We start from the raw sequence: 230,686 nt of genomic DNA on the forward strand, positions 1-230,686 counted from the left end.
AATTAAATTGCTTGGTGAGAATAGCTATGGGGGTATACCTAGTAACATTCCGAACCTAGAAGTTAAGCCCATATACGCTGATGGTACTTGGCTGGAAGCGGCCTGGGAGAGTATGGATTTGCCAAGCATTATGCTTCTTTAGCTCAGTCGGTAGAGCATGCGGCTGTTAACCGCAGTGTCGTTGGTTCGAGTCCATCAAGAAGCGCCATTTATGAATTTTAACACATCTTTTAGATGTGTTTTTTTGTTTAAATTATATTAGCTATAAAAATTAAATATTTAAAAAACTCTTAAAATATGATATAATACTTTAATTTAAAAAGTGGAGGTTTTATAATGAAAAAAAATGGAATTGTAATACTTGACTTCGGTTCTCAATATAATCAACTTATAGCAAGAAGAGTTAGAGAAATGGGAGTATATGCTGAAGTAGTTCCTTTTCATGAAGATATTGAGAAGATTTTGGATAGAAATCCGAAAGGAATTATTCTTTCAGGAGGTCCAGCTTCTGTCTATGCTGAAGGTGCTCCAAGTTTAGATATAAAGTTATTTCAAAAAAATATTCCAATTCTTGGACTTTGCTACGGAATGCAATTAATTACTCATTTACATGGAGGAAAAGTTGCAAGAGCAGATAAACAAGAGTTTGGTAAAGCTGAATTAGAACTTGATGATAAAAATCATATACTATATAAAAATATTCCAAATAAAACTACTGTCTGGATGAGTCACGGAGATCATGTTACAGAAATGGCTCCAGATTTTAAAATTATAGCTCATACAGATTCTTCAATAGCTGCTATTGAAAATAGTGATAAAAATATCTATGCATTTCAATATCATCCAGAAGTTACACACTCTCAACATGGTTTTGACATGCTTAAAAACTTTGTTTTTGAAATAGCAAAAGCAGAAAAAAATTGGTCAATGGAAAACTATATTGAAGCAACTATAAAACAAATAAAAGAAAGAGTTGGAAATAAACAAGTAATACTAGGTCTATCTGGTGGAGTTGATTCATCTGTTGCAGCTGCTCTTATTAATAAGGCAATAGGGAGACAATTAACTTGTATCTTTGTTGATACAGGTTTACTTAGAAAAGATGAAGCTAAACAAGTTATGGAAGTTTACGCTAAAAATTTTGATATGAATATAAAATGTGTAAATGCAGAAGAAAGATTTTTAACAAAACTTGCAGGAGTAACTGATCCTGAAACTAAGAGAAAAATTATAGGAAAAGAATTTGTTGAAGTATTCAATGAAGAAGCTAAGAAGATTGAAGGGGCTGAATTTTTAGCACAAGGAACTATTTATCCAGATGTAATTGAATCTGTTTCTGTTAAAGGACCATCTGTTACTATAAAATCTCATCACAATGTTGGAGGTTTACCAGAAGATTTAAAATTTGAATTACTTGAACCTTTAAGAGAATTATTTAAAGATGAAGTTAGAAAAGTTGGTAGAGAATTAGGTATTCCTGATTATATGGTCGATAGACATCCATTCCCAGGACCTGGTTTAGGAATTAGAATTTTAGGAGAAGTTACTAAAGAGAAAGCTGATATTTTAAGAGAAGCTGATGCAATATTTATAGAAGAATTGAGAAAGGCTGATTTATATAATAAAGTTAGTCAAGCTTTTGTTGTTTTACTTCCTGTAAAATCTGTTGGAGTTATGGGAGATGAAAGAACTTATGAATATACAGCTGTTTTAAGATCTGCTAATACAATAGACTTTATGACTGCTACTTGGTCTCACTTACCTTATGAATTTTTAGAAAAAGTTTCTAATAGAATTTTGAATGAGGTTAAGGGGGTTAATAGATTGACTTATGATATTTCTTCTAAACCGCCTGCTACTATTGAGTGGGAATAATACAAGTATATATAATATTCTATTAATATTAATTTTAAAAGAAAGTCTATTTTAATATTTTGTCTTTGGTACTAATTTGGACTTAAAATAGAAATAAGTGTGTAAAATTAGTAAAAAATTATAATGTAAAAAGCAGGAAATTAATCCTGCTTTTTATTATGTAAATATCTTAAGAAAATATAATTTATCATGTTAAGAAGTTTATTACAATGCTGATTATGATTTCTTTTTCTTGTATAGTAAAGTATAAAATTAAATAAAAATAGTCTCTGACATCCATATTAGTTAAAGAGACTGTATTTATTGAGCTCGTAGAACTTATATAACTGTCAAGAGACTTTATTTTTTAAATTAAATATTACTTTTTCTGTTTAAAGATTTCTTATTTTATATCGTTTTTACAAGCACCAGTATCTAAATATTCTTTTAAGTTATCAAAAGAAGTTTCTATCATATTTGATGCAGCTTCATCAGTGTAAGAACCAACGTGTGGAGTTACAAGAACTCTTGGATATAAATCAAGTAATCTGTTAAATTCAGGGAAGTCTAGTTTGAATTTAGCTTCTTTATCTGAGAAGTTTTTAAAGAAATAATTAACTTCTCCTTCGATAGTATCTATACCAGCACCAGCTAAGTGACCACTTTCAAGAGCTTCTATAACAGCAGTTAAATCCATTAATTCTCCTCTTGCAGTATTTACTAATATAGAACCTTTTTTCATTTTAGCTAAGAATTCTTTAGTAACTATTTTTCCGTTTTCTTTTATAAATGGTGCATGTAATGTTATGATATCACTATTTGCTATTAATTCATCCATAGAAACTTGAGTAACGATATCTTCAACACCAGTTTTTGGGAACATATCATATCCTAAAACATTAGCTCCTAATCCTTTAAATAATTTAGCAGCTGTAAAACCTATTCTTCCAAGTCCTACAACCCCAACAGTACAGTTTCTGATTTCTTTTGAGAACATTTGAGCATCAACTGTAAAATCTCTATTTTTGAATTTTTCAGCAGTGTAAGGTAAAGATCTTAATAAAGACATTGCTAATGATACAGCTAATTCAGCTATTGCATTAGGAGAATAGAAAGGAACATATGCTAATTTTAAACCAATTTCTTTTGCATATTTTACATCGATATGGTTAGTTCCAACAGTTCTAGTAAATAAATACTTTACTCCATAGCTTTTATACATATCTAAAACTTCTTTAGTTGCAAAACAGTTTCCACGTAAAACAACACATTCAAATCCTTTTGCTTTTTCTGCAGTTTCTTTACTGTTTAAGTAGTCTGGAATTAATTCTATTTCATAACCAAATTTTTTGTTTAATTCATGAAATAAAGGAACTTCTACATCTCTTACACCATAAAATAAAACTTTCATTTAAAACCTCCTAAAATTTTTTAATTAATTTACTAAATTTATTAGTCATTTAGTAAATTATAACATAAAAAAAATAAATTGAAAGGGCAAATCTTAATCAAAAATATAAAAATATTATATTAAAATAGATAACAATTAAAAATCTATATTAAAAGGTCAAAATTATATATACAATAAATATAAGAATTAAAAAATATATAAAAAAATAATTCAAATAAAATATTACTAAAATTAAACACTTTGAACTTAAAAAAATATGATTTTTTTATATTGACATATAAAAAAAATATGATAGAATATAAAATATAAATAGATAGTAAATGAATTTAAAAGATTTTTGTTAAGTCTGTTTATTTTAATTTTATTTTTTTAAGGAGGAATTATCAATGAGTAAAGAAACTTTAAATCCACTAGAAAGCGGACAAAAACAAGTAAAGAAGGCATGTGAAGCTTTAGGACTAGATCCAGCTGTGTATGAATTATTAAAGGAACCTCAAAGAATAATTGAAATCACTATACCTGTAAAAATGGATGATGGTTCAATAAAAACATTTAAAGGATACAGATCAGCTCATAACGATGCAGTAGGACCTTTCAAAGGAGGAATCAGATTCCATCAAAACGTTAATGCTGATGAAGTAAAAGCTCTTTCTCTATGGATGAGTATTAAATGTCAAGTAACTGGAATCCCTTATGGAGGAGGAAAAGGTGGAATTACTGTAGATCCTTCTGAATTATCTCAAAGAGAATTAGAACAACTTTCAAGAGGTTGGGTAAGAGGAATGTGGAAATACTTAGGAGAAAAAGTTGACGTTCCTGCTCCAGATGTAAATACAAATGGACAAATAATGGCTTGGATGCAAGATGAATATAATAAATTAACTGGAGAACAAACTATAGGAGTTTTCACAGGAAAACCATTAACTTATGGTGGATCTCAAGGAAGAAATGAAGCAACTGGATTTGGTGTTGCAGTTACTATGAGAGAAGCATTTAAAGCATTAGGAAAAGACCTTAAAGGAGCAACAGTTGCTGTTCAAGGTTTTGGAAATGTTGGAAAATACTCTGTTAAAAATATAATGAAATTAGGTGGAAAAGTTGTAGCAGTTGCTGAATTTGAAAAAGCAAAAGGAGCATTTGCTATATATAAAGAATCAGGATTTACTTTTGAAGAATTAGAAGCTGCTAAAGCTGCTGGAAGTTTAACAAAAGTTGCTGGTGCAAAAGAATTAACTATGGATGAATTCTGGGCTTTAAACGTTGAAGCTATAGCTCCATGTGCACTAGAAAATGCTATTAAAGAACACGAAGCTGAATTAATAAAAGCTGGAATTATTTGTGAAGGAGCAAACGGACCAATAACTCCAGAAGCTGATGAAGTTCTTTATAAAAAAGGTGTAGTAGTTACTCCTGACGTTTTAACAAATGCTGGAGGAGTTACAGTATCTTACTTCGAATGGGTACAAAATATCTATGGATATTATTGGACAGAAAAAGAAGTTGAAGAAAAAGAAGAAAGAGCTATGGTAGATGCTTTCACACCTATTTGGGCATTAAAGAAAGAATTTGATCAAAAAGGACAACCTATTTCTTTCAGACAAGCTACTTATATGAAATCTATAAAGAGAATAGCAGAAGCTATGAAAGTTAGAGGATGGTTCTAATCATCTAATTAAAGTTACATTCTTTAATTACTAATAAAATTTAAAATACAAATAAGGTAAGACTGTTACGTATGTAATAGTCTTATCTTTTTTTTATTGTATAGGAAAGTATAAGTTTAAATACTTATTAGTCTCTGACGTCCGTATTAGTTCGAAGATAGTTTATTTATTTTATTTCTTATCAAAAGTATAATTTTATGTTAAAATATAAACAAAAATAAAAGTGATGTGAAAATACTTATGTCGGAAAAAATAAATACGATAAATAACTATTTGAAAAATAAATTTGGAGAAAAAATATATAAAGTTTCTTTGGATGGAGGTTTCACTTGTCCTAATAGAGATGGTAAATTATCTAAAGGGGGCTGTATTTTTTGTGGTGAAAGTGGAAGTGGAGACTTTACTTCAGGGAGAAATAAAAGTATATATAATCAAATAGAAGACCAAATAAAATTGATTTCAAAAAAATATAATGGTAATAAATATATAGCATATTTTCAGAATTTTACAAACACTTATGCAGATGTTGATTATTTAAGAAAAATTTATGAAGAAGCTTTGTCACATCCTGATATAGTGGGTTTAGCAATAGCTACAAGACCGGATTGCTTAGAAAATGATATCTTGGAATTATTATCAGAAATTAATAAAAAAACTTTTTTATGGATTGAGTTAGGTTTACAAACTATAAATGATGAAGTTGCTCATTTTTTTAATAGAGCATACAAGACAGAAATTTATCAAAAAAGCACAGAAAAATTAAAAAAATTAAATATAAAATTTGTAACTCATATAATAATAGGATTACCTAAAGAAGAAAAAGAAGATTATTTTAAAACTACAATGTTTGCTCAAAAATGTGGAACTTGGGGGATAAAGTTACACCTTATGTATGTTGAAAAAGGAACGGGATTAGAAAGTTTGTATAACAGTGGGAAATTAAAAGTTAATACAAAAGAAGAATATATTGAAAAAATAGTAAATATATTAGAAAATATTTCTCCCGATATAATTATCCATAGAATGACAGGAGATGGAAATAGAGATACATTAATAGCTCCTTTGTGGAGTTTAAAAAAAGTAGATGTACTAAATTCGATACAAAAATTATTGAAAGAAAGAAATAGTTATCAAGGAAAAATGTATAAAAATGCTCTTTAAATAAAAAAATATAGGTTTAAAAGGAGGATAAATGAGAGTAATAATAACAGAAGATAATGTAGGAGATTGGGCAGCAGTATATGTTATGAAAAAAATAAGGGAATTTAATCCAACTAAAGATAGGAAGTTTGTGTTGGGACTTCCAACAGGTAGCACTCCCTTACAAATGTACAAAAGGTTAATAGAATTTTATGAAAAAGGATTAGTAAGTTTTGAACATGTAGTAACTTTTAACATGGATGAATATGTTGGATTAGAAGCGAATCACCCTCAAAGTTACCATTATTATATGTTTAACAATTTCTTTAATCATATAGATATAAAAAAGGAAAATGTTAATATACTTGATGGAATGGCTGAAAACTATGTTGAAGAATGTAAAAATTATGAAAGAAAAATTGTAGAAGCCGGAGGAATTGATTTATTTTTAGGTGGAGTTGGAGTTGATGGTCATATTGCTTTTAATGAACCAGGTTCATCTTTAAAATCAAGAACAAGAGATAAAGAATTAACAGAGGATACAATACTTAGCAATTCAAGATTTTTTGATAATGATATGACAAAAGTTCCAAAACTTGCTTTGACAGTTGGAGTAGGAACAATTATGGATGCAAGAGAAGTATTGATTATGGTAAATGGATATAATAAAGCAAGAGCTTTGTATCAAGGAGTTGAATGTGGAGTAAATCATTTGTGGACTATATCAGCTCTTCAACTACATGAAAAAGCTATAATTGTTGCTGATGAAGAAGCATGTTCTGAATTGAAAGTAGCGACATATAGGTATTATAAAGATATTGAAAAGAAAAATTTGAAAGTAACTAACTTAATGGAAAATTTATCTATTTAATTTTATACATAATGGGGTATAATAAGGAGATGAAAAGTTTTAGAATTGGAGGATTTTAAAAAATGCCTAAGAAAAAAGTAGTTATAGGAGTAATTGGCTCAGATTGTCATACTATTGGAAATAAAATTATACATTCAAAATTGGAAGAAAATGATTTTGATGTTGTAAATATAGGAGCTTTATCTCCACAAATAGACTTTATAAATGCCGCATTAGAAACAAATTCAGATGCAATAATCGTTTCCTCAATATATGGATATGGAGAATTAGATTGTCAAGGAATTAGAGAAAAATGTAAAGAGTATGGTTTAGGAGATATTTTACTGTATATTGGTGGAAATATCGGTTCAAATAATGAAGAATGGGAAAAAACCGAAAAAAGATTTAAAGAAATGGGATTTGATAGAGCATATAAACCAGGAACACCAATAGAAAAAACTATTGAAGATTTAAAAAAAGATCTTGAAGTGGAGTAGATATATATGAAAAAAATATATATGACTATTGATTTTGGAAGTACCTATACTAAACTCACAGCAATAGATATAGATGAAAAAGAAATACTAGCCACATCTAGAGCCATGACAACAATAAAAACAGATGTTACATTGGGTTATAAAGAAGCAGAAAAGATTATTTTTAATGACTTAGATAAGAAAATTGGAAAAAATAATTATGAAATTATAAAAAGAGTAGCCTGTTCCTCAGCAGCAGGAGGATTAAAAATAGTGGCAATAGGTTTAGTTCCAGAGTTAACGACAGAAGCAGCAAAAAAAGCTGCCTTAAGTTCTGGGGCCAGAGTTATGAAAACTTATGGTTTTTTTCTAGACGAAAACAAGATTGAAGAGTTAAGAAAAACAGACTATGATATTATTTTATTAACAGGTGGAACTAACGGTGGGAATAGAGAATATATTTTAGAAAATGCTTCAATTTTAGCTAAAAGTAATTTAAATAAACCTATCGTTGTGGCTGGAAACGAAGAAGCAAAAGGGGAAATAGTAGATATTTTTGAAAAAAATGGAATTGAATACTATTTAACTGAAAATGTTATGCCTGTTGTAAATAAGATAAACGTTGAGCCCGTTAGAGAAATAATTAGAATGGTTTTTATGAAAAATATTGTAAAAGCCAAAGGAATGGAAAATGTTCAAAAAATAGTTGGTAATATAATAATGCCAACACCTACTGCAGTATTGAAAGCAGCAGAAGTATTTTTTGAATTTCAAAATGAAGATAAGGACAAAAGTTCTCTATTGGTTGTAGATATTGGAGGAGCCACTACTGATGTTCATTCTATTGGAAAAGGCTTACCTGATAATAATAGTGTTCAGATAAAGGGTATGGAAGAGCCGTATTCTAAAAGAACCGTTGAAGGAGACCTTGGCATGAGATATTCAGCTATGGCACTCTATGAAGCAACAACTTTAAATAAAATAAGAACACATTTAGGAACTAAGGATTCTAAAGTAGATATAAGAGAAAATTTTATATATAGGCAAAACAATCCTCAATTTGTTTCAGAAATTCAAGAAGATGTTGAATTTGATGAGATGATGGCAAAGATTTGTGTGGAGATAGCAATTAACAGACATGTAGGAATTTTAGAATGTGTATACTCACCTATGGGAACTATATTTGCTCAGAGTGGTAAAGATCTTAGAAATGCAAAATATGTTGTAGGTACAGGAGGAGCAATAATTAATAGTAGAAATCCAATAAAAATATTGGAACAATCTCTTTTTGAAGAGGATACACTAATGCTAAAACCAAAGTATCCTAAATTTTTAGTAGATAAAAAATATATTATGTCATCTATGGGATTATTGGGAAATGACTATAGAGATGTAGCATATGAAATTATGAAAAAATATTTGATTGAAGTGTAGGGGGATTTTAATGTCTATTGTATTCAAGCAGATTGAAGAAGACATATTTTTAGAAAATAGAGAAAAATTTTTAGATAAGCATAAAAATTTTGATAATTTTGATTTAGAAACAGCTATAAGATTTCATAAGTCTTTATCAGAAACAAAAAATTTTTCTCAGAAAATAAAAAAGATGAAGAAAATAGGTAAAAAATTAATACAGGCCTATACTAAAGAAACATTATTAGAAGATATAATAGAGAATTTGGAAAATTTAAGTAAAGTAGGACAAGCAGATATTCTTTCAATAATTATTGATTCCCATACAAGAGAGAATAATTATGAAAATGCTAAAAGAGGATTAGAAGACTCTATGAAAGCAAATAAAAGTCTTTTAAATGGTTTTCCACTTATAACTTATGGAGTAAAATTATGTAGAAAAATAGTGAATGATACAGAGGTTCCTATACAGATAAAACATAGTTCACAAGATGCAAGGCTTTTAGCTGAAATGTCTTTTTTGAGTGGATTTTCATCTTTAGATGGGGGAGGAATAAGCCATAATATTCCTTTCAGTAAGTCGGTTCAAGTAAAAAGTAGTATTGAAAAATGGAGATATGTTGATAGATTAGTAGGTTATTATGAGGAAAGAGGAGTTCATATTAATAGAGAAATATATTCTCCACTTACAGCCACTTTAATTCCACCTTCTATATCTAATTCAATACAAATATTAGAAACTTTACTTGCTGTTGAGCAAGGAGTAAAGAATATAAGCATAGGAGTTGCTCAATATGGAAATATTATTCAAGATATAGCTAGTTTACAAGCACTTAGAGAACAAGTAGCGGAGTATTTAGAAAAATTTTCCTTTAAAGATATAGAAATTAATACTATTTTTAATCAATGGATAGGAGGCTTTCCAAACGATGAAATGAAATCATATTCGTTGATTTCTTATGGAGCTACAGTTGGAGCTTTTTCAAAAGCAGATAGAATATTTGTAAAAAATCCAGAAGAATATAATAAAAATTCTCTATCAAATACCATGATAAATTCTTTGTTCTTAACAAGAGCTATTTTGGAAATTGAAGAATGTCAGGATATAAAATTTAATGAAGAAATACTTTTTGAAAAGGAATTAATAAAAAAAGAAACAAAGAGTATAATTGAAAAAATATTTTCATTATCTGAAAATTCATCATTGGAAGATGGAATTTCAAGAGCGTTTGAGGAGGGGATAATAGATATTCCTTTTGCTCCATCAAAATATAATTTGGGGAAAGTTATGCCAGCTAGAGATTTAGAGGGTATGATAAGATATCTTGATATAGGAAATTTACCCTTTGATAATGAAATAAAAAATATTCACTTAGAAAAATTAAAAGCAAGAGCAGAAAAAGAAAAGAGAGAACTTGATTTTCAGATGACAATAGAAGATATATTTGCTTCTAGTGAGGGGAAATTGTTGAAAAATAAGTAAAAAATAATCCCTGATATCCATATTAGATAAAAAGTTTTTATATAAAAACTCATATGGATAATTAGGGATTTTATTTTCATATAGAAAAAGTATAAATTTAATAATCTATAAATAATCTCCAACGTCAGTATTAGTTAGAAGAGCCTATACTTACTAAGCTCGTAAACTTATACGGCTGTCAAGAGACTTTATTTTTTATTTTACATAAGTTAAATATTTTTTAGATAATTCATGAGTTCCTTGAACTAACTTGAAAAATTCTTTTTGTATAGCTTTAGTAACAGTTTTTGCTCCATTTCCAACATTTATATGGTCAACAGAATAAACAGGTGTAATTTCTGCAGCTGTACCTGTTAAAAATAATTCATCACAAGTATAAAGAAGTTCTCTAGGTATAGATTTTTCAATAACTTCATATCCAAGTTCTTTAGCAAGAGTAATTACAGTATCTTTTGTAATTCCACCTAAAGCAGATGAAGAAAGGTTTGGAGTTATTAATTGATTATTGATAACAACAAAAAGATTTTCACCACTACCTTCACTGATATTTCCTAAATAATCTAAAGCAATTCCTTCTTCAAAACCATTAGCAAGGGCTTCCATTTTTATAAGTTGAGAACTTAAGTAGTTTCCACCAGCTTTAGCTAAAGATGGTAAAGTATTAAGAGCAGGTCTTCTCCAAGAAGATACTTGAACTTTTATACCTTTTTCAAGAGCTTCTTCTCCTAGATATGCACCCCAACTCCATGCAGCAATAGCAAGGTCAACAGGACATCTAGTAGGGTTAACTCCAAGCTCAAAATATCCACGATAAGCAATAGGTCTTATATAACCTTGTTCCAAATTATTAGCTTTTACAGTATCAATAATAGCTTGTTCAACTTCTTCATGTGTATAAGGAATTTCTGTTCTATAAATTTTTGCAGAATCGAACAATCTTTTAACATGTTCCTTTAATCTAAAAATAGCTGGACCATTTTCAGTTTTATAAAGTCTTATACCTTCAAAAAATGAGCTCCCATAATGAACAACATGAGATAGCACATGTATGTTTGCTTCATCGTGATTTACTAATTTACCATTCATCCAAACTTTCTTTGTATTAATCATTCCGATCACTCCTAAAAAATAATAAATAAAATCCCTAGACAATTGTATAAGTTTTATGGGCTCAATAAACACAGGCCCTTCAACTAATACAGATGCCAGGGATTTAATATAAATAAAATATTGTTTATATCACTTAAAATTATATTTTTATTATGATAACCTATATTTATCAAAAAATCAAGTAAGTAATAAATGAAATTAATAAAATTTTACACATTCCTATAAAATAAATGAAGTCTCTTGATAGCCATATGAGTTCTACGAGCTCAATAAACACAGGCTCTACGAACTAATACGGACATCAGAGACTAATTTTACTATTTAACTTTATACTTTCTTAGTATAATAAATGAAGTCTCTTGACCACCGTATGAGTTCTACGAGCTCAATAAACACAGGCTCTACGAACTAATACGGACGTCAGAAACTAAAATTTTCTATTTAATTTTATACATTCCTATATAATAAAAAATGTTATATAATTAAAAAATAGCTAATTAATAAATAAGGAGGCTTATGCTGTGGACAAAAAAATAGAAGAATTTGTAGAAATAATAAAAAAATCAAGACATTTAGTATTTTTTACAGGGGCAGGTGCTTCAACTGACAGTGGATTAAAAAGTTTTAGAGGAAAAGATGGCTTATATAGCACTTTGTATAAAGGAAAGTATAGACCTGAAGAAATATTGAGTTCAAATTTCTTTTATTCAAATAGAAATATTTTTATGGAATATATTGAAAATGAATTAAATATTAATGGAATAAAACCTAATAAAGGTCATTTAGCTTTAGCAGAATTAGAAAAAAAGGGTATATTAAAGGCTGTAATAACTCAAAATATAGATGATTTACACCAAATGGCTGGAAATAAAAATGTATTAGAATTACATGGTAGTTTAAAAAGATGGTATTGTTTATCTTGTAATAAAAAAGATAGTCATAATTTTTCTTGTAATTGTGGAGGAATAGTTAGACCAGAAGTGACTTTATATGGTGAAAATTTAGATGAGATAGTTGTTGAAAAGGCAATAAAAGAAATTGAAAAAGCAGATACTTTGGTTATAGCAGGAACTAGCTTAACAGTTTATCCGGCAGCATACTACATTAATTATTTTCATGGGGATAATTTGATAATTATTAATAATGAAGAAACTCAATATGATAACAGAGCTAAAATTGCTTTTAGAGAAAATTTTGCTACAGTTATGAATGAAGTATTAAAAATTATTAAAAATCATTAAAAATTATTTTATATTTCTATAGGAAAGTGTAAAATTAAATAAAAAAATTAGTCTCTTGACAGCCGTATGAGTTCTACGAGCTCAATGAACATAGGCTCTTCGAACTAATACGGACGTCAGAGACTTTATTTAACAGAAGTTAGTTTATTCTTTTTTGTAATTTGTTGATAGACTTTAAATTGTGTGCTATAATATCAAAAATTATTTAAATTTATTAGGAATTATAATATCTATATTTTAAATCAGGAGGAAAAATGAAAGGAAAAATTGTAAAAGAAGGAATAACCTTTGATGACGTTTTATTAATACCAGCTAAATCGGATGTGCTTCCACATGAAGTTAGTTTAAAAACAAGACTTACAAAAAAAATAACATTAAATTTACCAATATTAAGTGCAGCTATGGACACTGTAACAGAATCGAAACTTGCTATTGCATTAGCTAGACAAGGTGGAATAGGTTTTGTTCATAAAAATATGTCTATTGAAGAACAAGCTGCTGAAGTAGATAGAGTAAAGAGATCTGAAAGTGGAATGATAACAGATCCTATAACTTTAAGTGAGGAAAGTAGAGTTTATCAAGCTGAAGAATTAATGAAAAGATATAAAATATCTGGACTTCCTGTTATAGAAAAAGATGGAAAATTAATTGGAATAATAACTAATAGAGATATAAAATACCGTAAAGATTTAGATCAACCAGTTGGAGATATAATGACAAAGGAAGGACTTATTACAGCTCCAGTTGGAACAACATTAGAACAAGCAAAAGAAATTTTATTAGCAAATAGAATTGAAAAGTTACCTATTACAGATGAAAATGGATATCTAAAAGGATTAATAACTATAAAAGATATAGATAATTTAATACAATATCCAAACGCTTGTAAAGATGATTTAGGAAAATTAAGATGTGGAGCAGCTGTTGGTATTGCACCAGATACAATAGATAGAGTTAGAGCTTTAGTAAAAGCTGGAGTAGATATAATAACAGTTGATTCTGCTCATGGACACTCACAAGGTGTAATAAATATGATAAAAGAAATTAAAAGAAATTTCCCAGAATTAGATGTAGTTGGAGGAAATATAGTTACAGCAGAAGCTGCAAAAGAATTAATTGAAGCAGGAGTATCAGCTGTAAAAGTAGGAATAGGACCAGGTTCTATTTGTACTACAAGAGTTGTGGCAGGTGTTGGAGTCCCTCAACTTACAGCAGTTAACGATGTATATGAATATTGTAAAGATAAAGGAATTGGAGTCATAGCAGATGGAGGAATAAAACTTTCTGGGGATATAGTTAAGGCTTTAGCAGCAGGTGGTGACTGTGTTATGTTAGGTGGTTTACTTGCTGGGACAAAAGAAGCTCCAGGAGAAGAAATTATACTTGAAGGAAGAAGATTTAAAATATATGTTGGAATGGGATCGATTGCTGCAATGAAAAGAGGGTCAAAAGATAGATATTTCCAAGCTGGAGAAAGTGATAACTCTAAATTAGTTCCAGAAGGAATAGAAGGTCGTATAGCTTACAAAGGATCTGTAAAAGATGTTGTATTCCAACTTGCTGGGGGAATAAGAGCAGGAATGGGATACTGTGGAACTAAGACAATAAAAGATTTACAAGAAAATGGTAAGTTTGTAAAAATAACAGGAGCAGGTTTGATAGAAAGCCATCCTCATGATATTACAATAACTAAAGAAGCACCTAATTATTCAAAATAGAATCGGGAGAAATAATGAAAAATATAAATAAATTTTTGTTATCAATTGCAATTTTATTAAATTTTTCAATAGTTAATGCTGAAGAAATTCAAGAAGTTATGTCACTTGATGATATATCTAGAGAAATTATCGGAGAAAAAGTACAGGCAAAAAAAACTAGTCCAAATAAAGAAAATAAAATTAATAAAAAAGTTGATGAAAAAATAGAAAAAAAAGATAAAAAAGTTGAGATTGCAAATATTAATACTGAAAAAGAAAATAAAAAAGTTGAAGAAGAAGTATATGTTGAAGATGAACCAGAGCAAAAAATTGATAAAGCATCAATAGTTGATATCTATGATAAGAAAGTTATAGACAAGATTGCTTATAAAAAAGGTTCAGAATCAACTCCATTTACAGGAACTTTTGGAGTTATTATAGAAGATAATATAGAATACATAGAGCAATATGAGAATGGACTTTTAAATGGAGAAACTGCATATTTCTCTAAAGATAAAGGAATAAAATTATTATCTGAAATGTACACAAAAGGTAAACTTAATGGAAAACAAAGATCGTATTATAATAACGGAAAGTTAAAATCTATTGTCTATTATGTAAATGATAGAGTAAATGGAATAGAAGCCTACGATAAAAATGGAAAATTGCTACATAAAAGTCTTTTTAAAGATGGGAATGGAGATTGGAAATTTTATTGGAGTAATGGACAAGTTTCAGAAGAAGGTAAGTATAGAAATGGTAGAAAAGATGGAACTTGGTATAAATATAGAGAAGATGGAAGTATAGATACAGTTATTAAATATGACAATGGTAGATTGTTGAGTGAAAGCTGGAATTAATATGTTTGTTGCTAGAATAAAGCAGGTTTGTTTATATCTTTTTTCCAATTTTAATAATGAGTGGAATAAGGAGATAAGAGAAATTCTATCTCTTGAAGAATTTGAGATATTCTCTAAAATGGGAGAATATGACAAAATTCATTCCTATAAATTGTTAAAAAAAGTAGAAAAAAATGAAATTTTATCAAAAGAAAAAATATATCTAAAATTGGCTCTTTTACATGATAGTGGAAAAGGAAGAATTGGACTTTTTAGAAGAATAAAAAAAGTTTTAATTGGAGATAAAAAATTAGAAAAACATTCTGAAGTAGCTTTTAAAAAAATAAAAAATATTAATTTTGAACTAGCAAATTTATGTTTAAAACATCACAATAAAGTTGTAGATGAAAAAATGAAAATTTTTCAAAAATTAGATGATGAGTAAAAATAAAAACACTAAAATATGATTTTATATTTTAGTGTTTTTTTTTACAATTAAAAAAATAAAATATACAAATAAAATAGAAAATTTTTAAATAAAATAATTGAATTTATAAAAAAATATGATAAAATTTAAGTAATATCGTTTAAGGGAGGTTGCTTAATGAAAGCTAACAAATTTTTTATAGTTGGAATGTTGTTAATTGGAACATTGGCATATGGAGAAGAAGGGAATATGACAGTGGAACAAGAAATAGCAAACACAGTAAATAGTATAGAAGCAGAATATCAAGAGTTGCTACAAAAAGAAGCAGAAAAGAAACAAGAGTTTATGGTGGAAAAATCAGAACTAGAAAAAGAAGTAGCAACTTTAAAAGAAAAACAAATAGGGAAAGAAGAACTTTATGCAAAATTAAAGAAAGATTCTGAAATAAGATGGCATAGAGATCAATACAAAAAGTTATTAAAGAAATATGATGTATACTATGATAAATTAGAAAAAACAATATTAGAAAAAGAACAAAAAATATCTGAATTGACAGGATTGTTAGAAGCATTACAATAAAAAAATATTAATAAAAAATAGGTAGGGGGAAAAATGAAAAAGACATTAAAAGTTTTATTGTTTTTACTAGGAATAAGTGTAATAGCACAAGCAGAAACTGTACCAACTGAAATGAATGAAGCTGATAAAAAAGAAGCAATGAAAATCTTAGAAAGAATGAGAGACAAGATAGAGAAAGCAGAAAAAGAAAGAGCGAAAGAAGAAGCAAGACTTGCAAAAGAAAAAGCAGAAGCAGAGAAAAAGGCTCAAGAAGAGGCCGAAAGATTAGCAAGAGAACAAGCAGAAGCAGAAAGACAAGCAATGGAAGCTCAAGCGCAAGCACAAAAAGTAATGGAAGAAGCTCAAGAAAAAGTTGTTGAGGAACAAGTTAAAGCGGCAGAAACAAGCGAAGTAGTCATTGCAACTCCGGTAGAAGAAAAAGTAGTAATAGAAGAAATAAAACCTGAAACAGAGGAACAAAGAATAGAAAGAATAAATAAAACAATAGCAGAAAAAAGAAAAGCAGAAAAGAAAGTAAAACCAAAAACAGCATTTGAAAAACTAGAAAAGACAAAAGAAGAAGCATTAACAAAACTAGATTTTTATGAAAGAGTAGTAAGAAGTGTTGCAAGAGAAGAGAATGAAATAAAAGGCTACACAGAAATCACTGAAGGTAAATAGTAAGGAGAGATGAAAGTGAAAGTAAAAAAAATACTAGGGATAATGTTGGGAGTACTAATAATAGGACAAGTTTCATTGGGAGCTGAAGATGAAGCGAAAGCCAGATTATTGAAAGAATATGACAAAATAATGAAAGAAAGAGCGAAAGAAGAAGCAAGGCTAGCCAAAGAAAAAGCAGAAGCAGAGAAAAAGGCTCAAGAAGAGGCCGAAAGAGTAGCAAGAGAACAAGCTGAGGCAGAAAGACAAGCAATGGAAGCTCAAGAAAAAGTACAAAATGAGCAAATAGAAGCAGAAAAAAGAGTTGAAGAAGAAAGGGTAGCAACTGAAAATGCAGTTGCAGAAGCTCAAGCTAAGGAAGCTCAAGAGAAGGCAGAAGCAGAAAAGAAAGCTGAAGAAGAAAGAATAAAAGCAGAAAAGAAAGCTCAAAAAGAAAGAGAAAAGAATATGACAGATAGTGAAAAGATGGATAGAGAAGTAAAAAGAATAAAAGCTGAAATGATGGCTATTACTGATAAGATAGAAAACTATACAAAAACAAATGAAATGTTAAACGAATTAGAAGGAAAATTAAATGATCTAGGAAAGAGAAATAGATTAATGGAGGGAAAATAAGATGAAAAAAATGATATTAGTAGCAATGACAGGACTTTTAGCAGTATCATGCGTAAATAATAAAGTAGTAAAATATAATGAAGAAAGATTAAATGTAATAGAAGATTATTTAGGACAAAATCAATTTGTAAAACCAACAGAAAATCTAGATAAATTAAAAGAAGAAGGAAAAGTAGACTATACAAAACAATATATATCATTAGAAAAGGAGGCTGAACAATGGCAAAAAGACAGATTACAACAATCAGCACAAAACTAGTATTATTAATGTTAATGATGATAATGTCAGCAGTAACATTTTCAGCACAAAAATTAACAACAACAGCAATGAGAGAAAATAGTATAAGAATAAATGCATTGGAAATAAATCAAGTAGATATAACAAATATAGAACAACCAAAAGAAATGACAATAGTGTTAGATGCAAGAGCATTAAATTTTGATTTTGATAAGTCAGTCGTAAAGGAACAATATTATCCAATACTAACAAACTTAATAGAATTTATAAAGCATTATAACTATAATGTAACAATAGTAGGACATACAGACTCAGTAGGAAGTGATAAATATAATTTAGGATTATCACTAAGAAGAGCAGAATCAGTAAAAGCAAAACTAATAGAACTAGGATTGGAAGCAGATAGAATTTTAGGAACAGAGGGCTTAGGAGAAACAAATCCAGTAGCAAGTAATGCAGATGCAGAAGGAAGATTCCAAAACAGAAGAGTAGAATTTAAATTAGTTCAAAGAGAAAATTAAGACGAGAAGGAGTAAAAGATGAGTAACAATTTGTTAGATGTTGAAAGAAGTTTACGTTATATTGCGAAAAGATACAAGAGTGTAAAATTTTCAGTAGGCTTAGCGATAATGTTTCTAATGATGGGAGTAGGAGCATTTTCAGCAGATGTATCTGAAATAAAAGCAGAAGCTGCAGCACAAGAAAGTTTACTTACAAGACCAGAAATAGGTGGTTCAGTAGAAAGTATAAGAGATAAATCAAGACAAATAAGAAAAGAAAATGATAAAGCGTTAAGTGGAGCAAGATTAGAATTAGTAAAACTAATGGAACAAGGAAATCAAGTAGTAAAATCACCATGGTCATCATGGCAATTTGGGGCAAATTACTACTATGATCATTGGGGATCAACATATAAGGGAAAAGGAGATAAAGCGCAAAAATATCCTTATGAAGGAATATTTGAAAGAAGTACAGATCCATATGAAAGAAATATATCACCGGATAGCACAAGCTATGCTAAATATACAGCTTTAAAAGAAAAAGAAAGAGCAGAAAAAGGGATAAAGGTAGATCCAACAAGATCAGCAACATCAAGCATAAGAAAAGCTGGAGGAGTATCGTCAGATAGTTATGGAATAGCAAGTAATACAAAAGTACAAGAACCTATAGCAAGTCTTAATATAGATGCAACAGTAAGACCAAAAGAAGTTGGAAGAAAACCTGTAAGTGTTGATGAAATAAAAACAAAAGTACCGGCAGAAGTAAATGTTTTATTGAATGTTCCAGAGGTGCCAACACCAGATAAAATAATACCTAATGAAGTAAAAGTAACAGTAAAAACTCCTCAACCGAGTACAGATCCTTTTATGGATTTTTATACAGATACTAATGAGGGGTATGAAAAAATAAATACGGGAATTTATTCAGCATTAAATTCTAATACTGGTGTAGCTAATGATGCTACTAGAGGTAATTTATATACTGAATACAAAGAAAAAAAATATGTAAATTCTAACGAAAAAACAGATAGTAACTTTAAAAATAAAGTTCTATATTCGGGGCATGATGGAACAAATTATGTTGCAGAGTCGGGAAAAATAGACAATAATGGACAAAAGCAAGATATTATTTCTGGTACTAGGAGAAAAGCAATGTTAGTTTATTTAAAAAATCCTTATTTAGTAGGAAATAAAATTCTTGAGAATGGAAATTCTGGTGCAAGAATAGACGCATCTGAAGATCAAAAAATTAGTGAAATAGATAATAGAGTTGGTGGATACCTTTATGGTGGTTCAGATAATGATGCAAACAAAAAAATATTCCATTTAGCTGGAAATGTTGATGCTGCTGGAAAAAGAAATGGTAAAGGAAATGGGGAAGGAGAAGTAGGAATACATTCAGTATGGAATGGAACTATACAAAATGTAGAAGGAAACTTATATGGAAAAGCAGCTATGTTTTCTATCGAAAGTTGGCATGCTCCTAAAATTGTGTTTAATGATGTAAAAGTAAATTTACTGGGGGATAAAAATACAATTTTCTATTTTGCTCCAGCAAATGAAGAATTTTTATTGAATGATATAAAGAAAGAATATAATGCTTCTATACAAAGAGGAGCTTTCTTAGGAAAAGGGGTAAATGTAGATGCTAAAACTAATGAAAATATAGTATATTCAGTTGTTGGGTCTTCAGGTTCATTTAATTATACTAATAATGCAAATATAAATTTTGAAGGTGCAAACAACATATTTTATTCAGGGTTAGGATACTCTCCTAATATGAAAAATTTAATAAATGGAGATACTATCCAAGATTTTTACAAAACAGGAATGACTCCACTTATAAATATGAAAAAACCATTAAACTCTTATGGTGATGGAAATACTGTTTTATTATTTGCAGATTTAATTCAAGATGATACAATAGGAATAGGTATAGATGGAGAAAAACTAAATAAAAAACCGGAAACAACAACAACATGGGGTAATTTAAAAAATGCATGGAGAAATACTAAAATAGGTATATTCCAAGGAGAAGTAAGAGCAGCTGCTAGAATAGGAGAAAAATTAAATATTGCTGGTGGAGATAGTCAGACTGAGAAGGGTAATACAGGGGGAACATCAGATAAATGGGTTGAAAACAATGTTGGAATTTTAGCACAATCTGGACAAAGAGAAGGAATTGAGCCAAAAAAAGATTTGTTGAAAAATGACAATAAATTTGAACATGTAGATAAAGATGCTATTCATCCTTTATATGTAAATGATATAGATGTTACTTTTGGAAAATACTCTAAGAGAAATATAATGATAGCTTCTGAAAGAGGAACACAAATAGATGTAGCTAAAAAAACTAATAGTTCAACTGCTGGTGCAGAAAACGGAATAGCTATAAGAACAGAATCTATAAAAGATTATAATAGTGAGGCTACAAATACTGATTTTGCAGGTGGTAAATTAGTAAGTTCAACTGATGATAATGCTAATAAAGCTGCAACAGGAACAATTTTAGCTTTAGCTAAAGGAACTTGGGGAGATGGTGAAGCTAAACAAAGAAGATTAAATACAAATAACGATTATAAGCATACAAATTATGGAATTAGTGTAGATACAATAAATGCACTTAAAGATAAACCGTCTGAAATTAATTTCGGAGTACCAGTTGAAATGTCAGCAAAAATGGCTAAAGAAAAAGTTGGAGGTAAAGATGTTGAATTAAGACCGATAGCATATATGGCTGAAGGTGGAAAAATAACAGTAAGCGGGGAATCTTTATCAGCAGGAAAAGAAAATACAACTAAGGCTTATGGATACGGTTCATTAATAGCTTATGCAAATAAATATGAGCATAAATATAAATCAAATCCAGATCTTGCAGAACCTGATAAATCTACTGTAAGTTATGGAGATATTCATATAGATGGAAATATTGAGGCTGTAGATGAATGGGCAGCAGATGATGCAGCTACTAAACTTGAAAAATATAACAATGTTGGAGCTTATGCATCAGGTAAAGGTGGTTCTGGAAAAGATGGAGCTGAAGCTGTTAAAAATTCTAAAGTAGTTATAACAGGAAATGCTAAAATTAATGGTACTGCAGCTTATGCTAGTGAAGGTGGAGTTGTAGAAATTCAAGGTAAAAATAGTGAAATTAAAGCTGGAGAAGGAAGTGGATTAGTTGCTACTAAGGGTGGTACTATTAAATTTGGTGGAGGAACTATAGAAGTTAAAAATAATTTTGATGATCCAACAAAATATGATAAGGTAGCACCAGTTTACGCAGATAAGGATTCTAAAATTGAAATAACAGGAACTACAGCTTTTAATATTTATGATGGAGTTATTGATATAGCTAATGTAAATGACTATAATAAAACTGATAGTAAATATCAAGGATTTAAAGAACATGTAACATTGAATATTAAAAAAGATGGTATCAATCTAGGACAAATAGATAATACAGGTTCTACAATGGTATGGAATGGTACTGATGATTATGTGAAAAGTTTATTAGCTAATCCAGATAATAACGGAGAAAAACAATTATTTAAAGAGGTTGAAGCTAAAAAAGATAATGGACAAGGATATTTTTGGACTAAATCGTATATAAAAGGTGGAACTTTGAATGTAGAACCTAAAGCTCCAGCAACAACTTTAAATATCAGTATAAATGATGAAAATGATGGATATAACCATATTTCATTAAGAAAAACATTGGTTAATATTAAAGAGGGAGTTACTGTTACAAGAGATGCTAGTAATACAACATTTAAGGCACAAGGCTTGAGTATTCAGTCTGATAAAAATGCAAACTCTAATGATGAAACTGGATTTGTAAACAGTGGACTTGTAAAAGTAAAAAATGGTATTTTAACACCAAGTAGTTCTACAGCTGCCATGTCAGTAAACTATGGAAAAATAGAAAATAAAAATAAAATTGAAATGACTAATGCAGGAGTTGGAATATTTGGAACAAATGGAAGTAAATTAGTAAATGATACAACTGGAACTATTACTGTAGCAGAAAAAGGTATAGGAATAGCAGCAAATGCTTCATCAAAAGTAAATTCAAGTGATAATGTAACATTTGGAACAGATAAAGCTGGAGCAACAGGAAATGTTGTAGATATTCTAAATGCAGGTAAAATTGATATTAAAGGAAAAGATTCTATAGGAATATCAGTAAAAAATAACAGTGATAAGGATAGAAGTAAAGTACTTGTTAAAAATACTGGCGATATAGTTCTTGGAGATAATGGAGCTGGAATATCAGTTAAATCAACTAATACATCTAATAATGAAGGAGCAACTATAGAATTAGCTGGAAATATAACAGTGGGAGCAGAAGGAATAGGAACTTATGCTCAAAATTCAGATGTTAAACTTATAGATAATTTAAATGTTAATGTTAAAGATTCTGGTGTAGGAATATACTTGAAAGATAATTCAAAAATTACTGCAGAGTCTGGAAAGAAATTAATATTAAATTATAATGGAAGTAATACAGGTAAGGCTACTGGAGTTATTTTTGATGGAAATAATTTAACTAATAATATTGATGTTGAAATTAATAATACAACAAATACGACAGCTGGATTAACTAACCTTTTAGCTAGTGGAACAGGAACATTTACTAATAAAGGAAATATAAAAACTGTTGGAGTAAAAGGATATGGAATAGTAGCAAATAAAGATACTTTAACTTCTGTTGTGAACGAAGGAGATATAGATGTATCTGCTGCAGATAATGATGCTAATCCTAATATAGGAATTTATGCTAAAGAAGCTGCAACAGCTATAACAAATAAGAAAAATATAAAAGTTGGAAAAAATTCAATTGGTATATATGGCCATGAAGTTACTTTAGAAACAGCAGCTAATATAGAAACTTCTGATAATGCTGTTGGAATTTACTCTAATTCAAAAGATGTGACTTTAAAAGCTGGAAGTACTTTAAATGTAGGAACAAATAAAGCTGTTGGAATTTATGCTGCTGGTAGTGGACAAAATATAAATCTTTTAGGAAACATTTCTATTGGAGACAGTGGATATGGACTTATCAATAACAATGAACAAGCTAATAATACAATAGTTTCAAGAGCAACATTAACTAAAGATTTAGGAAGTGACACAGTATTTATATATTCTAAAGATAAATTAGGAAGTGTAGAAAATCGTACTAATTTAAAAGCAACAGGTGATGAAAACTATGGAATCTATGGTGCTGGTAAAGTAGATAACTATGGAAATATGGATTTCAAAGCAGGAAAAGCAAATGTTGGTATTTATAGTACATCTGCTGATCCAACTAAAGTTGCTACTAACCATTTAGGAGCAACTATAGAAGTTGGGGCTTCAGTATATGATAAAATGAAACCTAAAAACGCCAAGTATGCTATAGGTATGGCTGGAGGATATACTCCTGCAAGAGATGATAAAAATGAAGATGGAAGTCCAAAAACTCCATTCACAGGACATATTGTCAATGAAGGAACAATAAAAGTTACAGGAGAACATTCTATAGGTATGTTTGCAACTGAAAAAAATTCTACTTTAGAAAATAGAGGAGATATAATTTTATCAGCAAGCAATACGACAGGAATTTATCTTGATAATAAAGCTGTAGGTCATAACTATGGAAGAATTTTATCTGAGGGAGAAGGCTTAGAAAATCTAGTTGGTATAGTTGTAAAAAATGGAGCAACTATAGAAAACCATCCAGGTTCTGAAATCAGATTAAGTGCTAAAAATAGTAAAGGAATATATGTAGCAGGAGCAGGAAATAACAAAGGAATAATTAAAAACTACGGAGATTTTGTTATAAGTGCTGACAAAAAAGAAGCAAGTCTTGCAGGAGCAAAAATATCTGTACAAGGAGAAGGTTCAAGTGCTTTTGATGAAAATAAGAGTCAACTTGATAAAGAAGTAGGAGGAGTTAAACTAGATGAAAAAGGAATCTATGATAAGAGACTTCCTCAAGAAAAACCAATTAAAAAACCTAATTTAGTAACTGTAGATCCTAAAACTATAGAAAAATTAGAAAAAGAAAATGTAGTAAATCCAAGTGCAACTGCTAAAACAGTAAGCTCTTTTGGAATGTATATAGATACTTCTAATATTAACTTTACTAAACCTATAGAAGGAATTGAAAATTTAGAAACATTAACAGAAGTAGATTTTATAGTTGGAAATGAAGCTGCTAAGTATACTAATAGTAAATATATAGAAGTAGATCCTAAAATTTATGAAGGGAAAAATGGAGGATCAAAATCATATAATGATTTAATTATTGATAATCCTCAAATTGCAAAATGGAATATTTACTCAGGATCTTTAACTTGGATGTCAACTATAAAACAAGATGAAGATACTGGAGCTATAAAACATATATATTTAGCAAAAATCCCTTACACAGAATGGGCAGGAAATGAAGATACACCAGTAGATAAAAAAGATACATATAATTTCTTAGATGGATTAGAACAAAGATATGGTGTTGAATCTAGATATTCAAGAGAAAGAAGAGTATTTGATAAATTGAATAGCATTGGAAATAATGAAGAAATTCTATTATACCAAGCAACAGATGAAATGATGGGACATCAATATGCAAATATTCAACAAAGAGTACATTCAACAGGAACTATCTTAGATAAAGAATTTAATTATTTAAGAAAAGAATGGCAAACATTCTCAAAAGATTCAAATAAAGTAAAAGTATTTGGAATGAGAGGAGAATACAAGACAGATACTGCAGGAGTAATAGATTATAGAAATCATGCAGAAGGTGTAGCTTATGTTCATGAAGATGAAGATGTAAAATTGGGAAGAACTCTAGGTTGGTACACAGGATTGGTACATAATGAATTTAAATTTAGAGATATTGGAAATTCAAGAGAAAGAATGACTAAAGGAAAATTAGGAGTATTCAAATCAATCCCATTTGATGATAATAATTCATTTAATGTAACAGTATCAGGAGAAATTTTTGGTGGATACAACAGAATGAAGAGAAGATACTTAGTAGTAGATGAAGTATTTGGAGCAAGAGGAAGATATTATGACTACGGAATAGCAGCAAAAGCAGAAGTAGGAAAAGAATTCAGATTAAGTGAAGACTTCAAATTGAGACCATATACATCTATAAAACCAGAATATGGAAGAATAACAAAAGTAAGAGAAAAATCAGGAGAAATTAAGTTAGAAGTAAAATCAAATGATTATATTTCATTAAAACCAGAAATAGGAGCAGAATTAGAATTTAAACACTTGCTAGAAAATAGAAAAACATTTACAGCAAGACTAGGCGTATCATATGATAACGAATTAGGAAGAGTAGCAAATGGAAGAAACAAAGCAAGAGTAGCAGAAACAAATGCAGACTGGTTTAATATCAGAGGAGAAAAAGAAGATAGAAGAGGAAATGTAAAGACAGATTTGAACTTAGGACTTGATAACTCAAGATTAGGAATAACAGCTAATATTGGATACGACACAAAAGGAAGCAATATTAGAGGAGGAGTAGGACTAAGAGTAATATACTAATATAGAAGTTCTATAAGAACAAAAAGTTATTATCAAATAGTGTCTATGACTTAGTACAATTAAGAGAATTTTTGAGAATAAAAACTTGAAAATTCTCTTTTTTTATTATATAGGAAGGTATAAAATCAAATAATGAAATTTAGTCTCCGACGTCCGTATTACTCTGTAGAGCATTTCGGTGAGCTCGGAAGAGTCATACGGCTGTCAGGAGACTCTATTATATCTACTTGCTTTTTAGCTAATAATATTATATTATTAAGTAATAAACTAAAAAAGAAAGTGAGGGGAAAGTTTGTGTCAAAAATTAATAATGATTGGAAAGAAATTTTAGAAGAAGAATTTAAAAAAGATTATTTTCAAAATATAAAAAAATTTCTTGAAGAAGAATATGATAAATATACAGTCTATCCTTTAAAAAAAGATATATTAAATGCTTTTCTGTTGACATCTTATTCAGAAACAAAAGTTGTAATCTTAGGTCAAGACCCCTATCATCAAAAAGGTCAAGCTCATGGATTATCTTTTTCAGTAAATTATGGAATAAAGACGCCTCCATCACTTTTAAACATGTATAAAGAGTTACAAGATGACTTAGGTTTATACATACCGAATAATGGCTTTTTAGAAAAATGGGCAAAACAGGGAGTTTTACTTTTAAATACAAGTTTGACTGTTAGAGAAGGAGAAGCAAACTCACATTCTAAAATAGGTTGGCAAACTTTTACTGATAATGTAATAAAGAAATTAAATGAAAGAGAAAAACCTATAATATTTGTATTATGGGGAAATAATGCAAAAGCTAAGGAAAAATTTATAGATAGTAGTAGGCATTATATATTAAAAGGAGTACACCCAAGTCCCCTTTCAGCAAGTAGAGGATTTTTCGGTTGTAAGCATTTTAGTAAAATTAATGAAATTTTAAGAAATTTAAGTGAAACTGAAATAGATTGGCAAATAGAAAATAATTAAGAGTAGGAGAGAACGATGGATATATTTTCAGGAATTGAGCATAGAATTTTAAAAGAAGTAGACTTGAATAGGGAATATTCTGGTATAGAATATGATTCAAGAAAAATAAAAAAAGATTATATTTTTGTTGCTTTAGACGGTGCAAATGTTGATGGACATAATTTTATTGATAGTGCCGTAGAAAATGGAGCAACTTGTATTATAGTGAGTAAAGAAGTAGAGTTGAAGCATAATGTTAGCTATGTTTTAGTTGAAAATTTAAGACAAAAATTAGGTTACATAGCATCAAACTTTTTTGATTGGCCACAAAGAAAATTAAAAATTGTTGGAGTTACAGGAACTAATGGAAAAACTTCATCAACATATATGATAGAAAAATTAATGGGAGATACTCCTCTTACTCGTATTGGAACTATTGAATATAAGATTGGAAATGAAGTTTTTGAGGCTGTGAATACAACCCCTGAATCATTAGATTTAATAAAAATATTTTATAAATCAGTTAAAAAGAATATAGAGTATGTAATTATGGAAGTTAGTTCACACTCTCTTGAAATGGGAAGAGTAGAAGTGATTGATTTTGACTTTGCTTCATTTACAAATTTAACTCAAGACCATTTAGATTACCATTTGAATATGGAAAATTATTTTCAAGCAAAAAGAAAATTATTTTTAAAACTAAAAGATATAAATAATTCTGTAATAAATATTGAAGATAAATATGGGAAAAGATTATACGATGAATTTATAAATGATGGTTCAAAAATACTCTCTTATGGATTAGAAAATGGTGATTTGAAAGGAGAATATTTAGATAATGGCTATATTTCTATAAAATATAAAAATAAAGAAGAAAAAGTAGAATATCATTTATTAGGAGATTTTAATTTGTATAATACTTTAGGAGCTATTGGTATTGCTTTAAAAATAGGAATATCTTTTGAGGAAATTGTTAAAAGAATCAAGAATATAAAAGCAGCCCCAGGAAGATTTGAAGCATTGAATTGTGGACAGGATTATAAGGTTATTGTAGATTATGCTCACACACCAGATGCCTTAGTAAATGTTATAGTTGCAGCAAGAAATATAAAAGGTGGAAATAGAATAATAACAATTTTTGGTTGCGGTGGAGATAGAGATAGAACAAAAAGACCTATAATGGCTAAAGCAGCTGAAGATTTAAGTGATGTAATAATATTAACTGAAGATAATCCTCGTACAGAAAATCCTGAGCAAATATTTAATGATGTAAAAAAAGGATTCTTAAAACAAGATGATTATTTGTTTGAGCCAGATAGAGAAAAAGCAATAAAAAAAGCTATTACTTTAGCTGAAAAAAATGATATAATACTTATAACAGGTAAGGGACATGAAACTTACCATATTGTTGGAACAAAAAAATGGCATTTTGATGATAAAGAAATTGCAAGAAGAGAAATAGTTAGAAGAAAGATGGTGGAAAATGTTAATTAACGACGTAAATAAAGTTAAAGTTGGAAATATTGAAATTGGTGGAAAGAAAAGATTTGTTTTGATTGCTGGACCTTGTGTTATGGAGTCTCAAGAAATTATGGACGAAGTAGCTGGAGGGATTAAAGAAATTTGTGATAGATTAGGAATAGAATATATTTTTAAAGCTTCTTTTGATAAGGCAAATAGATCTTCTATTTATTCATATAGAGGACCTGGACTAGAAGAAGGAATGAAAATGCTTGCAAAAACTAAAGAAAAATTTAATGTTCCTGTAATTACAGATATTCATGAAGTGTGGCAATGTAAAGAGGTTGCTAAGGTTGCAGATGTTTTACAAATACCAGCTTTTCTATGCAGACAAACAGATTTATTAATTGCTGCAGCAGAAACAGGAAAAGCTATTAACATAAAAAAAGGACAATTTTTAGCTCCTTGGGATATGAAAAATATAGTTGTAAAAATGGAAGAATCTGGAAACAAAAATATAATGTTATGTGAAAGAGGAAGTACATTTGGATACAATAATATGGTAGTTGATATGAGAGGTTTACTTGAAATGAGAAAATTCAACTATCCAGTAGTTTTTGATGCAACACATTCAGTTCAAAAGCCAGGAGGACTAGGAACTGCAACTTCAGGAGACAGAGAATATGTTTATCCATTGTTAAGAGCAGCATTAGCTGTTGGTGTAGATGCAATATTTGCAGAAGTTCATCCTAATCCGGTGGAAGCTAAATCTGATGGACCAAATATGTTGTATTTAAAAGATTTAGAAGAAGTGTTAAAGACTGCTATTGAAATTGATAAGATAGTTAAAGGAGTTTAATTTTATTATAAAATTAAATAGGAAAAAATTAGTCTCTGATGTCCGTATTACTCTGGAGAGCATTTCGGTGAGCTCGGAAGAGTCATACGGCTGTCAGGAGACTTTTTTTAATATATAATTAAACTTTCATTTGAATTTTAAAGAAATTATGATATAATTAATTATAAATTTCTGGCCTTACCGCTATTTCCAGGAGGTTTTGGGTCTAATGTCGTCATGGGGTTGGCTCTGTTTTTAGTAAATCAGGAACATCACGAATATTTTATAATATTACGGATGCTGTATGCTTTTAATATCTGACTACTCACTTATTAACTTTGGCGACTAAAACCATAATGAGGCGATAGGCTGGATTTTTTTATTATATGAAAATATAATTTAAATAGCGAAAAATAGTCTCTGATGTCAATATTAGTTTGAAGAGTCTATTTTTATTGAGTTTGTAGAATTTATAGAGCTGTCAAGAGACTTTATTTATTCTATATGAAAATATAAAATTAAATAATGAAAAATAGTCTCTGACGTCCGTATTAGTTCGAAGAGCCTGTGTTTATTGAGCTTGTAGAACTCATACGGCTGTCAAGAGACTCAATAATAAATTATTAGAAAAGGAGTTTTTTATGAAAATAGTTAGTAGAGAATTAACTGATATTTTTCAAGATCTTGTAGCTAAACTTTATCCAAATGTTGAATTAAAACCTGTTGAAATAACTATTGCAACAAATGAAAAATTTGGAGATTATCAATGTAATTTTGCAATGATTAATTCAAAGATTATTGGAGATAATCCAAGGAATATAGCTGAAAATATTAAGAATAATTTTCCTTATGGAGCTGTTGTTGAAAAATTAGAAGTTGCTGGACCAGGATTTATAAATATATTCCTATCTAATAAATTTTTATCAGAAACTATAAATAAAATAGGAGAAAAATATGATTTTTCTTTTTTAAATACAAAGGGAGATGTTGTTATAGATTTCTCTTCGCCAAATATTGCAAAGAGAATGCATATAGGACACTTAAGATCTACAATAATAGGGGAGTCTATAAGTAGAATTTATAAATATTTAGGTTATAATGTTGTAGCAGATAATCATATTGGAGATTGGGGAACTCAATTTGGAAAACTTATAGTAGGATATAGAAAATGGTTGAATCAAGAGGCTTATAAAACTAATCCGATAGAAGAGCTTGAAAGAGTTTATGTAAAGTTTTCTGATGAAGCTGATGAAAATCCAGCTTTAGAAGATGAGGCAAGAGCTGAGTTAAAAAAATTACAAGATGGAGAAGAAGAAAATACAAAACTTTGGAAAGAATTTATAGAAGCTTCTCTTCAAGAATACAATAAACTTTATAAAAGATTAGATATACATTTTGATACATATTATGGTGAATCTTTTTACAATGATATGATGGGAGATGTTCTTAAAGAACTTATAGATAAAAATATTGCAAAAGATGATCAAGGAGCTAAGGTAGTATTTTTTAATGAAGAAGATAATCTTTATCCTTGTATAGTTCAAAAGAAAGATGGAGCTTATTTATATTCAACATCTGATATAGCAACAATAAAATTTAGGAAAAATACTTATGATGTTAATAAGTTAGTATATTTAACTGACTCAAGACAACAAGATCACTTTAAACAAGTTTTCAAAATAACTGATATGCTTGATTGGAATATAGAAAAACATCATATATGGTTTGGAATTATTAGATTTGCAGACGCTATATTATCTACTCGTAAAGGAAATATTATAAAATTAGAAGAGCTTTTAGATGAAGCTCATACTAGAGCATATAATATTGTTAATGAGAAAAACTCTTCTTTATCTGAAGAAGAAAAACAAAATATTGCTGAAATTGTTGGAACAAGTTCAGTAAAATATGCTGATTTATCTCAAAATAAACAAAGTGATATTATGTTTGAATGGGATAAAATATTGAGTTTTGAAGGAAATACAGCACCTTATCTACTATATACTTATGCTAGAATACAATCTATATTAAGAAAAGTGGAAGAACAAGGTTTTGATTTAAAAGATATTGAATTAAATTTAACAAATAATTTTGAAAGAAATTTAGCTAATCATCTATTAAATTTACCAATTTCAGTATTAAAATCAGCTGAAACTTTTAAACCTAATTTAATTGCTGATTATTTGTATGAATTATCTAAAAAATTAAATACTTTCTATAATAATTGCCCTATCTTAAATCAAGAGGAAAATATTTTGAAAACAAGAGCATTACTTATAAAGAAAACAGGAGAAGTTTTAAAAGAAGGTTTAGCATTGTTAGGTATTAGTGTATTAAATAAGATGTAATAATATAATATTAAATAGTGTTGATGAACTATTAAAAGTTCTAATACACTATTTTTTCATTTATAAGGGAAGTATAAAAATAAATAAAAAATAGTCTCTGACGTCCGTATTAGTTAAGAGCCTATGGTTATTGAGCTCATAAAACTCATACGGTTGTCAAGAGACTTTACTTATTAGAAAGATATAAAATTAAATAGTAAAAAAAGATTGTATTGATAGAAAAATATTCAAAATTCAGTAATTTCAAAAGTATATATTAATTCAGGAACGGATTATTTATATAATAATAAAAAAAGAGAATTTTCAAGTTTTTATTTTCAAAAATTCTCTTAATTATACTAATTCATAGTCTAAACTTTTTCATCAACACTATTTGACAAATAGGCATTTTTTTTAAATGATAAATTATTTAATAAAAATATTAAGTATTAATAAAACAATAATTCCTACTGCCCAAGCAATTGTACTTGCGATAGAATAAAGTTTTAATTGTTCTTTTCCTTCTGTAATTCCTATTGAACGATTGACAACCCAAAAGAAACTATCATTAAAATATGAGAAGAAAAGTGAACCTACACAGGCTGCAAGTGCAGCAAGAACAGGATTAACATTTAATTTAGTAATAATTGGAGCAGTTATAGACGCTGCTGTAATCATAGCAACAGTACCACTTCCTTGTATAAAACGAATTAAAGTTGCAATTATAAAAGGTAATAAAATAGGTGGTAATGCTGTATCAATTAATGATTTAGCAATAACATCTCCTACACCACTATCTCTAATTAACATTCCAAAAGCTCCACCAGCACCAGTAATTAAAATAATTGTTCCAGCTGACTTTATTCCAATTTCAACTTCATCTAAAACTCTTTGTTTATCTAAACTTCTAGTTAAACCATAGATAGTAATAAGTAAACCAATTCCTACTGCTAATACAGGGGTTCCTATAAATTGAATAATAGATACAAATTTTCCTTCAAGTTTCATAGCACTAGTAACAGTTCCTAATAAAATTAAAATAATAGGAACTATAATTGGAGCAAAAGATAGAAATGCAGAAGGTAAATTAGTTTCATCATAAACACTTGAAGTTTTTAAATCATCTACATAATTTTTATCTCTTGTCCATTTTCCATCACTGGTAGGAATTTGCCAAATTCTATTTCCTGCATATTTTGCAAACACTAAACAAGCTAATACCATTGGAATTGAAATTATAATTCCATATAAAATTATACTTGAAACACTAACACCAAATATTCCAGCAACTCCAACTGGTCCAGGAGTAGGTGGGACAAGAGAGTGAGTGATTACTAATCCTGATGCAAGAGCTAGTCCTAAAGATACAATTGATTTTTTAGTTTCCTTAGAAATAGCTTTTATTAATGGAGTTAAAATAACAAAACCTGAGTCACAAAATATAGGAATAGAAACTAAAAAACCTGTTATAGCCATTGCTAGTTCTTCTTTACCTTTTCCAAAAATTTTTAAGAAACATAGAGCCATTTTTTTTGCAGCTCCAGAAACTTCAAAAAGTTGTCCCATCATAACTCCAAAACCTATTATGATTCCAATGCTTCCTAAAGTTCCACCAAAACCTTTTGTAATACTACCAATAATTTGAGGATATTCCATTCCTCCAACAATTCCAACTATGATAGTTGCAACTATTAAAGCTAAAAATGTATGAATTTTAGTTTTTATAATCATAAAAATTAAACAAACAATACCAACTAATAAACCAATTAAAATTTGTTGTTCCATAGTATCCACTTCCTTTTTATTTTATATTCTTAAAGTTTGGTGCATATTTTGCAGCTAATTTCACGGCTTCTATCATACTAACAGCACTTACAATTCCTTTTCCTGCTATATCAAAAGCAGTTCCATGGTCAACTGAAGTTCTTAAAAATGGCATATCTAATGTTATAGCAATTGTTCTTTCAAAATCATAAGTTTTTGTAGCAATATGTCCTTGATCATGATATAGAGATAGAACAGCAACGTATCTTCCTTGTAGAGCTTGATGGAAAACTGAATCTGCTCCAACAGGTCCAACTACATCATAACCTAATTTTTGAGCTTCCTCTATTGCAGGAGTTATTTCTTTAACTTCTTCATCTCCAAAAAGTCCATGTTCACCAGAGTGTGGATTTAATCCAGCTACTGCCATTTTTCCACTTACTCCTAATTGTTTTAAAGCCTTTGTACATCTTTCTATATATTCCAAAACTCTTTCTTTTGTAATAGCATCACAAGCTCTTCTTAATGACATATGACGAGTTAAGAAGAAAACTCTCATATTATCAACTTCAAACATTGTTAAAGGATCTCTAGAATTTGATAAATCTCCTAATATTTCAGTATGTCCTATGTAGTTAACATTTCCTGCTTTTAAAGATTCTTTATTAATTGGAGTTGTTGCGATAGCATCAACTTTATGTTCTATTGCTAATTCAACACATTTTTTTATATATTCAAAGGCAGCCCTTCCACACATTCCTTGTATTTTTCCATATTCTAAAGTGTTAATATCTACATTTTCTAAATCAATTACATTTAGAATACCTTTTTCATATTTTCCTTCTTCAACATTTTTTATAGTGTGAATTTTTAAGTTAACTTGACAAATTTCTGTAGCTTTTTCAAGAACTTTTTTATCTCCAATCACTACTAAATCACATAAATCTAAAATTTCTTTTGAAACGGCTGTTTTTACAACGATTTCAGGTCCAACACCAGCAGGATCTCCCATAGGGATAGCTATTTTTGTTTTCATACATTCCTCCTAATTTTACAACTTTTAAATATCGTTTTTTATTTTATGTAAACATAATTTTATTGTTTTTTCATCACCTACCATACCTCCTTTACTTACTAATTTTAAATCAGGAAAATCTCCACCTATGATTCTTCCATAAGCTGCTAAAGGTATGACTTCTTCACGAATTTCTACTCCAATTGCTTTTAATTTTTCTAAAAGAGCTATAGTAATATCACCACCAGAACTATAAATACCTTCAAATTTTTCAGTTTCTTTTAAAATTTTTACAACAGTTTCAGTTAAAGTATTGGCTATAATTTTAGAAATTTCTTCAACAGTTGTATTTAAATTTTTAGCCAGTTTTTGTAAGTCAGCTTTTTCCTCATCACCAATTGGGCTTGTTGTAACTAAAAATAGATTATAATTTGAAATACCTTTCTTTATAAATGAAATAACTCTTTCAATTTCTTTTGAGCAACTTTCTTTTTCAAAAAAATCTTCAATTTTCATTTTTACAAGAAAAATATCTTCTTCTTGTAAAATATATTCAATTTGTTTTTTAGTAGTTGGGGTAACACTACCAATTACCATTAATATTTTTTTCTCCAAATGATTTTTCTTTTGAAGTTCTCTACTATAATATAGAGTAAAAGGACCTGGATCAACAGTTACAATATTTATTTCACTTTGAATTACAGCTTTTGATATCTTTATAATATCCTCATTATTGACTGCATCAAAAATAAGAATTCTAGATTTTTTTATAGCTTCTTGAATTTTTTTAGCTATTTCTTCAATAGGTTGCACAATATCAGATAGTGTAAAATATGTTGATGAATATTTAATATCTTTCTGTACTAAGTTTTCAACACAAGATGTTTTTATAGGAGTTTTAGGATCTTTACCAGCATCTGAATTTTCTAACAAAACTCCATTTACTAACATAGTTTTATTAACTACTATCCTTCCTGAATCAGGGTAAGCTGGGACAACAACAGCTATTCTATCATTTTCTAAATTATCTAACATAGCGTTAATTTCTACACCTATATTTCCTCTTAAAGTTGAATCAATTCTTTTGTTGTAGACTAATATATCTTGGCTTTTTAATATTTTAATTGCTTCCGAGACTTTTTTATAAGCTTCTTCTTTGTCAAGACCTCTACTAGCAGTGGAATAAGAGATAACATCAACATCATAATTTCTGTCACTTTGTAATTTTAAAATACTAGCTGCTCTTAGTCCAATTTTTTTGAATAATGAGCAAGTGGCATTAGAACCAGTTAAATCATCAGCTATTACAATATATTTTTGCATTTTTCTCACCTTTTTTTATTTAATAGTTATTATCTTTTTTTTGAGATAATATTTTTCTATTTCTTCTTTTGAAAAATTATAATCTGTAACGATATAATCAAAGTTTTTTATATTTGCAAATTTGTATAATTTTTTCTTTTGAAATTTACTGCTATCAACTAATAGGATACTTTCTTTACTAATTTTCATCATTGCTCTTTTTAAAAAAGCTTTTATTTCTGTTGGAACAGTCAAATCAAATAATTCTGAAATTGAAGACACTCCTAAAAAAGCTATGTCAGCATTATATTCTTCAATTTGTTGTAGTGAAAATACGGTAGCAGTGGACCCAGTTTCAGAAGAAACTTCTCCTCCTAATAAAATTACTTTAATGTTTTCTTTTTGATATAGTTCTAAAGCAATATATAAATCAGTAGTTATTACACAGATATTTTTTAGAGATGAATTAGCTAAAAGAGTTGCTAATTCATAAGTAGTTGTACCAGCATCTAAAATAATAGTCATATTAGATTGAATTTTTTGAAAAATACTTTTAGCAATTTTTCTTTTAATTTCTGTGTGTTCTTCTTTCTTTCTTTCATATTTTTTTTCATCCATTAAAAATCCAGGGAGAGTAGCTCCACCATGTGTTTGAATTAACAAACCTTTTTCTTCGAGCTTTTTAAAATCTCTACCAATTGTCATAATTGTTACATTTAAAAGTTTAGCTAATTCCTTACGAGTAGAATTTCCATTTTCTTCTAAGTAACGAAGAATATACCGATGACGTTCCATTGACAGCATATTTATCACACCTTTTTAAATTTGTTATAATATATTATTTTTTGTTATAATATGTTATAGATTTAAATATACAATATTTTAAAAAAAAAGTCAAATAAAAAAAAGCCAATTTATCCAAATTAAAGAAACTAGCTAAAAGACTCAAAATAGATTATGGATTAAGAAAAAAATTATCAAATTTTTAGTAATAAATTAGATGGATTGATTTTAAAGTTAGGATATCCAGAAATAAAAGAATGTATAAAATTATCAAAAATATTAGAAAATAATAAAAAATAAGAAATATAATATAAATAATCGATTTGTTGAAGGACAAAATAACAAAAAAAAATCGTTAAAAAGAGTCTCGTATTGAGCTAAAATAGTTAAAAATCTAAAAAAATAATATAACTTAGAGTTTGCGGGCATTTAAATGAATTTTTACTCTGCATAGCTGACAAAGAAAATTATACTAAGTTATAGTATAAACTTTTTTATCAACAGCATTTGATATAAATAAGCAATTTAAATGATAAAAAATAATCTATGATATCCGTATTAGTTTGAAGAGACTATCTTCATTAAGCTCATAGAACTTATACGGCTGTTAAGAGACATAAAATTAAATAAAAAATAGTCTCTGACGTCCGTATTAGTTTGAAGAGATTATCTTCATTAAGCTCATAAAACTCATACGGTTGTCAAGAGACTTTGTAGAAAGTTTAAGTATAATTAAGCTAATATATCATTAAAACTTTCAGTTATAATAGGGTGAGTATAAATAAAATTCTTTAAAACTTCTACTTTAATTTTTTGGTTAATAGCTAATGCTAAAAAGTTAATTATTTCATGAGATTCATAATTAAATACACTAGCACCTATAATTTCATCATTTTCATTTATTAAAATCTTAGTAAATCCTTCAGTTTCATCTATAACATGAGCTTTAGGTATAGTCATTGTTAAAGCAAATTTCTTAGTATATTTTATACGTAATCTTTGAGCTTCTTTTTCATTTAATCCAACTCTTGAATAAGGAGGATCGATAAAAGTAGAAGTAGGAATCATTACTCTATCTGATACATGTCTTTTTACTTTATCTTCTAAGATTTGAGGTAAAATTATACGGAAATCATCTAATGAAACATATGTAAATTGAGGTCCACCTTTTACATCTCCAGCAGCCCATATATTTTGAGCATCTGTTTTTAATTCGTCATTAACAACTATTTCTCCGAATTTTCCAACTTTTACATCTGTATTTTCAAGACCTAGATTATCGATATCAGGTCTTCTTCCAACGGCAACTAGTACCTTATTGAAAACTTCTTCAGAATCGTTACCTTCTCTTGTATAAACAACTTTAACTTCATCTTCTCCATTTGCAACAATTTTTTTAGTAGCTGTATTAAATAAGAATTTTATACCTTTCTTTTCCAAAGTTTCTTTTACTATTTTAGATTCATCTTCGTCTTCTCTTGGTAGGAAACTATCATCAAATTGGAATACAGTTACTTCTGTACCAAAGTTAGCAAAATAAGAAGCAAATTCTAAACCAATGTATCCAGCTCCGATAATTAATAATTTTTTAGGAAGAGCAGTTAAATCTAAAATACCTTCACTTGTAAGAACATTTTTATTGTCTGCACCTTCTATATTTAAAGTTCTTGAAACAGAACCAGTGTTGATAACTATTTTTTCAGCTTTTAAAACAACTTCTCCATCAGTTTTTTTTACTTTTACTTCATTATTTGATACAAAGCTAGCTTTACCTAAAAAAATATCTACATTTTCTGCATTTTCTAATAATAGGTAGTTTTTGTTTCTTAATTTCTTTGTCATTTCATTTTTCTTTTCCATAGATTTAACAAAGTAATCATTTTTAAAATTGTAATCTCCATCAATACCGTATTTTTTAACTTGAGATAAAATTTTAGCACTATGTACAAGAGATTTAGTAGGTAAACATCCTACATTGATACAAGTTCCACCATACATATTAGGATTTTCTTCTATAATAGCAACTTTTTTTCCACTTGCTGATACTTTAGCAGCTAAAGTTTTTCCAGCTTTTCCCCATCCGATAACCAATAAATCATATTTTTTTTCCATTTTCTTCATCTCCATTATTTAAAAAAATTTTTTATAATCTAATTAATTTGTTATAATATAAATATACCACTAAATTTTATAAAAAAAAAGTACATTCAAAAAAAATATATAGTATCTTTTTTGATACTAATGCTAAGCTAAAGGAGGGTTCATATGTCAAAATCTATCATAATTTCTAAGAATACTTGTCCAATGAATTTAGGAATAAATATTTTATCAGGAAAATGGAAATTACAAATTATATGGAATATTCAAAAAAATAAAGTTGTTCGTTTTAATGAATTGCAAAGAATGTTAGGAGATATAACTACAAAAACTCTAACTAGTCAATTAAGAGAGCTTGAAGAAAATCAGATTATAAAAAGAACAGTATTTCCAGAAGTGCCACCAAGAGTTGAATATAGTTTAACAGAAATAGGAGAAAGCATTGAACCAATTTTAAATAGTCTTTGTGATTGGGGTAAAGCATATTTAGGAAAGAAATAATATAATAAAGTCTCCTGACAGCTGTATGACTCTTCCGAGCTCACCAAAATGTTCTCCAGAGTAATACGGACATCGGAGACTAATTTTATATTAAATTTATACTTTTCTATATAATAAAAAGAGTCTCTTGACAGCCGTATGAGTTCTACGAGCTCAATAAACATAGGCTCTTCGAACTAATACGGACATCAGAGACTAACCTTGTTATTTTATCTTACTTTTAGTAAGTCATGTATTCTTATAACACCTACAAAATTTTCTCCATCAAAAACGGGCAAAACATTGATTTGAGTAGGTCTATCTTCCATAATAGAAAGAGCTTGAGTTGCCATTTGGTCTTTTTGTACTTTTGTATAGTTAATTGTCATAATATCTTGAGCTTTTAATTTGAAAAATTCTTCTTTATGTTTTAATGCTCTTCTGATATCTCCTTCAGTAATAATTCCATCAAGTATTGTATTATCATCATTCATAACACATACAACACCAAGTTTTTTTTCACTCAATAGAATAACAATTTCTTCCATACTGGAATCTTTTTTACAAAGAGCAAGAGCTGTTCCAGATTGCATAAGATTTCCAACTTTAGTAAGAAGTTTTCTTCCCAAACTACCACCGGGATGATACATTGCAAAATTTTGAGGGGTGAAATTTCTAAGTTTCATCAAGCAACCTGCAAGAGCATCTCCCATAACTAAAGCATTTGTTGTAGAAGACATTGGAGCTAAATTTAATGGACAGCCTTCTTCTTCAACATGAGTATTAAGATATAAATCAGAAGCTTTAGCAAGTCTTGAATTTATGTTTCCAGTCATTGCTATAATATATGCACCAATATTTTTGATTGCAGGCATAATAGAAATAATTTCGTCGCTTTCACCACTATTAGAAATTGCAATTACAATATCTTCTTTATTTAGAGTACCTAAATCTCCATGTAAACCTTCAGTAGAGTTCATAAAAGTGCTCGTAGTCCCTGTAGAAGCTAAAGTGGCTGATATTTTTTTACCAATAATTCCAGTTTTTCCTATACCAGTAACAACAACTTTTCCTTTGCACTCTAATATTTTTCTAGTGGCCTCAACAAAATATTTGTCTAGATTGTTCATTCTAACCTCTAAACTTTTAATTTCAATATCGTAGATATTTTTGGCAATATCTAAAATTTCTTTATCTGACATAATAAACCTCCTAATATATTTTAGTTTCAGTAATTAATTTGTCTACTTTTTTATCGTAGATATCTGTTTCAATCTCATCTTCAAAAATTTGAATATCAAAAGCAATAGCAATTTTTATTGCTTCTTTGTGAATTTCAAAAAATCTATCATAGTATCCTCTACCAAATCCCACTCTATTTTTAAGTTTATCAAAAGCAACACCCGGAGTAATAATAAGATCTATTCTTCCAGTATATTCCTCTCCATCTGGCTCAAAATTTCCAAATTTACTTTGAGTATATTTTCCTTTATCTTCAATAACTATCATTTTATCTGAACTTATAACTTTAGGTAGTACAAGAATTTTATTTTGATTTTTAATAAAATTATTTATTTTATCAGTCATAACTTCATTTTTAAAATCAAGATAGCTCATAATAATTTTGGCATTTTTAAAATTTTCATCTTCTGATAGAGCTTGAAATATTATATCACTAGCTTTTTCAATATATTCTTTTGATAGATTTTCTCGTCTTTCTCGGATAATTTTTCTAACTTCTTTTTTATTCATCCTTCATCAACTCAGCTTTTATATTTTTAATATCAGTCCAAAAATTAGTTGCTTTAACAGATTTTTTACCACTATCAGCTCTTGCCTTAATAATTTCTTCAACTTCATAAGTTAAAAGAACTTTTGTATTCCCTCTCCAATGAATAAAATTTCCTCTTTCTTCTTCAAAGTTAATTTCCCTATTTTCAACTATTTGAGCAATATCTAAGCCTAGAAAAACAACTATTTTTGGATCTATAAGAGCTATTTGCATAAATAGTAAATCAATTAATTTTTTTCTATCATCTTCATTAAAGATTTTTACTTTTAAATCTCTTTTAGTAAGAGTTGTAATATAATACATATCTGATGTAATTTCTGCTATATCAAGTAATTTAACTAAAAATTCACCACTTGAACCAACAGCAACTCTAAAATTTTCATCTTCGTATAGATTAGGATCATTTCCTATGAAAAGAATAGGGGCATTTTTATTACCCATTCCAATTTTTACTTCTCTTTTATTTTCAGGAATTAACTCTCTTCCTATATGTTCTACTTCAAATCTTATATCCTCTAAAATCTCATCAAATTTTTCCATAAACTCACCTACTCATTAATATCAAATAATTTTGTTACATCATCTTGGTTAGTTATTTCATAATTAAATCTATTTGTTGTTTTTAGAAATTCATCATTTAAAGTTTCTCTTATGATATTTGGATTATTGCTATCCTTACTAATATGAGCAAGATAAACTTTTTTTAATTTATCAGTGTACATCTCTTTTATAAATCTAGCACAATCATTATTAGATAAATGACCATTTCTACTTTTTACTCTTGCTTTTAAATTCCATGGATAAGAACAATTCATAAGCATATTATAATCATAATTGCTTTCTATAACCATGGCATCAACATCTTTAAAGTGTTCCCTAACAATATTATCTATATAACCGACATCAGTAGAAACTGCTATTTTCTGATTACTTTGATTTTCTAACCTAAATCCGACAGTTCTTACTGCATCGTGCATAACATCAAAAGGAGTAATTTTTACTTTATTATCCAATATAAAATCTCCGTCAATAAAGTTTACTAAGTTTTTATTTAACTGTCCTAATTTTAAAAGTCCAGCTTCATAACTTTCAGGAGTAATAAATAAAGGTATATCATATTTTCTAGCTATTATGCCAGCACCATTTATATGGTCACTGTGTTCATGAGTTAATAAAATAGCAGATATATCTGAAAGTTTTTTACCAATTTGTTCTAATTTTTCTTCTGTTTTTTTACAACTAAATCCAGCATCTATTAATAATTTATAGCCATCAATTTCAATAAAAGTTGAATTTCCAGCACTACCACTACCTAATACAGAAATTTTCATTTTAAAATTTGTCCTTTCTTTTTAACCTTGTGTCTTTGTGGCTTTATTGTAACATTGCTAAAAACTATTTTGTCAATATTTTTTAGTATAAATTCTACTGTGTTTGCAATATCTTTAGGCTCAATATAAGATTTTTCATCATCATCGTACTCAAAATAAGTATTATTTTCATAAAAGTTTGTTTTAGTTATATCAGGCTGAATATTTATAACTTTAACATCATACTTTCTAACTTCTTCAAATAAATTTTTAGAAAATTGACTAAGTCCTGCTTTTGTTGCAGAATAAACTGAAGCTAGTGGACTTTCTTTAACAGCTGTAACAGAGGAAATATTAATGATAGTACCTTTTACTTCTTTCAAATTTCTTAAAAAATATTGAGAAATAATAAGAGGTGCTTGTAGATTAACACTTATCATATTCTTAATTTTTGATATATTCATTTCTTCGTGCAGACCAAAATATCCAATTCCAGCTGAATTTACAATAAGTGAAAAATTTATTTTTTTAAGTTGATGTAAAGTTTTTTCAAGTTGGTCTAACTTTACTAAATCTACTTCAACAGGAATAAAATTTTCATAATTTTCAAAAATTCTTTTTTTATTTTTTATAAAAGTTCTACCAAAGCCATATACAGTATAGTTCATTTCTAATAATTTTTTAGCTATTTCATAGCCTATACCCGATGTAGCTCCTGTAACTAAAGCAATATTCATAATACTCCAATCTTTTACTCTATTAATTTCTGATGTCAATATAAGTTCAAAGAATTTATATTTCTTAAACTTATAAATTATATGATTTTCAAGAGATTTTATTACATAAAAATTTTATTTTCATCTATATATTTTAAAAGTTCATCTTTTACGAATTTTAGCATATCATTTTTTTGATTATCTGAATAAGTGTAAACACCATTCACACATTCAAAAGGATAATATAAAATCTCTGAGTCATTATTTTGACTTCGCATTTTTTTTAGATAATCTTTCGATGTTCTAAAGACTCCAATACTTATGTCAATTATTTTATTTCTATCTATGTTATAAAATAAATATTCTATCAATTCCGAATAATTTTTTTCAAACTCATTGTAATAAATAATAGGGTCAATACAAATTCTAACACTCCAACCTTTACCTTGAAGTTTTTTAATAGCTTCAACTCTACTTTTTAAACTACCAGTATTCTTCTCACTTTGTTGAACAATATCTTTAGGTGATAAAGTAAAGGCTAGTATAAAATTATCAACAGGTTCTAATTCTAAAAAGCTATCAATATTTCCTGACTTTGTTCTCATCTCTATTTTTAAATTTTGTTTATCTTTAATGAAATGGTACCATTTTTTAGAAAAATTACAAATATTTTCTATTGCTAGTAAGTCTGTGTCATATGAAACACAAAGATAAAGAGAACCTAATTTTTCATACAAGCTAGTAACCTGCTCAAAAACATTTTCTATATCCACAAAAATAACTATATTTGCAGATGGGTAAACTCCTTGTAAATAGCAATACTCACAGTCATAAATACAGTTTATAATAGACGAAGTATAATAAAAGTTATCATTATCAAAATTTTCACAGACCTTAGCTCCGGCATAAATCATATTGTCTTTATTTGAGGCTAATATTAAATTTTGACTTAGTTTTTGTAAACAGAAATCTTGATTATTACTAGAAAAAACTTCCTTATAATTTTCTATAACTATTATTTTAGCATTTTCAAACTTACTTAGTATATCCTTAGTATTTTTATGTGACAATACTTTTCTTTCAACATAGATATGAGAAAATCTTCCCTGTAAAAATAATGTATTTTTATTATTTTCTAATTCTGTTATTGATTCTTTTTTCTCAATATTATTATTTGTTTTAGCTAAACTTTTAATTTCTTCAAAGAATAACTTACCATCTTTTTTTGATTTTACTTCAACTTTTGAGTATTTTTCTAAAAAATTTATATGATTATATTTTATCTTAAAATATTTTAAAATATTCAAAAGTTCATAAGTCATTGTATCACTTAATTTCAAATTTTCTAATATTTTTTTTATCAAATCTTGTTCATCATTAGAAAAATTATTTTTATTTTCAAGTTGATAATTTAAAATTTTTAATAAAAAGTTATAAATATTACTATAAATTTTATTAAGTGAATTGTCATCTTCAAAATTTAAAATTTTTCTGTCTTTTGATAGTTCTTTTAATATATCAGAAACAATTTTTAATGTTAGAATTTTATTTTTTTTAAAAAAAATGGAAGCAGTTTGGAAAAAACCATAGGCTTCCATATCTATGTATTCTACATTCTCAATACTTTTTTCAATAACTTTATCAAAAGTACTTATACTTCCCTCTATAAAGTTATGTTTGTAAGCTATTTCAGGATAATAATTTATTTCTGAATAAGCATTTTTAATTTTATTAGCAAGAATAATATCTCCTAGATTAGATTTTTCACTACAACTAGCAACAAAACCTATATTAACTACAAAATCTTTTTCTTCAATATTTAGATTAGATACTAAATAAGTTAGAGCAACTGAAGATTTAATTCTCCCAGTTCCACTTATAATAAGTTTTACCTTATCATTTGAAAAAACTTGAAATTTAGTGTATTTATTATCTTTTTTTAAATCAAATAATAATATTAAAGGCTTAGCTTCAATATATAATGCTGTTACTATATATAACATATTTTACCTCAATCATATTTTTTATTTTATTAGAAAAGTCTAAAATTAAATATCAAAAATTAGTCTCTGATGTTTATTGAGCTCGTAGAACTCATACGGCTATCAAGAGACTTTATTTTATAACAATTATATAACAATAGTGATTTCTTAGCAATATTAAGAATAAAAATACAAAATAAAAATTTATTTTTATTGACAAAAAATAAAACTACTGCTATTATAATAAGTGACTACTCGGTCATTGACTGGCTGGTCATAGTTGTGTAGTGAAAATTAGTCTCTGATGTCCGTATTAGTTCGAAGAGCCTGTGTTTACTGAGCTTGTAAAACTCATACGGCTATCAAGAGACTCCATTATGTTATATATAGAAAGGAGTTGCATTACAATAAATAAGAATATTGATAAGAAACATTTAATTTTAGAAAAAGCAAAAGATATGATAATTTCCGATGGTTATGGAAATATTTCAATTAATAAATTAACAACGGAGCTTGGTATATCAAAAGGAAGTTTTTATACTTATTTTATTTCTAAAGATGAAATGTTAAACGAAATATTAGAAGAGTATAAAAGAGAAACTATAAAATTTATAGAATATGTGAATGAGAAAACTAACTCTATACAAGAATTTATTGAAAATTCTCTTTCCTATAGTTCTTTATTTCTAGCAGAAGAAAATACTTTAAAGTTAGAAATAGTAATGCTAAATTTAAAAAGAAATTATGAAATTTTAAATGAAGAAACTTTTAAAAAAATGAAAGAAATAGTTCACTCAATAATGGATAATATAAGAGCTAACTTATTGAAGTATATCAATGAAATAAAAATAAAAAGAGAGGATATAGAAAGATGTACAAAGCTATTATTCAGTATGATGGAATTTTATCTAGCGATGGAAAATATAGACTTTAATCAAAATAAATTTTCTGTTAAAAGTTTGGAAGAGATAAAAAAATCTTATCAAAGTAAAGAAATGAAAGATAATATAGAATTTATCAAAAACAGAATAATAGAAATTTTAATTAAAAAATAAAAAAATATTAGGAGGAAAAATGAAAAAAATAGTGGTAACTTGTTTGTTGTTAGTAAATTTTATATCTTTTTCTAAAGAAATAACTTTAGAACAGGCTATAGATTTATCACTTAATAATAGTAAAGAAGTTAAAATTTCGGAGAAAAATTTAGAAATCTCAAATATAAATGTAAGTAAAGCATTAAAAAATGCCTTACCATCATTAAATTATAGTGGGAGATATTCCATTGGTGAGCATGAAAGAAAAATATTACCTAAGAGTGAATCTATGTATTTAGATAGAAAAAGGGGTTATACTCAAAGTATAAGGATAGCTCAACCACTATTTGCTGGTGGAAGTATAATATCAACAATTAAAGGAGCTAAAGCTTATGAAAATATAGCTAGTTATACCTATTTAAAAAGCAAAATTCAAAATAGACTTGATACGATAAAAATATATTCCAATATAATAAATGCTGAAAAAAACATGGAAGCTTTAAAAAAATCTGAAAATATTTTAGAAAAAAGATATAAAAAACAAGAAGAACAATTAAAATTAAGATTAATAACAAAAACTGACTTATTAAGAACAGACTATTCATTAAAACAAATTCAATCACAAATAATAAGTAACCAAAATATGATAGACTCAAATAAAGAAAGATTGTATGTCAGAACAGGAATTGATAAAAATGAAAATCTTATCTTAAAAGATTTTGATATACCTGAAACATTAACATCACAAATAAGTTTAGACAGAGATTTAAAACAGGCAGTTGAAGAAAGTTTAACATCTAAAATAGCTTCAGAACAACATAAAGTAGCTCTTGCAACTAAAAATGCTGCTATAGGAGATATGTTACCTCAAGTTAGTGCTTTTGCTGGATATTCTACAACAGAAAGAACAACTTTTAATAGAAGTTCTAAAGATGGAGAATGGCTAGGTGGAGTAGAAGTATCTTGGAAAGTTTTTTCTTTTGGAAAAGATTTTGATAATTATAGAGTAGCTAAATTAGAAGCAGAAAAGCAAGCTTTAAATGAAAACTCAGTAAAAGAAAATGTTGAGATTGAAGTAAAAAGTGCTTATTTAGACTTGTTGAGTCTTGAAAAACAAAAAGATTCTCAAGAAAAAGCATTGGCAGCAGCAAAACTTACATTTGAACAAGATCAAGAAAGATACGATGCAGGATTGTTATCAATAATAGATTATTTAGATTCTGAAAATAAATATAGACAAGCAAGTATAAACTACAATAAAACTTTATTGGATTATTATTATGCTTTTGAAAAATACAGATCGTTGTTAATATAAATGTAATTGATTTGAAAGGAAGGAAAAAATGAAAAAAATATTGGGACTAATTCTAGCTATGAGTATATTTATAGTTGGTTGTGGAGATAAAAAAGAAAATCCTGTTGAAGAAAAAAAGATTGTAAAAAATGTAGAAGTGAATACTGTGCAAACAAGAGAAATGTCAAAACTTTTTGATTCAAGCTCTGTATGGGAACCTTTAAATAAAATAGATTTCTCAACTAATAAAGGTGGAACAGTAGAAAAAATATATAAAAGAAATGGTGAAACAGTAAAGAAAGGAGAACTTATAGTAAAACTATCAGATGCTCAAACTGAAGCTGACTTCTTACAAGCTAAAGCTAATTATCAAGCTGCAAGTTCTAATTATAATATAGCTAGAAATAATTATCAAAAATTTAAAACTTTATATGACAAGCAATTAATTTCATACTTAGAGTTTGCAAATTATGAAAGTTCCTATACAAGTGCACAAGGTAGCTTAGAAGTTGCTAAAGCTACTTATATGAATGCTCAAAACAATTATTCAAAACTTGTTGCAAGAGCTGAAATTGATGGGGTAGTTGGTAACCTATTTATAAAAGAAGGAAACGATATAGGAGCTAAACAAACTTTATTTACAATATTGAATGATAGTAAAATGCAATCTTATGTTGGAGTTACACCTGAAGCTATATCTAAAGTAAAACTAGGTGATGAAATAAAAGTAAGAATAGATGCTCTAGGTAAAGATTATGTAGCAAAAGTTGCAGAAGTAAATCCTATTGCAGATGCAACAACTAAGAATTTTAGTGTAAAATTAAGTCTTGATAATCCAAATGGAGAAATAAAAGATGGTATGTTTGGAAAAGTTATAATTCCAGTAGGTCAATCTCAAGTGTTAAGTATAGAAGATGAGGCAGTAGTTACAAGAGATTTGTTAAATTATGTCTACAAATTAGAAAATGGAAAAGCAAAATTAATACAAGTTACTGTAGGAGCAACAAATTTACCATATACAGAAATTTCTTCTCCTGAAATAAAAGAAGGAGATCAAATAATTGTTAAGGGATTATTTGGGCTTCAAGATAATGATGAAGTTGAGGTGAAAAAATAATGTCATTAGCTGGAATTTCGATACGTAGACCAGTTGCAACAACAATGGTAATGATATCATTTATTTTCATTGGTCTACTTTCGATGTTTTCAATGAAAAAAGAGTTAATACCAGATATAAAAGTTCCAGTTGTTACAATTTCTACAGTTTGGACTGGAGCAGTTAGTGAAGATGTGGAAACACAAATCACAAAAAAAGTAAAAGATAGTCTTTCAAATGTTGAAGCTGTTGATAAGATACAAACTGTATCTTCTTATGGAGTTTCTTCGGTTATTGTAAATTTTGATTATGGAGTTAATACTGATGAAAAAGTTACTCAAATTCAAAGAGAAGTTTCAAAGATAGCAAACAGTTTGCCTAAAGATGCTAATACACCACTGGTTAGAAAAGTTGAAGCTGCTAGTGGTAATATGACAGCAATTATAGCATTTAATGCAAATAGTAAGACAGCTCTTACAACTTTTATTAAAGAACAATTAAAACCTAGACTTGAAAGTTTACCTGGGGTTGGGCAAGTTGATATTTTTGGAAACCCAGAAAAGCAACTACAAATACAAGTAGATAGTGATAAATTAGCTTCATATAATTTATCTCCTATGGAATTATATAATGTTGTAAGGACATCAGTTGCAACCTATCCTATTGGGAAATTATCAACTGGAAATAAAAATATGATAATTAGATTTATGGGAGACTTAGATTATATAGAACAATATGAAAATATATTGATTAGTTCTAATGGAAATACTTTAAGATTAAAAGATGTAGCTAATATAGTATTAACAACAGAAGACCCTGATAATTTAGGTTATCTTAATGGAAAAGAATCGGTTGTTGTTATGTTACAAAAATCTTCTGATGGAGATACTATAACTTTAAATAATGCAGCTTTTAAAGCTATTGAAGAAATGAAACCATATATGCCAGCTGGGACAGAATATAGTATAGAAATGGATTCTTCTGAAAATATAAATAATTCAATTTCAAATGTTTCAAGTTCAGCTCTTCAAGGTTTAGTGTTAGCAACTATAGTACTTTTTATTTTCTTAAAAAGTTTTAGAACAACTGTATTGATATCATTAGCTCTTCCTGTTGCAATAGTATTTACATTTGCTTTCTTAGCAATGAGAGGAACAACTCTTAACTTGATTTCACTTATGGGACTTTCAATAGGTGTTGGTATGCTTACTGATAACTCCGTTGTTGTTGTGGATAATATATATCGACATATAACAGAATTAAATTCTCCTGTTATGGAAGCTGCTGAGAATGGAACGGAAGAGGTTACTTTTTCTGTTATAGCTTCTGCATTAACGACTATAGTAGTTTTTCTTCCGATATTATTTATTCCTGGACTTGCAAGAGAATTTTTTAGGGATATGTCTTATGCAATCATATTTTCAAATCTTGCTGCAATAATAGTTGCAATAACTATGATACCTATGTTGGCAAGTAGATTTTTGAATAGAAAATCTATGAAATCTGAAGATGGAAAAATATTAAAAAAAGTTAAAGAAAAATATTTGAAAATTATTAATTGGGCTTATGCACATAAGGCTAAGACAATACTTATTATGGTATTTTTATTCTTTTTCAGTATTTTAACAGGACCTAAATTATTAAAATTTGAGTTTATGCCTAAACAAGATGAAGGAAAGTACTCATTAACAGCTGAATTACAAAAAGGAACAGACTTAGAAAAGGCTCAAAGAATAGGGAAAGAATTAGAAGAAATTGTAAAAAATGATCCTCATACTCAAAGTTATATGATGTTAGTAAGTACATCGAATATTTCTGTAAATGCTAATGTTGGAAAGAAAAATACAAGAAAAGATAGTGTATTTACAATTATGGATAATGTCAGAGAAAAAGCTTCTAAGATTTTAGATGCAAGAATATCTCTAGGTAATAGTTTTTCTGGAGGACAATCAAGAAAAGATGTTGAATTTTTATTACAAGGTTCAAATCAAGATGAAATTAAACAAGTGGGGAAAGAACTTTTACAAAAACTTCAAAGTTATAATGGAATGGTTGATATATCTTCAACTCTTGATCCGGGAATAGTTGAATTAAGAATAAATATAGATAGGGATAAAATAAGAAGTTATGGAATAAATCCGGCTGTAGTTGCTCAAACGATTAGTTACTATATGCTTGGAGGAGATAAAGCTAATCCTGCAACTTTAAAAACGGATAGTGAAGAGATAGATGTTTATATAAGATTACCTAAAGAAAAAAGAACAGATGTGAATGTTCTTGAATCTTTAAATATAAAAATTGGAGATAATAAATTTATTAAATTATCAGATGTTGCAAGTTTACAGTATGCTGAAGGAACTTCTGAAATAAGAAAGAAAAATGGTATTTACACTGTTACTATTTCTGGAAATGATGGTGGAGTTGGTTTAAGAGCTATACAATCAAAAATAATTGAAGAATTTAAAAGTTTGAATCCTTCGTCAAGTATTTCATATAGTTGGGGAGGACAAACAGAAAATATGCAAAAAACAATGGGGCAATTATCGTTTGCATTGTCAATTTCAATTTTCTTAATATATGCTTTACTTGCAGCACAATTTGAAAGTTTCTTACTACCATTTATAATAATAGGTTCTATTCCATTAGCGTTAATAGGAGTTATTTGGGGTCTTGTTATTTTGAGACAACCAATAGATATAATGGTAATGATAGGAGTTATTTTACTTGCAGGAGTTGTTGTAAATAATGCTATTGTTCTTATAGATTTCATTAAAACAATGAGAATAAGAGGTTATGATAAAGAGTACTCAGTAATTTACTCTTGTGAAACAAGATTAAGACCTATACTTATGACAACAATGACAACAGTGTTAGGGATGTTACCTATGGCATTAGGACTTGGAGAAGGTTCAGAATTTTATAGAGGTATGGCTATAACCGTTATATTTGGATTGTCATTTTCAACAATATTAACATTGGTATTAATTCCAATACTTTATTCAGTAGTTGATGATTTTACTCAAAAGATATTAGAAAAATTTAGAAAAAAAGATAAGAAAAAAATTAAGGAAAAGGAGAAAATTGATGGATAATGTAAGAAATATGAATGATACAGAAAGTACAAGTTATAAGCTGATTATGTTACATATAAATGATAGTCAAGTAAGAATGTTGGAAGATTTTTTTGCTATGATAGATATTTATTACTATACAATTGAAAGTAATGTAAAAAGAGCAATAGAAAAGAATATAAAACATCAACAAACTAAAGTTTGGCCTGGTTCAGACGCTCTTATAACTTTTCCAATAGGAGATAAAAAATTAGATGAGCTTTTGATAAAATTAAAAACATTTAGAATGGCATTACCTAAAGGAATAGTAATGTCAGTAGCTATAATTCCATTTGAAAGAGTTATAAAAAGTTTATATAATGCAGATATTCCTATTGATAACGAACTTTTTAATGAAATTCAAGACAAATATAATGTTTAAAATTTTAATTTATTAATTAAAAATAGTTCGTTATAACCAGATTTCTTAACGATTAAAAATCAAGAGTTCGCTACAAATTTGGCAAAACTCGCTAACAAGTTAGCTCAGACACGCCAAGATTTGTTCGGCTCACTCTATTTGATTTTTAATCTAAAATCTGGAAAAATAACTCACTTATTTTTAAATTATCCAAAAGATAGCCCCGATGTCCGTATTAGTTCGAAGAGCCTGTGTTTATTGAGCTCGTAGAACTCATACGGCTATCAGGGGCTTATAATATAGTTTTAAAAAGATAAAAATTTAATTATTTAGCTATCATTATAATAGAAGACCTAGGAGCTAAATTATAATGAGAGTTATTAAACTCTTTTTCTAAAAAATTATCTTTATTTGTCTTTGAAGTATCTGTCAATAAAAACCATTTTTTATTTTCAAGTTTAGGCAATTCAAAGTTTAAGCCATCAGTATAAGAGTTTAACGCAATATAAAATTCTTTATCTTCATCTAAATCTTTTATTTGAAAAGCAATAGAAAGTGAATAGTAGCTTAAATCAGGTTGATTTAAGTTTACTCCATGCAAAAACAATTCCTTATTAAATTCCCAAGGTCGATCTTTTCTAAAGGTAGAATATTTTTTTCTAAAATTTATCATATTTTTAGTAAAAGAGAAAATATCTTCAAAATCTTTTTTTCTATTCCAATCGAACCAAGTTGTAATATTATCTTGACAATAAGCATTATTATTTCCATTTTGTGTTCTGGCAATTTCATCTCCCATAAGTATCATTGGTATACCTTGAGAAATAAAAAGAATCAATAACATATTTTTTAATTGTTGTTTTCTTATACTTAATATTTCAAGATTATTTGTTTTACCTTCAAAACCATAATTATATGAGTTGTTATTATTTTCTCCATCTCGATTATTTTCACCGTTTTCAAGATTATGTTTTTCATTATAACTAAGTAAATCCCACATAGTGAAACCATCATGACAAGTTATAAAATTAATACTTGAAGAAGTGCTTTTAGAATTTCTAAAAACATCTAAACTTCCAGTTAATCTCCTTGTTAAATCTTCAACTTGACCAAATTCACCTTTGATAAATTTCCTAATAGTATCTCTATAAATACCATTCCATTCACTCCAAGAATTTGGAAATTTTCCAACAAAGTAGCCACCAATATCCCAACTTTCAGATATTAGTCTAGCTTGGGATAATATAGGGTGTTCAGCAAGTTCTTTAAGAATAGAGTTTTCAATCCAGTGCCCTTTATCATCTCTACCTAAAATAGAAGCTAAATCAAATCTAAAACCATCAACATTTAAATCTAGATAACAATAAAGTAAAGAATCTATAATCATATCTTTTGCAATTTTATGATTACAATTTAATGTATTTCCACAACCAGATAAATTTAAATAATCAGCTTTTTCATTTTTAGAGTAAAAAACATCATCGGCTAAAATTTTAAAATTATATTCCGGCATATTAAGACCAGATTCTGCTGTATGGTTATAAACAAGGTCTAAAATTACTTCGATTCCATTTTTATGAAGCTCGGAAACTAAATTTTTAAATTCTTTAATTTCATTAAAAGAATTCAAATTTTTATCAGAAGAATATTTCTTAGATAAAGCAAAAAAATTGATTGGATTGTATCCCCAAACATTTCTTAAAGTATCTCCATTTGGAGTTTTATTTTTTACTAAATCATCAAATTCAAAAACTGGTAAAAATTCAATACAATTTACTCCAAGATTTTTTAAATAAGGTATTTTTTCTATAAATCCAGAGTAAGTTCCTCTATTATTGATATTAGAATTTTTATTTTTTGTAAAAAGTCCTATATGAGTTTCATAAATAATTAAATCTTTTTTGTTTTTTAAGTTTTTTTTCAAAGGAAAATTTTCTTCACTTTTTATAACGATAGCTTTTTTGTCTAAGATATTTGAATTTCCAGTAAAAGCTAAAGCATAAGGGTCAAGTACAATTTTATTATCAATATTCCAATTGTATAAAGTTCCCTCCTTGATATTATCTATGCTAATGCTCCAAATATTTCCAAATTTATTTTCATTTTCAGATAATTTATATACTTTTTTAGGTAAATTATCTTCAACATTTTCATAAAGATAAAGAAAAATATCGTCTTTTTTTTCAGAATAATAATATATAGAAAAAGTACAAACATTATCTTTTAAATAAGCACCTAGTTTTAAATCATATTTACTCATAATATTTCCTTATATTTCCTTTTAAAATTTTTATTTTAATTATATCATAAAGTAGGATAGAATTTTGACTAAATAATAAATAAATAAAGTCTCTTGATAGCCGTATGAGTTCTACGAGCTCAATAAACACAGGCTCTACGAACTAATATGGACATCAGAGACTAATTTTACTATTTAATTTTAAACTTTCTTATAGAATAAAAAAAGTCTCCTGACAGCCGTATGACTCTTCCGAGCTCACTAAAATGCTCTCCAGAGTAATACGGACGTCGGAGACTAATTTTTATATTAAATTTATACTTTCCTATAAAATAATAAAATTACTTAATTTCTTGAAAACTTAAGTCATATATGATACTATTTAATATGATGTTTGAAGTGTAATAAATATTTATTAGAGGTGTTATTTTGATAAGAAAAAAAATAATATTTCTTTATTTTTTCATTCTTTTTTTGTTAATTTTTGGATACTTTGTAAACAGTCCTTTAAAAAAAATAGGATTTTATGAAAATGTAAAGGAATATATGGGGATAATGATAATTCCAGTACTAATATTTTTTGTTTTGTATGGTATTATTTTTTCAATAAAAGAGAAAAAGAAAAAAATATTTTTAGAAATAAAATTATACTTGTCTTTGATATTTATATTTTTAGGAGTATATTTACTTATACTTTATTCCTTAGGAATATCTTTTAATACAATAAATGGATTACAATTAGATAATTCTTTCTTTAAAAGATTGATAGATGTATCTTTGTTTGAATATTATATAGGGTATTTCCCAACTTATGTTTTATATGAATTGATGAAGGCAAATATATATTTTCCATACCCTTTATCATACTATTACTATTTATTAATTGGTACGGAAGTAGTATTACTTTTTTTAATAGCTTTTAATCCAACAAGGTTATATATAAAAAATAGTAATAGAAATCGTCGTGAAAGAAAAGAAAGAAAAAGAATTGAAGAGGAATTGGAAGAACAAATTAGAATAAAAGAAGAAATAGAGAGAAAAGAAAAAATAAAGTTTGAAGAAGATAAACTTAAGGAAGAACAACTTATAAAAGAAAAAATAGAAAAGTACAAGAGTGAGAAAAAAAAGAAAAATAAGAAAAAAAAGATTAAAGGGGTTAGTACTAAAGAGAAATTTGAAAGTAAAATGGCTAATGTCTCTTTAAGAAAAACAGTTACAATTAAGGAAGATGATTAGTATGATTTTAGCATCCGGTTCTCCTAGAAGGCAGGAAATTTTAAAGGAAGTTGGATTTAATTTTAAGGTAGTAGTACCTGAAATAGAAGAAGTTAGTAAAGAAGAAGAACCTGTAAAAAAGATATTGGATATCTCTAGAAAAAAAGCAACTAGTGTTGCAGAAAAATGTACGAATGAGTATGTATTATCAGCTGATACAGTTGTAGTTGTAGATAATAAAATTTTAGGAAAACCTAAAAATGTTGAAGAAGCAAGAGAATATTTATCTTTATTATCGGGAAGAGAGCATGAAGTTATAACAGCCTATACTTTTATGAGTATAGAAAAAAATATTTTTCTTAGTGATTATTCTGTTAGTAAAGTTAAATTTTATAAACTTGATGAAGAAACAATAAATTGGTACATAGAAACAGAAGAATACAAAGATAAGGCAGGAGCCTATGGAATACAGGGAAAAGGTAGACTTTTGGTTGAGAATATAAATGGAGATTTTTTCTCAATTATGGGATTTCCTGTAGCTAGTTTTGTAAATAAATTAAAAGAAATTGGTGTAGATATAAACGAAATAAATAAATTATAATAATTGATGAGGTGTAATAAATGAAAAAAATTATAAGTAAACTTTTTGGAGTATTTTCAGATGACTTGGGAATAGATTTAGGGACTTCGAATACTCTAATTTGTATGCAAAATAAAGGTGTAGTTTTAAATGAACCATCTGTTGTAACAGTATATAGCAGAGGGAAAAAAATGTATGATGTGGGGGAAAATGCAAAAAAAATGCTTGGAAGAACTCCAGCAAATTTTGAAACAATAAGACCTTTAAGAAATGGAGTTATAGCAGATTATGAAGTTACAGCAGATATGTTAAGAGCATTCTATAAAAGAGTTAGTTCAAATAGGCTTTTTCATAGTCCAAGAGTTATAATCTGTGTTCCAGCTGGTATAACTCAAGTAGAAAAAAGAGCAGTTATGGAAGTTACAAGAGAGGCAGGAGCTAGAGAAGCTTATCTAATAGAAGAACCTATGGCAGCAGCTATTGGAGTTGGAATAAATATATTTGAGCCAGAAGGAAATATGATAGTTGATATTGGTGGTGGAACATCAGAACTTGCAATAATTTCTTTGGGAGGAGTTGTTAATAAGTCTTCTTTCAGAACAGCTGGAGATAGATTCGATACTGCAATAATAGATTATGTTAGACAAAAACATAATTTATTAATTGGTGAGAAAACGGCTGAAGAAATAAAAATACAAATAGGAAGAGTTGTAGCTTTAGAAGAGGGAGAAGAAGATAGCAGCATAGAAGTAAGTGGTAAAAACCTTTTAAATGGCTTACCTAAAGATATTACTCTAGTGTCTAGTGAGCTTATAGAAACTTTATCATCTTTAGTTCAAGAAATAATAGAAGAAATAAAAGTTGTATTTGAAAAAACTCCACCAGAATTAGCTGCAGATATTAGAAGAAGAGGTATATATGTTACAGGTGGAGGAGCTCTTTTAAGAGGTATAGATAAAAAGATATCAGCTGGTTTAAACTTAAAAGTAACTATTGCAGAAGAGCCATTAAATGCAGTAATTAATGGAATAAATGTGCTACTTAATAATTTCTCTACATATAGCAAAGTGTTGATATCTACAGAAACAGATTATTAATTGGTTGGTAGGTTAAGATGAGTATAAAAAATGAGCTAGAAGCTATAATATTTTTAGGTGGCGATGAAAATAAGATAAAAGATTTAGCTAAATTTTTTAAGATTTCTGTTGAAGATATGTTAAAAATTATTAATGAGCTGAAAGATGATAGAAAAGATAGCGGAATAAATATAGAAGTATCAGCTGATTTAGTTTATTTAGCAACCAATCCATTGTACGGAGAAGTTATAAATAATTATTTTGAACAGGAAACCAAACCTAAAAAATTATCTTCTGCTTCAATAGAAACTTTATCAATAATAGCATACAAACAGCCTGTTACTAAAAGTGAAATTGAAAGTATAAGGGGAGTTTCTGTTGACAGGATTATAGCTACTCTTGAAGAAAGAAATTTTGTTAGAAATTGTGGAAGACAGGAAAATGGAAGAAGAGCTAATTTATATGAAGTTACAGAAAAATTTTTAGCTTATTTGGGAGTTAAAAAAATAACTGAATTGCCTGATTACGAAGAGCTACAAGAAAAAATAAAAAGAGTAGGGAAGTCTGATAATAATGAGAATTAATAAATTTTTATCCACTTTAGGAATAGCCTCAAGAAGAAGTATAGATAAGTACATAGAAGATGGTTTGATAGAAGTAAATGGAGAAAAAGCTACACCGGGTATGGACGTATCTGAAAAAGATGAGATTTTTATTAAAGGGGAAAAAATAAAAACTAAAATCGAAACAGAAAAAGTTTATTTTATGTTGCACAAGCCATTAGAAGTTCTGTCTAGTGTTAGTGATGATAGGGGAAGGAAAACAGTTGTTGATTTAATAAAAACGGACAAAAGGATTTTTCCCATAGGTAGACTTGATTACATGACAACAGGTCTTATTATATTAACTAATGATGGAGATTTATTCAATAGATTAGTTCATCCTAAATCAGAAATTTATAAAAAATATTATGTGAAAATTTGGGGTGAAATGAAAAAATCTGAAATTGAAGAACTAAAAAAAGGAGTGTTGTTAGATGATGGTAAAACACTTCCAGCAAAAATTTCGGGGATAAAATATGATAAAAATAAGACTACTATGTATATTTCAATAAGAGAAGGTAGAAATAGACAGGTCAGAAGAATGATAGAAAAATTTGGATATAGAGTTCTTATGTTGAGAAGAGAAAAAATTGGAGAATTATCTTTAAATGATTTACCAGAAGGTAAATATAGAGAATTGACAATTGAAGAAATAGAGTATTTATATTCTGTGTAGGAGGTTAAAATGGCATTAACAAAAGAAGAAGTTTTAAAAATTGCAAAGTTATCAAAATTAAGTTTTAAAGAAGAAGAAATTGAAAAATTCCAGATAGAATTAAATGATATTCTAGGATACGTTGATATGTTAAATGAAGTAGATACTTCTCAAGTAGAGCCACTAATCTACATTAATGATGTTGTAAATAATTTTAGACAAATAGAAGAAAAAGAATCTTTACCATTAGAAAAAGTACTAGCTAATGCACCGGAAAGTGCTGAAAATGCAATAGTAGTTCCTAAAGTTGTTGGAGAATAGGGGGAGAAATGGAAAATAATATTTATGAATTATCAGCTAGACAGCTTAATGAAAAATTTTTAGCAGGTGAATTAAAGGCTGTTGATATTGTTAAATCTTGTTATGATAGAATAGAAAAAGTTGAAAGTAAAGTAAATAGTTTTGTTTCTCTGAGAAAAGATTTAGCAATTGAAGAAGCTAAAAAATTAGATTTAAAAAGAGAAAATGGAGAAAAATTAGGAAGTTTAGCAGGAGTTCCTATTGCCATAAAAGATAACATCTTAATGGAAGGACAAAAAGCAAGCTCATGCTCTAAAATTTTAGAAAATTTTACAAGTATATATGATTCTACTGTTGTAAAAAAATTGAAAGAACAAGATGCAGTAATTATTGGAGTAACTAACATGGATGAATTTGCTATGGGGTCTACAACAAAGACTTCATATTATCATAAAACTTTTAATCCATGGGATTTAGAAAGAGTACCAGGAGGAAGTAGTGGAGGAGCAGCAGCTTCAGTTTCTGCTCAAGAAGTTCCTTTAGCATTAGGTTCAGATACTGGAGGAAGTATAAGACAACCAGCTTCTTTTTGTGGAATAGTAGGATTAAAACCAACTTATGGAAGAGTTTCAAGATATGGACTTATGGCATTTGGTTCATCTTTTGACCAAGTAGGACCATTAGCAAAAACTGTTGAAGATCTTGCTATTTGTATGAATGTTATAGCTGGGGAAGATGATTATGATGCAACAGTTAGTAAAAAAGAAGTTCCTGATTATACAAAAGTTTTAGGACAAGATATAAAAGGACTTAGAATAGGCTTGCCTAAAGAATATTTTATAAAAGAATTAAATCAAGAAATAAAAGAAGTTATTGATAAGAGTGTTGAAAAATTAAAAGAGTTAGGAGCAGAAATTGTAGAAGTTTCATTACCGCATACAAAGTATGCCGTACCAACTTACTATGTTTTAGCACCAGCTGAAGCAAGTTCTAACTTAGCTAGATTTGATGGAATAAGATATGGATATAGAGCAAAAGATTATTCTAACTTAGAAGAGTTATATGTTAAAACAAGAACTGAAGGATTTGGAGCAGAAGTAAAAAGAAGAATAATGATGGGAACTTATGTTCTAAGTGCTGGTTTCTATGATGCTTATTTCAAAAAGGCTCAAAAAGTTAGAACACTTATAAAAGATGATTTTATAAAAGTATTTAAAGATGTTGATGTAATTCTAACTCCGACAGCACCAACTGTTGCATTTAAACTAACAGATGTAAAAACACCTATTGAATTATATATGGAAGACATATTTACAATATCAGCAAACTTAGCAGGTATACCTGGTTTATCTATGCCAGCAGGTCTTGTTGAAGGAATGCCGGTAGGAGTTCAATTTATGGCAAAGCCATTTGATGAAGAAACATTAATTAAAGTTGCTGATGCACTAGAAAGAAAAATCGGAAGATTAACTTTACCTAATTTAGATTAATAAGGAGTATGAAAATGATAAAAGAATGGGAGTCAGTTATAGGACTAGAAGTTCATTTACAATTAAAGACAGGAACTAAAGTATGGTGTGGTTGCAAATCTGACTACGATGAAAATGGAATAAATGCTCATACATGTCCAATATGTTTGGGGCACCCTGGAGCTCTTCCAAAATTAAATAAAAAAGTGGTAGATTATGCTTTGAAAGCTGCATTAGCTCTTAATTGTAAAATAAATAATGAAAGTGGATTTGATAGAAAAAACTATTTTTATCCAGATGCACCGAAGAATTATCAAATAACACAATTTGAAAAATCGTATGCTGAAAAAGGATATATAGAATTTAAATTAAACTCTGGTAGAGAAGTGAAGGTTGGAATTACTAAAGTTCAAATAGAAGAAGATACTGCAAAAGCTATCCATGGTAAAAATGAATCTTATTTAAATTTTAACAGAGCTTCAATACCTTTGATAGAAATTATTTCTGAACCAGATATGAGAAATTCAGAAGAAGCTTATGAATATTTAAACACACTAAAAAATATTATAAAATATACTAAAGTTAGTGATGTTTCTATGGAAAAAGGTTCTTTGAGATGTGATGCAAATATTTCTGTTATGGAAAAAGGCTCAAAAGTTTTTGGGACAAGAGTTGAAGTTAAAAACCTAAACTCTTTCAAAGCTGTTGCAAGAGCAATAGATTATGAAATTGGTAGACAAATTGAGCTTATTCAAAATGGTGGAAAAGTAGACCAAGAAACAAGACTTTGGGATGAAGAAAATCAAATAACAAGAGTTATGAGATCCAAAGAAGAAGCAATGGATTATAGATATTTCAATGAAGCAGATTTATTAAAACTTGTTATTACTGACGAAGAAATAGAAAATATTAAAAAAGATATGCCTGAAACAAGATTAGCAAAAATTGAAAGATTTAAAAAAGATTATGCAATAGATGAAAAGGAAGCACTTATTTTAACTGAAGAAGCAGAACTTTCAGATTATTTTGAAGAAGTAGTAAAATATTCTAATAATCCTAGATCTTCTTCGAATTGGATTTTGACAGAAGTTTTAAGAGTGTTGAAAACTAAAAATATTAGCATAGAAGAATTTTCTTTAACAAGTGAAAATCTTGCAAAAATAATTAAATTAATAGATAAAAATATTATCTCATCTAAGATTGCAAAAGAAGTTTTTGAAATAATTTTAGAAGACAATAAAGATCCTGAAATAGTTGTAAAAGAAAAAGGATTGATTCAATTATCAGATACAAATGAGATAGAAAATATGGTAGATGAAGTTTTAGCTAATAACCAAAAAATGGTTGATGATTATCATGCAGCTGATGAAGGAAGAAAACCTAGAGTTTTAAAAGGAATAGTTGGGCAAGTAATGAAATTATCTAAGGGAAAAGCAAATCCTGAAATAGTAAATGAGTTATTAATGAAAAAATTAAGTTAAAAAAATATTTTATAAAGTAAAAATAGAGAGTCTATTAAAGATAAACTATTTTTACTTTTTCTATTTTTTATTTATTTTATAAAAAAGGATAAAATTAAATAAGAAAATTAGTCTCTGATGTTCATATTAGTTTGAAGGGCTTATATTTATTCTATAGGAAAGTATAAATTTAAATAATAAAAGTTAGTCTCTGACGTCCGTATTAGTTCGAAGAGCCTATGTTCATTGAGCTCGTAGAACTCATACGGCTGTCAAGAGACTTTATTTAATGACTTCTAAGTTCATAGGGGTATCAAGAGACTTTATTTAATAAAGATGGAGATTAAGATGAAAGAATATAATTTTTATCCTCCGATAGAGCCTTTTAAAAGTTATTTATTACCTGTTGGAGATATTCATAAAATATATGTTGAAGAATGTGGAAATCCAAATGGAGAGCCAATAATATTTTTACATGGTGGACCAGGCTCTGGGGTTGGGAAAAAAGCTAGAAGATTTTTTGATCCTGAATATTATCATATTATACTTTTTGATCAAAGAGCTTGTGGAAGAAGTATTCCTTTTGTTGAAACAAAAGAAAATAATATATTTTATTCTATGGAAGATATTGAAAGTATTAGGAAACATATAGGGATAGATAAAATTAATATATTTGCCGGAAGTTTTGGAACAACTCTTGCTTTAACTTATGCTATAAACTATCCTCAAAATGTAAAAAAAATGATATTGCAAGGAATATTTTTAGCTAGAGAAAAAGATTTAGATTGGTATTTTAAAGATGGTTTATCTGAAATATATCCAGATGAATTTAAAATGTTAAAAGACTATATAAAGAAAGAAGAGCAAGATGATTTGTTAAAAGCATATCATAGAATATTTACTTCAGATGACAAAATAAAAATAGAAGAAGCAGCAAAAATTTGGAGTGAATTTCAATTAAGAATTATGGAATCTGAAAATAAAATGTCATTGGATAGAGAAGTTTATCCTGCTGATATTTCTTTATCAATTTTAGAAACTCATTATTTTTACAATAAAATGTTCTGGAATGATGAGAACTATATTTTAAATAGAGTTGATAAAATAAAAGATATTCCAATAAAAATTGCTCATGGACGTTTTGATGTAAATACAAGAGTTGGAGCAGCCTATGAACTGGCAAATAAGTTAAATAATTGTGAATTTAAAATAGTTGAAAATACAGGACATTCACCATTTACTGAAAAAATGAGTAAGGTTCTTTTAAAATTCTTAGAAGATATAAAAGAGGAAAATAATGGAAAATAAAGTTTTAATTATAAATACAGGTGGAACTATTGGAATGGTAGGAAAACCTTTAAGACCTGCTACAAATTGGTTGGAAATAGCTAAGGAACATCCTGTACTGGAAAAATTTCCAACGGATTATTATCAATTTGAGCATTTGATAGATTCATCTGATGCTACTCCGGAATTTTGGATAAAATTAGTTGAAGTCATAGAAGAAAATTATGATAAATATTTAGGTTTCGTCATATTACATGGAACAGATACTATGGCTTATACAGGTTCTCTTTTATCATTTTTATTGAAAAATCTAGCTAAACCTGTTGTGCTTACAGGAGCTCAAACGCCTATGATTTTTCCAAGAAGTGATGGTTTACAAAATTTAATAAATTCTATTTATATTGCTGGTAATAAACTATATGATATTCCAGTTGTCCCTGAGGTTTGTATTTGTTTTAGAGATTGCTTATTAAGAGCAAACAGGAGTAAAAAAACAGATAGTAATAATTACTACGGTTTTTCTTCTCCGAATTATAATCCTTTAGCAGAAATTGGGGCAGATATTAAAATTATTAAAGATAGAATTTTACCAATACCAACAGAAAAATTTTATGTTGAAAAAATAATAAATCCTAATGTGTTGCTTATAGAATTGTTTCCTGGATTAAATCCAAATTACATAAGAGATTTTGTAATTAACAATCCTGAGATTAAAGCACTCATATTAAAAACTTATGGAAGTGGAAATACTCCAACTAGTGTTGAATTTATAGATATGTTAAAAGAAATTTCAAATAAAAATATACCAATACTAGACATAACACAATGTGTATCTGGGAGTGTAAAAATGCCACTTTATGAATCAACAGATAAACTTGTTAAATTAGGAATAATAAACGGAAGTGACATAACTTCAGAGGCTGGAATAACTAAAATGATGTATCTTTTAGGAAAAGGCTATGATATAGAAAGAATTAGAAAAGAATTTTCTGTTTCAATATCTGGAGAACAATTTGCTTAAACAGAGGTTAATATGAAAAGAAAAATGATATTTATTATTGCAATATTTGTGTTTATTGTCGTTGGCCTTTTAAATTCTTGTCGACATAAAGATAAAATTGTTATTAATGTGTATGCTGAAGATGAAATAGAACTTTTGGTAGAAAAATATGCAAAAAGATATGAAAAAACTTTTGATAAATATAAGGTAGAAGTAAATAAATTAGATAACTTTAAAGATTATAATATTATTATTACTAATGAAGAGAATAAAGTAAAGACTTTAAATAAGAATGTAAAAACAAGAGTATTTTTTGAAGATAAACTTGTTATAATAGGAAGAAAGAAAATAAATGATTTAGAAGAATTAGAAAATTTTTCTTTAGCTATGCCAGAATTAGATACAAATATTGGTAAAATTGGATTATCACTCTTATCTGATTTGAAATCTCAAAAAAAGGTGTTAGAGAGTACAGCCTACAAAGATAATGTTATTAGCTCATTACAAAGTGTTGATTTATATGAAGTCGATTTTGCACTTGTGACTAGGTCAATTTTATATCTTGCAAAAAATTCTTCTGTATGTTATACATTTTCTGGAGATAGTAGAAATAAAGTTTTATATAAATCTTATTTAGTTACAAGAAAAAGTAAAGATGCAAAAAAGTTTTATCAATTTCTTGATGATGAAATAAAAGAAAAAAACAAAAAGGCATAAATGGGTAGAAAATGGAGGTTTTTCCTTGAAAGTAAAAATAATAGTGTTTCTTTCTTTGATAATATCTAGTCTTAGTTTTTCAGAAGAAAAAATTAATATTGAGAAAAAAGAAGAAATTTTAAAAAAAGCAATAGATGTTAATTATAGTGTAGTGCAAAAACCGGTTACAGAAATTGTAACTGATATAATGAGTTTATACAACTCATTAAAAATAAAGGATAAGCTAAGCTATGAAATATTTAAAAAAGCTTATTTAGGATATATTCAGATACCTAATAAAAATCCAGGTATATTGATAATAATTGATTATTCACGTCCATCAAATGAGGAAAGATTTTTTGTTATAAATTTAGATAAAAAGCAACTTGTATATCATACTAGGGTTGCACATTCTAAAAATTCTGGATTGGAGATACCACTTCAATTTTCAGATAATCCAAACTCTTATGAAAGTTCACTTGGGTTTTTCATAACTTTAGGAGAATATAACGGAGCTTATGGACATTCTTTAAGGCTTAAGGGACTAGAAGAAAACATAAATTCAAATGCAGAAGATAGAGCAATAGTTATTCATGGTGGAGAGATAGTTGAAGATAGTTACATAAAAAAATATGGATTTGCCGGAAGAAGTTTAGGTTGTCCTGTTTTACCTAACTCGATTACCAAAGAAGTTATAGAATATATAAGAAATGGAAGAGTACTTTTTATATACGGAGAAGATGATGATTATTTAGAAGAAAGTACCTATTTAAAAAAATATATTCCAATTTTAGAAAATGAAAACAGTATAAATGTACCTGTTAAAGTTGAAGATGTTAAAATTGATATAAATAAAGAAGTTTCAACTATTAATCAAAATGAAATTATAAAAGATAAAAAGGATATTAAAGAAGAAACAATAATTTCTATTGATAATAGCAATAAATTGGAAAATATAAATACCCAAGATTATAAACAAGAAACTCCAAAAGAAATTGTATTAGATGAAAAAACGGCTAGAGAAAAAGTTTTAGAATATGAAAATAAAATAAAATCTAATGAAGAAAAAGAAGAAAAAATAGCAGAAAAAAAAGAAGTTTCTAATAAAAAAGATAATTATAGAAAAGCCTTAGGCTTGAAAATAAAGAAATAATTAAAAAATCCCCTGACATTCGTATTAGTTCGAAGAGCTTGAGTTTATTGAGCTCATAAGACTCGTACGTTTATCAAGGGATTTTACTTTTTATTCCTCTTTTAATAAAACCTCAGTTGGTTTTCTTTCAATACAAATATCTACAAACTTCTTAAAAATAGTTCTTGCAAAAACATTTTTATCATACATCATTTCTGGATGAAATTGCACAGCCATTATGAATAAATCTTCTTTACCTGAATATTCTATTGCTTCAATAACTCCATCAGGAGCAGTAGCAATTACTTTGAAATCATCAGCTAATTTTTTTATTGCTTGATGGTGAAATGAATTTACTCTTTCAACTTCTAGTTTATCAGCCATTTTAAATAGAGTAGATTTTTTATCTATTTTTATTGAATGAGTTGGTTGATAAGGGCAACCTATTTGATTGTGTTTTATATGTTCTCCTGGCATATATGAAATATCTTGATATAGATTACCTCCAAATGCCACATTTAATATTTGTTGTCCACGACATATTCCTAAGATAGGTTTATTTAACTCAACAGCAAATTTTATTAAAGCTAATTCATGAACATCTCTTTCTGGAAAAATTGCTTGTAATTTTTCTAAAGGTTCTTCTCCATAGTAAAAAGGATCTACATCTCTACCACCTGAAAGAATAAGACCATCTAGTAATTTTACTTGTTCTCTTATGGTAGATATATCTTTAAGAATAGGTAAAACAATAGGAACTCCTCCAGATTTATAAACAGCATCAACAAAAGAATGATCAACACAAGAATATTTATCTCCTAAGAACAGTTCATTTTTCTCCTCAAAAATCATACTTCCTGAAATACCAATTATTGCTCTTTTCATAATAACCTCCCACATCTTAAATACTTATTTATTATTTTTTTAAAATTATTTTTTTTCTTTCAACTTTTAATAACTTTTCTTTTTCTAACTGTTTTAAAATTCTTGTAATAACTTCTCTGGAACTGCCTAAATTTCTAGCTATTTCTTCATGAGTTAGAGAAAGTTCGACTTTATCAAAAGAATATAAAAAATCTATTATCCTATTTTTTAAAGGAACAAATAAAATAGTCTGAATTGCTAAAATAGATTTTGAAAATTTTAATTTTGTTAGCTCATGTAAGAAATTTTCTAAAAAACTATATTTTAATCTAAATAGTGAAAGTACTGAAAAAGGAATTAATAAAATTTCACTATTTTTTTCAGCTATAAATTCAATAGATGAAAGAGGCTCATTAACTGAAGAATCAAAAAATTCCATTTCTGAAATATTTAAATAGTATAGTGGAATCTCTCTCTCTTCAAGTGATGATAAAAAAAACCTTATTTTTCCAGACTTTAAAAAAAGTAATCCATTTAATTCACTAGGAGTGGAAAAAATTGAATCTTTTTTTAATGAGAGAATTCTACTGGAAAGAATTATTTTGGCTCTATCATTTTGTTTTATATCATTCCAGAATGGGAAAATATTTTCTAATAATTTAATATCTTCCTTACTTATCATAAAAAATCACCTCTGTATTAATTATAGCACTAATTTTCAAAATTAGTATTATTTTTTTAAAAAATTTGCAGTAAAAATTAGTATTTTAAATAAAGTCTCTTGACAGGCGTATTAGTTCTACAAGCTCAATGAATACAGGCTCTTTGGACTAATACTGACATCAGAGAGTGATTTTTATTATTTAATTTTATGCTTTCCTATATAGTGAAAAAAGCCTTTATGATAAAAGGCTTTTAATAGTGATAAAATTTATTAATATTTAATATTTAATTCATTGTGAAAATACTTTAAACAAGACATTGAACACAATAAATAATTTTTTGTAATTTCCTGATGTTTTAGTGCTTTTATATATTTTTTTATGTATGACTCAAGTTTAGAAATTATAAATTTTTCTTTTTGAATTAGTTGGCTATATTCTTCTTGAGAGATAAAAGCAGTTTTATTTTGTACTATAAATTTCAACTCTTTAATTATCAGTGTTTTAGATAAGTCTAATCCTTGTGATTTTTCTTTATTTGTAAAAATAGCATATTGGTGTTTTATGTTATGTCTTATTGGTATAGCAAAATAAAAAGTTTCATATTTTAATAGACAAACAGAAGCATAAGGCCTATTATTTTTCTTTTCTATTTCTTTGCAATCTTTATAAAGTTCAAAAAATTCATCAGTTAAAAAACAAAATTTCATTCCCTAACCTCCAATTATGTAAATAAAGTCTCTTGACAGGTGTATGAGTTCTATGAGCTCAATGAACACAGGCTCTTTGAACTAATACGGACGTCAGAGATTAATTTATATTATTTAATTTTATTACTTTCCTATAGAATAAATAGAATAAAAAAGTCCTAGTTAAATATAGGACTTTTAAATCTTCTTATTTAGTATTTCTTTTGATTATCCTGTTCGCTACTATACGAACATATCTTCTTGATTGACATTTCTTTTGATTATCCTGATTGATGCCATACAATCATTATCTTTATGTATTTATATAATATTTTTTATCTTTTGTCAATATATTTTTAAATTTTCTTATTCTGCCCTAAATTACAATAGTAAGTGTTATACTAATAAAAATATATACTAAATAAAGTCTCTTGATAGGTGTATTAGTTCTACGAGCTCAATGAATACAGGCTCTTTAGACTAATACTGACATCAGAGACTAATTTTCATTATTTAATTTTATATTTTTTATGGAATAAGAAAATAAAAAAGAAAAAAACTATTGCAATAATATAGATAAGTTATTATAATAAAGAGTAAAAAATACAAATAGCACAAAAAAAATACAATAAAAGGGGAAGCAGTTAGATGGTAGATGTTTTTGATATATTAGATAAATTTTTAAAAAATAATTTTGTAGGAGAACTAACAGTCGAAGTAGTTTCTTTTAGATTGTTATTAGCAGTTATATTCGGGGGAATAGTAGGATATGAAAGAGAAAAAAATAACAGACCTGCAGGTTTTAGAACCCATATTTTAGTTTGTTTTGGAGCTGCTATTGTTTCAATGATTCAAGACCAATTGAGATTAAATATTTTAGAATTAGCAAGTCGTGATTTACAATTATCTTCTGTAATAAAGACAGATTTAGGAAGATTAGGAGCTCAAGTTATTAGTGGTATAGGTTTCTTAGGGGCAGGAAGTATAATGAAAGAAAAAGGAGAAACTATCGGAGGTATGACTACTGCTGCTGGTATTTGGGCAACTGGTTGTGTTGGACTTGGAATAGGTTGGGGATTCTATAATATAGCTGTTGTAGCTATTGTATTTATGATAATAATTATGGTTTCTTTTAAAAAATTTGAATCAAAACTTGTTAGAAAATCTAGACTTATAAAATTTGAAGTTAAATTTTTAAGTGAAGAAGATTATGCAAATGGTTTACTTGAAGCTTATGAAGTTTTTAGACAAAAAGCCATAAGAATTACTCAAATAGATAAGTATCAAGTGGAAGATACAGTATTTTTTACAGTTAGTATGAAAGGGAGAAATAATATTTCAGATGTAATAGTTTCTCTTTCAGCTATAAAAAATGTAGAATATGTGAGAGATATTTAAAATGCGTGTTGTAGGAATAGACCCAGGTACAGCTATTGTTGGATACGGTGTGATAGATTACGATAAGAACAAATATGAAGTTATAGATTACGGAGTAATTTTAACTGATAAAAATCTAGAAATGGAAGAAAGATTAGAAATTGTCTATAATGAAATGAATAATATATTAAAAAAATATAAACCTGAAAGCATGGCAATAGAAGATTTATTTTATTTTAAAAATAATAAAACTGTTATATCTGTAGCACAAGCTAGAGGAGTTATATTGTTAGCTGGAAAACAAAATAATATAGAGATGGCAAGTTATACTCCATTACAAGTAAAAATGGGAATAACAGGCTATGGTAGGGCTGAAAAAAAACAAATTCAACAAATGGTTCAAAGAATTTTAAAATTAAAAGAAATTCCAAAACCTGATGATGCAGCCGATGCTCTAGCTATTTGTTTGACACATATAAATACACTTACATCTCAAATTGGAGTTGTCTCAACTAAATCATTAAAGAGTGTAAGTCTTCCATCTAATGTAAATAAACTTTCTTTGGAAGAATATAGAAAAATGTTAAAAAAATAGGAGAAAATATGAAGAATATAAAACTTTTAGTTTTAGATGTAGATGGGACTATGACTGATGGTAAATTATACATTGATGATAAGGATAATTCTATGAAGTCCTTTGATGTGAAAGATGGTTTTGCCATAGTTAATTGGCTAAAATTAGGTGGAGAAATACTTATATTGACAGGTAAAAAATCTATTATAGTTGAAAGAAGAGCTAAAGAGTTAGGAATAAAATATTTAATTCAAGGTTCAAAAAATAAAACTGAAGATTTGAAAAAAATATTAGATGAATTAGGATTACAGTTTGATAATGTTGCATATATGGGTGATGATATAAATGATATGGGAGTTATGTCAAAAGTAAAGTTATCTGCTTGTCCTAGAAATGCAGTCAGTGAAGTTCAAGCTATTTGTAATTATAAGTCAGAAAAAAATGGTGGAGATGGAGCTGTTAGAGATTTCTTAGAATATATAATGAAAAATAATGGAATGTGGGAAAAAGTAATAGAAAAATATATGAATGAATAGAAAACCCCCTTGATAGCTTATTTTGAGTCTTATTGAGCATAAAACTCATATAGCTATTAAGGGGTTTTATTTTATAGGAAAGTATAAATTTAATATTAATATGAAAATTAGTCTCCGATGTCCGTATTAGTCTGGAGAGGATTTCAGTGAGCTCGGAAGAGTCATACGGCTGTCAGGAGACTTTATTTATTATATAGAAAATATAAATTTAATAATGAAAATAGACCCTGATGTCTATATTAGTTTTAAGACCCTGTATTTAACTCATACGGCTGTCAAGAGACTTCAAATATTCTTCAATCTCGTTTAAATTTTCTTCTGAAAAAATTTTAATCTCATTTTTTGAAAGAGTTTTAGCTGTAACACCTTGTCCTTCAATAACTTTTCCAGAGAAACTGCCATCATAAATATGGGTATTCCCACAAGATGGACTTCTTTCTTTTAAGATAGCAAAATCTACATTATTTTCTATTGCAACTTGTAATGTTTTTTCAGCACCATTAAAAAATTCCTCTGTAATATCTCTTCCATCTTTGCTATAAACTTTATCTTCTCTTATTTCAGATGGAACTCTTGGAATAGGTAATTTTGCAAAACATTCAGGACAAATTTTTACTATTTTTGCATCATATTTTTTTAATAATTCTAAAAGTTTTGGAGTAAGATTATTTCCACCGGAATATTTTACATTATCTCCTGTTAGACAAGCACTGATCAAAACTTTAATTTCTTTTTTCATATCGTTTCCTTATTTATTATATTTCTCTTATGTGTATGTTTTGGCTTCTATCAGGTCCTACTGAAACAACAGATATAGGACAACCAACAATTTCTTCAATTCTAGCTAGATATTTTTTACAATTTTCTGGTAAATCTTCATATTTTTTTATTTGAGTAATATCTTCATCCCAACCATCTAATTCTTCATAAATAGGTTTTGCTCTATATAAAGATTTTGTATCTGCAGGAACATAATCATATATTTTTCCATCAATTTCATAAGCAGTACAAATTTTTAATTTTCCAAGTCCACTCAAAACATCTATTTTTGTTATAACTATATCAGTTAAACCATTTATTTCAGTAGCGTATTTTCCAACAACTAAATCAAGCCAACCACATCTTCTTGGTCTTCCAGTAACAGCTCCATATTCTCCACCAATTTTTCTCATGTTTTCTCCGAATTCATTGTCAAGCTCAGTTACAAAAGGACCTTCTCCAACTCTAGTAGTATATGCTTTCATAACTCCAATACCTTTATCAATTTTTCTAGGAGAAACACCAGCACCAGTAGTAACCCCGGCAAGTGTAGGAGAAGATGAAGTTACATAAGGATAAGTTCCATAGTTTATATCAAGCATCATAGCTTGAGCTCCTTCGAATAAAACTAATTTATTTTCATTAAGAGCTTTATTTACTATTGGAATAGTGTCAACTATTCTGTGTTTAATTTTTTCTATATATCCTTTATATTCTTCAAAAATAGTATCAAAATCTAAAGGTTCTAAACCATAAATCTTAGTAAACATTTCATTTTTTTCTTTAAGATTATATCTTAATTTTTCTTCAAATTGTTCTAGATCTAATAGATCAGACATTCTTATTCCATCTCTAGAAATTTTATCAGCATAACAAGGACCTATTCCTTTTTTTGTAGTTCCTATTTTTATTCTATCTTCAATACTTTCTCTAAGTTCATCCATTTTAATATGATAAGGCATTATAACATGTGCTCTATCACTTATAATGACATGGTCAGTTTTAGCTCCTCTTTTTTCTAAGCTATCTAATTCAGCAAGAAAAACTTTAGGATCTACAACAACTCCAGGTCCAATGATACAAGTTCCTGCATGAAGAACACCAGAAGGTAATAATTTTAAAATAAATTTTTCTCCATTTACAACAACTGTATGTCCAGCATTGTTTCCACCTTGGAATCTTACAACATAATCAGCTTTATCAGCTAAAACATCTATAATTTTCCCTTTTCCTTCATCTCCCCATTGAGTACCTACAACTACATAACCTGCCATTTTTTCCTCCTATTTTTAATTCATCTTCTTTATTTCGATATAATTTATATTTTTATTATATTTGTGTAAAAATAATTGTTCAAACTCTGTTTTTATATTATTTTCAGCTTTTTCTGAATTGTGTAAATCAGAAGTATGATATATAACTTCATAATTTTCTAAGGTCTTAACTAAGTCTAACACATCAGAGTAATATACATCATGGTCTGTCTTGAAATATAGTATACCATCTTTTTTCATAATATTATCTAAAGTTTTAAAAAGACTTTCTTGTATAATTCTATTTTTTTCTGTACCTTCCCAAGGATCAGGGAAGTTTATATACATTTCAGAGATTTCATTTTTACCTAAAAACTCTTCAATTTCTTCTCCTCTTTTTCTAAGCAAAGCAACATTTTTCATAGCTCTTTTTTTACATTTTTCAGCTGATAATACCAATCTTTTAAATCTTAATTCCAAACCAATAAAATTTTTATTTGGATTTCTTTCAGCTAATTGTCTCATAAAATTTCCACTACCAGTTCCAATTTCAAGAGCAATAGGATTATCATTTTTAAAGAATTGATTCCATTTTCCTTTTTTCTCTTTCATAAGCTCAGAATCATAAATAATATATTCCGGATAATCTAATAATTTATACATATATATGTTGTAATTAGATTTCTCAGAATGGAAAAAATGTTTCCATAAATCTTTCTTTTCATTCTCTAAGTTTTCATTTAAATTGTCATTTCTCATTATAAAGTTTTCCTTTTTCACTATATTTAAACTAATAAATTTATTTTCTTCAAAAAAATTATTTATTTCATCATTATTATTGTTCTTTTCAAGAGAGTTAATAGCTTCTAAAAATTCACTTTCATTTTGTACTTGGAAACCTATATTTCTTTTTAAGATTTCTTTAGAGATATCAGTAACATTTTGTGTATACTTTCCAAATATAGGCTTTTTTCTATAAAATAATGGTTCTAATAAATTATGTCCTCCAATATTAACTAATGTTCCTCCAACAAAAGCTATATCAGAAATAGAGTACAATTTTCTAAGAACTCCCATCTTATCAACAACAATAATATCTTTTTTATTTGTATTACCTTTTTCTATTTCACTGTATTTAATAAAAGATAAGTTACTTTTATCAATTAAATTAATTATTTTATCAACATTTTCTAAATGCCTAGGCACTATTATTAGAACAGTATTTTTTAATTTTTCAAAGACATTTAATATAATTTCATTTTCCCCAGTTCTTGTACTACCAGCAACAAAGATTTTTCTATCAAGTATGTTTAAAAACTCTTTATATTCTTTTTTCTCTTCATCAGAATATTTCTCTAAAGATATGCTAAATTTTAAATTTCCTATATTTTCAACTTTTTCATTTGAAGCACCTAAATCTATAATTCTATTTTTATCAATTTCAGACTGCATATAGAAATAGTCTATTTTTCCTAGCATTGATTTTAATAAAAATTTCATTTTTTTGTATCTTGGATAACTTCTATCAGAAATTCTTCCATTTACTATTACAATTCTTGATTTATTTTTATTAACTTCGTTTATCAAATTAGGCCAAAGTTCTGTTTCAACTAAAACTAAAAGTTGCAAATTTATCTTTTTTAAAATTTCTTGAATTTTATCTTTATCATCTATTGGGAAATAAATAACTTTAATCTTATTTTTAGCTGAATATTTTTTTACAGCATTTTCATAACCAGTGTCGGTAAAAACAGAAATCAAAATATTTTTTCTGCTAATAGAATAAAATTTATTTACTAAATCCTCAGAAAGATTGACCTCTCCAACAGAAGAACAGTGTATCCAAATGTAATCTTCTTTTTTTAAATCTGAAAAATTTTGTTTTAATCTTTTATCAATAAAACTTTTCATTTTATCATTCATAAAAGGTTTGTATAATGCAAGAGCAACATTCCTTAATAAATTATACATTCAACTACCTCTTTTTATTTTAGACATCTATTTTAGAAGAAATAAAGTCTACAACTTCCTGTAAATTTAGATTTGTTGTGTCGAGTTCGATAGCATCTTTAGCTTTCACTAAAGGACTTTCTTTTCTTGTACTATCTATAAAATCTCTTTCTTTTAGTGATTTTAAGACTTCTTCATAAGAAATACTGATATTTTTTTCCAAAAATTCTTTATATCTTCTATTTGCTCTTTCTTCGACAGAAGCAATTAAAAATATTTTAACTTGTGCATTTGGAAAAACTACTGTTCCAATATCTCTTCCATCTAAAATTACATTTTTATTACTTGCTATTTTTCTTTGTAAACTTACTAAATTATCTCTAACAATTTTTATACTAGCAACTTTTGATACATTTTCACTTATTATAGGCTCTCTAATTTCTTGACTAACATCTTTATTATTTAAGAAAAATTTATTTTCTTTCATATCTAAATTTATATGATTATTTAAAACATTTTCTATTTCTTTTAAATTCTCAAAATCTATTTTTTCCTGTAATAGATAAAGAGTTATCATTCTATACATTGCTCCAGTATCAATATATGTAAAATTATATTTTTTAGCAATTAATTTAGCAATGGTACTTTTTCCACTACCTGCTGGACCATCTATAGCAACTATTAAATTTTCCATTTTTCTCCCCTAATATTTAAAGTAATTTTACAATACATTATAGCATAAAATTTATTATTTATTTAAAAAATATACAGCTCTCCATTCTTTATCATTCCTAATTTCTACTACTTCCAATCCAATTTCTTCTGCTTTAGATACAACCATAGGGAGCTTATCTTCAATTATTCCTGAAAATAAAACTTTACTATTTGGCTTTAAGATATATTTAATTTCATCTAATAGTTTTACAAGTACATCAGATAAGATGTTACAAAGAACTATATCGAATTTTTTGTCATCAATAACTTCCAATAAATTTCCTTTTAGAAGTTTTATATCATCTAGAGAAATCTTATTTAGCTCTAAATTTTCTTTAGCAACTTCCATAGAAAATTCATCAATATCTGTTCCATAAACTTCACTTGCTCCAAGTAATTTAGCTGCTATCATAAGTATTCCAGAACCAGTTCCAATATCAATAACAGACTGACTTGAGAAATTTTGTTCTTCCATAAGTTTTAAAAGTAAAGAAGTAGTTGGGTGTGAACCAGTTCCAAAAGCTCTTCCAGGATCAAGTTCGATAACAAGCTCATCTTCTTTAGCTTCATACTCTCTCCAAGTCGGTTTTACAACAAATTTTTCACTTACTTTTTCAACAAACAGATATTTTTTCCAACTATTTTGGTAATCGTCCTCATCATATTCATAAAAATCTAAGTTATATACTATTTCATCATTTTCAGAAAAAGTGGCTTCAAAAATATCTCTAAGAGCTTCTTTTCTTTTTTCAGAATACATATTTAAAGGGAAATAAGCTGAAACAGAATTTTCAGAAAGTAAAAATTTCTTTTCATCTTTATAAAAATTCAAAGGATCCTTACTAAAAATAGGTTCTTCTATTTTTAAACCTGTAACTCCAAAATTGTAGAATATATCTGAAATAATTCTTTTATATTTTTCTAAATCATCACTTTCATAAATAACTTTAGCTTCTAAAACCTTCATTTTCACTCCAATTTAACCTTTTAATATTTTTACATTTTCCATTTTGACTATCTATTTCAACTTCAATTCCATTTAATTCTTCTTCACCTTCAGCTATTTCAAATTTTTGAGGAAGAGAAGTTAAAAATTTCTTAATTATAATATCAGCTTTTGTTCCTATAACTCCAGCTTGTGAACCTGTCATTCCAACATCAGTAATGTACCCTGTTCCTTTTGAAAAAATTTTGTTATCAGCTGTCTGCACATGAGTGTGAGTTCCATAAACAACAGAAACTTCTCCGTCTAAAAATCTAGCTAATGCTATTTTTTCAGAAGTAGCTTCAGCATGAAAATCTATAATTATATTTTTAGTAGTTGTCTTAATTTCTTCTATTAATTTTTCACAAGTTCTAAAAGGACAATTCACACTTGTCATAAAAGTTCTACCTTGCACTGAAATAACAGCAATTTTATTTCCATTTTTATCTTCTAATATAGAGTAACCTTTTCCTGGGATATCATCAGGATAATTATGTGGTCTTAAGACTTTATCCGAATTATCTAAATATTCATAAAATTCTTTTTTATCCCAACTGTGATTTCCACCACTTATTATATCAACACCCCATTCAAAAAATTCGTCTGCAATTTTCGGAGTAATTCCAAAACCACCAGCTGCATTTTCTCCGTTAACTATTATAAAATCATAATTATTTTTATTTTTTTCTAAAAATAATTGTAGAATATTTCTTCCAGGTCTTCCTACAATATCTCCAACGATTAAAATTTTCATATTCATTCCTTTACAAATTTTGTTTTATTTTACATTATACCATAAATTTTTGATTTAAAATTGTTTTTTAGATATCACTATGTTATAATTTTTAAGTAATATTTAAAATAAAAATGGAGGAAAAAAATGAAAAGAAGTTTATCTGGAATTCAACCAAGTGGAATTTTACATCTTGGAAATTATTTTGGAGCAATGAAACAATTTATAGATTTTCAAGATACTTATGATGGGTTTTATTTTATTGCTGATTATCACTCTCTAACATCTTTAACAAAACCTGAAAGTCTTAGAGAAAATACATATAATATTGTACTTGATTATTTAGCATTAGGATTAGATCCTAAAAAATCAACAATATTTTTACAATCTAATGTACCAGAACATGTTGAACTTATGTGGTTGCTTTCAAATATAACTCCTGTTGGATTATTAGAAAGAGGACATTCATATAAAGATAAAATAGCAAAAGGAATACCATCTAATACAGGGCTTTTAACTTATCCAGTTTTAATGGCAGCAGATATTTTAATTTATGATTCAGATGTAGTTCCAGTTGGAAAAGATCAAAAACAACATTTGGAAATGACAAGAGATATAGCTATGAAATTTAATCAACAATATGAAGTGGACTTTTTTAAATTGCCCGAACCTTTAATTCTAGATGATTCTGCAATAGTTCCAGGAACTGATGGACAAAAAATGAGTAAGTCATACAACAATACTATTAACATGTTTGCAACAAAAAAGAAACTAAAAGAACAAGTTATGAGTATAGTAACTGACTCAACTCCATTAGAAGAACCAAAGAATCCGGATAATAATATTGCAAAAATTTATGCATTATTTAATGGAATTGAAAAGCAAAACGAATTAAAAGAAAAGTTTTTAGCTGGTAATTTTGGCTATGGTCATGCTAAAACAGAACTTTTAAATTCTATCTTAGAGCATTTTGGAAATGCAAGAGAAAAAAGAGAAGAATTAGAAAAAAATATGGATTATGTAAAAGATGTATTAAATGAAGGTTCTAAAAAAGCAAGAGCAATAGCTATTGAAAAAGTTCAAAAAGCTAAAGAAATTGTAGGGCTTTTAGGAAATATATATAAATAAATTAATAAAATAAATTAATTAAGTCTCTTGACAGCCGTATGAGTTCTACAAGCTCAGAAAACACAGGCTCTTCGAACTAATACGGACGTCAAGACTAATTTTACTATTTAAATTCATATTAACTTAATAAATTTTAATAGATTAGAAAAGCCTCTTGACAGCCATATAATTTTTCCAAGCTAAAAAATAGGTTCTTCGAACTAATACGGACGTCAGAGACTAATTTAATTATTTAAATTATAGTTTTCTAAAAAATCATAAAATCTTTTTTGAATTGCTCAATATCAGTGTATACTTTGTTACTTAAGTAAATATATTTTTCTGTGTATTCATTTTCTAAGCCTTTGTTGTGAACCTTAGAAATTTCTTTAGAAATAAGTCCTAAATGCTCAAATACTTCTGCCACAACATCTGGATCTTTTCCCTTTATATTTCTACTTACAGCATTTTCTTCTTTATTTGTACTAACATCAATATATTTTATTTCTTGTAAAACTCTATTAATGTTATTTATAATATCTCTAACTTCAGATCTCATATATTACCTCCCAAATTCGTTTCTTATATTATACAATATTTTTATCTTTTAAAAAATATATTTTTTACATCTATTGTAATAAGATAATTAATACTTTATAATAAAAATAAAGTGTAGAAAAGAGGAAATATGAAAAAAATTGCAATATTTTTATTCGAGGGAGTAGAGTTGTTTGAAATTGCAACTTTTACTGATATATTTGGTTGGAATAATGTTGTAGCAAAAAAAGAATACAGAGATATAGCATTAAAAACAATCTCTTACAAAGAAAGTGTAACTTGTACTTGGGGTGGTGAATTAAAAGCACAACAAGTAATAAATTTTGAGAATATTAATGAGATATATGACTATGATATTTTAATTATTCCAGGTGGTTTTGGAAAAGCCAGTTTTTTTGAAGATAAAAATAATGAAATTTTCAAACAAATAATAGAACGTTTTGTAAAAGAAAATAAGATAATAGTTGCAATTTGCAGTGCAGTTATAAATTTATTAGAAACGGGCTATATAAAGAATAAAAAAGTTACAACATATTTACTAGATAATAAAAGATATTTTAATCAACTACAAAAGTATGAAGTTAGCCCTATTGAAAATGAAATAGTTGAAGATGGAAATATTTTAACTTGCTCAGGACCAGGAAACTCATTAACTTTAGCTTTATTATTACTTGAAAAAATAACAAGTGAAGAAAATAGAAAAGAAGTAGAGAGAAATATGTTTTTAAATTTAAATATAAAAAATATGTTTTAATTTTAAAAAATATATGGTATCCTTATAATACGAATAAAAAATAGAGAGGTGTATTAAATGAAAATTGGAGAAAATAAAGTTGTTACATTGGAGTATAAAGTTTATGATGCAGATACAAAAGAATTGTTAGAAAGTACAGAAGAATTAGGACCTTATTTCTATATTCAAGGTATGGGACAATTTTTACCAAAAGTTGAACTTGCATTAGATGGTAAAACAAAAGGTTTTAAAACAAATGTTGATATACCTATGGAAGAAGCATACGGAGATTATGATGAAGAATTAGTTGAAGAATTGACTAAAGCAGATTTTGCAGATTTTGATGATATTTATGAAGGAATGGAATTTGTAGTTGAATTAGAAGATGGAAGTGAAATGGTTGCTGTCATAACAGAAATTGATGGAGATAAAGTTTTCACAGATTCAAACCATCCTTTCTCTGGAAGAAATTTATCATTTGAAATTGAAGTAGCAGATGTAAGAGAAGCAACAGATGAAGAACTAGCTCATGGACATGTTCATTTTCATGGGTTTGAAGATGAGGAGTAATAATATGAAAATAGCTTTAGGTGCAGATCACGGTGGATATGAATTAAAAGAAAAAATAAAAGAACATTTAGCTAAAAAGGGGAATATTGAAGTTGTAGATTTTGGAACTAATAGTTCTGAAAGTGTTGATTATCCAAAATATGGTCATTTAGTTGCTAAAAGTGTAGTAGAAAAAGAAGTAGATTTTGGAATTTTAGTTTGTGGAACAGGGATAGGTATATCTATTGCTGCAAATAAGATAAAAGGAATTAGAGCTGCAAACTGCACAAACACAACAATGGCAAAACTTACAAGACAACATAATGATGCAAATATTTTAGCTTTAGGAGCTAGAATAGTTGGAGATGTTTTGGCTTTAGATATAGTTGATGAATTTTTAGCATCATCATTTGAAGGTGGAAGACATCAAAAGAGAATTGATGCAATAGAAAGTTGTAATTTATTTTAGTAAAAAGGATTTTAGGTGATATCATGGCTACAATTTTTACAAAAATTATAAATAAAGAAATTCCAGCAAACATTGTATACGAAGATGCTGATGTTATAGCTTTTAAAGATATAGCACCGGTTGCACCAGTACATGTACTTGTTGTTCCTAAGAAAGAAATACCTACAATTAATGATATAAAAGATGAGGATGCTCTATTAATTGGGAAAATATATCAAGTTATAGGAAAACTTGCAAAAGAATTTGGTATAGATAAAGATGGGTATAGAGTTGTATCTAATTGTAATGAACATGGAGGACAAACTGTATTTCATATTCATTTCCATTTAATTGGTGGAGAAAAATTGGGAACTATGGTATAAGTCTTATAGATAGTAAAAAGAGACTGTGAAAAAAGTCTGTAAATATTTAAATGAATAGCCTTCTATGATAGAATATTAAATATCATAGGGGGCTATTTTTACTCTATAGGAAAGTATAAAAATAAAAATTAGTCTCTGACGTCCGTATTAGTTTGAAGAGCCTGTGTTTATTGAGCTTGTAGAACTCATACGGCTGTCAAGAGACTTTATTTTACAATATTATATTTTTTATTTTAAATATTTTTCAAACCAATTTGTGATTTCTTCTAATCTTTTAATTCTATGTTTTGGCTTACCACTTCTTGATAATTCGTGATTTTCTCCTCTAAACATACAAAGTCTAGCATCAACGCCATGATATTTTAAAGCAGTAAACATTTGTAAACCTTCAGCAAGCCAACATCTATAGTCTTCTTCTGAATGTATAAATAAAGTTGGAGTTTTAGCTTTATCAGCATATTTTACAGGAGAATGCCACCATAATTTATCATGATTAATCCAAGGAGTAGCTTGATTTTGATCAGCATTAAAATAGTAACCAATATCAGTAGTTCCAAATTTTGAAATCCAGTTTGAAATACTTCTTTGAGAAACTGCACATTTAAATCTATCTGTATGGCCTATAATCCAGTTTGTCATATAACCACCATACGAACCACCAGTAACTCCAAGTCTATTCTTATCAATAGGATATTTTTCAACTACATAATCAACAAAATTCATAAGGTCTTCATAATCAACAGTTCCATATTTTCCTCTTATATCTGCAAATATATTTCCATATCCATCGCTTCCATGAGGATTAGTAAAAATAACGAAGTATCCCATATTTGCCCAAACTTGCATTTCGTGGTAAAAAATATTTCCATAAGCTGTTTTTGGACCACCATGGATATCTAATATTGCTGGATATTTTTTGTTTTTGTCATAATTAATCGGATAAATAACAAAGCCTTTTGTAATATCTCCATTTGTAGTAAAATCAAAAATTTCTGGTCTAGAAATTTCATAGTTTTCAAATATTTTTTCGTTAAAACTTGATATTTTTTTAGAGCTAGAATTTTCTAAAATATATATTTCTTGTAGACCATAATTTCTCATACCAACATAATAAATTTTATTATTTGCAATATCAAAGAAATCTATACTTCCATCTTCTGAGCATAAAACCTGATGTTTACCCTTAGTATCTATTGAGTTTAAATATACACTATCAGCCATTGTTGATAGGAAAAATAATTTATTATCAATTATTTTAAATGATTTTCCTCCACCTAATCTACAATCACTTCCAACAGTACAAGAAAGCCAAGTGTCATTTTCAAATAGAAGATTAATATTTTTATCCTTATCTATAAGGTATAACTTGTGATTTTCATTAATTCCAAAATCTTTCATGTCACTTAAAGCACATACTATCTTATCTTCAATAAAGTTTGCATAACTAATATCATATAGACCATCTTTAATAATAGTTTCAAGTTTTTTTGTGGCTAAGTCATAGCTCCAAAGCTCAGCAGTTGTTGGCTGTTTATTCTCATAAGTTCTTCCACCGAAAACAACTTTATTATCTTTTAGATTAAAAAATTCAATGTTTGAAAAAATTCCTGAAATTTCAGTTGTTTTATTTTGTGATTTATCATAGTGATAAAGTCTGTTTCTTTTTTTGTTTACAAATCCGACTCCATTAGACCAAAAAGGAATTTCATCTAAAATTTCATAATCTTTATTTTCATTGTAAAGTTTAATAGCTTTTTCTTTTTCTTCACCAGTTAAGTTATTAATATTTAAAGAATTATTATCAAAAGTTGCTGTAAAAATAAAGTTATCGTTATCAATAATTTTAATTTCAGTAACGTCAAAGGGAAGAGTCATATATTCATAAGCTTCTCCACCATTTTTTGTATCAAGAGCATAAAACACAGACCAAGTTTCACCATTTTTTATTTTTTCTTTTATTTCTTCGTTTCTATCTGAAGAAAATAATATAGTATTGTTATCCAGCCAAAGAGAATTTTTTTCTTTCCCTCTATGAGTAAGTTTTTTAATTTCATTAGTATCTGTATCTAAAGTGTAAATAAAATGCTTATATAAATTTTTTTCAATATCACTTTCACTTACAGAAAAAGCAATTTTTCTTCCATTTGGATTGAAATCTAAATTTGATAAAAATTTGTATTCCAAAAAACTTCTTAATTCTAAATTTTTCATAAGAACCTCCCATATAATTTTATTTGATTTAATATTTCAATAGTTTTTATAGTAAAATAGTAACACTTTCAAGTTATTTTTTCAATGGAAAAGATTAGAATTAATAAATCTTGACAAAAATTGTAAGTTTTATTATAATAGTAGCATAGTAGAAAATATAAAATTTTGAGGAGGATAATAATGGTAACTAAAGATATGAATATAATGGAAGTAGTTGAAAAATATCCAGTAGCTGTTGAAGTATTTCAAAGACATGGTCTTGGATGTGTAGGATGTATGATAGCTTCAGGAGAAACTTTGGGAGAAGGAATTGAAGCTCACGGATTAGATGCAGAAGCAATAATATCTGAAATCAACGAATTAATAAAAAAATAGTTTTACTATTTAAATTATTAAAAAATATAAAATGGAATCTTAAATCTAAATTAGATAAAAAGGATTCCATTTTTTTCTATAGAATATAAAAAATAGTCTCTGACGTCCGTATTAGTTCGAAGAGCCTGTGTTTATTGAGCTCGTAGAACTCATACGGCTGTCAAGAGACTTTATCTATTTGTAGAAAGATTTGTCTGTAATATTATATGATGTTATCAAGGAGCTTAATATTATTTGAAAAATATTTCAAAAGACATCTTTATGATAAGAACACTTGTAACGATTAAAAACATAGGCTTTATAAATTTATTTCCCTTATAAATAGCTAATCTAGAACCTATAATAGCACCTACAGTCATAACTAAAGCAATTAAAATTCCATAAGTCCAATTTAATTTTCCAAAATAAGCAAAGACAATTAAACTTGCAAAATTACTTGATAAATTTAAAATTTTTGTATTTCCACTAGCCGATGAAAAGTCTAGTTTAAAGATTTTTATCAAACAGAACATCAAAAAAGCAGCAGTTCCTGGACCTAAAAAACCATCGTAAAAACCTAGAGCAAAAGCCATAATTTTTCCATAAATAATAGTTTTCGGAGTAGTTCCCCTATAAAAATTATCTTCTCCTAGTTTTTTATTTTTTAATGCATAGATAAAAACTATTATTAAAATTCCAAAAGAAATTGGAGTAAAATATTTTGAATCTATAGAAACAGCAGTTTTTACTCCTAGAACAGCTCCAGCAAGTGAAAAAATAAAAAGTTTAGAAACTATTTCAGTATTAATTTTTTTAGCTTTCCAAAATTTAAATGCACTAGCAAAAGTTGAAAGAAAAGCTGAAAGTTTATTTGTTCCTAAGGCTATATGTGGAGGAAAACCTACAGCAAAGTATGCAGGAAGAGAAATTAAACCTCCCCCTCCAGAAATAGCATCAACTACTGCTGCAAAGAAACAAAAAAAAGCAAGAATAAGAAATTTTTCAATACTAAAATCATTAAATAATTCTGTGAACATAAAACTTAAACCTCCATAAATAAAGTCTCCTGACAGACGTCAGAGACTAATTTTGCTATTTAATTTTATAAAATAACGAATTAGTCTAATTTATAACCTATGGAAATGCTTCCAATAGGTTTTTTATTTTTTAAATCACTGGCAACAGAAAATTCAATAGGACCAATAGGAGAATCATAATTAAGAGAAAGTCCAAGTCCGTTATAATAATCTTTCCATAGTTTGCTTCTATTTTTATTGTCATCTAAAGATTTATTTTCTGTAAATGTTGCAATATTGTATTTTGCACTAAAATACAGTGAGTAAAGTACTTTTCTTTTAAAACCAAATGTAAAACTAAAGAAGTCTTTAACTTGTTTTTCTTGGAAATTAAAACCATAAAATTCAAATTCATTGTTATCAATATTACTGTACATTCCACCTAGTTTGATATATTGATTTGCTTTGATATTATCCCCTCTAAGTATAGCAGAGTTAACACCATAGATAAGAGCTGATCTTTTACTTGTAGGAATATATCCTTTAATACTATAAGAAGGTCCATATAAATTTGATTTTGAACTTCCAAAAGAGTTAGCTAAATTATATATAGCATCAACTTTTATACCTTTCATTGGATTAGAAATTGAATCTAATTTATCATATTTTAATCTTACATAAGTTTTGTTTGTGTTGTTAGAATATTCTAACTTCTTAGAATTTTCTTCTCCGGTATCTAATTTTAAGGTTGAAACTTTAGATAAAACTCCATAAGATAACATAGTATTATTTGTAAGTTGAGTGAATAGACCTAAGTTAAAAAATAAGTCTCTATTCAAAAATTTAGCAGTTTTTCTTTTTTGGTCATATAAGAAAAATGGACTTTCTTCATAACCGATATTAGTTAGTATACCAACTTTATTTTTTAAACCATAATAGCTTAAAGTTCCTAGATTAGCACCTAAGTAGTCTCCAACTTTCAGATTTAAATTAACGTTGTTTCCAAATTTACCATTAAAGAATAAATCAGTTCCAACATTAAATGTTGCTCCATAACCTGTACGATAGTCTACTCCAAGACCTACTCTATTTAAATGACCTTTTTCTCCTTCAAGATATAAAGCGTCGTCAGTTATATGATAATAAAGCTTGTTTACATATTTTAAATTATAAACATCAAGCATCTTATTTTCTATATCTTCTTCTGTAATTTCTTTATAAAGCAATGAGTTAAAGATATTATTTAAAATATCTTTAGTATTATCATCAAACTTAGAATCAAAAACAATTTTTTTAATAATAAAGTTTTCTTTATTTTCTTTTTTAATAATATTAGAAACAGTTCTTTTTTCAAAGTTTTTAGGCAATTTATTTAAGTTGTTTATTTGCTCTAGAGTTGCAAGTTCTCCAAGATGAATTAAATCCAATTTTTTAGATGTGTCAATAGCTGAAATATCTTTTAAATTGGGACTAATTAAAATTGAAGCCTTTTCTCTCGACTCTTTTGTTATATATGATGATTGAATAGCTATCATTTGATTTAAGACACTAAGTATATTGTAGTTATCTTTTTTTATAACAGCAGTTCCAACATCTGAAGCAATAACAATATCAGCTCCCATATCATAAGCATCTTGAACGGGCAGGTTTCTACTAACAAGACCGTCAACATAGAGATTTCCATTTATTTCAACAGGCTCTAAAATTGTTGGTATAGCCATACTTGCAGTTAGCACTCTAGCAACATCTCCCTTAGAAAAAGCTTCAGTATTACCTGTATTTAGGTTTGTAGCTATAATTCTTAATGGAATTGGGAAATCATCAAAATTCTTTATATTTTCAAATTTTCTAGTTAAATTTTTAACTTCCAAATACATTGTTTCCGTATCTCTTAATCCTTTAGGTAAGGAATAATTTAACTCGTTATCAAAATTTATATAAAAACTATATTTTCTTAAACTTTCTTTTTTATCTAAAGCTAAATTACTTATGTCTGTTCCAGATTCCAAAAAATTTTCGACATTTAATTTATCTAATATTGCTTCAATTTCTTCAACTTTATAACCCATAGAGTAAAGAGTCCCAATCAAAGCACCAACACTTGTTCCAGTAATATAATCGATTTTTATATTTTCTTTTTCTAAAATTTTTAAAACTCCAAGATGTGCATAACCTTTTGCTCCACCTCCACTTAAAACAAGAGCAACTTTTAAATTATTTTTTTCTTTTTCAGATTTTACTTTTTTAAGTGAGTCTATTTTATTTTCTAGATTTTTTATTTGATTTTGAATTTCTTCTATTTTGACATCTTCATTTAATTTTAATTCCAGATTTTCAGCATAAAGAAAATTTAAATTTAAAATAATATATATGAATAAAATTAATTTTTTCAAAATTTACCTCCAGAATAATTTTAATAATTTTATTTTATCACAAATGCAAATATAATAAAAATTTTTATTTCTAAATTTGGAAATATTTGATAAAAATGATATAATTTTAAAGTTAAGGAAGAAAATGTAGTTATAAGGAGGAGCTAGTTATGATAATAGTTACTGGTGGAGCTGGAATGATAGGAAGTGCTTTCGTATGGAAGCTAAATGAGATGGGAAGAAAAGATATCTTAATAGTGGATAAATTAAGAAAAGAAAATAAATGGTTAAATATTAGAAAAAGAGAATATTACGATTGGATAGATAAAGATAATTTACAAGATTGGTTATCTTCTAAAGAGAATGCAGATAAGATAGAAGCAGTTATTCATATGGGAGCTTGCTCAGCAACAACAGAAACTGATGGAGATTTCTTAATGGATAATAACTTCGGATACACTAAATTTTTATGGAATTTTTGTGCTGAAAAAAATATAAAATACATTTATGCATCTTCAGCAGCAACTTATGGTATGGGTGAACTTGGATATAACGATGATGTAAGCCCTGAAGAGCTACAAAAACTAATGCCTTTAAACAAATATGGTTACTCAAAGAAATTTTTTGACGATTGGGCTTTTAAACAAGAATCAAAGCCAAAACAATGGAATGGATTAAAATTCTTTAATGTTTATGGACCTCAAGAATATCATAAAGGTAGAATGGCATCTATGATTTTCCATACATACAATCAATTTAAAGAAAATGGATATGTAAAACTTTTTAAATCATATAAAGAAGGATTTAAAGATGGAGAACAATTAAGAGATTTTGTGTATGTAAAAGATGTAGTTGATATAATGTATTTTATGTTGACTAATGATGTGGAATCTGGAATCTATAACATAGGTACAGGAAAAGCAAGAAGCTTTATGGACTTATCTATGGCAACAATGAGAGCAGCATCAGGAGATGAAAATTTAAAAAGAGAAGATGTTGTTGAATTGATACCTATGCCTGAAGATTTACAAGGGAAATATCAATATTTTACTGAAGCCAAAATAGAGAAACTTAGAAAAATAGGGTACACTAAAAAATTATACACTTTAGAAGAAGGTGTGAAAGACTATGTTCAAAATTATTTAGCAAAAGAAGATTCTTATCTATAGGAGATGTTGTAAGTGGGAGCATTAATATTAGTTGTAATTCTTTCTATTGTGGAAGGAATTACAGAATTTTTACCTGTTAGCAGTACAGGTCATATGATACTTGTTAATCAATTTTTTGGTAATAATGTTTTGTCTGAACATTTTATTAACAGTTTTTTAATTATAATTCAACTTGGAGCAATACTTTCAGTTGTAGTTTATTTTTGGAAAGATGTCAGTCCTTTTGTAAGCAACAAAAAAGAATTTATACAAAGATTTAGATTATGGCTGAAAATAATTGTTGGAGCTTTACCTGCTGCAATTATAGGACTTATGTTAGATGATATTATAGATAAGTATTTAATGAATAATGTAATGATAATAGCAATAACTTTGATACTATATGGAATTATTTTTATTGTAATAGAATATCTAAACAAGAAAAATAAATTAAATACAACTGTTACTAAATTTTCTTCATTGAAATATAGAACAGCATTTTTAATTGGATTTTTTCAATGCTTAGCTATGATACCAGGAACATCAAGATCTGGAGCTACGATAATAGGAGCCTTACTTTTAGGTTTGGCAAGACCGATAGCAGCAGAATTTTCATTCTATTTAGCTATACCAACAATGCTAGGTGCAACATTTTTAAAGTTGTTAAAAAATGGATTGTCATTTACAAATCAAGAATGGATTTATTTAGGACTAGGTTCATTTATTTCTTTCGTTGTAGCTTATATTGTTATAAAATGGTTTATGAATTTTATAAAAAGAAGAAGTTTTGCTTCTTTTGGGTTATATAGAATAATATTAGGAATTATAATTTTAATAATTTTAATAAAATAAATAAGGTCTTCTGACAGCCGTATGACTCTTCCGAGCTCACCGAAATGCTCTCCAGAGTAATACGGACGTCGAAGACTAACTTTCCCAACAAACAAAATCTCTTGATAGGCGTCAGAAACTAAATTTTCTCTTTAAATTTATACTTTTTCATAGAAAAAAAGATTGTATAATAAAAAAATATATTTTATAATATAAAATAGCTAAAAAAAACGAATAAGAGGAAAAGAAAATGAAATTTAAAAAAATAGAAACAGAAATACAAGATTTAGTTATAATTGAACCAACAGTATTTGAAGATAATAGAGGATTTTTTTTAGAAAGCTACAACTATAATGATTTTAAAGAAATAGGAATAGATAATATTTTTGTTCAGGATAATCACTCAAAATCTTCAAAAGGAGTATTAAGGGGATTGCACTTTCAAAAAGGAGAGTTTGCTCAAGCAAAACTTGTAAGAGTTTTAAAAGGGGCAGTTCTTGATGTGGCAGTTGATTTGAGAAAAGATAGTCAAACTTTTGGAAAGTATGTTGCTATTGAACTAAGTGAAGAAAATAAAAAAATGTTTTTTATACCAAGAGGTCTTGCTCATGGTTTCTTAGCTTTAACAGATGAAGTAGAAAGTTATTATAAATGTGATAATTTTTATACACCACAAGCTGAGGACGGACTTGTTTGGAATGATGCTAACTTAAAAATAGAGTGGAATTTTAAGAAATATAATATAAATGAGAAAGAATTAATAATTTCTGAAAAAGATAAAAAAAATAAAACATTTTTTGAATATAAAAAAGAAAATAAAATAGACTAGGAGAAGATATGAAATTAATATTTGGAGCTAATGGAAAATTAGGAACGGATTTTAAAGAGTTATTTGATTCGTTGGGAGAGAAATATCTTGCAACTGATAAGGATGAATTAGATATAACAAATGGAGATTTTTTAAGAGCATATATACAAACTATGAATCAAAATTATGGAGTTGATACTATAATAAATTGTGCAGCGTATAATGATGTTGATAAAGCTGAAGAAGAAAAAGAATTATGCTATAAAATGAATGCTGAAGTACCTGCAAATTTGGCAAAAATAGCTTCAGAAATAGGTGCAAACTATATAACTTATTCAACAGATTTTGTTTTCAATGGGAAAATAGCTAATTATTTACATAATGAGACTACAGGATTTACAGAAGAAGATGAAACACATCCAACTTCAACATATTCAAGAGCTAAAAATGAGGGAGAAATTTTGGTTAAACAAATAATAGATATGCCAGAAAATACTTCAAAAATATATATTGTTAGAACTTCTTGGGTATTTGGAAAAGGAAATACAAACTTTGTTGACAAGATTATAGAATGGTCAAAAAACAATGAAGAATTGAGAATAGTAGATGATCAAATATCTTCTCCGACTTATTCAAAAGATTTAGCATATTACAGTTGGGAACTTATAAAAAAAGGTGCTGAAAGTGGATTGTATCACTTTACAAATGAAGGAGTAGCTTCTAAATATGATCAAGCTCAATATATTTTGGAAAAGTTAGCTTGGACCGGGAAATTAGAAAGAGCAAAGACTGAAGAATTTCATTTGCCAGCTCCTAGACCTAAATTTAGTAAGCTTAACTGTAAAAAAATAAGAGAAACATTACTTCTTTCAATACCTCATTGGAAAGATGCAATAGATAGATATTTGAAAGAAAAAGGAGAAAATTAAAAATGGATAGAGATCTTGTTGAGCTAGATAATGAGTACAAGGAAGAAGAAATAGATATATATCAGCTGATAGATATATTTGTTAGAAATATAAAAACTTTTGTAATAATATTTATTATTGGACTTATAGCAACAGCAGTTTTTGTTGGGAAGAAAGTTTTGTTAGATAAGAAAAATGTTTTATCAATTCAGTATACATTGAATTATGATGAATTAGAAAGTTATTTAAATGGGAAAGTTTTTTATCCTAAAAAAAGCCCTACAGATATACTTTTAGATGATACATATTTAAAAAAATTATTTGAAAATAAAGAATTAAACTCTTTATATGAAGCTTCTGTGACAGAAGATAGAGAAAATATTACTACGAAAAGAAGATTTTTAAATAAAAACAAAATACTAGAAAATCTTTCTATGAAAAAGGTGGTTCCAAAAGGTGAAGAAGAGTCAGTTTCTGCTAATGCATATAAACTTACAGTAGTAACTAAAAGGAATTTAGATAAAGATAAGAAAATAGCATACAGTATTCTAGAGTCATATTTGGAAGTATTAAAAAAATATTATCAAGAAAAAATGTTTAATTTTATAGGAGAACGAAAAAAGTTTTTAGAAAAATCGTTGCCAATACTTAAGAAAGAATTAGAAAAGAATGCTGTTGATAAGGCAGGACTTAACGTAAGTTCTACAATAAATGGAGATAACTATTTGAAATATGTTTATCCAATAAAAGTATCTAATATAGATTCATATTATCCAGACTACACTCGTTATGAAAATGAGTATCAAGCTATTCAAAATATGTTTGAATTAAATTTAGATGATGTGAATAATTTTATAAAATATGATAGTTCAATAATAGAAGAAAAAGAAAAAAGTAAAAATCTATTATTTTTAGGAATTGGGATATTTTTAAGTTTTGCTTTAGGTGTTGTTGGAGCTTTTGGAAGAGAGTTTGTAAAAAGTTATAAGAAGAGTAAATAAAAAGGATAATAGAGGAGCTTTCTATGAATAATATAAGAAAAATTATAAAATTGTTAATAGATATTTTTTTATTAAACTTTTCTGTATTATTATCCTTTTGTTTAATTGAAGTTTACCTAGACATATATGTAATTATATTATATAACACTCTTTTTATAATTAATTATATCTTACAAAAAATATATAACAATAGTTGGAGATTTACAGGAATAAAGGATACGATACAATTAATAGCAGTAAATTTTGGATTAAATTTTATTATATATTTATGCATTTTTAAAAGAACAAATTCTTTAAAATTTGTATTTTTAAACTTTGTATTTTTCTTAGTTTTACAATGTTTAGCAAGATTTTTATTTATATTAACAAGATTAAAGGGGCTAACAGTTGGGAATAATGAAAAAGAAAGAGTACTAATATATGGTGCCGGAGAAGCTGGAGTTCTTTTAGTTAAAGAGGCTGGAGTAAATCCTAATTTTCCATATAATATTATTGGCTTTTTAGATGATAGTATAAATAAAATAGGTGGAAAAGTATACGGTTTAAAAGTCTTTGGAGGCTTTGATGATTTGGAGAAAATTGTAGAGAAGCAAGAAATATCAAAAATAATAATTTCTATGCCCTCTGCTAAAAGAAAAGAAATATCAAAAATTTTAGAAAAAATAAATGGAATAGAAAGTGTATCTGCAAAAATAATATCTAATGTTGACAATTTAATAGAAAAGACTAATTTAAGTTCTCAACTTAGAAATATAAAATTGGAAGATTTACTTGGAAGAGAAGAAATACAAATAAATACAAAAGAAGTTTCAAAATTTATTGAAGGGAAAACTGTATTTGTAACTGGTGGTGGAGGAAGTATAGGTTCAGAACTCATCAATCAGATTGCAAAATATAATCCTGAAAAAATAGTTAATGTTGAAATCAATGAAAACTCATCATATTTGATGGAATTAGAGTTAAAAAGAAAATATCCGTACTTAGAGTATAAGACAGAAATAGCAAGTGTGAGAGATTTAGATAAATTAGAAAATCTATTTAATAAATATAAGCCAAATATATTATTCCATGCTGCTGCTCATAAGCATGTGCCACTTATGGAAAACAATCCAGAGGAAGCAATTAAGAATAATATATTTGGAACGAGAAATGTAGCTGAATGTTGCCTTAAATATAAATTGGAATCAGTTGTTTTAATTTCTACGGATAAAGCAGTTAATCCTACTAATATTATGGGGGCTACAAAAAGAGTTTGTGAAATGATTTTTCAAAAATATTCAGAAAAATCAAGTAGTACAAAATTTATGGCAGTTAGATTTGGAAATGTTTTAGGAAGTAATGGCTCAGTTATACCAATATTTTCAAAATTAATAGAAGAAGGAAAGAATTTAACTTTAACACATAAAGATATAATTAGATATTTTATGACTATACCGGAAGCAGCACAGCTTGTTATTGAAGCTGGAGCATTAGGAAAAGGTGGAGAAATTTTTATACTTGATATGGGTGAGCCGGTTAAAATTTATGATTTAGCAAAAAATATGATAAAATTATCAGGTTCTTCCGTTGGAATAGATATTGTAGGTCTTAGACCTGGAGAAAAACTTTTTGAAGAACTTCTATATGATGTTGATTCATCTACAAAAACTACAAATAATAAAATATTTATAACTAATATGGAAAATGAAAAAGTACAGGTTGATATAGATAACTACTATACAATTTTACAAGATTTAATAAAGAACCATGATAATGTTGGAATGAGAAAAACTTTAGCTAATATTATTGGAACTTTTAAAGGGAGAGTGGAGTAAAAAGTGTTGAAAAGGATATTTGATATTATTTCTTCATTATTTGGACTAATATTACTAGCACCTTTTATGATAATAATAGCTATATTAATAAAGATTGATTCAAAAGGACCGGTATTTTTTAAACAAGTAAGAGTTACAAAAAATGGAAGAGAATTTAAAATCTTTAAATATCGTACTATGAGAGTAGGTTCAGATAAATACAGTCAAATAACTGTAGGAAAAGATAGTAGAATAACTAAAGTTGGAGATTTTTTAAGAAGATATAAGTTAGATGAAATACCTCAGTTAATAAATGTTTTACTGGGAGATATGAGCTTAGTGGGACCAAGACCTGAAGTTCCAAAATATGTAGCACTATATACAGAAGAACAAAGAGAAATATTAAAAGTAAGAGCAGGGATAACAGACTATGCTTCAATAGAGTTTTCAAATGAGAATGATATTCTAGTTAATGAGACTGATCCAGAAAAGGCTTATATAGAAAAAATTATGCCAAGAAAAATAGAATTAAATAAAAAATATTTATCTGAAATTTCAGTAATGACAGATATAAAAATAATTTTATTGACTATTAAAAAGATATTGAAATAAGTAAGGAGATGGGAACTATATGGAAAAGAGAAAAATTACTTTTTCTCCACCTGATATAACAGAGAGAGAAATAGCTGAAGTAGTAGATACATTAAGATCTGGTTGGATTACAACAGGACCAAAAACCAAAAAATTTGAAGACGAGATAGCAAAATATTGCGGAACAAAAAAGGCAGTAGCTCTTAATTCAGCAACAGCTGCGATGGAACTAGCTTTAAGACTATTTGATATAGGTAAAGGAGATGAAGTTATAACATCAGCCTATACTTATACAGCTTCTGCTAGTGTGATATATCATTGTGGTGCAAAGATAATTTTAGCAGATACTAAAAAAAATGGGTTTAATATAGATCCAAAACAAGTTGAGAAATTAATTACACCAAAGACTAAAGCAATAATAGCAGTTGATATAGGTGGTTTTCCCGCTGATTACTCAGAATTATTAGATATAGTTGAAAAAAAGAAAAATATATTTAATGCTAAAAAAGGAACTTATCAAGAAGAATTAGGGAGAATATTAATTATTGGTGATGCAGCACATTCTTTTGGAAGTAGCTATAAGGAAAAGAAAATTGGAAGTGTAGCAGATATAACTTCGTTTTCATTTCATGCTGTTAAGAATTTAACAACAGGAGAAGGAGGAGCTTTAACTTGGAATCTTCCAGAAAATTTTGATAATGAGGAAATTTATAAAGGTTTTATGTTGTTATCTCTACATGGTCAAAATAAAGATGCTCTTAACAAGTTAAAAGCGGGTGCCTGGAAATATGATATAGTTATGCCAGGCTATAAATCTAATATGACAGATATAATAGCTTCAATAGGATTAGTCCAACTTCAAAGATACGATGGAGAAATTCTAAAGAAAAAAGAAGAGCTAGTGTCTTACTATGAAAAGTATCTAGGAGACTTAATAGATAAAATAGAATTGCCTATCTTTAAAAATGATATTAAAGAAAGTTGTAAACATTTATATATGATAAGATTAAAGAATCAAGATGAAGAAAAAAGAAATAAAGTTATTGCAAAATTAGGAGAAGATGATATAGCAACAAATGTTCATTTTCAACCATTACCACTTTTAACAGCCTATAAGAAATTAGGATTTAAAATAGAAGATTATCCTAATGCATATAATCAATATAAGAATGAAATATCTTTACCACTTCATGATTTTTTGACAGAAGATGATATAAAGTATATTTGTGAGTATATAAAAAAAATAATATAAGAGGGTAATATGAAAATAGATATTGCAAAAAATAGTGAAGATGTCAAAGCAATAGTTAAAATACATATAGAAGCATTTCCTAATTTTTTTTTAACAAGTCTAGGAGATGATTTACTTTTTGAACTATATAGAAGTTTTTTAGAAGTAAAAAATTCGGGGATTTATATAGCAAAAATAGATGACAATATAGCTGGCTTTATAGCCTTTACTGAAAGATCTACATTAATTTACTATAATATTTTGAAGAAACATTTTTTTTCGTTTTGCTTAAAACTTTTTAAAAAATTTTTGAAAAACCCAATTTCATTTTTTAAATTAATATATATATTTAAAAAAAAATTATTTTCAAAAAAGGAGAATGATAAAATAATTTTAAAAAAAATTCGCGTAGAATCTATAGCAGTTAAACCTGATTATTCTAATAAAGGTATCGGAAAAGAGTTAATAGATTTTTTAAAAGAAAATATAGATTTTAAAAAGTTTGATTTTATTGAGTTAGAGACAGATGCTAAAAATAATGAGAAAACAAACTATTTTTATCAAAAAAATAATTTTATAAAAATAAAGGAAATTACAACTGATGAAAATCGTATAATGAATATATATCATTATTATGGAGGAAAAAAATGAAAGTACTGTATGTTTCAACAGTTTTTCCAAAGAAAGAGGAAAATTCAACAATATATACTGATATAGTAGAAGAGTTAGTAACAAAAGGAGATCAAGTAACCGTTGTTACAATAGAAAAAGAATTAAAACCATTTCAGTATAAAGTAGCTGAAGAAAGAGGAGCGATAGTTTTTCGGTGTGGGTGTTTTCCAATTTATAATGTAAATTTTTTAATGAAAGGAATTGGAATTCTTTTTCTTTCATTTTTCTTAAAAAGGATTATAAAAAAAATTAATATAAGTAATTTTGATTTACTTTTATATGAAACACCTCCAATAACTTTAGAAGGTATAGTAAAAAAAATAAAGAGATCTTCTCAAATTAAAACTTTTTTAATGCTAAAAGATATATTTCCTCAAAATGCAGTTGATATAGGACTTATGAAAAGAGATAGTTTTATTTTTAAGTATTTTAAAAGAAAGGAAGAGTCGCTGTATGATATTTCAGATTATATAGGCTGTATGTCAAAAGGCAATATGGATTATATTTTAGAGCAAAATCCTAAAGTTTCAAAAGAGAAAGTATACTATTTTCCTAATACAAAAAAAGATACAGGAAATAAAGATATTAATTTTGGATTTGAAAAAGAAAAATTACAATTTGTGTATGGCGGTAATATGGGATTACCGCAAGGAGTTTTAAATATAGCTCCAGCAATATCCAGTTTTAAAAATGATAAAAATATAGAGTTTATTTTTGTAGGAAGAGGAACTGAATGGGACAAAATAAATAATTATTTTAAAGGACAGGAGAATGTAAAAGTTTTAAAGAGTTTACCAAGAGAAGAATACGAAAAGCTAATATTAAGTTGTGATGCAGGATTCATATTTCTAGATCCACGATTTACAATTCCAAATTATCCATCGAGAACTTTGGCATATTTGGAAAAGGGTATCCCAATTATTGCTGCAACAGATAAAAATACAGATATAAGAAATTTAATTCAAGATAATAATGTAGGATTATGGTCTTGTAGTGATGATATTGCTTCTCTTATAGAAAATATAAAAATAATGAAAGAAAACAAAGAAATGAGAAAAGAGTTTAGTAAAAATGCAAGAGAATTATTTTTAAAAGAGTTTCAAGTGGAGAAATCTGTAGAATTACTACATAAGTATATCAATAATAACTAAGGAGATATATAATGTTTAGAGACAAAGTATTATTAATTACAGGAGGAACAGGTTCATTTGGAAATGCTGTTCTTAGAAGGTTTTTGAAAACAGATATAAAAGAAATCAGAATTTTTTCAAGAGATGAAAAAAAACAAGATGATATGAGAAAAATCTATAATGACTCTAAAATAAAGTTTTATATAGGTGATGTTAGAGATTATAACTCTATATCAGATGCTATGAGAGGAGTGGATTTTGTATATCATGCTGCAGCATTAAAACAGGTTCCTTCTTGTGAATTTTATCCAGTTCAGGCTGTGTATACTAATATTTTAGGTACTGAAAATGTTTTAAATGCGGCAATAGCTAATAAAGTAAAAAGAGTTGTATGTTTAAGTACAGATAAGGCAGCATACCCTATAAATGCAATGGGAATGTCAAAAGCACTTATGGAAAAAGTTATAGTGGCAAAAGGTAGAAATCTTGATGAAAATGAAACTATGATTTGTTTAACAAGATATGGGAATGTTATGGCATCAAGAGGTTCAGTAATTCCATTGTTTTTTGATCAAATAAGAAGTGGAAAGCCTATGACTATAACAAATCCTAATATGACAAGATTTATGATGAGTTTGGATCAAGCAGTAGATTTAGTCTTATTTGCTTTTGAAAATGGTCATAATGGAGATTTATTTATACAAAAATCTCCTGCAGCAACTATTGAACTATTAGCAAATACCATAAGAAATCTTGTAGGAAAACCAGATTATGAAATAAAAAATATAGGAATAAGACATGGTGAAAAATTGTATGAGGTTCTTATGACGAAAGAAGAGAAAGTAAGAGCAATAGATATGGGGAATTATTTTAGAGTTCCAGCAGATAGCAGAGATTTAAACTATTCTCAATATTTTGATAATGGACAGCCTATAGAAAAAGTAGAAGAGTATAATTCAGACAATACTTATCAATTAAATGAACAAGAATTAAAAGAAATGCTTTTGAATCTTTATGAAATACAAGATGATCTAAAAGGATTTGGGGTGAAATAATGGAAGTATTAGTTACAGGTTCTAGTGGTTTTATAGGAAAAAACTTATTAGAAAGATTGTCAAGAATAGAAAATATAAAAGTTCATACTTTTGATATAGAAGATAAATTAGAAGATATAGAAAAATATATAGATAAAATAGATTTTATATTTCATCTAGCTGGAATAAATAGACCTCAAAATATAGATGAATTTTATAAAGGAAATAGAGATACTATAAAAGATTTAATTTCAATAATTGAAAAGAAAGAACTAAAAATTCCTATTTTAGTAACTTCATCTATTCAAGTAGAAAGAGATAATGATTATGGTAAAAGTAAATTAGAGGGTGAAAATTTATTAAGAGAATACTCAACTAAAAATAATATTCCAATTTACATTTATAGATTACCTAATGTCTTTGGGAAATGGTGTAGACCAAACTATAATTCTGTAATAGCTACTTGGTGTAATAATATAGCTAATGATTTAGAAATAACTGTATCAGATAGAGCAGTGAAACTAAGTTTAGTTTATATTGATGATGTAGTTAATACTTTTTCAAAGCATTTAACTGAAAAAATAGAAAGTAAAGAATACTATTCAATACCTACTATTTATGAAAAGACACTAGGAGAAATTTTAGATTTACTATATTCTTTTAAAAATAATAGAAATGATTTAGTTATAAATAAAGTTGGAACTGGTTTCGAAAGAGCATTATATTCAACATATTTATCATATTTACCAAAAGATAAATTCTCTTATGAATTAACTGAACATAAAGATAATAGAGGAGCTTTTGTAGAAATAATAAAAACTCTTGATAGTGGACAATTTTCAATATCTACTTCAAAACCTGGAATAACAAGGGGAAATCATTATCATAATACAAAAAATGAAAAATTTCTTGTGATAAAAGGGGAAGCTATAATAAGATTTAGACACATATATAGTGATGAGGTTATAGAATATCCTGTTTCAGATAAAAAACTTGAAGTTGTTGATATACCAGTTGGTTATACTCATAATATAACAAATACAGGTGATTCAGAAATGATATTGGTAATATGGGCAAATGAATTATTTGATAAAGAAAATCCAGATACATATTTTTTAGAGGTGTAAACTTTGTATGGATAAAGAAAACAATTTTAATTTAATCAGATTATTAGCAGCTTTGCAAGTAATGTTTTTTCACACAATAGAACATTTAAAATTAAAAGTTATACCATTTTTAAATTATTTTTCAACCTATAAAGGAGTTATTGTATTATTTACAGTAAGTGGTTATCTCATATATTTAAGTTTAGAGAGAAATAGTACGAGTATTAAACAGTATATTTATAATAGATTAGGAAGGATTTATCCTGCATTATGGTTTTCTACAATTATATCATTTTTTTTATTGTTTTTTAGTGGATATTTAAAAATAAGTAAGATATTTAATAGCAAATTATTATTATATTGGTTTGCTCAAATAACGATATTTCAGTTTTGGACACCAGAAATATTAAAAAACTATGGTGTTGGAAACCCTAATGGTTCTTTAGCAACAATAACTATAGAATTACAGTTTTATTTTTTAATATTGCTTATATTTTTATTAAAAAGAAAAAATATTGTATTTATTCTTCTAACAGTATTATCTATTATTTTAAATATCTTTGTATACACAAAATTCTCAAAAGATTTAGTATATGTAAAATTATTTTCAGTTTCAATTATTCCTTATTTTTATAATTTTATGATAGGAGTATACTTTGCAAAATATAGAAAATTTTTATTGAAATTAATAGAAGGGAAATTTTTAATGTGGTTGTTACTCTATAATATATACGTTTATAGATATGAAAAAATACCAGAATACTATATAGATTTTTCTATTCTCATTTCAAATATACTATTAGGAATATTAGTACTATCTTTTGCTTTTAGTTTTAAAAAATTAAGTAATTTTTTAATAGGGGATATAGATATTTCCTATGGAATATATCTTTATCATATGTTGTTTTTGAATTTTTTTATTCATAAATTTGGAATAATAGGAGCAAAAGAAAGGATGTTATATTATATAACATTAACTTTTTTAGTTGCAATTTTATCTGATAAATTTTTAGAAAGACCAATATTAAATTATATAAAAAATAAGATTAGGAGAAAATAATGAAAAAATTAAAAGTTATGACTGTTGTAGGAACAAGACCTGAAATAATTAGACTTTCAGCTGTAATAAATAAATTAGATAAAAGTGAAGCAATAGAGCATATTTTAGTTCATACAGGACAAAATTATGATTATGAATTAAATGAAGTATTTTTTGAGGATTTTAACTTAAAAAAACCAGATTATTTCTTAAATTCAGCTGTTGGTACAGCAATAGAAACAATTGGAAATATTTTAATAAATATAGAAAAGGTCATAGATAAGGAAAAACCAGATGCTTTTTTAATATTAGGAGATACAAATTCTTGTCTTACTGCAATAGTAGCAAAAAGAAGACATATCCCAATTTTTCATATGGAAGCAGGAAATAGATGTTTTGATCAAAGAGTACCAGAAGAAACAAATAGAAAGATTGTAGATCATATTGCAGATATAAATTTAACATATAGTGACATAGCAAGAGAATATTTATTAAGAGAAGGATTGTTACCTGATAGAGTTATAAAAACAGGAAGTCCTATGTATGAAGTAATAAAATCAAAATTAGATGATATAAATAATTCAGATGTGTTAAATAAATTAAATTTAGAAAAAGGAAAGTATTTTGTAGTATCAGCACATAGAGAAGAAAATATTAACTCAGAAACAAACTTTATGAATTTAGTTGAAAGTTTAAATGCAATAGCTGATAAATATAATTTTCCTGTTATTATAAGCACTCATCCTAGAACAAGAAAAATGATAGAAGAAAAGGGTATAAAGTTTAATCCACTAGTAAATCTATTAAAACCATTAGGATTTAATGATTATGTAAAACTTCAAATAGAATCTAAAGCAGTTTTAAGTGATAGTGGAACAATTTCAGAAGAATCTTCTATTCTAAAATTTAGAGCATTAAATTTAAGAGAAGCCCATGAAAGACCAGAAGCAATGGAAGAAACATCAGTTATGATGGTAGGATTAAAGAAAGAAAGAATTTTACAAGGACTAGAAATATTAGAAACTCAAGAAAAAGATACTTTAAGAGAAGTTTATGACTATTCTATGCCAAATGTATCTGATAAAGTTTTAAGAATAATTTTATCTTATACTGATTATATAAATAGAAATGTGTGGAAAATTAATTAAAGGAGTATAGTTACCATGAATAAAATATTAATAATCCATCCAAATGGAATGGGAGATTTTGTTACATTTACACCAGCTTTAAATTTATTAAAAAAAGCATTCCCGGATGCCAAATTAGATATTTTAATTACAAATAAAAATATAAAATCTTTTATAGAAACTCAGAATATTTTTAATAATATTTTTGTATCAGATTTAAATATAAAAAATCTATTAAAGATTGGTTTTAAATTAAGAGGTAAGTATGATTTAAGTTTTTTTACAGTGGGTGGAAAAATTTGGAAAACAAAACTATTTAGTTTTTTAATAAAAAATAAAGTGATGATTGGAGAAAGTAATAGTAAATTTAATAAGTATCCATTTAATAAAGTAATATTAAAAGATGATTATAGACATTTTGTAGATAGAAATATAGACCTAGTTAAGTTAGTGGTTGGAGAAAGTGTAAAAGATATAGATAGACAGCCACATTTGATTTTAAATGAAGGTTCTTTAGATAAAGTTGATAAGTTCCTAAAAGAAAAAAAATTAGAAGGTATAAAATTACTGGGAGTTCACCCGGGTTCACAGAAAGCTTATATGGCAAAAAGATGGCCTGAAGAGTATTTTGCAGAAGTAATTAAAGAAATTGATGGAATAAATGGTATAAGATGTATAGTTTTTTTAGGTCCAGAAGATAAAAATATTGAAGAATATTTAAAAGAAAATACAAAAGCAGTATTTGTTGAAAATTGGGAAATATCAGATGTAATAGCACTCATTTCAAAATGTAGTTATTTTTTTAATACAGATTCAGGATTAGGGCATATTTTTACTTGTTTTAATAAAAAAATATTTTCTGTGTTTGGTCCAAACCAATCAAATGAAAAACAAGAATTAAGAACAGGACCTTATTCAGATGAAAGAGTAATATTGAAAATAGAAGGCATGCCAAAAGAATACTACTTAGAAATGACAGAGAGAGGAATATTTAAATGTTTAGTTGATTTAAAACCAGAAATCGTAATTAAAGAAATATTAAAAGAAATAAAGGAATAAAAAATGAATTTATATTATGGAATACTAATAGTGATATACTTTTTTTTAGCTGTTTTTATATTTTCAAAAAAAACAGGAAAAGTGTTGTATATTTTTTCAGGAATGTTATTAGTGTTGTATGCTGGATTAAGATCTTTCAATTCAACAGAAGATGCACATGCATACTATGATTACTATAAAAATATTCCAAGTATCACTTCTTTTTTTGAATATCAAAATAATATTTTTGAAAAAGGATATATGTTTTTGAATATGTTATTAAAAACATATAACTTTAACTATCATTTTTTATTTCTAATAGTTGCTTTTACTTCTGTTACAATAAATTTAATCGCTATAAGAAAGTATACTAAAAATATATATCTCTGTATTTTTATTTATTTAACAAATATTTATGTTATAAATGAACTTATTTTAATTAGAACAGGAATTGCAACAGCAATACTATTTTATTCGATAGGATACATGAAAAAAAAACCTAAAAAATATTTATATTTTATATTCTTAGCATATTTATTTCATAGATTAGCATTGATTGGTTTAATTCCATTATTCTTATTGAAATTTAAAATGTTAAATAGTAAAAAGAAAATATTTTTTTTTCTTATTTTAAGTTTTATTTTAGGAGAAATAGATATATTTAGACGAATATTTTTTGCAATGAGATATATCTTTCCAAGTAAATTGACTTATTATTATGAATATTATGAGTATACAAAAGGAAGTTATAGAAAAGTGATATTTTTGTTGCCGATTTTATTTTATTTTTTAAATAATTATAAAAAATATGAAAATATAAAATTTTTTCAAGAAAGTTTTATTTATTTAAATTGTTCAATATTTTCTTTATTATTATTTATAAAAAATAATACTCTTTTAAGAGTTCCTTTTATATACAGTATAGGATTAATAATATTAGGGGATATATTTATATCTCAAAAAACTAAAAATAAAAAGTTATTTTGGAAGTTTTTAATTTCTTCTGTGTCACTTTTCTTATTAATGTGGACTCTTAGAGGAAATGAATTAATTACATTTGTGACATAAGGATAGAGGTAAGTATGAAAAAAGTTTTTTTTGGAATAGGATTAATAGCAATAATTGCTAAAATTTCAGGTTTTGCAAGAGAATTGGTACTTTCATATTTTTTTGGAGCTTCAGCTATTACAGATGCCTACATAATAGCATTAACTATTCCAACAGTAATATTTAATTTTGTTGGTGTAGGTTTTAATTCAGGTTATATTCCTATATATAGTATGATAAAAAAAAGATATGGAGAAGAAGAAGCAATTAAATTTACAACTAATTTTTTAAATTTATTATTGGTTGTGTGTACAGTTATATATCTATTTGGAATGTTTTTTACAGCTGAAATAGTAAAGTTATTTGCATCTGGTTTTTCTATAGAGACATTAGAGATGGCAACAAATTTTACAAGAATATGTTTTGTTGGAATATATATAGTAGTAATAATAAGTATATTTTCAGCTTTTTTACAAGCCAATGGAAGTTACTATGTTGTAGCATTTTTATCAGTTCCAATGAATTTAGTATACATAATAGGGACTTATATTGCATATAAGAAAGGAATTGAATACTTGCCTATATTTTCTGTATTAGCTATATTAATTCAATTAGTATTATTGTATTTTCCATTAAAAACTAATAACTATAAGTATAGATTTTATTTAAAAATCAATGATAATAATATAAAAAGAATATTATATTTATCAGTTCCAGCTATTATAGGAGGTTCATTAGAACAAATAAATTATCTTATAGATAAAACAATTGCTTCAAGAGTAATGGTTGGGGGAATATCTATATTAAATTATGCAAGTAGATTAAATATAGCGATAATAGGAATTTTATTATCAACAGTAATATCTATACTATTTCCAAAGATATCATTATTAGTTTCTGAAAGAAAAATTAATGAGCTAAAGCTATATATCAAAAAAACAGTAAACTTAGTAATAATTTTTTGTTTGCCTCTTTCATTGTGGATAATGGTATATAGTAAAGAAATTATAGTAGTTGTTTTTGGAAGAGGGAAATTTGACGAAAACATGATTTACATAACAAGTAAGTGCTTATTTTATTATACCTCAGGTTTTATTTTTATGGTTTTAAGAGAGATCGTAACAAAAATATACTATTCATTTAAGGATACCAAAACCCCAGTAATTAATTCTGGAATTGGAATAGTATTAAATATAGTATTAAATATAGTACTGTCTATTTATATGGGAATATCTGGAATTGCTTTTGCAACCTCAATATCTTTAGTAGTAACAACAATATTATTAACATATAAATTAAAGAAAAAATATGGAGACTTTTATATACAGGAAATAATATTTACTTTTTTAAAAGTATTTATTATTTCAATAATCTTGGTTTCTTTAATATATTTAATTAAATATTTTTTAATAGAATTTAATATATTTGTTCAGATAATAGTACCTTCAGTAGTAGTAGGTATTTTGTATTTGATTAGTATATTTTTTTATTTTAGTGAAATTAAAGAAATTGTAAAAAAATAAGCATAAATTTGAGGAGGTAAAGATAAAAATTAAATTTTATCTAAAAAATAATATGTTAAAAATAGAGATATTAATGGAAAGTTTTAAAAATATTAAAATAGCAGTTATTGGAGATTTAATGTTAGATGAATATATTATGGGAAAAGTGGAAAGAATATCACCTGAAGCACCTGTTCCTGTTGTTAAAGTTGCGGAAGAAAAGTTTGTTTTAGGTGGAGCTGCCAATGTTATCAATAACCTTGCTGCATTAGGAGCAAATGTTTATTGTGGAGGACTTGTTGGAAACGATAACAATGCTGAAAAACTTATTAATGCCTTTCCTAAAAATGTTGACTGCAATTTAATTTTAAAGGCTGACAATCGTCCCACTATTGTAAAGAAAAGAGTAATAGCAGGGCATCAACAACTTTTAAGACTTGACTGGGAAGAAGAATTTTCTATCAATGAAGAAGAAGAAAATATAATAATAGAAAATCTTAAAAATCATATAAAAGAATTAGATGCGATTATTTTATCTGACTATAATAAGGGACTTTTAACAAAATCTCTTTCACAAAAAATTATAAATCTATGTAGAGAAAATAATGTGATAGTTACAGTTGACCCTAAACCAAGTAATATTACTAACTTTGTGGGAGCTTTTTCTATCACTCCAAATAAAAATGAAGCTTATTTAGCTGTGGATGCAAATTCAAGAGAAGATATTGATATAGTTGGAAAAAAATTAAAAGAACAATATAAATTAGATACTGTTTTAATCACAAGAAGTGAAGAAGGAATGACTTTATATGATGAAGGAATTCACAATATTCCTACTTATGCAAAGGAAGTTTATGATGTAACAGGTGCAGGGGACACAGTTATTTCAGTTTTCACTCTGGCGAGAGCTGCAGGAGCAACTTGGGAAGAAGCAGCAAAGATAGCCAATGCAGCAGGAGGAATAGTAGTTGGAAAAATTGGTACTTCTACTGTTAGTGAAAAGGAATTAATTGAAACTTATAACAACATCTATAGTAACAATTAAAATTTTTTTAAGGGGATTTCTATGTCTAAAAGTGAAGAAAAAATAATTTATCACTATTGCTCTGTTGATACATTTCTATCTATAATAAAAAATCAAGAATTATGGGCTTCTGATATATTTAAAATGAATGATTCTTCTGAAGAAAAATATTTAGAAGATTTGTTAAGGTTTTATTTAAGAAGAATTCATAAGGAATTATTAGAAGATAAAAGATTTAAAGAATATTTAAAAGAAAATGAAGAAGAGGAAGAAGAGGAAGTAAGAAAGAAATCATTTGAAGAATACTACAATAAAATTTTCTCTTATAAAATAAAAAAGAGTATTCAAAATTATAACAACATTAATAAATTTTTAGCAATAAATGAGCTATTAAAAGAAAAGTCTAAGAAGATAAAAAGATATATTTGTTGTTTTTCTGGAGAAGGAGACTTGTTAAGTCAATGGAGAGCATATGCAGATGATGGACAAGGAATTTCTGTTGGTTTTAAAAAATCACAGATAAAAGATTTTTTAAAGGAACTAGAAGTTGAGATAATAAATATAGGGAACAAAGGAGAAGTAAGAAAATTTTTAAAGAAAAAAGAAGCTGAATTAGTTGATATAGAATATAAAAGAAAAATAAAAAAATCTTCATATAATTCAGAGTTATCAAAACTTTTTAAATATTTTCCTAGATTAGATTTTATTATGGAAAATAAAGAATTTGAAGAAATGCTTATAGATGCTATCCTTTCTAATTCCAAAATGAATCTATATTCTGATTTATCTCCATTATTAAGATATTTTATTTTTATGATAACTAAGAAAATTTACTCAAAAGAAGAGCTAAAACCACAGGTAATAAAAAGACTAAAAAATTTTATAAAAGTCAAGAGTATTTCATTTTCAGAAGAAAAAGAATCAAGAATAGTTATAATAGAGGATGAAATAGAAGAAAATCAAAATGTTAATAATATTTATTTTAGAAGTAAGAATAATAATGACTTAGTATCTTATAAAAAGTTAAAATTAGAAAATATAGTTGATTTTATTTCACATATTGTATTGGGACCTAAAAATAAAATAACAGTTGAAGAATTAAAAAGATTTTTAATAAAACAGTTTTCAGAAGAAAAAATAAAACATATAATAATAGAAAAATCAGATATTCCATATATTTAGTTAATAAAAAAATTTTTTTAATTAAATTTATGCTATACTTAGTTAAGTAAATTAGGTTATTTATCAAATAGTATTGATAAAAAAGTTTAGACTATGACCTGATAGAATTAAGAGAATTTTTGAGATTTAAAAACTTTAAAATTCTCTTTTTTTAATCTATAGGAAAGTATAAATTTAAAGAGGTCAAATAAAAAAAGAAATGTGAAGATATCGGTTTAAGTAAAAAGATAATATTTATAGAAATATTTAAAATAATTAAAAAAATTGCACGACAAAAAGCTCTAATGAAAATGGTCATTAGAGAACTATTAGAAATAAATTTTATGTATGGTCCGACCATACCAATTAGCGCTTACATAGATTTCTTGTAAAAAAATGGTATTGATAGAAAATTCTTCCATAAACATCATTTATTATGCAAACCAAACTTAGTAAATACAAGAAATACAAGAAATACTTGACAGCTTAAAATTTATATTATACAATAAATACAAGAAGATATAACTTCTTTTAAAAAATTTTTAAATCTTCTTCATTTTTACAGTGAGGAGAGTTGATATGAATATGAACGTTGAAAATTACATAGGAGAAAAAAAATTAATTAGTCTGAGATTAAATGTATCTCTAGTAGAGGAGGTGAACAAAATAGCAGATACACTTTCTATTAGTATGACAGATTTTATTCGTAAAGCTATAGAAAAAGAAGTTAAGGAAGTAAATAATGATTTTTTCTTTAGATTATCGCAAGTAGAATATTGTTCAGAAGAAGAAAGCAATAATATTATAAAAGAATTAAAAGAAATGGAAGAAGAAGATTTAAAAAAGACAAAAAGAAAAATAATATCTCTTAAAAAAAAATAATAGGAGGTATTCCAAATGTCAGAAACTCAGGATGAAATAGAGCTTGTGATAGATTATAGTAAAGTCGCAGATAAGTTTTTTGAGAAACATAATGATGTTGAGGAAAAATTTTTGCAGAATCTAGAAAATTTCTATTTAGAAAAACAAGAAAACATAGATATAAAGAAAATAAAGGGAACTAAACTTCCCCAGTATAGAATGAGAATAGGAAATTATAGAGTGATATTTACTGTGAACAAAGAAATAATAAATGTTTATTATATCTTTGTAGAAAAAGCAGATTCAAGAGGTGACATTTATAAAAAATAGTATGATAATAGGAAAATATTTTAGTAGACTACTTTGAAAAAGATAATGAAGTTTATAAAAAGAATCCTAAACACATAGCATATTAAAGGGGCTGTTGTAAATTAAATAGTTGATTCCCAGAAGAAAAAAGATGCTAAAAAAAATTTTTTTTGCAGTTTAGCATCTTTTTTAATTGAGAAAGAAAAAGGCTATCACAAATTAATGATAAAAATCATCAATTTGCAACAGTCTCCATTTGCTATAAACTTAAATAGTTTTTATATACCAGGCATTATATTTTTTATTATATAAAGAAGTTTTAGTAAAGTTTTTAGCAAAATTTTCATTAGTTACATAGATATTAATACCATTTACTACATTTGTATCTAATATAATAGATCCTGCTTGATTATTTGTGATGAATTGTAGATTACGATTATTCCATGAATTATAATCTAAATGCTCACTATTTGCATTACCAAATAAAGTTAATTTTGGTTTTAAAATATCTAGATAGTTATCATTTCCTCCAGATTTTCTTCCATGATGAGGTGCTATTAAAATATCAATATTACTAACTAGTTTTTTATATTTACACAAAATATAGTCCCAAGTTTTTTTTCCTGAATCTCCAGCAAAAATAATTTTCTTTCCATTTTTATTATATAGTATTACATATGAACAATCATTGTAGTCTTTAGTATTATTAGCTTCTTGAATTAAATCTGTTGTAGGGGCGAGGATATATAGCCCATCCCCATCACCTTGACCATTGTAATTTTCATTAAAAAAACGATTTTTACTCCCTGAAAGTAGATGTAATACAGTGCATTTTAAATCTGAGTTACGGATTTCTTGATAAAATTCCCAGTCTTCTTTTTTATAGCTACCATTATTACTAAAAGCTTCTATAACTTTATTATTTTTAGTGTCCCAAAAATTAGTAACTTTAAAAGTATTAAATAAATTTCTAATTCCATCCATATGATCCATATCAGGATGTGTTAAAATAAATCTAAAAATTTGATTTATCCCTAAATCCTGAAGATATTTAATTGGATTAACAGGGTATAATTTTTGTTTAAAATTGCCTTGTGGAGATAAACTTTCTAAACCACTTTCAGCTTCGGAGAGATCTTTGATATCATTTCCATTTGAAATATCAATTAAAGTATTGCGATCAGATGAGTGCTGTATCAAAGTACAGTCACCATTTTTAACATTTAAAAAATGAATTATTGCCATTATTTTACCCCCTTATATTGAAACTTCTTCTTTTAAAAATTTAACTAATTCATCAGAAGTTTTGGTTCTATAATCTTTAGCAAACACCTCTAACTTTTTAAGTTGCTCTTTATTTAAAAAATAAATAGAAAGCACTTTATAATTTAATAAAACTTCATCATTTAATTTTAAAAAGTTTTTATCTTTGATAGAAAAAGCTTGATTTCTTAGTATAAAATTTTCTCTTCTTATAAAAGATTCAGCAAATTTACTTAAATAAATATTAGAATTACCTCTGTATTTATTTACAAATGTAGATAAATATGTTGCAAAAAATGTAGTTGAGAAAGTAATACCAGCAGTAAATATAAAATTACCTAGATTTTCTTTAAGATCTACACAAATACTTATTAATGCAAGTATTATAAAAGTAATAAAAAATGCTACAAAATATGGTTCAAGAATTTTACAAAATTTATTAAATTTCATATTAAAAACCTCCTAAATATTATTTATCCCAATCCTCAACTTTTTCATTAAAAGGAAGTTCTGGAACAGAACTCCATCCCTCTCTTTCTGGTATTAAAAAACTACGATTCAGTGTGTAGCCATTCGTCTTATAAACTTGAACACCTCTACGAATAAATGCATTAATAACTGCTTTTCTTGGATAATCAGATTCATAAGCGACAGAAGCATAAGCAACTTTTTTTAGTTTGATTCCTTCACTCACAATATTTCCAACCATTTTATTCATTATAGAAGGACTTAAATTATGTCTACTTCCATGATGAGGAATTTGATAAAAATTGACTTCTGTTAAAGGAATACCTATCTTATTACCTTTTTCTATAGCTTTTTCTAGACCCTTTATACCTACATCACCAGTTAATAAAAATTTATTTTCTTTCATATCTCCTAAAAGAACAATAGATATCTCATTTTCTTCACTTGTTTCTACATCCTCTTTAAGAGAATCTTTACTCCATAATTCTTTTATCCAATTTGTGATTTTAGATAATATACTTTTAGCTGATTCAGTGTAAATATTACTTTTATAATCACTTTCATCTAAATATTCAGTTTTTTTAGATTTTTTCAACAATTCAATAAAAAATTCTTTAGAAGGAGATAAGATTTTTAAATTTTCATTAATTTGTTTATCTTCAAAACCTTCAATGATTTCTATACCTTTTTCCTTTGCGAGCTTTTCAATTTCAGCAACATAAGGATAGTCATCTTTTAAACGTTTTTCTAAAGACTCTTTTGATATTCTTCCATCATTAACATTATCCCAAATATCATCAATATAATTCCATGGGATATTCATAATAATTTTACCTATTTCAAATTTTTCAATAACTTCAATAAGACCAGAAGCATGATCTTGATCTGGATGAGAACAAATCAAGTAGTCTATTTTAGGATAATATTCATTTTTAAAATAAAATTCTTCAAGATGTTCAATCAATTTATTAGCGAGTACTTTAGAACCACCATCATAAACAACATTTATAAATTTACCATTTTTTTCATAACGAAAACATATAGCATCAGCATTTCCTTTATTTTCTTTTGTAGCAATAAAATCAATTTCATATCTCATTTTTTGGTTCCTCCTTATTAATTTGAAAATTTTCAACTCTTTTTCTTATATACTCTGTTTGCTTTCTATAGGAAAATACAAATAGAAAAAAGAAAGATAAGATAATTAGTAATTTTGGTAATAAACTACAAAATAAAAAATTATTTTGTAGAATTAAATAAAGTAGATAAAGAAAATTAAAGAAAAAAACAATTATAAAAGATCTGTACATATTATTAACCAATACAAATGTATGAATTTTATTATTATTTTCTTCCGCTTTTAAGAATTTTGAATAATCAGCAAACTTTATAATTTCTAACTTTAAGAAAAAAGGTTCTAAAAACAATGAACCAATTCTACTTATAATTAAACCTATAAAATAGTAGATAAATAATTTTTCATATATATCTATCTTTTCTACAACAAGAGTATAACCTTCTAAGTTCAGAAAATATGAAAAAATTATTCCAGGAAAAATATTATTGAATAATTCATATGTACTTAGTAGGTTTAAAAAAGTCTCCATAAATCTATCACCTCATAGTATAAAATAAAATTTTGTTATCATGTAGCAATAGTATCATATTTTTTTACAAATGTAAAGTTTTTGTTTTTATGTAAAATTTTACTATTTTACAATTTTTAAAATTGATTTTTGTTATAATTCTTGTTATAATTTAAATATGAAGATAAAAGATATATTAAAAGAAAATAATGTAAAACTTGTGGAATTGTCAAATGCTTTAAATATCTCTAGACCTACTCTTAACTTATATATTGATGAATTTGAAAGGGAGGGGAAGATTCTAAATAAAGAGTATGATTCTTTTTTTAAGAAAATTTTAGAGAAAGGTTATAAAAGTAGAGAAGAACTGTTAGAAGATATAAATGAATTTAAAAAAAATTTGGATAATAAAAAGTTTAATGATTTTTTACCAGAAAATCTAGATATATTACAAAGTATATACAATAAAATTTATAATGATATGAAAGGGAAAAATAAGGTAATAGCTATCTATAAATTTATGGATAGTGCTATCAACAACTATGGAGAAGATAAGGCGTTAAGTGGATATATAAACTATACGCTATATTTAAATGGATTGAAAGATATTAAAGAAATGAAAGATTATGAAAAAGCCTTAGTCTCAAAATTATTTCCAATTATGAAAAAATATGAGGAATTTGATTTGGAAGTTGATAGTTCTGGTTTAAAGGAATTCTATATTAGAGTAGAAGAGATAAAGGAAAATAGAGAAAAAAGATATCAAAGATTTGAAAAAATTTTAAAAGAAAATCTAATGAAAGAACTTAGTTTTAAAGATGAGTTAAATAAAGAAGATTTAAAAAGAATTTTAAATAATTTAGAATTAAAAAAAATATAGATAAGAGGGATTATTATGATAGTTTTAAACTTAGAATTAGATAATCTATTTGCTTTTGAAGATTTTAAAATAAATTTTTCATATTCAGATAATGTTAAAAATTCAAGTATCAAAGATGCATTTTTAAAAGATAGATCTAATTTTAGATATAAAAAAGTAAATATTCTTTTAGGAGCAAATTCTACTGGAAAGATATCTGTTCGAAAAGCAATGATGGCAATTTTTTAAATAAAAAAGATAGTTTAAAAGTTACTCGATATATAAGGAAGAAAATTTAATAAATTTTGTATTAGGTGATATAAGATATGGAAAATTTGTATTTAATTTTAAAAGATTATTTGGAAAAAAAAGAAGAGTATGCTAAAAATTATGCCTTAGAAAATTCTAATGTTTTAGAAGAAATTAAGGAAAAAATCGAAGGAGAAAAAGAAATATTAGAAAGTATAGCTTCAAAAGATTTAGACAAATCTATATCAGCTTTTGCTTTTTTAAATCGAGAAGAGAATTTTCATGATCATTATTTTGAAAATATAAAGAACAATATATTTAATCTTATCAAATTATTGAAAAATATAAAAGAACTATTAATATTTTTAACTGTACCAGAGAAAAGTATAATTTTAATTGGTGGGAATGGAAGTGGAAAATCTAGCTTAGCTGATTATTTAAAAAATAATATTTCAGAGAAAGTTTTAATATTTCCAGCATATAAGAATCTACTTCTAGTTGATTATGGAGATACTTTTTATAATAGCAAACATATACAGGATATACAATCTTCGGTAGTAGCAAAAAGGCTCAATCCAAATTACAATAACCAAAATGAGAATATTTTAAAAAATAGTATGGTAGCACTCATAAATGAACATTTAAAAGAATTACAAAAAAAACATGAAGAAAAATCTAATCAAGAACCTATAACAATGTTTGATAAATTTAGAGAAATTTATTATCAGATTTTTCCTGAATTAGAAATTAATATAAATACTGATAAAAGAATAATGCATCCTAAAAAAAATAATGGGAATTATGATTTTAATTTGATGAGTGAAGGAGAAAAAGTTGTAATTTTATATATAATAGAGGTTTTATTAGCAAAAGAATCTAGCTATATAATTATTGACGAACCAGAATCACATTTAAATTTATCAATAGTTAATAAACTTTGGGATATGTTAATAGAAGAAAGAAAAGATTGTCATTTTATTTTTATATCTCATCATATTGATTTTATAACTTCAAGAAATAATAGTGAGCTAGTTTGGTGTAAATCTTTCAATTATCCTGATGAATGGAAACTTGAAAAAATTTCAGATATTGAGAATCTACCAACAGAATTAACTGTTCAATTAACGGGAACAAAGAAACCTGTTATTTTATGTGAAGGAGATAAATCTAATAGTTTAGATTATAAAGTTTACTCACAATTATTTATAGAAGATTATTCTATTTATCCAGTTGGAGGACATTTAGAAGTTATAAGATATGTAAAGGGATTTTCAAATTTTTTTTCTCCAACTAAAGTTTATGGAATTATAGATGGAGATTTGATAGAAGAAAATCGTATAGAAGAATATAAAGCTCAAAATATTATCGTACTACCATTTAATGAAGTAGAAATGTTTTTATTAGAAGAAGAAATAATAAAAAATGTTCTGACCTATTCTGAAGAAAAAATTACTCAAAAAATAGAAAGTTTTAAAAATAAATTGGTTGAAAAAATTGAAAATAATAAAGAAAAAATAGTTTTAAGTAAAATAAAAAAAGAAATAGATCTAAGCTTTAAAGAGAAAAATATAGAAAACTTTAATTCTTTAAATGATTTAAAAGAAGATTATAAAAATATTTTTGACTTAGAATTAGTAGATAAAAAATACCTAAAATATATGGATGAATTGAAAAATATTTTAGCTCAAAAAAATTATATTGGACTTTTAAAATGGTGTTCCTTAAAAAAGGAAATTTCAAAAGGATTAGCTAATCAAGAATTAGATAATGATTATGTTGAAAAAGCTATAAATATAATTAGTAGAAATAAATCTTTAAGGAAAAAATTGAAAGAAAAATATTTTTCTATTTTAGTAAAATGATTTAGAAGGGGTTATAATGAAAAAGAGTATATTAATAGGTTCAATATTTCTAGTGTTTTTAACAATTCCTTATTTGATTGATTTTTTTGTTATTGGAAATGAAAATGTAAAAATAAATGTTAAGAATTCTGATTTTTTCTTGTTTTTGGGATCTTACTTAGGAGCATTAATAACAATATTAGGGACATTATTGATAAGTAAAACAGAAAGAAATTTAAAAGAAAAAAAGGAATCTGAGCAAAAGGAGGAAAAAAATAGAAAAATAAATTTACTTTTTCTTAATACTGTATATTTAGAATATTCTAACTTAGAAGAAATTTTAAAAAACTTATATAATATACAAAATTTTAGTTCAGGCTCTCGTAGAGCAGATACAATATTTTTAAGAAAAATTATTCTTGAATTAGGAGAAGATTTTATTGATATAGCTAATAAAATTGTTTTTGATATAGAACAAGAGTACAATAATAAGGAAATTTTAGAAATTAATATGAGAAATGATAAAGTGGCTATATCTAAAAAATATGATGCCATTTCAAATCTAGTAAAGAAGATGGAAGAATTTGATAAAAATGAGAGAGTTGAAAAATCAATGTCTAATTATTGGAATTATTATGGAAAAATTTTTAAAGAGTATGAAGAAAAAAGTAGAGACACTATAGATAAAGAACAGAAAATATAATTTTAAAGAATATTTAGAAAAAACTTAAAAAGATAAGAGAGGTTTATATGAAAACATGTCTAATAACAGGAGCTACAGGCTTTATAGGAGCAAATTTTTAAATATATATTAAAGAAATATGAAGGTATAAATGTTATTGTTGTAGATGCATTAACTTATGCTGGCAATTTAGGAACAATAAAAGAAGAATTAAAAGATGGTAGTATTGTACTGACCCAAAAAGTTGGACAAATTAATTTTAATTAGATGTTGATGTTACAATTTTGCTTGACTAGAACAATACTTAAAGATACTTATATCTATTCCTCTCAAGTTTATCAAAAAAATTTATTTCTCTAAAACTTTAGGTGTTGATATACTCTTAAAAAGAACTATATCATTTTTAAATTAGCAAAACAAATCATAAAATATTAGTACAAATATTTTTATAATATGATAGAATAAAGCTAAATTTAATATAAACTAAAATTTTAGGAGAAAATTATGAAGAAAAAATATTATCGAATCATGTTTATATCTTTAATAATACTAGCATTTTATATTTTATTCTTATACAACAAAGGATTAATAGCTTTTCTTTTAGTTTTATATCTCATAATTCTAACGCAATTTTTCCTTTCCTTTATTATTTCTACTATATTTGACACATATGAAAATCGGGATAAAATTGATAAACAAAAATATTATAAAAGGTTTCTAAATTTTTTTAATGAATATTTAAAGATAAATGAAAAAAATTTTATTAAACTATGGAAAGTGTATTTTCTAGTCTCAATATTTATATGGATTATTCCATTTCCATTTAATGAAAATGCACTTGAGGTACTGACCACAATTTTAGCTCTTTTAGAAGGTTCTTTAATAAAAAAAAATGTAAAATCCAAGGCTTTTTCAAATATACTTTATATAATGTTTTTATATCTTTTAATTATATTAGTAGGAGAATTTATTAAGGGAGAACCTTATAATAAATTTGAATTTAATAAGAACTTTAATAGTTTTTACCTACAATATGATCTTTTTTTTACCTTGATAAGAGCTTATTTATTGGCTATATTATTCGTAAAAGCCTTTCAAATTTTCTTTTTTTTTAGTGAGAATAAAAAGTGATAGAATGAAAATTTTATAAATATTAGATATATATTAACCTCAAAAAATAAAATAGTTTTATTATGCTTAGCAGCAGTTTTATTATCAGCTGACAGATATGTAGCTATGGGAGAACAAGCTGTTCTATTGGAAGGAGCTAATGCTGAAGGTTCTGTTGCTAATGCTCAAATAGATGGAATGAGAAAAGCTAATGTAGAAGTAAAAGACGGAAAAGTAGTTGCAACATTGTTAAGAGAGAATCCAGTTGAATATTTAGGTGAGAATCCAGAAGAATCTTCAAGAAATGTAGCAGAAAATGTTGAAAATGTATTCCAAGATTTAGATAGAAAAGTGTTCTCAGGTACTGCAACAGATAAAGAATTAACAATGGTAGCAACATTACAAGGTATGTCACCAACAAGCTTTTCATCAGCAACAGAGTTGATGTCAGGAGAAATATATGCTTCAGCACAAGCATTAACTTTCTCACAATCTCAAAATATTAATAGAGATTTATCAAATAGACTCTCTGGTTTAGATAATTTAAAAAATTCTAATAAAGATTCAGAAGTATGGTTCTCAGCAATAGGAAGTGGTGGAAAACTAAAAAGAGATGGCTATGCTTCAGCAGATACAAGAGTAACAGGAGGACAATTTGGTATGGATACTAAATTTGGACCAACAACTACTCTTGGAATGGCTATGAATTATTCATATGCAAAAGCAAATTTTAATAGATATGCCGGGAAATCAACTAGTGATATGGTAGGAGTTTCATTATATGGGAAACAAGATTTACCTTATGGATTCTATGCAACAGGTAGATTAGGACTAGCTAATATCTCATCAAAGGTTGAAAGAGAATTATTAACTTTAACTGGAGATACAGTAACAGGAAAGATAAAACATCATGATAGAATGTTATCATCTTATCTGGAATTAGGAAAGAAATTTGGGTGGTTTACACCATTTGTTGGATATTCTCAAGATTATCTAAGAAGAGGAAGTTTCAATGAATCAGAAGCAGCTTGGGGAATAAAAGCTGATAAGAAAAACTATACAACAAGTAATTTCCTAGTTGGAGCAAGAGCTGAATATTTAGCAGATAAATACAGAATACAAGCCTATGTGACACAAGCAATAAATACAGATAAAAGAGATTTATCGTATGAAGGAAAATTTACAGGAACTAATGTAAATCAAAAATTCTATGGAGTAAAGCAAGCAAAGAATACAACATGGATAGGTGTTGGAGCATTTAGAGAAATAAATCCAGCATTTGGAGTTTATGGAAATGTAGATTTCAGAGTAGAAGACAAGAAATGGGCAGATTCAGTAATTTCAACAGGATTACAATATAAATTCTAAAAAGTAATTATTTGAGACTGTAAAAAAAAGTCTGTAAATATTTTAAAACTATAGTCTTCTATGATAGAATATAAAATATCATAGGAGGCTATTTTTATGAAAGAAAAAAAGAAGTTTACAAAGTAAAACCATTAACAGAGGGGAAAAAGAATATTATTGCTACTTTAAAGAGTATGATATTAAAACTGCTGAAGATATTCAAGAAGCTCTTAAAGATCTTCTTGGAGGAACTATCAAATCTATGATGGAAGCTGAGATGGATGAGCATATTGGATATGAAAAGTATCAACATTCTGATGCTACTAATTATCGTAATGGCGTAAAAAAGAAAAATGTACGTTCTACTTTTGGTGAGTTTCAAGTTGAAGTTCCTCAAGATAGAAATTCCACTTTTGAACCTCAAATTGTTAAAAAGAGACAGAAAGATATTTCTGAGATAGATCAAAAAATCATAAATTTGTACTGCATCCATAATTTTGGATGACATAAGATTGGAGGTGCAGTACATCCAGGGATTTTTTCTAAAAATAGTCAAGTGTTTTTATTGTAATAAGTTTAATTTTATAATATAATGTTAAAAAGAATAAATTATAAAAAGGAATAATTTTATGAAAAACTTAAAATTTCCAAAAAATATAAACAATAATTTAGAAACTATAATTTTTTTAAATGATTTATTGAGTGATAAAAATAAAGAAATATATTATTCTATGAAAGAAATTGAATTTTTTGAAGCATCAATAGTTCCATATTTTCATTCGATAAATATGCAATTATATAAAACACATGAGAATATTTTTTATGATAATATAAATACAGAAATTGAAGCATTTTTTCTAAAAAATAAATATGCTAAAAATTTTAATAAAAAACATTTAGATTTATCTTTAGAGGATAAGCATAAGACTTATATTGAATTTACAACTATGGAAAAAGATGCAGAAGATGCATTTTATATAATAGAAAGAAATATAAAAAATAAAAATCTTATTAATTTCAATGATAATATACAGAGTTCGTTCATTTCCTTGGTTGGAGAATTAGCAAATAATAGTTATGAACATGGTAATATAGATAAAGCTTATTTTTGTGGACAATATTTTCCTAGAATAAGTAAACTCTCATTTTCTATCAGTAATTTAGGAAATACTATAGTTGAAAACGTAAAACAAAAAAATTCAAATTTTTCAAATGAAAAATGTTTAGAGTGGATTTTTGAATTAGGAACAACTACAAGAAAAGACGGCACGAGTGGTGGTCAAGGTTTATATGAACTAAGAAATATTGTACATAAACTGAAAGGAAATATTACAGTTATAAGTGGTAATGATTATTATAATATTGATAAAAATAATATTATAAAATATCAATTTTTAGAAAATAAATATACAGGAACAACATTTATAATAGACATATATTATAATAGAGAGGTGAAATTATGAAAAAGATAATAACAATAAAAGATGCTATAAATAGTAAATTTGCAATAAAAGAAGAAAAAGGGCGAATACTTTATGAATGCCTTAGGAATTTATTAGAAGAAAATGAAGAAGTTGTACTTGATTTTAAAGATATTATAGCATCGACAACTAGATTTTTCAATGTTTCAATAGCTATATTATATAAAGATTTCCCAGAAAATATTGTTGATAATATAGAAATAATAAATACTAATTCTGTATTAAATTCACAATTGGAGGTATCAAAAAATGGAGCAAAAGAATTTTATAGAATTAAGTAAATATACAAAAGGAAGTATAAATGAAAATAGTGTAATTTTTGATACTAATGTTCTAGTTGATTTATTTTATCCTGGAAATATAAACCAGAGAACTCAAAAAGAACTTTTAAAACTGCAAGATATTTATCAAGACTGTTTAGAAGAAAATAAAAAGATATATATAATAGTCCCAATTATTTCTGAATTTTATAATTTAGCATTTAATATCTCATTAAGAAATTATAAAACTAATAATAATATTCAAGGATTTTTTAATAGAAAAAAGTATAGAAATACTCAAAGTTTTAAAAATACGAATATAGGAATAGTTGGAATAATTGACAATTTTTCAAATCAATTTGAAATAAAAAAAATCAATTTTGATTATTTAAAAATTACTGATAGAATACAAAAATTAGAAAAATTAGATTTTACAGATTTAATTATTTCAGATTTTTGTGAAAAAGAAAATACATGTTTGGTTACTTTAGATAAAGATTTTAAAAATGTATTTATAAATAATTTAAAATTTAGTATAGTATCATTGTAATTAAATTTTCTAATAGAATTAAGTTTATTAAGAAATATAAGAATATTTAGGTTATTTGTCAAATCGTGTTGATGAAAAAGTTTAGACCATTACTTAGGATAATTAAGAGAATTTTTGAGAATAAAAACTTGAAAATAATAAGTCTAGAGAGTTGGAAAGATAAAGTATTTATTTTCTCAATATAAAAACTGCACCTCAAATCTTTAAGATCTTTGGTGCAGTTCATTTTTATTTATTATTTTGACATTGCTTCAATGAACCAAAGTTGTTTTACGAAGTGAGAAATTTGATCTTCCATTTCGTTAGCAACAGCGAAATCATCTTCTTCGTTAGCAACTTCTCTTATTAATTTAGCATCTGCTAACATTAATTCCATATCTTCTTTTATAGATTTTACAACTTCAGATACTTTAAAATCTTTAGCTTCTATTTCTTTAACAGTTGCATGTTGTAAGTAATCAGCTAATTTTACTAAAGGATATTCTCCTTTCATTTTGAAGATTTCAGCAATTACATCAAATTTATCAAAGTAGTAGTCATATAAAGTTTCTGTATATTCGTGTAAAGATGAAAATCTTTCTCCAACTACATTCCAGTGTAGGTTATGAGTTTTAGTTATAAGCACTCCTAAGTTTGATAAATATCTGTTTAAATTTTCTTTATTTTTCATTTTAATACCTCCGTTACATAATTATATTATTTAATTTTCTATGACATTATAATAACATATATGATATTTTATGTCAAGAATTTTTTGTAATTATTATAAAAATAATAATTTTTATATTGAAATCAAATAAAAAATATTCCAAAATTATTTTTCTATTCCATTTTCAAAATGTGCTTCTCTTAATAAATTTCCATTAGTATCATATTCTTGATAAAGACCATCTATTTTTCCCTTTTCATTGTAGACACACTTTTTAAAAACTTGTTCATTAGAATGGTATTCAGTATAATCTCCTACCATTTGTCCATCAACAAAATTTACATTTAATTTTATTTTTCCATTAGGGAAATATTTAATATTTTTAGAAGTAGTTCCATCATTCACATAAATAGCTTCTCTTTTAAGAACTCCGTTAGGATAATATTCTTTGTATTCCCCAACTTTTCTTCCATCTACTAAGTTGTATTCAGTACTTATTTTACCATCATTATAGAAAGTTTGGTATTTTCCATGTAAGTTTCCGTTTTTATAATTCTTTATTATTTCTATTGTACCATTCAAATAATAAGATTTATAAATCCCTTCTCTCACACCATTTACATAATTTCTTTCTTCTTGTACAACCCCATTATCGTAAATTTTTACCCATAAACCTTCTTTTTTTCCATCTTTGTTATATTGGTTATTCATGATAAAAACCTCCTTAATATGATTAAAAAAACTTCCTATTTAAAGTATATAACATTTTTTAAAATAAATAAAGAAAAATATTGTTTATTTTTTATAAGAAAAGTATAAATTTAAAAAATAGTCTATGATGTCCGTATTAGTTTTAAGATTTTATGTTCATTGAACTTGTAGAACTCATACGGCTGTCAAGAGACTTTATTTTACTAGAAAGTTATAATAAATTCGGTACTTTTATTAAGTTCACTCTTTATTTCAGCCTTAGCAGAATGTAATTCTAAGATTTTTTTGACCATTGATAGTCCTAATCCACTTCCTTTATTTTCATCTTTGTTTCTCGAGCTTTCAACTTGAAAAAATCTATTCCAAACTTTTTCAATATTTTCTTTTGAAATCCCAATCCCATTATCTTTTATTTTAAGAATGAGTTTATCATTTTCTAAGTAGAAAAAAACATCAATTTTATTTTTAGTAAATTTTATTGAATTATTTAATATATTTATAAAAACTCTTTCTATCATAATTTTGTTTCCATAAAATGTTAAGTCTTGTTGGATATCTTTGTTAAGTTCTATCCCTTTTTCTTTAATTAACCCATTGTAATCTTCAAGTATTTGAGTGAAAGTATTTGAGATATCAAAATTTTCTTTATCAATTTCTTTTTTTATATCCAGTTTAGAAAGTTCCATAATCTGATTTATTAGTTCTTTCATTTTTTTTGATTGTCTTTCAATTACTTTTAATGAATCTTTAGCTTCTTCAAAAGTATCTGAATATTTAAGAGCATATTCACTCTCAGATAGAATAACAGTTAAAGGTGTTCTTAACTCATGAGATACATCTGCTGTAAATTGTTTTTCTCTAATAAAGCTATTTTCAACTGTATCAAGCATTTCATTTAAAGTGTTTGCTAAGGCAGACACTTCATCTTTTGCATAAAACAAGTCAATTCTTTTTGAGAAATTTTGTTTTTTTGTGATTTCTTCTGTTGTTTCACTTATAGATTTTATAGGTAAAAATCCTTTTTTTACTATTTTATACCCACCATAAACAATTAAAAAAATTGCAAAAGGAGTTAAAAATAATAGGATATATACAAATTTTAATAGTTCTCTTTCAAAAATTGCTATTGGAAATATTCCTCTTACCCATTCTCCATTTTCATTTATTTTTACATCATAGTATAAAAATTTTGTCTTAGAATTTTTAAAAACATTTATATCTTCTATTGAAAATGGAAGAGATGAATCAAATTTGTTTGGAACTCTTCCTTCTATGATATTATTATTATTATCATATTTTAAGAAATAAATACCATTATTAAAAGATTTGAACTTCTCGGGCTTATATAATATCTTTTCAACACCTTCTATTAATTCTTCGGTTTTACTATCATTAATAAATTTATCTTCAAGATAAAATCCAATTGCTATAATTGAAAAAAATAGAATAATTATAAAAAAGCTATACCATATTGTTAATCGTATTTTTATTGGAAGCCTTAAAAATAATTTTTCAAAGAAATTTATTTTTTTAATCTTCTCTAATGACATAACCCAATCCTCTCTTAGTAAATATTAAATCTTTTGAATCTCCAATAACTATTTTTTTTCTAATATTTTTAATAATAACATCTATGATATTTGATTCACCTTCATAATCAAAATTCCATACACCATCTCTAATTTTATCTCTACTAAGTATGTGTCCCTTATTTTGTATAAGATATACAAGTACCTCATACTCCTTTGCTGTAAGCTCAATATTTATTCCGGCTCTAGTTACTATTTTTTTATTTATGTCTATTATTAAATTATCTATTTGTAAAATGTTAGTAGTATTGCCAAATTTTCTTCTTGTAATAGCTCTAATTCTAGCTGATAACTCATCAAAATCAAAAGGTTTAATCAAATAATCATCAGCTCCTAAATCTAGACCTTTTACTTTGTCATCAATACCATCTTTAGCAGTCAACATAAGAACAGGAGTATCATTATTTTCCTTTCTCATTGTCTTTAAAACTTCATAACCATTAATTTTGGGCATCATAACATCTAAAATTACTAAATCATATTCTGTCGAATTTAGATAATCCAAGGCTTCTTCTCCATCAAAAACATTATCAACATTAAAATTATTTTTCTTTAAATACTTAGTAATAATATTATTTAAATCTCTTTCATCTTCAACTACTAATACTCTCATTTTTCTCCTTTATTCCAGATATTAACTATTTTATATTTTTCCTTTTTTTAGGTATAGTTGTCTATCTGTTATCAGTGATAAGTCTTTTGCATGAGTTACAACAACTATTGTTTGACCGTATTCTTTATTTATTTTTTTGAAAAGTGAAAAAATAAGCTCACTTGTATCTTCATCTAAATTTCCAGTAGGTTCATCAGCTAGAATTAAACTAGGTCTATTTATCATAGCCCTAGCAATAGCAACTCTTTGTTTTTCTCCACCTGACAACTGATTCGGCTTATGATTAAATCTTTCTTCTAAACCAACAATTTTTAATAATTCCTTGGCATGTTCTTCAATTTCTTTTTTACTCTTATATTTTTTTAACAAAGCCGGTATCATGACATTTTCTAAGGCTGTAAACTCACTCATAAGATAATGGAATTGAAATACAAAGCCTAAAAAGTTATTTTTAATTTCATTTTTCTCATTTTCACTTAAAGAAGAAACTTCTTTATTATCTATCCAAATTTTTCCTGCATCAATTTTATCAAGTAAGCCCATAATATTTAAAAGAGTAGATTTCCCAGAACCAGATTTACCCAAGATAGAAATAAATTCACCCTTTTTTATATCTAAATTTAGTTCTTTTAATATATGAAGTTTATTTCCAGTTTCCATATAGAATTTATCTATATTTTCTAATTTCATTATTATATCATTATTCATATCTAAGAGCCTCCACATTTTCTAATCTTGCTGCTCTATAAGCAGGAAAAATACTTGAGATTAATATTATTATAAAATTTGCTCCTACAATTACCATTATTTCTTTTAATGAGATTTCAATAGGAATATTTCTAATATAATAAATACTTGAAAGCATAGCAACAGTGTAATTTTTAATATACCATAACAATATCAAAGATAGTATTATTCCTATAATAATTCCAATTATACCTAGAATAAGACCTTGTATTAAAAATATTTTCATAATATTTTTTTTAGAAAATCCCATTGCTCTCATAATACCGATATCTTTAGTTTTTTCTCTAACAAGTGTGTTAAGTGTAATCCAAATTAAGAAACCGGCAACAACAGCAATTAAAGAGAAAACTATAATCATTATTGTTTTTTCTAGTGTTAAAGCAGATAGTAAGGCTCTATTTTGTTCTCCCCAAGTATTTAAATAGAAGTTTTCAGGGATAACCTTAGCAATATCTATTACAGTTGTTGAAGCTGTATATGGATTATCCAATCTTACAGATAACTTATTTACTGTGCTATCACTATAAGTAATATATTGAGCAGTTACTAGTGGAATAATTACCATATTGATATCATAATCATAAAAACCACTTTGAAATATTCCCATAATTTCCATTTCAATATCAGTATTCTCAGAAGTAACAAGTTTTAGTTTATCTCCAACCATAGCACCTGTTGAACTTGCTAATTCTTTTCCAATTAAGATTCCTTTTTTGTTTTCAGGGTCTATTTTCCCGTCAATTATCATTTCATCTATTTTCATAGAACTGATAGCTTTTTCTAAATCGTAACCAACAACTTTTACACCAGCTACATAAGGACTTGTGTAAGCTTCATATTTTATAATTCCTTGAGTGTCTATAGTTGGAACTACTCCTTTAACCCCTTTTATCTTTTCAATATTTTCTGAAATCTCTTTATAGTTTTCAATATTTTCTGGAGAGTAAACAGTTACATGACTTGTTAAGGATAAAATACTATTTATCATATTTTTATCAAGACCGTTGGATACTCCCAGTGATACAATTAGGACAGTTACTCCAATTAAAACTCCAATTATTGATAATATACTTTGTTTTTTTCTTTCTAACATTTGTTTTTTTGCAATAAAAAATTCTATCATTTTCTACCTCTTATTTTTTTATATTTTTATTAGTTCGAAGAGCCTGTGTTTATTGAGCTCGTAGAACTCATACGGCTGTCAAGAGACTTTATTTACTAAGGAAGTTTAGTGTACTGTAGTATTTTTTCTAGGAAAATATCCCCATAACTTTTAAATTTCTGATTTCCTACCCCTTTTATTTTTAACATTTCCCATTTGTTTTTAGGTTTTTTCTCAGCCATTTCAATCAAACTAACATCAGAAAAAATTATATAAGGAGCTACATTTTCTTTTTTTGATATCTCTTTTCGTAATGCATTTAATTCTTTAAAAAGAGCATTTTCAAAATAATCAAATTCAACATTTTCATTTTCTTTTCTTTTTATTTTAAGACTGTCATCTAAAATTTTTTTATACTTCTCACCAAGCTTTAAAACTGGAAAACTTCCAGCACTCTGGTTTAAAAATTTTTCAGATATCATGTGATTTATAAAATCTTCTATCCATTCTTGCTTATATTCTCTCATTATTCCAAAGGTTGAAATTTTATCCAAACCTTTTCTTAGCATTTTAGAATCTGCTCTTCCTAAAAGAATATTTGAAACAGTAGAAACTCCTAAATTTTCTCCTGTTCTTCCTACACAAGAAATTATTTTTTTAGCTTCAATAGAATAATCTTTTATATTTTTTTCTTTCTTACAATTTTCACAATATCCACAGTAGTCTCTTATCATTTTTTCACCAAAATATCTTAGTATATATTGCCTATAACAACTTGTAAGTTCAGCATATTCTATCATTTTTTTGAATGCTTTTTCTTTTTTTTCTTTATATTTAAAATCCTTACCAGCAGTTTCTTTGTCAATTAAAAATTTTTGTACACTTTTATCTTTCTCGTTATAAATTAGTATAGCTTCAGCAGGAGCTCCATCTCTACCAGCTCTTCCTGCTTCTTGATAGTAAGCTTCTAAGTTTCCAGGAATATTGGCATGAATAATATATCTTATATTAGATTTATTTATCCCCATACCAAAAGCATTTGTAGCAACCATAATTTGTGCATCATCATCTAAAAACATTTTTTGATTTTCATCTCTTTCTTCTTTAGAAAGTCCAGCATGATACTTAACTACATTTCTACCTAAAGTTTTTAAAAATATATACATTTCTTCCACATTTTTTCTTGTAGAGCAATATATTATTCCAGATTTTCTATGATTTTGTGCTATATATTCTCTTATAAAAGGTTTTCCATCAATATCTAAATCCTTGTCAAGACCTGTATTATCAATTACTTTAAAATAAATATTATCTCTATTAAAGTAATCTGTAAAAACAATAGGATTTTCCATACCTAATTTTTGAATGATATCCAATTTTATTTTAGGTGTTGCAGTTGCTGTTAATGCAACAATTTGTAAATTATTTTTATTAATTACTTTTATAAAATCAGATATTTTGAGATAACTTCTTCTAAAATTTTCCCCCCATTGTGACACACAGTGAGCTTCATCTATCACAAGCATTGAAATATCAATATTTTTTATAAATTGTAAGAAATACTCATTTTCTAATCTTTCTGGAGAAATATATAATATTTTTATTTTTTTTCTTTTTATTTTAAATAGAATTTGATTATATTCCTCCATAGATAAAGTTGAATTAAGATAGGCTGAATCTATTCCCACTAGTCTTAATCCATTAACTTGATCTGTCATTAATGATATTAATGGAGAAATAATTATTGTTAAACCTTCAAAAATTAAAGCTGGAATTTGATAACAAATTGATTTTCCAGCTCCAGTAGTCATTATTCCTAAAACATTTCTTTTTTCTAAGATAGCATCGATTATTTTTTCTTGACCTTCTCTAAAATTTTCATATCCGTAAAACTCTTTTAAAATTTTAAGTGCTTCTTTTTTCATTATAACCTTCTTTGTTAAAATACCGATTTTATCATATTTATTATGATATCACACTAATAATTTTTGGTCAAATTAATATGGACATATACATTTTTATTTTATAGGAAAGTATAAAAATAAATAGCAAAATTAGTCTCTGATGTCCGTATTAGTTCGAAGAGCCTGTGTTTATTGAGCTCGTAGAACTCATACGGCTATCAAGAGACTCTATATAATTTAGAAAAGCTTTATTTGTAGATTTTGAGAAAAATTATCATCAAGTAAGTATTTAAAAGTTTTTTCATCTTTCAATATAAATAAATCCTTTTTATATTTATTTATAAAATCTTCGTTGAAATCGGAGATAAAGATTTTCTTTTTTTGAGCTTTTGCATATTTAAAAGTTTGAACAGTTCCACCTTTTAAAGCTGTTTGTCCTATTATAATACCAGATGTTAAAGCTGATTGTAATCTATTTCTTTTCAATAGATTAAATGTGGAAATTTTTGTGTTTGGTAAAAGTTCTGATAATAAAAAACCATTGTTTTTTAATATTTCTTCTGATAATTTTTTATTGTTGCAGGGATAAATTGCTGTATTTAAACCTTGTCCTAAAATAGCAGCTGTTTTTCCTAATGTTACCCAATGACCTATTTCATCAATCCCTTTAGCTAAGCCACTAATATTGTAATAATTATTATTTTTTAAAAATTTTCCAACTTCTTTAACAAAATTTATTCCTTTTTCATTTGGATTTCTTGTACCAACTATTGCATAGGATTTAGAAAGTTCTTCTTCAGTAGGAAAATGTCCCTTTATATATAGTATAAAGGGAGGTTCTTTTATACCTATTAGTGATTTAGGATAATTTTTATCGGAGTAAAATAATAATTTAATATTTTCTTTTCTACATTCCTCTAATATTTTATTTTTTTCCATTGCCATAGAAAATAGGTTTTCTTTTTCAGTTAATTTTAAAATAATATTTATTTTTTCTGAATTGAAATTTTCTTTTAAAAAATAAAGTTTATCTTTTTCAGTAAGTCCAAAAAAGTTTATATTATTTTGTATGCTAAGATTAAAAATTTTATAGGCGATATTTTGTATTACGATATTGTTAGTTGAATAAAGATATGAAAAAATAAAGAGTTCATCTTCGTTGTACATAATTGACCTCCAAGCTCTTTATAGGAAAGTGTAAATTAAATTATATTAAAAATTAGCCTCTGATGTCCGTATTAGTTCGAAGAGCCTGTGTTTATTGAGCTCGTAGAACTCATACGACTATCAAGAGGCTTTATTGTTATATAAGTAAAGTATAAAATTAAATATTGAAGTATGCCTCTGATGTCCATATTATTTTGAAGATTTTTTGATTATTGAGCTTGTAGAACTCATACTGCTATCAAGAGGCCTCAATTATTTGTTAACTTTTTGTCTTATAAAATAAGATATATTTTCTATTAAAATTATAACAAAAATTAGAATTAATAATAATATCCAAACTTTTTCCCAGTTTCTAAAAGCAATATTATTTATAAGAAGTTGCCCAATACCTCCAGCTCCAACCATTCCTAATACACTTGAATTTTTCATATTAGATTCAAATCTATACAATAAAACAGATATAAAATTAGTATAAGTTGCTGGAATCCATAATTTTAGATAAATATAGAATTTTTTTAAACCTAGGCTCTTCCCGTAGATTCCAAAATCATAGTCAACACTTTCTAGAATATCAACATATACCTTAGTTAATACTCCGGTAGTATAAATATATAGTGCAAGAAAACCACTTATAAGTCCAGGACCAAAACCAGTAAAAAATAATATAGCAACTATAACTGGAGGGAAAGTTCTTATAAAGTTTATAAGAATTTTTACTAAAAAAGATACTTTTTTACTTGAAATATTAGAACTAGCAAAATAACTTATTATTAATGAAGTTGGTGCTGCAAAAATTGTTGCAAAGAATGCTACTAATAAACTATCCCATAGTGCAAATAAACCCTTTATTGAATAAGAAAAATCTATATTTGAAAACTTTTTCAAGAAAGTGGATAATCTCTCAATAAAAACAGGGAAAGATATTTTAGTGCTATCATTGTATAAAATTAATAAAGTAGTAATGATAAATATAGTTAGAAAAATTTTTGTTAGAAAAGCAGCTAATTTACTAAATTTGTATCCTTTATAAGTAGAAACTTTAATATAGTTATCTTTTTTTCTAAAAAACCAACTTATTGTATCCGTTATAAAAATAAAAATTAGTAGTATTAGAACGATAAAAGAAACTTTGTCATATCTCAAAAAACTTAAATCTTTCCATAATTCTTCTCCTATACCACCGGCTCCAACCATTCCTAATACACTTGCACCTCTAATACTAGATTCTAGTATTAAGAAAAATAAGGAAACAATAAAAGGCTTTGATAGTGGATAAACACAAGATTTTAAAAATACAAACTTAGAAAATCCAAAAGTCTTAAAAGCCAGTATTTTTTTTGAATCAATTTCCTCCAAATATTCTTTTAATAACTTAGAACTAGAGAAAAAAGTTATTATAAATAAACTTAAAAAACCTGTAAAGCTTCCAACACCTACTAGGCTTACTAATATTGCTGCTAATACCAAAGCTGGAATAGTTCTAAAAGCTGTAAAAAAAATAGATAATATGTTGATTATATATTTATTCTTAAAAATATTTTTTGTCAAAAATGGAGAAAAAATTACAGCTATTAATACCCCTAAGAATGAAGAGGAAAATGCAATTATAAAGGTTTCAAAAAGTTTAAAAAATACAATTTTATAGTCTTCAGTATCAAGTCTCATCATACTTAAAATCAAATTTTTTAATCTTGAAAATCCAATTATATAATCTTGAAAATCTAGATTAAGAGTAAAAAAGAATAATAAAATTATAGAAAAAGCTAATAAATATTTAATTAAAATTTTATTCTTTTGTGTTTTGATAAACTTCTCTAATGTCATCATTATTGACCTCTTTACTATTTTTTAAGAAAAATATTTCTCCATTTTTTAGAGCTAAAATTCTGTCAGAAAACTTTTTTGCAATTTCGACATTGTGTAAATTCAATATAATTGTCTTATTCTTTTTCTCATTAATTCTTTTAAATATTTCCATAATTTGAATAGAATTTTTTTCATCTAAACTACTGATAGGCTCGTCTGCCAATATTATTTCTACATTTGGAGCTATAGCTCTAGCTATAGCAACTCTTTGTTTTTCTCCACCAGATAGATATTTAGCTTTAGTGTAAGCTAATTTTTTTATTCCAACTTTATCTAAGCAATATAAAGCTCTTTCATATTCTTCTTTAGAAAAGTAATTAAATAATATTTGAAAAAAACTTTTTTTATTTAAAAATGGAATAGTAACATTATCTATAACATAAAGGTTATCGATAATATTTAATTCTTGAAAAATATAAGCCATATTCTTTTTTATTTTATTTTTTTCTTTTTCATTAATTTGAGATATATTCATATTATTAAAATTAATAGAACCGGAATTTATATCTTCAAGCCCGTTTATACATCTCATAAGAGTAGATTTTCCAGCTCCACTCTCTCCAATTATAGAGATTATTTCTCCTTTTTTTATATCAAAAGAAATATTTTTTAAAACTTCTTTTTTACCATAATTTTTAACTAAGTTTTTAATTTCAATTATATTTTCCAAGTTTATCACCTTCAATTGTTTGTAAATAAAGCATTTATATATTAATAAAGGGGCTGTTATAACAACCCCTAAAATAATAATAAAAGAAATATTTTATTTTATTTTTTCTATATCAATTCCCATTTTATTTAATTTATCTTCTATAGTTTTGTAACTATTGATATCAGCTTCTTGAAAACCTTTTATTCCAAAAAGTTTTAAAGTTAATTCTTGTCCTTCTGGAGTAGCAGTAACTTTAAGGAAAGCATCTTTAATTTTTTCTTTTGTTTCAGGAGCTAATTTAGATGAAACAGTTAAAGTTATTCCAGGAATCAAATCACTTTTTTGTAGAACTTTAACTTGGTTTTCAACATCAGGAAATTCCTTAGCAAATTTTGTTATAGAACCTTCATAAGTTCCAATAGCATCGACATCTCCATTAACAAGAAGTTGTAAAGCTTTATCGTGTCCACCAGCAAATTGAGAAGTAATATCTTTTTCAATATCTATACCATGATCTTTTAGTATAACAGCTGGGAAAATATATCCTGAAGTTGATGAAGGATCAACAAAAGCAATTCTTTTACCTTTTAGATCTTCAACTTTTTCTATTCCAGAATCTTTTCTAACAACTAACACAGAATAATATCCAGGTTCATCATTTTTACCAACACTTGTAAGCAAAGCTTCTGAACCATTTTTTGTGTTTGCTAAGATATAAGCAAAAGGTGGAATTAAAGCAAAATCAACAGTTCCAGTTCCCAATGCTTCAACCAGTCCTATATAATTACTAGCAATATAACCATTTACATCTTTTCCTATTTGTTCTCCAAGCATTTTGTATAAAGGCTCTGCATCCTCTAACATTTTTTCAGAGTTGGCTATAGGAGATAATCCCATTATTAAAGGTTTTTCTTCTTTTTTCTTGCCACAACTAATTAAAATCCCCACAACTAAAACCAATAAAACAAGTTTAAAAAAATTTTTTAACTTCATTTGAACCTCCTAAAATATGTAGTAAGTATATATATTTGTATTGTACAAAAGCTAATTAAAAAAAGCAATACTTTTTATTATATAAGAAAGTATAAAAAATAAATAAAGAAAATTAATCTCTGACGTCCGTATTAGTTCGAAGAGCCCGTGTTCATTGAGCTTGTAGAACTTATACGGCTGTCAAGAGAGTTTATTTATTAAAATTCTACCTTAAATATTACTTTTTTAATTTCCTTAGGTTCATCAACTGCTAAAAGAGCAATATGTGGCTCATAAGGAAATAATATTAAAAAATTATTTTTATTTAAAATTAATTTAGTTTGATCTTTTATATCAGATTTTACTAAAGTATAATCTTTCTCTTGATTATAACTTTGAGTTTCGATAGTATTGTCAATGGAAGAGTAGTTTATTGCCTCTTCCCCTTCAAAAACAATATGAATATCAATATATCTTTTATGATATTCTAGTTCTTGACCTATATTTATTCTTGTTTCAGGTTTTTCAGGACAATTAAAAAATATTTTTTCACCATCAACAATATTTTTATCAAAATTATGTTTTAAATATTTTCTTTCTTTTATAAAATCAATTGCTATATCAAGATTTTTATTTATTCCTTTGTAAATATCAATATTTTTTAAATCATCGTAAATCATTTAACTCAACCTCTTAAATTTTCTTTTACTTATTGTATTACTTTTTATTGATTTTTGTCAATATAACTATTGATTTATTTTTTTAAGTGTTATAAAATTCTAGTGAGGTGATTGAAAAATGGAAAGAATATTATTAAAAAATGCAAAAATTGTAATGGGTAATAAAATTATTAAAGGTTCATTATTAATTGAAGATTCAAAAATAAAAAATATTTTTGAAAATAAAGAAAATGTTAATTCTGAAAATTTAGAAATCAATAAAACTATAGACTTAGAAGGAAAAATTTTAGGACCGGCTTTTATAGATGTTCATACTCATGGAGCAGATGGAGCAGATGCTATGGATATTAGTGAAGATGGATTAAAGAAAATTTCAAAATATCTTGCATCAGAAGGGACAGGAAATTTTTTAGCCACAACTTTGACAAGCTCAAAAGAAATATTAAAAGAAACTTTAGAAACAATAGGTAAATTACAAAATAAAGATATTGATGGAGCAAATATATTTGGTGTCCACATGGAAGGTCCATATTTTTCAGTTGAGTATAAAGGTGCTCAAAATGATAAATATATGAAACCAGCAGGAACAAAAGAGTTGGAAGAATACTTGAATGTAAAAAAAGATTTAGTAAAGCTTTTCTCTATATCTCCACATAATCAAGAAAATTTAGAAGCTATAAAATTTTTATCTGAAAGAGGAGTTGTAGTGTCAGTTGGACATTCGGCTGCCAATTATGAAGATGTTATTAAGGCTATTGACTATGGTTTAAGTCATGCAACTCATACTTATAATGGAATGAGAGGTTTTACTCATAGGGAACCTGGAGTTGTTGGAGCTATATTAAATTCAGATGAAATTATGGCAGAAATAATTTTTGATAAAGTTCATGTACATCCAGAAGCTGTAAGACTTTTAATTAAAGTTAAAGGTGTGGATAAAGTGGTGTGTATAACAGATTCTATGTCTGCAACTGGACTGGAAGATGGAAAGTATAAATTGGGAGAACTTGATGTAAATGTTAAAAATGGAGAAGCTAGACTTGCAAGTAATAATGCTTTAGCAGGTAGCGTTCTTACAATGGATAGAGCTTTTAGAAACTTATTAGATTTAGGATATAGCCTAACAGATGCTTTTAAAATGACAGCAACAAATGCAGCTAAAGAGTTTAAATTAAATACAGGACTTATAAAAGAAAATAAAGATGCAGATATCGTTATTTTAGATAATGACTATAATGTTTGTATGACTTTTGTTAAAGGGAAATTAAAATATAGTAAATAAAAGCAAATAAAAAAGATTTAAAAAATTAAACTAATCCATATTACCTATATTTAGTATATATGTAATATGGATTTTTTTTGTTTTCTGTGCTATTATTAAGTAAAGTTGTAAATTTTTTTTAAGTGCAAGGAAAGGATGGGATACATGTTAAATATGGAAAAATCAGGTGGAGGAGTAGGAAACCAAACTGATATGAGGGAATTTGTTTTATACTTAAAAGAAAAAATATTTTCTGAAAAGTATAAAATTAGTAGGGAGGAAGCATTGACGCTTGCGAAAATTCCTAACGATGATATGGATACTTTGAATTTACTTTTTGAATCAGCTGATGAGATAAGAGAAAAGTTTTGTGGGAAATACTTTGATTTATGCACTATTATAAATGCAAAATCAGGTAAATGCTCAGAAAATTGTAAATATTGTGCACAGTCAGCTCATTTTAAAACTAATGCAGAAGTATATGACCTTGTATCTAAAGAACTTGCTTTATGTGAAGCTAAAAGAAATGAAGATGAAGGAGCTCACAGATTTTCACTAGTAACAAGTGGTAGAGGCTTAAAAGGAAATGAAAAAGAATTAGATAAACTTGTCGAAATATACAAGTACATAGGTGAAAATACAGAAAAAATTAAATTATGTGCTTCACATGGAATATGCTCAAAAGAAGCCTTACAAAAGTTATATGATGCCGGAGTTATTACTTATCATCATAATTTGGAGTCTTCTAGAAGATATTATCCTAATGTTTGTACGACTCATACATATGATGATAGAATTAATACTGTAAAAAATGCAATAGCTGTGGGAATGGCTGTTTGTAGTGGTGGAATTTTTGGTTTAGGGGAAAATATCGAAGATAGAATTGATATGGCACTAGACATAAGAGATTTGGGAGTAGTTTCAGTTCCAATAAATGTGTTGACACCGATACCAGGAACACCTTTTGAAAATAATGAAGCTGTAAATACTTATGAAATATTAAAAACAATTTCTATATATAGATTTATGATGCCTGATGTGTTTATTAGATATTGTGGTGGAAGAATAAAGCTAGGAGAACATGTTAGAACTGGAATGAAATGTGGAGTTAATTCGGCACTAACTGGAAATTTCTTAACTACAACAGGAACAACTATAGAAACTGATAAGCAAATGGTAAAGGAGCTAGGTTATGAAATTTAAAGATTTTTTTGTTATAGGAACAGATACAGATGTTGGGAAAACTTATTCTAGTACCTTATTATACAAAGCTTTAAAAAAATATAACTATCAATATTACAAGCCTATTCAAAGTGGCTGTTTTCTAAGAGATGGGAAACTTATAGCGCCAGATGTTGATTTTTTAACAAAGTTTAACAACATAGATTATGATGATTCAATGGTTAGTTATACACTAAAAGAAGAAGTTTCTCCACATTTATCAGCTGAAATGGAAGACACAAAAATAGAAATAGAAAATGTTGTAAAACATTTTTCAGACTTAAAAAATAAATATTCAAATATTTTGGTTGAAGGAGCTGGTGGACTTTATGTTCCTTTGATTAGAGATAAGTTTTACATATATGATTTAATAAAATTATTAAAACTTCCTGTAGTTTTAGTTTGTGGAACAAGAATAGGAGCTATAAATCACACTATGTTGACTTTAAATGCCTTAAAAGATATGGGAATAGAGGTTCACGGACTTATTTTTAATAACTATAAAGGACAATTTTTTGAAGATGATAATATAAAAGTAGTCTTAGAGCTTTCAAAAATAAAAAAATATATGATTTTTAAAAATGGCCAAAAAGAAATTTCTGAAAATGAAATTGAGAAATTTTTTGCTATATAACTAAAAGTTTAAATTTAAATATTATAAATTAGTCTCCGACGTCCGTATTACTCTGGAGAGGATTTCAGTGAGCTCGGAAGAGTCATACGGCTGTCAGGAGACTTTATTTATAGGTAAATTATTGAGAAAAAGAAAGGAGATTTAGTCTTATGTTTAATAATTTGTCTGAACTTCAAAAAAAAGATTTAAAATATGTATTTCACCCTTGTGCTCAAATGAAAGATTTTGAAGAGCTGCCTCCATTGGTTATGAAAAAGGGAGAAGGTCTTTATTTAATAGATGAAAATGGAAATAAGTATATGGATTGTATTTCTAGTTGGTGGGTAAATTTATTTGGTCATTGTAATCCAAGAATAAATAAAGTTGTAACAGAACAAGTAAATACCTTAGAACACATTATTTTTGCAAATTTTGCTCATGAACCAGCTGCTGAATTATGTGAAGAATTAACTAAAGTAATGCCTAAAGGTATTAATAAATTTTTGTTTTCAGACAATGGTTCATCATGTATAGAAATGGCTTTAAAACTAAGTTTCCAATATCATCTACAAACTGGAAATCCTCAAAAAACAAAGTTTATTTCATTAGAAAATGCTTATCATGGAGAAACTATTGGAGCTTTAGGGGTTGGAGATGTAGATATCTTTACAGAAACTTATAGGCCATTAATTAAAGAAGGAATAAAAGTAAGAGTTCCTTATTTAAACTCAAAAATAACAGAAGAAGAATTTAAAAAAATTGAAGATGAATGTATAGAAGAGTTAGAAAAATTAATTGAAGAAAAACATGACGAAATAGCTTGTATGATAGTTGAACCATTGGTACAAGGAGCTGCAGGAATAAAAATATATTCAGCTAAATTTTTAAAGGCAGCAAGAGAACTAACAAAAAAATATAATATACATTTAATTGATGATGAAATAGCTATGGGCTTTGGAAGAACTGGGAAAATGTTTGCATGTGAATATGCTGGAATAGAACCTGATATGATGTGTATAGCAAAAGGCTTATCATCTGGATACTATCCAATAGCAATGCTATGTATAACAAGTGAAATTTTTGATGCTTTTTATTCTGACTATAAAGAAGGAAAATCTTTTTTACATTCTCACACATATTCTGGAAATCCATTAGGTTGCAGAATAGCTTTAGAGGTTTTAAGAATTTTTAAAGATGAAAATATTTTAGAAAGCGTTAATAAAAAAGGAAAATATTTAGAAAAAAAATTACATGAAATTTTTAAAGATAAAGATTATATAAAAGATATAAGAAATATTGGATTAATTGGTGCAATAGAATTAAAAGATGTAAAACCAAATGAAAGAATAGGTAGAAAAATCTATGCTGAAGCATTAAAAAAAGGTGTATTTGTAAGACCTATAGGAAATACGGTTTACTTTATGCCACCTTATGTAATAACTGAAAATGAAATAGATATTATGCTTGATGTATGTGAAAAATCTATTGAAGAAGTTTTAAAATAGCTAAAGTATATGATGTAGTTATAGTTGAAAATTGATAAAATAATAAATAAAGTCTCTCGATAGCCGTATGAGTTCTACGAGCTCAATAAACACAGGCTCTTTGAACTAATACGGACATCAGAGACTAACTTTTATTATTTAATTTTATACTTTTTTATAGAATAAATAAAGTCTCTTGACAACCGTCAAAGTTCTACGAGCTCTAATACGAATGTCAGGAGACTATTTTTTTATTTATAGTATTTTTCAACTTCCTCTGAATCTTTAAATCCTTGTGCTTTAGCAAGATTATCCATATTTTTAATAACTAAATTTATATTTTTTTCTTTAGAATTTTCTATATGTTTTAAATATAATTTTAAAGTTTTTTCAGAATAGGATAATAGTTCACCTTTTAAATAAGTTTCTATAGATGTATCAATATCATCGTCATCTTTAGAGTATAAAGGTCTTCCCATTGAAGAAAAAATTGGGAATCTTTCAAAAAAATCTTCTTCCCACTTCATATAAATCAACATTATTTTATTAACTAAACTATTTTTTTCTTCAGAAATATTTTTTAAATAAATTTTAATTCTTTCATATTCTTTAGGAGAATTATACCTCATCATTTCTGCATATTTTATAAATAAAGGATTGTATTCTAAATTTAAATCATCTAAGTATGATAATAAAGTTTCCTCATTAAAAGTTAGCCACTGAGATTTTCTCATAATAATAAAGTCTTCTTTGTTATCCTGACAACTAGCTCTTCCACCAATATTATTAAGGTTGGAGAAAAAGTTCCATTCTTTCTCTAATATTTTTTCTATTATCAGATTTTTTTCCATTATTTTTCTCTACCTCCTTTATTTAATCTAACCATGGAGAATATTGTTTTAAAAATTCATCATTTATATTTTTTTGAATATCTACTCCATAATCTCCTAAAAAATCACTTTCAATATTACTCAAATTTTGATTTTTTAACTCTTCTATTAGTAAGCTAGAAATTTTTCTTACATAAGGAATTTTGTTTTGAGTTAAGACCATTTCATTTAATAAAGTATGAATTTCATGTCCAAGTATCTCTAAATCTTTTAAAGCTCTATTTGACCATTTATAGAAAATCTTATATTTTTTATTTAACAAGAAAACCAAATGTATAACCTCATCAACAAATAAATATAAAGCTTGATTTGCAGCAACTATGTCGTTTCTTCTCAAGCATCTAGAATAATTATATTGTCCGTGTTGAGAAATATTCATACAACGAGTTGCTATTTTATTTTGTCTTATTACTTCTGGATAATAATTCAATAAAGACTTTCTTATTTCAGAAAAAATACCTAGATTATCTAAAAATACTTCTCCATTTGTTGCTGTTGCAAGGGCAGTTTCTGGGATCCTTTGCCAATCATTTATAGTTTTAGGTAAATCAAAAGAGCCTATAAACTTAAAATAGAAATCTTCTATTGAAAGTAGACCTCTTCTATTTTCTCCCCATTCACTGATTTTTATTTCATTGAAACCTGCATAAGATTTAGGTAAGGTATTCAGTATTTTATTAATTTTATTTCCATATTTTTCAATATCTTCATTTCTTAGCCATATACAAACAGATGGTCCAAAATCGTGATCCTGAGATAATTCATCATCATAGCCATAACATTCAGAACCTTCACCAACCAAACCAAAAGCACATAGAGGTAAAATATCTTTTAATTCTTTTTCAAATACAGGTAGAACTATGTCTTTAAAATATCTTCTTGCTAATTCTAAACCTTTCATATTTTTACTATCATCTTCATAGTTAGTATTGGTAAATTCATTTTTTTTATCAATATTTACTTTATTTCCAAAATCATTATATTCTGATTTGTTTAATAAATCTTCTAAAAATTCTATATTGCTAACAATATTTTTATAGTTATCACTATTTTCTCCCATAGTTTCTTTAGATATCGTAGCAGACTTTTTAAAATACTCTATAGCTTTTTTTAAATTTCCTTCATTATACTGATAAATAGCCATATTATTTAATGAAGCTGCATAAAGAGGATGTTTAGTACCAACGTTTTTTTCAAAAATTTCTAGAGATTTATTTAGATAATCTATAGCTTTTTCTTTCATTTTTAATTGTAGACAAGGATTAAATAAATTACTTAGGGTTACGGCATATTCAAGTAAGTATTCTTCACTATCGTATTTTTTTAAGATTTCTAAGCTTTTTTGATGAATATCGTAGGCTTTTTTCATTTCTCCTATATTTTGATAAAAAAGACCAAAATTATTACATAAGCCTGCAAAAGAAAAAGTATTATCAGCCTTATTTTCTTCATATATTTTAACTATCTGTTCATAATTTTTTTCTAGTAAATCATATTTTTGAGAAAATCTATAAACTTCAGTAAGATTTAATAGACTTGTAGCATAAGCTAAGTTAGAAGTACCATATTTTTTATTGATTATAGCTAATGCTTCTTTTAGTTTTTCTTCTGCATTATCATAATGACCAATATATTTTAAAGTTCCTCCTAATTCATTAAGAGCTTTAATATATTCATCACTTTCTTTTCCAAAAGATTCTGCTGTTTCAGTTAAAATCTCTTTTAAAACTTCAACTTCTTTCAAAATATTTCCTTGAGTTTGAAATTTTTCTCTTTCTTTTTGTAAATTAGTTATATTCATAAGACCTCTTTTTTAAGTGTAAATTTAGATAAAAAATAACCCTTGACGTCCGTATTATTGCTCAAAGAGTCTATTTTATTAAACTCGTAGAACTTATACAGTTGTCAAGAGACTTTATTTTTTATTAGTCATTCAATTTTAAAACAGATACAAATGCTTCTTGTGGAATTTCAACATTTCCTATGCTCTTCATTCTCTTTTTACCTTCTTTTTGTTTTTCAAGAAGTTTTTTCTTTCTTGTTATATCTCCACCGTAACATTTTGCTATAACATTTTTTCTATATGCTTTTATAGTTTCTCTAGCAATAATTTTTGAACCTAACGCTGCTTGAATTGGAATTTCAAATTGTTGTCTTGGAATAACTTCACTTAATTTTTGACATATAGCTTTTCCTCTGTAATAAGCATTATCTACATGTGCTATAAATGAGAATGCATCAACAGGTTTTCCAGAAACTAAAATATCTACTTTTACAAGATTAGAAACTTTATATTCACTTAATTCATATTCAAATGAAGCATATCCTTTAGTTCTTGATTTTAATTTGTCATAAAAATCAATTACTATTTCTGCAAGAGGCAATTCATATGTAAGCATAGATCTAGTTTCATCTAAATAATCCATTGATATAAATATTCCCCTTTTTTCTTGACAAAGTTCCATAACATTTCCAACATATTCTTTAGGAACTATAACTTTTCCCCTTATATATGGTTCTTGAATAGTTATTTTTCCTCTGCCTTGTTCAGGGAACTCACAAGGGTTATCAATAATAGCTTCTTCTTTATCATCTATACTTACTTTGTATTCAACTGATGGTGTTGTTGAAATCAAATCGATATTGTATTCTCTTCTTAATCTTTCAACAATAATTTCCATATGTAACAAACCTAAGAAACCACATCTAAAACCAAATCCTAAAGCTAGAGATGTTTCAGGAACAAAAGTTAATGAAGCATCGTTTAGTTGTAATTTTTCTAGAGCTTCTCTCAATTCTTCATAATCATCAGTAAATAATGGATATATTCCAGCAAATACCATTGATTGAGCAGGTTTAAATCCTTCTAAAGGAAATAAAGCAGGATTTTTAACGGTTGTTATTGTATCTCCAACTCTTGTATCATGAATAGTTTTTACTCCAGTTATAATATATCCAACTGAACCACTAGTTAAACCATCTGTTGATTTCATTGTTGGAGAAAAAATTCCAACTTCTAAGACATCTAATTCTTTTTCAGTTGACCAAATTTTTATTTTATCTCCTTTTTTTATAGAACCGTCTAAAACTTTTACATAAGTTACAACTCCTCTATAATCATCAAAGAAAGAATCAAATATTAATGCTTTTAATGGAGCATTTTCATCATAGTCGGGAGCTGGTATTCTTTGAACAACAGCTTCTAGGATATCTTCAATACCTATACCATTTTTAGCAGAAGCTAAAACAGCATCATCTGCTGGTAAACCAATTATATCCTCTATTTCTTTTTTTACTTTTTCTGGCTCAGCAGCGGGTAAATCTATTTTATTAATTATAGGTAAAATTTCTAAATTGTTTTCTATTGCAAGATAAACATTTGCAAGAGTTTGAGCTTCAACTCCTTGAGCAGCATCTACAACAAGTAAAGCTCCTTCACAAGCTGCAAGAGATCTTGATACTTCATATATGAAATCCACGTGTCCTGGAGTATCAATTAAGTTTAGTTCATATTCAATGCCATCTTTTGCTTTATAAAATAAAGTTACTGCTTGAGCTTTTATTGTTATTCCTTTTTCTCTTTCAAGTTCCATAGAATCTAATATTTGTTCTTTCATATCTCTTTCAGCAACAGTTCCTGTGTATTCTAAAAGTCTATCTGCAATAGTAGATTTTCCATGATCTATATGTGCAATTATTGAAAAATTTCTTTTATTTTTTTGTAGCATTATAGCCTCCATTTTTTTATTTATAAGAAAGTATTTAAAATTAGTCTCTGGTGTCCATATTAGTTCGAAGAGCCTATGTTCTTCTATAGGAAAGTATAAAAATAAATAGCAAAATTAGTCTCTGACGTCCGTATTAGTTCGAAGAACCTATGTTTATTGAGCTCGTAGAAGTCATACGGCTGTCAAGAGACTTTATTTAATTGAGCTTGTTATCAAGAGACTTTATTTGTTTCTTTTAATTATAAAAGATTTATTCATTTCTGTCAATTTAAGTTATACTTTAGTCTCCTAAAATTAAAATTTGAAAAATTCCAAAAATAATCATAAGAATTGCACCAATAAAAGATAGTATTCTGTGTAGTTTTAAATTTTCACTTTCAACCAAAGTCTTTTTAAAAATATTAGCTAGAATACCAAAAAATAGTATAACTAAAAAAATTCCTGTTGACATAGAAAGTGTAAATAAAAACATATTATTATTTAAGCCAAAGCTTTCTAGAAATAAAAGAACTGTCATTACTCCTGGGCAAGGGCATAGACCTAAGGCTATTGAAAATCCTAATATATTTTTTATTTTTGTTTCATGGCAATGCTCACATGTTTTATTTTTTAAAGTTGAATATATACTATATATACCTATTAAAATTATAAGGATAGAAGCAATAAGCCTTGTTCTATTATCTAAATCATAAAATAATATCATTGAAGCCTTATCTGATAAACTTATAATAAATTTTATTAAGATATAAGCTGATAAACCTTGTAAATATGCTATCAATATAGAAACTAATAGTAGTTTATAGAAATTTAATTCCTCTTTAACAGAATATGTTAATACTAAAGTTTTTCCATGTCCAGGACCAAAAGAGTGGACTATTCCATATAAAAAAGTTAAAAGTAAAAGAGTATAATTTAATTTATCTTGATTTTCATCTATTAATTTGCTTATGTTTTCAACTATATCTTGTTGATAAAAAGCAATTTTATACATCATTAAATTAAAATTAGATAGAACTAGGTACACTAAAGCAATACCTACAATAGCAGTTAAATATTTATATATTTTTTTCATTCAAAATCAACCTCGTATTCATTTGGACTTACTAAATTAAAGTAAAATTTAATTTTGTTATTTGTAAAAAAGTTAACCTTAGTTTTTATATTTTTTAAATTATTATCTACATGAAATGATGTTTTATCATAGTCATAATTGTAGTAATATTTTGTGTCATAAAGGGCTATTTTTAATTTAGAGCTCTTTGTAATTTTTTGATCTATTGGAACAAAAAAATAGATATCTAAGTTATCGTCATCCAATTTGGCTTGTTCAAAAATTATATCATCTTCTTTGTAAGTTTTATTGTTGAATTTTACTCTAATATGCTTAAATAAATACTTTAAAAAGACAATATTATCACCTTCAACATTCATATTTTTATCTGGTTTCAAAACTTTTTTGTTAAGTCTTGTGTTCAGTTCATCTAATTTAAGATTTATTTCAAGTCCTTCAAGTGTATTATTTTCTATTCTTGCATTGATATCTGCATCAAAAAAAACATGAGGATGAGAATAAATATTTAAACTAAATATTAAAAAGAAACATAAAAATTTTATTTTCATAGTGCATCAACTTTCTATTTTATTTTATCTTTTACAATGATACATCTATTTATAGATAATTTCAAATTTTTTTATAATTATATTTTTCTATATAAAAATAGTCTCTGACGTCCGTACCAGTTTGAAGAGCCTGTGTTTATTGAGCTCGTAGAACTCATACGGCTGTCAAGAGACTAATTTTGCTATTTATTTTTATATTTTTTTACAGAAAAAAAGGTTGTTACAAATTAAATTGTAACAACCTCAATCCTAAAGATTATACTTTTTTATTTTTTTAAAGTTTTCTTTATTAATTCATCATTAACAATGTATGGTAATGTAATATGGTCTGTTCCTTTATTATCTAAGTTGTATTCTACAACAGTTTCGATAGAGTGAGGATTTCTTGCCCAAGCTCTTCTAGCAACTCCACCCATTACGTCCCAAGGCATTGCTTGCCATAAGATTTCATCTACTCTTTTACTTCCGTCAAGAACCATTCCAAATCCACCGTTGATAGATTTTCCGATTCCAACTCCTCCACCATTATGAAGAGCTATCATAGTCATACCTCTTGCAGCATTTCCAGCAAAACATTGAGTTGCCATATCTGCCATTATGCTACTTCCGTCTTTAATGTTTGAAGTTTCTCTGAAAGGAGAGTCAGTACCAGACACATCGTGATGGTCTCTACCTAACATTACAGGTCCAATTTCTCCATTTCTAACCATTTCATTAAATTTAAGAGCTATTCTAGTTCTACTCATTGCATCTTGATAGAATATTCTTGCTTGAGTTCCAACAACAAGTCCATTCTTGTCAGCATCTTGTATCCATACATAGTTATCTCTATCTTGATATCTTCTGTTAGGGTCAACAAGTTCAAGAGCAGCTTTGTCTGTCTTTAATAAATCTTCTTTCTTTCTTGATAGACATACCCATCTGAATGGTCCATATCCATAGTCAAATAATTCAGGTCCTAATATATCTTCAACATATGAAGGGAATATAAATCCTTCTTTATCGTCTACGCCATTTTTAGAAATTTCTTTTATTCCTACATCATAGATAGATTTTAAGAAACTATTTCCATAGTCAAAGAAGTATACTCCTCTATCATGTAAAGTTTTGATTGCTTTATAATGTCTTTTTAAACCTTCATTTACTAATTCTCTGAATTTAGCTCTATCAGTTCCAAGAAGTTTAGTTCTTTCTTCAAAAGAAGTTCCTACTGGGCAATATCCTCCATCATAAACAGCATGACAAGAAGTTTGGTCTGATAATAAATCAATATGTTTATTAAATTCTATTGCATATTCTAGTATTTCAACTATATTTCCATGGTATGCTATTGCATAAGGAGTCTTTGAAGAAATTTTTTCTTCTGCAATTTTAAATGCTTCTTCTGGAGTATTTGCTATTGCATTTACCCAACCTTGTTCAAGTCTTGTATTGATTCTTGATAAGTCAACTTCAGCAACGATTGCAACACCTTTTGCTATTTCACAAGCTTTACCTTGAGCTCCACTCATTCCTCCAAGTCCTGAAGTTATAAATAATTTTCCTCTTAAATCTCCATCAGCTGGAACTCCACAGAATAATCTTCCTGCATTTAATATAGTTGAGTAAGTTCCATGAACTATACCTTGAGGACCTATATACATCCAACCACCAGCAGTCATTTGTCCATAGTTTGCAACACCTATTGCAGCTCCTCTAGCCCAGTCATCATAGTTATCAAATAGACCTACCATAAGTCCATTAGTAATTATAGCTCTCGGAGCATAAGGATTAGATCTAAATAATCCAGTTGGGTGTCCTGAAGCTACAACTAAAGTTTGATCTTGAGTCATATTTTCAAGGTATTTTTTGATAAGTCTATATTGCATCCAGTTTTGACATACTTGTCCAGTTTCTCCATAAGTTACTAATTCATAAGGATATAGAGCTATATCAAAATCTAAGTTATTATCTATCATAACTTGCATTGCTTTAGCTTCAGTACATTTTCCTTTATATTCATCTATTGGTTTTCCATATAGATTTCCTTCTGGTCTAAATCTATATCCATAGATTCTTCCTCTTTCTTCTAATTCTTGCATGAATTCTGGAGCTAACATTTCATGAAATTCTTCAGGAATATATCTTAAAGCATTTCTTAAAGCTAGTTCTCTATCATGTTCAGATAGTTTTACTATTCTTTTTGGAGCCCTTCTTATGCTAGGATCCATTTTAGGAATTTCCATTGGGATATCTTCAGCAGTTAATTTTATTGTCATTGCATCATAAATAGTTTTATTACTTAACATTATTAATTTCCTCCTAATTTTTTTATAAAATTTTAATTTATTGATTTAAAAATAGTTCGTTATAACCAGATTTCTTAACGATTAAAAATCAAGAGTTCGCTACAAATTTGGCATCAGTAAGAAGCTCTAAATGAACAAGTTCATTAAAAGCTTCTAAGATCGCTAACTTGCTAACAAGTTAGCTCAGACACGCCAAGATTTGTTCGGCTAACTCTATTTGATTTTTAATCTAAAATCTGGAAAAATAATTCACTTATTTTTAAATTATCCAAAAGATAGCCCCGATGTCCGTATTAGTTCGAAGAGCCTGTGTTTATTGAGCTCGTAGAACTCATACGGCTATCAGGGGCTTATAATGTAGTTAAATTAAAATTTTAGTTCTCCTATTGCTTTTTCTACATTATCTACAACTGCATTAGTTTTTATTAAATCTTCAGCAGCATGGATATCTATATACATAGGTCTATCAACACTTACATAAGAAATTAATTCTCTTACTTTATCATAAGCTACTTTAGTTGCTGGAGATAATTTTTCTTTAGCTCCTTTTAAGTCTATAGCTTGACAAGCAGTAATTAATTCCATTCCTATAACTTTTCTTACATTTTCAAGTATATCTTTTGATTTTTTAGCAGCTATTGATCCCATAGAAACATGGTCTTCTTGGTTAGCAGAAGTTGGTATTGAGTCAACAGAAGCTGGATGTGCTAAAACTTTATTTTCTGATACTAATGCAGCTGCACTGTATTGAACTATCATGAATCCAGAATTTAATCCACCTTGTTCAACTAAGAATGCAGGCAATCCATGGTTGATAGCTGGGTTTACCATTTTTTCTATTCTTCTTTCAGAAACATTTGCCATTTCAGCAAGAGCTATTCCTAAGAAATCAAATGGTAGTGCCATAGGTTGTCCATGGAAGTTTCCACCAGATATAACTTCGTCAGTATCAACAAATATTAATGGGTTATCTGTTACTGCATTTATTTCTATTTCAACTTTTTGTTTTACATATTCTAATGTATCTTTACTTGCACCATGAATTTGAGGTATACATCTTAAAACATATGAATCTTGTACTCTTTCAACACCTTGTTTAGTAACATTTGTACTTCCTGCTAAAATTCTTCTCATATTTTCAGCTGTATTTATTTGACCAGCATGTCCTCTTACTTCACTTATTCTTGGATCATAAGCATCTATAATTCCATGTAATCCTTCCATAGTTAATGATGCTGCAACATCTAAGTGTTTAGATAAATTGATAGCATCGTATAGAACGTGAGCACCTGTTGAAGTTAATGCTTGAGTTCCGTTTGTAAGAGCTAAACCTTCTTTTGAAGATAGAGCTTCAATTGGTTCTATTCCTGCTTTAGCTAATGCATCTTTAGCTTCTAACAATTCACCTTTGTAGAAAGCTTTACCTAATCCAATTAGGACTAAAGACATATGAGCTAGAGGAGATAAATCTCCAGATGATCCAACTGAACCTTTTTCTGGTATCCAAGGAGTTACTTCTTTATTAAGTAATTCAACTAGTTTTTCAATTACTATTCTTCTTGCCCCTGAGTAACCTTTAGCTAAGTTTACAGCTCTTAAAAATACTACACCTCTTGCTATATCAATAGACATAGGATTTCCTACACTACAAGAGTGGCTCATTACTATATTTTTTTGTAATTGACCAGTTTGTTCTTTAGAGATGCTGATTTCAGCAAATTTTCCAAAACCAGTAGTTATTCCATAAGATACTTTTGCCTCATCAACATATTTGTCAACTAAAGCTCTAGCTTTATCAATTTTTTCGTAAGCATCTTGAGAAATTTCTACCTTATACCCCCTTCTTGTTACATTGATTAAGTCTTCTAAAGTGATTCTTTTACTACCTAAAACAACTTTCATATGTACACCTCCATATATAATAAATACTTTTTAAAATGATTTTAATAATTAGTCAAAAAAATTATTCAATAACAATTTCTTCATTTTTAACTATATTATTTTTTTCATTATAGAATGTTTTTAAAAAATTTAATAATATATATTATAAATGTTTTTTATATATTAAATATACGATACCGTTACAATTTGTATATAATTTTAGTAGTTTGCTAGTATATGAAATTTATATTTTTCTAAATAAATGAAAAATATATATTATTTGCTTTATTAGATAAATAAATGATATAATAAAAGTAAATATATTTTATAAGGAGGGTCTTTATGTATCAAAAAGAAATTAAAGAGAGTAATGAAAATATAATTTTTAACTCAATCTTTTTTACAGAACAATCTTTTTCTATTCCTGATTTAACTAAAAGAACTAACATGACTTTCCCAACTATAAAAAGAGTTATTAATGAATTTTTAGAAAAAAATATAATTGTCGAATGGAATTTAAGTAGTGGTGGTATTGGACGAAGAGCTGTTAAATATAAATTTAATCCAGATTTTTGTTATAGTATCGGTGTTAGTATAGATGAAAAAGAACTTAAATTTATTTTGATGAATAGTGTAGGGACTATTTTATTATCAGATAAAGTTAAAATAGAAAATGAAGATTTTTTAGTTTTTTTAATTGAAAGTATTAAAAAATTTATATCAAAAGCTGATGAAAAGTATATAAAAAAAATCATAGGAATTGGAATTTCTATTCCAGGTATCTATAATAAAGAGAATAATTTTTTAGAATTTTATGGAGATGTTAGGTATAGCACTGATATTTTAAAAGATATTGGAGATGAGGTTGGTTATCCAGTATGGGCTGAAAATGAAGCAAATATGTCAATATTGGCTGAAGCTATTATAGGAAAATATAAAGAATTATCAGATTTTACTGTTATTACTATTAATAATAAAGTTACTTGTTCAACGTTTCACAAGTTTGGAGATAAAAGTGAAGAATATTTCTTTAAAGCGAGTAGAGTTCATTATATGGTTGTTGATTATGAAAATCAAAAAAAAGTTGGAGATTTGATTTCCTTTAAAGTTTTAAAAAATAGTATTTTAGAAAATTTTCCTGAAATTACTGATATTGAAGAATTTTTCTCAAATAAAAAATATAGGTACAGTGCTAAGGGTAAAAATATTGTTAATGATTATTTAACATATATGGGAATTATTCTTAAAAATTTGATTTTTACTTATAATCCTAAAAAACTTATTGTTTGTGGTGAACTTTCTAAATACTCAAATTATCTTTTAGAGCAAATGGTAAGAATAGTTTATCCTAAAGATCATATTTTTTATAGAGGAAAAGAAACATTAACATTTTCTAAATTTAAAGGTAATTCAAGTATAGTTGGAGCAGCCTTGTTCCCTATTGTAGATAAAATGATGTAATATATTTGGAGGTAAAGATGAATAATAATGAATTTGTAAATAAATACACTTCAGGGGAATGTCTTTCATTTATTGAATTTCAAGTAATAGCAAAAAAATATAATATATATTTTGAAAAAATTAATAATGAGATAGTTATTTGTTATGACGGAGAAGATGACCCTAAGCAAGCTGCTTTTGATTTTTATAAGACTTTTTATCCTGAAACAAAATTAACTCCTGCAACTTTTGATTTAGTTGTACATATAAAAGATTTTCACTTTAAATTTTTAAGAGATAAGATAAACGAGATTGCTAAAAGTTACGGACTTCCACCTGTTTATAATCAAACATTGTCACTTCAAGAGAATGCTAATTCTCTTTTAAATACTTTAAAAACTAGATATGCTATTCATAAGAAAGATATTGAGCTGATAAAGTATATTTTGAATCTATAATATTCATTGAAGTATTGAATAATGGAAATAAAAAAGCACGATATTTTTATAAAATCTAAATATCGTGCTTTCTTCTATAGTAATAAATAGTAAAAATTAGTAATAAATAGTAAAAATTAGTTTCTGACATCCGTATTAGTTCAGATCCTGTGTTTATTGATTTTATAGAGAAATATAAATTTAATATGAAAATTAGTCTCCGATGTCCGTATTACTTTGGAGAGCATTTCGGTGAGCTCGGAAGAGTCATACAGCTATCAGGAGACTTTATTTAATAAATTATAAATTTTGTATAAATATTTTTATTTATTATTAGCAGACCAGTTTTTTCTTCTGTCTCCTTCTTTTAAAATTTTCTTTCTAAGTCTTACATTGTTAGGAGTTACTTCAACAAGTTCATCTTCTGCAATATAATCAAGAGCTTGTTCCAATGTAAATTTTCTAGGAGTGGCAAGTTTAACAGCATCGTCAGAACCAGCAGCTCTCATGTTTGTAAGTTTCTTAGTTTTACAAACGTTTACAACTAAGTCATTTTCTCTATTATGTTCTCCAACTATCATTCCTTCATATACAGGTATACCTGGATCTAAGAATAGGCTTCCTCTGTCTTGTAAGTTGTTAAGTGCATAAGGAACAGTAACTCCAGGTTCAGTTGCAATCAAAACTCCCTTATTTCTAGTAGGAATATCTCCTTTATACTCTTCATAATCAAAGAATGAATGATTTAATATCCCAGTTCCTTTTGTATCTGTTAAAAACTCGTTTCTAAATCCGATAAGTCCTCTTGCAGGAACTTTAAATTCAAGTCTAGTATAACCATCTTGACCAGGAACCATAGAAACCATTTCAGCTTTTCTAACTCCCATTTTTTCAATTACAGTTCCTGTAAAACTATCATCAACATCTATTAGTGCAAGTTCTATCGGTTCTAATTTTTTACCATCTTTTTCTTTGAATAATACTCTTGGTTTTGAGACTTGTACTTCAAATCCTTCTCTTCTCATGTTTTCAAGTAATATAGAAAGTTGAAGTTCTCCTCTTCCTTTAACGACAAAAGAATCAGGAGAGTCTGTTGCTTCTACTCTCATACTAACATTTGTTTGAATTTCTTTTTGTAATCTATCCCAAATATGTCTTGATGTAACAAATTTACCTTCTTTTCCAACGAATGGAGAATCATTAACCATAAATGTCATAGCAAGAGTTGGCTCATCTATATCTATAACAGGTAATGCAACAGGGTTGTTGATATCTGCTAAAGTTTCACCAATATCTATATCTTCTATACCTGCAACACAAACTATATCTCCAGCTCCAGCTTCTTCAACTTCTACTCTTTTTAAACCTTCATATCCATATAAAACAGAAACCTTACCTCTTACTTGTTTTCCTTCTCTTTTTATAAGCATAACCTCTTGGTTTCTTTTTAAAGTTCCATTATGAATTCTTCCAACTGCCAATTTTCCAACATAGTTATCATAAGCAATATTAGTTATTAAAAATTGAGTTGGTTTTGTTGCATCTCCATCGGGGTCTTGAACATGTTCCAAAATTGTTTCAAACAATGGTTGCATATCCATATTTTCATCAGTTAATTCTTTTCTAGCAAAACCAGTTTTTCCAGAAGCGTATACTACAGGAAACTCAAGTTGATATTCGTTAGCATTTAATTCTATAAATAAGTCATAAACCATATATAAAACATCTTCAGGTCTTGCATTTGGCTTATCAACTTTATTTACAACAACTATTGGTCTGTGACCTTGTTCAAGTGCTTTTTTTAATACATATTTAGTTTGAGGCATAGGCCCTTCAAAAGCATCTACAAGTAGTAATACTGAATCAACCATTTTCATAATTCTTTGTACTTCTCCACCAAAGTCAGCATGTCCTGGTGTATCAACTATGTTAATTTTATAGTCCTTATATTTAACAGCTGCATTCTTAGAGAAAATAGTAATTCCTCTTTCTCTTTCAATGTCATCTGAGTCCATAACTCTTTCTTCAACTTTTTCTAATTCGTGAGTTTTAAAAACTCCACCTTGTCTCAATAAGCAATCTACAAGAGTAGTTTTCCCATGGTCAACATGGGCAATAATTGCAATGTTTTTAATATTCATTTTTTCCCTCTCATTTAATAATATTTATATCCTTTTAATAAACAATTTTTATCAACAACAGCTAATCCCAAAAAATTGTTTTCAAAATAAACTCTATAATATCCATTTTCTAATGTATTTTCTAATTTAACTGTATTTCCATTCTTATATAAAGTAAATTCTTTTTCTGTATTCAAGAAACATTTTTTGTATAAGAAAATATCTTCAACTGTTTTTAAAAAGCTAAAATCTTTATTTAAAACCATATCTTCTATTTGTCCTAAAGTGTAAGATAAATCTAAAGAATAATCTCCGACTTGGTCTCTATTTAAAGCTGTCATTGTTGCATAAGTTCCTAAATCTTGCCCTATATCAAAAATCAAACTTCTAATATAACAACCTTTTGAGACCTTGGTTTTTATTTTTGCTTTATTTTCAGAAAAACTTATAAGTTCAATATAATCAATATTAATTTCTCTTTCTGGTCTTTCAATTTCGATTCCTTTTCTAGCTAAATCATATAACTTATTTCCTTGAATTTTTATTGCTGAATACATAGGAGGTACTTGTTTAATCTTTCCCACAAATTTACTTATTGATTTATTCAACTCTATTTCAGAAGTTTCAATATATTTTTCAGCTATTTTTTGACCTTCAATGTCATAAGTATCAGTTGCATATCCTATATCAAAATCAGCTGTGTAAACTTTGTTTTTAGCTTCTAAATCCGAAGCTAGTTTAGTGGCTTTTCCAACACATATAAGCATAACACCTGTTGCCAAAGGATCAAGAGTACCAGTATGACCTATTTTTTTTGTTTTTAATATTTTTTTTAATTTTCTTATAGCATCAAAAGAAGTAATTCCTTTTGGTTTATTTATAACAATTATTCCTTCCAAAATATCATCCTCAAAATTTCTTTTATATTTATAGCACAATATTATAGCACATTTCTTTTAAAGATACTAATTAATTTTATTATATTTATAATGAATAATCTATATTTAAATAAAATATAAAAAGACTTGAAAATATTTTAAATAAGTAGTAGAATAAAAGCATACCAAATTAATCAAAATAGAAGGAGTGATAATTATGGCAAAATTAACAGATGCTATAAAAGAATTAATATTAAATCCAACTAAGGAAGGAGCATGGACAGCACAATTAGGATGGATAGCAACAGTAAGAGAAGATGGAGCACCTAATATAGGGCCAAAAAGATCTTGCCGTATCTATGATGATTCTACTTTAATCTGGAACGAAAATACAGCTGGAGAAATAATGAAAGATATCGAAAGAGGATCTAAAGTTGCAGTTGCATTTGCTAACTGGGATAAATTAGATGGATATCGTTTTGTAGGAACTGCTGAAGTTCACAAAGAAGGAAAATATTATGATGAAGTAGTAGAATGGGCTAAAGGGAAAATGGGAGTACCTAAAGCTGCAGTAGTATTTCATATTGAAGAAGTTTATACTTTAAAATCAGGACCAACAGCTGGAACAAGAATAGACTAATAATAATTTGATATTAAGAAAATAAAGTTATTGTGATATTGATATTATTAATATTACAATAACTTTTTTATTTTCTATAGAAAAGTATAAATTTAAATAGCAAAATTAGTCTCTGACGTCCGTATTAGTTCGAAGAGCTTATGTTCATTGAGCTTGTAGAACTTATACGGTTGTCAAGAGGCTTTATTTATAAGGAAAATATAAAAATTAAAACAAAAAAGTTGACTATTTTAGTATGTTTTTATATAATTAGATATATATTTTTAAATATTTTAAGAAAGTAGGTTGAGAAAAAAATGAAAGCATTTATGCTTGCTGGTATAAGTAGTGGAATTGGGAAAACAACAATCTCTATGGCTCTTATGTCAGCTTTTGACAATATCTCCCCATTTAAAGTTGGACCTGATTATATAGATCCTGGTTTTCACGAATTTATAACAGGAAACCCAAGCTATAATTTAGATATGTTTATGATGGGAGAACAAGGTGTTAGATATAGTTTTCTAAAGCATCATAAGAATATTTCGATAATAGAAGGTGTTATGGGACTTTATGATGGGATAGATAATACTTTAGATAATAATAGCTCTGCACATTTAGCAAGATTTTTAGGGGTTCCAGTAATTCTAGTGTTAGATGGAATAGGTAAAAGTACAAGTATTGCTGCTCAAGTTTTGGGATATAAGAATCTTGATCCTAGAGTTAATATTGCTGGAGTTATAATAAATAAAGTTTCAAGTGCAAAAACATATTCGATATTTAAAGAGGCAATAGAAAAATATACAGGAGTTAAATGTCTAGGTTTTGTTGGGAAAAATGATTCTTTGAATATATCAAGTAGACACTTAGGACTTTTACAAGCACATGAAGTTGATGACTTGAAAGAAAAGTTACAAATATTAAAAAATGCAGTCTTGGAAAATATAGATCTAGTTGAATTAGAAAAAATTGCAACAGAGCAAACTAGAAACATAGAAGAAAAAGTTAGTGATATTGCTTATCCACTATACTTATCTAACTTAAAAGATAAATATACAGGAAAAACAATAGCAATAGCTAAGGATTCTGCATTCTCTTTTTACTACAATGATAATATTGAATTTTTAGAATATATGGGATTTAAAATTAGATATTTTTCTCCGATAAAAGATGCAGTAGTACCAGAATGTGATGCTATTTATCTAGGTGGGGGATACCCAGAAAATTTTGCAAAGGAATTATCTAGCAATAAAAGTATGATTAATTCTATTAGAGATAATTATGAACAAGGTAAAAGTATCTTAGCTGAATGTGGAGGTTTTATGTACTTAAGTAATGGTATAGAGGACACAGAGGGGAAAATGTCTGAAATGTGTTGTTTGGCACCTTGTTTAGTAAATATGACAAATAAATTAGATATATCTAGATTTGGGTATATATCAATAACTAATAAAGATGGACTAGAAATAGCTAAGGGACATGAGTTCCATTATTCGAAATTAAAAACAGTTATTGAAGATACAAGAAAATTTAAAGCTGTAAAAAAAGATGGAAGAAATTGGGATTGTATATTTAATGGAAAAAAGATGTATGCAGGTTACCCACATATACATTTTTTTGGAAGTTATAAATTATTAGAGGAGTTATTTTAATGAAAAAAGAGATGGAGAATCTACAGAATTTATTTTATTTATGTTAGAAATTATAAAAGAAACTTTAATAGAATTAGTTGAAAAACAAAAAATGACCGATAAAATGACCGATAAAATGACCGATAAAATGACCGATAAAATGACCGATAAATTTAAAGAAAGAATAGAAATACTTATCAAATATTTAGGTCAAAATGATTCTATTAGCAATAAAGAGGCACAAAGCTTGTTGGGTATCTCAGAAGCTACAGCAAAGAGATTTTTAAATAGTTTAGTCAAAGAAAATCTTCTAGAAGCTGTTGGAGAATACAAAGTAAGAAAATATATAAAAAAATAATAAAAGAATGAAATGGAGTGATAATAGTGAGTTATATAAAAGTACCAGGAGATATAGAAAAAAGAAGTTTTGAAATTATTGAAGAAGAATTAGGAGATAAAGCGAAGAAATTCTCTGAAAGTGAAATGCCTATAGTTAAAAGAATAATCCATACTTCAGCAGATTTTGAATATGCTGATTTAATAGAATTTCAAAATAATGCTATAGAAAGTGGATTAAAAGCTTTAGAAAAAGGTTGTAAAATTTATTGTGATACAAATATGATAGTAAATGGACTTAGTAAACCTGCCTTATCTAAATATAACTGTTCTGCTTATTGTTTAGTTTCCGATAAGGAAGTAATTGAAGAGGCTAAAAAAGAAGGACTTACTCGTTCAATAGTTGGAATGAGAAAAGCAGGAAAAGACCCTGAAACAAAAATATTTATTTTAGGAAATGCACCTACTGCATTATATCAATTAAAGGAAATGATAGAAAATGGTGAAATAGAAAAACCTGCTTTAGTTATAGGAGTTCCTGTTGGTTTTGTTGGAGCAGCAGAATCAAAAGAAGAATTTAAAAAGCTAGGTATTCCATATATCACAATAAATGGTAGAAAAGGTGGAAGTACAATAGGTGTTGCTATACTTCATGGAATTATCTACCAAATATATAAAAGAGAAGGTTTTCATGCATAATTTTTTACAAATAAAAAGATGAAAAATATTGATTAAAAGTTTTGATTTTAAGTCTTTATTTGGACAAAATATAAAAATAATAAAGAGAGATTAAAATGGAAGAAAAAGAATTGAAAAATGGTTATACAACAGGAACTTGTGCCACAGCAGCAGTGAAAGTTGCTTTAGAAGCACTAGTCTATGGTAAAAAAGCTACTGAAGTTGATATAACTACATTAAATTACACAAATTTAAAAATACCAGTTCAAAAGCTGAGAGTTAGAAATAATTTTGCAAGCTGTGCTATACAAAAATATGCAGGTGATGACCCTGATGTTACTAATGGAATAAGTATTTGTGCTAAAGTACAATTGGTAAAAGAACTTCCAAAAGTTGACAGAGGTGCATACTATGATAATTGTGTGATTATTGGTGGTAGAGGAGTTGGACTTGTAACAAAAAAAGGACTTCAAATAGGAGTTGGAAAATCTGCAATAAATCCTGGACCACAAAAAATGATAACCTCTGTTGTTAATGAAATTTTAGAGGGAATAGATGAGAAAGTTATAATAACTATTTATATTCCTGAAGGAAGAGCAAAGGCATTAAAAACTTATAATCCTAAAATGGGAGTTATAGGAGGGATTTCTGTCCTAGGAACAACTGGCATAGTTAAAGCTATGAGTGAAGATGCATTAAAAAAATCTATGTTTGCAGAACTTAGAGTTATGAAAGAAGACAAAGATAGGGATTGGGTTATTTTTGCTTTTGGTAACTATGGAGAGAGACATTGCATAAAATTGGGGCTAGATGTTGAGCAAATGATAATAATAAGTAACTTTGTTGGTTTTATGATTGAGTCAGCAGTTAAACTAGGATTTAAGAAAATCATTATGCTTGGGCATATTGCTAAAGCAATAAAAGTAGCAGGTGGAATTTTTAACACACACAGTAGAGTAGCTGATGGTAGAATGGAAACTATGGCTACTTGTGCTATTTTAGTTAATGAAAAAATTGAAAATGTAAAAAAAATTATTGGTGCAAACACTGTTGAAGAAGCTTGTGATTATGTTGAAAATAATGAAATTTATCATTTAATTGCAAATAGAATTGCCTTCAAAATGCAAGAATATGCAAGAGCAGATATAGAAGTATCGGCTGCAGTATTTTCTTTTAAAGGAGAAACTATGGGGGAAAGTGATAATTATCAAAAAATGGTAGGTGATTGCGGTGCAATTAAATAAGATAAATGTTGTAGGTTTAGGTCCTGGAAATATAAAATATCTTTCTATGGCTGGTGTAGATTGTATAAAAAGTGCTGAAATTATAGTTGGAAGTACAAGACAACTTTCAGACTTAAAATCTATTCTTTCAAAAGAACAAGAAATATATATATTAGGTAAATTACCAGAATTGATAGTTTATCTAAAAGCTAATATTAGCAAAAAAATCACAATTATTGTTTCTGGAGATACAGGTTATTATAGTTTGGTTCCTTATTTATCAAAAAATTTATCAAAAGAAATTTTAAATATTGTTCCTAATATATCATCTTATCAATATCTATTTTCAAGAATAGGAGAGAATTGGCAAAGTTTTAGACCAGCTAGTGTTCATGGTAGAGAGTTCGACTACTTAAATAAAATTGATGAAAAAGATATTTCTGGACTTGTGTTATTAACAGATGATGTTCAAAATCCTTATGAAATAGCAAAAAATCTATTTGAAAATGGAAAAAGAAATATAACTGTCATAGTTGGAGAAAATTTATCTTATGATAACGAAAGAATAACTATAGTTAAAATTGAAGATTATGAAAAACTAAATAGAAAATTTGATATGAATGTTTTAATTTTAAAAAAGGGAGAAAACTATGGAAAAGAATAAATTAAAAATAGTAGTTTTAGACAGAAATGCAATAGGTCCTTTTAAATTAAAAGAAAAATTTTCAAAATACGGGGAATACACTGAACTAAATTTGACAAATGATGATGATGTAGGAAGTTATTTAAAAGATTGTGAAGTAGTTATTTTGAATAGAATTAGATTAGGAAAAAAAGAATTTGAAAAAGCATCTAATTTGAAATTAGTTCTATTAACTGGAACAGGTTATAATCATATAGATTTAGTTGCTGCAAAAGAACATGGAGTAACTATTGCTAATGTGGCTAATTATTCTACTAATTCTGTTGCTCAATTGACTTTAACATTTTTATTGAACGAATTAACAAGAGTAGAAAAATTAAGTCAAGAAGTTAAAAAAGGAAAATGGTCTGAAATTTCAATTAGAATGGATAAGTATTACCATACAGACACAGAAGATAAAGTTTTAGGAATTTTAGGTTATGGAAATATAGGAAAAAAAGTAGAGGAATATGCTAAAATGCTTGGAATGGAAGTTATGATAGCTAAAATTCCTGGAAGAGATTATTTAGATGAAGTAGATAATAGGTTTACATTAGATGAAGTCTTAGAAAAATGTGATGTTTTATCAATTCATGCACCTTTAACAGATTTAACTAAAAATTTAATAAATTTAGATAATATGAAAAAAATGAAAAATTCTGCAATAATTTTAAATTTAGGAAGAGGCCCTATAATAAATGAAGATGATTTATATTATGCCTTGAAAAATGGAATAATTGCTTCAGCAGCAACAGATGTTATGGTAGAGGAACCACCTAAAAAGAATTGTAAGTTACTTGAATTAGATAATTTTACAGTAACTCCACATTTGGCTTGGAAATCATCAAAAAGTTTAGAAAGACTTTTTGATTCTATTGAAAATAATTTAAAATTATTTTTGGAAAATAAGTTAGTAGGTTTAGAAAGTAAGTAGAAAATAGAGAGAGGATAAATATGCATATATATGATAAAGAGTTTACTCAAACTGAATTACCGATGACAAAGCAAGAAATAAGGGCAGTATCTATTGCTAAGCTTATGTTAAAACCTGATTCAATTTTGATAGATGTTGGAGCAGGAACTGGGACAATAGGTATAGAAGCAGCAACATATATGCCACAGGGTAAAGTTTATGCTATAGAAAAAGAAGAAAAAGGTTTAGAAACAATAAAATTAAATGCAGAAAAATTTGAGCTTAAAAATTTTGAATTGATACATGGAAAAGCACCTGATGCTATACCAAATATTCCTTATGATAGAATGTTTATTGGTGGCTCAACTGGTGGAATAGAAGAAATAATTACTCATTTTATGACTTATGCAAAAGATAGAGCTATACTTGTTATCAATTGTATAACATTAGAGACACAAGCAAAATCTTTAGAAGTTTTAAAAGAAAAAGGTTTTAAAGATATAGAAGTTATAACGGTTACAGTTGGTAGAGCAAAAAAAGTAGGTCCTTATACTATGATGTTTGGAGAAAATCCTATTTGTATAATTAAGGTTATAAAAAGAGATAACTAAAAACTCATAATATTTTTAAAATTATATTTATTAACTTAATGATTGTATTCCTAAAAAATATAAAAATAAAAAGTTTTAGGAATATATTCCTTAAAAATTATAAAAAATAAAAGTTTTGGGATTATATTTCTTAAAATTTGATTTTTAATAAAAAAGATTATATAATTTTAGAAAAGAAATGAGGTGCTAATATGATAAGAATAGATAGAAAAGAATATTTAAATTTTTTAATTGAATCAAAAGATAAACAGATAATAAAGGTAGTATCTGGAGTAAGAAGATGTGGAAAATCTACTCTTTTTGAAATATATAAAGATTATTTATTAAAAAATGGAGTTGAGAAAAAGCAAATAATATCTATCAATTTTGAAGATATGGATTATGAAGAGCTAACTGATTATAAAAAACTCTATGAATTTATAAATTCTAAAATGCTTGAGGATAAAAAAAATTATATTTTCTTAGATGAAATTCAACATGTAGATAAATTTGAAAAAGTTGTAGATAGCCTTTTTATAAAAAATAACGTAGATTTATATATAACAGGTTCCAATGCTTATTTTATGTCAAGTGAACTCGCAACTCTTTTAAGTGGTCGTTATATAGAATTAAAAATGCTTCCTTTATCTTTTAAAGAATACTATCAAGCTAGACTAGAATATGAAAATTTAGATAAAAAAGAAAATAAGATATTAAAAACTCTGATGCAATATTATAATGAATATATAGTAAATAGTTCTTTTCCTTATACTTTACAATTAAACAATAACTTAAAAAATATATATGAATATTTAGATGGAATATATAACTCTGTTCTTTTAAAAGATATAGTAGCAAGATTAAAAATTTCTGATGTTATGAGACTTGAAAGTGTTGTTAAATATATATTTGATAATATTGGCAATCTGACTTCAATATCAAAGATTGCAAACACTTTAACTTCAATGGGAAGAAAAACCGATACTAAAACTATTGAAAAGTATGTAAAGGGGCTTATTGACGGACTACTTATATATGAAGTTAATAGATACAATATAAAAGGTAAAGAGTTTTTATCAACATTATCAAAATACTATGTTTCAGACTTAGGGCTTAGACAAATGATTCTGGGTAATAGAAATATTGATATGGGGCATATTCTAGAAAATATAATTTATCTTGAATTACTTAGAAGAAAAGTAAATGTCTATGTTGGGCAATTTGATAAAAATGAAATTGACTTTGTCGTTATTAATTCAAATGAAGTTGAATATTATCAAGTTGCTTTAACTGTCTTAGATGAGAATACTTTAAAAAGAGAGTTAGCTGCTTTTAAAAATATAAAGGATAACTACCCTAAGTATTTATTAACATTAGATGATGTACTACCAAATACTAATTATGATGGAATAAAAGTAATAAATGCTTTGGAATGGTTGCTGGGAGAATAAGTTAAGAGAGAGGATTAGTATGATTAAGTTTACTGATTTTATTAAAGACTTTACAAAAGGAAAAGAAAATAAGATAAAATTTAAGTTTCATATGAGTACAGATTTTTTAGAATTAAAAAAATCTCCATATGATTGTTTAATGGAAGATTCAAAAGATTGGCAAAATTTAAATAATTATAGAAATGAAAAGGGAAAATCTAGTAGACTTGATGGATACGATTATTTAGTAAGTTTTGCTCAATATAATATTTATGGAAGAAATTTTTTTGTCTTTGGAGGAATATATAAAGTAGAAATTGCAAAACCTGAACATTATGAGATAGGTGGATATAATATTTCTCTTTTAGATAATAATGATACTATAGGTGAATTACTTAATAAATATAGAAAAAGACTAGTTATAAAATTAGATGAAAACCTAGGAATAAATTTTGAGTTAACATATGAAGTAGTTGCAAAGAAAAATATTGAAGTTTTTGAAGTTTTTCCAGATATTGCCATAGAAAAATTTAATGGTTATCAAAATGTAAGTATAACTCATAAAGAACTTAGAGAAATTGTTAGTAATAATGAACTTAGTTGGAAATTAGCACTTTCATATATAAAAGCTGTGTATGTTATTACAGATACAAAAACAGGAAAATTATATATTGGTTCTGCCTATGGAGATAGTCAAGGTCTATGGCAAAGATGGGAATGTTATGCTGATTTTAAAGATTTAACTGGTGGGAATAAAGAATTTGAAGTACTTGTAGAAAAAAATGGGAAAGATTATATTTTAAATAATTTTAAATACTCTATAGTTGAAATTTTTGATACTAAGACAAATCGAGAGTATATACTAGAAAGAGAAAATTATTGGAAAAATGTTTTTGAGACAAGAAAGTTTGGAATGAACTGGAATTGATTAGAAGTAGATAGGAGGAAAAAATGAATAAGATTTATGTAGATAAAGTATACTATTCTGAAAAAGAAAATATTGATGATGCTGAATATAATAAAATAAGTTATACTGTAAGAAAGATACGAAGTGTATCAGACTATTTAAGAGCAGTTGAGACTATATTAAGTAACTATTATATCTGTGGTGATTTTTCTCCTATAAAAAGATTTGAAAATTTATTTTATTTAAGAGAAAATAAATTAAAATCTATTATGCAAGAGGGAGTATTTTTTAGAGGACAATCTGAGGAATTTGAATTTATAATACCTAGTATTTTTAGAGATACCAAATATATAGAAAATGAGCATGAATTAATAAAAGAAGCAGAAATATCATATCCATTAGAAATTCAAAAGATAAAATATCTACCTGATAAGTTAGCTTTAATGCAACATTATGGACTACCTACAAGGATTATGGATATAACTACAAATGCTTTGGTAGCTTTATATTTTGCAGTATCTAAGGATAAAGATAAAGATGGTGTTGTTTATCTATTCAATAAAAAAACAAATAAAAAAGAAGTTCTAACTTCAAAAAGTATCCCTGTTATAATAAAAACAGTTCTAGCTAATTTAACATATAAAGAAAAATTATTATTAGATTTAACTTTTAGGAAAATTAAAAATAAAGAGATATTACTATCTTCTTTTAGAAAAGTAAATTACAGGATATTACCTATAATAGGAAAAATTTATGATGCTATAAAAACGGATATAGGATTTATTCCTACTAATATAAAAATTTCAGATTTTTATGGTTTAAACTTTGTAAAACCACTAGAAGTAGATGAAAGAATTATTCGGCAAAATGCAATGTTTATGATTTTTGGATTAGATGGAATTTATGACTCACATAAAGAAGGACTAAAACAACTCAAAGTAGATAGCGAATTAATAGGGAAAAGAGCAATTTTAGAATCTTATTATAAAATAGAAAAATTCCGCAATGAAATTTATAATCTCACTGCGGAAATAAAACAAATAGAAACTAAATTATGGAAAAAAAATACAGAAGAAGTATTAAAAAATAAAATAAGTGAACAAGTTTTTGATGCAATGTTGGCTTATGCCCCCGAATTTTCTTTACCTAAAAAAGAAAAAGAGTGGGCTTTTTATAATAAAAGTGATGAAGATGATGAAACTAGAAAACAAACCTATGACGGAAGTGCTATAATATTATTAAAATCTAAGTATAAAGAGAAAATAAAAAATGAATTAGAGTTAATTGGAATTTCGAGAAAATCAATTTATCCTGATATGCAAAACAAATCACAATATATAAGAGAAAAATATTTATAAATTAAGAAAGGAAAATGTATGACTAACAAATTTTATGGTATAGGTGTTGGAGTTGGGGATCCAGAAGAGATAACTATAAAAGCTATAAACACCTTGAAAAAATTAGATGTAGTAATATTACCAGAGGCAAAAAAAGATGACGGTAGTGTTGCTTATGAAATTGCAAAACAATATATGAAGGAAAATGTAGAGAAAGTTTTTGTTGAATTTCCTATGCTTAAATCTCTAGAGGATAGAGAAAATGCAAGAAAAGAAAATGCAAAAATAGTTCAAAAATTTTTAGATGAAGGGAAAAATGTTGGTTTCTTAACTATTGGAGACACTATGACATACAGTACTTATGTATATATTTTAGAGCATCTTCCTGAAAAATATTTAGTTGAAACAGTTCCAGGAGTCTCATCATTTGTTGATATGGCATCAAGATTTAATTTTCCACTTATGATAGGAGATGAAACTTTAAAAGTTGTATCACTTAATAAGAAAACTAATATTGAATTTGAATTAGAAAATAATGACAACATAGTTTTTATGAAAGTTAGTAGAAATTTTGAAAATTTAAAACAAGCACTTATAAAAACAGGAAATATAGATAAAATTATTATGGTTTCAAATTGTGGAAAAGAAAGTCAAAAAGTTTATTATGACATAAAAGATTTAACAGAAGATGATATTCCATATTTTACAACTCTAATTGTAAAAAAAGGTGGATTTGAAAAATGGAGAAAATTTAGTATATAAGGAGAAGCCATATTATGAAAAAATTATTAGCTATATTATTTTTAATTATTGCAGTTCAAGGTATCGCTGAAACAGTAGTTAAAGGAACTTATGAAACAAAAAGAAAAAGATATGTTGAATTAACTCAAACATTAGAGAAAGAAATATTCTTAAATTATACTCTACCAGATAATAAAAAGGAAATTGTAACTTACAAAGGTGTTGATTATGATATTTTAGTAAGTAAAAATGATTTATTAGAAATTTATAATAAAGGAAGAAAAGAACCAATAGAGGATATTAAAAATAAGATATCATATAAAGATGAAAAATTTGATTACATCCATAATGAATTTGCTGAATTAATTGAAAATAATAAAGCAGTTGTCTATGATAGAAAAAATGAAAAAGAAATAAATTATCTTATAAAAGTAAAATATAGTAATGCAATTTACTATGATAATGGGGGCGGTTCTCTTTATAATGGATATAAATTTTATAAAGACAAAGAATGGACAGAGTCAGTGTTAAAATTTAATATAATTACTAAATTTGGAATTGCACTACACCATAGTTTAGGTGATAATCCATATAATAGAGAATTAACTGAAAAAGAAAAAGAAAGAATAGAAAAATATGATGAAAAATTTAATGAGGAAAAAGAATTATATCAAAGAGCTATACAAACACCAGATGTAACTCAAAGTTTTAGTTACTAAAATAAATTATAGAATTTAAAAAAGAAAGGATTTTAAAATGGAAAAATATAAAGAAAAAGTTTACTTTATAGGAGCAGGGCCAGGTGACCCAGAGTTAATAACTATAAAAGGACAAAGAATAGTTAAAGAAGCTGATGTTATTATTTATGCAGGTTCTTTAGTTCCAAAAGAGGTCATAGATTGTCATAAAGAGGAAGCAGAAATTTACAACTCAGCATCTATGTCATTAGATGAAGTTATAGATGTTACTGTAAAAGCAATAAAAGCAGGTAAAAAAGTAGCAAGAGTTCATACAGGAGACCCTGCAATCTATGGAGCACATAGAGAACAAATGGATATGTTAGATGAATATGGAATTGAATATGAAGTTATTCCAGGAGTAAGTTCGTTTTTAGCATCTGCTGCGGCATTGAAAAAAGAATTTACACTGCCTAATGTTTCTCAAACAGTAATATGTACAAGAATAGAAGGAAGAACTCCTGTTCCTGAAAAAGAAAGCTTAGAAAGTTTAGCAAAACATAGAGCATCTATGGCAATATTTTTATCAGTTCATATGATAGATAAAGTTGTTGAAACATTGGCTACTTCTTATCCCATGACAACACCTGTGGCAGTTGTTCAAAGGGCAACTTGGCCAGACCAAAAAATTGTTTTAGGAACTCTTGAAACCATTGAACAAAAAGTTAAAGAAGCTGGAATAAATAAAACAGCACAAATATTAGTTGGAGATTTCTTAGGGAATGAATATGAAAAATCTAAACTATATGATAAACATTTTACTCATGAATATAGAGAAGGTGTAAAATAATAATATAGATTATTATATTCAAATTAATAAAGAGGTGAACTTATGAAATTAGCATTTTGGACAGTAACAAAAGGAGCGGGAAATATTGCAAGAGAATATAAAGAAAAATTAGAAAAGAATCTGAAAGACTGCGATATTGATGTTTTTACTTTGAAAAAATATGATGTTGAAGATACTATTCAAATAGAAGATTTTACTTCTAATATAAATGAAAAGTTCTCTCAATATGATGCTCATATTTTCATAATGGCAAGTGGAATAGTAATTAGAAAAATAGCAAACTTGATAGGAACAAAAGATAAAGACCCTGCTGTGCTTTTGATAGATGAAGGAAAACATTTTGTAATTTCTCTTTTATCTGGACATTTGGGTGGAGCTAATGAACTTTCTTACTCAATAGCAAATATTTTAAAATTAGTACCAGTTATTACAACAAGTTCAGATGTTACAGGAAAAATTGCTGTTGATACTATATCTCAAAAATTAAATGCAGAATTAGAAGATTTAAAATCAGCTAAGGAAGTAACATCACTTATTGTTAATGGACAAAATGTAAATATACTTTTACCAAAAAATGTAAGAGTAGGTGAAGAAAAATCAGCCGATGGTTTTATTTTAGTATCTAATAAGAAAAATATTGAATATACTAGAATTTATCCTAAAAATTTAATTTTAGGAATAGGTTGTAAAAAAGATACTAAGACAGAGGATATTTTAAAGGCTATAGAAAAATGTTTGGATAAGAATAATTTGGATTTTAGATCTTTAAAAAAAATGTCTACTGTTGATGTAAAAGAAAATGAACAAGGACTGATTGATGCAAGTAACTTCTTAGGACTAGATTTAGAAATAATATCAAGAGATGAAATAAAGAAAATTCAAGATCAATTTGAGGGTTCAGATTTTGTGGAAAAAAATATAGGGGTAAGAGCTGTATCAGAACCTGTTGCACTTTTATCATCGACAGGAAATGGAAAGTTTTTAGTGATGAAAGAAAAATATGATGGAATAACAATTTCAATATATGAAGAGGAGATGAAATAATGAATAAAGGGAAGATTTATGTAGTAGGTATTGGACCTGGAAACATGGAAGATATAAGTAGAAGAGCATATGATGTATTAAAAAATATAGATGTTATAGCGGGATATACAACTTATGTCAATTTAGTTAAAGATGAATTTTCAGATAAAGAATTTTTAATTTCTGGAATGAAAAGAGAAATCGAAAGATGTAAAGAAACTTTAGAAGTTGCTAAAACTGGAAAAACAGTTGCTTTAATAAGTAGTGGAGATTCTGGGATATACGGTATGGCAGGGATAATGCTTGAAGTTGCTTCAGGGACAGGAGTAGAAGTTGAAGTAGTTCCTGGAATTACATCTACAATAGCAGGAGCTGCTTTGGTAGGAGCACCTCTTATGCATGACCAAGCTATAATAAGTCTAAGTGATTTATTAACTGATTGGGAAGTTATTAAAAAAAGAATAGATTGTGCAAGTCAAGGAGACTTTGTAATTTCTCTTTATAATCCAAAAAGTAAAGGTAGAACTGAACAAATTGTTGAAGCTAGAAAAATTATGCTAAAACATAAGTTACCTACTACTCCTGTAGCTTTACTTAGACAAATAGGAAGAAAGGAAGAAAACTACACACTTACAAACTTAGAAGATTTTTTAAACCATGAAATAGATATGTTTACAATAGTTTTAGTTGGAAATTCAAATACATATATTAAAGATGGGAAAATGATAACACCTAGAGGTTATGAAAAAAAATCAAATTGGGGAAAATAGAAAGAAGGATATAATGATTTGGGTAATTGGTGGAACTAAGGATTCAAGAGATTTTTTAGAAAAATTTATAGAGCATGATACTAATATTATTGTTTCAACTGCAACTGAATATGGGGCAAAATTAATAGAAAATTTATCTGTAAAAACTTCATCAGAAAAAATGGATAAAGGAGCTATGTTAAAATTTGTAGAAGATAATAAAATTACAAAAGTAATAGATACAAGCCATCCTTATGCTTTTGAAGTTTCTAAAAATGCAATGGAAGTTGCAGAAGAGAAAAATATTGAGTATTTTAGATTTGAAAGAGAAAAAGTAGATATTTTACCTAAAAAATACAAAAACTTTGAAGAAATTAAAGATTTAATAGAATATGTAGAAAAACTTGATGGAAATATTTTGGTTACTTTGGGAAGCAATAATGTTCCTCTCTTTAAAGATTTAAAAAATTTAGATAATATATATTTTAGGATTTTATCAAGATGGGATATGGTAAAAAGATGTGAAGATAATAATATACTTCCTAAAAATATTATTGCTATGCAAGGACCATTTACTGAAAATATGAATATAGCAATGATGGAACAATTTAATATAAAGTATTTAATTACTAAAAAAGCAGGAGATACAGGTGGAGAAAGAGAAAAAGTTAGTGCCTGTGATAAATTAGATGTAGAGATTATTTATTTAGATAAAAAAGAAATGTCTTATAAAAATTGTTATACAAATATAGATAGACTTATAGAAAAACTAATCTAAAATATAAAAATAGGAGAAGTAAAGTGAATAAAGAAAATGAAAGAGAAAAGATAATAGTAAAAACAAGTATAGTTGGAATTTTAGCAAATATACTACTTGTTATCTTTAAATTAGGAATAGGTATATTTTCAAATTCAATTGCTATAATTTTAGATGGAATTAATAACTTAACAGATGCATTATCATCACTAGTAACAATTGTTGCAACTAAAATAGCTAATTTAGCTCCAGATAAAAAACATCCTCTTGGACATGGCAGGATAGAATATTTAAGTACAATGATTGTAGCAGGAATTATATTCTATGCAGGAATAACTTCACTAATAGAAAGTATAAAGAAAATTTTTAATCCTACAGATGTAGAATATTCTAAAATTACATTAGGAATATTAATATTTTCAATTTTACTAAAATTTTTATTAGGTAGATATGTAAAGAATGTAGGAGAAAAATTTAATTCAAGCTCACTTATAGCATCTGGAGCTGATGCAAGCTTTGATGCAATACTTTCATTTTCTGTTTTATTATCAGCACTTATATACATATTTACTAAAATTAATTTAGAAGCCTATGTTGGAATTTTAATTTCGATATTTATAATAAAATCTGGAATTGAGATTTTTATGGATGCTGTAAATGAAATTTTAGGAAAAAGAATGGATAAGAAACTGATAAACGAAATAAAAAATACAATTAATGCTATTGAAAATGTTCATGGGGTTTATGATTTACTTTTACACAATTATGGACCAGATAAATATGTTGGTTCTGTTCATATAGAAATACCAGATTTTCTAACAGCTGAAGTTATAGATCCACTTGAAAGACATATAAATAGCATCGTATTAGAAAAACATAATGTTTATTTATCTGGAATAACAATTTATTCTATGAATACAAAAAACAATGAGCTTATAAAAATTCGTTCAAGAGTAAAAGAAATAGTTTTGTCACATAAAGAGATTCTAGAATTTCATGGCTTTTATATTGAAGAGAAAACAATGTCTATGAGATTTGATATTATAATAGACTATTCATTTGAAAATAGAGAAAAAATATATAATATTATTTTAAAAGAAATTAAAAATGAATATTCAGAATATAATATAAATATAAAAGTTGATATAGATGTATAAATATTTATCTTGACTTTATATATAAGATTTGTTAAAATACAAAGGAATTTAAGCTCAGTTTTACGACTAGCCTATGTATTACTTAGCTTAGATATTTAAAATTTTAGGAGGAATAAAATGAGAACTAAGGCAGAAATTATTAAAGAATTTGGAAAGACTGAAGCAGATACAGGATCTACTGAAGTACAAATAGCATTACTTACAGAAAAAATTAATCACTTAACAGAACACTTAAGAGTACACAAAAAAGATTTCCACTCAAGATTAGGATTATTAAAAATGGTTGGACAAAGAAAAAGATTACTTGCTTACCTAACTAAGAAAGATCTTGAAGGATACAGAGCTTTAATTGCTAAATTAGGAATAAGAAAATAAGTTATTAAAAATTAAGCTGTTGTAAAAAATACAACAGCTTTTTTATTTTATAGAAAAGCATAGCTTTAAATGGCTAAAATTAGTCTCTGATGTCCGTATTAGTTCGAAGAGCCTGTGTTTATTGAGCTCGTAGAACTTATACGGCTGTCAAGAGACTTTTTTAATAAAAAAATCTATTCTATAAATTACTTTTTAATGTTAAAATATAATAGAAGTTTTTTGCTTAATAAAATTTATCTAAAAATATTTAACCATAAAAGGTGGAGGAAGTATTAAAAAAGGTAATTTAAAAATGGATAAAACATACACAAAAATCAATTAATATAAATTATAAGAAAAGGAATTGAGGAAAATAATGAATAAAGAAAAAATTAATATTTTAAATTTATCACAAGAGGAGTTAACAGATTTTTTAGTCTCTTTAGGCTTAAAGAAGTTTTATGGTAAAGAAGTTTTTATTTGGTTACATAAAAAAATAGTTAGAAACTTTGATGATATGACAAATATATCTTTAAAAGATAGAGAAATTTTAAAAGAGAATGCTTATATATCTCTATTTAATTTGTTAAAATATCAAGTTTCAAAAATAGATAAAACTGAGAAATTTTTATTTAGTTTAGAAGACGGAGGAACTATTGAAACAGTTCTTTTAAGACATAAAGATTCAAAAAACAAAGAAATTAGAAATACATTGTGTGTATCATCTCAAGTTGGCTGTCCTGTAAAATGTAGTTTTTGTGCTACAGGTCAAAGTGGCTATATGAGAAATTTAAATGTAAGTGAAATATTAAATCAAGTATATACAGTTGAAAGAAGACTTAAAAATAAAGGAGAAAATTTAAATAATTTAGTCTTTATGGGAATGGGAGAACCTTTATTAAATATAGATAATCTTTCAAAAGCTTTGAGCATAATATCAAATGAAAATGGAGTAAATATTTCAAAAAGAAAAATTACTATTTCCACATCTGGTGTAGTTCCAGGAATAGAGAAAATTTTACTAGAAAAAATACCAATAGAATTAGCAGTTTCACTACATAGTGCAATAAATGAAAAAAGAGATCAGATTATACCCATTAATAAAAACTTTCCATTAGAAGATTTGTCAGCAGTTTTAGTTGAGTATCAAAAACAAACTAAAAGAAGATTAACTTTTGAGTATATTTTGATTGATAATTTTAATATCTCTGAACTTGATGCCAATGCTTTAGCTGATTTTGCACATCAGTTTGATCATATTATAAATTTGATACCTTATAATGAAGTTGATGGTGTCGAGCATAAGAGACCTTCTGTGAAGAAAATAGAAAGATTTTATAATTACTTAAAAAATGTTAGAAAACTTAATGTCACTTTAAGGCAAGAAAAAGGTAGTGATATTGATGGAGCTTGTGGACAATTAAGACAAAGATCTAAAAAAGGGGAAAATTAAAAATGAAAAAAATTATTTTATTAGCAAAGATGGTAGGTGGTTTATGTTTAATATTTTTAGTTCTTATATTAGGAGTTTATATAAAATATAGATTAGAATTAAAAGATATTCAAAGTTTAGTTGAAGATTATAAACCATCGGTTGCTACAACAATTTATGATAAAAATAATAAAGTTGTTGATATTTTGGCAGCTGAAGATAGAGAAGTTGTAAAGTTAAGTGAAGTTTCTCCTTATTTAAAAGATGCTTTTATTTCAATAGAAGATAAACAATTTTATTCTCACCATGGTTTACATTTTAAGGGAATATTTAGAGCTATTGTGACAAATTTATTGAGTAGAAAAGCTAGTCAAGGTGGAAGTTCAATCACACAGCAATTAGCTAAAAATGCCTTTTTAACGTCTGAAAGAAAAATATCAAGAAAAATAAAAGAAGCTATACTTACTTATCAAATGGAAAGAACTTATACAAAAGATGAAATTTTAGAAAAATATTTGAATGAGATATATTTTGGATCTGGTTCTTATGGAGTAAAAAGTGCAGCTTATCAATTTTTTAGAAAAGATGTAAAAGACTTAAATATAGCTGAAGCAGCTTTATTAGCAGGAATTCCAAATAGACCAACAAAATATGATCCAACTAAAAATTTGGAAAATGCTTTAGAAAGACAACAAATAATATTAAAAGAAATGTATAATGACGGGAAAATAACAGAAGAAGAGTACGAGAAAGCAAAAAAACATAAATTTGAACTTGAAAATGAAGATAATATAAAAAATATTCCTAAAGATACAACTATTATTTATAATAAGATAAGTAAAAAAAGCTTAAATAATCCAGAATTAACAACAATAGTTGAAACATTTTTAGCAGATATTTATGATGAGGAAAAAATATATACTTCTGGATTAAAAATATATACAACAATAGATTTAGATTTTCAAAAAACAGCAAAAGAAACTTTTAATAGTTATGAATACTTTAAGAATAAAGATATAAATGGAGCTATGGTAACACTTGATCCATTTACAGGAGCAATTGTATCTATTGTTGGTGGAAAAGATTTTAAAGCTAAGAACTTTGACAGAGCCTTAATGGCTAGAAGACAAATGGGATCATCATTTAAGCCTTTTGTATATTTAGATGCACTTCAAAATGGATTTGAAGCATATTCAGTTGTAGTTAATGATTATGCGTCTTTTGGAAATTGGATACCAAAAAACGATGATGGAAAATATACTTATAACTCAACTTTAGTAAATTCATTAAATTTATCTTTGAATATACCAGCTATAAAGTTACTAAATAGTATAGGAGTTGAAAAATTTAAAGAAGACAGTAAAAATATAAAATTAAGTTCAGAAATAAAAGATTTAACTGCTGCGTTAGGTTCAGTTGATGCAACTCCTCTTGAAACAGCTACAAACTTTTCTATCTTCGTTAATGGTGGATATTTAGTTAAGCCAAATATAATTAGAGAAATAAGAGATAATCAAGATATACTAATTTATACAAATGAAATAGAGAAAACAAAAGTATATGAAAGTGTTGACACTAGTGCAGTAACAGCTATGTTAAAGAATGTTGTTAGTAATGGAACAGCTAGCAGAGCTAGAGTTTATGATAAACAAGGAAGACCAATAGAACAAGGTGGAAAAACAGGAACAACCAACCAAAATAGAACAGTTTGGTTTGTGGGAATAACTCCTGAATATGTAACAGTTTCATATATTGGTAGAGATGATAATAAGCCAATGTATGGAAAAATTACTGGTGGAAGTGCAGTAGCACCTATGTGGGCTAAGTACTATCAAACACTTATTAATAAAGGATACTATACTCCAGGAAAATTTGAATTTTTAGAAAATGCTATAGAAACTGGAGATCTAGTAAAACAAAATATTGATATTTATACTGGACTTTTAGATGGACCTAATAGTAAGGAAATTGTGGTAAGAAAAGGAAGATTACAAGTTGAAAGTTCAGAAAAGTATAGAAATGGTATAGCAAGTGTATTTGGAATAGAAGGTGGAATTGGAGTAGAAGAAAATATTGAGAATTCTGATGAAGTAGTTGATGGAGAAAATAATGAAAATGCTAATGGTGAGACATCAGAAGGAGATGGGCTAATTAATAGACTTTTTGGAGAGTAATATGCTTAATGAGAAACAATTAGAAGTGGTTAACTGTACTGAAGGACCTGTTGTTGTGATAGCAGGTCCTGGTACAGGGAAAACTAAAACCTTAATTGAAAGAGTTATAAATTTATTAGTAAATAAAAAAGTAGCTCCAGACAAAATAATGCTTACAACTTTTACAAATAAGGCTACAAAGGAATTAGAAATAAGAATAAATGAAAGATTAAAAGAATTAAATGAGGATATAGATATAAGTGGTATGTATTTAGGGACAATGCATTCTATATGGATTAGACTTATTCGGGAAAATATATTTTATTCTAATTTTTTTGATGCTTTTGAAGTTATGAGTGGTGACTATGAACAACATTTTTTTATTTACTCAAGATTAAAAGAATATAAAAAAATAGAAAATTATAAGGAATTCTTTTCTAATGTTTCAAAATATAAAGTCTGTGATACTAATTGGAAGAAAAGTAAATTTCTAAAAGAAAAAATAAATGCTTATAATGAAAATGCAATAGATATAAAATCAATAGAGACAACAGATAAATATATAATTTTTTTAAAAGAAGCGTATAAATTGTATGAAAAATTTCTTTTTGAAAATAATATTGTTGATTTTGCCTATCTTCAAATTGAATTTTTGAATATGATATCTAATAGTGAGGAATTTTTTAATATAATAAATAATAAGTTTGATTATATTATGGTAGATGAATATCAAGATAGCAATAGAGTACAAGAAAAAATATTATTAGCTATTTCTAAAAAGAAAAAAAATATATGTGTTGTTGGAGATGAAGATCAATCTATTTATAGATTCAGAGGAGCTAGTGCAAAAAATATTATAGATTTTAGAAATAAATTTTCTGAAGATGAGTGTAAATTAATAATACTTAATAAAAATTATAGATCTGTACAGTCAATAGTTGAATTTAATAATAGTTGGATAAAATCTTTTGGTGATTGGAAAGAGAATAGATTTGAAAAAAATATTATTTCTATGAAAGAAGAGTTAACTAATAATGTTTATAGTATTTTTGGAAAAAATATTTCTGAAAATGTCAAAAATACAGTTACATTTATAAAAAAATTAAAAGATGAAAGTATTGTTACTAACTATAATCAAATAGCTATATTATTTTCAGATTTTAGAGGAACTACACCTATAAAATTAAAAGAAGCCTTAGAAAAAGCTAATATAGATGTTTGCTTTTCAAGAGGAAAAAATTTCTTTGAAAATAAGGAAATAAAAGTAACTTTAGGACTTATATTAGGTATTTTTAAAGAATATTTTTATAAATCTAAAAATATAGAAATTTTAAAAGAAGAGAGAAATACAGAAAAAGAAGATAAAATAAAAAAAGAAGTTTTCAAAGAATATTTGTTTGAATGTCTAGATTTAGCAAAAGAAGAAGTAAAAAAAGATAGAGAATTGTATAATTATATAAAAAAAGTAATAGAAAATATGAAAGATTATAGTTGGGATTCTTTAAATGAATTATTTTATGAATTTTTTAAATTTTCATATTATCAAGAAATTTTAAAAAATGAAAATAATCTAAAAGAAAAAGCTAATCATAATCTCTCTATTTTAAGTAAATTATTTAAAAGTTTTCAAAAATATATTGATTATAAAAAGATATCATTTAATAAATTAGATGATAGCAATAATTTAGAAGAAAATTTCCCTTTTGTAAGATATTTTTTTGATATATATATAGATATCTTGAAAAATTCTAGAGTTGAAGAAATAGAGAGTGAAGAAGATATACCAAGTAATTGTATACCTTTTTTAAGTATACATCAATCTAAAGGTTTAGAGTTTCCAGTAGTAATTGTATTTAGTCTAGATAAATCTCCAAGAATACTTGATTATTCTAGCACAGAAAATTCTATTGATAGAATGCTTAATTCTAAAGAAGAAGTTTCTGAACAAGAAAAAGAATATCATGATTTTTATAGGAAATATTATGTTGCTTTTACTAGAGCTCAAAAATTATTAGTATTAAGCTCTTATGAAAAAGGGGTAGCAGAAGTTTTTAAAAATTCTTTTTATTCAAATCCTAGTGTAAATAGTATGAAGTATGATTTGAAAGAAATTAGATTAGATAATATTATTGAAAAAGAAGATAAAAGAATTTTTTCATATACAACAGATATAAGTATATATAAAAATTGTCCACAAAGATATTATTTTATAAGAGAAAAAAGTTATGCAACATATTTTAAGAAAGAATTTAATCTTGGAATTATAGCACATAAAGTTATAGAATATATTAATAAGTTACCATTATATGAAATTAATAAAATAGATGAAGAATTTATTGAAAAAATAGTTAAAAATGTATATAAATTTCAGAAAGAAAAAGTAGATGAAAATTTCAAAAGAATTGTAGAGCTTGTAAAAAAATATGTTGAAAATGAAAAAGAAAATTTTAAATATATAAAAGGCTCAGAAGTTTCTGAATATAGTGTGGAAAATAGCTATATACTTTATGGAGAGCTTGATTTAATTTTAGAAAAAGATGATTATATAGAAATAATAGATTTTAAGACAGGAAAATATAGAGAAAATAATATTTATAATGAAAATTATAAAGAACAATTATCATTGTATAAATATTTACTTCAAAAAAAATACAATAAAGAAATAAAAACAAGTCTATACTATTTAGAAGAAGATGAACCTAAAAAAGAAATATTAATAACGAATGAAGACTTTGAAAAAAATTATCAAAATGTAGATGAAATTGCTCAAAATATTTTGGCTAAGAAATTTGATAAAATTGTCTATAATGAAAATTTATGTGAAAGATGTGAATTTAAAAATTATTGTTGGGGGAAATGATGAAAATAGTACATTGCTCAGATCTGCATTTGGGGAAAAGAGATAGTGGAAAAGAAAAATATACTAAAAAAAGATACGAAGACTTTTTTATTGCTTTTGAAAATTTTATAACAGAGGTTGAAAAAATAAAGCCCGATGTCTGTATTATAGCTGGAGATATTTTTGATAAAAAAGAAATAAACTCAAATACTCTTTCAAGAACAGAAGTATTATTAAATAGATTAAAAGCTACTGTCAAAAAACAAATAATAGCAATAGAAGGAAATCATGATAACTCTAAAAATTTAGAAGAGTCTTGGTTAAAATATTTGGAAGAGCAAGGTATTTGGAAACTTTTTTATTATAATAAAGACTTTAAAGAAAATAATTGTTTAAAAATAGATGATGTAAATTTTTATCCGGTAGGCTATCCAGGATTTATGATAGATGAAGCATTAACAGAACTTTCAGAAAAATTAAATCCAAATGAAAAAAACATAGTGATTGTTCATACAGGTATTTCAGGAGGTACGAATACTTTGCCAGGTTTGGTATCGACATCAGTAATAGACTTATTTAAAGATAAGGCAATATATGTAGCTGGAGGACATATTCATTCGTATACAACTTATCCTAAAGAAAAACCATATTTTTTTGTGTCTGGTTCATTAGAATTTTCAAATGTAAAAAATGAAAGCTCAGATAAGAAAGGTTTTATTATTTTTGATACGGATAACAACAATCATGAATTTATTGAAGTGGAACACAGAAAAAGAATAAAAGTAAAATTTGATTATAATAATATAGATGAAATTGAAAATGAATTTGAAACTTTTATTAAAAATTTAAATTTAACAGGAGAAGAAATACTACTTATTTCTACTTATATAAAAAATGGAGAATACTTTAATAAAGAAAAATTAGAAGATATTGCTGAGAAAAATGGAATATTAAAAGTAGATATAGAATTAAAAAGTATAGTTTCTAAAGAAAATAATAAAACAAATGAAATGACAGAAAATATGTGTGTTTTTGATATGGAAAAAAATATAATAAATAATTGGGAAAATGAAAATCTAGGAGAATCAGACAAAGAAAGACTTATAGATAATTTTTCTAAACTAAAAGAATATGCTTTAAATGAGGAAGTTGATAAATTAGAAAAGAAAGGTAAATCAAAAAAAGAAAATGATTTAAACCCTTATTTAGAAGGATTTTTAGAATTATTTGATAAGGTATTGGAGGGAGAATAATAATGTTTATAAAAAAAGTACATCTTGAAAATTATCGTTCACACTCTAATACTACGGTAGAATTTTCTAAGGGTGTAAATCTTATTTTGGGAATGAATGGTAAAGGTAAAAGTTCTATACTTGAAGCTATTTCTATGACACTATTTAACTTAAATGATAGAACTGGAAAAGAAAACAGTGGTGGAAACTATATAAAATACGGAGAAAAAAAAGCCAGAGTTAATATAACTTTTGTTGCTAACGATGATAGGGAGTATGAGTTAAGAACTACTTTTTCTACAAGTAAGAATAAATCTAAAGAAGATATACAAAAATTAATAGATGAAGCAAACATAGAATATACTGAAAATATAAAAGAAAAATTAGAAGAACTTTGTGGAATAAAAAAAGATTTTAAAGAAATTTATGAAAACATAGTTATAGCAAAACAAAATGAATTTATAAATGTTTTTAAAAAGACTGGAACTGATAGAGAAAAAATTTTTAATAAAATTTTTAATACAGAAGTATACAATATAATGGTTGAAGGTGCTTTAAAAATAGCTGAAAATAAATATGAAAAATCTAGAGATAATGTTTCAAATGAAATAAAAAGTATATCAGATAATATGAAAGATAGACTTCAGTTAGAAGAAAATTTAAAAGTTGAGAAGGAAAAAAGCAACGAAATAAATTCTAAAAATAATAAATTAGAGAAAAAAAGTGAAGAGCTAGAAAAAGAAATAAAAGATTATGAGAATAAAAAAAATGAAATTGAAAAGTTAAGAACTGAGTTAACGTATAAACAAAACTCAATAAAAGAAAAAGAAAATATATTAGTTGAAATTAAAAAGGATAAAGAAATATCTGAAAATGCAAGAAAAAAGCTTTTTGAAAATGAAGCACAATATAATGAGTATATAGAAATAGAGAAAAAACAACAAATATTAAGAGAAAATGTAGCTAGATTAGAAAAAGAACAAAGTTTGAATAAAGATTATAGACACAATATAGAGACATTAGAAATAGATAATAAGAACTTAAATAATTCAATTATAGAATTAGAAGGAGATATTTCTAAAAATGAAAGCAAAAAAGATGAATTTAAAAATGTTATATTAGCCCTTGAACAAAGAGAAGAGGCATTAAAAGTTGAATTAGAAAATTACAGAGAAGCAAGTGAAAAATTAGAGGAATTAGAAAAAGAAAAAAATGAAAAATCTAATGAAAAATTAGTTGTAGAAACAAATTTAAAAAATTTTGAAAATAACAGAAACAAAAAATTAGAGTTATTTGAAAATATTAATATGAATGATATTTCAAAAAAATTATCTGAACTTGCTAAACTGGAAGATGAAATAAAGGTTTTGAGGAAAGAAGAAGCAACTCTTGAAACAGAAATCAGAACTTTAAATAAATCTATGAACGAATTGTCTTCTAATTTATGTCCTTATTTAAAAGAAAATTGTGAGAACTTAAAAGGTAAAAATTTTAAAGATTATTTTTTAAATCAAATTTCTGGAAAAGAAAATAATTTAAAGGGCTACCAAAATAAAATAGAGGACTTAGAAAAATCTTTATCAATAAAATATGAACTAGAAAGTAAAAAAATGGAGTATTCTACTTTGAAAAATGAGATAGAAAGCTTAAATTCAAATTTGGAAATGGAAAATCAAAAATTTAAAAATATAGAAGTTGAAATAGAGAATAGGGTACTAAGAACTCAAGCAATTTTAAAAGAAAAATCTATTGAAAGTTTTGAAATATTAAAAGCTAAAAAAATAGAACATGAAACTGAGTTAAAAAATTTGAACTTAGTTGAAAAAAGAAAAGAGCTAGAAAATTTGGAGATGGATTTATCTCAAAATTATTCAAAAATTTCAGAAAATAAAAGTAAAATAGCTGAAAATATAAAAAAAATTGAAGAAAATAAAGTAAAAATTATTTTAAATACTGATGAAAATCTTAGTGAAAAAAGAGCAGAGTTAGGTGTAATCGAAAGTAGAGCTAGTCTTTTAAAAAAGTCATATGAAGAATATTTAGAAAGTAAAAGTCAAGCTGAAAAACTAGAAACTTTAGAAGAAACGATTAAAAAAAATGAAGAAGAAATTGAAAAATTAAAAAAAGAAGAAGAAAATATAATTGTTTTGGGAAAGACCTTAAGAGAAAGTTTAGGAAAAATAGATATTGAGCAAATAAATTTAGAAAGTGAAAATATAAAAAAAGAATTAGGTGCTTTGAAAATAGAGATAGGGCAGAATAATGAAAAAATAAATGCTTATCAAAAGGATTTAGAAGATATAAAAAATAAGGAAGATAAAATAAAAGAATTAGAAAAAGAATTGAGAAAAGTTGAAACTAAATTCAATAAGACTAAAGCTATTAGAAATAATGTAAAGGAAATGGGAAGAGCTATTTCAAAGTATATGCTAGAAGAGATTAGTAATATTGCAAGTATAAATTTCAACAAAATAACCGGGAGAACAGAAAGAATAAAATGGTCTAATGAGGATAAAGATAAGTATTCTGTATATTTAGAAAGTCAAGATAGAGAAACATATTTTGATCAAATATCTGGAGGAGAACAAGTATCTGTTGCAATAGCAATTAGAGGAGCTATGACTAATTATTTCACAAATTCTAAATTTATGATTTTAGATGAGCCTACTAATAATTTAGATATTGAAAAGAGAAAATTACTTTCTGAATATATAGGAGAAATTTTAAAAGATTTAGATCAAACTATAGTTGTTACACATGATGATACATTTAGAGAAATGGCTGAAAGAATAATAGAATTGTAGAGGAAAAAATGAAAATTAATTATGATTTGAAAATGGAAGAGATATTAAAAGAAGTTTCTAAAAATGGGGAGAAAAAAAGATTGTTAATTCATTCTTGTTGTGGACCTTGTAGTTCATCTGTTTTAGAGTATTTGAAAGATTATTTTAAAATAGATATTTATTTTTATAATCCTAATATAACTATGGATTATGAATACTATGCTAGAATAGTCGAACAAAAAGAAATGATAGAGAAATTAAATTATGATATGAATGTTATAGAGGGAATTTATGATCCTAAAAGTGATTTTTTTTCTAAAATAAAGGGCTTAGAAAATGAACCAGAGGGAGGAGCAAGGTGCTATTCTTGTTATGATTTAAGAATAGGAGAAACAGCAAAAAAAGCAAAAGAGGAGGGTTATGATTTTTTCTCAACAGTGCTTAGTATAAGTCCTATGAAAAATGTAAACTATATTAATGAAATAGGAGAGAAGTATTCTAAAGAATATAATATAGATTTCTTGTTTGCAGATTTTAAAAAGAAAAATAGATATTTAAGATCAGTTCAAATTTCAAAAGAATTAGATATGTATAGACAAGAATATTGTGGTTGTATATTTTCAAAAGTTGAAAAAGAAAAAAGAGATAGAGAAAAAGCAGAAAAAGAAGCAAATGAGGGAGGTAAATCAAATGACTAGTTTTTCAGAGAAAACAGTAAGGATAGTATCTTTATTGTTTTTAGTAATTTTTGGGTATATGAGTTATAAAAATATTTATTACTCACCATTATTAATTTTAACAGTGATGATATATTTTTCAACAAAAGGGGTACAAATGTTTGAAGATAGAATATATCTTTCAACAAGAGCATTTTTTTGGTTATTATTTTCAGCACTATTATTTTTAAGAATTTATTTGAATGAAAGTTCAGCTATAGATATGAAAAACACAAAAATACTTGCAACTATGGGAATAATATCAGTTTGTATAGGGACTTGGATAGGAGACTTTTTTTCAAAATATGTATATATTAGATTAAAATTTTGTGTGAATAGATTTTTTTCTACTTCAAATAAAGGAAATTATGAAATAGTTAAAATGGAAGATTTACAACAAAATTATATAAAAAGTCTAGGTAAGAAAATGGGAATAATGTTTTATCATATTACTTTGAAAGTACATGGAGAAGAAAGAAAATTTTTATTAGAACAAGAATTATTTGAGAAATTAAAAGATAGAAAAGAAATAACTATAAACTTAAAAAAAGGTTGCCTAGGGATTTATTATGGGGTTGGAACAGAAATTTAAAGAGAGGAAATTATGTTTGAATATTTAAATGGAATAGTAGAATATAAAAAAACGGATTATGTGGCAATAGATATTAACGGAGTCGGTTATAAAGTATATATTTCACTTAGAGAGTATGAAAAGTTAGAGATTGGAAAACAATATAGATTATACATATATAATCATATAAAAGAGGATACAAATAAACTGATCGGATTTTTGGAAGAAAGAGAAAGAAAAATATTTGAGATGCTATTAGCTGTAAACGGGATAGGTATTTCTTTAGCATTAGCAGTTTTATCAAATTTTTCTTACGATAAAATTATTGAAATAATTTCAAATGAAGATTATAATAGTTTAAAAAGAGTCCCAAAACTTGGAGAAAAGAAAGCACAATTAATAATTTTAGAATTAAAAAATAAACTAAAAAATATAGAAATTATAAGTAGTTCACATGAAATAAAAGGTATTTCTATGGATATGCTTCAAGATTTAATTTCTGCTTTAGAAAGTTTAGGATACAATAAAAAAGAAATAGATAAAAATTTAGCAAAAATAGATTTAAAACAATACGCAAGTGTAGAGGAAGCAATAAAAGGAATTTTGAAAAATATAAGAATAGGAGAATAGAAAATGAAAGGTTTACAAGAAATTTATTTAAAAGGATTTAGCTTTGAAAAATATAAAAGTATAGCGAGTGAAGATGAATTAGAAAAGTTAGAAGAATTGTATAAAAATTCTTTTATATCAGAAAATTTAATAGAAAAAATAAAAAAAATTAAAGTGAAAACTCCAGTTTTAGCAAGTGTTGAAACTTGGTGCCCTTATGCTAGAATTTTTTTAACAACTATTAGAAAAATTAATGAAGTAAATGAAATATTTGATTTATCTTTAATAACTTATGGAAGAGGACTACACGACTTAGCAGGATACTTACATATAGAAGAAGATGATTTTGTTGTTCCAACAGCAGTATTTTTTGATAAAGAATTTAATAATTTAAGAGTTTTTAACGGATTTCCTGAAAAATATCATAAAGAAGATACTTTAGACACTATTGATGCAACTAGAAATTATCTAAAAGGTAAAAATATTGATGATATTGTTGAAGATGTTTTAAAAATTTTTGAATAAAAATTTTGAAAGTAATTTTTTATTCTATAGGAAAGTATAAATTTAAATATTAAAATTAGTCTCTTGACAGCCGTATGAGTTCTACGAGCTCAATGAACACAGGCTCTTCGAACTAATACGGACGTCAGAGACTTTGTTTACCTATAGCTCAGTTTATAGTAAAAGAAAGGAATAGGAAATGGATACACTTAAAGAATTATTTAAGATTGGAGCAGGACCTTCTAGCTCTCACACAATAGGTCCAGAAAGAGCAACAAAAAGAGTAAAAGAAAAATTTCCAAATGCAGATAGCTTTATTGTAGAGTTGTGGGGAAGTTTAGCAGCAACAGGAAAAGGACATTATACAGATAAAATAATAATAGAAACATTTAAACCGATTCCAGTAGAAATAATTTGGAAACCAGAATTTGTTCATGAATTACATACGAATGGAATGAAATTCATAGCTCTTGATAAAGATAAGCAAGAATTAGGAGAATGGATAGTATTTTCAGTTGGTGGTGGAACAATAAGAGATTATGATGAACTTATGGATAAGAATCCTAAAAAGGAAGTTTATCCCTTAAATACTATGAAAGAAATAACTAAATGGTGTAAAGATAATAACAAACAATTATGGCAGTATGTTGAAGAATATGAAGGGCCAAGTATATGGCAACATCTAAAGTACATTGATCAAGCTATGGACGATGCAGTTAGAAGAGGACTTGAAAAAGAAGGAGATGTACCTGGACCTTTTAAATATCCTAAGAGAGCTAAAGAAATGTATGAAAAATCTTTATCAAAAAGAGCAGCTTTAATTTTTACAAATAAAGTTTTTGCTTATGCATTAGCTGTTTCTGAAGAAAATGCAAGTATGGGACAAGTTGTAACTGCTCCTACTTGTGGAGCTTCTGGTGTTATTCCAGGACTTTTAAGAGGAATGAAAGAAGAATATGAATTGACAGAAAAACATATATTAAGAGGACTTGCAATAGCTGGATTGATAGGAAATTTAGTAAAATATAATGCAACTATTTCAGGAGCTGAAGGTGGATGTCAAGCAGAAGTTGGGACAGCTTGTTCTATGGCAGCAGCAATGGCAACATACTTTATGGGCGGAAATATAGACCAGATAGAGTATGCAGCTGAAAGTGCTATGGAACATCATTTAGGAATGACTTGTGACCCTGTAGGAGGCTATGTAATTATTCCTTGTATAGAAAGAAATGCCATCTGTGCCGTAAGAGCTTTAAATACAGCTATTTATTGTATGTCAACAGATGGAAATCACACTATAAGTTTCGATGAAGTTATTAAGACAATGAAAGAAACCGGAAAAGATATGTGTTCTGCTTACAAGGAAACTTCTGACGGAGGACTTGCAAAATATTACGATAGAATACTTGTGGATAATAATAGTGAGAGTAAATAAGGAGTATGAAAATGGATAAAGTAAAATTAGCAAAAAATTTAATGAATTTTATAGATGAAAGTCCTTGTAATTATTTTGCATGTATAAGTGCAAGAAAAATCCTTGAAGAAAAAGGATATACAGAGCTATTTGAAAGTGAAACTTGGAAGTTAAAAAAAGGAGGAAAATATTTTTTAACAATAAATGATAGTGCATTAGTAGCCTTTAAAATAGGAAATAAAAAAATATCTGAAACTGGATATAAAATAGATGCATCTCATACTGATAGTCCTGGATTTTTAATAAAGCCAAATCCTGAAATGAATAAAAAAGATTACATAGTTTTAAATACAGAAGTTTACGGTGGACCTATTATGAGCACTTGGTTTGATAGGCCTTTATCGTTTAGTGGAAGAGTTTTTGTTGAAGGTAAAACAGCTTTTGAACCTAAAAAATATTTTATAAAATACGATAAAGATTTATTTATAATTCCATCACTTTGTATTCATCAAAATAGATCTGTTAATGATGGAATGGCTATAAATGCTCAAAAAGATACACTTCCTTTAATAACAATATTAGATGATAAGCAAAAAGAATTTTCTTTTAAGAAAATTTTAGCTGACTACTTAAAAGTAGAAGAAGATAAAATTTTAAGTTATGATTTAAATTTATATTCAAGGGAAAAAGGAAGTTTTGTTGGATTAAATCAAGAGTTTATTTCAATAGGTAGATTAGATAATTTAGCCGCATTTCATGCTGGAATAATGGCTCTTGTTGATAGTAAAGATAAGAATAATACTTGTATAGTAGTAGGATATGACAATGAAGAAGTTGGTTCAAGTTCAGTTCAAGGAGCAGATAGCCCAGCATTAAAAAATATATTAGAAAGAATTTCTAATGCAATGGGATTGTCATTTGAAGAACATCAACAAGCAATTGTAAATTCTTTTGTTATATCAAATGATGCTGCTCATTCAATTCATCCAAATTATTTAGAAAAATCAGATCCAACAAATGAGCCAAAATTAAATCATGGACCAATAGTTAAAATGGCAGCTAATAAGTCATACATAACAGATGGATATTCTCATGCAGTTATAGAAAAAATAGCAAAAGAGGCAGGAGTTCCTATTCAAACTTTTGTAAATCGTTCTGATTTAAAAGGAGGAACAACAATAGGCCCTATTCAACAAGCCCATTTAAGAATACTAGGAATAGATATAGGAAGTCCATTACTTTCTATGCATTCTGTTAGAGAACTTGGTGGTGTAGACGACCATTTACATCTATATAAATTAGTTAGTAAGTTTTTTGAAATATAATACTAAATTGTTATAGAAACTCTATTTTTATAATATAATTATCGAAATAATAAAAAAATAAATAGGGAGGTAATATTTTGGAAGCAAAAACTCAAAAAATTGAAGTATTAATGAGTTCAACAAATACGATATTTTCTATTCCAGTTTATCAAAGAGATTATAATTGGGAAGAAAGACAGTGTAAAACTTTATTTAAGGATATTTTGAACATTGGAAAAGATATATCTAAATTTTCTCATTTTATTGGAAGTATAGTTTATATTAAAGATAATGTATATGTTACAGATGATAAAAAAGATTTAGAAATAATTGATGGGCAACAAAGAATAACAACTTTAACTTTATTATATATTGCACTTTATCATGTGCTAAAAAGTAAGGAAGAATATAAAATAAAAGCTGAACAAATATATGAACAATACTTAATAAACAAATATTCAGAGAAAACTATAAAATTAAAATTATTACCTCCAGAAGAAAACTTAATAATTGTAGATATGATATTAAGAGAAGATTTTAAGAATTTAACTGATTATGAAGAAAGTAATTTTTATAAAAATTATATGTTTTTTAAAAATGAATTTGATAAAGTAGATAAAGAAGAAATTAAAAATATGGTTGAATGTATAATAAATGGCTTTAATAAATTAATTTTTATTGAAATTAGTCTTGAAAAAGGAAAAGATGAACCACAAAAAATTTTTGAAAGTCTTAATTCAACTGGGTTAGCATTATCACAGGCAGATTTGATCAGAAATTATATTTTAATGGGGTTAGAAAGAAATATCCAAAATGAAGTATACAGAAATTATTGGCTATCTATTGAGAATAATTGTAAAGTAAAGAATATTCAGAATAAAAATATTGAAACTTATACTTCTGATTTTATTAGAGACTACTTAACATTTAAAACAGGTGAAATTCCCTCTAAAAATAGAGTTTTTGAAATATTTAAAAAATATTATATAAGAGAAAATAAAGAATTAGAAGAATTAAAAAATATAAAGAATGTTTCTTATATTTATAGTTTAATTTTAAATCCTAGTTTAGAAAAAAATAAGGAACTTAAAGAAGAATTAAAAAATTTACAATTATTAGGATACTCTGTTATAAATCCATTTTTAATAGGTCTTATCAAATTATTTAAAGAAGATCAAATTAAAGAAAATGAAATGTTAGAAATATTAAATTTGATCCAAAGTTATTTATGGAGAAGATATATAACAGGTATTCCAACAAATTCTTTAAATAGTATATTTCAAAATTTATACTTAAGAATTTTTGAAAGAAAAAATTTAGAAAATAGCCATATAGCTGAACTTGAAAAAATATTATTAGAGAAAGATTTCCCAACAGATGAGGAACTTAAAGAAGAATTGAAAATTAAAAATATTTATAAAGAAAAAGAAAGATTAAAATATATATTCAAAAAGATAGAAAATTATAATCATAAAGAACTTATAGATTTTGATAATGAGAATATTACCATTGAACATATTTTTCCACAAAAACCAACAGATGACTGGGAAAGAGATTTAGGAAATCAAATAGAGCATATGATAACCTTTAAAGATACTATTTCTAATCTAACTTTAACAGGAAGTAATCCAAATTTAAGTAATAAAACTTTTAAAGAAAAAAGAGATTTTTCAAACCATGGATATAAAGATAGTAAATTATATGTAAATAAATATTTAGCTGATTTAGAAAAATGGGATATTACAGAAATGGAAAAAAGATTTGAAATTCTTTTCAGTGATATATTAAAAATCTGGAAAAGACCCGAAGTAAAAAATAAAACTTCAGAAAATTTAATATTTTTTTTAAGTGGGAATATAACTTCAGGTAGTGGTAGATTACTTGAAGATGGTAAAAAATTTGAGCTATTCAAAGATTCTGAACTAATGTTAGAAGAAAAAATAGCTATTGGTATATTAAATGAAAGTTTAAAAGTTTTAGAAAAACTTAAAGAAAAAAAATTAATAGAAAAATTAGAAAATAAGTATATATTGAAAGAGAATTATATTTGTAACTCGCCTAGTGGAGCTTTAAAATTAGTTTTAGGTTACTCTGGAAATGGTTGGAGTAGTTGGAAAACTTATGATGGAAAAATTTTAGATGAGCTTAGAAAAGAAAAATAAGACTATGAAATAATTATTAGTTTCTTTACAAATAAAAAAGGTATTTATTACTATTATTGGTTAATAGAATATAGATACCTTTTTTTAATAATCTCTAAACTTGTAGAACTCATATGGCTATCAAGAGATTTTTTTATAAGTTTTTAATAATTTCTATAAATTTATCAACATCTTCTTCTTTTGTAGCCCAAGAGGTAACAAATCTAGAACTTACATCATTACCTATTCCAAAAAATTCTACAGAAAAAATAACTTGTTTTTCTAATTCTCTTATTTGATCTTTGCTTAAATTAACAAAAATTTGATTGGTATAGGAATCAGTAGCTAATTCTATGCCATTTTCAATAAAAGCTTTTTTAATTTTCATAGCCATTTGATTAGCATGAACACCTATTCTGTAATATAGGTCATCTTTAAATAAAGTTAAAAATTGAACTCCAAGTAGTCGACCTTTTGCAAGTAAACCTCCCTTTTGTTTTATTGAAAAAAGAAAATCCTTTTTTAACTCCTCTTTAACAATGACAACAGCTTCACCAAATAATAAGCCATTTTTTGTGCCACCAATATAAAAAATATCACAATATTTAGGATAATCTTCAAGATTAAGATCAGATTTTTCAGAAGCTAAAGCTGAGGCAAGTCTTGCTCCATCTAAAAATAAATATAAATCATTTTCTTTACATACTTCACTTATATTTTCTATTTCTTCCTTTGAATAAACAGTTCCAATTTCAGTGGTATTTGAAATATAAACCATTTTTGGCTTAACCATATGATGATCTTCATGTTTTTTTAATTCATTTAAAATTAGATCAGCAGTCAATTTTCCATCAATACCATTAACTTCAATAATTTTATGTCCGGTAGCTTCAATAGCTCCAGTTTCATGTATAGAAATATGCCCAGTTTTACAAGCAATAACAGCTTCATAAGGTTTTAAGATATGAGAAATTACTGTTGTATTAGTTTGAGTTCCCCCCACTAAAAAATAAATATCTGCATTTTGATAATTTATGTTTTCACGAATTAAAATTTTCGCTTCTTCACAGTATTTATCTTCGCCATATCCAATAGTTTGTTCAAAATTTGTTTTATTGAGAGCTTCCAGAACTTCAGGACAAGCTCCTTCACTATAATCATTTTTGAAATTTAGCATTTTTATCCCTCTCATATTTTTATTATTTTAATTAATTGATTCTTTTAATTTTTCTTTTATAATTTCTAATATTTCTTCAGAACTTTTATTTGAACTAAAGCCAGCTGCTTTTATATGACCTCCACCATTGAAAATATTAGCAATTTTATTCACATCAATGTTATGTTTACTTCTCATACTACCTTTAATTTTCCCATCGTTTTCTTCTCTTAAAAATAACGAAACAGAAGCTTCTTGATATGATAAAATTTTCTCAACTATACCTTCAGTATCTTCTTTACGAGCATTATATTTATTCATAGTTTTTTTATCTAAGTAATAATAACTTAATTTTATATCATCAAAAAATTCAAAGTTTGTTAAAGCTTCTCCCATTAGCTTTAATGTTTGAAATGAATTAGCATTTAAAAAATTAGTTACTATATAATTATTATTAACCCCTAATTTTATTAAATTTGTAGCTATTTGCATAGTTTCAAAACTTACATTACTATGAGAAAAATTTCCTGTATCATTAACTAGACCAAGGTATATTGCTTCTCCTGCTTCTTTAGAAAGGGTATAAGCACACTCTTCAATGAAATTATAAATAATTTCTGAAGTAGATGAGCAAGTTGGTATAACACAGTTTATATCTCCATATGATGGATTGCTAATATGATGATCTATATTGATATATTTTTTAGCTTTTATTTTTTCAGAAACTTTTCCAGTTCTTTCTTTATTTGCAGAGTCTAAAAAGATTAATAAATCGGTATTGTAAATTTCATTTTCATTCAATATTTCTATTTGATCAGAACCATATAAAAATTTTGTTGTATATGGGATTGGATCTTGTAAAATAAATCTAATATTTTTATTAGGATATTTATTTTTTAGAGTTAAAAATAAAGCAAGACCAGAGCCAATAGCATCTCCATCAGGATTAATATGAGCAGTTAAAATAATATTCTCATTTTTTTTAATTTCTTTTTTGATTTCCAAAAATTGTTCCATACAATCTCCTTATTTTTGCCCCAATAAACTAGACATATAGTCCATAACCATAACTTCAACCATTGCGGCAGCATTTCTACCAGAAGAAACTTCTAATTTTCTTTTCTTTATTGATTTTCCTAAAATATCTTCACATAGGTGAGTAGATGGAGCAGACATATATGCAGTGTTATCAATAGCTTGCATTTCTATAATCATATCAAGTCTTTTAGAAATTCTTACAGCACTAAGACCATATAATGTTTTTATATCAATTATCCCAAGTCCTCTAATTTCCATATAAAATGGTAGTGTAGCAGGTTTACCTATTATATCTCCTTGAGTATCCCGAGAAAATTTTACCATATCATCTGCAATAAGACGATGACCTCTATGTATAAGTTCAAGAGCAGTTTCACTTTTTCCTATTCCACTTTTTCCAGTTAACAAAACCCCAAAACCGAATAGTTCAACAAAAACTCCATGAACACTTATGCTTTCAGAAAAATATGAATCCAAAAAGTTGTTAAAATTTGCAATTATTTGAGATGCTTTTTTATATGGAGCAACAGCTAATATATGTCCACTTTCTTTAACTAAATCATAAAAATATTTAGGTGGATTAGCATCTTCTGTTAATACAATTAAAGGAATATCATATGTTAAAAATTTCTTTAAATTAATAATTCTTTCATCTTCAGGTAAACTCTCTAAAAATCTAAATTCAATTTTTGAAAAGATTTGAATACCTATATTTTTAACTTCCTCAATTAAATCAAAGAAACCAATTAGAGAAAGAGAAGGTCTATACACATTAGATGAACTAATAAAAGTATTTTCAATTTTATTAATTCCATTTTTAACTTCTAAGTCAAATTCATTTATCAACTTTCTTACTGGTAATCTATTAGTATCCATATTTTTATCTCTCTCTTTCTTTTTTTTATCAATAATTTCTTGAGATTTTGTTAAGAATTCTAAAGGAGTATTAAGTCCCATTCTTCTAAGTCTAAAAGTAAGAGCAGCTGTCTCTATAATAACAGCTAAATTTCTTCCTTTTCTAACAGGAATAACATATTTTTGTATTTTTTCTCCAACAAAATTTTCATATTCAACATCAAGACCAAGTCTATCGTAGAATTTTTTTTCATTCCATTCTTCTAGCTCAATGAGTATATTTATTTTCTTTTCTTTTCTTGTAGATTTTACACCGAAGTGATCAGTAACATCTATTTCTCCACCTTTGATATCTTCTAAGTAAAAATGCCCAATTTCTTCTCTTTTTTTGGCATTATAACCAACCAAATCATTTTCTCCAACACGACGAATGATAATATTTTTATCAGTTATCATTCTGTGTCCTCTTTCAATAAGTTCGATCATAACACCTTTTCTAGCATCGGGATATCCAGAAATTAAAACTCCGACTCCATGGATTTCCATTAAAGAAAAATCATCATATTCTTCTTCTATTGAGAGTGCTTTTGAAAGAAAAAATTTCAATTTTCTTATTGTAACAGAAGCTTTTTCATTACTTATTAGCATGTTTTTATTATACTTTTGAGCATAATAAAAAAATTCTTCTGAAACTATTGCATCTTTAGAAAAAATTAAAGCTGGAAAAGTTAAAGACATATATTGTGATAAAATCTCATCTTTTTTTTCTTTTGAAAAAGTTGCAATAAATCTTGATTCTTTTAAACTACAAACATTTATATATTTATTTAATTCATCACTTTCTTTATCAATAAAACCAACCAATTCATAGCCTATTTGATAAAGATTAGGAATTTCAATTTTTAAATCTAAATTACCTTCATTTAAAATCTCTAAATTTAAAGCCTTTACAATCTCTCTAATAGTTGTATAAGTTTGCATATCTCCTCCTACTATACAAAAGAAATATTAAAGTTATTATAGATTATATGTTCCCTCAATCTCTTTAATTTCATTATTTAACTTTCTTTTTATCTCAGTATCATTTAAATGTTGAATAGTTTCAGTTTTTATTTTAATACTTTTTTCTTCAACATTTTCTTTTATACTATTAGTTTCTTTTTTTATTGGTTTTACAATATTATTTTTTACTTCTTCTTTCTTTTTAGGAATATTTATAACTTCATCTTTAACATTTTCTTTTTTTATAGTTTCTTTTTTAATCGCATCTTTTGTAACTTTTGTTCTTTCATCAACAGCTTTTCTTATAGCCTGTTTAGACTCTTCTAAGCTTTTTTTAGAAATTTCACTTATTTTTTTAGTAGGTTTATTTTCTGCTTTCTCAATTTCTTTATTAGGAGTTTTTTCTACTTTTTTCTCATCTAAAGTTGCTTTTGAGTTATTTTCTATTTTTTTCTTTTCTTCTTTTTCTTTTATTTTTTCTATTTTTTCAAGATTAATTTTATTGTTTTCTGCTTTCACTTCAGTCGAAGGAGTTTCTGTAAAAGAAGTTTTATTATTTTCAATCTTTTTATTTAAATTCTCATTTGTATTAGTACTATCAATATATGGAGTATTAATTTCTTCTTTTCCAGTTGTAACATCAGCTGTATCATTAGGAGCATTTTCTTTTTGAGCAACTAATTCAGCTTCTGCCTGAGCTTCTTCTTCAGCTTTTTCAGCAACTTTTTTTGTAAAAATAGTTTCTTGAACTTCTTTTTTTTCTCCATTAAAAAAATCTTTTTGCCTTTGCTCAATAGAATTATCAATAATAGTATTATTCTCAGAAACAACTTTATTATTTTCTTTGCTTATATTTGAAAATTTTTGATACATAATTCTTACAAAAAATAAAAAAGCAATAAGAGAGATAAAATTTATAAGTTTCAAAAAAATTTTAAATTTACTAACTTTCTTTTTTTTCTTTTTTTTCTTTTTAACAGCTTTTTTTTCAATATTTTCTTTTTTTTCTATTTCTTTACTCATTTAAACCTTCTTTTAATTTTATTAATATATAAAATGAACCACAACATATAGTTAATTTTCTTTTTGAAGATATAGCCATAGAATATGCTTTTATTGGATCTTCTTCGAAAGTAAAATCTCTCTTATTTTCAACAAATTCATACAGTTCTTTAGCTGTAGATGCTCTAGGATTATCTGGGATAGATGTTAAAATTATATTAGATGAAATATCATTTAATTTTTTAAACATTGTAGTTCTATCTTTATCTTTTAAGATTGATACAAGTATACTAACATCATCTTTTTTAAAATGTTGTTTAACTATTTTACAAAGTTCATCAACACCAGCAGCATTATGAGCACCATCAAAAATTACTAAAGGCTCCTTTGAAAAAACTTCAAATCTACATTGCCAAATAACTTTTGATACGGCTTTTTTAATAATTTCTTCAGAAATTTTTAAATATTTAGCGACTTCATAGGCACATAAAAAATTGGTAAATTGGTAGTCTCCAAATAAAGAGTATTCATACTTATTATCCCCTATAGTAATATTTGTTAAAAAATTAGAAAAATCTAAATTATAATAAGCATCTTTATATTTTTCAAGTACATTTACAGATGAGTTAGTTTCTGCATCAATAGCTTTTTTAACATCTGGATTAGAATCAGCATAGATTGTATAAGGACAATTTTTTATTATACCAGCCTTTTCTCTAGCTATTTTATAAATGGTATCTCCTAAGTATTCAGTATGCTCTAAGCTAACATTAGTTATAACTGAAACAATATTATCACATATGTTAGTTGCATCGTATCTTCCACCCATACCAGCTTCTAAAATTACATAGTCAGCTTTTACATCTTTAAAATATTCAAACATCATAGCAGTAGTAACTTCAAAAAAAGTTGCAGGAATATTATATTTATTTATAATTGTTTTAACTTTTTCATAGTATTTAGCAATATCAGAGTTACTAATATATTCGTTGTTGAAAGCTATTCTTTCATTAAAATGTAGTATATGTGGTGAAGTATATTTTCCAACCTTAAATCCAGCTTCTAATAATATTGTTTCTACTGTTGTAGAAGTAGAACCTTTACCATTTGTCCCAGTTATATGAATAACCTTATAGGAATTTTGTGGATTTCCTAAATGTTTGCAAATTTCTTTTATATTGTCAAGACCAAGTCTTATACTAAACATAGAATAAGAGTACAATTCTTCAAGTAAAGCATCGATATTCATTTTGACCTCCAATACGAATTAAGTATATATTTTAAATTTATTTCAAAATAGATAAAATACCCTCAACTATTAATTTAGAATTTTTAGCTGCAATTTTTACAAACTCATCAAATGAAAGCCCAGCTTCATTATCGGCTTTATCGGAAATAGATCTGATAATAATAAAAGGAACATTCATAATTTCACAAACATGAGCAACAGCAGCTCCTTCCATTTCTACACATTCTGCATTAAAAATTTCTCTAAGTTTATTTACTTTTTCAGTGGAAGCAACAAATTCATCTCTACTAATTATTCTTCCAGTATGTATTTTGTTTTTACCAAAAAGTTTTATTGCAACTGATTCTGCTAATGTAAATAGATAAGGATCAGCTTTGAAAATAGAATTTTTCATACCAGGAATATCTCCCAACTTATAATTTCCACCTGCAGTAACATCCATATCAGATTCTATTAAATCAGTTCCAATAACAATATCTGTAACAGAAATATCATTATTAACAGCTCCAGCAACTCCTGTAAAAATTATTTTATCTATATTAAAATTTGAGATTAAAAGTGTTGTTGCAATAGCAGCATTTACTTTCCCAATTCCACTTTGAACAAGAACAACATCTTTTGAATGAAGTTTCCCTTCAAAAAAAGTTAAATTTTTAATTCCAACTTCTTTAATCTCAGTCATAGCTTCTTTTAATTCAATTATTTCTTCGTGCATTGCACCAATTATTCCAATTCTCATAAAAATCCTCCGTCATTTTTTATAATAAATATTATAGCATATTATGGACAAATTTTAGAAAATATATTATTATTATTGTTGTATTATGATAAATAAAGTCTTCTGACAGCCGTATGAGTTCTCCGAGCTCAATAAACACAGGCTCTTCGAACTAATACGGACGTCAGAGACTAAATTTTGCTATTTAATTTTATACTCTTCTACAGAATAAAAAATTAAAATGAAATTTATGAGATAGAATTAAAAAATTAATGGAGGATTAATATGTATTATATTCAATATATTATTGCTAGATTTTTTATATTTTTATTGCTTTTGTTACCAGAAAAAGCTAGATTTAAGTTTGGAGATTTTTTAGGAATGGTCGCTTATAAATTAATTAAAAGTAGGAGATTAACAGCTATTATAAATTTAAAGATGGCCTTTCCAGAAAAAGGAGATGCAGAAATAGAAGAAATAGCAAAAAAATCTTTTAAAATTATGATAAAAGCTTTTTTGTGTTCTTTATGGTTTGATAAATATTTTAAAGATACTTCAAATTATAAAATAATAAATCAAAAATCTGTTTTTGATGCCTATGCAAAGGGACAAGGTGTAATGGCTGCAACAATGCATATGGGAAATATGGAAGCTAGTACTGTTGTAACAGGAGAAAATGAAATAATAACAGTTGCTAAAAAGCAAAGAAATCCGTATATAAATAAATATATTACAGAAACTAGAAGCAAAGTAGTTAAAATGGAAGTTATAGAAAAAGATGAACATACAAGTAAAAAATTAATTTCTAAATTAAAAGAGAGAAAAATATATGCTTTGTTCTCTGACCACAGAGATAAAGGAGCAATAGTTAATTTTTTTGGAAAAGAGACTAAGGCACCAAGTGGAGCAGTTTCAATGGCTTTAAAGTTTGGTATGCCATTATTGCTTGTATATAATGTTTTAAACGATGATAATACTATAACGATATATGTAAGTGATGAAATTCAAATGATAAAAACAGGAAATTTTAAAGAAGATGTACAGTCAAATGTTCAATTGTTGATTAATAAAATGGAAGATATTATAAGACAGAATCCAACACAATGGATGTGGTTCCATGATAGATGGAATAATTTTAGAGAATATAAATCAATGAAAAAGAAAGGTTCTTTTTAAAAAATAGTAATAAATTTAGAATATAATATAAACTTTTAGAGAGTTAAAATTTTTGTAAGCAATTTTTAATTGTAAAAACAAAAATGAAAAAACTCTCTTTTCTAATTTTAGATAAGTTTTATTAATGACAAATTAAAAAAAATATAGTATAATTTAAAAAGTATGACCCCGTAGCTCAGTTGGATAGAGCAACCCCCTCCTAAGGGGTAGGTCGTGCGTTCAATCCGCATCGGGGTCGCCATAATAGCCGATTTTTTGCACTTTGAAGAGTATTAATTCAATTTTATCTTTAAAGATTTTTATATCTTTTACAAAAGTTTCAATAATTTCTGTATCAATATCTTTGTTATTTCTTTCTTTGAAACTATTAAGAATTTCTATGATTTCATCTTCTGTAAGAACTTTATCTTTATTTTCTTCAATAAAATAAAGTTTAGACTTAATTGTATCAATTTCCTCCTTTATCTTTCTACTTTTTATTTTAAATGTTTCTTCAGGAATAAAATCACCTAAGCTTCTATCTAAAAGTTTTAAAGCTTTTTTATTTAGTTTTTCCATTTCTTTTTTATATTTTTCAATTTTTGTTACCACTTCTTTATTTAAAAAAATATAAAATAAAGAGGCTAGAAAGAATATTTTAAATATGCCTAATGAAATGATTGAAGAAACTATAAGAGATTCTAAAACTGAATCTGAAAGCATATTAGCATTAGAGATAGGGCATAGCATAGAAGATATAAAAGAAACTTTAGTTGAAATTAAAAATAAGGGTATTATTGAAATCCCTGAAAAATTAAAGACTACAAGGAAGTAAATATAGATAACTTAGTATATGATGTAAAAACTAAATGGAATGATATTCCAGTACAAAAAAAGAAAAGGTTGAGAGCTTATTTAAGAAGATATTAAAGATTATAGGGGAATAAAGATAAGCAGCCAACTTGTCTGATAAAAATAAAAAAAATTAAAGGAGTGACAAATATGTCGACATTGTATGATTTAACATTAAAAAAAGAAGTTGCAAGAGAATGTGCTTGGGGAGTAATGGGGACTATTAGTAGAATTGAAAATAAAAAAGGAGAAAATGAAGTTTTAAATTTAATAGAAAAAAAAGTTTGGGAAAAAACAATGGATATTCCAAAAATGACTCTTGAAGAAGTTGAAAAATTTGATATAGAAGTAGATTTTTTAATATCTCTTCTTTCAGAATTGGAGGGTAAATAATGGAAATAGAAAAAAATTATACTAATAGTGAACTTGAGTTTGCATTTAAAAAAATTTTAAAGAAATATACTCAAGATTATTTACCGAATGATAATCCAAAAGTATTTTTACTAGGAGGTCAACCAGGTGCTGGAAAAACAGCTTTAGAAAATATGATTAATATAAATAATGAATATATATCAATAAGTGGGGATGATTTTAGAGAATATCACCCTTTATTTAAAGAATTGAATAAGAAATATGGTAAAGAAGCTTCCAAACATACTCAACAATGGGCTGGAGAGATGACAGAAAAACTTATAAAAGAACTAAAAGATAATAAATATAATTTAATCATTGAGGGAACTTTAAGAACTGCTGAACTACCTTTAAAAGAAGCGACTAGATTTAAAAAAGTAGGTTATGAAGTTGAATTGTGTGTTGTAGCTGTTAAACCTGAGAAATCAAGATTAGGGACTTTAGAAAGATATGAGACAATGCTAAAAAGAGGGAAGACTCCTAGAATGACTCCTAAAGAACATCATGATTTAGTTGTTAATAATATTCCTGATAATTTAGATGTCTTATATAAGTCAGGAAAATTTGATAATATTAGATTATTTAATAGAGATAATGAGTGTTTATATAATTTAAAAGAAACTCTTGATATTAGCCCTAAAGAAATTATTAATCAAGAATTTAATAGTGAATGGAAGTTAAATGAGATTGAAGAATACAGAGAAAGATGGAATAATTTAATAGATGGTATGCAAAAAAGAGGCGAAGATAGAGATGAAATTAAATCTCTAAAATTTGAAAGAAACTTTATTATAGATAGAATAAACAATTTTAAAGATATTAAAGAACATTCTAATATTTTTAATTCTGTCCAAAAGAATAAAGATAAAGATTTTGATAGATAAAAATAAACAGGTGTGAAATAAAAAGACTACTAATTGCAATTAGTAGTCTTTTTGATATTTCTTTTTTCATTTTATTACTAGTAGTATTATTTAAATAACTTAAGTATACTATTAATTATTTTAGCAAAAAAATTATTTCTAACAATTTTTTGCTAAATTTTCTATTTCTTCATATCCATCATAGAACTTATAATAAAATTCACACAGAAGTCAATCCTTATTAGTAAGTTAATATATCCAACTTTTTGAGGTCAGTACAAAATTGGTCTCTGATATTCGTATTAGTCCGAAGAGCGTGTGTTCATTGAGCTTATAAAACTCAAACAAATGTTGATGGATTTTATTTGTTATTTTATTTATAGAAGATAAAAATTAGATAAAAATCAAATAAAATACTAGCATATATTGCTAAAATATTATATAATTACAAGATACAAAAGTTTTTTTAAATGTGGAGGGTAAAGTGAAATATTCAGATAGAGTAGAAAAAATGAAATATTCAGCTGTAAGGAAATTGGTTCCTTTAGCAACAGAAGCTGAAAAAAAAGGAGTAAAAGTCTATCGTTTAAATATAGGGCAACCTAATATAAAGACACCAAAATCTTTTTTTGAAGGTTTAAATAATATAAATGATGAAGTTATAAGATATGCAGATTCAAGAGGAGTTTCTGAATTGCTTGATAGAGTAGTTGAAGTTTATGCTAGAGATGGACATATCTTAAATAGAGAAGATGTAATTGTAACTCAAGGTGGAAGTGAAGCTTTGACATTTGTAGTTTCAGCAATTTGTAATGAAGGAGATGAGATTTTAATTCCAGAACCTTTTTATTCGAATTATAAAAGTTTTATTGATTTTGCAGGAGGAGTAATAAAACCAATACCAACAAATATAGTTAATGATTTTGCACTTCCAAGTAAAAGTGAAATAGTTAAATTAATATCTCCTAAGACAAAAGCAATATTATACTCAAATCCTTGTAATCCAACAGGAAAGGTTTACACAAAAGAAGAAGTAGAAATGCTTATAGAAATTGCTGTTGAAAATGATTTATTTATAATAGCAGATGAGCCATATAGAGAATTTATATATGACGATAATTTAAAATTCTATTCAGTTTTAGATTTTGAAGCAAAAGAAAATATTGTAGTTATAGACAGTGTTTCAAAACATTATAGTGCTTGTGGTGCTAGAGTTGGTTTTTTAATTTCAAAAAATAAAACATTTATGAATTATGTTATGAAGTTTTGTCAAGCTAGACTTGCTGCACCAACTGTAGAACAATATGCAGTAGCTAGTTTAATGAAAGAACCGAAAGAGTACTTTAAAGAAATTAAAGATATTTATAACAGAAGAAGGGATATTATAGTTAATTCTTTAAATAAAATAGAAGGAGTTACTTGTTCGGCACCTAATGGAGCAATTTATGCTTTTGCTAAATTACCAGTTGATAGTACGGAAGAATTTTGTAAATGGTTATTAACAGATTTTAGATATGAAAATTCAACTGTTATGATGGCTCCAGGGGAAGGTTTCTATGAAACTGAAGGTTTAGGAAAACAAGAAGTAAGACTTTCGTTTTGTGTAGGAGAAGAAGATATAGAAAAAGCAATGAAAGTTTTAGAAGAAGCATTAAAAGTTTATAATAAAAGATAGGAGAGTAAAAATGAAAAAAGTTTTAATAATGTTAGCTTTAATATCAACTATAGCTAGTGCAACTGAAAAGTTTTCAGAGTTTTATATAATGGAAAAAGTTTTACCTCAATTATCTAAAGCACAAAGTTATACATTTGATGGAAAAGAATATAAGGCAGTAAAAGTAGATAAAAAAATATTAAAAGCACTAGACACAAGTAGTGATCCTTTTTATTATACTAATTCAAAGAATGAAACAAAAATGGTAAGAATAGGAGATTATATAATAACACCTATGACATTTTCAGAGATAGATTCTATTGATATGAATTACTTTAAAGATAATTTTATAAAAAAATAATATAATTAAAGAGGAAAAAGAATGAAAAAATATCTTGAAAGTTTAAATTTTAAAATTGATACAAAAAATATAATGGAAATTTTAAAAAGAGCTTATGAAAAGTATAAGGGAGCAAATTCTACTTTTTGGGTAACTTCTCTATCTTTTTATACTATATTAGCAATAGTTCCTATTTTTGCTATTTTATTTAGTTTAGCTAATTGGTTTGGAGCAGGAGACTATATAGTAAGACAAATAGATAAGGTTTCACCAATAAAAAATGAGGCTCTTTATACTTTAGAAACATTTTCGTATAATTTATTAGATAATGCTAGAGGAGGATTATTAGCAGGAGTAGGCTTTATATTTTTAGGCTGGACATTCTTACAAATGTTTTCATTGATAGAAGAAGCTTTTAATGACATTTGGCATATAAAAAAATCTAGAACTTTAATTAGAAAAATAAGTGATTATATATCATTTTTTATTTTTATTCCTTTATTGTTTATTATTTTAAATGGAGTGTTATTATTTCTTTTATCAAAAGTTCAAGGAATAAAAATACTTTATTATGTAGTCTCAAATGCATTACCTTTAGTAAGCTTAACTGTCTTCCTAATGTCTTTATATCTAGTTATGCCAAATACAAATGTAAAGATTTTTTCGGCTTTTTTCTCAGCTATTATTATATCTATAGCATTTATGATTTTTCAAAGATTATTTGTTTTACTTCAGTTTAGTTTAATAAAATATAATGCTATATATGGAAGTTTTTCTGTAGTATTCATATTTTTAATATGGATAAGAGTCTGTTGGTTTTTAATTATTTTGGGAGTACATTTATCTTATTTACTTGAAAATATGAGTTTTGATTTAAACTTAGAGAATGAGGAATTGGTAACTAATTTTAATTCAAAATTGTATATTGTATTAAAAATATTACAAGAAATATCTTATAGATATGTTAAAAATATGCCTTTAGCAACTATAGATGATCTAAAAAAAGTAATAAAGACTTCCCCAGTTATTATTGAAAGTCTTTTAGAAGAATTAATAAAAGGGAAATATATAGTTAGTACACAAGATTACGATGAAAAATCTTATTCAATTCAAAAAAATATTGAAAATGTATCTTTAGAAGAAATATATAATTTTGTTGCAAATATAGGAGAAAGTATATATTTTTTAGAAAATGAAGATGAAAAAAGTGATACAATAGAAAATAGAATAAAGAATAATAACTTTAAAGGGAATTTAATGGATCTTATAAATATGGAGGAAAAAAGTGAAAAAAAAGAATAAAAAAAAAGGAAATTCTTTAATTCAAAAATTACTAATTTTTTTAGTAATTTTAGTAGTAGCTGTAGTGCTATTTTTACAAAAAAGATATTTTTTATTTTTTTCAGTCCTAGCCATATCTTTTATAAGTTATATATTTTATCTTGTAGTAAAAAGTTTTGATAAAGAAAAAAGTCTTTTTTCCAAAAGAAAAGCTATATTGATAATGATAATTTTTGTATGTTTTCTTATCTACGTATTAAGACTTATTAAGATACAGTTTTTTGATGTTGAAAAATACACAAATCTGATGAATAAACAATTGCTAAGTACAGATAGAGAAACAGGACAAAGAGGAATTATTTATGATAGCAATGGTAAAAAAATGGCTTTTAATAAAAGATTGTATACTTTAATAGTTGATCCTTCTTTATTGAATGATGATAAAGTTAGAGATAATCTTTTAAAGGATATTACTGCTATAAAAGAAAGTGGTATAATAGAGTTAAATCCAAATGTTGAAGAAGAAATAAAAGATTTAGCTGAAAAGAATATTAGATATAAAGTCTTACTAAAAAATATAGATGATGAAAAGAAAGAAAAAATAGATGCCTTATTAACAGAGCTTCATAAAGAAACTAATGGAAAGAAAAAGAAATATAGAACGCATTTAATGTTTGAAAAATTAATAGATAGAGTATATTTTCAAAAAAAAGAATATGAAAAATTAATTGGAATATACGGAATGACTGAAAATAGTAATTCACAGAAAATAGGGGTTTCAGGTCTTGAAAAAGGTTATGAAAAATATTTAGTAGAAAGAAGAAGAGCTATTTCAAAACTCTATGGTCTTAATAAGAAAAATACATTGGCATTATCCAAAGATGTATTGTATTTAAATTTAGATGGAAAAGATTTACATTTGACTATAAATACCAATCTTAACTATATTTTAAATGAAGAGATAAAAACACAATTTGAAGCAACAAATGCTTATGAAGCTTATGGCGTTATAATGGATCCAAATAGTGGTAAAATATTAGCTCTATCAGCTTTTTCTAAGGACACAAACTTATTAAGAAACAACCTTTTTCAAAGTCAGTACGAACCGGGATCAATTTTTAAACCTCTTATAGTTGCAGCAGCAATGAATGAAAATTTTATAACTCCTGAAAGTAAGTTTGATGTAGGAGACGGAAGAATAGTAAGATTTAAAAGAACTATTAGAGAAAGTAGTAGATCTACAAGGGGAGTTATCACAGCTAGAGAAGTTATAATGAAGTCAAGTAACGTTGGAATGGTTCTTATAAGTGATTATTTTAGTAATGAACTTTTTGAAAAATATTTGAAAGATTTTGGCTTGTATAATAAGACAGGAGTAGATTTTCCTAATGAATTAAAACCATATACTTTACCATATGATAAATGGGATGGTTTAAAGAAAAATAATATGGCATTCGGACAAGGTGTAGTTGTTACTCCTATTCAAATGATAACTGCGTTTTCAGCTGTTGTAAATGGTGGAATACTTTATAAGCCTTATATTGTTGATAATATAACAGATTCTGATGGAAATGTAATAATGAGAAATATCCCAACTAAAGTCAGAAGAGTTGTGTCTGAAGATGTTTCTAAAAAAATGAGAAGTATTTTGGAAGATACTGTTGCGAATGGAACAGGGAGAAGAGCTAAAGTTGAAGGATATGCTGTTGGAGGAAAAACAGGTACCGCACAGCTAAGTGGAGGAAAAACAGGTTATTTAAAACAAGAATATTTATCTTCATTTATAGGATTCTTCCCAGCAGATGACCCTAAATATGTTGTAATGGCTATGTTTATGAGACCTCAGTCGGAAGTCATGGCAAATAAATTCGGGGGTGTGGTTGCTGCACCAGTTGTAGGTAATGTTATAGGTAGAATAATAAAACAAGAAGAAAATTTTGGAAAAAATATTTCAAAAATAAATTTTTCAAAAGAAAATAAATTAAGTAATACAAGAGATATTACAGCTGTAAGTTATGAAGATGTTATGCCTGATTTAGAGGGAATGAGTCCACAAGAAGTTTTAGCTCTTTTTAAAGATACGAATATTGATATCGAAGTAGTTGGAATAGGTCTCGTGAAAGAACAATTACCTAAAAAAGGAGAAAACTTAGATAATATTAGGAAGATAAAAATTATTTTAGAGTAATTTTTGGGAGAAAATATGCAATATTTTGATGTATATGTAGATGGGATAAAAGATTTATACACGTATTTAGATGAAAAAGATGAATATGCGCTTGGAGATAATGTAATAGTACCATTTAGAAATACAAAAAAAAGTGGATTTTTGATAAGAAAAAATGAAAATAAAAACTTTGATTTTAAAGTTTTAAATATTTTATCGAAAATGAAAAACTCTGTAAAATTATCTATGAAGCAGTTGGAATTAATAGAGTGGTTAGTTAGTTATTATTTAGCTAGTTATGACTCTGTTATTAGTGCCATTTTACCTAAAAAAGTAAAAATAAGTTATTCAAATAGTTATCAACTTAACTTTCAAGTCTTAAGAGAAAAGCTAGAGTTTATTGAAAACGAGATTGTCACTTATATTTTATCTTTAGGAGATATGACAGAAAAAACTGCAAGAGCAAAATTTAAAGTAGTTTTATTTAAAGAATTAATAGAAGAAAAAATTTTAAAATTAAAGAATGGAATTGTTTCAATAGATGTTCAAAATTTTTATAAATTGGAAGGAAAAAACTTAGAAATATTCAAGTATTATGAAAAAAAATTGTCAGTCAAAAAAGAAAAAATAGAAAAAATTTTTTCAAGAAAAGATATAAAAAAATTAGAGGAAAAAAGAATTTTAGAAGTAATTACAAATATTTCAAATAAAAAAAATCTAGAAGAAGAGAAATTATCAAAAATCAACAAGACTGAAACTATACTTACTGGGGAACAACTACTTGTAAAAGAAAAAATAGAAAAAAGTGATAATAGGTATTTTCTATTAAAAGGTGTTACAGGTTCAGGGAAAACAGAAGTTTATTTAGAGCTTATAAAAAATGCCTTTTTTAATGGAGAAGGAAGTATATTTTTAGTACCTGAAATATCATTAACTCCTCAAATGATGAATAGATTCAGGAATGAATTTAAAAATAATATAGCAATTTTACATAGTTCTCTGAGGGATAATGATAGAGCTAAAGAATGGGAAGCAATATACAAAGGAGAGAAGAAGATAGTTTTAGGAGTTAGATCTGCAATATTTTCTCCGGTAAAAAATTTGAAGTATATCATATTAGATGAAGAGCATGAAGGAACTTATAAACAAGATAGTAATCCAAGATATAATGCAAAATATGTTGCAATAAAGAGATGCCTTATAGAAAAATGTAAATTAATATTAGGTTCAGCTACTCCATCAATAGAAAGTTTTTATTATGCTAAAACAGGTATATATGAGTTATTAGAGATAAATAAAAGACATGGAAATTCTGTAATGCCTGACATAGAAGTTGTTGATATGAAAAAAGAGGATAATACTTTTTTTAGTAAAAAACTTTTAAATGAAATAAAGAATACTTTATTAAAAAATGAGCAAGTAATTTTGTTTTTGAATAGAAAAGGCTATTCAACATATATTCAATGTAAAAAATGTGGTTATGTCGAAGAATGTCCTGATTGTTCAATAAAAATGAGTTATTATAGTAGTATAAATCAATATAAGTGTAACTATTGTGGAAAACATAAAAAATACAATGGGAAATGCTCAAAATGTGGAAGTGAAGATTTGGTACATAGTGGAAAAGGTATTGAAAGAATAGAAGATGAGTTAAAAAAATATTTTAATGTTCCTATAATAAAAGCTGATGCTGATTTATCTAAGAGTAAAAATTATTTTCAAAATTTATATGAAGATTTTTTAAATAAGAAATATAGTATTTTGATAGGTACACAGATAATAACTAAAGGGTTACATTTTCCAGATGTAACTTTAGTTGGAGTGATAAACTCAGATACAACTTTAAATTTTCCAGATTTTCGTTCAGGAGAAAAAACTTTTCAATTATTAACCCAAGTTTCAGGAAGAGCAGGTAGAGGTTTAAAAAAGGGAAAGGTCATTATTCAGTCTTTTGAACCAGAAAATACAATAATAAAAGATAGTCGTGAAGAAAATTATGGACTTTTTTATGAAAAGGAAATAAAATCTAGAAAGATATTTTCCTATCCACCATTTAGTAAAATAATAAATGTTGGTTTTTCTTCAGAAGATGAACAAAGATTATGGGAAATTTCAAATAATATTTTGAATCAGATAAAAAAAGAAAGTTCAGAACTTAATTTATATATTAATGGACCTTTACCAAGTTTGGTATATAAGGTAAAAAAAAGATTTAGAGTAAATATTTTTATAAAAGGCAAGAAAGAAGATATTGAAAAAATAAAAACAGTATTAAGAAAAATTATAAGAGTATATAATGATATAAAAGTTAGAATGGTAGTAGATATAGATTCAATTAATTTGATGTAAGAAAGGAAAAATTATGGTCTATGAAATTAAAAAAATAGGAGAAGATGTTTTAAAACAAGTTGCTAAAGAAGTAGAAAAAAATGAAATAAACGATGAATTTAGAAAATTTTTAGATGACATGGTAGAAACTATGTATAAAACAGATGGAATAGGATTAGCTGCCCCTCAAATAGGTGTTAGTAAGAGAATATTTGTTTGTGATGATGGGACAGGAGTTGTGAGAAAAGTTATAAATCCTGTTATAGTTCCTTTGACAGAAGAAACTCAAGACTATGAAGAAGGTTGTTTGAGTGTGCCAGGAATTTTTAAAAAAGTATCAAGACCTAAAAAAATATCTGTAAAATACTTAAATGAAAATGGAGAAGAAATTGAAGAAGTAGCAGAGAATTTCTTAGCAATAGTTATGCAACATGAATATGATCATCTAAATGGAGTATTATTTATTGAAAGGATATCTCCTATGGCAAAAAGAATGATAGCTAAAAAATTAGCTACATTAAAAAAAGAATTAGCTCAGGCTAGATAAGGAAATGAAAATGAAAACTGATATTAAAAAAAATTTTTTATGGGTTGTAGTTATTTTTGCAATTTTTGCTTATAGTGTAAAAGTGTATTTTCAAATTTCAAAAAATATTTCAAAAAAAGCAAATATTGAGGAAGAAATAGTTCGTGTAAATAAGAAAATAGAAGAAACGAAAAATAAAATAGCAATTTATGATGATAGAATAAAGGCCTTAGATAATGATTTTGAAAAAGAAAAATTAGCTAGAAATATGTTAAAAATGGTTAAGGAAAATGAAGTAATATATAAATATGTTGAAAAAGATAATAAAAAAGATGTGGAGGTAGAAGAAAAATGAAAAGAGAATTAGCTTTGGAGTTTGCAAGAGTAACTGAAGCAGCAGCATTAGCAGCTCATAAATGGGTTGGTAGAGGTAAAAAAGAATCTGCCGATCAAGCAGGGGTTGATGCTATGAGAACTATGCTTAATAGACTTGCTATTGATGGAGAAATTGTCATTGGAGAAGGAGAAATAGATGAAGCTCCTATGCTATATATAGGAGAAAAAGTTGGAATGATATATAATCCAGAAGAAAAAGACAATGTTACACAAGTAGACCCAGTTGATATAGCAGTAGATCCAGTTGAGGGAACAAGAATGACTGCTCAAGGGCAACCTAATGCTATAACAGTTTTAGCAGTTGGGAAAAAAGGAAGTTTTTTAAAAGCTCCAGATATGTATATGGAAAAATTAATTGTTGGTCCTGAAGCTAAAGGAGTTATTGATTTATCAAAACCTTTGGAAGATAATATTCATGCAGTAGCTAAAGCATTAAAAAAAGATTTAAAAGATCTAATGATAGTTATTTTAGATAAACCAAGACATAAAGAATTAATAAAAGATTTACAAGAAATGGGAGTTAAAGTATATGCATTACCTGATGGAGATGTAGCAGGTTCAATTTTAACTTGTATGATAGACTCAGATGTTGATATGCTTTATGGGATAGGAGGAGCTCCAGAAGGAGTTATTTCTGCTGCTGTTATAAGAGCATTAGGTGGAGATATGCAAGCTAGATTAAAATTAAGAAATGAAGTTAAAGGAAACTCTATAGAAAATGATAAAATATCTAAATTTGAAAAATTAAGATGTGAAGAACAAGGGCTTCATGTTGGAGATATTTTAAAACTTGATGATTTAGCAAAAGATGATGAAATAATTTTCTCAGCGACTGGTATAACAGGTGGAGATTTATTAGAAGGGGTAAAAAGAAAAGGAAATATTGCTAGAACTCAAACTTTAGTTGTAAGAGGATTGTCAAAGACCGTTAGATATATTAACTCTATACATAATTTAGATTTTAAAGATGAAAAAATAAGTCATTTGGTAAAATAGGAGAATTGAATGTTATTCTATGAAGAATTAATAAAAAAAATAGAAAGTCAAAGTTTAACAGATATAAAAAAGGTAGAAAAATTTACCTTAAATATGTCAAAAAAAATATCTGGATATGGTATAGCTTTACCGTTGATAGCAATAGGAATTTTTCAAGCATACTCATATACGCTTTTTCATAAGTGGTATTTACTGCTTTTTGCTATTATATTTTCATTTATAGGCTTTAAACAATTTAAAAATATATTTTCTTATTCTATATCGATTGATACTGAAATTGCTAGGATAAAAAGTGGAAAATTAGACTTATTATTTGAAAATGTTGAAAGTGCCGAATTAAAAGAAATGAAGTTTGGAAAAAAGATTATTACAGTTATTGATATGATAACTAAAGATAAAAAACAAGTTATAATCCCTTTATATATGAATAGAATAGAAAGATTTATACTTGTTGTAAAAAGCATTTTAGGGGATAAATTTCAAATAATAAAGTAAAAATTGAGAGGAAACTTATGGAAAATAAATTTATAAGTGCTAGTAAATTGCAGGGGGAAGTTATTCCCCCACCCTCTAAAAGTATATTACATAGGTATATAATTGGAGCTTCTCTAGCAAAAGGTATATCTAGAATTGAAAATGTAGCTTATTCTGATGATATTAAGGCAACAATAATTGCTATGAAAGAACTAGGAGCAAAAATAACAGAAGAAGAAAATAGTCTTTTAATTGACGGAACTAGTACATTTTTAAATTTAGAAAAAAATAAAAAAATAATAATAGATTGTAATGAATCAGGCTCAACATTGAGATTTTTAATACCTATTTCTTTAATAAATGGAAATGAAGTTATTTTTAAAGGAAAAGGAAAACTTTTAAAAAGACCATTAGAGCCTTATTTTTTTAATTTTAAAGAAAAAGAAATAACTTATGAATATGAAAGTGAAAATACTATAAGCTTTAAAGGAAATTTAAAAAATGGAGTATATAAAATTGCTGGAAATATAAGCTCTCAATTTGTAACAGGACTTTTATTTTCCTTACCTTTATTAAAAAAAGATTCTAAAATTCTAATTGAAGGAAATTTAGAATCTAAATCTTATGTGGATATGACATTAGATTGTCTTAAAGATTTTGGGGTAAAAATTGAAAATAAAAATTATGAAGAGTTTTTAATTAAAGGTGGACAAGAATATAAAAAAATATCTCATAGTATAGAAGCAGATTATTCACAAGCCGCTTTTTTTATAATTGCCAATTCTATTGGAGCAAATATAAAAATAAAAAATTTGAATTTAAATTCTCTTCAAGGAGATAAAAAAATAATTCAGCTAATTTCAACTATAGATGAATGGAATAGAGATGAAAGACTTATTATAGACGGAGGAGATACTCCTGATATAATTCCAATTTTAACCTTAAAAGCTATTGCTTCAAAAAAAGAAATAGAGATAATTAATATTGGAAGATTAAGAATAAAAGAAAGTGATAGATTGAGAGCAGTAGTTACAGAATTGTCAAAACTAGGGTATGATTTGATAGAAAAAGAAGAGAGTATAATCATTAATTCTAAAATAGGTAATAATTTAGAAAATATAGATAAAGAAATAATTGAAGTATCTTCACATTCGGATCACAGAATAGCAATGATGTTAGCTATAACTACTTTTTATTATAGAAAAAAAATAAAATTAGATAATTTAGATTGTGTAAAAAAATCTTATCCAAATTTTTGGGAAGTTTTTCTTAGCTTGGGGGGTAAAGTTGAATGAATATTTGGGGAAATAGAATAAAATTATCTATATTTGGAGAATCTCATGGAAAAGCCATAGGGATTACTATAGATGGTTTACCAGCTGGAATAGAACTAGATTTTCAAAAAATAAATCTTTTTTTAGAAAGAAGAAAAGCAGGGAAAAATAAGTATACTACTTCAAGAAAAGAAAAAGATGAATTTATAATATTAAGTGGATATAAAGATGGCTATACAACTGGAGCACCTTTATGTACAATTTTTGAAAATTCAAATACAATAGGAAAAGATTATGATAATTTAAAATATCTATTAAGACCTGGGCATTCTGATTATCCAGCTGGAGTAAAATTTAATGGATATAATGATGTAAGCGGAGGAGGACATTTTTCTGGAAGAATAACTTTGGCTTTAGCTTTTGCAGGAGCTATTGCAATAGATATTTTAGAGAGAAAAAATATTAAAATATATTCTCATATAAAAAAAATACTGGATATCAAGGATAAAAGTTTTTTAGAATTTTCTGAAGATGATATTTTAAATAAATTTAAAAATTTAAAAGAAAAAGATTTACCTTTTATAGATGAAAAAAAAGAAAATGAAGCTAAAGAATTATTAGAAAAAATAAGCCAAATGGGAGATTCTGTTGGAGGAGAAATAGAATGTACTTGTTTAAATCTTCCTACTGGTCTAGGAAGTCCTTTTTTTGATAGTTTAGAAAGTAAAATTTCACATTTAGCCTTCTCTATACCTGCTATAAAAGGAATAGCTTTTGGTTTAGGATTTGAATTTTCAGATATTTTAGGTTCAAAAGCTAATGACTTATATTATTTGAATGAAAAAAAAGAAATAAAAACTGAAACGAATAATAATGGTGGAATTTTAGGAGGTTTGTCAACAGGAATGCCTTTGAATTTTACAGTTGTTGTAAAACCAACATCATCAATTTCTAAAATTCAAAAAACTGTAAATATAAAAACAATGAAAGAAGATAGTATAGAGATAAAAGGAAGACATGATTCTTGTATAGTGCCAAGAGTTCTACCTGTTGTAGAGGCTATAACAGCTCTTGCTATTTTAGATGAGATTATTAGCTAAAAGATGTAAAAAAAATTGAATTGATTAGAATTTATAAATAACTCTTTGCTAAATAGATTTTTAGACAAAATTTATTTAGCAAAGAGTTATTTTATTATATAGGAAAGTATAAAATAAAAGTAAAAATTAGTCTCTGACGTCCGTATTAGTTTGAAGAGCCTGTGTTCATTAAGCTCGTAGAATATCAAGAGACTTTATTTATTTTATAAGAAAATATAAAGATAAATAGACTTTAATAAAAAGAATAGTTAACTGATTTAGAATAGTTTTATTCTGAAATAGAACATAAAAAATAAAAAAAAAATAAAAAAATTCTTGACAAATAAAATAATTCTATTTATTATTATTTTGATTATTAAAATTATTGTAATATACAAAATTTGAAAGGGGATATAATAATGAAAAAATTATTGATAATACTAAGTATTTTATCAGCAATTCAAACTCTTGCAGAAGATACAATAAAACTAGAGAAATCAGTAATAAAAGGGAATGGGAAAAGTTCAAATTACACTTTAATTCCAAAAGAGATTAAAAATACTTTTACTATTACTCAAGAAAAAATAAGAGAAAAAAATTATAAGAATGTAGAAGAAATATTGAGAGATTCTCCAGGAGTAATAGTTCAAAACACTGCTTTTGGACCTAGAATAGATATGAGAGGTAGTGGAGAAAAATCTTTAAGTAGAGTCAAAGTTTTAGTTGATGGAATTAGTATTAATCCGACAGAAGAAACAATGGCAAGCTTACCTATAAATGCAATTCCTGTTGAAACAATAAAGAAAATAGAAATTATACCAGGTGGAGGAGCTACTCTATATGGTAGTGGATCTGTTGGAGGAGTAATTAATATCTCAACAAATTCAAATGTTACAAAAGATAATTTCTTCATGGATTTAAATTATGGATCTTTTGATAATAGAAACTTTGGTTTTGCTGGTGGATATAATTTTAATAAAAATTTATATGTAAACTATGGATTTAGTTATCTTAATAGTGAAGATTATAGAGAACACGAAGAAAAAGAAAATAAGATTTATTTATTAGGTTTTGACTATAAAATAAATCCTAAAAATAGATTTAGATTACAGACTAGATTTAGTGATATAAAACAAGATGGAACTAACCAAGTTGCTATTAAAGAATTAGAAAATAATAGAAAACAACCAGGACTTAGTTTAGACTTAAACACAAAAGATAGAAGCTATACTTTTGATTATGAAGCTAGACCATTAGATAACTTAGTTTTATCAACTAGTTTGTATAAACAAAAACAAGATAGAAATATAAGTACAGAAAGTATTGATGATATAAATATAGTAGCTTCAGATAGGAGTCATACGTGGGCAAAAACTGAAATGAATTTTTATGATGTAAAGTCAGAAATGGAAGCTAAGTTTAAAGAAGATAAACAAGGTGCAAAAATTAAAGCTAAGTATGATTATACATTTTTGGGAAATCCTGGTGAGGTAATTGTTGGTTATGATTATCAAAAAGCTAAAAATTTTAGAGATTCTTATGTAAAATCTGAAACTTTAAAAACATATAATAATGGTTATATGGATACTGTTTTAGATCAATCGAATAGGCTACCAGTTATAAATAAAGTTAATATGAAAATGGAAAAAGAATCTCAAGGAATATATGTTTTTGATAAAATGGGACTGACAGATAAGTTAGATTGGACGACAGGAATTAGATTTGAAAAAACTAAATATAATGGTTATAGAAAAAATGGACCTAATGTTATGCCTTATGTAGATCCTAAAATTAAAGAAATCAATACTGATAGAAGATTAACTAATTATTCTGGAGAGTTTGGTTTACTATATAAATATAATGATACTGGAAGAGTTTTTACTAGATTTGAAAAAGGTTTTGTTACACCTTTTGGAAATCAATTGACTGATAAAGTACATGATACAACATTAAAAAATCCTGATGCTGGAATTATAATTCCACCTGTAGTAAATGTTGCATCTAAATATGTTGATAATAATTTACAAGCAGAAAGAACAAATACAGCAGAAGTAGGTTTTAGAGATTATATATTAGGTTCAACAATAAGCACATCTCTTTTCTTAACTGATACTAAAGATGAAATAACACTTATAAGCTCAGGAGTAACCAATCCGGCAGTTAATAGATGGAAATATAGAAATATAGGAAAAACAAGAAGGATGGGATTAGAATTTGAAGCAGAGCAACACTATGGAAAATTTAGATTTAATCAATCTTTAACTTTAGTAAAAACAAAAGTTTTGATAGCTAATGAGGAAGCTAAAATAGAAAGAGGGGACAGAGTTCCTATGGTTCCAAGATTGAAAGCTACTTTAGGAGTAAAGGTTGATTTCACACAAAGATTATCAGGATATCTAAATTATACGTATATCTCTAAACAAGAAACTAGAGAATTAAGAGAAAATGAAGATTTAAATCAAGATGATAAAATTATAAAGCATACTATTCCTGCTCATGGAACAGTTGATGGAGGTTTCCAATTTAAACCAGATAATTATTCGAATATAAAAATTGGAGCTAAAAATTTATTTTCAAAAAAATATAATTTAAGAGAAACAAGTTTGGAAGGACTTCCAGCACCAGAAAGAAATTATTATTTAGAGCTAAATGTTAGATTTTAAAGAAAATTAAAAGGAGTAGTATATAATGAAAAAAAATATCTTAATGCTAATGATGTTAATAGCAGTAAATTCATATAGTGATACAAAAATAAAAAACCCAAATATGAGTGCAACTCCTCATTATAGAGTTCCTTTAACAAATGAGTTTGTAGAAGCTATTGAGCAAAAGGGTTATAATGATTTTTTAAGAGTAGTTGATGAAATAAGTAAAAACAATAATATTGTTACGAATTATACAAGTAAAACAACAAAAAAAGCAAATAGATTACATGATGATGTTGATTTAGTACCAGTTGCACATGTAGTTGATAATGGTGGTGATTTATGGAAGTATGAAATAGAGGATCTTAAAACACCTGTTCCAGATTCTGATGCAGGTAGAAGTTTTCATAGAGTCGATAAGCTAGTTACAGATTCAGAAAATAGTATAGATAAAGAAAGTCTGGAAAAATTAGGGTATAAAGTAAGTGGATATCAAAATAGATTTTATTTAGGAAATGGAAATTTGATAAAAGATATAGTTTATTTAAATAAAGATAAATTTTCAGAAAAAGTAAAAAAAGAAAAAGATAATCAAAAATATCTTGTAGAAGGAGTATATGAAAAACTTGATTTGGGAGATAAAGTTTCTATTCCTAATGATTATCCAAATGAAAAAAATACTAATATATTAGGGATTAAAGTAGATGCTACTAAAAATGCTAACGGAGAGTATACTGATGAATATTATGCTAAAATTCAAGGAAAATCAAGAAAAGAAGTAGCAGAATTTTTAAAAGAAAAAATGGAAAAAGAAGGAATAAAAGGAATTATTCAAAAAGGTGATGAGCTTTATACAAAAGATAGCAATGGAAAAGAATGGAGAGTGCTATGGAGTATAGAGCCAATATCTCTTCATAAGTCATCAGCTCCAGATGATGAGAAATTTAAAGATACTTTACTTACTCGTATTTTTACTTATAAAGAATTTGATGATAATTCAACAACAGATAGTTCGGGTAAAAAATTATATACAAAAGATGGTAGTATTTATTTACAAGATAAATATAATTATGAAACTAAATTAATGATAAAAGATGGTTGGGCTGCTCCTAAAACACTTGAAGAAAAGATAAAAGAAGCAAGAGAAAATCTTGCAGAAGGGAATGAACCAAGTAGTGCACTTGAACATTATCTTTATGATAAAGAAAATTTAAATTCTACACAATTTAATGAAAAATGGGTAAAACCTTTTGAAAACGGAGATTTCGAAAAAGATTTAGCTAATTTAAGAAAAGATGTTAAAGAGGCAAAAGAAAAATTGATTCCTATTGAAAAAAAATACAATGAAGCAAAAGAGAAAACGAGTGCTGCTTTAAATGATCCTAATTGGCCAAAAGGACTTTATTACTGGGATATTGAAGATAAAAATGAAAACGAGCTAGAAAATATTCTTAGTACAAAGACTGAAAAAGAAAAAGAATTGATAAATGAATGGAGAAAGTACAACGCTATCCAAAAAGAAGAAGGAGCAAAAAAAGATAAGTTAGATGAAGATATTCAAATAAATTTTCCTAAGAAATATGGGTTTTATAAAGCATACTGGGGTGGAACAGCTAATGATGAAAGATGGTTAAACAGAGTAATACAAGATACTAAAATTATTAAGGATTTACTTGGAAAAAATGTTCAATTTAGAGGGAGAGGTAGAATAGAAGGAACTATTGACTTAGGTGAAGGAAGTAATCAAATTGAAATTGAAGAACAATTTACTGGTAGATATGGAACAAATGTAATTTTAGGACCTTATTCAAAAATAGTAAATGTAAAAAGAGTATGGGTTGGAGGACAATTAGGATCTGATTCAGGAGTCTCTATTTCTGGTAGAACTTCTTTATCTTTAGATATAGATGCTAACAAAAAGAATGCTGAAGGGAATTATTATCAACATGCTTTAAAAGATTCTGATCCTAATATAACTTTTATGAGTAGAGATGCAGTAACAAATTTAAATAATCGTAATGACTTTAGAATCGAAATCATGACAAGTAAAATATCTGAAGATGGAACAATAGATATGGGAAGAAAGATTAATTACAAATATACTGATGTGACAACTGGAAAAGAATACGATATGACTATGCCGTTTATATCTGATTCTATTGCACATAGTTTAGTTGATAATCAAAAAAACTCGAATGTAGGAACTTCATTAATTGGAGTAAAAATTAAAGATAAGATAAAAAGACTTACTGATGATGAAAATGAAGTTTATAGAAGTATAAAAAATGCTAAAAAACTTTCTGCTTTACAAGAAACTTTAACAACAACTAATAAGAAAACTACATTTAGTGTTGCTGATGATGAAAAAAATGAAAATAAACTTATTAACTTAGCTACATATTTAAAGACTAAAAATACAGAAGAGTTATTAAAAGATTTATCTCAATTTAATTTATCTTCTACTGAAAAAGAAGAAATGAAAAAATTGATTGAAAACATTAAGATTAGTAAACCTATTGAAGAAAATCTTAAAAATGAGCAATATTTAAAAGATAAATTAAAAATAGCTGAAAAATTAGAAAAAACTCCAGAATACAAGTCATTAAATTTAGTTTCTCTATTAAATGAAATAGAAACTTTTAATATAGAAGATTTAAGAAATAAAAGAGATATTGAAGATGTAAGAAATGAAAATACTCAAAAAATTAAAGATTTAGTTAATAAAATAGATATGAAAGCATTAGAAAAATTAAAAACTGAATATCCAGGACTTAGTTTAAGTGAGTTGTTAACAGCAATAAATAATGTAAAGACACAAAATGTTGTGGATAAATGGGATTTTGGATTTCTTATTAGTAGATTAGAAACTTTAAAAGAAGCAACAAAAAATCAACTAAATGATAGTATTGAAAAAATAAATGAAAAATTAGCTAATAGTGATAGAGATTTATCAAAGTTGTTAGAAGGTTACACAACTGATATATCTAAAGATTATCAAAATTTAAAAGCTAAAATTTATTACACTATGAGAGAAGAAGAAGTTTTATCTGAATTGAAAAATATGCTTAATCAAATGAGTGATAGAAATATTTATTCTAAATTAAATAAAATTTCTAAAAATGAACTTTCAACTTATACAAGTATTCCATTTGAAGTTACTCATGCTCTAAGTGAAAATAAAAATTTAGCTAGAGGTGGATTTATTTCTAATAGAACTGTTCAAGAGAATTTTAAAGGAAATATTTATACAGCTTATGGTTTATTTGAAAAAGGTATATCTTCTAATAATAAATGGGGATTGATGATAGGTGGAGCAAATACAAACCATACAGAAGTTTATAAGAGAACTTTAACTACTGTTGCTACAGAGTCTGAAATAAAAGGAGTTTCTGCTTATTTAGGAACTTACTATAATAAAGAACTTGCTCATAATCTAAATTGGCTTACTGGTGTCGGAGCTCAATATGGAAAATATGATGTTAAGAGAAATATGAAGAATAATTACCAAACTTTAGATTCTAAAGGAAAAGTAAACACATATGGACTTAACACATATTCAGGACTTGTCATGACTTATCCTATTCAAGAAGATGTATATTTACAATTTAAAGGACTTTTAAGTTATAGTGCAATAAAACAAAGTAAGGTAAATGAAAGTGGAGATTTACCATTAAATATTAAATCAAATATTTATCAATATGTAGATGGAGAAGCTGGAGTAAGTTTCAATAAAATATTCTATGGTGATGATATAAAGAGTAGTATATCAGCTGGAGCTTATGGAGTTGTAGGAATATTTGGTTATAACAATAAAAATATGAATGCTAAAGTAGATGGAAGTACTTCTTCATTTGACATAAAAGGAGATAAAGTAAAAAAAGATGCAGTAAAAATTAATTTGGATTATAATGTTCAAGAAGAATCTGGATATAACTATGGTTTAGAAGGAACATATATCACAAATTCAAAAGAAAACAATGTTAAAATTGGTATAAAAGCAGGATATGTATTTTAAAAATTGATTTTATATTAATAAAAGCACCTATAACTTTATCTTAAAGTTTACGGGTGCTTTATTATTTAATCATGAAAGGAGAAATTATGGATAAGAGTAAGTTATTATTGTTGTTTTTATTGGGAAATGTAGAAAATTTTGCAGAAGAATATATAAAACTGCCTGAAAGTAAAATAACATCGGACTATATTGAAATAAACAAAATGAAAGATACAAAGAATGTTATTGTAATTGATAAAAAAATAATAGAAGAGAAAGGATATAAAGATTTATCATCAGTTTTAGAAAGTATTCCAAGTATAAATGTTGGGAAAACAGGTTGGGGAGATATAGATATAAGAGGTCAAGGAGAAGGAAATTCTGCTAAAAACTTACAAGTTTTAGTTGATGGTGCTCCAATTACTACTTTGGTAAATCATCCACTTCAAACAAATTATAATGTTGTTCCCGTAGAAAATATAGAAAGAATAGAAATAATTCCTGGAGGAGGCTCTATTATTTATGGTTCGGGAACAGCTGGAGGGGTAATAAATATAACAACTAATTTAAAAAGATTATCTAAAGTTGTAAATTCTGCTGAAGTATCAATTGCTAATCAAGGTGAAAAATATGATATTAATTTAGGGCATAAGATAAATGATAAGATTAATTTACAAGTTTCTTATTTAAGAGATAACAAAGATTTATATTTTAAGAATACATATAGAAAAAGTGATTATTTTACATCAGGGATAAATTTAAATATATCAGATAATCAAAATTTATCTTTTAGATACAGCACATTAAACGAAAATGGTCAATTTGTAAGAAATTTAAATTATGAAAAATTTATGAAAGTTAAAAAAGATTATGTTCCAGAAGAAAGAAAAATTACACTTGGTTTAGATAAAAATGGACATAAAATAGAAACAGTAAGAAATGGTTACTCCAATGCTAGAAGAAGGTTTGATAGTTATAATTTAAGTTATACTGTGAATAATAAAAATAATATTAAGTATTTAGTTGATTTATTTTATAATAAAGGAAATTTTTCAAATACTTCTATTGGAGATTTAGTTATGTATCACCATACATATGGAGTAAAAAATAAATTTGATATAGAATATGGAAAAAATACAATTTTTGACGGAAGCAGCTTATTAATTGGTTATGATGCATATAAACAAGATTCAAAGCTAGAGTATGATGATTATAAAATGATAAATTTCAAAAAAAAGATATATAAAACCAATCCTTTATCTTTTAAATACAATAAAGAAACAAGAGCTTTCTATTTTTTAAATACTTTAAAATTAGGAAATTGGGAAAGTTCTCAAGGAATTAGAAGAGATTACACTTATTGGACTTTTGATAAAAAAGCAGCTAAAAATAAAGGGAAGGAGACAAGTCATAGACATAATACAAATTATGAATTAAGTTTAGCATATAAATATAGTGACACAGGAAGAATTTATAGTAGATATGAAAGAGGTTTTACATCTCCAGATGGTTTAGAAATAACAGATGATTTCTCAGCACAAGATATAAAAGCGACTAAAGGAGAAGATGAAATTTATGATCTTTATGAAGTTGGATTAAGAGACTATTTTAAATTTACAACTGTTAGTTTAACTGCTTTTTATTCTAAAACTGACAATGAAATGACTAGAAATTATATATTGGATCCAAATTTAGGTTTTGGTAGAAAAAGTATTAATATATTGAAAACTAAAAGAAAAGGACTTGAAATAGACTTAAGTCAAAAAATAGGTAAATTAGAATTAAAAGAAAGTTATTCGTATCTAAAGGGTAAAAGAGATTATAACGGAAGAGAAGGTGAGTTTTTAAAACCTGATTCTATTGTTGATTGGAGTAATACAGGATTAAAAAAAGTGCCTAAACATTCTTTAGCATTAGCAGCAACTTATCAATTTACAGATAGATTATCTGCAGGTATTAATTATAGATACAGTGGAAAATATAGTAATTTTTCAGATATGAAAGAAAAAGAAGAAGAAGGATATATTAGTTCATATTCTATAACAGACTTAAATATAAATTATCATCATGAAAATGGACTAACTGTTTATGCTGGTATAAATAATGTGTTTGATAAATTACATTTTGAATATATCGGTTCAAGACAATATAGTGTAATGCCAGCAGATGGAAGAAATTATTATGCAGGAATAAAATATAAATTTTAAAACAAATAGAATACTTACTTTAAAGTATAAATCTAAAAACTAAAAATTAGTCTCTGACGTCCGTATTAGTTCGAAGAGCTTGTATTCATTGAGCTCCTAGAACTCATACGGATATTAAGAGACATTTTTTTATTCCTATTTATTTCTTCTCATATAAATTCTTAATAAAATTGGTAATACAAGATAGCCAATTAACATAGAAAAGACAGCTTTAATATTTAAAACTCTAGTTCCATCATCTAAAGTATTTGAGAATTGACCTACCCAATTAAACTTTATTAATAGTAAGATAGTTAATAATAATGCAATTATTGGAATAATAACATCTATAATAAAATTCTTTTTTGCATTAATAATTTCTTCCTTACTTTTTCCATAGAAAAATGAAATAACAGCTAAAGGTACAATTAAAAACTGAATGAATCTTGAAATAGAGCTAATTATAATAATTCCAGCCATATTATAATTGAAAGCTAAAGGAATTACAACAGCTATTAGGGCTGTTAAAATAAAAGATGTTATAGGAAGACCTGCACTAGTTCTTTTAGTAAAAAAATCAGGTACTTGTTTTTCTGCTGCCATAGCTTCAAAAACTCTTGGAGTATGGAAAGAAGCAGCAACATTTATTCCAAACATAGACATTAAAGCACCTATAACAATTATTTTTTGTAATAAATCATTTTTGAAAATAGAAGCCAGTACAACAGGTTCATTTGATGTTACCATTGCAACAGGATTTATATTCATAGAAACATAAACTATTCCAAAATATATTAATGCAATTATTAGAATGGCTAAAGGGATTGCTCTAGGTAGATTTTTTTCAGGTTCTTCCATATCTGTAGAACCACTAGCAACGCTTTCAAAACCTGTAAAAGCATAAAAAGCTCCGATTAAAGCAGTAACAAATACAGATGTTGTAAACTCAGGAATAATACTGTTTCCATTTGCATCTACTAACAAATTAATTTCATTTAGATGATTTTCAGAAGTAAAAAGTAAAATTCCTAAACCAGCTAGAATAGTTATTCCTAATGCACCGACTTTTCCTATTGTTGAAATGTTACTTATTAAAGTTAAAAGTTTGGTACCAATTAAATTTATTAATAAAAGTACAATCATCAAAGTTATAAAACCAATAGTAACATTAGTTATATTAGATGAATCAAGTCCAAAGATAGACATTGTAGTCTTTACTACTCCTGTTGCCATAACTCCCCAAGCTATACTTGCAGAAACAACTCTAGTAATTCCAACATACGAACCAACTTCATTACCAAAGGCTGCTTTTGAATAAGCATAAGCTGCTCCACCTTTAGAAACATATTTAGAAGCTGCTGCAAATGTTACAGCCAATACAATAGCAAAAACTGCAGCTGCAAGATATATCATAGCAGCTTTATCTCCAACTGATTTAACAACTGCTCCTGGAGATAAAAATATACCAGTTCCTATAATAGAATTAATTGTAAGTAGTACAATAGACCAAAATTTCATTTTTTGAGTATTTGAATTTGTCATGAATCCTCCCATATTTAAATTATTTATTTTTATTTTTTAGTGCTTCTAGTATAAAAAGTTTGAAAAGTTCCAAGTTTTCTTGGCAATTAACAGCCAACATTTCAGGATGCCATTGAACTCCTAAAACAAAATGAAATTCTTTATGTTTTACAGCTTCAACAACATCATCACTTGCTCTAGCAATAACTTCTAAATTATTTCCTACTTTATCTAATGTTTGATGATGAAAAGAATTTACCATAGTTTCTTTTCCAAATATATTTTTTAATATAGAATCATCTTTGATTTCTATTTTATGTGTTTTTAGTGTAGGATTAGATACTTGGTTATGCTTTAAAACATTTTTATTAGGTATTAAAGATAAATCTTGGAATAAAGTTCCATTTTCAATAACATTTATTAGTTGCATACCTCTACAAATACCTAAAACAGGTATATTTTTTTCTTTTGTTGAATAATTATATAGTATAGTTTCGTATTTATCTCTTTCAGGGAAAGTATCTCCTAATTTTTGATGAGGTTCTTGTCCATAATTATATGGACTAACATCATGACCACCAGATATAATTAGTCCATCAATGATACTAGCTTGTTCCTTTATTACATCTTCATTTTCACTAAAAGGAATAATAAAAGGAATACCTCCAGCTTTTATAACAGCATCAACATAATCTTTATTTACATAAGCCCTTTGATAACCTGCAAAACTTCCATTTGAGTCTGTTATAATGCTAGATGAAATACCTATAATTGGTTTATTTTTTATAATTTCGTTAGACATAAATATCACTTCCTTATATAATAATTACATTTATTGCATTATCTATTCTATCATAATATTTAATAATTACAACTCTTTTAAGATATATAAGCTTTTTGTAAATGACTTTTGTTATTTAAAAAAAATAAAAATAGTGTTATAATAAAAAAAATTGTAAAATAATTTAAAAAATAGTTAGGTGAAAATTGTGGAAAAAATATATACAGTTTCTGAATTTAATAGAATGGTAAAAGGTTATATTGATGATATTGATGATTTTCAAGAATTTTTTCTTGAAGGAGAAATTTCAAATATAACTTATTATAAAAGTGGGCATTTATATTTTTCAATAAAAGATAGTAAGGCACAGATAAAATGTGCTGCTTTTAATTATAAGCAAAAAAAAATTCCGGAAGATTTAAAAGAAGGAGATGCTATTAAATTATTTGGAGATGTTGGTTTTTATGAAACAAGAGGAGATTTTCAAGTATTAGCTAGATATATAGAAAAACAAAATTCATTAGGTTCTATGTTTGCAAAATTAGAAAAAGTTAAAGCTAAAATGGAAGAAAAAGGATATTTTGACTCAAAATATAAAAAAGAATTGCCCAAATATCCTAAAAATATAGGTGTTGTAACAGCTTTAACAGGAGCAGCTCTTCAAGATATAATAAAAACAACTCGTAAAAGATTTGATTCAATAAATATATATGTTTATCCTGCTAAAGTGCAAGGAATAGGAGCAGAACAAGAAATAATCAAAGGAATAGAAACATTAAATAAGATAGAGGAAATAGATTTGATAGTAGCTGGGAGAGGTGGAGGAAGCATAGAAGATTTATGGGCTTTTAATGAAGAAGAAGTTGCAATGGCATTTTTTAATTCTAAAAAACCTATCATTTCGGCAGTAGGTCATGAAATAGATATTTTATTATCAGATTTTACAGCAGATAAAAGAGCAGCTACGCCAACACAAGCAATAGAATTATCTGTTCCTGACAAGGAAAACTTAAAAAGAGAATTATTAGAAAAGGATAAATATTTAAAACAATTATTGATGGCACAGCTAAAACATATGAAGAAAGAGTTGATATTGAGAGCAGAGAACTATCAATTAAAATTTTTTCCAAGTGTTGTAAATAATTATAGAGAAGTAATCATAGAAAAAGAAAAAAAATTAACAAATAGCATTAAATTATTAATAAATAATAAAAAAAGAGATTTCACAAGTGTGCTAGATAAGATTTCTGTTTTAAATCCAATAAATACTTTAAAAAGAGGGTATTCTGTTAGTCAAATAGAAGAAAAAAGAATTGATAGCATAGATGAAGTAGAGATTAATAAGGATATGATAACTATTTTTAGAGATGGTAAAGTAGTAAGTGTAGTTAAGGAGAAAATTTATGAAAAAAGTGTTGATTAGTATATTTTTTATAATGTCCGTATTAGCTTTATCACAGGAATTTGATAAAGTTGAAGGAAGCATAAATCAAAGCTCTTCAAATGAGAACTCAACAAGTGTGGAAGAAAATTTGGGAGAAGAAAGTGATGGAAATATTTCTCAAGAACTTGAGAATAATAGAAAAATAGCAGAATATAGACCAAGTATTTTAAGAGAGATAGATGCTCAAATAAAATCTGCAAATAATGGGAATATAGGAGGGTTAATAAAACGCTATAATATAGAGTTAGATAAATATTTAGAAAGCGTATCTTATGATAGTAATAGAATCTTTTTCTTAGCAAATGAATATGTGCTATTAAATGATTATTCAAGAGCTAATATGATTTTTTTGAAAGATAATAAGGATATAAAAAATGTTTTTGGAGCAGCAACAACATATAGATTCATGGGTAAAAATGAACAAGCTATTGAAAAATATACTCAAGCCATTTCTATAAATTCATCATTTGCAGAATCTTATTTAGGAAGAGGTTTAGCATATAGAAATATGGATAAATATGATGAAGCTGTAAGAGATTTAGAAAGATATCTTTCAATGACAGGAGCTCATGATGGATATGTAGCTTTAGCAGATGTATATTTCAAAATAGGGAAAAATAAAGAAGCATATAATATTGCAAGTAAAGGTTTGTCAAAATATGGTTCAAACATATTGAGGACTTTAGCAAATAATATTTTAAAAAATAAAATTAATTAGATTTATTTAACTCTTTAAGGGGTGATACTATGAAATTTGATTTTTTTACAATAGATGATGACATATATCCAAAATATTTGAAAGAAATAGAAAATCCACCAAAGAAATTGTATTATAAAGGAAATTTAGAATTATTAAAAAGTAATAGAATTTTATCGGTTGTAGGAACAAGAAATCCTAGTTCATATGGTAAACTAGCCTGTGAACATATAGTAAAAAAACTTATTAAGGCTGATATTACAATAGTTAGTGGTTTGGCTAGTGGTATTGATAGTATTGCACATAGAGTTTGTATTGATAATAAAAAAAATACAATAGGAGTAATAGCAACTGGTTTAGACATAGTTTATCCGGCATCAAATTTAAGATTATACGAAGAAATAGAAAGAACTGGTTTGATACTTAGTGAGTATGAAGTAGGTACTAGACCTTTTAAGCAAAATTTTCCAGAAAGAAATAGAATTATAGCAGGTTTATCTATGGGAACAATCATAATTGAAAGTAAAGAAAAAGGTGGAAGTCTTATTACGGCTAATCTTGCTTTAGATAACAATAGAGATGTATATGCAGTTCCTGGAGATATTTTTTCTGAATATTCAAAAGGTTGTAATAAATTAATAAGAGATGCTAGAGCAAAACTTTTGATTAATCCAGAAGAAATTCTAGATGACTATTGTTGGGATTGTTTAGAAAATGATAACAATAAAAATTTAAAATTAACAGAAAATCAGAAAAAAATTATTAATGTATTAGGAAGAGATAAAGGTCTTGAAAGCATAGTGAACGAAACTAGAATAGAGCAATCAGAAATTTTATCTGAACTTTTGACATTAGAAGTAATGGGATTAATTAAAAGTTTACCTGGGGGAAGGTATAAAAAAGTAATGGATTTAGTCTAATTAATTTGATATAATTCGTCAGTAATTAGTAGAGTAAGGGGTGTTTTTAGTTATGGCAAAAAATAAATTGGTAATAGTAGAGTCGCCAGCAAAAGCAAAAACAATAGAAAAAATATTAGGGACTACATATAAAGTTATATCTTCATATGGACATATAATTGATTTACCAAAAACAAAAATAGGTGTAGATGTAAATGATAATTTCAAACCATCTTATAATACAATAAAGGGAAAGGGAGAAGTTATTAAACAGCTTAAAGAAGCAGCAAAAAAAGCTGATAAAATCTATCTGGCATCTGACCCGGATAGAGAAGGAGAATCTATTGCTTGGCATATAGCTAATACCTTAAAATTGAGTTATGACGAAAAAAATAGAATTGAATTTCATGAAATTACGGAAAAAGCAATAAAAGAAGCAGTAAAAAAGCCAAGAACTATAAATTTAAATAAAGTTAATTCTCAACAAGCTAGAAGAATTTTAGATAGACTTGTTGGTTACGAAATAAGCCCTTTTTTATGGAAACTAATATCTCCAAACACTAGTGCTGGTAGAGTTCAATCTGTTGCTTTAAAACTTATATGTGAACTTGAAGATAAGATAAAGGCATTTATTCCAGAAAAGTATTGGGATATTAAGGGTATATTTGATAAAATATATACCTTAGATTTATATAAGATTGATGGAAAGAAAATAGAAAAATTAAAAGATGAAAAATTACTCGAAAGAGTAAAAAAAGATGTTAATGAAAGTTATAAAGTAATAACTTCAAAAATATCAAACAAGACTAAAAACCCACCAGCACCATTAAAAACTAGTACATTACAACAATTAGCTTCATCATATTTAGGTTTTTCTGCTAGTAAAACTATGATGGTAGCACAAAAATTGTATGAAGGTGTTGATATAAAAGGGGAACATAAAGGTCTTATTACATATATGAGAACAGACTCTATAAGAATTTCTGAAGAAGCTAAAGAAATGGCAAGAAATTATATTAAAAAGAACTATGGAGAAAAATATTTAGGTGCAGGAGATAGAAAAGAAAAGAAAAATTCTAAAAATGTTCAAGATGCACATGAAGGAATTAGACCAACAGATATTAATTATACACCAGAAGAAATTATGGTTTATTTAGATAAAGACCAATTTAAACTATATAATTTGATATGGCAAAGATTCTTAATTTCTCAATTAGCTGCAATGAAATATGAACAATTTGAGTATATTTTAGAAAGAAGTGGCATAGAATATAGAGGAAGTATCAATAAAATAATTTTTGATGGTTATTACAAGGTATTTAAAGATGAAGAAGAGCTTCAATTAGGAGATTTTCCTAAAATAAATGAGGGAGATATTTTTAATTTAGATAAATTAAATATTAAAGAAGATTATACTAAGGCACCAGCAAGATTAACAGAATCATCACTTGTTAAAACTCTTGAAGCCGAAGGAATAGGGAGACCATCAACTTATGCTAGTATTATAGAAACATTAAAAAAACGTGAATATGTTGAATTACAAAATAAAAGTTTTATTCCAACAGAAGTAGGGTATGAAGTAAAAGAACAATTAAGTAAATATTTTCCTAATATAATGAATGTAAAATTTACTGCTAAATTAGAAGATGAGCTTGATGAAGTTGATAATGGAGATAAAGATTGGATAGAATTATTGAAACAATTCTATGATGAGTTACAAAAATATGAAGTTAAATGTAAGGTTGAAATTGAAAAAGAATTAGAGAAATTAGTTTTCTCAGATGTACTAGATAAAAATTTAGAACCAATGATAATGAAAATAGGAAGATTTGGAAAATATTTAACATCTCAAAATCCTGATAATAAAGAAAATATATCATTAAAGGGAATTGATATTCCACTTGAAGATATCAAAAAAGGAAAAATATTTGTAAAAGAACAAATAGAACAACTATTAAAGAAAAAAGAAGGACAAAAAACAGATATTATTTTAGAAAATGGAGCTAAATTAATTTTAAAATATGGAAGATTTGGAAGTTATCTTGAAAGTGAAAACTATAAGGAAGATAATATTAGAAGAACTATTCCTAGTGAGATTAAAAAAGAAATTGAACAAGGAAAAATACCGTCAAAAAATGATGAGCTTCAATTAAAAAATATATTTGATAAAATAGAAAAAGAAGAAAAAGAAATAATAAAAAAAGCAGGAAAATGTGAAAAATGTGGAAAGCCTTTTAAAGTTGGAAATGGAAGATGGGGTAAATTCTTAGCTTGTACAGGCTACCCAACTTGTAAAAATATAAAGAAAATAGAAAAAAAGAAATAATTGGAGGAAATAATGACTTATCCAAAAGAAGTAATAGTTGTAGGAGCTGGGCTTGCTGGTTGTGAAGCTGCCTATCAACTTGCTGAAAAAGGAATAAAAGTAAAATTATATGAAATGAAGCCTAAAATTAAGACTGAAGCTCATTCAAAAGACTATTTTTCAGAATTAGTTTGTAGTAATTCTTTGGGAAGTGATAGTTTAGAAAATGCTGCAGGACTTATGAAAGAAGAATTAAGACTTTTAGGTTCTCTTCTTGTAAAAATTGCAGATAAGAATAGAGTACCAGCAGGTCAAGCTTTAGCTGTTGATAGAGATACTTTTTCTGAAGAGATAACTTCTATTATAACTAATCATGAAAATATAGAAGTAATAGAAGAGGAATTTACTGATATTCCAGATGATAAAATAGTGTTAATTGCAAGTGGACCACTTACTTCTGAAAAGTTATTTGCTAAAATAAGTGAATTAACAGGAGAGGAAAGTCTTTATTTTTATGATGCTGCAGCCCCAATAGTAACTTTTGATAGTATAAATATGAATAAAGCATATTTTCAATCAAGATATGGAAAGGGAGAAGGAGAATACATAAATTGTCCAATGAATAAAGAGGAGTATTATAAGTTTTATAATGAACTTATCAATGCAGAAAGAGCAGAGCTTAAAAAATTTGAAAAAGAAAAATTGTTTGATGCATGTATGCCTATTGAAAAGATAGCTATGAGTGGTGAAAAAACAATGACTTTTGGTCCTTTAAAACCAAAAGGATTAATTAACCCTAAAACAGAAAAAATGGACTATGCTGTTGTACAACTGAGACAAGATGACAAAGAAGGAAAACTATATAATATTGTAGGTTTTCAAACAAATTTAAAATTTGGTGAACAAAAAAGAGTGTTTTCAATGATACCGGGTCTTGAAAATGCAGAATTTATAAGATATGGTGTAATGCATAGAAATACCTTTATAAATTCTACAAAATTATTGAATAAAACTCTTAATTTGAGAAATAAAGATAATATATATTTTGCAGGACAGATAACTGGAGGAGAGGGTTATATCTGTGCAATGGCTACAGGCTTATATGCAGCAAAAAATATTATTAATAGATTAGAGTGTAAAAAAGAATTTTATTTAGAAGATGTTTCAGCAATAGGAGCTATTATTAAGTATATTACTGAAGAGAAAAAAAAGTTTCAACCTATGGGGCCAAATTTTGGAATAATAAAATCTTTAAATGAAAATATAAGAGATAAAAAAGAAAAATATAGAAAGTTATCTCAAGTAGCATTAGAATACTTAAAAAATAAGATAGTTGAGGATAAAAATGAATGATGAATTTAAAATAGAGAAATTATTTAAAGATTTTATTTATCAACTAGAATTTTTAGAAAATAAAAAAAAGAATACCATAATATCTATAAAAAATGATGTTGAGCAATTTTTAAAATTTATTTTTGATAAGGGAATTTTTGAGATAGAAGATATTGATGAAATTAATATCAGAGAATTTTTTTTTGATTTAAAAAAATTAGAGGTAACAACTTCTACATATAATAGAAAACTAGCTTCTGTAAAAAAATTTTTTAAATATACTTCTGAACAAGGGATAAAAAAAATAGAAATATTAATGGAAACTGAAAGAAAAGATGAAACTAAATCTATAGAGTATTTAACTTTAAGTGAAGTTGAAAAAATTAGAAATGTTATTTTAGAAAATGGATATAATTTTAATTCTTTGAGAGATAGATTTTTATTTGAATTATTATATTCAACAGGACTGACAGTTTCAGAAGCTTTATCATTATCTGAGATAAATTTTGATATAGATAAGAGAGAAATTTATTTTTTAAAAAATAAAGAAAAAAGATTAGTTTATTTTAGTGAAATCTGTAAAGAATACTATGTTAAATTTTTAGAAATAAAAAAAGAAAAATTTTTAGAAAAAAATTCAAATATAATTTTTCTAAATAATTCTAATACCAGATTAACAGATAGGTCAGTAAGAAGAATTATAGGAAAATATGCAGAGAAAACAGACATTTCAAAAGAGATAAGTCCATATACAATAAGACATACTTTTTGTATTCATATGTTAAAAAATGGTATGCCTAAAGAATATTTAGCTAAATTATTAGGGTTAAGGGTTAGTTCTCTTTTAAATATTTATGAAGATATAATTAAAAAGGAGATTTTATGGCACAAAAAAAATGTGTAGGTTGTGGAATAGAATTACAGAATAAAGATGCAAATGTAGTTGGATATACTCCAAAAGAAATAAAAAAGAATGAAGATATGTATTGTCAGAGATGTTTTCAATTAAATCATTATGGAAAACATTCAATGAATACTTTAACAAGAGATGATTATAGAAAAGAAGTAAATAGCTTAATGGATGAAGTAGAATTAGCAATAGCTGTTTTTGATATTATAGATTTTGAAGGTTCTTTTGATGATGAAATTTTAGATATTTTAAGAGAAAAAGAATCAATAGTTGTTATAAATAAATTAGATTTAATTCCTGAAGAAAAACATCCATCTGAGGTTGCAAATTGGATAAAAAACAGATTGGAAGAAGAAAGTATAGTTCCTTTGGATATAGCAATAGTAAGTACAAAAAATGGCTATGGTGTAAATGGTATTTTCAAAAAAATAAAACATTTTTATCCTGATGGTGTAAAAGCAATGGTAATAGGAGTTACAAATGTTGGGAAATCTAGTGTTATAAATAGACTTCTAGGAAAAAGAATAACAACTGTTTCAAAGTATCCTGGAACAACATTAAAAAATAATTTAAATATAATACCTTTAACTAATATTGGTTTATATGATACACCTGGTTTAATTCCTAAGGGAAGAGCATCAGATTTATTGTGTGAGTGTTGTGCAGAAAAATTAATACCTTCAAGTGAAATATCAAGAAAAACATATAAAGGTGAAATAAATAAAGTTATAATGATAGGCAATATGCTAAAATTTAAAATACTAGAAGATAAAGAAGAAAATATAAAACCTATATTTTCTATATTTGCAGCTAAAGATGTTCCCTTTCATGTAACAAATGCAGAGAGAGCTATCGAGCTTGAAATTAGTAATTACTTTGATTTGCCTTGCTCTTTATGTAATGAAGAGTATAAAAAAAATAAAAAAGTAAAAAAATTTTTTAAATTAAATACTGGAGAGGAGTTAGTGTTTAAAGGCTTAGGTTGGATATCTGTAAAAAAAGGTCCGCTTCTATTAGAAGTAGTAATACCAGAAAAAATTGATACTTTGGTTAGGAAAGCTTTTATAAACCCTAAGAGATAAAATGAAAATAAGAAATAGAATATGGAATAAATTGATATCATTAATACCATTTTTGATAGCGATACCAATTTTAATTATGTTAGGACTTTATTTTATAAACAAGAAAAATAATAAAGTAGAGGATATTGATGTTGCTAAAGGACTAATAAAAGATATAAAGATTATGAGAGTAGCAATAGATGAATATTATCAAAAAACTGGAACTTTTCCAGATTTAGCTTTAAACAACGAAGAAAATGAAATAGAAAAAATATTTTACAAGACAGATAGTGGGACAGTGTATTTTAAAGATTTATTAAAGGAAAGTTCTATTCCTAAAACGCCAGCTGGTTCTGGACTATCAGCTTCCAACAAGATCTATACTATTAAAAACTTTGATGAAGCAACAAAAGATGGAGGTTGGAATTACAATAGTTCTACTGGAGAAATTCATGTAAATTTACCAGAGAACTTTTTAGGGCAAGGAATAGAATGGGAAACTTATTAAAATAAGCTTAGTGAGGTGAAACATGGGATTTTTTGATAAATTATTCAAAAAAAAGGAAGAAAAGATAGAAGAAATTCAAAAAGAGATTGAAACTAATTTAAATGAAAATATAGAAAAAATTAAAGATATAGAAAAAGATACTAAAGAATTTTTGAAAGAAGTAAAAGAAGATATAAAAGAAGAAATTGAAGTTCAAATTGAAACTGTTGAAAATAAAATTTCAGATTCAAAAGAAAATATTTCTGAAAGATTAACAAAAAGCAAAGAGGGATTTTTTTCAAAATTAAAAAATATATTTACATCAAAAAGTAAGATAGATGATACTATTTATGAAGAATTAGAAGATCTTTTAATACAATCTGATATAGGTTTCGATATGACAGCTAAGTTAATTAATCAACTTGAGAAAGAAGTAAAAGTAAAAAAAATATCGGAAACCTCAGAAGTATATGAAATATTAAAAAGATTGATGTCAGATTTTTTATTATCTCAAGACAGTAAATTGGTTTTAAAAGAAGATAAAATAAATGTGATTTTAATAGTTGGAGTAAATGGAGTAGGTAAGACAACAACTATTGGGAAATTAGCTTTAAAGTATAAGAAAATGGGTAAAAAGGTATTATTAGGAGCTGGAGATACATTTAGAGCAGCAGCAGTAGAACAACTAGAGGAATGGGCAAAGAGAGCTGATGTTGACATAGTTAAAGGTAAGGAAGGAGCAGATCCAGCTTCTGTAGTTTTTGATACATTAAGTAGGGCTGAACAAATTAAAGCAGATGTAGTAATAATTGATACTGCCGGTAGATTACATAATAAATCTAATCTAATGAGAGAATTAGAAAAAATAAATAATATTATTAAGAAAAAAATTGGAGAACAAGAATATGAATCTCTTTTAGTAATTGATGGAACTACTGGACAAAATGGTTTAAATCAAGCTAAAGAATTTAATTCAGTAACAGAATTAACAGGTTTTATAGTGACAAAGCTTGATGGAACAGCAAAAGGTGGGATAGTGTTTGCCGTTTCTGAAGAATTGAAAAAACCTATAAAATTTATAGGATTGGGAGAAAAAATAGATGATTTAATAGAGTTTAATTCTAAAAATTTCGTTGATGCAATTTTTGATTAAATTTTGTTAAGTATAACTTAATTTTTTTTGAAAAATTTAAAAGGAAGTGCTATACTGTCAAAGTAAGAATAGCAGTTCCTTTTTTCTTCTATAGGAAAGTATAAAATTAAATAGCAAATAGCAAAAAATAGTCTCTTGACAGCCGTATAAGTTCTACGAGCTCAATGAACGCAGGCTCTTCGAACTAATACGGACGTCAGAGACTTTTTTATATTGTTAAATTAAACTCTTGCTAGTGTTAGCTAAGTACAATATAACTAAATTGTATCTAAATTTAAAAAAATAAAAAAAAGGTAATAAAAAAGGTAATATAATAGGTTTAGCTAGCATTATTTTAAAAATTATATATTGCAATTAATTTCAATTAGTGTTAATATATACTTAAATTTAAAAATTAAATTTAAAGAATAAGGAGTGATTTTAAATGAGTTTTTTAGGTCAAGTTAGAAAAAAGGCCATGCAAGCAAATAGAAGAATTGTGTTACCTGAATCAAGTGATGAAAGAGTAATAAGAGCAGCTTCTCAAATTTTAAAGGAAGGGTTGGC

At 26.5% G+C, this 230,686-nt stretch carries 202 protein-coding genes, 2 tRNA genes, 1 rRNA gene and 4 pseudogenes (1 of these 209 cut by a window edge); 148 read left to right on the forward strand and 61 right to left on the reverse strand.

Annotated features, from left to right (window positions below; translation table 11 throughout):
- Nucleotides 1–10 precede the first annotated feature (10 nt).
- The 3 genes from rrf (at nt 11) to guaA (ending at nt 1,875) form a co-directional block, all read left to right on the forward strand.
- Nucleotides 11–127: ribosomal RNA gene (rrf, locus tag BQ2505_RS04525) — 5S ribosomal RNA — on the forward strand.
- Between the two features lie 5 nt (nt 128–132).
- Nucleotides 133–208: transfer RNA gene (locus BQ2505_RS04530), tRNA-Asn, on the forward strand.
- A 128-nt stretch (nt 209–336) separates the two neighbouring features.
- Nucleotides 337–1,875, forward strand: coding sequence for a glutamine-hydrolyzing GMP synthase (gene guaA / locus BQ2505_RS04535; protein WP_074016591.1), 1,539 nt, complete (start codon nt 337–339; stop codon nt 1,873–1,875).
- 382 nt (nt 1,876–2,257) lie between these two features.
- On the opposite strand, the gene BQ2505_RS04540 is transcribed toward guaA, so the two are convergent.
- Nucleotides 2,258–3,265, reverse strand: a complete 1,008-nt coding sequence (locus BQ2505_RS04540; RefSeq protein ID WP_074016592.1) for a 2-hydroxyacid dehydrogenase — start codon at nt 3,263–3,265, stop codon at nt 2,258–2,260.
- A 386-nt stretch (nt 3,266–3,651) separates the two neighbouring features.
- Between BQ2505_RS04540 and BQ2505_RS04545 the strand changes: the two genes are divergently transcribed.
- From BQ2505_RS04545 to BQ2505_RS04570, 6 genes are all read left to right on the forward strand, one after another.
- Nucleotides 3,652–4,929: a Glu/Leu/Phe/Val family dehydrogenase gene (locus tag BQ2505_RS04545; protein ID WP_074016593.1), complete on the forward strand. Its 1,278-nt coding sequence runs from the start codon at nt 3,652–3,654 to the stop codon at nt 4,927–4,929.
- Nucleotides 4,930–5,169: 240 nt separating this feature from the next.
- The gene (locus BQ2505_RS04550) at nt 5,170–6,090 is read left to right on the forward strand and encodes a tRNA modification radical SAM protein MnmL/YtqA (RefSeq protein WP_074016594.1); all 921 of its coding nucleotides are present in this window, start codon (nt 5,170–5,172) and stop codon (nt 6,088–6,090) included.
- Between the two features lie 31 nt (nt 6,091–6,121).
- Nucleotides 6,122–6,940 carry a glucosamine-6-phosphate deaminase gene (gene nagB / locus BQ2505_RS04555; RefSeq protein WP_074016595.1) on the forward strand — a complete coding sequence of 273 codons (819 nt, stop codon included), beginning with the start codon at nt 6,122–6,124 and terminating at the stop codon, nt 6,938–6,940.
- A gap of 62 nt (nt 6,941–7,002) precedes the next feature.
- Nucleotides 7,003–7,416, forward strand: coding sequence for a methylaspartate mutase subunit S (gene glmS / locus BQ2505_RS04560; RefSeq protein ID WP_074016596.1), 414 nt, complete (start codon nt 7,003–7,005; stop codon nt 7,414–7,416).
- A gap of 6 nt (nt 7,417–7,422) precedes the next feature.
- On the forward strand, nt 7,423–8,829 hold the full coding sequence (glmL, locus tag BQ2505_RS04565; protein ID WP_074016597.1) for a methylaspartate mutase accessory protein GlmL: 1,407 nt from the start codon (nt 7,423–7,425) through the stop codon (nt 8,827–8,829).
- 10 nt (nt 8,830–8,839) lie between these two features.
- Nucleotides 8,840–10,291 carry a methylaspartate mutase subunit E gene (locus tag BQ2505_RS04570; RefSeq protein WP_074016598.1) on the forward strand — a complete coding sequence of 484 codons (1,452 nt, stop codon included), beginning with the start codon at nt 8,840–8,842 and terminating at the stop codon, nt 10,289–10,291.
- 195 nt (nt 10,292–10,486) lie between these two features.
- Here BQ2505_RS04570 and BQ2505_RS04575 read toward each other — a convergent pair whose 3' ends face one another.
- Nucleotides 10,487–11,401: a branched-chain amino acid transaminase gene (locus BQ2505_RS04575; RefSeq protein ID WP_074016599.1), complete on the reverse strand. Its 915-nt coding sequence runs from the start codon at nt 11,399–11,401 to the stop codon at nt 10,487–10,489.
- Between the two features lie 521 nt (nt 11,402–11,922).
- Between BQ2505_RS04575 and BQ2505_RS04580 the strand changes: the two genes are divergently transcribed.
- The 14 genes from BQ2505_RS04580 to argS all read left to right on the forward strand — a co-directional run bounded on the left by BQ2505_RS04580 (nt 11,923) and on the right by argS (nt 31,334).
- The gene (locus tag BQ2505_RS04580) at nt 11,923–12,642 is read left to right on the forward strand and encodes an NAD-dependent protein deacylase (protein WP_074016600.1); all 720 of its coding nucleotides are present in this window, start codon (nt 11,923–11,925) and stop codon (nt 12,640–12,642) included.
- A 254-nt stretch (nt 12,643–12,896) separates the two neighbouring features.
- A complete protein-coding gene (gene guaB, locus BQ2505_RS04585; protein WP_074016601.1) occupies nt 12,897–14,360 on the forward strand; it encodes an IMP dehydrogenase in 1,464 nt (487 codons plus the stop codon).
- Nucleotides 14,361–14,374: 14 nt separating this feature from the next.
- The gene (locus BQ2505_RS04590; RefSeq protein ID WP_074016602.1) at nt 14,375–15,199 is read left to right on the forward strand and encodes a toxin-antitoxin system YwqK family antitoxin; all 825 of its coding nucleotides are present in this window, start codon (nt 14,375–14,377) and stop codon (nt 15,197–15,199) included.
- Nucleotides 15,183–15,623 (forward strand): HD domain-containing protein, encoded by a 441-nt coding sequence (locus BQ2505_RS04595; RefSeq protein ID WP_187367083.1) that lies wholly within the window; start codon nt 15,183–15,185, stop codon nt 15,621–15,623. Before BQ2505_RS04590 ends, BQ2505_RS04595 begins: the two co-directional genes overlap by 17 nt.
- A gap of 159 nt (nt 15,624–15,782) precedes the next feature.
- Nucleotides 15,783–16,184, forward strand: a complete 402-nt coding sequence (locus BQ2505_RS04600) for an adhesion protein FadA (protein WP_074016603.1) — start codon at nt 15,783–15,785, stop codon at nt 16,182–16,184.
- A 33-nt stretch (nt 16,185–16,217) separates the two neighbouring features.
- The gene (locus BQ2505_RS08835) at nt 16,218–16,844 is read left to right on the forward strand and encodes a hypothetical protein (RefSeq protein WP_074016604.1); all 627 of its coding nucleotides are present in this window, start codon (nt 16,218–16,220) and stop codon (nt 16,842–16,844) included.
- A gap of 15 nt (nt 16,845–16,859) precedes the next feature.
- Entirely contained in the window at nt 16,860–17,456 is a 597-nt protein-coding gene (locus BQ2505_RS04610; RefSeq protein ID WP_074016605.1) for an FAD-I family protein, read from the forward strand.
- A gap of 1 nt (nt 17,457) precedes the next feature.
- Nucleotides 17,458–17,715: a hypothetical protein gene (locus BQ2505_RS04615; protein WP_074016606.1), complete on the forward strand. Its 258-nt coding sequence runs from the start codon at nt 17,458–17,460 to the stop codon at nt 17,713–17,715.
- Nucleotides 17,676–18,215: an OmpA family protein gene (locus tag BQ2505_RS04620; RefSeq protein WP_074016607.1), complete on the forward strand. Its 540-nt coding sequence runs from the start codon at nt 17,676–17,678 to the stop codon at nt 18,213–18,215. The genes BQ2505_RS04615 and BQ2505_RS04620 overlap by 40 nt, the downstream gene beginning before the upstream one ends.
- An 18-nt stretch (nt 18,216–18,233) precedes the next feature.
- Nucleotides 18,234–25,739, forward strand: a complete 7,506-nt coding sequence (locus tag BQ2505_RS04625) for an autotransporter-associated N-terminal domain-containing protein (RefSeq protein ID WP_074016608.1) — start codon at nt 18,234–18,236, stop codon at nt 25,737–25,739.
- A gap of 294 nt (nt 25,740–26,033) precedes the next feature.
- Complete coding sequence (locus tag BQ2505_RS04630; protein ID WP_074016609.1) at nt 26,034–26,708, forward strand: uracil-DNA glycosylase; 675 nt, start codon at nt 26,034–26,036, stop codon at nt 26,706–26,708.
- Between the two features lie 15 nt (nt 26,709–26,723).
- Nucleotides 26,724–28,181 (forward strand): UDP-N-acetylmuramoyl-L-alanyl-D-glutamate--2,6-diaminopimelate ligase, encoded by a 1,458-nt coding sequence (locus BQ2505_RS04635; RefSeq protein WP_074016610.1) that lies wholly within the window; start codon nt 26,724–26,726, stop codon nt 28,179–28,181.
- Nucleotides 28,171–29,007, forward strand: a complete 837-nt coding sequence (gene kdsA, locus BQ2505_RS04640; protein ID WP_074016611.1) for a 3-deoxy-8-phosphooctulonate synthase — start codon at nt 28,171–28,173, stop codon at nt 29,005–29,007. Before BQ2505_RS04635 ends, kdsA begins: the two co-directional genes overlap by 11 nt.
- Nucleotides 29,008–29,627: 620 nt before the next feature.
- Nucleotides 29,628–31,334, forward strand: a complete 1,707-nt coding sequence (gene argS, locus BQ2505_RS04645) for an arginine--tRNA ligase (protein ID WP_074016612.1) — start codon at nt 29,628–29,630, stop codon at nt 31,332–31,334.
- 405 nt (nt 31,335–31,739) lie between these two features.
- Here the strand turns inward: argS and BQ2505_RS04650 are convergent, their stop codons facing one another.
- The 5 genes from BQ2505_RS04650 to BQ2505_RS04670 all read right to left on the reverse strand — a co-directional run bounded on the left by BQ2505_RS04650 (nt 31,740) and on the right by BQ2505_RS04670 (nt 38,289).
- A complete protein-coding gene (locus tag BQ2505_RS04650) occupies nt 31,740–33,098 on the reverse strand; it encodes a GntP family permease (RefSeq protein ID WP_074016613.1) in 1,359 nt (452 codons plus the stop codon).
- 16 nt (nt 33,099–33,114) lie between these two features.
- Complete coding sequence (gene pdxA, locus BQ2505_RS04655) at nt 33,115–34,113, reverse strand: 4-hydroxythreonine-4-phosphate dehydrogenase PdxA (RefSeq protein WP_074016614.1); 999 nt, start codon at nt 34,111–34,113, stop codon at nt 33,115–33,117.
- 24 nt (nt 34,114–34,137) lie between these two features.
- Nucleotides 34,138–35,415: a four-carbon acid sugar kinase family protein gene (locus BQ2505_RS04660; RefSeq protein ID WP_074016615.1), complete on the reverse strand. Its 1,278-nt coding sequence runs from the start codon at nt 35,413–35,415 to the stop codon at nt 34,138–34,140.
- Between the two features lie 15 nt (nt 35,416–35,430).
- Nucleotides 35,431–36,198: a DeoR/GlpR family DNA-binding transcription regulator gene (locus tag BQ2505_RS04665; protein ID WP_074016616.1), complete on the reverse strand. Its 768-nt coding sequence runs from the start codon at nt 36,196–36,198 to the stop codon at nt 35,431–35,433.
- 711 nt (nt 36,199–36,909) lie between these two features.
- The gene (locus tag BQ2505_RS04670) at nt 36,910–38,289 is read right to left on the reverse strand and encodes a dihydrolipoyl dehydrogenase family protein (protein ID WP_074016617.1); all 1,380 of its coding nucleotides are present in this window, start codon (nt 38,287–38,289) and stop codon (nt 36,910–36,912) included.
- A gap of 153 nt (nt 38,290–38,442) precedes the next feature.
- Here BQ2505_RS04670 and BQ2505_RS04675 point away from each other — a divergent pair, with 153 nt between their 5' ends.
- On the forward strand, nt 38,443–38,775 hold the full coding sequence (locus BQ2505_RS04675) for a winged helix-turn-helix transcriptional regulator (protein ID WP_074016618.1): 333 nt from the start codon (nt 38,443–38,445) through the stop codon (nt 38,773–38,775).
- Between the two features lie 209 nt (nt 38,776–38,984).
- Here the strand turns inward: BQ2505_RS04675 and BQ2505_RS04680 are convergent, their stop codons facing one another.
- From BQ2505_RS04680 to BQ2505_RS04705, 6 genes are all read right to left on the reverse strand, one after another.
- Nucleotides 38,985–39,956 (reverse strand): KpsF/GutQ family sugar-phosphate isomerase, encoded by a 972-nt coding sequence (locus BQ2505_RS04680; RefSeq protein WP_074016619.1) that lies wholly within the window; start codon nt 39,954–39,956, stop codon nt 38,985–38,987.
- A gap of 10 nt (nt 39,957–39,966) precedes the next feature.
- Nucleotides 39,967–40,506 (reverse strand): 5-formyltetrahydrofolate cyclo-ligase, encoded by a 540-nt coding sequence (locus tag BQ2505_RS04685; RefSeq protein WP_074016620.1) that lies wholly within the window; start codon nt 40,504–40,506, stop codon nt 39,967–39,969.
- Nucleotides 40,499–41,086: a uracil-DNA glycosylase family protein gene (locus BQ2505_RS04690; RefSeq protein WP_074016621.1), complete on the reverse strand. Its 588-nt coding sequence runs from the start codon at nt 41,084–41,086 to the stop codon at nt 40,499–40,501. The genes BQ2505_RS04685 and BQ2505_RS04690 overlap by 8 nt, the downstream gene beginning before the upstream one ends.
- A gap of 8 nt (nt 41,087–41,094) precedes the next feature.
- Nucleotides 41,095–41,877 carry an MBL fold metallo-hydrolase gene (locus BQ2505_RS04695; protein ID WP_074016622.1) on the reverse strand — a complete coding sequence of 261 codons (783 nt, stop codon included), beginning with the start codon at nt 41,875–41,877 and terminating at the stop codon, nt 41,095–41,097.
- On the reverse strand, nt 41,874–42,593 hold the full coding sequence (locus BQ2505_RS04700) for an SDR family oxidoreductase (protein WP_074016623.1): 720 nt from the start codon (nt 42,591–42,593) through the stop codon (nt 41,874–41,876). The genes BQ2505_RS04695 and BQ2505_RS04700 overlap by 4 nt, the downstream gene beginning before the upstream one ends.
- Before the next feature lie 101 nt (nt 42,594–42,694).
- Nucleotides 42,695–44,575, reverse strand: a complete 1,881-nt coding sequence (locus BQ2505_RS04705; protein ID WP_074016624.1) for a spore photoproduct lyase family protein — start codon at nt 44,573–44,575, stop codon at nt 42,695–42,697.
- A 386-nt stretch (nt 44,576–44,961) separates the two neighbouring features.
- On the opposite strand from BQ2505_RS04705, the gene BQ2505_RS04710 reads away from it, so the two are divergent.
- The 5 genes from BQ2505_RS04710 to BQ2505_RS04730 are packed head-to-tail and all read left to right on the forward strand — an operon-like array spanning nt 44,962 to nt 51,470.
- Nucleotides 44,962–45,609, forward strand: a complete 648-nt coding sequence (locus BQ2505_RS04710; protein ID WP_074017328.1) for a TetR/AcrR family transcriptional regulator — start codon at nt 44,962–44,964, stop codon at nt 45,607–45,609.
- A 19-nt stretch (nt 45,610–45,628) separates the two neighbouring features.
- On the forward strand, nt 45,629–46,903 hold the full coding sequence (locus tag BQ2505_RS04715; RefSeq protein WP_074016625.1) for a TolC family protein: 1,275 nt from the start codon (nt 45,629–45,631) through the stop codon (nt 46,901–46,903).
- 28 nt (nt 46,904–46,931) lie between these two features.
- Nucleotides 46,932–47,999, forward strand: coding sequence for an efflux RND transporter periplasmic adaptor subunit (locus BQ2505_RS04720; RefSeq protein ID WP_074016626.1), 1,068 nt, complete (start codon nt 46,932–46,934; stop codon nt 47,997–47,999).
- Nucleotides 47,999–51,070, forward strand: coding sequence for an efflux RND transporter permease subunit (locus tag BQ2505_RS04725; protein WP_074016627.1), 3,072 nt, complete (start codon nt 47,999–48,001; stop codon nt 51,068–51,070). The genes BQ2505_RS04720 and BQ2505_RS04725 overlap by 1 nt, the downstream gene beginning before the upstream one ends.
- A complete protein-coding gene (locus BQ2505_RS04730) occupies nt 51,063–51,470 on the forward strand; it encodes a hypothetical protein (protein ID WP_074016628.1) in 408 nt (135 codons plus the stop codon). The genes BQ2505_RS04725 and BQ2505_RS04730 overlap by 8 nt, the downstream gene beginning before the upstream one ends.
- A gap of 304 nt (nt 51,471–51,774) precedes the next feature.
- Here the strand turns inward: BQ2505_RS04730 and BQ2505_RS04735 are convergent, their stop codons facing one another.
- Nucleotides 51,775–53,709 (reverse strand): glycogen debranching protein, encoded by a 1,935-nt coding sequence (locus BQ2505_RS04735; protein ID WP_074016629.1) that lies wholly within the window; start codon nt 53,707–53,709, stop codon nt 51,775–51,777.
- 453 nt (nt 53,710–54,162) lie between these two features.
- Between BQ2505_RS04735 and BQ2505_RS08680 the strand changes: the two genes are divergently transcribed.
- From BQ2505_RS08680 to BQ2505_RS04795, 12 genes are all read left to right on the forward strand, one after another.
- Nucleotides 54,163–54,924 (forward strand): hypothetical protein, encoded by a 762-nt coding sequence (locus BQ2505_RS08680; protein WP_161939403.1) that lies wholly within the window; start codon nt 54,163–54,165, stop codon nt 54,922–54,924.
- 1 nt (nt 54,925) lies between these two features.
- Nucleotides 54,926–55,504, forward strand: a complete 579-nt coding sequence (locus BQ2505_RS04745) for a Maf family protein (RefSeq protein WP_074016631.1) — start codon at nt 54,926–54,928, stop codon at nt 55,502–55,504.
- A gap of 20 nt (nt 55,505–55,524) precedes the next feature.
- Nucleotides 55,525–56,580 (forward strand): rod shape-determining protein, encoded by a 1,056-nt coding sequence (gene mreB, locus BQ2505_RS04750; protein WP_074016632.1) that lies wholly within the window; start codon nt 55,525–55,527, stop codon nt 56,578–56,580.
- A gap of 17 nt (nt 56,581–56,597) precedes the next feature.
- The gene (gene scpB / locus BQ2505_RS04755; RefSeq protein ID WP_074016633.1) at nt 56,598–57,143 is read left to right on the forward strand and encodes an SMC-Scp complex subunit ScpB; all 546 of its coding nucleotides are present in this window, start codon (nt 56,598–56,600) and stop codon (nt 57,141–57,143) included.
- On the forward strand, nt 57,133–57,837 hold the full coding sequence (locus tag BQ2505_RS04760) for a pseudouridine synthase (protein ID WP_074016634.1): 705 nt from the start codon (nt 57,133–57,135) through the stop codon (nt 57,835–57,837). Before scpB ends, BQ2505_RS04760 begins: the two co-directional genes overlap by 11 nt.
- A gap of 9 nt (nt 57,838–57,846) precedes the next feature.
- A complete protein-coding gene (gene gatC, locus BQ2505_RS04765) occupies nt 57,847–58,137 on the forward strand; it encodes an Asp-tRNA(Asn)/Glu-tRNA(Gln) amidotransferase subunit GatC (protein ID WP_074016635.1) in 291 nt (96 codons plus the stop codon).
- An 8-nt stretch (nt 58,138–58,145) separates the two neighbouring features.
- Nucleotides 58,146–59,606: an Asp-tRNA(Asn)/Glu-tRNA(Gln) amidotransferase subunit GatA gene (gene gatA, locus BQ2505_RS04770; protein WP_074016636.1), complete on the forward strand. Its 1,461-nt coding sequence runs from the start codon at nt 58,146–58,148 to the stop codon at nt 59,604–59,606.
- 14 nt (nt 59,607–59,620) lie between these two features.
- Nucleotides 59,621–61,066, forward strand: a complete 1,446-nt coding sequence (gene gatB / locus BQ2505_RS04775) for an Asp-tRNA(Asn)/Glu-tRNA(Gln) amidotransferase subunit GatB (protein ID WP_074016637.1) — start codon at nt 59,621–59,623, stop codon at nt 61,064–61,066.
- A gap of 327 nt (nt 61,067–61,393) precedes the next feature.
- Nucleotides 61,394–62,353: a prolyl aminopeptidase gene (gene pip / locus BQ2505_RS04780; RefSeq protein WP_074016638.1), complete on the forward strand. Its 960-nt coding sequence runs from the start codon at nt 61,394–61,396 to the stop codon at nt 62,351–62,353.
- Nucleotides 62,343–63,353 (forward strand): asparaginase, encoded by a 1,011-nt coding sequence (locus tag BQ2505_RS04785; protein ID WP_074016639.1) that lies wholly within the window; start codon nt 62,343–62,345, stop codon nt 63,351–63,353. The genes pip and BQ2505_RS04785 overlap by 11 nt, the downstream gene beginning before the upstream one ends.
- Before the next feature lie 12 nt (nt 63,354–63,365).
- Nucleotides 63,366–64,049, forward strand: a complete 684-nt coding sequence (locus BQ2505_RS04790) for a type 2 periplasmic-binding domain-containing protein (protein ID WP_074016640.1) — start codon at nt 63,366–63,368, stop codon at nt 64,047–64,049.
- A 25-nt stretch (nt 64,050–64,074) separates the two neighbouring features.
- Nucleotides 64,075–65,181 carry a murein L,D-transpeptidase catalytic domain family protein gene (locus tag BQ2505_RS04795; protein ID WP_074016641.1) on the forward strand — a complete coding sequence of 369 codons (1,107 nt, stop codon included), beginning with the start codon at nt 64,075–64,077 and terminating at the stop codon, nt 65,179–65,181.
- A 90-nt stretch (nt 65,182–65,271) separates the two neighbouring features.
- Here BQ2505_RS04795 and BQ2505_RS04800 read toward each other — a convergent pair whose 3' ends face one another.
- The 3 genes from BQ2505_RS04800 to tenpIN all read right to left on the reverse strand — a co-directional run bounded on the left by BQ2505_RS04800 (nt 65,272) and on the right by tenpIN (nt 67,396).
- On the reverse strand, nt 65,272–66,045 hold the full coding sequence (locus BQ2505_RS04800) for a gamma-glutamyl-gamma-aminobutyrate hydrolase family protein (protein ID WP_074016642.1): 774 nt from the start codon (nt 66,043–66,045) through the stop codon (nt 65,272–65,274).
- 31 nt (nt 66,046–66,076) lie between these two features.
- Nucleotides 66,077–66,706: a Crp/Fnr family transcriptional regulator gene (locus tag BQ2505_RS04805; RefSeq protein WP_074016643.1), complete on the reverse strand. Its 630-nt coding sequence runs from the start codon at nt 66,704–66,706 to the stop codon at nt 66,077–66,079.
- 252 nt (nt 66,707–66,958) lie between these two features.
- Complete coding sequence (gene tenpIN, locus BQ2505_RS04810; RefSeq protein WP_074016644.1) at nt 66,959–67,396, reverse strand: type III toxin-antitoxin system TenpIN family toxin; 438 nt, start codon at nt 67,394–67,396, stop codon at nt 66,959–66,961.
- A 627-nt stretch (nt 67,397–68,023) separates the two neighbouring features.
- Between tenpIN and BQ2505_RS04815 the strand changes: the two genes are divergently transcribed.
- Genes BQ2505_RS04815 through BQ2505_RS04825 form a run of 3 tightly spaced genes read left to right on the forward strand, consistent with a single transcriptional unit; the run spans nt 68,024 to nt 69,862 of the window.
- The gene (locus BQ2505_RS04815; RefSeq protein ID WP_074016645.1) at nt 68,024–68,773 is read left to right on the forward strand and encodes an MgtC/SapB family protein; all 750 of its coding nucleotides are present in this window, start codon (nt 68,024–68,026) and stop codon (nt 68,771–68,773) included.
- A gap of 1 nt (nt 68,774) precedes the next feature.
- Nucleotides 68,775–69,347 (forward strand): crossover junction endodeoxyribonuclease RuvC, encoded by a 573-nt coding sequence (gene ruvC, locus BQ2505_RS04820; RefSeq protein WP_074016646.1) that lies wholly within the window; start codon nt 68,775–68,777, stop codon nt 69,345–69,347.
- An 8-nt stretch (nt 69,348–69,355) separates the two neighbouring features.
- Nucleotides 69,356–69,862, forward strand: coding sequence for a KdsC family phosphatase (locus BQ2505_RS04825; RefSeq protein WP_074016647.1), 507 nt, complete (start codon nt 69,356–69,358; stop codon nt 69,860–69,862).
- Between the two features lie 259 nt (nt 69,863–70,121).
- On the opposite strand, the gene BQ2505_RS04830 is transcribed toward BQ2505_RS04825, so the two are convergent.
- From BQ2505_RS04830 to BQ2505_RS04855, 6 genes are read right to left on the reverse strand one after another with little or no spacing between them, the layout of a single operon-like run.
- Nucleotides 70,122–70,601 (reverse strand): 2-thiouracil desulfurase family protein, encoded by a 480-nt coding sequence (locus tag BQ2505_RS04830; protein ID WP_074016648.1) that lies wholly within the window; start codon nt 70,599–70,601, stop codon nt 70,122–70,124.
- 16 nt (nt 70,602–70,617) lie between these two features.
- On the reverse strand, nt 70,618–71,895 hold the full coding sequence (locus BQ2505_RS04835) for an adenylosuccinate synthase (RefSeq protein WP_074016649.1): 1,278 nt from the start codon (nt 71,893–71,895) through the stop codon (nt 70,618–70,620).
- Nucleotides 71,896–71,910: 15 nt separating this feature from the next.
- Nucleotides 71,911–73,845 carry a tRNA (guanosine(46)-N7)-methyltransferase TrmB gene (gene trmB / locus BQ2505_RS04840; protein WP_074016650.1) on the reverse strand — a complete coding sequence of 645 codons (1,935 nt, stop codon included), beginning with the start codon at nt 73,843–73,845 and terminating at the stop codon, nt 71,911–71,913.
- A gap of 19 nt (nt 73,846–73,864) precedes the next feature.
- Nucleotides 73,865–74,518: a (d)CMP kinase gene (gene cmk, locus BQ2505_RS04845; RefSeq protein WP_074016651.1), complete on the reverse strand. Its 654-nt coding sequence runs from the start codon at nt 74,516–74,518 to the stop codon at nt 73,865–73,867.
- A 54-nt stretch (nt 74,519–74,572) separates the two neighbouring features.
- A complete protein-coding gene (gene prmA, locus BQ2505_RS04850) occupies nt 74,573–75,505 on the reverse strand; it encodes a 50S ribosomal protein L11 methyltransferase (protein ID WP_074016652.1) in 933 nt (310 codons plus the stop codon).
- On the reverse strand, nt 75,486–76,277 hold the full coding sequence (locus BQ2505_RS04855; protein ID WP_074016653.1) for a TIGR00282 family metallophosphoesterase: 792 nt from the start codon (nt 76,275–76,277) through the stop codon (nt 75,486–75,488). Before BQ2505_RS04855 ends, prmA begins: the two co-directional genes overlap by 20 nt.
- Before the next feature lie 126 nt (nt 76,278–76,403).
- On the opposite strand from BQ2505_RS04855, the gene trpS reads away from it, so the two are divergent.
- Nucleotides 76,404–77,384 carry a tryptophan--tRNA ligase gene (gene trpS, locus BQ2505_RS04860; protein WP_074016654.1) on the forward strand — a complete coding sequence of 327 codons (981 nt, stop codon included), beginning with the start codon at nt 76,404–76,406 and terminating at the stop codon, nt 77,382–77,384.
- Between the two features lie 247 nt (nt 77,385–77,631).
- On the opposite strand, the gene BQ2505_RS04865 is transcribed toward trpS, so the two are convergent.
- On the reverse strand, nt 77,632–77,922 hold the full coding sequence (locus BQ2505_RS04865) for a hypothetical protein (protein ID WP_074016655.1): 291 nt from the start codon (nt 77,920–77,922) through the stop codon (nt 77,632–77,634).
- Between the two features lie 129 nt (nt 77,923–78,051).
- On the opposite strand from BQ2505_RS04865, the gene BQ2505_RS04870 reads away from it, so the two are divergent.
- From BQ2505_RS04870 to BQ2505_RS04885, 4 genes are read left to right on the forward strand one after another with little or no spacing between them, the layout of a single operon-like run.
- Entirely contained in the window at nt 78,052–78,675 is a 624-nt protein-coding gene (locus BQ2505_RS04870) for a DJ-1/PfpI family protein (protein WP_074016656.1), read from the forward strand.
- A 57-nt stretch (nt 78,676–78,732) separates the two neighbouring features.
- Nucleotides 78,733–79,224 (forward strand): FKBP-type peptidyl-prolyl cis-trans isomerase, encoded by a 492-nt coding sequence (locus BQ2505_RS04875; protein WP_074016657.1) that lies wholly within the window; start codon nt 78,733–78,735, stop codon nt 79,222–79,224.
- Nucleotides 79,225–79,228: 4 nt separating this feature from the next.
- The gene (gene rpiB / locus BQ2505_RS04880) at nt 79,229–79,672 is read left to right on the forward strand and encodes a ribose 5-phosphate isomerase B (protein ID WP_074016658.1); all 444 of its coding nucleotides are present in this window, start codon (nt 79,229–79,231) and stop codon (nt 79,670–79,672) included.
- Between the two features lie 23 nt (nt 79,673–79,695).
- A complete protein-coding gene (locus BQ2505_RS04885; RefSeq protein WP_074016659.1) occupies nt 79,696–80,034 on the forward strand; it encodes a histidine triad nucleotide-binding protein in 339 nt (112 codons plus the stop codon).
- Between the two features lie 228 nt (nt 80,035–80,262).
- Here BQ2505_RS04885 and BQ2505_RS04890 read toward each other — a convergent pair whose 3' ends face one another.
- The gene (locus BQ2505_RS04890) at nt 80,263–82,245 is read right to left on the reverse strand and encodes a S9 family peptidase (protein WP_074016660.1); all 1,983 of its coding nucleotides are present in this window, start codon (nt 82,243–82,245) and stop codon (nt 80,263–80,265) included.
- Between the two features lie 180 nt (nt 82,246–82,425).
- Here BQ2505_RS04890 and BQ2505_RS04895 point away from each other — a divergent pair, with 180 nt between their 5' ends.
- On the forward strand, nt 82,426–82,620 hold the full coding sequence (locus tag BQ2505_RS04895) for a DUF1858 domain-containing protein (protein ID WP_074016661.1): 195 nt from the start codon (nt 82,426–82,428) through the stop codon (nt 82,618–82,620).
- Nucleotides 82,621–82,850: 230 nt separating this feature from the next.
- Here BQ2505_RS04895 and BQ2505_RS04900 read toward each other — a convergent pair whose 3' ends face one another.
- A complete protein-coding gene (locus BQ2505_RS04900; RefSeq protein WP_074016662.1) occupies nt 82,851–83,636 on the reverse strand; it encodes a sulfite exporter TauE/SafE family protein in 786 nt (261 codons plus the stop codon).
- Between the two features lie 80 nt (nt 83,637–83,716).
- Nucleotides 83,717–86,008 carry a patatin-like phospholipase family protein gene (locus BQ2505_RS04905; protein ID WP_074016663.1) on the reverse strand — a complete coding sequence of 764 codons (2,292 nt, stop codon included), beginning with the start codon at nt 86,006–86,008 and terminating at the stop codon, nt 83,717–83,719.
- A gap of 149 nt (nt 86,009–86,157) precedes the next feature.
- Between BQ2505_RS04905 and rfaD the strand changes: the two genes are divergently transcribed.
- The 21 genes from rfaD to BQ2505_RS05010 all read left to right on the forward strand — a co-directional run bounded on the left by rfaD (nt 86,158) and on the right by BQ2505_RS05010 (nt 107,369).
- Nucleotides 86,158–87,156, forward strand: coding sequence for an ADP-glyceromanno-heptose 6-epimerase (rfaD, locus tag BQ2505_RS04910; RefSeq protein ID WP_074016664.1), 999 nt, complete (start codon nt 86,158–86,160; stop codon nt 87,154–87,156).
- Nucleotides 87,157–87,168: 12 nt separating this feature from the next.
- Nucleotides 87,169–87,987 carry an undecaprenyl-diphosphate phosphatase gene (locus tag BQ2505_RS04915; protein ID WP_074016665.1) on the forward strand — a complete coding sequence of 273 codons (819 nt, stop codon included), beginning with the start codon at nt 87,169–87,171 and terminating at the stop codon, nt 87,985–87,987.
- Between the two features lie 229 nt (nt 87,988–88,216).
- A complete protein-coding gene (gene rfbC / locus BQ2505_RS04920) occupies nt 88,217–88,795 on the forward strand; it encodes a dTDP-4-dehydrorhamnose 3,5-epimerase (protein ID WP_074016666.1) in 579 nt (192 codons plus the stop codon).
- Between the two features lie 8 nt (nt 88,796–88,803).
- The gene (gene rfbD, locus BQ2505_RS04925; protein ID WP_074016667.1) at nt 88,804–89,703 is read left to right on the forward strand and encodes a dTDP-4-dehydrorhamnose reductase; all 900 of its coding nucleotides are present in this window, start codon (nt 88,804–88,806) and stop codon (nt 89,701–89,703) included.
- Between the two features lie 2 nt (nt 89,704–89,705).
- Complete coding sequence (locus BQ2505_RS04930; RefSeq protein WP_074016668.1) at nt 89,706–90,683, forward strand: GumC domain-containing protein; 978 nt, start codon at nt 89,706–89,708, stop codon at nt 90,681–90,683.
- A 23-nt stretch (nt 90,684–90,706) separates the two neighbouring features.
- A complete protein-coding gene (locus BQ2505_RS04935) occupies nt 90,707–92,497 on the forward strand; it encodes a polysaccharide biosynthesis protein (RefSeq protein WP_074016669.1) in 1,791 nt (596 codons plus the stop codon).
- 3 nt (nt 92,498–92,500) lie between these two features.
- Complete coding sequence (locus tag BQ2505_RS04940) at nt 92,501–93,088, forward strand: sugar transferase (protein WP_074016670.1); 588 nt, start codon at nt 92,501–92,503, stop codon at nt 93,086–93,088.
- Nucleotides 93,089–93,107: 19 nt separating this feature from the next.
- Entirely contained in the window at nt 93,108–94,319 is a 1,212-nt protein-coding gene (locus tag BQ2505_RS04945) for a DegT/DnrJ/EryC1/StrS family aminotransferase (protein WP_074016671.1), read from the forward strand.
- A gap of 9 nt (nt 94,320–94,328) precedes the next feature.
- The gene (locus tag BQ2505_RS04950; protein ID WP_074016672.1) at nt 94,329–94,949 is read left to right on the forward strand and encodes a GNAT family N-acetyltransferase; all 621 of its coding nucleotides are present in this window, start codon (nt 94,329–94,331) and stop codon (nt 94,947–94,949) included.
- Nucleotides 94,946–96,121, forward strand: coding sequence for a glycosyltransferase family 4 protein (locus BQ2505_RS04955; protein ID WP_074016673.1), 1,176 nt, complete (start codon nt 94,946–94,948; stop codon nt 96,119–96,121). The genes BQ2505_RS04950 and BQ2505_RS04955 overlap by 4 nt, the downstream gene beginning before the upstream one ends.
- A gap of 11 nt (nt 96,122–96,132) precedes the next feature.
- Nucleotides 96,133–97,155, forward strand: a complete 1,023-nt coding sequence (locus BQ2505_RS04960; protein WP_074016674.1) for a polysaccharide biosynthesis protein — start codon at nt 96,133–96,135, stop codon at nt 97,153–97,155.
- Nucleotides 97,155–98,261, forward strand: a complete 1,107-nt coding sequence (locus BQ2505_RS04965) for a polysaccharide biosynthesis C-terminal domain-containing protein (protein ID WP_074016675.1) — start codon at nt 97,155–97,157, stop codon at nt 98,259–98,261. Before BQ2505_RS04960 ends, BQ2505_RS04965 begins: the two co-directional genes overlap by 1 nt.
- A 7-nt stretch (nt 98,262–98,268) precedes the next feature.
- A complete protein-coding gene (locus BQ2505_RS04970; RefSeq protein ID WP_074016676.1) occupies nt 98,269–99,300 on the forward strand; it encodes an acyltransferase family protein in 1,032 nt (343 codons plus the stop codon).
- Nucleotides 99,300–100,427, forward strand: coding sequence for a non-hydrolyzing UDP-N-acetylglucosamine 2-epimerase (wecB, locus tag BQ2505_RS04975; RefSeq protein ID WP_074016677.1), 1,128 nt, complete (start codon nt 99,300–99,302; stop codon nt 100,425–100,427). The genes BQ2505_RS04970 and wecB overlap by 1 nt, the downstream gene beginning before the upstream one ends.
- A 15-nt stretch (nt 100,428–100,442) precedes the next feature.
- Entirely contained in the window at nt 100,443–101,465 is a 1,023-nt protein-coding gene (locus tag BQ2505_RS04980) for a glycosyltransferase family 9 protein (RefSeq protein ID WP_074016678.1), read from the forward strand.
- Between the two features lie 3 nt (nt 101,466–101,468).
- Nucleotides 101,469–102,512: an EpsG family protein gene (locus BQ2505_RS04985; RefSeq protein WP_074016679.1), complete on the forward strand. Its 1,044-nt coding sequence runs from the start codon at nt 101,469–101,471 to the stop codon at nt 102,510–102,512.
- A 14-nt stretch (nt 102,513–102,526) separates the two neighbouring features.
- On the forward strand, nt 102,527–104,014 hold the full coding sequence (murJ, locus tag BQ2505_RS04990; RefSeq protein WP_074016680.1) for a murein biosynthesis integral membrane protein MurJ: 1,488 nt from the start codon (nt 102,527–102,529) through the stop codon (nt 104,012–104,014).
- Nucleotides 104,015–104,066: 52 nt separating this feature from the next.
- On the forward strand, nt 104,067–105,038 hold the full coding sequence (gene rfaE1 / locus BQ2505_RS04995) for a D-glycero-beta-D-manno-heptose-7-phosphate kinase (RefSeq protein WP_074016681.1): 972 nt from the start codon (nt 104,067–104,069) through the stop codon (nt 105,036–105,038).
- Nucleotides 105,039–105,059: 21 nt separating this feature from the next.
- On the forward strand, nt 105,060–106,199 hold the full coding sequence (locus BQ2505_RS05000) for a DUF2971 domain-containing protein (protein WP_074016682.1): 1,140 nt from the start codon (nt 105,060–105,062) through the stop codon (nt 106,197–106,199).
- Nucleotides 106,200–106,757: 558 nt separating this feature from the next.
- Nucleotides 106,758–107,060, forward strand: coding sequence for a ribbon-helix-helix protein, CopG family (locus tag BQ2505_RS05005; protein ID WP_143403563.1), 303 nt, complete (start codon nt 106,758–106,760; stop codon nt 107,058–107,060).
- Nucleotides 107,061–107,075: 15 nt separating this feature from the next.
- Entirely contained in the window at nt 107,076–107,369 is a 294-nt protein-coding gene (locus tag BQ2505_RS05010) for a type II toxin-antitoxin system RelE family toxin (RefSeq protein WP_074016683.1), read from the forward strand.
- 246 nt (nt 107,370–107,615) lie between these two features.
- On the opposite strand, the gene BQ2505_RS05015 is transcribed toward BQ2505_RS05010, so the two are convergent.
- Genes BQ2505_RS05015 through BQ2505_RS05030 form a run of 4 tightly spaced genes read right to left on the reverse strand, consistent with a single transcriptional unit; the run spans nt 107,616 to nt 110,686 of the window.
- Complete coding sequence (locus tag BQ2505_RS05015) at nt 107,616–108,593, reverse strand: ComEC/Rec2 family competence protein (protein WP_074016684.1); 978 nt, start codon at nt 108,591–108,593, stop codon at nt 107,616–107,618.
- A 12-nt stretch (nt 108,594–108,605) separates the two neighbouring features.
- Nucleotides 108,606–109,061, reverse strand: a complete 456-nt coding sequence (locus BQ2505_RS05020) for a hypothetical protein (RefSeq protein WP_074016685.1) — start codon at nt 109,059–109,061, stop codon at nt 108,606–108,608.
- Between the two features lie 19 nt (nt 109,062–109,080).
- Entirely contained in the window at nt 109,081–110,178 is a 1,098-nt protein-coding gene (locus BQ2505_RS05025; RefSeq protein ID WP_074016686.1) for a ComEC/Rec2 family competence protein, read from the reverse strand.
- Nucleotides 110,168–110,686: a hypothetical protein gene (locus tag BQ2505_RS05030; RefSeq protein WP_074016687.1), complete on the reverse strand. Its 519-nt coding sequence runs from the start codon at nt 110,684–110,686 to the stop codon at nt 110,168–110,170. The genes BQ2505_RS05025 and BQ2505_RS05030 overlap by 11 nt, the downstream gene beginning before the upstream one ends.
- A gap of 157 nt (nt 110,687–110,843) precedes the next feature.
- Here BQ2505_RS05030 and BQ2505_RS05035 point away from each other — a divergent pair, with 157 nt between their 5' ends.
- From BQ2505_RS05035 to BQ2505_RS05080, 11 genes and pseudogenes are all read left to right on the forward strand, one after another.
- Nucleotides 110,844–111,545: a hypothetical protein gene (locus tag BQ2505_RS05035; RefSeq protein ID WP_074016688.1), complete on the forward strand. Its 702-nt coding sequence runs from the start codon at nt 110,844–110,846 to the stop codon at nt 111,543–111,545.
- Nucleotides 111,546–111,560: 15 nt separating this feature from the next.
- The gene (locus BQ2505_RS05040; RefSeq protein ID WP_074016689.1) at nt 111,561–111,773 is read left to right on the forward strand and encodes a hypothetical protein; all 213 of its coding nucleotides are present in this window, start codon (nt 111,561–111,563) and stop codon (nt 111,771–111,773) included.
- Nucleotides 111,774–111,850: 77 nt separating this feature from the next.
- Nucleotides 111,851–113,635, forward strand: coding sequence for a DUF4435 domain-containing protein (locus BQ2505_RS05045; RefSeq protein ID WP_074016690.1), 1,785 nt, complete (start codon nt 111,851–111,853; stop codon nt 113,633–113,635).
- A 16-nt stretch (nt 113,636–113,651) separates the two neighbouring features.
- Nucleotides 113,652–114,317 (forward strand): hypothetical protein, encoded by a 666-nt coding sequence (locus BQ2505_RS05050; RefSeq protein WP_074016691.1) that lies wholly within the window; start codon nt 113,652–113,654, stop codon nt 114,315–114,317.
- A gap of 47 nt (nt 114,318–114,364) precedes the next feature.
- A pseudogene (locus BQ2505_RS08685) lies at nt 114,365–114,524 on the forward strand (NAD-dependent epimerase/dehydratase family protein); the annotation flags it as partial.
- Between the two features lie 276 nt (nt 114,525–114,800).
- Nucleotides 114,801–115,427 (forward strand): hypothetical protein, encoded by a 627-nt coding sequence (locus BQ2505_RS05055; protein ID WP_074016692.1) that lies wholly within the window; start codon nt 114,801–114,803, stop codon nt 115,425–115,427.
- A gap of 75 nt (nt 115,428–115,502) precedes the next feature.
- A pseudogene (locus tag BQ2505_RS05060) lies at nt 115,503–116,774 on the forward strand (autotransporter domain-containing protein); the annotation flags it as partial.
- An 80-nt stretch (nt 116,775–116,854) separates the two neighbouring features.
- Nucleotides 116,855–117,237 (forward strand): annotated as a pseudogene (locus BQ2505_RS09135) (transposase); the annotation flags it as partial.
- Nucleotides 117,238–117,382: 145 nt separating this feature from the next.
- Nucleotides 117,383–118,216: a hypothetical protein gene (locus BQ2505_RS05070; protein WP_074016693.1), complete on the forward strand. Its 834-nt coding sequence runs from the start codon at nt 117,383–117,385 to the stop codon at nt 118,214–118,216.
- Complete coding sequence (locus tag BQ2505_RS05075) at nt 118,213–118,515, forward strand: STAS-like domain-containing protein (RefSeq protein ID WP_074016694.1); 303 nt, start codon at nt 118,213–118,215, stop codon at nt 118,513–118,515. The genes BQ2505_RS05070 and BQ2505_RS05075 overlap by 4 nt, the downstream gene beginning before the upstream one ends.
- Entirely contained in the window at nt 118,484–119,044 is a 561-nt protein-coding gene (locus BQ2505_RS05080) for a PIN domain-containing protein (protein ID WP_074016695.1), read from the forward strand. The genes BQ2505_RS05075 and BQ2505_RS05080 overlap by 32 nt, the downstream gene beginning before the upstream one ends.
- A gap of 235 nt (nt 119,045–119,279) precedes the next feature.
- Here BQ2505_RS05080 and BQ2505_RS05085 read toward each other — a convergent pair whose 3' ends face one another.
- The 12 genes from BQ2505_RS05085 to BQ2505_RS05140 all read right to left on the reverse strand — a co-directional run bounded on the left by BQ2505_RS05085 (nt 119,280) and on the right by BQ2505_RS05140 (nt 131,696).
- Nucleotides 119,280–119,714 carry a Dps family protein gene (locus tag BQ2505_RS05085; RefSeq protein WP_074016696.1) on the reverse strand — a complete coding sequence of 145 codons (435 nt, stop codon included), beginning with the start codon at nt 119,712–119,714 and terminating at the stop codon, nt 119,280–119,282.
- A 144-nt stretch (nt 119,715–119,858) separates the two neighbouring features.
- Nucleotides 119,859–120,404 (reverse strand): toxin-antitoxin system YwqK family antitoxin, encoded by a 546-nt coding sequence (locus tag BQ2505_RS05090; protein WP_074016697.1) that lies wholly within the window; start codon nt 120,402–120,404, stop codon nt 119,859–119,861.
- A gap of 203 nt (nt 120,405–120,607) precedes the next feature.
- Nucleotides 120,608–121,954: a sensor histidine kinase gene (locus BQ2505_RS05095; protein WP_074016698.1), complete on the reverse strand. Its 1,347-nt coding sequence runs from the start codon at nt 121,952–121,954 to the stop codon at nt 120,608–120,610.
- Entirely contained in the window at nt 121,935–122,606 is a 672-nt protein-coding gene (locus tag BQ2505_RS05100) for a response regulator transcription factor (RefSeq protein WP_074016699.1), read from the reverse strand. Before BQ2505_RS05100 ends, BQ2505_RS05095 begins: the two co-directional genes overlap by 20 nt.
- 30 nt (nt 122,607–122,636) lie before the next feature.
- The gene (locus tag BQ2505_RS05105) at nt 122,637–123,314 is read right to left on the reverse strand and encodes an ABC transporter ATP-binding protein (protein ID WP_074016700.1); all 678 of its coding nucleotides are present in this window, start codon (nt 123,312–123,314) and stop codon (nt 122,637–122,639) included.
- On the reverse strand, nt 123,307–124,476 hold the full coding sequence (locus BQ2505_RS05110) for an ABC transporter permease (RefSeq protein WP_074016701.1): 1,170 nt from the start codon (nt 124,474–124,476) through the stop codon (nt 123,307–123,309). Before BQ2505_RS05110 ends, BQ2505_RS05105 begins: the two co-directional genes overlap by 8 nt.
- Before the next feature lie 95 nt (nt 124,477–124,571).
- Complete coding sequence (gene recQ / locus BQ2505_RS05115) at nt 124,572–126,380, reverse strand: DNA helicase RecQ (RefSeq protein WP_074016702.1); 1,809 nt, start codon at nt 126,378–126,380, stop codon at nt 124,572–124,574.
- Between the two features lie 216 nt (nt 126,381–126,596).
- Entirely contained in the window at nt 126,597–127,526 is a 930-nt protein-coding gene (locus BQ2505_RS05120; protein WP_074016703.1) for a DNA-processing protein DprA, read from the reverse strand.
- 252 nt (nt 127,527–127,778) lie between these two features.
- A complete protein-coding gene (locus tag BQ2505_RS05125) occupies nt 127,779–129,350 on the reverse strand; it encodes a PhnE/PtxC family ABC transporter permease (protein ID WP_143403585.1) in 1,572 nt (523 codons plus the stop codon).
- Nucleotides 129,313–130,062: a phosphonate ABC transporter ATP-binding protein gene (gene phnC / locus BQ2505_RS05130; RefSeq protein WP_074016705.1), complete on the reverse strand. Its 750-nt coding sequence runs from the start codon at nt 130,060–130,062 to the stop codon at nt 129,313–129,315. Before phnC ends, BQ2505_RS05125 begins: the two co-directional genes overlap by 38 nt.
- A 93-nt stretch (nt 130,063–130,155) precedes the next feature.
- Nucleotides 130,156–131,037, reverse strand: coding sequence for a phosphate/phosphite/phosphonate ABC transporter substrate-binding protein (locus BQ2505_RS05135; protein WP_074016706.1), 882 nt, complete (start codon nt 131,035–131,037; stop codon nt 130,156–130,158).
- A gap of 197 nt (nt 131,038–131,234) precedes the next feature.
- Complete coding sequence (locus BQ2505_RS05140; RefSeq protein WP_074016707.1) at nt 131,235–131,696, reverse strand: NanQ anomerase/TabA/YiaL family protein; 462 nt, start codon at nt 131,694–131,696, stop codon at nt 131,235–131,237.
- A 118-nt stretch (nt 131,697–131,814) separates the two neighbouring features.
- Here BQ2505_RS05140 and nagA point away from each other — a divergent pair, with 118 nt between their 5' ends.
- The 4 genes from nagA (at nt 131,815) to bioA (ending at nt 136,296) form a co-directional block, all read left to right on the forward strand.
- A complete protein-coding gene (gene nagA, locus BQ2505_RS05145) occupies nt 131,815–132,978 on the forward strand; it encodes an N-acetylglucosamine-6-phosphate deacetylase (RefSeq protein ID WP_074016708.1) in 1,164 nt (387 codons plus the stop codon).
- 153 nt (nt 132,979–133,131) lie between these two features.
- Nucleotides 133,132–134,160 (forward strand): biotin synthase BioB, encoded by a 1,029-nt coding sequence (gene bioB, locus BQ2505_RS05150; protein ID WP_074017330.1) that lies wholly within the window; start codon nt 133,132–133,134, stop codon nt 134,158–134,160.
- Nucleotides 134,150–134,812: a dethiobiotin synthase gene (gene bioD / locus BQ2505_RS05155; protein WP_074016709.1), complete on the forward strand. Its 663-nt coding sequence runs from the start codon at nt 134,150–134,152 to the stop codon at nt 134,810–134,812. Before bioB ends, bioD begins: the two co-directional genes overlap by 11 nt.
- Before the next feature lie 149 nt (nt 134,813–134,961).
- Nucleotides 134,962–136,296 carry an adenosylmethionine--8-amino-7-oxononanoate transaminase gene (bioA, locus tag BQ2505_RS05160; protein WP_074016710.1) on the forward strand — a complete coding sequence of 445 codons (1,335 nt, stop codon included), beginning with the start codon at nt 134,962–134,964 and terminating at the stop codon, nt 136,294–136,296.
- Between the two features lie 230 nt (nt 136,297–136,526).
- Here bioA and BQ2505_RS05165 read toward each other — a convergent pair whose 3' ends face one another.
- From BQ2505_RS05165 to hutH, 7 genes are all read right to left on the reverse strand, one after another.
- Nucleotides 136,527–137,126 (reverse strand): DUF4125 family protein, encoded by a 600-nt coding sequence (locus BQ2505_RS05165; protein ID WP_074016711.1) that lies wholly within the window; start codon nt 137,124–137,126, stop codon nt 136,527–136,529.
- A 22-nt stretch (nt 137,127–137,148) separates the two neighbouring features.
- The gene (locus tag BQ2505_RS05170) at nt 137,149–138,966 is read right to left on the reverse strand and encodes a DUF4037 domain-containing protein (protein WP_074016712.1); all 1,818 of its coding nucleotides are present in this window, start codon (nt 138,964–138,966) and stop codon (nt 137,149–137,151) included.
- 124 nt (nt 138,967–139,090) lie between these two features.
- A complete protein-coding gene (gene lepA / locus BQ2505_RS05175; protein ID WP_143403565.1) occupies nt 139,091–140,905 on the reverse strand; it encodes a translation elongation factor 4 in 1,815 nt (604 codons plus the stop codon).
- A gap of 268 nt (nt 140,906–141,173) precedes the next feature.
- Entirely contained in the window at nt 141,174–141,965 is a 792-nt protein-coding gene (locus BQ2505_RS05180) for a nickel/cobalt transporter (RefSeq protein WP_074016714.1), read from the reverse strand.
- Nucleotides 141,962–142,513 carry a DUF1007 family protein gene (locus BQ2505_RS05185; RefSeq protein WP_074016715.1) on the reverse strand — a complete coding sequence of 184 codons (552 nt, stop codon included), beginning with the start codon at nt 142,511–142,513 and terminating at the stop codon, nt 141,962–141,964. The genes BQ2505_RS05180 and BQ2505_RS05185 overlap by 4 nt, the downstream gene beginning before the upstream one ends.
- A gap of 266 nt (nt 142,514–142,779) precedes the next feature.
- On the reverse strand, nt 142,780–144,801 hold the full coding sequence (locus BQ2505_RS05190; RefSeq protein ID WP_074016716.1) for a urocanate hydratase: 2,022 nt from the start codon (nt 144,799–144,801) through the stop codon (nt 142,780–142,782).
- A 366-nt stretch (nt 144,802–145,167) separates the two neighbouring features.
- Nucleotides 145,168–146,703: a histidine ammonia-lyase gene (gene hutH / locus BQ2505_RS05195; protein WP_074016717.1), complete on the reverse strand. Its 1,536-nt coding sequence runs from the start codon at nt 146,701–146,703 to the stop codon at nt 145,168–145,170.
- Between the two features lie 321 nt (nt 146,704–147,024).
- Between hutH and BQ2505_RS05200 the strand changes: the two genes are divergently transcribed.
- Both BQ2505_RS05200 and BQ2505_RS05205 read left to right on the forward strand, forming a co-directional pair.
- Nucleotides 147,025–148,143, forward strand: coding sequence for an ROK family protein (locus BQ2505_RS05200; protein WP_074016718.1), 1,119 nt, complete (start codon nt 147,025–147,027; stop codon nt 148,141–148,143).
- 17 nt (nt 148,144–148,160) lie between these two features.
- Nucleotides 148,161–148,580 (forward strand): hypothetical protein, encoded by a 420-nt coding sequence (locus BQ2505_RS05205; protein ID WP_074016719.1) that lies wholly within the window; start codon nt 148,161–148,163, stop codon nt 148,578–148,580.
- Between the two features lie 302 nt (nt 148,581–148,882).
- On the opposite strand, the gene typA is transcribed toward BQ2505_RS05205, so the two are convergent.
- Together typA and truB are read right to left on the reverse strand one after the other, a co-directional pair.
- Nucleotides 148,883–150,700 (reverse strand): translational GTPase TypA, encoded by a 1,818-nt coding sequence (gene typA / locus BQ2505_RS05210; RefSeq protein ID WP_074016720.1) that lies wholly within the window; start codon nt 150,698–150,700, stop codon nt 148,883–148,885.
- Between the two features lie 14 nt (nt 150,701–150,714).
- Entirely contained in the window at nt 150,715–151,578 is an 864-nt protein-coding gene (gene truB, locus BQ2505_RS05215; protein WP_074016721.1) for a tRNA pseudouridine(55) synthase TruB, read from the reverse strand.
- Between the two features lie 196 nt (nt 151,579–151,774).
- On the opposite strand from truB, the gene BQ2505_RS05220 reads away from it, so the two are divergent.
- From BQ2505_RS05220 to BQ2505_RS05370, 31 genes are all read left to right on the forward strand, one after another.
- Nucleotides 151,775–152,197, forward strand: coding sequence for a pyridoxamine 5'-phosphate oxidase family protein (locus BQ2505_RS05220; RefSeq protein ID WP_074016722.1), 423 nt, complete (start codon nt 151,775–151,777; stop codon nt 152,195–152,197).
- 296 nt (nt 152,198–152,493) lie between these two features.
- Complete coding sequence (locus tag BQ2505_RS05225; RefSeq protein WP_074016723.1) at nt 152,494–153,828, forward strand: cobyrinic acid a,c-diamide synthase CobB; 1,335 nt, start codon at nt 152,494–152,496, stop codon at nt 153,826–153,828.
- Nucleotides 153,829–153,868: 40 nt separating this feature from the next.
- The gene (locus BQ2505_RS05230; protein WP_074016724.1) at nt 153,869–154,165 is read left to right on the forward strand and encodes a DeoR family transcriptional regulator; all 297 of its coding nucleotides are present in this window, start codon (nt 153,869–153,871) and stop codon (nt 154,163–154,165) included.
- A 26-nt stretch (nt 154,166–154,191) separates the two neighbouring features.
- Nucleotides 154,192–154,842 (forward strand): precorrin-8X methylmutase, encoded by a 651-nt coding sequence (locus BQ2505_RS05235; protein ID WP_008793277.1) that lies wholly within the window; start codon nt 154,192–154,194, stop codon nt 154,840–154,842.
- 95 nt (nt 154,843–154,937) lie between these two features.
- Nucleotides 154,938–156,065 carry a cobalt-precorrin-5B (C(1))-methyltransferase CbiD gene (gene cbiD, locus BQ2505_RS05240; RefSeq protein WP_074016725.1) on the forward strand — a complete coding sequence of 376 codons (1,128 nt, stop codon included), beginning with the start codon at nt 154,938–154,940 and terminating at the stop codon, nt 156,063–156,065.
- Nucleotides 156,043–156,708: a precorrin-6y C5,15-methyltransferase (decarboxylating) subunit CbiE gene (cbiE, locus tag BQ2505_RS05245; RefSeq protein ID WP_235817374.1), complete on the forward strand. Its 666-nt coding sequence runs from the start codon at nt 156,043–156,045 to the stop codon at nt 156,706–156,708. Before cbiD ends, cbiE begins: the two co-directional genes overlap by 23 nt.
- Nucleotides 156,695–157,660, forward strand: coding sequence for an NAD(P)-dependent oxidoreductase (locus BQ2505_RS05250; protein ID WP_074016727.1), 966 nt, complete (start codon nt 156,695–156,697; stop codon nt 157,658–157,660). Before cbiE ends, BQ2505_RS05250 begins: the two co-directional genes overlap by 14 nt.
- A 20-nt stretch (nt 157,661–157,680) precedes the next feature.
- A complete protein-coding gene (gene cbiT, locus BQ2505_RS05255) occupies nt 157,681–158,250 on the forward strand; it encodes a precorrin-6Y C5,15-methyltransferase (decarboxylating) subunit CbiT (protein WP_074016728.1) in 570 nt (189 codons plus the stop codon).
- Between the two features lie 191 nt (nt 158,251–158,441).
- Complete coding sequence (locus BQ2505_RS05260) at nt 158,442–159,680, forward strand: ATP-binding protein (protein ID WP_074016729.1); 1,239 nt, start codon at nt 158,442–158,444, stop codon at nt 159,678–159,680.
- 19 nt (nt 159,681–159,699) lie between these two features.
- Nucleotides 159,700–160,587, forward strand: a complete 888-nt coding sequence (locus tag BQ2505_RS05265; RefSeq protein ID WP_074016730.1) for a GIY-YIG nuclease family protein — start codon at nt 159,700–159,702, stop codon at nt 160,585–160,587.
- 23 nt (nt 160,588–160,610) lie between these two features.
- The gene (locus tag BQ2505_RS05270) at nt 160,611–161,924 is read left to right on the forward strand and encodes an FRG domain-containing protein (protein WP_074016731.1); all 1,314 of its coding nucleotides are present in this window, start codon (nt 160,611–160,613) and stop codon (nt 161,922–161,924) included.
- 18 nt (nt 161,925–161,942) lie between these two features.
- Entirely contained in the window at nt 161,943–162,665 is a 723-nt protein-coding gene (gene cobI, locus BQ2505_RS05275) for a precorrin-2 C(20)-methyltransferase (RefSeq protein ID WP_074016732.1), read from the forward strand.
- A 14-nt stretch (nt 162,666–162,679) separates the two neighbouring features.
- Nucleotides 162,680–163,363, forward strand: coding sequence for a hypothetical protein (locus BQ2505_RS05280; RefSeq protein ID WP_074016733.1), 684 nt, complete (start codon nt 162,680–162,682; stop codon nt 163,361–163,363).
- A 37-nt stretch (nt 163,364–163,400) separates the two neighbouring features.
- On the forward strand, nt 163,401–164,171 hold the full coding sequence (cobM, locus tag BQ2505_RS05285; protein WP_074016734.1) for a precorrin-4 C(11)-methyltransferase: 771 nt from the start codon (nt 163,401–163,403) through the stop codon (nt 164,169–164,171).
- A gap of 42 nt (nt 164,172–164,213) precedes the next feature.
- Entirely contained in the window at nt 164,214–165,215 is a 1,002-nt protein-coding gene (gene cbiG, locus BQ2505_RS05290) for a cobalt-precorrin 5A hydrolase (RefSeq protein WP_074016735.1), read from the forward strand.
- Complete coding sequence (cobJ, locus tag BQ2505_RS05295; protein WP_074016736.1) at nt 165,215–165,964, forward strand: precorrin-3B C(17)-methyltransferase; 750 nt, start codon at nt 165,215–165,217, stop codon at nt 165,962–165,964. The genes cbiG and cobJ overlap by 1 nt, the downstream gene beginning before the upstream one ends.
- 13 nt (nt 165,965–165,977) lie before the next feature.
- Nucleotides 165,978–166,721 (forward strand): precorrin-6A reductase, encoded by a 744-nt coding sequence (gene cobK / locus BQ2505_RS05300; RefSeq protein WP_074017331.1) that lies wholly within the window; start codon nt 165,978–165,980, stop codon nt 166,719–166,721.
- A 23-nt stretch (nt 166,722–166,744) separates the two neighbouring features.
- Nucleotides 166,745–167,857, forward strand: coding sequence for a cation diffusion facilitator family transporter (locus BQ2505_RS05305; RefSeq protein ID WP_074016737.1), 1,113 nt, complete (start codon nt 166,745–166,747; stop codon nt 167,855–167,857).
- Nucleotides 167,858–167,974: 117 nt separating this feature from the next.
- On the forward strand, nt 167,975–168,232 hold the full coding sequence (gene rpsO, locus BQ2505_RS05310) for a 30S ribosomal protein S15 (protein WP_005916437.1): 258 nt from the start codon (nt 167,975–167,977) through the stop codon (nt 168,230–168,232).
- Between the two features lie 355 nt (nt 168,233–168,587).
- A complete protein-coding gene (rlmN, locus tag BQ2505_RS05315) occupies nt 168,588–169,664 on the forward strand; it encodes a dual-specificity RNA methyltransferase RlmN (protein WP_074016738.1) in 1,077 nt (358 codons plus the stop codon).
- A gap of 2 nt (nt 169,665–169,666) precedes the next feature.
- Nucleotides 169,667–171,817: a transglycosylase domain-containing protein gene (locus BQ2505_RS05320; RefSeq protein ID WP_074016739.1), complete on the forward strand. Its 2,151-nt coding sequence runs from the start codon at nt 169,667–169,669 to the stop codon at nt 171,815–171,817.
- Between the two features lies 1 nt (nt 171,818).
- Nucleotides 171,819–174,656, forward strand: a complete 2,838-nt coding sequence (locus BQ2505_RS05325) for an ATP-dependent DNA helicase (protein WP_074016740.1) — start codon at nt 171,819–171,821, stop codon at nt 174,654–174,656.
- Nucleotides 174,656–175,888, forward strand: coding sequence for a metallophosphoesterase family protein (locus BQ2505_RS05330; protein WP_074016741.1), 1,233 nt, complete (start codon nt 174,656–174,658; stop codon nt 175,886–175,888). The genes BQ2505_RS05325 and BQ2505_RS05330 overlap by 1 nt, the downstream gene beginning before the upstream one ends.
- A gap of 2 nt (nt 175,889–175,890) precedes the next feature.
- On the forward strand, nt 175,891–178,671 hold the full coding sequence (locus BQ2505_RS05335) for an AAA family ATPase (RefSeq protein ID WP_074016742.1): 2,781 nt from the start codon (nt 175,891–175,893) through the stop codon (nt 178,669–178,671).
- Between the two features lie 8 nt (nt 178,672–178,679).
- Nucleotides 178,680–179,348: an epoxyqueuosine reductase QueH gene (locus tag BQ2505_RS05340; RefSeq protein WP_074016743.1), complete on the forward strand. Its 669-nt coding sequence runs from the start codon at nt 178,680–178,682 to the stop codon at nt 179,346–179,348.
- Nucleotides 179,341–179,958, forward strand: coding sequence for a hypothetical protein (locus tag BQ2505_RS05345; RefSeq protein ID WP_074016744.1), 618 nt, complete (start codon nt 179,341–179,343; stop codon nt 179,956–179,958). The genes BQ2505_RS05340 and BQ2505_RS05345 overlap by 8 nt, the downstream gene beginning before the upstream one ends.
- A 12-nt stretch (nt 179,959–179,970) precedes the next feature.
- Entirely contained in the window at nt 179,971–180,567 is a 597-nt protein-coding gene (ruvA, locus tag BQ2505_RS05350) for a Holliday junction branch migration protein RuvA (protein WP_074016745.1), read from the forward strand.
- A gap of 3 nt (nt 180,568–180,570) precedes the next feature.
- Complete coding sequence (locus BQ2505_RS05355) at nt 180,571–181,071, forward strand: thioredoxin family protein (protein WP_074016746.1); 501 nt, start codon at nt 180,571–180,573, stop codon at nt 181,069–181,071.
- 178 nt (nt 181,072–181,249) lie between these two features.
- Nucleotides 181,250–182,485 (forward strand): L-serine ammonia-lyase, iron-sulfur-dependent, subunit alpha, encoded by a 1,236-nt coding sequence (locus BQ2505_RS05360; protein ID WP_074016747.1) that lies wholly within the window; start codon nt 181,250–181,252, stop codon nt 182,483–182,485.
- Between the two features lie 11 nt (nt 182,486–182,496).
- The gene (locus tag BQ2505_RS05365) at nt 182,497–183,789 is read left to right on the forward strand and encodes a M18 family aminopeptidase (RefSeq protein WP_074016748.1); all 1,293 of its coding nucleotides are present in this window, start codon (nt 182,497–182,499) and stop codon (nt 183,787–183,789) included.
- A 77-nt stretch (nt 183,790–183,866) separates the two neighbouring features.
- Nucleotides 183,867–185,930 carry a DUF4357 domain-containing protein gene (locus tag BQ2505_RS05370; protein ID WP_074016749.1) on the forward strand — a complete coding sequence of 688 codons (2,064 nt, stop codon included), beginning with the start codon at nt 183,867–183,869 and terminating at the stop codon, nt 185,928–185,930.
- 133 nt (nt 185,931–186,063) lie between these two features.
- Here the strand turns inward: BQ2505_RS05370 and BQ2505_RS05375 are convergent, their stop codons facing one another.
- The 6 genes from BQ2505_RS05375 to BQ2505_RS05400 are packed head-to-tail and all read right to left on the reverse strand — an operon-like array spanning nt 186,064 to nt 192,950.
- Nucleotides 186,064–187,086, reverse strand: coding sequence for a threonine aldolase family protein (locus BQ2505_RS05375; RefSeq protein WP_074016750.1), 1,023 nt, complete (start codon nt 187,084–187,086; stop codon nt 186,064–186,066).
- A 27-nt stretch (nt 187,087–187,113) separates the two neighbouring features.
- A complete protein-coding gene (locus tag BQ2505_RS05380; RefSeq protein WP_074016751.1) occupies nt 187,114–188,082 on the reverse strand; it encodes a DHH family phosphoesterase in 969 nt (322 codons plus the stop codon).
- Nucleotides 188,083–188,091: 9 nt separating this feature from the next.
- Complete coding sequence (hprK, locus tag BQ2505_RS05385) at nt 188,092–189,939, reverse strand: HPr(Ser) kinase/phosphatase (protein ID WP_074016752.1); 1,848 nt, start codon at nt 189,937–189,939, stop codon at nt 188,092–188,094.
- 36 nt (nt 189,940–189,975) lie between these two features.
- On the reverse strand, nt 189,976–190,983 hold the full coding sequence (locus tag BQ2505_RS08690; RefSeq protein ID WP_143403570.1) for a hypothetical protein: 1,008 nt from the start codon (nt 190,981–190,983) through the stop codon (nt 189,976–189,978).
- Nucleotides 190,976–192,211 carry a bifunctional folylpolyglutamate synthase/dihydrofolate synthase gene (locus tag BQ2505_RS05395; protein WP_074016753.1) on the reverse strand — a complete coding sequence of 412 codons (1,236 nt, stop codon included), beginning with the start codon at nt 192,209–192,211 and terminating at the stop codon, nt 190,976–190,978. The genes BQ2505_RS08690 and BQ2505_RS05395 overlap by 8 nt, the downstream gene beginning before the upstream one ends.
- Before the next feature lie 37 nt (nt 192,212–192,248).
- Complete coding sequence (locus tag BQ2505_RS05400) at nt 192,249–192,950, reverse strand: 5'-methylthioadenosine/adenosylhomocysteine nucleosidase (protein WP_074016754.1); 702 nt, start codon at nt 192,948–192,950, stop codon at nt 192,249–192,251.
- A gap of 264 nt (nt 192,951–193,214) precedes the next feature.
- On the opposite strand from BQ2505_RS05400, the gene BQ2505_RS05405 reads away from it, so the two are divergent.
- Together BQ2505_RS05405 and BQ2505_RS05410 are read left to right on the forward strand one after the other, a co-directional pair.
- Nucleotides 193,215–194,105 carry a lysophospholipid acyltransferase family protein gene (locus tag BQ2505_RS05405; protein ID WP_074016755.1) on the forward strand — a complete coding sequence of 297 codons (891 nt, stop codon included), beginning with the start codon at nt 193,215–193,217 and terminating at the stop codon, nt 194,103–194,105.
- 164 nt (nt 194,106–194,269) lie between these two features.
- Nucleotides 194,270–194,346 (forward strand) — tRNA-Arg (locus tag BQ2505_RS05410).
- On the opposite strand, the gene BQ2505_RS05415 is transcribed toward BQ2505_RS05410, so the two are convergent.
- Nucleotides 194,325–194,696: a hypothetical protein gene (locus BQ2505_RS05415; protein ID WP_074016756.1), complete on the reverse strand. Its 372-nt coding sequence runs from the start codon at nt 194,694–194,696 to the stop codon at nt 194,325–194,327. The two genes, BQ2505_RS05410 and BQ2505_RS05415, sit on opposite strands and share 22 nt — an antisense overlap.
- A gap of 52 nt (nt 194,697–194,748) precedes the next feature.
- Between BQ2505_RS05415 and BQ2505_RS08720 the strand changes: the two genes are divergently transcribed.
- From BQ2505_RS08720 to BQ2505_RS05495, 17 genes and pseudogenes are all read left to right on the forward strand, one after another.
- Nucleotides 194,749–194,919, forward strand: coding sequence for a hypothetical protein (locus BQ2505_RS08720; RefSeq protein ID WP_154662206.1), 171 nt, complete (start codon nt 194,749–194,751; stop codon nt 194,917–194,919).
- 167 nt (nt 194,920–195,086) lie between these two features.
- Entirely contained in the window at nt 195,087–195,329 is a 243-nt protein-coding gene (locus tag BQ2505_RS05420) for a hypothetical protein (protein WP_074016757.1), read from the forward strand.
- Between the two features lie 5 nt (nt 195,330–195,334).
- Nucleotides 195,335–196,231: a zeta toxin family protein gene (locus BQ2505_RS05425; RefSeq protein WP_074017333.1), complete on the forward strand. Its 897-nt coding sequence runs from the start codon at nt 195,335–195,337 to the stop codon at nt 196,229–196,231.
- Between the two features lie 463 nt (nt 196,232–196,694).
- Nucleotides 196,695–197,885 carry a pyridoxal phosphate-dependent aminotransferase gene (locus tag BQ2505_RS05430; RefSeq protein WP_074016758.1) on the forward strand — a complete coding sequence of 397 codons (1,191 nt, stop codon included), beginning with the start codon at nt 196,695–196,697 and terminating at the stop codon, nt 197,883–197,885.
- 10 nt (nt 197,886–197,895) lie between these two features.
- Nucleotides 197,896–198,225, forward strand: coding sequence for a hypothetical protein (locus BQ2505_RS05435; RefSeq protein WP_074016759.1), 330 nt, complete (start codon nt 197,896–197,898; stop codon nt 198,223–198,225).
- 21 nt (nt 198,226–198,246) lie between these two features.
- Nucleotides 198,247–199,506, forward strand: coding sequence for a YihY/virulence factor BrkB family protein (locus BQ2505_RS05440; protein ID WP_074016760.1), 1,260 nt, complete (start codon nt 198,247–198,249; stop codon nt 199,504–199,506).
- Nucleotides 199,490–201,673 (forward strand): penicillin-binding protein, encoded by a 2,184-nt coding sequence (locus BQ2505_RS05445; protein ID WP_074016761.1) that lies wholly within the window; start codon nt 199,490–199,492, stop codon nt 201,671–201,673. Before BQ2505_RS05440 ends, BQ2505_RS05445 begins: the two co-directional genes overlap by 17 nt.
- A gap of 15 nt (nt 201,674–201,688) precedes the next feature.
- Nucleotides 201,689–204,001: a replication restart helicase PriA gene (priA, locus tag BQ2505_RS05450; RefSeq protein ID WP_074016762.1), complete on the forward strand. Its 2,313-nt coding sequence runs from the start codon at nt 201,689–201,691 to the stop codon at nt 203,999–204,001.
- A gap of 13 nt (nt 204,002–204,014) precedes the next feature.
- Nucleotides 204,015–204,527, forward strand: coding sequence for a peptide deformylase (gene def, locus BQ2505_RS05455; protein WP_074016763.1), 513 nt, complete (start codon nt 204,015–204,017; stop codon nt 204,525–204,527).
- Between the two features lie 22 nt (nt 204,528–204,549).
- Entirely contained in the window at nt 204,550–204,861 is a 312-nt protein-coding gene (locus BQ2505_RS05460; RefSeq protein ID WP_187367086.1) for an FtsB family cell division protein, read from the forward strand.
- The gene (glpX, locus tag BQ2505_RS05465) at nt 204,858–205,898 is read left to right on the forward strand and encodes a class II fructose-bisphosphatase (protein WP_074016765.1); all 1,041 of its coding nucleotides are present in this window, start codon (nt 204,858–204,860) and stop codon (nt 205,896–205,898) included. Before BQ2505_RS05460 ends, glpX begins: the two co-directional genes overlap by 4 nt.
- A gap of 9 nt (nt 205,899–205,907) precedes the next feature.
- Complete coding sequence (locus tag BQ2505_RS05470) at nt 205,908–206,393, forward strand: hypothetical protein (protein WP_074016766.1); 486 nt, start codon at nt 205,908–205,910, stop codon at nt 206,391–206,393.
- A gap of 17 nt (nt 206,394–206,410) precedes the next feature.
- A pseudogene (gene aroA, locus BQ2505_RS05475) lies at nt 206,411–207,683 on the forward strand (3-phosphoshikimate 1-carboxyvinyltransferase).
- The gene (gene aroC / locus BQ2505_RS05480; protein ID WP_074016768.1) at nt 207,664–208,746 is read left to right on the forward strand and encodes a chorismate synthase; all 1,083 of its coding nucleotides are present in this window, start codon (nt 207,664–207,666) and stop codon (nt 208,744–208,746) included. The pseudogene aroA and the gene aroC overlap by 20 nt, the downstream one beginning before the upstream one ends.
- A 398-nt stretch (nt 208,747–209,144) precedes the next feature.
- Nucleotides 209,145–211,388, forward strand: coding sequence for a TonB-dependent receptor (locus tag BQ2505_RS05485; RefSeq protein WP_074016769.1), 2,244 nt, complete (start codon nt 209,145–209,147; stop codon nt 211,386–211,388).
- 25 nt (nt 211,389–211,413) lie between these two features.
- A complete protein-coding gene (locus BQ2505_RS05490) occupies nt 211,414–215,385 on the forward strand; it encodes an autotransporter domain-containing protein (protein WP_074016770.1) in 3,972 nt (1,323 codons plus the stop codon).
- Between the two features lie 86 nt (nt 215,386–215,471).
- On the forward strand, nt 215,472–217,571 hold the full coding sequence (locus tag BQ2505_RS05495; protein WP_074016771.1) for a TonB-dependent receptor: 2,100 nt from the start codon (nt 215,472–215,474) through the stop codon (nt 217,569–217,571).
- A gap of 135 nt (nt 217,572–217,706) precedes the next feature.
- On the opposite strand, the gene BQ2505_RS05500 is transcribed toward BQ2505_RS05495, so the two are convergent.
- Together BQ2505_RS05500 and BQ2505_RS05505 are read right to left on the reverse strand one after the other, a co-directional pair.
- The gene (locus BQ2505_RS05500; RefSeq protein ID WP_147386739.1) at nt 217,707–219,092 is read right to left on the reverse strand and encodes an APC family permease; all 1,386 of its coding nucleotides are present in this window, start codon (nt 219,090–219,092) and stop codon (nt 217,707–217,709) included.
- Between the two features lie 19 nt (nt 219,093–219,111).
- Nucleotides 219,112–219,858, reverse strand: a complete 747-nt coding sequence (locus BQ2505_RS05505; protein ID WP_143403590.1) for a gamma-glutamyl-gamma-aminobutyrate hydrolase family protein — start codon at nt 219,856–219,858, stop codon at nt 219,112–219,114.
- 202 nt (nt 219,859–220,060) lie between these two features.
- Between BQ2505_RS05505 and xseA the strand changes: the two genes are divergently transcribed.
- The 10 genes from xseA to pta all read left to right on the forward strand — a co-directional run.
- Nucleotides 220,061–221,275: an exodeoxyribonuclease VII large subunit gene (gene xseA, locus BQ2505_RS05510; protein ID WP_074016774.1), complete on the forward strand. Its 1,215-nt coding sequence runs from the start codon at nt 220,061–220,063 to the stop codon at nt 221,273–221,275.
- Nucleotides 221,256–222,014: a tetratricopeptide repeat protein gene (locus tag BQ2505_RS05515; protein ID WP_074016775.1), complete on the forward strand. Its 759-nt coding sequence runs from the start codon at nt 221,256–221,258 to the stop codon at nt 222,012–222,014. Before xseA ends, BQ2505_RS05515 begins: the two co-directional genes overlap by 20 nt.
- A gap of 29 nt (nt 222,015–222,043) precedes the next feature.
- Nucleotides 222,044–222,913 (forward strand): DNA-processing protein DprA, encoded by an 870-nt coding sequence (gene dprA, locus BQ2505_RS05520; protein ID WP_074016776.1) that lies wholly within the window; start codon nt 222,044–222,046, stop codon nt 222,911–222,913.
- Between the two features lie 52 nt (nt 222,914–222,965).
- The gene (gene topA / locus BQ2505_RS05525; RefSeq protein WP_074016777.1) at nt 222,966–225,218 is read left to right on the forward strand and encodes a type I DNA topoisomerase; all 2,253 of its coding nucleotides are present in this window, start codon (nt 222,966–222,968) and stop codon (nt 225,216–225,218) included.
- Between the two features lie 12 nt (nt 225,219–225,230).
- A complete protein-coding gene (trmFO, locus tag BQ2505_RS05530) occupies nt 225,231–226,550 on the forward strand; it encodes a methylenetetrahydrofolate--tRNA-(uracil(54)-C(5))-methyltransferase (FADH(2)-oxidizing) TrmFO (protein WP_074016778.1) in 1,320 nt (439 codons plus the stop codon).
- The gene (locus BQ2505_RS05535) at nt 226,543–227,433 is read left to right on the forward strand and encodes a tyrosine-type recombinase/integrase (protein WP_074016779.1); all 891 of its coding nucleotides are present in this window, start codon (nt 226,543–226,545) and stop codon (nt 227,431–227,433) included. Before trmFO ends, BQ2505_RS05535 begins: the two co-directional genes overlap by 8 nt.
- The gene (gene yqeH, locus BQ2505_RS05540) at nt 227,412–228,521 is read left to right on the forward strand and encodes a ribosome biogenesis GTPase YqeH (RefSeq protein WP_074016780.1); all 1,110 of its coding nucleotides are present in this window, start codon (nt 227,412–227,414) and stop codon (nt 228,519–228,521) included. Before BQ2505_RS05535 ends, yqeH begins: the two co-directional genes overlap by 22 nt.
- A gap of 1 nt (nt 228,522) precedes the next feature.
- Nucleotides 228,523–229,008 (forward strand): hypothetical protein, encoded by a 486-nt coding sequence (locus BQ2505_RS05545; RefSeq protein WP_074016781.1) that lies wholly within the window; start codon nt 228,523–228,525, stop codon nt 229,006–229,008.
- Nucleotides 229,009–229,030: 22 nt separating this feature from the next.
- On the forward strand, nt 229,031–230,140 hold the full coding sequence (ftsY, locus tag BQ2505_RS05550) for a signal recognition particle-docking protein FtsY (protein WP_074016782.1): 1,110 nt from the start codon (nt 229,031–229,033) through the stop codon (nt 230,138–230,140).
- A gap of 424 nt (nt 230,141–230,564) precedes the next feature.
- On the forward strand, nt 230,565–230,686 hold the beginning of the coding sequence (gene pta / locus BQ2505_RS05555; RefSeq protein WP_074016783.1) for a phosphate acetyltransferase. It continues 883 nt past the right edge of the window; only the first 122 of its 1,005 coding nucleotides appear in the window; it begins with the start codon at nt 230,565–230,567; its stop codon lies off the right edge, out of view.

It is taken from the genome of Fusobacterium massiliense, from assembly GCF_900095705.1.
GTDB classification, from domain to species: domain Bacteria; phylum Fusobacteriota; class Fusobacteriia; order Fusobacteriales; family Fusobacteriaceae; genus Fusobacterium; species Fusobacterium massiliense.

Bases quoted from the DNA above. Each gene is read 5' to 3' on its own strand.
- guaA (WP_074016591.1), top strand. From the start codon at position 337: ATGAAAAAAAATGGAATTGTAATACTTGACTTCGGTTCTCAATATAAT.
- BQ2505_RS04540 (WP_074016592.1), bottom strand. From the start codon at position 3,265: ATGAAAGTTTTATTTTATGGTGTAAGAGATGTAGAAGTTCCTTTATTT.
- BQ2505_RS04545 (WP_074016593.1), top strand. From the start codon at position 3,652: ATGAGTAAAGAAACTTTAAATCCACTAGAAAGCGGACAAAAACAAGTA.
- BQ2505_RS04550 (WP_074016594.1), top strand. From the start codon at position 5,170: ATGTCGGAAAAAATAAATACGATAAATAACTATTTGAAAAATAAATTT.
- nagB (WP_074016595.1), top strand. From the start codon at position 6,122: ATGAGAGTAATAATAACAGAAGATAATGTAGGAGATTGGGCAGCAGTA.
- glmS (WP_074016596.1), top strand. From the start codon at position 7,003: ATGCCTAAGAAAAAAGTAGTTATAGGAGTAATTGGCTCAGATTGTCAT.
- glmL (WP_074016597.1), top strand. From the start codon at position 7,423: ATGAAAAAAATATATATGACTATTGATTTTGGAAGTACCTATACTAAA.
- BQ2505_RS04570 (WP_074016598.1), top strand. From the start codon at position 8,840: ATGTCTATTGTATTCAAGCAGATTGAAGAAGACATATTTTTAGAAAAT.
- BQ2505_RS04575 (WP_074016599.1), bottom strand. From the start codon at position 11,401: ATGATTAATACAAAGAAAGTTTGGATGAATGGTAAATTAGTAAATCAC.
- guaB (WP_074016601.1), top strand. From the start codon at position 12,897: ATGAAAGGAAAAATTGTAAAAGAAGGAATAACCTTTGATGACGTTTTA.
- BQ2505_RS04590 (WP_074016602.1), top strand. From the start codon at position 14,375: ATGAAAAATATAAATAAATTTTTGTTATCAATTGCAATTTTATTAAAT.
- BQ2505_RS04600 (WP_074016603.1), top strand. From the start codon at position 15,783: ATGAAAGCTAACAAATTTTTTATAGTTGGAATGTTGTTAATTGGAACA.
- BQ2505_RS08835 (WP_074016604.1), top strand. From the start codon at position 16,218: ATGAAAAAGACATTAAAAGTTTTATTGTTTTTACTAGGAATAAGTGTA.
- BQ2505_RS04615 (WP_074016606.1), top strand. From the start codon at position 17,458: ATGAAAAAAATGATATTAGTAGCAATGACAGGACTTTTAGCAGTATCA.
- BQ2505_RS04620 (WP_074016607.1), top strand. From the start codon at position 17,676: ATGGCAAAAAGACAGATTACAACAATCAGCACAAAACTAGTATTATTA.
- BQ2505_RS04625 (WP_074016608.1), top strand. From the start codon at position 18,234: ATGAGTAACAATTTGTTAGATGTTGAAAGAAGTTTACGTTATATTGCG.
- BQ2505_RS04635 (WP_074016610.1), top strand. From the start codon at position 26,724: ATGGATATATTTTCAGGAATTGAGCATAGAATTTTAAAAGAAGTAGAC.
- kdsA (WP_074016611.1), top strand. From the start codon at position 28,171: ATGTTAATTAACGACGTAAATAAAGTTAAAGTTGGAAATATTGAAATT.
- argS (WP_074016612.1), top strand. From the start codon at position 29,628: ATGAAAATAGTTAGTAGAGAATTAACTGATATTTTTCAAGATCTTGTA.
- BQ2505_RS04650 (WP_074016613.1), bottom strand. From the start codon at position 33,098: ATGGAACAACAAATTTTAATTGGTTTATTAGTTGGTATTGTTTGTTTA.
- pdxA (WP_074016614.1), bottom strand. From the start codon at position 34,113: ATGAAAACAAAAATAGCTATCCCTATGGGAGATCCTGCTGGTGTTGGA.
- BQ2505_RS04660 (WP_074016615.1), bottom strand. From the start codon at position 35,415: ATGCAAAAATATATTGTAATAGCTGATGATTTAACTGGTTCTAATGCC.
- BQ2505_RS04665 (WP_074016616.1), bottom strand. From the start codon at position 36,198: ATGCTGTCAATGGAACGTCATCGGTATATTCTTCGTTACTTAGAAGAA.
- BQ2505_RS04670 (WP_074016617.1), bottom strand. From the start codon at position 38,289: ATGGAAAAAAAATATGATTTATTGGTTATCGGATGGGGAAAAGCTGGA.
- BQ2505_RS04675 (WP_074016618.1), top strand. From the start codon at position 38,443: ATGTCAAAATCTATCATAATTTCTAAGAATACTTGTCCAATGAATTTA.
- BQ2505_RS04680 (WP_074016619.1), bottom strand. From the start codon at position 39,956: ATGTCAGATAAAGAAATTTTAGATATTGCCAAAAATATCTACGATATT.
- BQ2505_RS04685 (WP_074016620.1), bottom strand. From the start codon at position 40,506: ATGAATAAAAAAGAAGTTAGAAAAATTATCCGAGAAAGACGAGAAAAT.
- BQ2505_RS04690 (WP_074016621.1), bottom strand. From the start codon at position 41,086: ATGGAAAAATTTGATGAGATTTTAGAGGATATAAGATTTGAAGTAGAA.
- BQ2505_RS04695 (WP_074016622.1), bottom strand. From the start codon at position 41,877: ATGAAAATTTCTGTATTAGGTAGTGGTAGTGCTGGAAATTCAACTTTT.
- BQ2505_RS04700 (WP_074016623.1), bottom strand. From the start codon at position 42,593: ATGAATATTGCTTTAGTTACAGGAGCTACATCGGGTATAGGCTATGAA.
- BQ2505_RS04705 (WP_074016624.1), bottom strand. From the start codon at position 44,575: ATGTTATATATAGTAACAGCATTATATATTGAAGCTAAGCCTTTAATA.
- BQ2505_RS04715 (WP_074016625.1), top strand. From the start codon at position 45,629: ATGAAAAAAATAGTGGTAACTTGTTTGTTGTTAGTAAATTTTATATCT.
- BQ2505_RS04720 (WP_074016626.1), top strand. From the start codon at position 46,932: ATGAAAAAAATATTGGGACTAATTCTAGCTATGAGTATATTTATAGTT.
- BQ2505_RS04725 (WP_074016627.1), top strand. From the start codon at position 47,999: ATGTCATTAGCTGGAATTTCGATACGTAGACCAGTTGCAACAACAATG.
- BQ2505_RS04730 (WP_074016628.1), top strand. From the start codon at position 51,063: ATGGATAATGTAAGAAATATGAATGATACAGAAAGTACAAGTTATAAG.
- BQ2505_RS04735 (WP_074016629.1), bottom strand. From the start codon at position 53,709: ATGAGTAAATATGATTTAAAACTAGGTGCTTATTTAAAAGATAATGTT.
- BQ2505_RS04745 (WP_074016631.1), top strand. From the start codon at position 54,926: ATGATTTTAGCATCCGGTTCTCCTAGAAGGCAGGAAATTTTAAAGGAA.
- mreB (WP_074016632.1), top strand. From the start codon at position 55,525: ATGAAAAAAATTATAAGTAAACTTTTTGGAGTATTTTCAGATGACTTG.
- scpB (WP_074016633.1), top strand. From the start codon at position 56,598: ATGAGTATAAAAAATGAGCTAGAAGCTATAATATTTTTAGGTGGCGAT.
- BQ2505_RS04760 (WP_074016634.1), top strand. From the start codon at position 57,133: ATGAGAATTAATAAATTTTTATCCACTTTAGGAATAGCCTCAAGAAGA.
- gatC (WP_074016635.1), top strand. From the start codon at position 57,847: ATGGCATTAACAAAAGAAGAAGTTTTAAAAATTGCAAAGTTATCAAAA.
- gatA (WP_074016636.1), top strand. From the start codon at position 58,146: ATGGAAAATAATATTTATGAATTATCAGCTAGACAGCTTAATGAAAAA.
- gatB (WP_074016637.1), top strand. From the start codon at position 59,621: ATGATAAAAGAATGGGAGTCAGTTATAGGACTAGAAGTTCATTTACAA.
- pip (WP_074016638.1), top strand. From the start codon at position 61,394: ATGAAAGAATATAATTTTTATCCTCCGATAGAGCCTTTTAAAAGTTAT.
- BQ2505_RS04785 (WP_074016639.1), top strand. From the start codon at position 62,343: ATGGAAAATAAAGTTTTAATTATAAATACAGGTGGAACTATTGGAATG.
- BQ2505_RS04790 (WP_074016640.1), top strand. From the start codon at position 63,366: ATGAAAAGAAAAATGATATTTATTATTGCAATATTTGTGTTTATTGTC.
- BQ2505_RS04800 (WP_074016642.1), bottom strand. From the start codon at position 66,045: ATGAAAAGAGCAATAATTGGTATTTCAGGAAGTATGATTTTTGAGGAG.
- BQ2505_RS04805 (WP_074016643.1), bottom strand. From the start codon at position 66,706: ATGATAAGTAAGGAAGATATTAAATTATTAGAAAATATTTTCCCATTC.
- tenpIN (WP_074016644.1), bottom strand. From the start codon at position 67,396: ATGAAATTTTGTTTTTTAACTGATGAATTTTTTGAACTTTATAAAGAT.
- BQ2505_RS04815 (WP_074016645.1), top strand. From the start codon at position 68,024: ATGGTAGATGTTTTTGATATATTAGATAAATTTTTAAAAAATAATTTT.
- ruvC (WP_074016646.1), top strand. From the start codon at position 68,775: ATGCGTGTTGTAGGAATAGACCCAGGTACAGCTATTGTTGGATACGGT.
- BQ2505_RS04825 (WP_074016647.1), top strand. From the start codon at position 69,356: ATGAAGAATATAAAACTTTTAGTTTTAGATGTAGATGGGACTATGACT.
- BQ2505_RS04830 (WP_074016648.1), bottom strand. From the start codon at position 70,601: ATGAAAAAAGAAATTAAAGTTTTGATCAGTGCTTGTCTAACAGGAGAT.
- BQ2505_RS04835 (WP_074016649.1), bottom strand. From the start codon at position 71,895: ATGGCAGGTTATGTAGTTGTAGGTACTCAATGGGGAGATGAAGGAAAA.
- trmB (WP_074016650.1), bottom strand. From the start codon at position 73,845: ATGTATAATTTATTAAGGAATGTTGCTCTTGCATTATACAAACCTTTT.
- cmk (WP_074016651.1), bottom strand. From the start codon at position 74,518: ATGGAAAATTTAATAGTTGCTATAGATGGTCCAGCAGGTAGTGGAAAA.
- prmA (WP_074016652.1), bottom strand. From the start codon at position 75,505: ATGAAGGTTTTAGAAGCTAAAGTTATTTATGAAAGTGATGATTTAGAA.
- BQ2505_RS04855 (WP_074016653.1), bottom strand. From the start codon at position 76,277: ATGAAAATTTTAATCGTTGGAGATATTGTAGGAAGACCTGGAAGAAAT.
- trpS (WP_074016654.1), top strand. From the start codon at position 76,404: ATGAAAAGAAGTTTATCTGGAATTCAACCAAGTGGAATTTTACATCTT.
- BQ2505_RS04865 (WP_074016655.1), bottom strand. From the start codon at position 77,922: ATGAGATCTGAAGTTAGAGATATTATAAATAACATTAATAGAGTTTTA.
- BQ2505_RS04870 (WP_074016656.1), top strand. From the start codon at position 78,052: ATGAAAAAAATTGCAATATTTTTATTCGAGGGAGTAGAGTTGTTTGAA.
- BQ2505_RS04875 (WP_074016657.1), top strand. From the start codon at position 78,733: ATGAAAATTGGAGAAAATAAAGTTGTTACATTGGAGTATAAAGTTTAT.
- rpiB (WP_074016658.1), top strand. From the start codon at position 79,229: ATGAAAATAGCTTTAGGTGCAGATCACGGTGGATATGAATTAAAAGAA.
- BQ2505_RS04885 (WP_074016659.1), top strand. From the start codon at position 79,696: ATGGCTACAATTTTTACAAAAATTATAAATAAAGAAATTCCAGCAAAC.
- BQ2505_RS04890 (WP_074016660.1), bottom strand. From the start codon at position 82,245: ATGAAAAATTTAGAATTAAGAAGTTTTTTGGAATACAAATTTTTATCA.
- BQ2505_RS04895 (WP_074016661.1), top strand. From the start codon at position 82,426: ATGGTAACTAAAGATATGAATATAATGGAAGTAGTTGAAAAATATCCA.
- BQ2505_RS04900 (WP_074016662.1), bottom strand. From the start codon at position 83,636: ATGTTCACAGAATTATTTAATGATTTTAGTATTGAAAAATTTCTTATT.
- rfaD (WP_074016664.1), top strand. From the start codon at position 86,158: ATGATAATAGTTACTGGTGGAGCTGGAATGATAGGAAGTGCTTTCGTA.
- rfbC (WP_074016666.1), top strand. From the start codon at position 88,217: ATGAAATTTAAAAAAATAGAAACAGAAATACAAGATTTAGTTATAATT.
- rfbD (WP_074016667.1), top strand. From the start codon at position 88,804: ATGAAATTAATATTTGGAGCTAATGGAAAATTAGGAACGGATTTTAAA.
- BQ2505_RS04930 (WP_074016668.1), top strand. From the start codon at position 89,706: ATGGATAGAGATCTTGTTGAGCTAGATAATGAGTACAAGGAAGAAGAA.
- BQ2505_RS04935 (WP_074016669.1), top strand. From the start codon at position 90,707: ATGAATAATATAAGAAAAATTATAAAATTGTTAATAGATATTTTTTTA.
- BQ2505_RS04945 (WP_074016671.1), top strand. From the start codon at position 93,108: ATGGAAAAGAGAAAAATTACTTTTTCTCCACCTGATATAACAGAGAGA.
- BQ2505_RS04950 (WP_074016672.1), top strand. From the start codon at position 94,329: ATGAAAATAGATATTGCAAAAAATAGTGAAGATGTCAAAGCAATAGTT.
- BQ2505_RS04955 (WP_074016673.1), top strand. From the start codon at position 94,946: ATGAAAGTACTGTATGTTTCAACAGTTTTTCCAAAGAAAGAGGAAAAT.
- BQ2505_RS04960 (WP_074016674.1), top strand. From the start codon at position 96,133: ATGTTTAGAGACAAAGTATTATTAATTACAGGAGGAACAGGTTCATTT.
- BQ2505_RS04965 (WP_074016675.1), top strand. From the start codon at position 97,155: ATGGAAGTATTAGTTACAGGTTCTAGTGGTTTTATAGGAAAAAACTTA.
- BQ2505_RS04970 (WP_074016676.1), top strand. From the start codon at position 98,269: ATGGATAAAGAAAACAATTTTAATTTAATCAGATTATTAGCAGCTTTG.
- wecB (WP_074016677.1), top strand. From the start codon at position 99,300: ATGAAAAAATTAAAAGTTATGACTGTTGTAGGAACAAGACCTGAAATA.
- BQ2505_RS04980 (WP_074016678.1), top strand. From the start codon at position 100,443: ATGAATAAAATATTAATAATCCATCCAAATGGAATGGGAGATTTTGTT.
- BQ2505_RS04985 (WP_074016679.1), top strand. From the start codon at position 101,469: ATGAATTTATATTATGGAATACTAATAGTGATATACTTTTTTTTAGCT.
- murJ (WP_074016680.1), top strand. From the start codon at position 102,527: ATGAAAAAAGTTTTTTTTGGAATAGGATTAATAGCAATAATTGCTAAA.
- rfaE1 (WP_074016681.1), top strand. From the start codon at position 104,067: ATGTTAAAAATAGAGATATTAATGGAAAGTTTTAAAAATATTAAAATA.
- BQ2505_RS05000 (WP_074016682.1), top strand. From the start codon at position 105,060: ATGTCTAAAAGTGAAGAAAAAATAATTTATCACTATTGCTCTGTTGAT.
- BQ2505_RS05005 (WP_143403563.1), top strand. From the start codon at position 106,758: ATGAATATGAACGTTGAAAATTACATAGGAGAAAAAAAATTAATTAGT.
- BQ2505_RS05010 (WP_074016683.1), top strand. From the start codon at position 107,076: ATGTCAGAAACTCAGGATGAAATAGAGCTTGTGATAGATTATAGTAAA.
- BQ2505_RS05015 (WP_074016684.1), bottom strand. From the start codon at position 108,593: ATGGCAATAATTCATTTTTTAAATGTTAAAAATGGTGACTGTACTTTG.
- BQ2505_RS05020 (WP_074016685.1), bottom strand. From the start codon at position 109,061: ATGAAATTTAATAAATTTTGTAAAATTCTTGAACCATATTTTGTAGCA.
- BQ2505_RS05025 (WP_074016686.1), bottom strand. From the start codon at position 110,178: ATGAGATATGAAATTGATTTTATTGCTACAAAAGAAAATAAAGGAAAT.
- BQ2505_RS05030 (WP_074016687.1), bottom strand. From the start codon at position 110,686: ATGGAGACTTTTTTAAACCTACTAAGTACATATGAATTATTCAATAAT.
- BQ2505_RS05035 (WP_074016688.1), top strand. From the start codon at position 110,844: ATGAAGATAAAAGATATATTAAAAGAAAATAATGTAAAACTTGTGGAA.
- BQ2505_RS05040 (WP_074016689.1), top strand. From the start codon at position 111,561: ATGATAGTTTTAAACTTAGAATTAGATAATCTATTTGCTTTTGAAGAT.
- BQ2505_RS05045 (WP_074016690.1), top strand. From the start codon at position 111,851: ATGGAAAATTTGTATTTAATTTTAAAAGATTATTTGGAAAAAAAAGAA.
- BQ2505_RS05050 (WP_074016691.1), top strand. From the start codon at position 113,652: ATGAAAAAGAGTATATTAATAGGTTCAATATTTCTAGTGTTTTTAACA.
- BQ2505_RS05055 (WP_074016692.1), top strand. From the start codon at position 114,801: ATGAAGAAAAAATATTATCGAATCATGTTTATATCTTTAATAATACTA.
- BQ2505_RS05070 (WP_074016693.1), top strand. From the start codon at position 117,383: ATGAAAAACTTAAAATTTCCAAAAAATATAAACAATAATTTAGAAACT.
- BQ2505_RS05075 (WP_074016694.1), top strand. From the start codon at position 118,213: ATGAAAAAGATAATAACAATAAAAGATGCTATAAATAGTAAATTTGCA.
- BQ2505_RS05080 (WP_074016695.1), top strand. From the start codon at position 118,484: ATGGAGCAAAAGAATTTTATAGAATTAAGTAAATATACAAAAGGAAGT.
- BQ2505_RS05085 (WP_074016696.1), bottom strand. From the start codon at position 119,714: ATGAAAAATAAAGAAAATTTAAACAGATATTTATCAAACTTAGGAGTG.
- BQ2505_RS05090 (WP_074016697.1), bottom strand. From the start codon at position 120,404: ATGAATAACCAATATAACAAAGATGGAAAAAAAGAAGGTTTATGGGTA.
- BQ2505_RS05095 (WP_074016698.1), bottom strand. From the start codon at position 121,954: ATGTCATTAGAGAAGATTAAAAAAATAAATTTCTTTGAAAAATTATTT.
- BQ2505_RS05100 (WP_074016699.1), bottom strand. From the start codon at position 122,606: ATGAGAGTATTAGTAGTTGAAGATGAAAGAGATTTAAATAATATTATT.
- BQ2505_RS05105 (WP_074016700.1), bottom strand. From the start codon at position 123,314: ATGAATAATGATATAATAATGAAATTAGAAAATATAGATAAATTCTAT.
- BQ2505_RS05110 (WP_074016701.1), bottom strand. From the start codon at position 124,476: ATGATAGAATTTTTTATTGCAAAAAAACAAATGTTAGAAAGAAAAAAA.
- recQ (WP_074016702.1), bottom strand. From the start codon at position 126,380: ATGAAAAAAGAAGCACTTAAAATTTTAAAAGAGTTTTACGGATATGAA.
- BQ2505_RS05120 (WP_074016703.1), bottom strand. From the start codon at position 127,526: ATGTACAACGAAGATGAACTCTTTATTTTTTCATATCTTTATTCAACT.
- BQ2505_RS05125 (WP_143403585.1), bottom strand. From the start codon at position 129,350: ATGACATTAGAGAAGTTTATCAAAACACAAAAGAATAAAATTTTAATT.
- BQ2505_RS05135 (WP_074016706.1), bottom strand. From the start codon at position 131,037: ATGAAGTTAAAAAATTTTTTTAAACTTGTTTTATTGGTTTTAGTTGTG.
- BQ2505_RS05140 (WP_074016707.1), bottom strand. From the start codon at position 131,696: ATGATTTACGATGATTTAAAAAATATTGATATTTACAAAGGAATAAAT.
- nagA (WP_074016708.1), top strand. From the start codon at position 131,815: ATGGAAAGAATATTATTAAAAAATGCAAAAATTGTAATGGGTAATAAA.
- bioB (WP_074017330.1), top strand. From the start codon at position 133,132: ATGGAAAAATCAGGTGGAGGAGTAGGAAACCAAACTGATATGAGGGAA.
- bioD (WP_074016709.1), top strand. From the start codon at position 134,150: ATGAAATTTAAAGATTTTTTTGTTATAGGAACAGATACAGATGTTGGG.
- bioA (WP_074016710.1), top strand. From the start codon at position 134,962: ATGTTTAATAATTTGTCTGAACTTCAAAAAAAAGATTTAAAATATGTA.
- BQ2505_RS05165 (WP_074016711.1), bottom strand. From the start codon at position 137,126: ATGGAAAAAAATCTGATAATAGAAAAAATATTAGAGAAAGAATGGAAC.
- BQ2505_RS05170 (WP_074016712.1), bottom strand. From the start codon at position 138,966: ATGAATATAACTAATTTACAAAAAGAAAGAGAAAAATTTCAAACTCAA.
- lepA (WP_143403565.1), bottom strand. From the start codon at position 140,905: ATGGAGGCTATAATGCTACAAAAAAATAAAAGAAATTTTTCAATAATT.
- BQ2505_RS05180 (WP_074016714.1), bottom strand. From the start codon at position 141,965: ATGAAAAAAATATATAAATATTTAACTGCTATTGTAGGTATTGCTTTA.
- BQ2505_RS05185 (WP_074016715.1), bottom strand. From the start codon at position 142,513: ATGAAAATAAAATTTTTATGTTTCTTTTTAATATTTAGTTTAAATATT.
- BQ2505_RS05190 (WP_074016716.1), bottom strand. From the start codon at position 144,801: ATGTTAAGTAATAAAACTATTTATGATGCAATGACAATAAAATTAACT.
- hutH (WP_074016717.1), bottom strand. From the start codon at position 146,703: ATGAAAGTTGTTTTAGGTAGTAAAAGAATCACTTTAGAAGACTTAATC.
- BQ2505_RS05200 (WP_074016718.1), top strand. From the start codon at position 147,025: ATGTATCAAAAAGAAATTAAAGAGAGTAATGAAAATATAATTTTTAAC.
- BQ2505_RS05205 (WP_074016719.1), top strand. From the start codon at position 148,161: ATGAATAATAATGAATTTGTAAATAAATACACTTCAGGGGAATGTCTT.
- typA (WP_074016720.1), bottom strand. From the start codon at position 150,700: ATGAATATTAAAAACATTGCAATTATTGCCCATGTTGACCATGGGAAA.
- BQ2505_RS05220 (WP_074016722.1), top strand. From the start codon at position 151,775: ATGGCAAAATTAACAGATGCTATAAAAGAATTAATATTAAATCCAACT.
- BQ2505_RS05225 (WP_074016723.1), top strand. From the start codon at position 152,494: ATGAAAGCATTTATGCTTGCTGGTATAAGTAGTGGAATTGGGAAAACA.
- BQ2505_RS05230 (WP_074016724.1), top strand. From the start codon at position 153,869: ATGTTAGAAATTATAAAAGAAACTTTAATAGAATTAGTTGAAAAACAA.
- cbiD (WP_074016725.1), top strand. From the start codon at position 154,938: ATGGAAGAAAAAGAATTGAAAAATGGTTATACAACAGGAACTTGTGCC.
- BQ2505_RS05250 (WP_074016727.1), top strand. From the start codon at position 156,695: ATGGAAAAGAATAAATTAAAAATAGTAGTTTTAGACAGAAATGCAATA.
- cbiT (WP_074016728.1), top strand. From the start codon at position 157,681: ATGCATATATATGATAAAGAGTTTACTCAAACTGAATTACCGATGACA.
- BQ2505_RS05260 (WP_074016729.1), top strand. From the start codon at position 158,442: ATGATAAGAATAGATAGAAAAGAATATTTAAATTTTTTAATTGAATCA.
- BQ2505_RS05265 (WP_074016730.1), top strand. From the start codon at position 159,700: ATGATTAAGTTTACTGATTTTATTAAAGACTTTACAAAAGGAAAAGAA.
- BQ2505_RS05270 (WP_074016731.1), top strand. From the start codon at position 160,611: ATGAATAAGATTTATGTAGATAAAGTATACTATTCTGAAAAAGAAAAT.
- cobI (WP_074016732.1), top strand. From the start codon at position 161,943: ATGACTAACAAATTTTATGGTATAGGTGTTGGAGTTGGGGATCCAGAA.
- BQ2505_RS05280 (WP_074016733.1), top strand. From the start codon at position 162,680: ATGAAAAAATTATTAGCTATATTATTTTTAATTATTGCAGTTCAAGGT.
- cobM (WP_074016734.1), top strand. From the start codon at position 163,401: ATGGAAAAATATAAAGAAAAAGTTTACTTTATAGGAGCAGGGCCAGGT.
- cbiG (WP_074016735.1), top strand. From the start codon at position 164,214: ATGAAATTAGCATTTTGGACAGTAACAAAAGGAGCGGGAAATATTGCA.
- cobJ (WP_074016736.1), top strand. From the start codon at position 165,215: ATGAATAAAGGGAAGATTTATGTAGTAGGTATTGGACCTGGAAACATG.
- cobK (WP_074017331.1), top strand. From the start codon at position 165,978: ATGATTTGGGTAATTGGTGGAACTAAGGATTCAAGAGATTTTTTAGAA.
- rpsO (WP_005916437.1), top strand. From the start codon at position 167,975: ATGAGAACTAAGGCAGAAATTATTAAAGAATTTGGAAAGACTGAAGCA.
- rlmN (WP_074016738.1), top strand. From the start codon at position 168,588: ATGAATAAAGAAAAAATTAATATTTTAAATTTATCACAAGAGGAGTTA.
- BQ2505_RS05320 (WP_074016739.1), top strand. From the start codon at position 169,667: ATGAAAAAAATTATTTTATTAGCAAAGATGGTAGGTGGTTTATGTTTA.
- BQ2505_RS05325 (WP_074016740.1), top strand. From the start codon at position 171,819: ATGCTTAATGAGAAACAATTAGAAGTGGTTAACTGTACTGAAGGACCT.
- BQ2505_RS05330 (WP_074016741.1), top strand. From the start codon at position 174,656: ATGAAAATAGTACATTGCTCAGATCTGCATTTGGGGAAAAGAGATAGT.
- BQ2505_RS05335 (WP_074016742.1), top strand. From the start codon at position 175,891: ATGTTTATAAAAAAAGTACATCTTGAAAATTATCGTTCACACTCTAAT.
- BQ2505_RS05340 (WP_074016743.1), top strand. From the start codon at position 178,680: ATGAAAATTAATTATGATTTGAAAATGGAAGAGATATTAAAAGAAGTT.
- BQ2505_RS05345 (WP_074016744.1), top strand. From the start codon at position 179,341: ATGACTAGTTTTTCAGAGAAAACAGTAAGGATAGTATCTTTATTGTTT.
- ruvA (WP_074016745.1), top strand. From the start codon at position 179,971: ATGTTTGAATATTTAAATGGAATAGTAGAATATAAAAAAACGGATTAT.
- BQ2505_RS05355 (WP_074016746.1), top strand. From the start codon at position 180,571: ATGAAAGGTTTACAAGAAATTTATTTAAAAGGATTTAGCTTTGAAAAA.
- BQ2505_RS05360 (WP_074016747.1), top strand. From the start codon at position 181,250: ATGGATACACTTAAAGAATTATTTAAGATTGGAGCAGGACCTTCTAGC.
- BQ2505_RS05365 (WP_074016748.1), top strand. From the start codon at position 182,497: ATGGATAAAGTAAAATTAGCAAAAAATTTAATGAATTTTATAGATGAA.
- BQ2505_RS05375 (WP_074016750.1), bottom strand. From the start codon at position 187,086: ATGCTAAATTTCAAAAATGATTATAGTGAAGGAGCTTGTCCTGAAGTT.
- BQ2505_RS05380 (WP_074016751.1), bottom strand. From the start codon at position 188,082: ATGGAACAATTTTTGGAAATCAAAAAAGAAATTAAAAAAAATGAGAAT.
- hprK (WP_074016752.1), bottom strand. From the start codon at position 189,939: ATGCAAACTTATACAACTATTAGAGAGATTGTAAAGGCTTTAAATTTA.
- BQ2505_RS08690 (WP_143403570.1), bottom strand. From the start codon at position 190,983: ATGAGTAAAGAAATAGAAAAAAAAGAAAATATTGAAAAAAAAGCTGTT.
- BQ2505_RS05395 (WP_074016753.1), bottom strand. From the start codon at position 192,211: ATGAATATCGATGCTTTACTTGAAGAATTGTACTCTTATTCTATGTTT.
- BQ2505_RS05400 (WP_074016754.1), bottom strand. From the start codon at position 192,950: ATGAGAATTGGAATAATTGGTGCAATGCACGAAGAAATAATTGAATTA.
- BQ2505_RS05405 (WP_074016755.1), top strand. From the start codon at position 193,215: ATGTATTATATTCAATATATTATTGCTAGATTTTTTATATTTTTATTG.
- BQ2505_RS08720 (WP_154662206.1), top strand. From the start codon at position 194,749: ATGCCTAATGAAATGATTGAAGAAACTATAAGAGATTCTAAAACTGAA.
- BQ2505_RS05420 (WP_074016757.1), top strand. From the start codon at position 195,087: ATGTCGACATTGTATGATTTAACATTAAAAAAAGAAGTTGCAAGAGAA.
- BQ2505_RS05435 (WP_074016759.1), top strand. From the start codon at position 197,896: ATGAAAAAAGTTTTAATAATGTTAGCTTTAATATCAACTATAGCTAGT.
- BQ2505_RS05440 (WP_074016760.1), top strand. From the start codon at position 198,247: ATGAAAAAATATCTTGAAAGTTTAAATTTTAAAATTGATACAAAAAAT.
- priA (WP_074016762.1), top strand. From the start codon at position 201,689: ATGCAATATTTTGATGTATATGTAGATGGGATAAAAGATTTATACACG.
- def (WP_074016763.1), top strand. From the start codon at position 204,015: ATGGTCTATGAAATTAAAAAAATAGGAGAAGATGTTTTAAAACAAGTT.
- glpX (WP_074016765.1), top strand. From the start codon at position 204,858: ATGAAAAGAGAATTAGCTTTGGAGTTTGCAAGAGTAACTGAAGCAGCA.
- BQ2505_RS05470 (WP_074016766.1), top strand. From the start codon at position 205,908: ATGTTATTCTATGAAGAATTAATAAAAAAAATAGAAAGTCAAAGTTTA.
- aroC (WP_074016768.1), top strand. From the start codon at position 207,664: ATGAATATTTGGGGAAATAGAATAAAATTATCTATATTTGGAGAATCT.
- BQ2505_RS05485 (WP_074016769.1), top strand. From the start codon at position 209,145: ATGAAAAAATTATTGATAATACTAAGTATTTTATCAGCAATTCAAACT.
- BQ2505_RS05490 (WP_074016770.1), top strand. From the start codon at position 211,414: ATGAAAAAAAATATCTTAATGCTAATGATGTTAATAGCAGTAAATTCA.
- BQ2505_RS05495 (WP_074016771.1), top strand. From the start codon at position 215,472: ATGGATAAGAGTAAGTTATTATTGTTGTTTTTATTGGGAAATGTAGAA.
- BQ2505_RS05500 (WP_147386739.1), bottom strand. From the start codon at position 219,092: ATGACAAATTCAAATACTCAAAAAATGAAATTTTGGTCTATTGTACTA.
- BQ2505_RS05515 (WP_074016775.1), top strand. From the start codon at position 221,256: ATGAAAAAAGTGTTGATTAGTATATTTTTTATAATGTCCGTATTAGCT.
- dprA (WP_074016776.1), top strand. From the start codon at position 222,044: ATGAAATTTGATTTTTTTACAATAGATGATGACATATATCCAAAATAT.
- topA (WP_074016777.1), top strand. From the start codon at position 222,966: ATGGCAAAAAATAAATTGGTAATAGTAGAGTCGCCAGCAAAAGCAAAA.
- trmFO (WP_074016778.1), top strand. From the start codon at position 225,231: ATGACTTATCCAAAAGAAGTAATAGTTGTAGGAGCTGGGCTTGCTGGT.
- BQ2505_RS05535 (WP_074016779.1), top strand. From the start codon at position 226,543: ATGAATGATGAATTTAAAATAGAGAAATTATTTAAAGATTTTATTTAT.
- yqeH (WP_074016780.1), top strand. From the start codon at position 227,412: ATGGCACAAAAAAAATGTGTAGGTTGTGGAATAGAATTACAGAATAAA.
- BQ2505_RS05545 (WP_074016781.1), top strand. From the start codon at position 228,523: ATGAAAATAAGAAATAGAATATGGAATAAATTGATATCATTAATACCA.
- ftsY (WP_074016782.1), top strand. From the start codon at position 229,031: ATGGGATTTTTTGATAAATTATTCAAAAAAAAGGAAGAAAAGATAGAA.